At 61.8% G+C, this 187,655-nt stretch carries 169 protein-coding genes, 2 tRNA genes and 6 pseudogenes; 79 read left to right on the plus strand and 98 right to left on the minus strand.

The genetic code is table 11. From position 1 onward, the window contains the following. From QCM77_RS08935 to QCM77_RS08955, 5 genes and pseudogenes are all read left to right on the plus strand, one after another. A pseudogene (locus tag QCM77_RS08935) lies at positions 1–428 on the plus strand (hypothetical protein); the annotation flags it as partial. 80 nt (positions 429–508) lie between these two features. Next, a complete protein-coding gene (locus QCM77_RS08940) occupies positions 509–754 on the plus strand; it encodes a helix-turn-helix transcriptional regulator (protein ID WP_279682886.1) in 246 nt (81 codons plus the stop codon). After that, positions 751–951 carry a hypothetical protein gene (locus tag QCM77_RS08945; protein ID WP_279682888.1) on the plus strand — a complete coding sequence of 67 codons (201 nt, stop codon included), beginning with the start codon at positions 751–753 and terminating at the stop codon, positions 949–951. The genes QCM77_RS08940 and QCM77_RS08945 overlap by 4 nt, the downstream gene beginning before the upstream one ends. Positions 952–956: 5 nt before the next feature. Then, positions 957–1,799: a hypothetical protein gene (locus QCM77_RS08950; RefSeq protein WP_279682890.1), complete on the plus strand. Its 843-nt coding sequence runs from the start codon at positions 957–959 to the stop codon at positions 1,797–1,799. Positions 1,800–2,088: 289 nt separating this feature from the next. Continuing rightward, the gene (locus QCM77_RS08955) at positions 2,089–3,702 is read left to right on the plus strand and encodes an RNA-directed DNA polymerase (RefSeq protein WP_279682891.1); all 1,614 of its coding nucleotides are present in this window, start codon (positions 2,089–2,091) and stop codon (positions 3,700–3,702) included. Between the two features lie 184 nt (positions 3,703–3,886). Here QCM77_RS08955 and QCM77_RS08960 read toward each other — a convergent pair whose 3' ends face one another. The 7 genes from QCM77_RS08960 to QCM77_RS08990 form a co-directional block, all read right to left on the minus strand. After that, complete coding sequence (locus QCM77_RS08960) at positions 3,887–5,335, minus strand: gamma-glutamylcyclotransferase family protein (protein ID WP_279682893.1); 1,449 nt, start codon at positions 5,333–5,335, stop codon at positions 3,887–3,889. Between the two features lie 78 nt (positions 5,336–5,413). Continuing rightward, positions 5,414–6,904: a hypothetical protein gene (locus QCM77_RS08965; RefSeq protein ID WP_279682894.1), complete on the minus strand. Its 1,491-nt coding sequence runs from the start codon at positions 6,902–6,904 to the stop codon at positions 5,414–5,416. Beyond that, entirely contained in the window at positions 6,901–7,587 is a 687-nt protein-coding gene (locus tag QCM77_RS08970; protein ID WP_148777109.1) for a hypothetical protein, read from the minus strand. Before QCM77_RS08970 ends, QCM77_RS08965 begins: the two co-directional genes overlap by 4 nt. Continuing rightward, positions 7,584–9,263 carry a restriction endonuclease subunit S gene (locus tag QCM77_RS08975; protein ID WP_279682897.1) on the minus strand — a complete coding sequence of 560 codons (1,680 nt, stop codon included), beginning with the start codon at positions 9,261–9,263 and terminating at the stop codon, positions 7,584–7,586. The genes QCM77_RS08970 and QCM77_RS08975 overlap by 4 nt, the downstream gene beginning before the upstream one ends. After that, positions 9,260–10,714: a type I restriction-modification system subunit M gene (locus QCM77_RS08980; RefSeq protein WP_279682899.1), complete on the minus strand. Its 1,455-nt coding sequence runs from the start codon at positions 10,712–10,714 to the stop codon at positions 9,260–9,262. Before QCM77_RS08980 ends, QCM77_RS08975 begins: the two co-directional genes overlap by 4 nt. A gap of 3 nt (positions 10,715–10,717) precedes the next feature. Beyond that, on the minus strand, positions 10,718–13,156 hold the full coding sequence (gene hsdR / locus QCM77_RS08985) for an EcoAI/FtnUII family type I restriction enzme subunit R (RefSeq protein ID WP_279682900.1): 2,439 nt from the start codon (positions 13,154–13,156) through the stop codon (positions 10,718–10,720). A 383-nt stretch (positions 13,157–13,539) separates the two neighbouring features. Continuing rightward, positions 13,540–13,625: transfer RNA gene (locus tag QCM77_RS08990), tRNA-Tyr, on the minus strand. Between the two features lie 206 nt (positions 13,626–13,831). On the opposite strand from QCM77_RS08990, the gene rlmB reads away from it, so the two are divergent. Then, the gene (gene rlmB, locus QCM77_RS08995) at positions 13,832–14,662 is read left to right on the plus strand and encodes a 23S rRNA (guanosine(2251)-2'-O)-methyltransferase RlmB (protein WP_279666464.1); all 831 of its coding nucleotides are present in this window, start codon (positions 13,832–13,834) and stop codon (positions 14,660–14,662) included. A gap of 63 nt (positions 14,663–14,725) precedes the next feature. Here rlmB and QCM77_RS09000 read toward each other — a convergent pair whose 3' ends face one another. Beyond that, the gene (locus QCM77_RS09000; protein WP_279682902.1) at positions 14,726–15,256 is read right to left on the minus strand and encodes a hypothetical protein; all 531 of its coding nucleotides are present in this window, start codon (positions 15,254–15,256) and stop codon (positions 14,726–14,728) included. Positions 15,257–15,299: 43 nt separating this feature from the next. Further along, a complete protein-coding gene (locus tag QCM77_RS09005) occupies positions 15,300–15,785 on the minus strand; it encodes a hypothetical protein (RefSeq protein ID WP_279682904.1) in 486 nt (161 codons plus the stop codon). 284 nt (positions 15,786–16,069) lie between these two features. Here QCM77_RS09005 and QCM77_RS09010 point away from each other — a divergent pair, with 284 nt between their 5' ends. The 5 genes and pseudogenes from QCM77_RS09010 to QCM77_RS09030 all read left to right on the plus strand — a co-directional run bounded on the left by QCM77_RS09010 (position 16,070) and on the right by QCM77_RS09030 (position 18,294). Continuing rightward, positions 16,070–16,543: a hypothetical protein gene (locus tag QCM77_RS09010; RefSeq protein WP_279682906.1), complete on the plus strand. Its 474-nt coding sequence runs from the start codon at positions 16,070–16,072 to the stop codon at positions 16,541–16,543. Positions 16,544–16,710: 167 nt separating this feature from the next. Beyond that, positions 16,711–16,785, plus strand: a tRNA-Thr gene (locus tag QCM77_RS09015). Between the two features lie 423 nt (positions 16,786–17,208). Continuing rightward, positions 17,209–17,705, plus strand: a pseudogene (locus tag QCM77_RS09020) (5-methyltetrahydropteroyltriglutamate--homocysteine S-methyltransferase); the annotation flags it as partial. 8 nt (positions 17,706–17,713) lie between these two features. Further along, entirely contained in the window at positions 17,714–17,971 is a 258-nt protein-coding gene (locus QCM77_RS09025; protein WP_279682908.1) for a hypothetical protein, read from the plus strand. Between the two features lie 53 nt (positions 17,972–18,024). After that, positions 18,025–18,294 carry a hypothetical protein gene (locus tag QCM77_RS09030; protein ID WP_279682910.1) on the plus strand — a complete coding sequence of 90 codons (270 nt, stop codon included), beginning with the start codon at positions 18,025–18,027 and terminating at the stop codon, positions 18,292–18,294. A 375-nt stretch (positions 18,295–18,669) separates the two neighbouring features. Here the strand turns inward: QCM77_RS09030 and QCM77_RS09035 are convergent, their stop codons facing one another. The 3 genes from QCM77_RS09035 to QCM77_RS09045 all read right to left on the minus strand — a co-directional run bounded on the left by QCM77_RS09035 (position 18,670) and on the right by QCM77_RS09045 (position 21,833). After that, positions 18,670–20,160, minus strand: a complete 1,491-nt coding sequence (locus tag QCM77_RS09035; protein ID WP_279682912.1) for a MobA/MobL family protein — start codon at positions 20,158–20,160, stop codon at positions 18,670–18,672. A gap of 678 nt (positions 20,161–20,838) precedes the next feature. After that, positions 20,839–21,276: a hypothetical protein gene (locus tag QCM77_RS09040; RefSeq protein WP_279682913.1), complete on the minus strand. Its 438-nt coding sequence runs from the start codon at positions 21,274–21,276 to the stop codon at positions 20,839–20,841. 65 nt (positions 21,277–21,341) lie between these two features. After that, positions 21,342–21,833 carry a hypothetical protein gene (locus QCM77_RS09045; protein WP_279682914.1) on the minus strand — a complete coding sequence of 164 codons (492 nt, stop codon included), beginning with the start codon at positions 21,831–21,833 and terminating at the stop codon, positions 21,342–21,344. 104 nt (positions 21,834–21,937) lie between these two features. Between QCM77_RS09045 and relB the strand changes: the two genes are divergently transcribed. Then, positions 21,938–22,219, plus strand: coding sequence for a type II toxin-antitoxin system RelB family anti-toxin (gene relB, locus QCM77_RS09050; RefSeq protein ID WP_279682916.1), 282 nt, complete (start codon positions 21,938–21,940; stop codon positions 22,217–22,219). Positions 22,220–22,480: 261 nt separating this feature from the next. Then, on the plus strand, positions 22,481–22,804 hold the full coding sequence (locus tag QCM77_RS09055) for a hypothetical protein (protein ID WP_279682918.1): 324 nt from the start codon (positions 22,481–22,483) through the stop codon (positions 22,802–22,804). Between the two features lie 60 nt (positions 22,805–22,864). Here the strand turns inward: QCM77_RS09055 and QCM77_RS09060 are convergent, their stop codons facing one another. Then, complete coding sequence (locus QCM77_RS09060) at positions 22,865–23,629, minus strand: MBL fold metallo-hydrolase (protein ID WP_279682920.1); 765 nt, start codon at positions 23,627–23,629, stop codon at positions 22,865–22,867. Between the two features lie 12 nt (positions 23,630–23,641). Next, the gene (locus tag QCM77_RS09065) at positions 23,642–24,271 is read right to left on the minus strand and encodes an MSMEG_1061 family FMN-dependent PPOX-type flavoprotein (RefSeq protein ID WP_279682922.1); all 630 of its coding nucleotides are present in this window, start codon (positions 24,269–24,271) and stop codon (positions 23,642–23,644) included. Positions 24,272–24,358: 87 nt separating this feature from the next. Here QCM77_RS09065 and QCM77_RS09070 point away from each other — a divergent pair, with 87 nt between their 5' ends. The 3 genes from QCM77_RS09070 to QCM77_RS09080 all read left to right on the plus strand — a co-directional run bounded on the left by QCM77_RS09070 (position 24,359) and on the right by QCM77_RS09080 (position 27,119). Then, positions 24,359–25,369 carry a DJ-1/PfpI family protein gene (locus QCM77_RS09070; protein WP_462804303.1) on the plus strand — a complete coding sequence of 337 codons (1,011 nt, stop codon included), beginning with the start codon at positions 24,359–24,361 and terminating at the stop codon, positions 25,367–25,369. Positions 25,370–25,678: 309 nt separating this feature from the next. After that, on the plus strand, positions 25,679–26,584 hold the full coding sequence (locus QCM77_RS09075) for a LysR substrate-binding domain-containing protein (RefSeq protein WP_279682925.1): 906 nt from the start codon (positions 25,679–25,681) through the stop codon (positions 26,582–26,584). A gap of 229 nt (positions 26,585–26,813) precedes the next feature. Next, entirely contained in the window at positions 26,814–27,119 is a 306-nt protein-coding gene (locus QCM77_RS09080) for a hypothetical protein (protein WP_279682927.1), read from the plus strand. 58 nt (positions 27,120–27,177) lie between these two features. On the opposite strand, the gene QCM77_RS09085 is transcribed toward QCM77_RS09080, so the two are convergent. The 9 genes from QCM77_RS09085 to QCM77_RS09125 form a co-directional block, all read right to left on the minus strand. Continuing rightward, positions 27,178–27,801, minus strand: coding sequence for a helix-turn-helix domain-containing protein (locus tag QCM77_RS09085; RefSeq protein WP_279682928.1), 624 nt, complete (start codon positions 27,799–27,801; stop codon positions 27,178–27,180). Next, the gene (locus QCM77_RS09090) at positions 27,798–28,019 is read right to left on the minus strand and encodes a hypothetical protein (protein ID WP_279682930.1); all 222 of its coding nucleotides are present in this window, start codon (positions 28,017–28,019) and stop codon (positions 27,798–27,800) included. The genes QCM77_RS09085 and QCM77_RS09090 overlap by 4 nt, the downstream gene beginning before the upstream one ends. 244 nt (positions 28,020–28,263) lie before the next feature. Further along, on the minus strand, positions 28,264–29,361 hold the full coding sequence (locus QCM77_RS09095) for an ABC transporter substrate-binding protein (RefSeq protein ID WP_279682931.1): 1,098 nt from the start codon (positions 29,359–29,361) through the stop codon (positions 28,264–28,266). A gap of 184 nt (positions 29,362–29,545) precedes the next feature. Next, positions 29,546–30,313 carry an ABC transporter permease gene (locus QCM77_RS09100; protein ID WP_279682933.1) on the minus strand — a complete coding sequence of 256 codons (768 nt, stop codon included), beginning with the start codon at positions 30,311–30,313 and terminating at the stop codon, positions 29,546–29,548. Then, a complete protein-coding gene (locus QCM77_RS09105; RefSeq protein ID WP_462804304.1) occupies positions 30,303–31,163 on the minus strand; it encodes an ABC transporter permease in 861 nt (286 codons plus the stop codon). The genes QCM77_RS09100 and QCM77_RS09105 overlap by 11 nt, the downstream gene beginning before the upstream one ends. Continuing rightward, positions 31,160–32,005 carry an ABC transporter ATP-binding protein gene (locus QCM77_RS09110; RefSeq protein WP_462804305.1) on the minus strand — a complete coding sequence of 282 codons (846 nt, stop codon included), beginning with the start codon at positions 32,003–32,005 and terminating at the stop codon, positions 31,160–31,162. The genes QCM77_RS09105 and QCM77_RS09110 overlap by 4 nt, the downstream gene beginning before the upstream one ends. Next, the gene (locus QCM77_RS09115) at positions 32,002–33,087 is read right to left on the minus strand and encodes an ABC transporter substrate-binding protein (protein WP_279682938.1); all 1,086 of its coding nucleotides are present in this window, start codon (positions 33,085–33,087) and stop codon (positions 32,002–32,004) included. The genes QCM77_RS09110 and QCM77_RS09115 overlap by 4 nt, the downstream gene beginning before the upstream one ends. Before the next feature lie 27 nt (positions 33,088–33,114). Next, entirely contained in the window at positions 33,115–34,467 is a 1,353-nt protein-coding gene (locus tag QCM77_RS09120) for an LLM class flavin-dependent oxidoreductase (protein WP_279682939.1), read from the minus strand. A 159-nt stretch (positions 34,468–34,626) separates the two neighbouring features. Then, positions 34,627–36,225: an ABC transporter substrate-binding protein gene (locus QCM77_RS09125; protein WP_279682941.1), complete on the minus strand. Its 1,599-nt coding sequence runs from the start codon at positions 36,223–36,225 to the stop codon at positions 34,627–34,629. Positions 36,226–36,489: 264 nt separating this feature from the next. Here QCM77_RS09125 and QCM77_RS09130 point away from each other — a divergent pair, with 264 nt between their 5' ends. From QCM77_RS09130 to QCM77_RS09140, 3 genes are read left to right on the plus strand one after another with little or no spacing between them, the layout of a single operon-like run. After that, positions 36,490–38,097: an ABC transporter substrate-binding protein gene (locus QCM77_RS09130; RefSeq protein ID WP_279682943.1), complete on the plus strand. Its 1,608-nt coding sequence runs from the start codon at positions 36,490–36,492 to the stop codon at positions 38,095–38,097. Between the two features lie 22 nt (positions 38,098–38,119). Beyond that, entirely contained in the window at positions 38,120–39,301 is a 1,182-nt protein-coding gene (locus tag QCM77_RS09135) for an acyl-CoA dehydrogenase family protein (protein ID WP_279682945.1), read from the plus strand. 24 nt (positions 39,302–39,325) lie between these two features. Beyond that, on the plus strand, positions 39,326–40,726 hold the full coding sequence (locus QCM77_RS09140) for an LLM class flavin-dependent oxidoreductase (protein ID WP_279682947.1): 1,401 nt from the start codon (positions 39,326–39,328) through the stop codon (positions 40,724–40,726). A 17-nt stretch (positions 40,727–40,743) separates the two neighbouring features. Here QCM77_RS09140 and QCM77_RS09145 read toward each other — a convergent pair whose 3' ends face one another. After that, the gene (locus tag QCM77_RS09145) at positions 40,744–41,946 is read right to left on the minus strand and encodes an LLM class flavin-dependent oxidoreductase (RefSeq protein WP_279683161.1); all 1,203 of its coding nucleotides are present in this window, start codon (positions 41,944–41,946) and stop codon (positions 40,744–40,746) included. Positions 41,947–42,145: 199 nt separating this feature from the next. Here QCM77_RS09145 and QCM77_RS09150 point away from each other — a divergent pair, with 199 nt between their 5' ends. The 4 genes from QCM77_RS09150 to QCM77_RS09165 are packed head-to-tail and all read left to right on the plus strand — an operon-like array spanning position 42,146 to position 46,046. Continuing rightward, positions 42,146–43,132 (plus strand): ABC transporter permease, encoded by a 987-nt coding sequence (locus tag QCM77_RS09150; protein WP_279682949.1) that lies wholly within the window; start codon positions 42,146–42,148, stop codon positions 43,130–43,132. Positions 43,133–43,134: 2 nt separating this feature from the next. After that, entirely contained in the window at positions 43,135–44,115 is a 981-nt protein-coding gene (locus QCM77_RS09155; RefSeq protein ID WP_279682951.1) for an ABC transporter permease, read from the plus strand. 1 nt (position 44,116) lies between these two features. After that, positions 44,117–45,121, plus strand: coding sequence for an ABC transporter ATP-binding protein (locus QCM77_RS09160; RefSeq protein WP_279682952.1), 1,005 nt, complete (start codon positions 44,117–44,119; stop codon positions 45,119–45,121). Further along, entirely contained in the window at positions 45,099–46,046 is a 948-nt protein-coding gene (locus QCM77_RS09165; RefSeq protein ID WP_279682954.1) for an ABC transporter ATP-binding protein, read from the plus strand. The genes QCM77_RS09160 and QCM77_RS09165 overlap by 23 nt, the downstream gene beginning before the upstream one ends. A gap of 7 nt (positions 46,047–46,053) precedes the next feature. On the opposite strand, the gene QCM77_RS09170 is transcribed toward QCM77_RS09165, so the two are convergent. From QCM77_RS09170 to QCM77_RS09200, 7 genes are all read right to left on the minus strand, one after another. Then, positions 46,054–47,646, minus strand: coding sequence for an ABC transporter substrate-binding protein (locus QCM77_RS09170; RefSeq protein ID WP_279682956.1), 1,593 nt, complete (start codon positions 47,644–47,646; stop codon positions 46,054–46,056). A 190-nt stretch (positions 47,647–47,836) separates the two neighbouring features. Next, complete coding sequence (gene groL, locus QCM77_RS09175) at positions 47,837–49,462, minus strand: chaperonin GroEL (protein WP_279682958.1); 1,626 nt, start codon at positions 49,460–49,462, stop codon at positions 47,837–47,839. Positions 49,463–49,548: 86 nt separating this feature from the next. Then, complete coding sequence (groES, locus tag QCM77_RS09180; RefSeq protein WP_092214498.1) at positions 49,549–49,836, minus strand: co-chaperone GroES; 288 nt, start codon at positions 49,834–49,836, stop codon at positions 49,549–49,551. Between the two features lie 194 nt (positions 49,837–50,030). Continuing rightward, positions 50,031–50,378: a DUF3088 domain-containing protein gene (locus QCM77_RS09185; protein WP_279682961.1), complete on the minus strand. Its 348-nt coding sequence runs from the start codon at positions 50,376–50,378 to the stop codon at positions 50,031–50,033. Between the two features lie 78 nt (positions 50,379–50,456). Further along, the gene (locus QCM77_RS09190; protein WP_279682963.1) at positions 50,457–51,680 is read right to left on the minus strand and encodes an acyl-CoA dehydrogenase family protein; all 1,224 of its coding nucleotides are present in this window, start codon (positions 51,678–51,680) and stop codon (positions 50,457–50,459) included. Between the two features lie 45 nt (positions 51,681–51,725). Next, entirely contained in the window at positions 51,726–52,046 is a 321-nt protein-coding gene (locus tag QCM77_RS09195) for a 4Fe-4S binding protein (RefSeq protein ID WP_279682965.1), read from the minus strand. After that, entirely contained in the window at positions 52,043–53,671 is a 1,629-nt protein-coding gene (locus QCM77_RS09200) for an FAD-dependent oxidoreductase (protein WP_279683163.1), read from the minus strand. The genes QCM77_RS09195 and QCM77_RS09200 overlap by 4 nt, the downstream gene beginning before the upstream one ends. Positions 53,672–54,053: 382 nt before the next feature. Here QCM77_RS09200 and QCM77_RS09205 point away from each other — a divergent pair, with 382 nt between their 5' ends. Next, positions 54,054–54,575 (plus strand): ABC transporter ATP-binding protein, encoded by a 522-nt coding sequence (locus QCM77_RS09205; protein WP_279682966.1) that lies wholly within the window; start codon positions 54,054–54,056, stop codon positions 54,573–54,575. A gap of 16 nt (positions 54,576–54,591) precedes the next feature. Here QCM77_RS09205 and QCM77_RS09210 read toward each other — a convergent pair whose 3' ends face one another. From QCM77_RS09210 to QCM77_RS09230, 5 genes are all read right to left on the minus strand, one after another. Further along, on the minus strand, positions 54,592–55,455 hold the full coding sequence (locus tag QCM77_RS09210; RefSeq protein ID WP_279682968.1) for an ABC transporter permease: 864 nt from the start codon (positions 55,453–55,455) through the stop codon (positions 54,592–54,594). Further along, positions 55,448–56,308 carry an ABC transporter ATP-binding protein gene (locus QCM77_RS09215; RefSeq protein ID WP_279682970.1) on the minus strand — a complete coding sequence of 287 codons (861 nt, stop codon included), beginning with the start codon at positions 56,306–56,308 and terminating at the stop codon, positions 55,448–55,450. The genes QCM77_RS09210 and QCM77_RS09215 overlap by 8 nt, the downstream gene beginning before the upstream one ends. Continuing rightward, positions 56,305–57,366 (minus strand): ABC transporter substrate-binding protein, encoded by a 1,062-nt coding sequence (locus QCM77_RS09220; protein ID WP_279682972.1) that lies wholly within the window; start codon positions 57,364–57,366, stop codon positions 56,305–56,307. The genes QCM77_RS09215 and QCM77_RS09220 overlap by 4 nt, the downstream gene beginning before the upstream one ends. Positions 57,367–57,387: 21 nt before the next feature. Then, entirely contained in the window at positions 57,388–58,314 is a 927-nt protein-coding gene (locus tag QCM77_RS09225) for a TauD/TfdA dioxygenase family protein (RefSeq protein WP_279682973.1), read from the minus strand. Between the two features lie 299 nt (positions 58,315–58,613). Beyond that, positions 58,614–60,053, minus strand: a complete 1,440-nt coding sequence (locus tag QCM77_RS09230; protein ID WP_279682975.1) for an FAD-dependent oxidoreductase — start codon at positions 60,051–60,053, stop codon at positions 58,614–58,616. 365 nt (positions 60,054–60,418) lie between these two features. Between QCM77_RS09230 and QCM77_RS09235 the strand changes: the two genes are divergently transcribed. From QCM77_RS09235 to QCM77_RS09260, 6 genes are all read left to right on the plus strand, one after another. Next, the gene (locus QCM77_RS09235; protein ID WP_279682977.1) at positions 60,419–61,231 is read left to right on the plus strand and encodes a class I SAM-dependent methyltransferase; all 813 of its coding nucleotides are present in this window, start codon (positions 60,419–60,421) and stop codon (positions 61,229–61,231) included. 361 nt (positions 61,232–61,592) lie between these two features. After that, on the plus strand, positions 61,593–62,102 hold the full coding sequence (locus QCM77_RS09240; protein ID WP_279682978.1) for an Lrp/AsnC family transcriptional regulator: 510 nt from the start codon (positions 61,593–61,595) through the stop codon (positions 62,100–62,102). Positions 62,103–62,303: 201 nt separating this feature from the next. Beyond that, positions 62,304–63,362: an ABC transporter substrate-binding protein gene (locus QCM77_RS09245; RefSeq protein WP_279682980.1), complete on the plus strand. Its 1,059-nt coding sequence runs from the start codon at positions 62,304–62,306 to the stop codon at positions 63,360–63,362. Next, positions 63,359–64,138, plus strand: coding sequence for an ABC transporter ATP-binding protein (locus QCM77_RS09250; protein WP_279682982.1), 780 nt, complete (start codon positions 63,359–63,361; stop codon positions 64,136–64,138). The genes QCM77_RS09245 and QCM77_RS09250 overlap by 4 nt, the downstream gene beginning before the upstream one ends. Continuing rightward, positions 64,135–65,004, plus strand: a complete 870-nt coding sequence (locus tag QCM77_RS09255) for an ABC transporter permease (protein WP_279682984.1) — start codon at positions 64,135–64,137, stop codon at positions 65,002–65,004. The genes QCM77_RS09250 and QCM77_RS09255 overlap by 4 nt, the downstream gene beginning before the upstream one ends. Before the next feature lies 1 nt (position 65,005). Continuing rightward, positions 65,006–66,694, plus strand: coding sequence for an amidohydrolase (locus QCM77_RS09260; protein WP_279682986.1), 1,689 nt, complete (start codon positions 65,006–65,008; stop codon positions 66,692–66,694). Positions 66,695–66,738: 44 nt separating this feature from the next. Here QCM77_RS09260 and QCM77_RS09265 read toward each other — a convergent pair whose 3' ends face one another. From QCM77_RS09265 to QCM77_RS09280, 4 genes are all read right to left on the minus strand, one after another. Further along, a complete protein-coding gene (locus tag QCM77_RS09265) occupies positions 66,739–67,125 on the minus strand; it encodes a tautomerase family protein (RefSeq protein ID WP_279682988.1) in 387 nt (128 codons plus the stop codon). Positions 67,126–67,243: 118 nt separating this feature from the next. Further along, the gene (locus tag QCM77_RS09270) at positions 67,244–69,082 is read right to left on the minus strand and encodes a phosphatase PAP2 family protein (RefSeq protein WP_279682989.1); all 1,839 of its coding nucleotides are present in this window, start codon (positions 69,080–69,082) and stop codon (positions 67,244–67,246) included. A gap of 161 nt (positions 69,083–69,243) precedes the next feature. After that, entirely contained in the window at positions 69,244–71,313 is a 2,070-nt protein-coding gene (locus tag QCM77_RS09275) for an ABC transporter permease subunit (RefSeq protein ID WP_279682991.1), read from the minus strand. Between the two features lie 5 nt (positions 71,314–71,318). Further along, positions 71,319–72,344 (minus strand): amino acid ABC transporter substrate-binding protein, encoded by a 1,026-nt coding sequence (locus QCM77_RS09280; RefSeq protein WP_279682993.1) that lies wholly within the window; start codon positions 72,342–72,344, stop codon positions 71,319–71,321. 378 nt (positions 72,345–72,722) lie between these two features. Here QCM77_RS09280 and QCM77_RS09285 point away from each other — a divergent pair, with 378 nt between their 5' ends. The 7 genes from QCM77_RS09285 to QCM77_RS09315 all read left to right on the plus strand — a co-directional run bounded on the left by QCM77_RS09285 (position 72,723) and on the right by QCM77_RS09315 (position 79,515). After that, a complete protein-coding gene (locus tag QCM77_RS09285) occupies positions 72,723–73,757 on the plus strand; it encodes a PhnD/SsuA/transferrin family substrate-binding protein (RefSeq protein WP_279682994.1) in 1,035 nt (344 codons plus the stop codon). A gap of 121 nt (positions 73,758–73,878) precedes the next feature. Continuing rightward, complete coding sequence (locus QCM77_RS09290) at positions 73,879–74,631, plus strand: ABC transporter permease (RefSeq protein WP_279682995.1); 753 nt, start codon at positions 73,879–73,881, stop codon at positions 74,629–74,631. Continuing rightward, positions 74,628–75,374 carry an ABC transporter ATP-binding protein gene (locus QCM77_RS09295; protein WP_279682996.1) on the plus strand — a complete coding sequence of 249 codons (747 nt, stop codon included), beginning with the start codon at positions 74,628–74,630 and terminating at the stop codon, positions 75,372–75,374. The genes QCM77_RS09290 and QCM77_RS09295 overlap by 4 nt, the downstream gene beginning before the upstream one ends. A gap of 23 nt (positions 75,375–75,397) precedes the next feature. Beyond that, positions 75,398–76,747, plus strand: coding sequence for an LLM class flavin-dependent oxidoreductase (locus QCM77_RS09300; RefSeq protein ID WP_279682997.1), 1,350 nt, complete (start codon positions 75,398–75,400; stop codon positions 76,745–76,747). A gap of 311 nt (positions 76,748–77,058) precedes the next feature. Next, positions 77,059–77,577 carry a nuclear transport factor 2 family protein gene (locus QCM77_RS09305; RefSeq protein WP_279682999.1) on the plus strand — a complete coding sequence of 173 codons (519 nt, stop codon included), beginning with the start codon at positions 77,059–77,061 and terminating at the stop codon, positions 77,575–77,577. 137 nt (positions 77,578–77,714) lie between these two features. Then, on the plus strand, positions 77,715–78,452 hold the full coding sequence (locus QCM77_RS09310; protein WP_279683000.1) for a sulfite exporter TauE/SafE family protein: 738 nt from the start codon (positions 77,715–77,717) through the stop codon (positions 78,450–78,452). A gap of 208 nt (positions 78,453–78,660) precedes the next feature. After that, positions 78,661–79,515: a transglutaminase-like domain-containing protein gene (locus QCM77_RS09315; RefSeq protein ID WP_279683001.1), complete on the plus strand. Its 855-nt coding sequence runs from the start codon at positions 78,661–78,663 to the stop codon at positions 79,513–79,515. Here QCM77_RS09315 and QCM77_RS09320 read toward each other — a convergent pair. The 11 genes and pseudogenes from QCM77_RS09320 to QCM77_RS09370 all read right to left on the minus strand — a co-directional run bounded on the left by QCM77_RS09320 (position 79,493) and on the right by QCM77_RS09370 (position 92,770). Next, the gene (locus QCM77_RS09320) at positions 79,493–80,893 is read right to left on the minus strand and encodes an NtaA/DmoA family FMN-dependent monooxygenase (protein ID WP_279683002.1); all 1,401 of its coding nucleotides are present in this window, start codon (positions 80,891–80,893) and stop codon (positions 79,493–79,495) included. The genes QCM77_RS09315 and QCM77_RS09320 overlap by 23 nt on opposite strands. After that, positions 80,890–82,629: a dipeptide ABC transporter ATP-binding protein gene (locus QCM77_RS09325; protein WP_279683003.1), complete on the minus strand. Its 1,740-nt coding sequence runs from the start codon at positions 82,627–82,629 to the stop codon at positions 80,890–80,892. The genes QCM77_RS09320 and QCM77_RS09325 overlap by 4 nt, the downstream gene beginning before the upstream one ends. After that, on the minus strand, positions 82,626–83,525 hold the full coding sequence (locus QCM77_RS09330; RefSeq protein ID WP_279683004.1) for an ABC transporter permease: 900 nt from the start codon (positions 83,523–83,525) through the stop codon (positions 82,626–82,628). Before QCM77_RS09330 ends, QCM77_RS09325 begins: the two co-directional genes overlap by 4 nt. Next, on the minus strand, positions 83,522–84,445 hold the full coding sequence (locus tag QCM77_RS09335) for an ABC transporter permease (RefSeq protein WP_279683005.1): 924 nt from the start codon (positions 84,443–84,445) through the stop codon (positions 83,522–83,524). The genes QCM77_RS09330 and QCM77_RS09335 overlap by 4 nt, the downstream gene beginning before the upstream one ends. 62 nt (positions 84,446–84,507) lie before the next feature. Beyond that, positions 84,508–86,175 (minus strand): ABC transporter substrate-binding protein, encoded by a 1,668-nt coding sequence (locus QCM77_RS09340; protein ID WP_279683006.1) that lies wholly within the window; start codon positions 86,173–86,175, stop codon positions 84,508–84,510. Between the two features lie 81 nt (positions 86,176–86,256). Next, positions 86,257–86,622: a TauD/TfdA dioxygenase family protein gene (locus QCM77_RS09345; protein WP_462804306.1), complete on the minus strand. Its 366-nt coding sequence runs from the start codon at positions 86,620–86,622 to the stop codon at positions 86,257–86,259. 58 nt (positions 86,623–86,680) lie between these two features. After that, positions 86,681–87,184, minus strand: a pseudogene (locus QCM77_RS09350) (TauD/TfdA dioxygenase family protein); the annotation flags it as partial. Between the two features lie 548 nt (positions 87,185–87,732). Beyond that, positions 87,733–90,105, minus strand: a complete 2,373-nt coding sequence (locus QCM77_RS09355; RefSeq protein WP_279683010.1) for a PHP domain-containing protein — start codon at positions 90,103–90,105, stop codon at positions 87,733–87,735. 30 nt (positions 90,106–90,135) lie between these two features. After that, on the minus strand, positions 90,136–90,885 hold the full coding sequence (locus QCM77_RS09360) for an ABC transporter permease (protein WP_279683011.1): 750 nt from the start codon (positions 90,883–90,885) through the stop codon (positions 90,136–90,138). 8 nt (positions 90,886–90,893) lie between these two features. After that, entirely contained in the window at positions 90,894–91,895 is a 1,002-nt protein-coding gene (locus QCM77_RS09365; protein WP_279683013.1) for an ABC transporter substrate-binding protein, read from the minus strand. Then, the gene (locus QCM77_RS09370; RefSeq protein WP_279683015.1) at positions 91,892–92,770 is read right to left on the minus strand and encodes an ABC transporter ATP-binding protein; all 879 of its coding nucleotides are present in this window, start codon (positions 92,768–92,770) and stop codon (positions 91,892–91,894) included. Before QCM77_RS09370 ends, QCM77_RS09365 begins: the two co-directional genes overlap by 4 nt. Positions 92,771–92,862: 92 nt before the next feature. Here QCM77_RS09370 and QCM77_RS09375 point away from each other — a divergent pair, with 92 nt between their 5' ends. From QCM77_RS09375 to QCM77_RS09400, 6 genes are all read left to right on the plus strand, one after another. After that, positions 92,863–93,597 carry a GntR family transcriptional regulator gene (locus tag QCM77_RS09375; RefSeq protein ID WP_279683017.1) on the plus strand — a complete coding sequence of 245 codons (735 nt, stop codon included), beginning with the start codon at positions 92,863–92,865 and terminating at the stop codon, positions 93,595–93,597. A gap of 214 nt (positions 93,598–93,811) precedes the next feature. Then, on the plus strand, positions 93,812–94,606 hold the full coding sequence (locus tag QCM77_RS09380; RefSeq protein WP_279683019.1) for a sulfurtransferase: 795 nt from the start codon (positions 93,812–93,814) through the stop codon (positions 94,604–94,606). Positions 94,607–94,668: 62 nt separating this feature from the next. Then, positions 94,669–95,496: an HAD-IIB family hydrolase gene (locus QCM77_RS09385; RefSeq protein WP_279683020.1), complete on the plus strand. Its 828-nt coding sequence runs from the start codon at positions 94,669–94,671 to the stop codon at positions 95,494–95,496. A gap of 258 nt (positions 95,497–95,754) precedes the next feature. Then, positions 95,755–96,957, plus strand: coding sequence for an acyl-CoA dehydrogenase family protein (locus tag QCM77_RS09390; protein ID WP_279683022.1), 1,203 nt, complete (start codon positions 95,755–95,757; stop codon positions 96,955–96,957). A 74-nt stretch (positions 96,958–97,031) separates the two neighbouring features. After that, on the plus strand, positions 97,032–97,847 hold the full coding sequence (gene epsC / locus QCM77_RS09395; RefSeq protein ID WP_279683024.1) for a serine O-acetyltransferase EpsC: 816 nt from the start codon (positions 97,032–97,034) through the stop codon (positions 97,845–97,847). A 9-nt stretch (positions 97,848–97,856) separates the two neighbouring features. Beyond that, complete coding sequence (locus QCM77_RS09400; protein WP_279683026.1) at positions 97,857–98,261, plus strand: DOPA 4,5-dioxygenase family protein; 405 nt, start codon at positions 97,857–97,859, stop codon at positions 98,259–98,261. Positions 98,262–98,312: 51 nt separating this feature from the next. Here the strand turns inward: QCM77_RS09400 and QCM77_RS09405 are convergent, their stop codons facing one another. The 5 genes from QCM77_RS09405 to QCM77_RS09425 form a co-directional block, all read right to left on the minus strand. Continuing rightward, positions 98,313–99,167 carry a MetQ/NlpA family ABC transporter substrate-binding protein gene (locus QCM77_RS09405; protein ID WP_279683027.1) on the minus strand — a complete coding sequence of 285 codons (855 nt, stop codon included), beginning with the start codon at positions 99,165–99,167 and terminating at the stop codon, positions 98,313–98,315. 268 nt (positions 99,168–99,435) lie between these two features. Further along, positions 99,436–101,139, minus strand: coding sequence for an ABC transporter permease subunit (locus QCM77_RS09410; RefSeq protein WP_279683028.1), 1,704 nt, complete (start codon positions 101,137–101,139; stop codon positions 99,436–99,438). Between the two features lie 7 nt (positions 101,140–101,146). Continuing rightward, positions 101,147–102,247 carry a polyamine ABC transporter substrate-binding protein gene (locus tag QCM77_RS09415; RefSeq protein WP_279683030.1) on the minus strand — a complete coding sequence of 367 codons (1,101 nt, stop codon included), beginning with the start codon at positions 102,245–102,247 and terminating at the stop codon, positions 101,147–101,149. Further along, positions 102,237–103,331, minus strand: a complete 1,095-nt coding sequence (locus tag QCM77_RS09420; protein WP_279683031.1) for an ABC transporter ATP-binding protein — start codon at positions 103,329–103,331, stop codon at positions 102,237–102,239. Before QCM77_RS09420 ends, QCM77_RS09415 begins: the two co-directional genes overlap by 11 nt. A gap of 11 nt (positions 103,332–103,342) precedes the next feature. Continuing rightward, complete coding sequence (locus QCM77_RS09425; protein ID WP_279683033.1) at positions 103,343–104,497, minus strand: M24 family metallopeptidase; 1,155 nt, start codon at positions 104,495–104,497, stop codon at positions 103,343–103,345. Between the two features lie 90 nt (positions 104,498–104,587). Between QCM77_RS09425 and QCM77_RS09430 the strand changes: the two genes are divergently transcribed. The 8 genes from QCM77_RS09430 to QCM77_RS09465 all read left to right on the plus strand — a co-directional run bounded on the left by QCM77_RS09430 (position 104,588) and on the right by QCM77_RS09465 (position 115,112). Then, positions 104,588–105,517, plus strand: coding sequence for a LysR substrate-binding domain-containing protein (locus tag QCM77_RS09430; RefSeq protein ID WP_279683035.1), 930 nt, complete (start codon positions 104,588–104,590; stop codon positions 105,515–105,517). A gap of 520 nt (positions 105,518–106,037) precedes the next feature. Next, positions 106,038–107,609: an ABC transporter substrate-binding protein gene (locus QCM77_RS09435; protein ID WP_279683037.1), complete on the plus strand. Its 1,572-nt coding sequence runs from the start codon at positions 106,038–106,040 to the stop codon at positions 107,607–107,609. Positions 107,610–107,880: 271 nt separating this feature from the next. After that, entirely contained in the window at positions 107,881–109,464 is a 1,584-nt protein-coding gene (locus tag QCM77_RS09440; protein ID WP_279683038.1) for an ABC transporter substrate-binding protein, read from the plus strand. Continuing rightward, entirely contained in the window at positions 109,461–110,468 is a 1,008-nt protein-coding gene (locus tag QCM77_RS09445) for an ABC transporter permease (protein WP_279683040.1), read from the plus strand. Before QCM77_RS09440 ends, QCM77_RS09445 begins: the two co-directional genes overlap by 4 nt. Continuing rightward, positions 110,465–111,301, plus strand: coding sequence for an ABC transporter permease (locus QCM77_RS09450; RefSeq protein WP_279683042.1), 837 nt, complete (start codon positions 110,465–110,467; stop codon positions 111,299–111,301). Before QCM77_RS09445 ends, QCM77_RS09450 begins: the two co-directional genes overlap by 4 nt. Beyond that, the gene (locus QCM77_RS09455; protein WP_279683044.1) at positions 111,298–112,341 is read left to right on the plus strand and encodes an ABC transporter ATP-binding protein; all 1,044 of its coding nucleotides are present in this window, start codon (positions 111,298–111,300) and stop codon (positions 112,339–112,341) included. Before QCM77_RS09450 ends, QCM77_RS09455 begins: the two co-directional genes overlap by 4 nt. After that, positions 112,301–113,278, plus strand: coding sequence for an ABC transporter ATP-binding protein (locus QCM77_RS09460; RefSeq protein WP_462804307.1), 978 nt, complete (start codon positions 112,301–112,303; stop codon positions 113,276–113,278). The genes QCM77_RS09455 and QCM77_RS09460 overlap by 41 nt, the downstream gene beginning before the upstream one ends. A 226-nt stretch (positions 113,279–113,504) precedes the next feature. Next, positions 113,505–115,112 (plus strand): ABC transporter substrate-binding protein, encoded by a 1,608-nt coding sequence (locus QCM77_RS09465; RefSeq protein ID WP_279683047.1) that lies wholly within the window; start codon positions 113,505–113,507, stop codon positions 115,110–115,112. Between the two features lie 21 nt (positions 115,113–115,133). Here the strand turns inward: QCM77_RS09465 and QCM77_RS09470 are convergent, their stop codons facing one another. The 6 genes from QCM77_RS09470 to QCM77_RS09495 all read right to left on the minus strand — a co-directional run bounded on the left by QCM77_RS09470 (position 115,134) and on the right by QCM77_RS09495 (position 120,797). After that, on the minus strand, positions 115,134–116,444 hold the full coding sequence (locus tag QCM77_RS09470) for an LLM class flavin-dependent oxidoreductase (RefSeq protein WP_279683048.1): 1,311 nt from the start codon (positions 116,442–116,444) through the stop codon (positions 115,134–115,136). Between the two features lie 45 nt (positions 116,445–116,489). Continuing rightward, a complete protein-coding gene (locus QCM77_RS09475) occupies positions 116,490–117,266 on the minus strand; it encodes an amino acid ABC transporter ATP-binding protein (RefSeq protein ID WP_279683049.1) in 777 nt (258 codons plus the stop codon). Positions 117,267–117,269: 3 nt separating this feature from the next. Then, entirely contained in the window at positions 117,270–118,073 is an 804-nt protein-coding gene (locus QCM77_RS09480; RefSeq protein WP_279683050.1) for an amino acid ABC transporter permease, read from the minus strand. Then, complete coding sequence (locus QCM77_RS09485; RefSeq protein WP_279683052.1) at positions 118,063–118,830, minus strand: amino acid ABC transporter permease; 768 nt, start codon at positions 118,828–118,830, stop codon at positions 118,063–118,065. Before QCM77_RS09485 ends, QCM77_RS09480 begins: the two co-directional genes overlap by 11 nt. Beyond that, on the minus strand, positions 118,827–119,657 hold the full coding sequence (locus tag QCM77_RS09490) for a transporter substrate-binding domain-containing protein (protein ID WP_279683053.1): 831 nt from the start codon (positions 119,655–119,657) through the stop codon (positions 118,827–118,829). The genes QCM77_RS09485 and QCM77_RS09490 overlap by 4 nt, the downstream gene beginning before the upstream one ends. A 258-nt stretch (positions 119,658–119,915) precedes the next feature. Next, positions 119,916–120,797: an alpha/beta fold hydrolase gene (locus QCM77_RS09495; protein WP_279683054.1), complete on the minus strand. Its 882-nt coding sequence runs from the start codon at positions 120,795–120,797 to the stop codon at positions 119,916–119,918. A 268-nt stretch (positions 120,798–121,065) separates the two neighbouring features. Between QCM77_RS09495 and QCM77_RS09500 the strand changes: the two genes are divergently transcribed. Continuing rightward, positions 121,066–122,016: an aliphatic sulfonate ABC transporter substrate-binding protein gene (locus tag QCM77_RS09500; protein ID WP_279683055.1), complete on the plus strand. Its 951-nt coding sequence runs from the start codon at positions 121,066–121,068 to the stop codon at positions 122,014–122,016. A gap of 71 nt (positions 122,017–122,087) precedes the next feature. Here QCM77_RS09500 and QCM77_RS09505 read toward each other — a convergent pair whose 3' ends face one another. The 10 genes from QCM77_RS09505 to QCM77_RS09550 all read right to left on the minus strand — a co-directional run bounded on the left by QCM77_RS09505 (position 122,088) and on the right by QCM77_RS09550 (position 132,710). Next, complete coding sequence (locus tag QCM77_RS09505) at positions 122,088–123,467, minus strand: LLM class flavin-dependent oxidoreductase (protein WP_279683057.1); 1,380 nt, start codon at positions 123,465–123,467, stop codon at positions 122,088–122,090. Positions 123,468–123,767: 300 nt separating this feature from the next. Beyond that, a complete protein-coding gene (locus QCM77_RS09510) occupies positions 123,768–124,544 on the minus strand; it encodes an ABC transporter ATP-binding protein (RefSeq protein ID WP_279683059.1) in 777 nt (258 codons plus the stop codon). Next, complete coding sequence (locus QCM77_RS09515) at positions 124,517–125,413, minus strand: ABC transporter permease (protein ID WP_279683061.1); 897 nt, start codon at positions 125,411–125,413, stop codon at positions 124,517–124,519. The genes QCM77_RS09510 and QCM77_RS09515 overlap by 28 nt, the downstream gene beginning before the upstream one ends. A gap of 10 nt (positions 125,414–125,423) precedes the next feature. After that, on the minus strand, positions 125,424–126,392 hold the full coding sequence (locus tag QCM77_RS09520; protein WP_279683062.1) for an ABC transporter substrate-binding protein: 969 nt from the start codon (positions 126,390–126,392) through the stop codon (positions 125,424–125,426). 95 nt (positions 126,393–126,487) lie between these two features. Next, positions 126,488–127,309 carry a CmcJ/NvfI family oxidoreductase gene (locus QCM77_RS09525; protein WP_279683064.1) on the minus strand — a complete coding sequence of 274 codons (822 nt, stop codon included), beginning with the start codon at positions 127,307–127,309 and terminating at the stop codon, positions 126,488–126,490. A 238-nt stretch (positions 127,310–127,547) separates the two neighbouring features. Continuing rightward, positions 127,548–128,903, minus strand: a complete 1,356-nt coding sequence (locus tag QCM77_RS09530) for an LLM class flavin-dependent oxidoreductase (protein WP_279683066.1) — start codon at positions 128,901–128,903, stop codon at positions 127,548–127,550. A gap of 22 nt (positions 128,904–128,925) precedes the next feature. Next, positions 128,926–130,008: an LLM class flavin-dependent oxidoreductase gene (locus QCM77_RS09535; RefSeq protein ID WP_279683067.1), complete on the minus strand. Its 1,083-nt coding sequence runs from the start codon at positions 130,006–130,008 to the stop codon at positions 128,926–128,928. Between the two features lie 16 nt (positions 130,009–130,024). Beyond that, positions 130,025–130,795, minus strand: a complete 771-nt coding sequence (locus QCM77_RS09540; protein WP_279683070.1) for an ABC transporter ATP-binding protein — start codon at positions 130,793–130,795, stop codon at positions 130,025–130,027. A 26-nt stretch (positions 130,796–130,821) separates the two neighbouring features. After that, positions 130,822–131,820: an ABC transporter substrate-binding protein gene (locus QCM77_RS09545; RefSeq protein ID WP_279683071.1), complete on the minus strand. Its 999-nt coding sequence runs from the start codon at positions 131,818–131,820 to the stop codon at positions 130,822–130,824. A 50-nt stretch (positions 131,821–131,870) separates the two neighbouring features. After that, a complete protein-coding gene (locus QCM77_RS09550; protein WP_279683073.1) occupies positions 131,871–132,710 on the minus strand; it encodes an ABC transporter permease in 840 nt (279 codons plus the stop codon). Between the two features lie 161 nt (positions 132,711–132,871). Between QCM77_RS09550 and QCM77_RS09555 the strand changes: the two genes are divergently transcribed. After that, complete coding sequence (locus QCM77_RS09555; RefSeq protein ID WP_279683075.1) at positions 132,872–133,909, plus strand: aldo/keto reductase; 1,038 nt, start codon at positions 132,872–132,874, stop codon at positions 133,907–133,909. Positions 133,910–134,018: 109 nt separating this feature from the next. Here the strand turns inward: QCM77_RS09555 and QCM77_RS09560 are convergent, their stop codons facing one another. The 3 genes from QCM77_RS09560 to QCM77_RS09570 all read right to left on the minus strand — a co-directional run bounded on the left by QCM77_RS09560 (position 134,019) and on the right by QCM77_RS09570 (position 137,082). Beyond that, the gene (locus QCM77_RS09560; RefSeq protein WP_279683077.1) at positions 134,019–135,077 is read right to left on the minus strand and encodes an LLM class flavin-dependent oxidoreductase; all 1,059 of its coding nucleotides are present in this window, start codon (positions 135,075–135,077) and stop codon (positions 134,019–134,021) included. A 78-nt stretch (positions 135,078–135,155) separates the two neighbouring features. Continuing rightward, the gene (locus QCM77_RS09565) at positions 135,156–135,938 is read right to left on the minus strand and encodes a MetQ/NlpA family ABC transporter substrate-binding protein (protein WP_279683079.1); all 783 of its coding nucleotides are present in this window, start codon (positions 135,936–135,938) and stop codon (positions 135,156–135,158) included. A gap of 142 nt (positions 135,939–136,080) precedes the next feature. Then, positions 136,081–137,082, minus strand: coding sequence for an alpha/beta hydrolase (locus QCM77_RS09570; RefSeq protein ID WP_279683081.1), 1,002 nt, complete (start codon positions 137,080–137,082; stop codon positions 136,081–136,083). Positions 137,083–137,437: 355 nt separating this feature from the next. Here QCM77_RS09570 and QCM77_RS09575 point away from each other — a divergent pair, with 355 nt between their 5' ends. The 4 genes from QCM77_RS09575 to QCM77_RS09590 all read left to right on the plus strand — a co-directional run bounded on the left by QCM77_RS09575 (position 137,438) and on the right by QCM77_RS09590 (position 141,698). After that, entirely contained in the window at positions 137,438–138,490 is a 1,053-nt protein-coding gene (locus tag QCM77_RS09575; protein WP_279683082.1) for a taurine ABC transporter substrate-binding protein, read from the plus strand. Beyond that, complete coding sequence (locus QCM77_RS09580) at positions 138,487–139,257, plus strand: ABC transporter permease (RefSeq protein WP_279683084.1); 771 nt, start codon at positions 138,487–138,489, stop codon at positions 139,255–139,257. The genes QCM77_RS09575 and QCM77_RS09580 overlap by 4 nt, the downstream gene beginning before the upstream one ends. Position 139,258: 1 nt before the next feature. Continuing rightward, positions 139,259–140,083, plus strand: a complete 825-nt coding sequence (locus tag QCM77_RS09585) for an ABC transporter ATP-binding protein (RefSeq protein ID WP_279683085.1) — start codon at positions 139,259–139,261, stop codon at positions 140,081–140,083. A 361-nt stretch (positions 140,084–140,444) separates the two neighbouring features. Then, positions 140,445–141,698: an amidohydrolase/deacetylase family metallohydrolase gene (locus QCM77_RS09590; RefSeq protein WP_279683086.1), complete on the plus strand. Its 1,254-nt coding sequence runs from the start codon at positions 140,445–140,447 to the stop codon at positions 141,696–141,698. 108 nt (positions 141,699–141,806) lie between these two features. Here QCM77_RS09590 and QCM77_RS09595 read toward each other — a convergent pair whose 3' ends face one another. The 9 genes from QCM77_RS09595 to QCM77_RS09635 all read right to left on the minus strand — a co-directional run bounded on the left by QCM77_RS09595 (position 141,807) and on the right by QCM77_RS09635 (position 149,985). Beyond that, complete coding sequence (locus QCM77_RS09595) at positions 141,807–143,024, minus strand: SfnB family sulfur acquisition oxidoreductase (protein WP_279683088.1); 1,218 nt, start codon at positions 143,022–143,024, stop codon at positions 141,807–141,809. A 5-nt stretch (positions 143,025–143,029) separates the two neighbouring features. Then, positions 143,030–143,968, minus strand: coding sequence for an arginase family protein (locus QCM77_RS09600; RefSeq protein WP_279683090.1), 939 nt, complete (start codon positions 143,966–143,968; stop codon positions 143,030–143,032). Continuing rightward, positions 143,965–145,092, minus strand: coding sequence for an ABC transporter substrate-binding protein (locus QCM77_RS09605; RefSeq protein WP_279683092.1), 1,128 nt, complete (start codon positions 145,090–145,092; stop codon positions 143,965–143,967). Before QCM77_RS09605 ends, QCM77_RS09600 begins: the two co-directional genes overlap by 4 nt. Positions 145,093–145,103: 11 nt before the next feature. After that, positions 145,104–145,910 (minus strand): ABC transporter permease, encoded by an 807-nt coding sequence (locus QCM77_RS09610; protein ID WP_279683165.1) that lies wholly within the window; start codon positions 145,908–145,910, stop codon positions 145,104–145,106. A 20-nt stretch (positions 145,911–145,930) separates the two neighbouring features. Next, complete coding sequence (locus tag QCM77_RS09615) at positions 145,931–146,821, minus strand: ABC transporter permease (protein ID WP_279683093.1); 891 nt, start codon at positions 146,819–146,821, stop codon at positions 145,931–145,933. Beyond that, a complete protein-coding gene (locus tag QCM77_RS09620; RefSeq protein WP_347882361.1) occupies positions 146,818–147,177 on the minus strand; it encodes a TOBE domain-containing protein in 360 nt (119 codons plus the stop codon). The genes QCM77_RS09615 and QCM77_RS09620 overlap by 4 nt, the downstream gene beginning before the upstream one ends. Then, positions 147,087–147,947 (minus strand): ABC transporter ATP-binding protein, encoded by an 861-nt coding sequence (locus QCM77_RS09625; RefSeq protein ID WP_279683097.1) that lies wholly within the window; start codon positions 147,945–147,947, stop codon positions 147,087–147,089. Before QCM77_RS09625 ends, QCM77_RS09620 begins: the two co-directional genes overlap by 91 nt. A gap of 251 nt (positions 147,948–148,198) precedes the next feature. After that, positions 148,199–148,942: a YqcI/YcgG family protein gene (locus tag QCM77_RS09630; protein WP_279683098.1), complete on the minus strand. Its 744-nt coding sequence runs from the start codon at positions 148,940–148,942 to the stop codon at positions 148,199–148,201. Positions 148,943–149,169: 227 nt separating this feature from the next. After that, positions 149,170–149,985, minus strand: coding sequence for an MOSC domain-containing protein (locus QCM77_RS09635; RefSeq protein ID WP_347882362.1), 816 nt, complete (start codon positions 149,983–149,985; stop codon positions 149,170–149,172). A 362-nt stretch (positions 149,986–150,347) separates the two neighbouring features. Between QCM77_RS09635 and QCM77_RS09640 the strand changes: the two genes are divergently transcribed. The 4 genes from QCM77_RS09640 to QCM77_RS09655 all read left to right on the plus strand — a co-directional run bounded on the left by QCM77_RS09640 (position 150,348) and on the right by QCM77_RS09655 (position 154,911). Further along, positions 150,348–151,073 carry a hypothetical protein gene (locus tag QCM77_RS09640; RefSeq protein ID WP_279683100.1) on the plus strand — a complete coding sequence of 242 codons (726 nt, stop codon included), beginning with the start codon at positions 150,348–150,350 and terminating at the stop codon, positions 151,071–151,073. A gap of 11 nt (positions 151,074–151,084) precedes the next feature. Further along, complete coding sequence (locus tag QCM77_RS09645; RefSeq protein WP_279683102.1) at positions 151,085–152,344, plus strand: MFS transporter; 1,260 nt, start codon at positions 151,085–151,087, stop codon at positions 152,342–152,344. Between the two features lie 58 nt (positions 152,345–152,402). After that, positions 152,403–153,890: a MocR-like pyridoxine biosynthesis transcription factor PdxR gene (gene pdxR / locus QCM77_RS09650; protein WP_279683103.1), complete on the plus strand. Its 1,488-nt coding sequence runs from the start codon at positions 152,403–152,405 to the stop codon at positions 153,888–153,890. A gap of 643 nt (positions 153,891–154,533) precedes the next feature. Next, positions 154,534–154,911, plus strand: a complete 378-nt coding sequence (locus QCM77_RS09655) for a hypothetical protein (protein ID WP_279683105.1) — start codon at positions 154,534–154,536, stop codon at positions 154,909–154,911. Between the two features lie 698 nt (positions 154,912–155,609). On the opposite strand, the gene QCM77_RS09660 is transcribed toward QCM77_RS09655, so the two are convergent. After that, the gene (locus QCM77_RS09660) at positions 155,610–156,488 is read right to left on the minus strand and encodes a DMT family transporter (protein ID WP_279683106.1); all 879 of its coding nucleotides are present in this window, start codon (positions 156,486–156,488) and stop codon (positions 155,610–155,612) included. Positions 156,489–156,881: 393 nt separating this feature from the next. Here QCM77_RS09660 and QCM77_RS09665 point away from each other — a divergent pair, with 393 nt between their 5' ends. The 10 genes from QCM77_RS09665 (at position 156,882) to QCM77_RS09710 (ending at position 166,624) form a co-directional block, all read left to right on the plus strand. Next, on the plus strand, positions 156,882–157,310 hold the full coding sequence (locus QCM77_RS09665) for a hypothetical protein (RefSeq protein ID WP_279683108.1): 429 nt from the start codon (positions 156,882–156,884) through the stop codon (positions 157,308–157,310). Between the two features lie 559 nt (positions 157,311–157,869). Further along, positions 157,870–158,070 carry a hypothetical protein gene (locus QCM77_RS09670; protein WP_279683110.1) on the plus strand — a complete coding sequence of 67 codons (201 nt, stop codon included), beginning with the start codon at positions 157,870–157,872 and terminating at the stop codon, positions 158,068–158,070. Positions 158,071–158,296: 226 nt separating this feature from the next. Next, positions 158,297–159,454: an alkene reductase gene (locus QCM77_RS09675; RefSeq protein WP_279683112.1), complete on the plus strand. Its 1,158-nt coding sequence runs from the start codon at positions 158,297–158,299 to the stop codon at positions 159,452–159,454. Positions 159,455–159,523: 69 nt separating this feature from the next. Beyond that, on the plus strand, positions 159,524–160,663 hold the full coding sequence (locus tag QCM77_RS09680) for an acyl-CoA dehydrogenase family protein (protein ID WP_279683114.1): 1,140 nt from the start codon (positions 159,524–159,526) through the stop codon (positions 160,661–160,663). 28 nt (positions 160,664–160,691) lie between these two features. After that, a complete protein-coding gene (locus QCM77_RS09685) occupies positions 160,692–162,311 on the plus strand; it encodes an ABC transporter substrate-binding protein (protein ID WP_279683117.1) in 1,620 nt (539 codons plus the stop codon). Further along, positions 162,308–163,330, plus strand: a complete 1,023-nt coding sequence (locus QCM77_RS09690; RefSeq protein ID WP_279683119.1) for an ABC transporter permease — start codon at positions 162,308–162,310, stop codon at positions 163,328–163,330. Before QCM77_RS09685 ends, QCM77_RS09690 begins: the two co-directional genes overlap by 4 nt. Positions 163,331–163,449: 119 nt before the next feature. Beyond that, positions 163,450–164,220 (plus strand): ABC transporter permease, encoded by a 771-nt coding sequence (locus QCM77_RS09695; RefSeq protein WP_279683121.1) that lies wholly within the window; start codon positions 163,450–163,452, stop codon positions 164,218–164,220. Continuing rightward, the gene (locus QCM77_RS09700) at positions 164,217–165,227 is read left to right on the plus strand and encodes an ABC transporter ATP-binding protein (protein ID WP_279683123.1); all 1,011 of its coding nucleotides are present in this window, start codon (positions 164,217–164,219) and stop codon (positions 165,225–165,227) included. The genes QCM77_RS09695 and QCM77_RS09700 overlap by 4 nt, the downstream gene beginning before the upstream one ends. 89 nt (positions 165,228–165,316) lie before the next feature. Then, positions 165,317–165,988, plus strand: coding sequence for an ABC transporter ATP-binding protein (locus QCM77_RS09705; protein ID WP_279683125.1), 672 nt, complete (start codon positions 165,317–165,319; stop codon positions 165,986–165,988). A gap of 39 nt (positions 165,989–166,027) precedes the next feature. Beyond that, positions 166,028–166,624, plus strand: coding sequence for a TetR/AcrR family transcriptional regulator (locus QCM77_RS09710; RefSeq protein ID WP_279683127.1), 597 nt, complete (start codon positions 166,028–166,030; stop codon positions 166,622–166,624). Between the two features lie 34 nt (positions 166,625–166,658). Here QCM77_RS09710 and QCM77_RS09715 read toward each other — a convergent pair. From QCM77_RS09715 to QCM77_RS09740, 6 genes and pseudogenes are all read right to left on the minus strand, one after another. After that, positions 166,659–166,778 (minus strand): annotated as a pseudogene (locus QCM77_RS09715) (NAD(P)(+) transhydrogenase (Re/Si-specific) subunit alpha); the annotation flags it as partial. 233 nt (positions 166,779–167,011) lie between these two features. Next, on the minus strand, positions 167,012–169,276 hold the full coding sequence (locus tag QCM77_RS09720) for an AAA family ATPase (protein WP_279683128.1): 2,265 nt from the start codon (positions 169,274–169,276) through the stop codon (positions 167,012–167,014). A 3-nt stretch (positions 169,277–169,279) separates the two neighbouring features. After that, positions 169,280–170,062 carry a metallophosphoesterase gene (locus QCM77_RS09725; RefSeq protein WP_279683130.1) on the minus strand — a complete coding sequence of 261 codons (783 nt, stop codon included), beginning with the start codon at positions 170,060–170,062 and terminating at the stop codon, positions 169,280–169,282. Beyond that, a complete protein-coding gene (locus tag QCM77_RS09730) occupies positions 170,059–170,502 on the minus strand; it encodes a hypothetical protein (protein WP_279683132.1) in 444 nt (147 codons plus the stop codon). The genes QCM77_RS09725 and QCM77_RS09730 overlap by 4 nt, the downstream gene beginning before the upstream one ends. Before the next feature lie 180 nt (positions 170,503–170,682). Further along, positions 170,683–171,258: a hypothetical protein gene (locus QCM77_RS09735; protein WP_279683133.1), complete on the minus strand. Its 576-nt coding sequence runs from the start codon at positions 171,256–171,258 to the stop codon at positions 170,683–170,685. Between the two features lie 2 nt (positions 171,259–171,260). Continuing rightward, positions 171,261–171,572: an HNH endonuclease gene (locus tag QCM77_RS09740; RefSeq protein ID WP_279683135.1), complete on the minus strand. Its 312-nt coding sequence runs from the start codon at positions 171,570–171,572 to the stop codon at positions 171,261–171,263. A gap of 221 nt (positions 171,573–171,793) precedes the next feature. On the opposite strand from QCM77_RS09740, the gene QCM77_RS09745 reads away from it, so the two are divergent. The 3 genes from QCM77_RS09745 (at position 171,794) to QCM77_RS09755 (ending at position 173,664) form a co-directional block, all read left to right on the plus strand. Then, positions 171,794–172,063 (plus strand): helix-turn-helix transcriptional regulator, encoded by a 270-nt coding sequence (locus QCM77_RS09745; RefSeq protein WP_279683137.1) that lies wholly within the window; start codon positions 171,794–171,796, stop codon positions 172,061–172,063. A gap of 73 nt (positions 172,064–172,136) precedes the next feature. Beyond that, positions 172,137–173,210 carry an RNA-directed DNA polymerase gene (locus tag QCM77_RS09750; RefSeq protein WP_279683138.1) on the plus strand — a complete coding sequence of 358 codons (1,074 nt, stop codon included), beginning with the start codon at positions 172,137–172,139 and terminating at the stop codon, positions 173,208–173,210. 4 nt (positions 173,211–173,214) lie between these two features. Beyond that, complete coding sequence (locus tag QCM77_RS09755) at positions 173,215–173,664, plus strand: hypothetical protein (protein WP_279683140.1); 450 nt, start codon at positions 173,215–173,217, stop codon at positions 173,662–173,664. A gap of 606 nt (positions 173,665–174,270) precedes the next feature. Here the strand turns inward: QCM77_RS09755 and QCM77_RS09760 are convergent. The 5 genes from QCM77_RS09760 to QCM77_RS09780 are packed head-to-tail and all read right to left on the minus strand — an operon-like array spanning position 174,271 to position 178,820. Further along, positions 174,271–175,602, minus strand: a complete 1,332-nt coding sequence (locus tag QCM77_RS09760) for an LLM class flavin-dependent oxidoreductase (protein ID WP_279683142.1) — start codon at positions 175,600–175,602, stop codon at positions 174,271–174,273. A 3-nt stretch (positions 175,603–175,605) separates the two neighbouring features. Next, complete coding sequence (locus QCM77_RS09765) at positions 175,606–176,031, minus strand: OsmC family protein (RefSeq protein WP_279683144.1); 426 nt, start codon at positions 176,029–176,031, stop codon at positions 175,606–175,608. Positions 176,032–176,062: 31 nt separating this feature from the next. Then, a complete protein-coding gene (locus QCM77_RS09770) occupies positions 176,063–177,145 on the minus strand; it encodes an ABC transporter substrate-binding protein (protein ID WP_279683146.1) in 1,083 nt (360 codons plus the stop codon). 20 nt (positions 177,146–177,165) lie between these two features. Further along, on the minus strand, positions 177,166–177,894 hold the full coding sequence (locus QCM77_RS09775; RefSeq protein ID WP_279683148.1) for an ABC transporter ATP-binding protein: 729 nt from the start codon (positions 177,892–177,894) through the stop codon (positions 177,166–177,168). Then, the gene (locus QCM77_RS09780; RefSeq protein WP_279683150.1) at positions 177,891–178,820 is read right to left on the minus strand and encodes an ABC transporter permease; all 930 of its coding nucleotides are present in this window, start codon (positions 178,818–178,820) and stop codon (positions 177,891–177,893) included. The genes QCM77_RS09775 and QCM77_RS09780 overlap by 4 nt, the downstream gene beginning before the upstream one ends. A 465-nt stretch (positions 178,821–179,285) precedes the next feature. Here QCM77_RS09780 and QCM77_RS09785 point away from each other — a divergent pair. From QCM77_RS09785 to QCM77_RS09800, 4 genes and pseudogenes are all read left to right on the plus strand, one after another. Then, a pseudogene (locus QCM77_RS09785) lies at positions 179,286–180,877 on the plus strand (ABC transporter substrate-binding protein). Between the two features lie 38 nt (positions 180,878–180,915). Continuing rightward, positions 180,916–181,925: pseudogene (locus tag QCM77_RS09790) on the plus strand (ABC transporter permease). Between the two features lie 23 nt (positions 181,926–181,948). After that, a complete protein-coding gene (locus QCM77_RS09795; protein ID WP_462804308.1) occupies positions 181,949–182,761 on the plus strand; it encodes an ABC transporter permease in 813 nt (270 codons plus the stop codon). Then, positions 182,740–184,446, plus strand: coding sequence for a dipeptide ABC transporter ATP-binding protein (locus QCM77_RS09800; protein WP_279683154.1), 1,707 nt, complete (start codon positions 182,740–182,742; stop codon positions 184,444–184,446). The genes QCM77_RS09795 and QCM77_RS09800 overlap by 22 nt, the downstream gene beginning before the upstream one ends. A gap of 19 nt (positions 184,447–184,465) precedes the next feature. Here QCM77_RS09800 and QCM77_RS09805 read toward each other — a convergent pair whose 3' ends face one another. Beyond that, positions 184,466–185,479, minus strand: a complete 1,014-nt coding sequence (locus QCM77_RS09805; protein WP_279683155.1) for a DUF2891 domain-containing protein — start codon at positions 185,477–185,479, stop codon at positions 184,466–184,468. Then, on the minus strand, positions 185,476–186,399 hold the full coding sequence (locus QCM77_RS09810) for a bile acid:sodium symporter family protein (protein WP_279683157.1): 924 nt from the start codon (positions 186,397–186,399) through the stop codon (positions 185,476–185,478). The genes QCM77_RS09805 and QCM77_RS09810 overlap by 4 nt, the downstream gene beginning before the upstream one ends. A gap of 89 nt (positions 186,400–186,488) precedes the next feature. Here QCM77_RS09810 and QCM77_RS09815 point away from each other — a divergent pair, with 89 nt between their 5' ends. Further along, on the plus strand, positions 186,489–187,403 hold the full coding sequence (locus QCM77_RS09815) for a LysR family transcriptional regulator (protein WP_279683159.1): 915 nt from the start codon (positions 186,489–186,491) through the stop codon (positions 187,401–187,403). Positions 187,404–187,655: the final 252 nt, after the last annotated feature.

The following is a 187,655-nucleotide window of genomic DNA, read 5'->3' on the forward strand; positions in this document are numbered from 1 at the left end:
GACGCCGATATTGCAGACCTGCTGCCCTTCAACTTCCACAAAGCCGCCACTGCCTGAACGGCCCGGTATCGCCCGATACCAGCGCAATCCATCAAAACCGCCGGCGTGCGGAGAAAATCGCGCTTACGAATCGCCCCGGCTTAGAGAGCATTGAAGCGGCCCTGGCAACGCTGGGATTCGGGCTTGTACCCGTCGCCGCTCTTGAAGCACTGGACCATCCTGAACTCGCGGGCGAACTCACTGCGCTCGCGCTCAAGATGCGAATGAATATCCCGCAGACCTGGGCTGCTCTGATCGACATCGGCATCGAGCAGAAGCTTCTCCGCATGCGAGCGGACGAGCGTGCCGCCATTCTGGCCGAGCACGAATCGCGCCTCGCTGGCATCGCCGCCAACGATAACCAGAAGCGCCGCCGTAAAGCGGCCTAAGGGATACCGAAACAGTCCCGACAGCGGTCCCTGATTTTCCCATACTGCTCCCGTTACTTGGTTCTCCTCCTCACCAAGTAATGGGTGAAACCGAGGCCGGTGCGTTTGATTGCCAGATGCACCGGCCACTTTTCAGATGGGAAGTCATGTCCGACGTCTTTCTTTCACGAACGCAAGCCGCAAAGCGAATCGGTTGCTGCTCGAAAACCATGCGCAACCTCGCCAAACGCGGCGAAGGTCCGCCGTTCCTGTTGATCGGTGGTCGACCTGCTTATCCCGTCGATCAGCTTCAGGTCTGGCTCGCAGACGGCGGAGACGCCGCATGACCCGTCGCGATGAACTTATGCGCGCCGTGCAAGCCGCCACTGCGACCTACGCCACCGCCAAGGAGCGCCATACTCACGCGCGCAAAATGGCCGCGCTTGGCATGGGCGCCGATATCTTCGGCACCTGCAATCTTGAAGCGCGCGCCTTCTCGGAATGGCTGCGCGCGACCGACGCTCTTCAGAACTATCGAGGCTGATGCCAATGAATATGATCTCCAAGCTGTTCGCCCCCAAGACCGCCATCACTTCCGCGACGATCCGGGCCGAGATCGAACGGGCTGAATCTGAAATCACTGCACACAGCGCCCAACTTGAGGGCGTGCTTGCCGGCATTGCCGTCATGAATGATAGCCAGCATGCGCAAGCTGAGGCTGACGCAGCAGCGATCAAGCGTGCAATTACGCGACTTGAAGCGCGCGCCAATCACTTGGCCGCCGAGCTTCCGAACGTGATCGCGGCTGAGGAAGCCGCCGCGAAGGTCGCTTCCGACGACGCGTTGCGCCAGCGTGCAGAAGCCGCGCGGAAGGCGAACACTAAGGAAGCCGCCAAGCTGCTCGCGGACTACGCGGTCCACGCTACTCGGGTTTCGGAAGTGATCGCAAAGCTCGAAGCGCTCGACATCGAGACGACGGCCGTGAATGCCGCGCTGCGGTCCAATCCCGTCGCCGAAAACGTCGCGGGATACGACGCAATCCACCGAAGGAGCCCCGACCGCCAGGCTGGCGAGCGACGCGCGGTGCGGAAGTGCTGGGTCTATCGTTACCCCGGCTCCCCGCGCGACACGGACAAGACGAAGTTTCAGTACGAAGCCCCGCACGAAGTCGTTCGGCAGGCGGACATTGGTCGTGATGGTAAGGCAATCCCGGTGCCCGCAGTCCAGCACGACTACTATGGTCGCGTGCTCACCATCATCCCCGCTCTCGAAGATCGGGAGGTCGTTTTTGAGCGCGTGTCCTTCCGCCCCGGCCAGACCGAAGCGACGCTGTCATCGGTCCGACTCCCGCCTGCGTTCTCCGCCGAGCCCTCCTTTTGGCCGCGAGGATAATATGCGTCAGTTGCTCGATGCTGATTTACATCATCCCGCTCAATCAGCGGGAGCTGTTGTGAGGATAAATGCGCGGCGGTGACACAGGGCGCGACCCGACGTTCCGCAAACGAAAATCAAGTTTGCTAGAGCCACCTGCTCGAAATGCCTTCTTTCGACCTGGAATATTGAAGGAAGGTGCCGATAAGGAAGACTTGGACCAGATCACGCATGCAAGGCTTCCGTCGCCAACTAGGGGTTGAAATACCACCAGCGGAGCCGCATCTTACTGCGATACGGAGCAGTCAGTATGTCGGACAAGATACCTTTCGGCCTAGACGGGGCGGTGATAGCGAGAATCGATTGGCAACTCGCGCTCAAGCGGATTAGCCACGATCTTCGATCCGACTTCATCTACGCGCCGCACATTGGCTTCATCTATGCAAAAGCGGGCGATGAACTCATCCGGGAGGTGAGATCGGCGTTATCCAACGGCGCATACAGCCCCGGCCTGCCTATCACGATCGAAGTCCCAAAGTCGTTTCGCATACAGGTCGCGGTGAACCCCGTGCGATTGGGCCCGAGCTTCTCACGCCCAGGAAGCATTCTTCTTCCCCACGATCGGTTACTCTATCAGGTTCTGGCAGACCAAGCAGCCCCTATCGTTCAGAGGAAGACTGACCATTCACGCACGTTCAGTCACCAACTTGCGGCGCTGGATAACCCCGCGATGTTCATGCCCACCAGGACTTGCTGGAGCGCTTGGCAGAGCGAGCTGGCGAGGCTTTCGCAGGAACAGGGGATCAAATACATCCTAAAGATCGACGTTGCCAACTATTTCGGCTCGCTGAATCTTCACACGCTGATTAACGTGCTGAACGACTCTGGATACGCGAGTGAGCTACTGAACCGGCTAGAGACCCTTTTATCCAGCTATACAAGCAACCGCTCCTCGCGCGGCATACTGCAGGGAATGTTTCCATCGGACCTCTTCGGAAATTTCTACATGGAGCCAATTGATCGTTTCTTGAAGGACAATGGCGTCCTGGCAGCTCGCTACGTGGATGACCTCTACGTTTTCATCGAGAGCGTCGAAGCTGCGGAGAGTTTGCTGCGACAGCTTATCCCTCGGCTACGCAGCTATGATCTCGTCCTGAATGAGGCTAAGTGCAAGATCATTCCGAAAAATCAGCTTCATTCCGAAGAGCCGGACCTGCAGGAGCTATTCGACGAAGCCGTCGAGGAGATCCGTGAACAGCTGAACGATGATGACTTCGACGCCGATTACGGCTTTCAGTCCGAATGGGAAGATGATGAGGAAGAGGAGGAGGACGAGGACGAACTCAGTCTGGAGGCTACGAAGCAGCTCTTCGATTCCATCGGAACATATCTCGGACAAGAGGAGAACATTGAGCGGTTCTGCCTGCCTTTACTCGCCAAAGCTGAGTCAGACCACGCACTTCAACATGTGCTGGAGTCATTCAAAAAGCGTCCGTCAATGGCTCAGATATATGCATCGTACGTTGCCAAGTTCCTGAAACACGACGGCGTTTTCGACGCCCTCTTTGCCCTGCTAGTGGATTCGGAGCTGACCGACTGGCAAAAGATGTGGATTCTTGCGGCGCTCTCTCAAGCGGACAAGTACGACGATGCGTCCGTTAAAACCGCGCTGGATATCCTTCAGGACGCCCATCGGCACGAGACCCTCCGGGCAGTGGCGGCGATATTCGTCGGACGTTATGGGGATCATTCCCGACGGATCACCTTACAGGGCGTCTACACCACGTCGCCCCCCTACATTCAGAGCGCCATCTATTTCTCGTCGCGCAAGTGGTCGAAGGTAGAGAGGCAGAATGCAAGGACGAATTGGGGGAACCACGGGCCGCTAAATAAGCTTCTAACGATCGCAATGGATAAGAAGTAGCGCCACCATCTCGCCGACGAGCTTGAACGAAGCGTGACGGCTCTAATCCGCAAGGTTTGAGGCCTGCGAGCCTGAGCCGAGCCTAGCAAACTAGACTACATGACGCGAACGTCTGCCGTGGGTCACAGAAGGCCGTTAAAGCCAGCACGAGCCGGGTCCACTACACGGACGGTAGCCGACATCATCACGGCGCTGAACGTGGTTCGGCTACCTCAACCGGCTGGATGTATCTTGTGACGTATTCTGACGGAAGGCCGTGCTCACTAGCGCCCACAAGGACTTGGTCCTTGTAGTCGTCACTCGGCTTGAGGCTGTCGTCTATGTACTCGGGAGTGGCCAAGTAGGCGAGGATCTTCTGCCTGCGACCTTTCTCGTTGATGATCGTAACGATCGAATGTTCATAGCCGTCGCCGACTCCTTCGACTTCATCTAACTTGGCGCGCTCGGCTGGGTCGAAGCTGAAGAGGACCCCAACGACCACGTCATTGTCGTCGCTGGGAAATGCGTTGCACTCTCCGAACCCCTTGGTGCTACGCTTGTGGAAGCGAAGCGTGTGCCTTGGTAAGATTGCAGCACCTGTCGGCTTGCAGCTCGGCAATAGCTTGGTCAGCCGCGCAGTCGACATATTCGGCCCGTAAGCAAAATAAACAGCCAACTCCGGCGGCCGTGTCTCTACTTTGTGTCGCTGTTCAACGGGCGGATCACCCGGCCTGCGGATGTTACGCATCGGAATCGCAAGCATTCCATGCACGTCGGACTCCTTACCTTCGCGAGTAATGATTGGCCGCCCATCCTCGCGGTCGAAGATCGGAAGGGGTCTGCCGGTCCATCCGCAATCAACGCAGCGAGGTCGCTCCCAGAGAACGCCCGGTGCAGCGGAGTTTTCGCCCTGTTCCGGGGCAAGTTGAGGTGATCCGCACTTGGGGCATTCCTCTGGCACGCCGCGCAACACGCGAAGAATAGCTCCGGTCGTCGTGCTGATGGCATGCTGGATCAATAAGTGCGCCAAGTCGGCATCGGTCCAAGTCGCCGACTTCGAATGGGTCAACCAGTTGGTGAACGTCCAGGCGGATTCGAGCGCGCTTTTGAGAACCCCTCGACGCTCCTTGTTGGTGTCGCTCGGCAATATCTGATTGCATATGATCTCCACCCAAGCGCGGAAGTTAGCTCGCTGCGGCGGAACGTCGGTCCAAATTGCAGCGTCCTGCGCAATGCTGATCAGTTCAAGAAGCGCTTCGCGGCAGCGGACGCCAACGGCCTGATATCCGGATAGGCTTTGCGCTTGGGTCACGGCGGTGCCAGCTTCCTCAACCTTCTGGTAAACTGACCCAAACGGGAGAATGCGTAGATCGTCTTCCTTCTGTTCTTCCGTGCGCGGCATGCGGAGGATCAGACCAATATGGAAGGTTAGAGCAAGGTCCATGTTTGGAAATTGCTCCTGAGAATAAAGGTTCGTGCCGCCGGTAATGACCCACCAACGATCTTTGTTGGTGTGAATATCCCAGACATCGTGATGGGTATTCACGACCACTTCAGAATAGACCTTCTGCATGAAGGTCAGTTTGAGGTCGGGCGCTTGCCATTCAAAGTATTCGCGGACCTCCTGGATCTCCTCTTCAGTAGCTTTCAACATGGTCACTTCCTGTCGCAGCTTCGTTGCGCCGCACTCCAGATGCTCTTCTAAAGGCACTTCGAATTGGAGATAGTGGTCTTAGGCAACTTCCTCCTGGCCCCTCACCAATCCCAGGAGCCTGCGGAACTCCAGATCGTTACTGTCGCTTTTCCAGAAGTTGATAAACTGGCAGACAACCTGAAGATTACCCACTTCGTAGTGCCCCCCGCTGTCGATCCGATCAAGCGATGGCAGCAGGTTCCTGTCTGCTTCAGGACCGGAAAAATGGAAGGAGATACCACTCAAAGCGCAGCGGTTCTCCTGTAGGTCAAGCAGAGAACCGATGAGCCTCTCCAGCTCAACCGTGGTCATCCGCAATTCCTTGTTCTTCACAGTACGTTTGACTTCTTGTCCGTTTGCATTCCTGACCGTGTTCTCCACGGAAAGGCGCATTTCAATAATGGACCTTTCCCGTCCACCGAGAATGCGCCCATCATCCCTGCCGCTCGTTGCTTTGCTGACAGAGCCTTCCGATTCAAGTTTTATCAGTTTAGAGAAGACCCAGCAGAAGGTATGCGCATCGATAAGGCGGACGTTTTTCAGGCCGGCGGTTTGCTCAATAAGCGGCCGCAATGCAGCCAGTGTCCCATTGTATGTCGAATAGTTGCCCCAGCCGCACTGGAGGATGGTCGAAAAATAAATGTTGAGTGCCCAAAATGCGCGGTCGAATCCGGTGGGCTGGATCGGCATAAAACGATCCATATCTTTGAGAAAGAAGAGATACGCCAACAACGGGTACTTGCGGCCAGTCAGATCTCTCAACCGGTTAAACGTTGCGCCCTCGTCGGCGCCACCTCGATAGAGCCCAAAAAACAGACCTTCGAGTTCATGACGAAGCTTCGGCTTCGCTCGCGCTTCCAATAGCTCGCGATGGTCGCGGTTGGCGTGCCCATAAATGTTTTGCCAGAACACGAGATTATTCGTCAGATTGCGGGAGTTGTCCTGAATCTCGATAGCATCGATCACGCATTCCAAGATCACGCCCGAACCGATATAGCCTTCCATCCATTCGCTTGCTCGAAGCAAACCGATTGCATGATCGCGGAGACGCGGCTTGTAGCTCTCCCAGACCGCAACCAGGCCCTCGTGAAACCCGTTGAACGGATGACCGGACTTTGCCGTAACAAGGTTCTGAAAGCGCACAAGCGCTTCACGGAAGACGGATGGATCAATTGACGCGGCCATGATCGGCTGAGGCGTGCTCTCGGGACCGGCATACCAATCGAGAAACCTGTCCAAAGCGCCGGAACTATCGACTTCGACACGCAGCGTGGCTGGCGAACGCAGGGGCAGAAGCGGTCCGTTGATGTTGGAGTTTCCGTTTGAGGGGGTGTCCATCAACCGGATGCCATCGAGGGTCGGTGGTGACGGTGGCTGAAACCAGATGCGTGTCTCAGCGGCCTCGCGGTGGATCGCCAGGACCTTGCCGCTTGGCGTCGTGAAGCCGATCACATAGTCCGTGGGCGGCTTGGCGGGCTCGCCCAGCCGTGCCCTCAGTGTTGCTTCGGCTTCTGCAACGGCGAGCGTCATTGTCCTTCTATCCCCATGAGGCGCAATGCATCTCTCATAAAATCTACCGGGCTATTCGACCGATCGGCGAGCTCTTTGATCTTGAGGCCCTCCGAGTCCCATTGATCCACCTGCGCCTTCTGGCGTCGATATCGATGAAATCGTTCCCAGATGAACACCAACATTCCCGTCCAGCACAATTGCGTGACGTCGGGATACGCCTTCGTAATGTCATCGCTTCGATCGCGCCCCACCGCCACAAGACGAATACGAAGCGCGGCGCTCCGGTGGAAGCCCGCCCGATAGATATCTGCCGCCGCTGCTTCGATCCGGCCGGATGGTAGGCATCCGATCGCTGCCAGTACCCGATGGACGTTCTGCCGATCAGCTCGAGTCCACGGACCATTCAAGGTGCAAGGTTGATTTGTCTTCACTTCTGCAATGACGATATCGATCAGATCGTCAGAAAGCGCGAGCTGCTGTACGTCGTCCGCCATGATGTCGTTCGGATCATCGAACAGGCGCTCGGCACGAAAGGGGAAACGAACCGCCAGCAGATCGGCGTCAGTCCGCTGACCGCCACGCCGTTCTGGGTGAACCACAAAGTTCTCAATCTGGAAAAACCCATTCAACCGGAGATACCAATAGGCCACCTTCTCAGGATCGAGGCCGTTCATTTCGGGGCGCGCCGGCGCGCGGCTCATTCCGCCGCCTCCAGTTTGCGATCATCGGTCGGCGCCAGTGCTTCGGCCAACAGCGCGTCGAGCAAGCGGCGCCGGGTGGCGGCCGTAGCGGTGAGGTTCGCCTCTAGACGGTCGCAGAGCGCCACCAGCGAATCGACCTTGGCGACGATGCGGTGTTGTTCCGCGAGTGGTGGGAGGGGCAGAGGCATCGTGGCGACTGACTTCGTGTTGAAGTGTGTGAGAGCCACGCCGACCGACCCTGCTTCAACATGCAATGCTGCCAATGAGTTCAGATAAAAACATAGAAAAGTCGGCAGAACGCATTGAGGGCGCTGAACCACCACCAGATCAGAACAGTTTGCTTCCGGAATCGTCTCCGGGATAACGCAGGCCGTCCCTACGTTGCCTGATCTCACGACGACAACATCGCCTGGCACCAAAGCTGACTTGATTATCTTCTTATGAAAGTGCGGCGAGATATAAATCAGCCCTTCTTCTCGAAACCGGTTGGCGCGAACATTCTGGCTCCGAAGAAAGGGGATACCAATATCGACGTATTGGTCCTTCATCGGTCCGACGTATCCAACAGTCACCCGTTCACACGTGTCGGCGATCCGGGTCCACGCCCAACCGACTGGAGCCTTAAACATCTGCCCACATGCGTCGGACATGCCCGCTGTCCAATCGCGTCCCCTCTGTCCCTTCGACTTTCGAGTTAGAAGTTTATTAAGCAGTTCCGACGCTGGTTCGTCATCTGGGTCCTGCGGCACGAGTTTGCCGCGCACGGCGAGGTTCAGGATGGTCTGGCGGAGTTGCTTGATCTGATCGGAACGCGTGGTGAAGGTGGGCAGCGCGGCGAGGGCGAAGTGGGCGTCGGCTTGGAAGGTTTCGGGATCCGGCGCGTTGAGGCGGGCGAGGCTAGATGCAGCAAGCCTGTCGCGCACCGCCTCGCGGCCTGCCCGCGCTGCCTCCAGCCGGTCACACAGGCCCATCAACTCGTCGACCTTTGCGACGATGCGGCGCTGCTCGGCGAGCGGTGGAAGGGGGACTAAGAGTTTCTCCATCTTCTCCTTGGTCATATGGATCATTGAAATGCCGTGACCGGCTTCTTTGATCTCGCGGGTCTTCTGGAGAAGAAAATTGTAGAGATAAAGCTTGTCGAGTTCGGATTCGCTGTGAAGCGGAAGCTTCCAAATATGATAGTGATAAATCACCTTCTCGCCGTCCCAAATGAACGGACCAAACGAAGCTGACCAAGCGAAAATCAGGTCGCCGTTTTCGCAATACTTGTCTTCGCCGAGTTGCAATGTCGAATAGTACCATTTGTCGGACGTAAAGAGATTGCCCACTCGCAGAACTGGCGTTCCTGCGCTCAAAAGTTCGTCCTGCTTGTAAGCACGACCATTCAGAATCGTGACCAGATCTGCCAGCGGGGCTAACGCCCAACCTTTCGGGACTGGGATGGGCTCGGCATCGCTATTGAGGTTTTTCGGCTCTCGCTTGGTGCGCTCCTTCCGATCCAGCCGCGCCTTCTCCGCGATCCGCTTCAGTAGTTCCGATGCCGGCTCGTCGCCCGCATTCTGCGCCACAAGCTTGCCACGCACCGCCAGATCGAGAATGAAGCGGCGCAGGCGGTTAATGGCGTCGGGAGCGTCGGCGATCTCGTCATAATGCGCCAACAGGCGTTCAGCGTTCATCGCGCCAGCGCCTCAGCGAGAATCACCTTTAACTGGTCGCGCAAAGCACCCGTCTCGGCCTCGGCGGCGGCGAGTTCCGCCAATAGCGTTTCCGGGTCTCCATGATCATCTGCCACGGCATGCGGATTCTTGATGTCGAGATTATAGCCACGCGCCTTCACCTCGTCAGCCGTCACGCGCCATGCCTGCGGAGTTTCCTGGCGGCCCTTCCGCTCGTTGCCGCCCCACCAATCTATACAATCTCCGAAATGCTCCAGTCGGATCGGCTTCGTCATGGAATAGGCCTTCTGGCCTTCGGGCACGCGGTGCTCGTAGAACCAGATGTCCTTAGTCGGCGTGCCCTTCTCGAAAAATAGGAGATTGGTACCAATCGAAGCATAGGGTTTGAACACGGAGTTGGGTAGACGAACGATGGTGTGGAGGTTGCACTCCTCCATCAGATGTTCCTTGAGCCGCGTCTTCACGCCCTCGCCGAAAAGCGTACCGTCGGGCAGCACCACAGCGGCACGGCCATCTGCCTTGAGCAGGCGTACGATCAGGGCGAGGAACAGATCGGCCGTTTCCTTGGTGCGGAAGGTGGGGAAGTTGTTCTCAACGCCGTCTTCCTCGCGGCCTCCGAACGGCGGATTGGTGAGCACGATGTCAACGCGTTCATCCTTGCTCCATGAAATCAGTGGCCGGGCCAAGGTGTTGTCGTGGCGCACAAAGCTTGGATCCTCGACGCCATGCAGCAGCATGTTGGTGACGCAGAGCATGTGTGGAAGTTGCTTTTTCTCTACAGCTCGCAATGAGGCGTGCATCTTTTCGCGCTGCTTGGGCGTTTTGACGTAGTTCTTCTCCATGTGACGGATGGCACAGGCTAGGAAGCCGCCAGTGCCGCAGGCGGGATCGAACAGGATTTCACCGGGATGTGGGTCGATCCGGTCGGCCATAAAGGCGGTGACGGCGCGTGGCGTATAATATTCGCCAGCGTTGCCTGCCGATTGAAGATCGTTGAGCAGTTGCTCGTAGAACTCGCCGAAATGCCTTCGCTCGTCGAGATTGTTGAAATCTACTTCATTAATCTTGTTAACAACCTGCCGGATGAGATGGCCGGACTTCATGTAGTTGTAGGCGTCCTCGAACACGTCACGCACCACGCGGCGACGGTCGCCCGGCTTGCCGGTGAGTTTCAGCTCTTTCAGCGCCGGAAACAGCTCGTCATTGATGAAATTCAGCAGCGGCTCACCGGTCATACCCTCGGGGTCCGCCGCCCAGCTGCGCCATCGATATTGCTTCTGGATTGGCGAGCGGTAGCCGTCTCGTGTCAGTTCGAGTTCCTGGTCCTGATCGTCGATGATCTTGAGGAAGAACATCCAAGTGAGCTGGCTGATGCGCTGTGCATCGCCATCGACGCCCACGTCCTGGCGCATTATGTCTTGAATTGATTTGACGGTGGTACGAACGATCATTGCCTATGCGGTCTCCTGATACAGCGCGGCCTGCATTTCGTGGACGGCCTTTTCGAAGCCCTCCCTGCCGCCGAACGCGTTGATGAGTTGAACAACGCTGCCCATCGCGGTGAACGGCGTCACCTTCAGCACGTTGGCATCATCGAGATTGAGTACGCCCTCGTCGCGGTACTTTTCAAGTAAGGCATCGAGCACGGCGCGGGCCTGCGGACCATATTTGGTGAACACGTCGCGCTTCTTGATGTTCTCGGCCCGCTCGCGGCGCGTCAGCGGCTTCTTATCAAAGGCGACATGGCAGATCAGGTCGAAAGGGTCAAGATTCTTGCCGAGTTCGTCGGCGATGGCGTCGAGCGCCAGGCCCTCGGCTTCAAGTTCCTCGATGATCGCCTGTTTCCTTTCCGTCGATTTCCAACGCTTGAGGAAATCGTCGAGGCTGGCGAAACGCTTCTTCAGCGCAGTCTTGGTAAAATCGCGCAAAGTTTCCGTGACAAGCTTGCCGTTCTCGTCGAGGTATTCGACGCGCTCGGCTATGATGCGCGCACCGACCCCATCGACATAAATTTTGCGGATCGGATCACCGGGCGGCGGCAGCTGCAAGTCCGGTTGATCGACGATGGTTTCATCTTCGTCTGGCGTCGGCGGGATTGTATCGTCATCGGATGTCGGCATTGCGTCGGGTGGTATGATCGGATCGCCTTCGCCCCGCTCATAAATCGATACATCGCCATCGAAATCCGGGTCGGCAAAATGGCTTGTCGCGCCGCGAAAATCGATCAACGTGAAGTAAAACTTCTTCGTATCCTCATGAACGCGGGTGCCGCGCCCGACGATCTGCTTGAACTCGGTCATCGAGCCCACCGCGCGATCAAGCACGATCAGGCGACAGGTCTGCGCATCCACGCCAGTCGATAGCAGTCGCGACGTCGTGACCAAAACCGGATATTTCGATTCCGGGTCGATAAAATTGCCGATCTGTTCCTGGCCTTCCTTGTCGCTCCCGGTAATGCGCATGACATAGCGCTGGTTCTCGGCGACCAGATCAGCGTTTTCGTTGACGAGCGCTTGGCGCATCCGCGCCGCGTGCTCCTCGTCGACGCAGAAGACGATTGTTTTCTGAAAGCGGTCACCGCTTTCCTTGAGAAATTCGGTGATCTTTTTCGCGGTCAGCACCGTGCGGTCGTCGAGCACGATGTTGCGGTCGAAATCCTTGGCGTTGTAAATGCGGTCCTCGATCACGTTGCCTTCGCGGTCGAGCTGCCCGAGTTCGGGGCGATAGCCTTCCACGTCGCGATCGATGTGAACCTTAATGACTTTATAGGGCGCAAGAAAGCCGTCGCTAATCCCCTGCTTCAGCGAATAGGTGTAGATCGGCTCGCCAAAATAGTCTGTGTTGGAAACATATTCGGTTTCCTTCGGAGTCGCAGTCATACCGATCTGCGTGGCGCCGGAAAAATGGTCGAGAATTTCCCGCCATGCAGAATCCTCGGCCGCGCTGCCACGATGACATTCGTCAATCACGATCAGATCGAAAAAGCCGGGCGAGAACTCGCGATAGAGTTTTTGGTGTTCCTCCGGCCCCGTAATCGCTTGATAAAGACCGAGATAGATCTCGAAGGCGGTGTCGATGCGGCGTTTCTTGTCGAGTGCCAGGGGCAGGTCTTCTTTGGTGCCGTCCTGCCGCTCGATGGTTTTGGCGTTGGTCGATAGCTTTGCCATCGCCCCGCCGAACGGGCGGAAGTCGTTCACCATCGTCTGGTCGATCAGCACGTTGCGGTCGGCGAGGAACAGGATACGTTTCTTGCGGCCTGCTTTCCACAGGCGCCAAATGATCTGAAAGGCGGTTCTGGTTTTCCCGCTCCCTGTAGCCATCACGAGCAAAACACGGTTTGCTCCTTTCGCTATGGCCTCGATGGTGCGATTGACTGCGGTGACTTGGTAGTAGCGTTTGGCCTCGCCGCTGCCGTCGTCGTAATAGTCCTGAAGCACGATCTGTTCAGCTTCGGAGCTGATGCCCTTCCAGACGCGATAGCGAGTCCACAGATCGGCTGGTGAAGGGAAGGCATCGAGCCCAAGGTTCGCCTCGATCGGCAGGCTCTGGCCGGTGCGGTCGTGGAAGACGAAGCCGTCACCGTTTGAGGCGAACACGAACGGGATGTCGAGCGTCGCGGCATAGTCGAGACCCTGCTGGATGCCGTCGCCGACGCTGTGGTTGTTGTCCTTGGCCTCAATCAGCGCCAGCGGGATGTTCGGCTTGTAGTAGAGGATGTAGTCAGCGCGCTTGGCCTTCCCACGGGTGACGAGTTTGCCGCGCACGATGATGCGGCCCTTGGTAAAGCCGACCTCCTCACGGATTTGCAGTATTTCGTCCCAGCCAGCGTCGCGTAGCGCTGGCGTGATGTATTTCGTGCAAATATCTCGTTCGCTTAATGAGCGTTTGTCCATTGATGGCAAGCTTTGTTGCGGCGCGAAGCGCGACAGGCCAATGCAATTTCAAATGAGCGACTTGCCCCGAACCGAATCTCGCACCTCTCAATGCGCGAAAGTTGAGCATGAAACAACTAGGTGATGAAGTCCTCCGCGATAGTTCGGCACTAAATAGTATGGCTATACAGACTCCCTCCGGCCGGCGAGACAGGATGCAGAGCCGGATCGACAGCCCTACCCGGGCTAGACTTCGTGCATTCAGCGCGGCGGGTTCGCTCATCGCCGAGGGTTCCGTCTACGGCGACGCAATTGGGGCTTGGAGTGGGGCTTGAAGGAAGGGCCTTGAGGGAGGCCTCTTAGAAGCTGGCTAGAAAATCCAAGATTCTCTAGCTTTTTCAGATTGGTGGGGGAGGCAGGACTCGAACCTGCGAAGCCATAAGGCGGCTGATTTACAGTCAGCTCCCTTTGCCACTCGGGACACTCCCCCGCTCGACGGCAGCACAATCGGGCCGGACCTTGCCGGCGACCGAAGACGGCCATGGAACGTGAAGGCCGCGACAGCCCGGATAGGGGCGCGACCGGGCGCGGTTATCGGCGAAGCGGTGGGGTAAAGTCAACCGAGGCGAACAGCTAAAATCGTCCCCGAAGCCAGCCAAATTGCCATATTCCGGGACCCGTGACACAAGCGAGCCCATGAAGGATCGAAAATTCACTCCAAGGGGGCCGCGCGGCGGGTCTAAGCCCTTCAACAGGCCCGGAAAATCGGCCGGCCGGCCGGTCTGGCGCGACCGCGATTCGCAACCCGACGGGCCCGTCATCCTCTATGGCTGGCACACCGTCACCATGGCGCTCGCCAACCCCCAACGGCAGATCCGCAAGCTGACGCTGACCGAGAACGCTGCAAAGCGCCTCGCGGATGAGAACATCGAAACCCGCGTCACGCCCGAGATCGTCCGGCCCCAGGAGATCGACCGGCTGCTGTCGCCCGACGCCGTGCACCAGGGCCTGCTCGCCGAGGCCGATGCCCTGCCCTCGCCCGACATCGAGGATTTGGAGCAGGACGGCATGGTGCTGGTACTCGACCAGATCACCGATCCGCACAATGTCGGCGCGATCCTGCGTTCGGCTGCGGCCTTCGCCGTGAAGGCGATCGTCACCACCGCGCGCCACAGTCCGGAAGCGACGGGCGTGCTGGCCAAGGCCGCCTCCGGCGCGCTGGAGCTGGTGCCGATGGTGACGGTGCAAAACCTCGCCCGCGCACTGACCACGCTGAACGAGCTCGGCTTCCAGACCGTCGGGCTGGACAGTGAAGGCAGCGCGGATCTCTCCGAGGTCGCCCTGCGCGAGCCGCTCGCGCTGGTGCTGGGCGCGGAAGGCAAGGGCCTGCGACAATTGACCCGCGAGACCTGCAGCGTCGTGGCGCGGCTCGACATGCCCGGCGAGATCAAGAGCCTCAACGTCTCGAATGCCGCGGTGCTCTCGCTCTATGTCGGCGCGAGCCGGCTCGGGTTGATGAAGCGGTAGCAAAACAAAACGCCCGTCCGCATCGCGCGGACGGGCGCTTCTTCAACTCAACCGATCAAATGATCAGTAGTAGCGGCGCAACACGCGATGGCCGCCGTAGTACGGCGCATGGCGAGGAGCGTAGCCATAACGCGGGCCGTAGCCATAGTGCGTGCGCGGCAGGTAGCCGGCGCGCGGGCCGTAGCCGTAGCGGTACGGACGGTAGTACGGGCGCTGATAGGGATAGGCGCCGGCTGCGACCGCGGCGGCACGATAGCCATAGCCGTTTCCATAGCCATAGCCACGGCCGTAACCGTAATTGGCGGGTGCGACGACGGCGTCCTCACGGTAGGTCGGATACGGTGCAAACGCGCCGGGGCCGGTGTAGGTCGGCCCCTGGTTGACGTAGTAATACTGCGTGGTCGGCTCGGCGAGGTGCTCAAAGCCCCAACCGCCATAACCCGGGCCATAACCCCAGCTACCGCAACCCGTGTTGCAGCCGCTATAGACCGGCGCTACCGGCGCGCACGTGCTGAAGCCGCAAGCTGCGGCCGGCGCGGCCCCGACGAACATCGCGGCAGCCGCCGCGACCAGTCCCGAAATCATCTGACGCATTACTCTCTCCTGTTGATTTTCGTTTGTTGGATTTTGTCGTTTCTTAACCCGGCGGCCTGCCGGGCATCTCTGCACGCGGCCGCGGCCGAGGACGCCGCGGCTGCTCGTTGATCTCAGGCGCGAGGATCACCGGCGGCGGATCGACAGGCACGTCCATCTGCGGCGGCAGCGGCGCCGATTGCGCGCCCCAGCTCTGGTGATAGCTCTCGGCCGGCTTCGGCAATTTGCGGTTCGCGGGCGGCTCGACCTCGAGCCGGCCATAGCCGGGCCGCAGGCCCAGCGTCGGGTAGTAATGGCCGACGTCGGTGGGCTGGCGCTCGGCGACATAGCGCCCGCCATAGATCGTGGGCTGCACCTGGACGTTCTTCCCCAGGCCCCAGGTCCCCTCGATCACCGTATAGGACGCGTCGATGTTGTTGATGATGACGGGCACGCCCGGGCGTCCGGGAACGACGATATCGAAGCCGCCGCCGGCAAACGCCGTCGCGGGCAGTCCGATCAGAAAGACAGCGAGCGCCAGAGCGCGCATGAGGGGATCCCATTTATCCGGCCACAACCTACCCGATAGCGACGCAGAGAGGGTTAAGGCACTCTCGCCAAATGCCGGTAAGGCTAATGTGTAAGGATTGCGCGACGCTCAAATGCTGCAAAGCGAACTAGCGAAGCATTAACGCCGCCGGCCTCTGCAGTCCGGAACCATCGCGTGTGCTCACTTCCGTTTGACTATCCGGCCGCGAAAATCCGCCGGTTGCACCGGAACGTCCGGCGTCCTTGGCATTTAGCCCCCGTTAACAAAACGGGAGCCAAACAATCATGAACATCAAACTTCTCGGAGCCACGGCGATTGCGGCGACCCTTGTGGCGGGCTCTGCCATGGCGCAGGCCGTGATCACCAATCCCGGCCGCTGCGCCGCGCAATTCCCCAACGCCAACTGCCAGAACGTCGGACCGGGAAATCCGTACACCGACAGCGGCTATCGGCATCGCCGCGTGTCCTATCGCCAGAGCAACGGCGACTGGAATAACGACTGGAACAGGAGCCGCACCGGCTTCTGGCCGACCGACGTCGCTGCCGGCGTGGCCGGCGCCGCCATCGGTACTGCGGGCGTGATCGCAACCGCCCCGTTCCGTGCCACGAACGACGCCTACGCCTACGACAACCGCTGGGATAATTATTGGGACAACCGCGGCTGGGACACCCGCAGCTACGCCCAGCGCAACGGCTTCGCCTGCACGCCCGGCACCTGGTTCAAGGGCGAAGACGGCCGCCGGCACATCTGCCAGTAAGGCGATTTGAACCGAACGCGACCGATCAGGCGGCCCTTCGGGGCCGCCTGATCCATGTCTGCGACAAGGATTGCCGGTTCTGGCACTTTCCGGTCAAGTCTGGTATTGCGGCGCGCACGGGCAGACAGCCCCGGCGTACGCCGGTCCTGCCCGCTTCTCCAGGCGGCGCCGGCTTAGCTCAGCGGTAGAGCAGCGGTTTTGTAAACCGAAGGTCGGGGGTTCAATCCCCTCAGCCGGCACCAGAGTTTACAATGAGTTAGCGTAGAAATGTAGCCCGGCCTCTTTCTGTCACTCGCGCTTAATGTACCTTGGGGATACATGGGGCTACATTGAAAGGCGGTGAAGTCGTTCGCATCGGCACGCCTTTAAAACGATCGACCGTCCGGCGGTTTGAATCCAAAAAATTGCGCCGAATATCAGCCGCGCAGACCACTCTCTCCTCATCGCCAACGGCTGAGCGAGTCGTAAATGAATTCTGAATCGTCCAGCAAATTGTTCGCGGGACTCCCGGCGAAGAATCGCCGGATACTTCTCATATGAGAATGCTTCACAGTTCGAACCGCCCTGAAGCGCTGGTCGTAGTGACCTTGGCGCTGTTCGCGGCGGCGTCGGTCAATTTGCTAATGTATTGCTTGATGAGCTAGTTGCGCTTCAAGCCCAGCGTAATCGCCGCCTCCCTCGCCGCCTCGGACAAGGCTGCCAAGGCGCGCCAGACCTCTCCGAAAATCCACGACGCAGCAGTCGCCAAACGGATGGCAGCGATCGACGACGCCATGCTCCGCCGCACCAGCGCCTTCGCCAGCCGCGCGGCACTCCAGCGTAAACGTTTCAACCTGCCCGCCTTCCCGACGACGACGATTGGCTCATCCCCGCAAACCGCCGACGTCCGCAAGCTGAACGACGCGCAGTACGAGCAGTTCCTCGAAGAGGAAACCGCTCGCACTGTGCGGTGACAGGAAGAGATCGGGCTCGATGTGCTGGTCCACGGAGCGAGTTCGAGCGCAACGACATGGTGCAGTATTTCGGCGAGCAGCTCTCCGGCTTCGCTTTCACCCAATATGGCTGGGTGCAGTCCTACGGTTCGCGCTACGTCCGTCCGCCGATCCTGTTCGGCGACGTCTCGCGGCCGAAGCCGATGAAGGCGATGCTCACGGGTCCGGTGTGAGGGATTTGGCACTCAACGGCGACGCGGCCGCCGCACTGGTCTTGGCGCAGATCGTGGGTCTCACCGATCCGGTTTCTCGTTGTCGAGAGAGCTCTCGGTTTCGTGGCTTGGGTTTCCAGCACTCCTTCGACCCCAAGAAATTCAGCGAGGCCAGCGCGGTGGTGCTGTCGGACGGCGTTGAAGGCGCATGCGAGCGGGGCGAAGGACTAATAAAAACACGCCGACGGGATTTGAAAGTGTGCAGCTTGACAGCCGACCATTAGCTTAAAATATCTGAATTGCGGGATTAGGCCCGCAAACAGGCATGAGGGTTAGGATGTCTCACAGCTATCAGCGAACGTTGCAGGAAGCGGAACAGCAGCTCGAAACGGCCCGGGGCGCCCTGGCGCGGGATTTTGCCAAAGCCATTCATGGCGCAGGCTGGACCCCCGTTTTGCGAGATGAACACGACATCACCGCGCTGGTGAGCGCTATCACCCATATGTTCGAGGATCGCGCCTTCGTTGACCAGTTGCATGCTGCGGCGGACCAGGCGCGACAGCAGCAGCCCCGCGTCGGGCGCCCCTCGAAGCGCAGGGATCAGTAGTAAGACTGCATAGTCTAGCGCAGCTAGTGGAACGAGTAGTCTAGCTGTAGAAGCCGACGTTTCGGCCAACCATCCCTTCCTGCTTCTTGCACGATATTGGTCATCGCCCTTTTTGCCACTTACACGGCAAAGAAATCTTGGGGCGCCGCAAGAATGCGGCGTAAGATATCCGCCACCGAAGCCAAAACAGCTGTAGCAACTGGCTCAGCGCGCCGCTTCAACGAAACCCGAAGTCAGCAATTTACACCGGTGCTCAGAACTCTTGTCTCATTTGCGTAACCAATTCGAATTGCGACCACTTAGATCACAAATTTCCTCCGAAATTTCTGAATAGCTGGCCCAACAATTGGCGCAGACAGCCTCGTCGTTTCCCTCCTAAGTATCGTGAGGACCCGGCTCGAGCATCTCGTCATCGTCGAAATTGGGCTCAGACTCTGGCTCCTCCTCCTCTTCCTCCTCCTCAAACACAGCATCGGCAACTTCGTCGGGAGCGTCTTGCCAGGGGTCGTCAAAATCTTGCGACCCATGCTCCACTTCGGTAACGGAAGGCTCGACCGTCTCACGCCTTTCTGAGTCAAACGCAGGCTCAGAACCCCCCGGCAGAACCGATGATGCGTCGGCTGGCTCGACTTCCGCGAATTGGGTGTACGTCGCGAGCAGCTCGTCGACGACCGAGATCGGATCCAGCGGACGGACTGTATCAGAAAGCAAGCGGCCATAGTTTTTCTTGATCAGCCTAAGAGCATATTCGCTTGCACAAGTATTGATGGCGGTCACGCCCAAGACGACGCCTGCCACAATAATTTCGTCTGTCGATTGGGCGTCCCCTTCAACGATAACAGCCGGCCAATCCAAAGTTCGCGCCAGTTTGACAATCAACTGGGCTCGCGCGGTCCCCGCCACTCCCTCGAAACTTAATATCTCACCGTCGAAAACCACTGAGCCGGCGCGGGTCGTCAACACGATCTCGGGTTTGCTTCCGTTCGACCCTCGTACCTCGACGCCGTTCTCCTCAGCCAACGGGATGACAGTATTGATATAAGCTTGCCGCACTTCATCACTTGGCGGATGGCGGCGGCTGACGGCATTTCTAACCGAAACCGAATGGAGGTTCTCACTGGTCTCTGCGTCCCGGCGCCGGACGACTTTAGCCGCCTTGTTTGCCTGGCGGGCATCCTTCAATTTTTCGATCCCCGGGACGTAAACGCCTCTGTCGTACATGCGCCAGAATTTGGCGGGGATCCGGTCCTCAGGCTGAGGAAGCCCCCTCTGCTCATTCCTGCGGGGATCAACATAAGCTGCGACACCGAGCAGTGCGCAGGCCAGCGTTAGGCGCCCTGCTATAAGTGCCCGCGCATATCGCGCCTTATCGCGCAGGAACTGTCGGTCCCATTCTGGACGCTTCTTGCCGAAGCCGTCAGATTCGAGGATTCGCTGAGCCAACCAAGCGTGACAATGGGGATTGTAGTCCTCGTCCGAAGCGACCGGGTACTCGATGTCCAGCTGAACGGCCATTCCCTGTGCCGCAAATTCGGCCAGCACAAATGCCGCGACAGGCCGCAAAAGTTCTCGGGGGACTTCCCTGGGAAGCGCGAAATCTATCGTCCTGCCGCCCTGTGCGTCGACGCGTACCTCTCTGAACGCCGCCGCCATGAAGAAATTGGCCATGTCGGCGAACTCCGCGGAGGCGCCGTGAGGCAACAATATTAATCCACCGTCGTGGTCGCCCCGATATTTCCCGTAGTCGGCGTGCCTTTTTCCGTCGTTGAAATAGCCGTTTGTTTGATAGGAGAGGCGCCCCAGCGCCGTATAGCCCTTGCTTTGTTGCACAATCCCAAGTTTTATATGACAAAAACCACTATCCAAGACTGTCGTCCTCCGCGCCCGACACATAAGGGACCTCTCCCGAGACGCGATTCAACGCGAGCTCTCGGCAAGACGCCAGCAGACGTGAGCGACTGTCCCGCATTCGGCCGCAGATAAGCAAGATAATGGTGTTTAGATACCAATTTCAAGCGCGCGCGCGACGGCCGGGAACAGACTCGGCACCTTTCACAACTCGGCGATCGGCTCGCTAGAAGGTATTGATTCCCGGTCGAGTTCGGCGGGCACCTTGGCGTGTCGGCGGGCGTCTCGCACCGGGCGTCCGGTCACTGCTGGTCACTCATATCGGGTCAGCAAATTGCCCCAGACAGATATCTTCGGGATTTGCTGCTATTTAGAAATTGGCCTGATGGACGGTGCGAAACTCTGAGCATTTGGTCGCGCTGCGCCTTGCCGTCGCCAGGGATTCCCCAACGACGCATTTCAAATTGATCCTTTAGCTAGAGAAAGTTCGCGCTGAGGTCAGCACTTGCAACGAGTACTTCCGTCCCGCCATCACCCACTTCTCCAATGCCGCTGCCGACATGCGAAGCGCCTTTGGCGGGTTCGCCGCTCGATAAGTCGGTGCAGCTCCAAAGGATAGAAGTGGCAGCTCTTATCAACCCCTCGCGGATCGCAGGCCAAACACCACATCTCGCGGTAGGCGCTCGCCCGATCGGTCTAATCTCCGGTCAGGCACGGCATCGGCGCCGCCTCGCTTGCCAGTCGGCGCGCAGTTTCGTTGGCGGCAGTCTGCCGTGCATCGACGGAAGCGACGCGGCAGGATGTCCGCGGCGTAACCTTGAAGACCGCGAGCTCCTGAACGTCGCCCTCGGAGCCGTCCGCCCGCGACGCCGCACGCCATATCCGAAGCACGGCGGCCGCGGGCCTGTCGTCGACGATACGCCAATCGATGGCGTCTCCGAACACGCGTCCGCGTCCCGGAAAGACGTAGGCGGCGGCTCCTTTCTTCCGGTCCGGCGACCGGATCGAAAAGGCCGCCAGATTGCCTTCGTCGCTGAATTCCCCGGTGTAGCCCGACGGGCCCGGGCATGACCAGACGCCTTCGTGTTCGCGCGAGTGGTCGACGCATTTCGGTCCGTGTGTGTACGTGTACACGCTGTGCTCGGCCGCGATGGCGCTGCCCGCGCGGAGGAGACAAACCGCGGCGAAGACGGCGCACCTCATATGCGTGCGATTTCGGCGATCGGCATGGGCGGGGGCATGGCGCCGCTTGTCCCATGGATGCCGTTCGCTCCGTAGAAGAATCTCCTGCGGTCGTGGCGGGCGGAAAGCATCAGGAGGTGGATGCCCGGCAACAGGAGCAGCAGGCCGATACCGATCACCGGCAGGGTCAATATTCCCAAGCCGACTTTGACCCACCCGGTCCGTTGCCGAAGGTCCAGGCGGTCTAGAACGGCGACGCGATCTGTCCTGATTCCGAAGAGTTGACGGCGTAAGGGACCCGACGCCCTGAACAACCGGTCCACGTAGAACGAGCCCGAGCAGCCCACCCCGAAGACGGCCGCGACGTCGTTGCAGAGGGCCACCTTCTCGATCATTGTGCGACCGCCCTCCAAATCGGAGATCTCGATATACGCGTACACGGCGACGTCGTTGTCGAAGAGGCTCTGACCGAGAGCGGTCACAGTTCCCTCCAATTCGAACAGGTTCATCGTTTTCCTCCAGGTTGCCTTAGTTTGGGGAAAGTAGGCTCAGATTCGTAAGTATTGGACTTATCCAATAGACCGAATTCGACCGGCTGGCAGACGGTGCCGCCGTGGCCAAGGCATCGAAAACATCCGGGAGACGGTTTCCGATCCGCAATTCCGCGGCGCTGAAGGCGCTCGCCGCCAATGTCCGGAAGCTCCGCACGGCCAGAGGGTGGAGTCAGGACGAACTGGCAGCGGAGGTTGACCTCACGCAGGACGCGATAAGCCTGATCGAGAACGGCCGCGCGAACCCGACCATCCTCACGGTCGAGCAGATCGCCGAAGCTTGCGGGATACCGTTTCTGGACCTGTTCGAGGCGCCGGCGCGGTCGCCCCGTTCGAAGGGATAGAAGGTCCGACGCGTGGGATCTACATCCGGCTTGTCGGCAGGAAAGCTATCACACCTTTTCGACTTCAGTGCTTTGATCACCGCTTGCTCGACCCATTGCCAGGCTTTCTGATGGCTGGCGGCGGCGGCGTCCTTCACTGCCTCGATGAGGTCAGGCTTCATGTAGAACAGCGCGGCTCGGCGACCGTCTCTTCCCGCTTCGTCTTTTCTTCGACGCCTTCGCCATCCACGTCTGCCCGCTTCGTGGTGCCGCGACAACTGCGTGCCGGTGACGTTCCCCTTCCGCCTTCCGTTCCGGACCGGCGGGCGCGAGCGCGTGGTGTCGACGGAGGAGCGCGACATCGTCCGGCGCTGGGCCGGCGGCAAGGAGAGCTACGATCCCGCGACCGGCGCGTGGGCGCCGGCGCGGATCTCCAAGTTCGAGCGCCACCGCCGCCGCATGGTCGACCGCGCGATGGAGATCGGCTTGCCGACTGGGACCCGGCCGGCCGCCTGGAAGGCCTGGCCTGGCGGCCACACGCCAGATTCGGCTACATCGACCTTGCGACCAGGACGCTGCACCGCCTCCCGCCGGGCGCCTCGATGAATGTATGGCACCCTTGTGCAGTATGGCGGAAGATCCGCGGGCTGATCTCGCAATCGAGCATCAGCCGGCTTGGCCAGCGGCCAAAGTGAGGTGTTCGCCGTCTCGCGGGACCAGAAGTTGCCGCGACGTGACACCCTGCTTACGCGCATATTTTAACAAGTCATCCCGGGATACCGTTGCATGATCCAGCGAGTCCATGTGTGTTGCGATCACCGCCGCGCTGGGCGCAAGCCTGCAGATCGCAACGGCTTCGGCGGCGTCCATTGTGATGAGATCGCCGTCCCAACGCGCTCCGCACGGATGGATGACGATGATATCCGGCCGGCTTTCCACGATGGTGGCCTCGACCGCAGGATAAAGAACGGTATCGCCGGCCCAGTAGAGCGACGGCTCGTCCTTCGCCGTGATCACAAACCCCATCACAGATCCCATCTTCTGCACGACCGACCCAAGGCCATGGCTGCCCTCGCGCCGCTGAAAGCGTATGCCCTGCCAGACCAAGACGTCGGTTAGAGGCGTGACATTGCTGAAGCCATAGGAGCGGATCTTGTCCTCATCGCCCGGCTGACAAATCAGCGGCAGATGTTTCGGTACCAGATCCTGCGCGACGGGATCGAAATGGTCGGCGTGCAGGTGCGACACGACGACCAACTCGACGCCCTCGAGTATCTTCTCCGGGCTCACCGGCAGATCGACCAACGGATTGGGCGCGCGCCCGGTGAAGGACGGCCGTGAGCCCTTTGCCGCGAAGAACGGATCAATCAGCACCGATCTGCCCAAAATATCCAGCTTCAAAGTCGCGTTGCGCAGCAGACTGAATTTCATCTTTATGGTCCTTCAATAGAGATTGTTGCGCGCGTCGGCGTCGATCCGAGAGTCAATGTCGGCGGCGGTCACGCCAGGCGGCTTTGTCTGGTCCGCCAGCATCCGGCCAAGAGTCGGAAGCTCCGAACGGTCGAGGCGATAATCGTCGCCCCACAGGCACGCGCGCTTGAGCGCCTTGCTGCAATGAAGAAATGCCTCCGCCACGGTGACGACGATGGCGAGCTTCGGCACCTTGTCGCGCACCGCCATCGATTCCAGCAGCGACTGGGATCGTGTCAAAGCCGCGGTGCCGTTGACGCGGAGCAGCTCGTCAATGCCTGGAATCATGAACAGCAGGCCGACCGAAGATTCGGTGAGAAGATTTTCGACCGTGTCGAGCCGGTTGTTGCCGGGCCGATCCGGAATGGCCAGATGCCGTTGATCGAAGATCCGGACGAAACCGGGCGCGTCGCCGCGCGGGCTTACATCGTGACCGCGTTCGGGGTGGGATGAACCGATGATCACGAGCGGCGATTTCGCGATGAAGCGGCAACAATGGGCGTCGAGCCGATCGAGTTGCTTGGCGCTAACCAGCGCCGAAGGCTGCGCATATGGCGGCCGCAGCTCATCGGCTCCGGTGAGATAGATCAGCTCTTCAAGCATTGGATCAATGGCTCCCTGAACCGCTGGAAGACTGGGGGATGCCCGTCACGTTGACCAGTGGCACGAATGCCGGCTATCGTAGATATTATGCCAAACAGAACGCCTCCTTCAGGCAAGCGCGATACATCCCCGCGCAAGCAGACCGTTGCGGTGCTGGCCTATGACGGAGTCAATGCCTTCGAGCTCGGTCTGGCGATCGAGGTCTTTGGCATGGCGCCCGACCGTTACCGCGTCGTGATCTGCTCGGAGCGGCCGGAGCAGAAGCTCAATTCCAACAACGGCCTCAAAGTCGTCGTCGACGAAGGGCTTCGCGCATTGTCCCGCGCCGACACGATCATCGTGCCGGGCTCGCTTGAGATCATGGCCTCCCCGCCCGAGGTCCTGCTCGAAGCACTCAGGCGCGCGCACCAGCGCGGTGCGCGGGTGGCCTCGATCTGCGCCGGCGCCTTCATTCTCGCCGCGGCCGGACTCCTCGACGGCCGGCGCGCCACCGCGCATTGGGCGCATACGGAAACCCTCGCGCGGCGATATCCGCGCGTCCAGGTCGATGCCAACGTGCTCTATGTCGAGGACGGCAAGGTCATGAGTTCGGCCGGCCGCGCCGCGGGGCTCGATCTGTGTCTCCACATCGTGCGCCGCGACCACGGCGCTGAGTTTGCCAATCGAGTCGCACAGCGGCTCGTGATTGCGCCGCACCGCGACGGCGGACAGGCGCAATTCATTCCCCAGCCCGTTCGAAAGGCCGAAGGAGACACCCTCAGCTCGACCTTTACCTGGGCCCAAGGCCATCTCGACCGCAACCTGACCATCGCAAGCCTGGCGTCACGGGCCAAGATGAGCCGCCGCACCTTCATCCGCCGGTTCGAGGACGCCACCGGCCTATCGCCGGGCGAATGGGTCGTGCAGGCGCGCGTAGCGAAGGCCCGCGAACTGCTGGAGGGAACACGACTCCCGATCGAGACCGTCGCATCCGAGACCGGATTCGGCTCGGCAGACGCGATGAGGCATCATTTCAGAGCGCGTCTCGGCACAAGCCCCGCACTCTATAGGGCGGCTTTTCGCGAACCCGTGCATGGAGATCTCGCCGGCGACAAGTAATGAAGGGCAAAAGGCGCTAGATCCACCCGGCGCAATTTCGCCGGATCTCGTCAAGTCGCTCCGACCTCGTTCCGACGTCTTCGTCTGTCAGACCGAGGTCCTGCCGTAGCCAGTCGGGGTAGCTGCCGACCCTTTCGGGCCGTCCGAGGAGCGAAAAACATTGCCATCTCTTCTTCACAACACCGAACCACCAGCGAAGTCCCATCGATCGATCTTCCACCAAGAGCCGTGGGCCCGTGGCGCCAACACTGGACTGCTTTGCGCTCAACTGACAAAATGGATTTGACCGGTTTCGCATGAGTCATTTCGATGGCAACGTCCCGAAAGCTTCCCTCACTGGCTGCAATCCGCGCGTTCGAGGTCGCGGCGCGACAGGGGAGCTTTACGCGCGCCGCGGAGGAATTGGGCACCACGCAGTCTTCGATCAGTCATCACGTCAAGGTTCTTGAAGACCAGATCGGCCACGCCCTGTTCGTGCGACGAAATCGCTTCGTGGAGCTCACGCCTGTCGGGATCGAGCTCGCCCCGGTCCTCCACCGCATGTTCGATTCGATGGCGGAAGCTTTCGCGCATTTGGACGCGAAACGCCGCGCGGTTCTCTCGGTCACGGCGCTGACGAGCCTTGCTCCGGGATGGATTTTGCCGAAACTGGACGGCTTTCGCCGCAGGCACCCGGACATCGAGGTGAGGTTCGAAACGTCACGAGAGATCGTTGATCTCGAACGGCACGGTTTCGATGTCGGTTTGCGCAGTGGTGGCGGTGTCTGGCCCGGGCTGCGCATTCACAAGCTACTGCCATTTGCGCTGACGCCTCTGTGCAGCCCGACCTTCGTCAAGCAGTTCGGTCCCCTGAAGTCGCCCCACGATCTGCTTCGGGTACCGCTGATTCAGAAGTCCGACCCTTATTGGCCCTCGTGGTTCGCGAGGAGCGGCCTGCCAACGGTCGATCTTCCCGCCAAGGCGGAGCTCAGTCTCGATTGCCGAAATCTATGTGCCGAGGCCGCGTTACGAGGACATGGCGTCGCCCTGCTCTCCCCGGCCCTTTACGCGCACGAGATACAGGAGGGGCGGCTCGTCCAGCCTTTCCCGATCATCACTGATATGACCCCGCGCGCATACTGGCTTGTCTACCCGGCCAATCGAAGCCGTTTTCCAGCAGTGCAGGCTTTTCGCCGATGGATGGCCAAGCCCGCGGAAGCTCAGCTGGACGTTTGAATATTGCTCGGCGACGGTTCGACCCAAGTCTGATTCCGCCGCATCTCCAATATCAAAGAACTAATATCCGTTATAATGGTCGATCCAGCCTTCAGGTTCGACAGCGCATCCATTTTCTTGGATGAAAGCGAACGAGACAAACATTTTCCGATTCACTTGCATCGCAGTTCATTTTATCTCCTTTGGCAGAGCAAATGAGTGCTTCCTACTTGCCCCCCGGAGAACGACAATGAACACCGCGATGCAGATGATGCCCATGCCGATGATGATGGGCGGCATGATGAACCCCGCCATGGCCGGCAACATGATGCCGATGATGAACATGATGGGCATGCCAATGATGATGGCTTGCCAGATGAAGTACACCATGACCCCAACCGGCATGACCTGCGAGATGACGCCGGTGGATCCGTCCATGAAGGACATGTTCATGAAGTGCTGCGAAAGCATGACCAACATGATGCAGATGGGCATGCCCATGATGATGTGCTGCGGCGGCATGATGATGATGTGCATGCCGATGAAGGCGGCCTAAGGCGCGATCCTCGTAGCAACGAACGGCGCTTCGGGCTGGCTTCGCCGGCCCGATTGCGTTAGGCGACGTCCTCGGCGTAGGTCATGACCAAGTAAAGAGTCGCCTCGCTGGCCACCAAATTCTTGTAAACGTGAGGCACGTCGGCCTCGAACAGAATGGCATCGCCTTCCATCAGGGTCTGAGGCTTTTCGAGGCCGACGGCGATCTCGACCGCCCCCTTTGCAACGAACAGGTTTTCACGGGTACCTGCCGCATGCGGCTCGGCCGTCTCGCGATGGAGAGGGCCCATCTTAAGCTCGTAGAACTCGACCGGATGATTATCATCGAATGGAAACAGTGCCCGCGACGTGAACTGCCCCTGACTCGAGGAGAGCAGCTTGGCATCGCCGCGCCGCAAGACCACTGGTCCTCGCGCGGCCTCCGTCTGCAAGAGATTGGCGAAGGGAACGTGAAGCGCGTTTGCGACCTTCCACAGCAATGCAATTGTCGGGACGCTCTTTCCAGTCTCGATCTGGCCCAGCATGGCGCGGCTGACGCCTGATTGCTTCGCAAGCCGCTCGAGGGAATGGCCGCGGCTCGTTCGCAGGCGCCGCAGGTTGCGCCCGAGCACGGCCGGCAAATCCAGATCAGCAGGCGATGGCAGCTTCATATCCGAGGATGGAGCGACGCTGCCGTCGCTCATGAAGCATCCCACTGCGCGGCCGACACCGCCGGGACGGGCACCGGGACCCAGACCCAGGTCGGCCAGAACCAGAACAGCGGCATGGTCCCACCGCCAAAAGACGGGGTGCTGGCAGCGCTCTCCTGCGGCCTGGTAACCGTCTCAGCCGCCTGCTGGCGCCGCATCAGCCGATAGGCATCGAGATCAATGATCCGCGCCGAATTTGTACTCTCGGTCACCTGTTCGATCCGCTCTCTATTGTCATATCCAACATCGTAATTCAGTCGTGATCACCGACAAGCTCTCGCCGAACAAAACAACACGTGCGCTGCAAAGCCCGGCCTCGTAGCAAAGATTTCTCGCCTGGGCCTCGCGCAGAGCGGCATGCTTCTGCGCTTATTTTGGAGCCGCTTGCTATCGGCACCTTTACCGGCTTTCGAGATGGCCGGCGAGCCCAGCCAAATGGGCGGAGCCGCCCTCCCGTCACGCTTCGACATCGACCACCACGCGATTGGCGAGCTTTGCCGGATCCGTGTTGGGCTTGATGATCGTCGCACGTTTCAGATCGGACGTGATCTTCACGACCTCCTTCCGCAGCTCCGCGCCCGACGGATGATGGCCGTGGGTATGGCTGCGGAGCATCGCCGCGAGGTCCGCGACCGCGACCTTGGGCGTATAGGGCGCGAATATTTCGGCAGCGTCGTCGGGATTTTCGGCGACGTGATGAGCCGCCTCGCGAACTGCGTATGTCAGGGATTTCACGGCAGCCGGATCCGATGCCCAGAGAGAGCTCCGCACGCCCAGCGTGCAGCATGACAGATTGGCATAATCGCCACTGAGGTTCGATGCGATCTCGACCAGGTCGCCATTGGCCCGCTTCTCTGTCAGCCACGCGTTCGGATCGGAATCCGCGATCGCCTGGATCTCCCCGCGTTGCAGGGCGATCAACTGGAGATCGGCCGGAAATTCGCGCCATTGAACGTCAGTCTGCGGGTCCAGCCCGTTGTCCGACAGCAGAATGGCGAAGAAGTTGCGTGGCGGCCCTGAAATGCTGGATACGCCGATGGTCTTGCCCTTGAGGTGCGTGATGTCCTTGAAACCGGACTCCTTCCGCACGAACAAGCGCGTGCAGCCACCATGCAGGCCCGTCGTCAGCTTGACGTCGATGCCCTGCTCCAAAGGCTTCAGCCAGTTGAGCAGCATGCTCGATCCGGCATCTGCCTTGTCGGTTGCGAGTGCCTGGAGCATCTGATCCGTATTGCCCGCCAGTTGCAGGAATTCCACGTCCAGATTGTGACGCGCGAAGAAGCCCCTGTGCAATGCGACCGGCACTGCCGCCGTGCAGATGCCAGTGCCGTTATAGGCAAAACGAATATGACGCGGCGGCCCTTTCGGCGTCTCCTCCGAGCCCGCAACCTTGCAGATCGGCGCGCCGCTCAGGGGATCGGCGACCGGGCCGAGACCAAACGCCGGAAAGGCACGCGCGGCCTGCATCAGGCCGAATGGCGCCGTCACACCGGCGAGACCCGCCAACCCGAGCACCCCACGCCGGGACCAAGGACCGCGTTGACCTGATGACATAGCTATCTCCTGAATTTTCTTCCTAATCGCGAGACGGCGACGATCACGTCAGATGCTAGAGACGGCCGGAGGTTGGGTCGATTGCAAAGATCTGCACTGAGTTAGTGCGTTCATGTTGCAACACACGAGACAGTAGAAATGGCTGTGCTGAAAGAGGGCGTACGACGCGCATCGCTGTGAAACGCTATGCCTTGCGCCAGGGGGTGAGTCTCTGTTCGAGCCATGTCGCGCCACGATCGATGACGAAGCCTACCGTGCCGACGACCAGGATGCCGAGCATGACCAGATCCATATCGAAGCGCTCGCGTCCCGCGATGATGAGCCCTCCGATGCCGGGACCAGCCGCCATAAAATATTCGGCGCCGATCGTGGCGAGCCACGCGTAGATGAGCGCGAGGTGAAGTCCTGTCAGGAGCGAGGGCAACGCGGCCGGAAAATAGACGTAAACGATGAACTGAAGGCGGTTGAAGCGAAAGACCTCACCAACCTCGACCAGCTTTTCCGAGGTCGCATGCACGCCCTCGACGAGATTGAGAATGACCGGTATTGACGCCGCCAATGCAATGAACACGACCTTGGCCGTCTCATCGAACCCAAACCACAGCGAGATCAGTGGAATCCAGGCCAGCAGGGCAATCTGCTTCAGCCCGTTGAACCAAGTCGTGAAGATACGATCGGCGATGCGGGACAGGCCAAGCAGCAACCCAACCAGGATGCCGATGCTCGAGCCGAGAGCAAATCCCAGCAGATCGCGGCGCAGGCTGGCAGCGAGTGCCTGGGTGAGCTCGCCGCTGCGCAACTCTTCCCAGAAGCTGGCTCCGACGTGCTCGAGCGGCGGCAGAAACTGCCGGTTCACGAGGCCGGAATGGCTCGCGAATTCCCAGAGCACGAGCAAGCCGAGCGGAAGAACCAGCCCGCGACCGACGGTCCTGAGCGCAGCGCTATCTGACACGATCGATCCGCCAGCGTTGTAGCCGGGCTTCGACCACCGCCAACGCCTTGTCGCTGACAAAGCCGATGACGCCGATGACGATCATCGCGACCAACACGGTGTCGAGCCAGAACATCTGGCGTCCCCAGACCAGGAGGTAGCCCAGCCCCTCCGACGAGGCCAACAATTCGACGCTGACCAGCGCGATCCAGGCGTGGGTCAGGCCGTAGCGCAGGCCGGTGAAGATCGGCGGCACCGCTCCCGGAAGCACGACATGGCGCAACATCTGCAACGGCGTGAAGCGAAAGGTCTCGCCGACCTCGACGAACGCCTTCGGCACGTTCGCGATGCCGGCGCTGGTGTTCATGACGACGGGCACGAACGCTGCCTTGGCGATCACCACGATCTTGAGCGTTTCGCCGATACCGAGCAGCAACATCGCCAGCGGGATCCAGGCAAGCGCCGGAACCTGCGCGATCGCAGTGAACAGCGGCCTCACATACTCGTCCACGCGGCGCGACAAGCCCATGGCGGACCCGATCACCAAGCCTGCTCCCGCGCCGACCACGAAACCATAGGCGACCCGCCGAAGGCTGTAGCCGGCATGCTGGGCGAGCTCACCGCTTGCGATCATATCCCGCAGCGCATGCAGGACATCGCCGGGCCGCGGCAGGATCTGTTCCGCCAGCCAGCCCCGATCGGTACCGATGATCCAGAGCGGGAGAGCCACCGCCGGCAAAACCAGCAGCCAACCGAAAGCCGCCAGACGCCGTAACACGGCTTGCCCCGCACGACTGGCGACGATACGGCGAATAGAAACCTGCCATGAGGCGCGTGATACAGCTGAGGTCCGAATTGCAGCGTCGGTCATGCGTCTGCTCCGCTCGGAAGCTCTTGCGCGACCAAGCCGCCATCGCCTTCGCCGAGTGTCTTCAAGATTTCGTTGCGGGTACGGACAAGGTCGCCACTGCTGCGGGATCTTGGCCGCGGGACCGTCACGTCGAAGATCCGTGCAACCCGGCCCGGTCGAGGCGCGAGCACGATGATGCGATCGCCGAGCAGCACGGCCTCGTCGACGTCATGGGTCACGAGGATCATGCTGATCTTCTCATGCGCCCAGATGCGCTGAAGCTCGATCTGGAGCCGCGCGCGCGTCAATGCATCGAGCGCGCCGAAGGGCTCGTCGAGCAGCAGCAGCCGGGGACGGTTGACGAGACCGCGGGCGATGGCCGCCCGTTGCGCCATGCCGCCGGAAAGCTGATGTGGATAGGCCTCCGCAAATCCGTCCAGACCAACCAGCGAGATATGCGCAGCAATGGAGTCCTTTTTGGCGCGCTCACTGAGCGGCGCATTCTTGAGGCCAAGCGCGATGTTCTGGGTGACCGTTGCCCATGGGAATAGCCGTGGCTCCTGAAAGACGATACCTCGATCGAGGCTGGTTCCCGCAACCGGCTCGCCATCTTGGCTGATGCTGCCCCGAAAGTCGCGGTCGAGACCGGCGACCAGCCGCAGCAGGGTCGATTTTCCGCATCCGCTCGGACCGAGCAAGACCACGAACTCGCCCGCTGCGACATCGAGCGACACGTCTTTGAGCGCCTCGACCGTCGCACCATTGACGACGAACGATTTCGACACACCACGAATATCCAGACGAGCGCCACTCCGATCGGCGTTCGCAGACGGAGCAGGCCCGACCTGCAACAACGCCGTCATCGTCCCGCCGTCAGCGGCTTCCCGCTCGCATCATATTCCTGCCAGTACCCGGCGAGCCCCTGCTCCTTGAGCGCCGTATTCAAAAAAGACCGGTCGAACCATCCCTCGATGTCGACGTCTCGACGCAGGAGGCCAAACTCCTTCGCTTGCTTAGCCTGTACACGATAGCTCTCGATGATCGAGGCGTCGATGATCGGGGTGTTACGATATTTCAGCTCCTGACCTGAGAAGTCGAAGCGATAGCCGGAAACCGGGAAGCCGGTCCGCGCCGAGAACTCGAAGAAGGTTTCCCGATTGGCTTCGTCCGACGTCCATCGCGCGGCTTTCACGATCGCAGAGACGATCTTCTGCGTAACATCGGGATGCGCTTTGATGAAGGCCTCCTGCCCGATCAGCGTGGAGTGGCGCTCATAGGCCGGGTTATCGCCCTTGGTCGTATAGATGATCTCGACGATGTTCTTCTCGGCGAGGCCCGCCAGCGGGAAATTGCCGAAGGCCGCGTCGATATCCTTGGAGGTCAACGCGGCATTGGTCGTCGCGGTGTCCATGTTGATCACTTGAACGTCCCGCTCCTGAAGGCCGTTGCCGGCGAGCACCTTCACGGCGGCAAGGTGATTGTTGGTGCCACGGAAGATCGAGACCTTCTTGCCGCGCAGATCCGCGACCTTGCGGACCGTGGATCCCACGGGCACCGCGAGATAGATCGGCGCATGCGCGCCCGAGGCCAGCAGGATCTTCGTCTTCAGGCCATTCGCCCGGCCGATGATCTCGGGCAGATCGCCCTGGATCGCAAAATCGAGCTGGTTGTTGGCGAACGCTTCATTGACCGCCGGCCCCGCCCCCTTGAAGAAAAACCATTCGATCTTCACATCCGGCCGGTCGCTGAGCTCCCGATCGAGATAGTGCTCGGAGTGCGCGACCCCGGCCGATGAGCCGCCGGAGAACTGACGATTGTCCGAGCCAACCGACGCAAATCCGATCCTGACCGTGATCGTATCGGCAGCCCAGCCCGGCGATGCCGCGGCGATCAGGAGGCCTGCTCCCGCAAGCAAATGGCGGAATAGCGCGCGTCTTCCGATCATGATCTGATTTCCCTCGTGCATTTCGAATTATTCGGCCGCAACGGCCGCGGTACGACGCGCTGGCTGCGGGCGGCGCAAGCCGAGATGGTCGCGCAAGGTCGTTCCCTCGTATTCCTCGCGGAACAGGCCGCGGCGGCGCAGCTCGGGGACCACCAGCCGGATGAATTCGGTTAGACCGCCCGGCAGCGTCGGCGCCATGATGTTGAAGCCGTCGGCACCATAGTTCTGGAACCGGTCCTCGAGCTGGTCCGCGATCTGCACGGGCGTTCCCACCAGTTGCCAGTGGCCTCGCGCTCCGGCGATCCGGAGGTAGAGGTCGCGGACCGTCAGTCCTTCCCGCCGGGCCAGCTCCAGTAGAAGCGCTTGCCTGCTCTTGCCGCCCTCGGTCTCCTTGAGTGCCGGTATGGGCCCGTTCGGATCGGCATGAACGATCTCGGGCGCTCCAAGAAAGCCCGCGAGCAAATCGAGGCCGACCTGAGGAAGGATCAGCGACTGCAATTCGTCGAACTTCTCCCTCGCCTCGCTTTCAGTCTCCGCAACCACGGGGAAGATGCCAGGCAGGATTTTCAGTTCGTTCGCGTCGCGGCCGTATCTGGATAGCCGGTCCTTGACGTCGGAATAGAACGAGACGGCGTCTTCGAGCGTCTGCTGCGCGGTGAAGATAGCTTCCGCCGTTCGCGCCGCGAGCTCCTTGCCGGGGCCGCTAGACCCCGCCTGCACCAGTACCGGCCGCCCCTGCGGCGACGGCGGAATGTTCAGGGGACCGCGGACCTTGAAGTGGCGCCCCTGATGGTTGAGGAGGTGCAGCTTGTCGGGATCGAAATAGCGGCCGCTTGCGCGGTCGCGCTCAAAGGCATCGTGATCCCAGCTGTCCCACAGGCCGAGAACCACGTCGGCAAACTCTTCCGCCCGGGCGTAGCGCTCGGCGTGAGCGACGAGACCGTCATGATTGAAGTTCAACGCGCCCGACGCTTCGGTCGAGGTGACAAGATTCCAACCGGATCGACCGCCGCTCAAACGATCGAGCGAGCCGAACTGCCGCGCCACGTTGAAAGGCTCGCTGTAACTTGTCGAAACCGTGGCGACCAAGCCGATCCGGGACGTCACCGCCGCGAGCGCCGACAACAACGTGAGCGGCTCGAACGGATAGACCCCGCTGTGGGCCTTGTGGCTGGACGCCTCGATCCGATCGACGCGCACGCCTACCATGTCCGCCAGGAAGATAGCGTCGAACTTGGCCTCCTCCGCGATCCGGGCGAATTGCACGAAATCCGCCAGAGACTGACTGTCGGATGCCTGCGGCGAGCGCCACGCGGCGACGTGGTGGCCAGTGAAAAGCAGAAAGGCGCCGAGAGACAATTTCTCCTTGCGACGCGACATGCAGTGGTCCTCTGATGATCAAATATTGAGAAGCGATCGTGAGCCGATATGACGATTGCTTTTCGCTTTGCGCAATCTCACAGATTTTCATTCTTGCAGCGTCCGGCGCTACGTCTCTTCTTCGGAAGCAACCGGACGCGGAAGAATATGATTTCCCGGTCACGCCGACGGGTCGATCCAGAGATCGGCGAAGCTGCCGTTGAACCCCTCCCCGCCCGGCGCGAAGTTGCGGACCTTCTTGTTGGCGATGATCACACCTCCGGCAGCAACGAGGTCGACAGAGGCAATCTCCTCATGGATCACCGACTGGAACTTCCACCAGATCGCGCGGCGCTTCTCGATATCAGGCTCGATCGCCGCGGCCTCCAGCAGCTGATCTACCTCGGCGTTGTCGTAGTGCGCGGCGTTCGAGAACGGCAGGCCGATCCGGAAATTCTTCGACCAGTACGCGCGCTGGATGCCGAGGCTCGGGTCGAACGTGTTCGACAGGCTTTCGGCCGTCAGGTCGAACGCCCGGTCGCGGTAGACGACATTCAGGTAGGTCGCGAGATCGTATCGCTGTATCTCGATGTCGAGACCGACCTGGCGCAGCGAATTGCGCAAGAAATCCGAAAGGCTTGCCGGCAAGAACGGATTCTGCGTCAATCTCAGTTTGGCCCGGATGCCACCTGCGCCACGCTTGATGCCGGCGTCGTCCAGCAATTGGTCCGCTGCCTTCGGATCGAATGGCCACGCCTGGATCTTGGAATCATAGAACTTCGGCAGCGCCGTGCTGACCGGCGACGGAGAAACGAGCGCGTAGCCAAAAAAGACGACGTTCACGAGCGCTTTCAGGTCGATTGCGTGGGCAATCGCCTTGCGCACACGGCGGTCACGCAAAAGCTGCGTGTCGTAATTGAAGAAAAGCTGCTGCTGCGGACCGGAATAACCGTAGGTGGCGGTGTCGACCACGAAACGCTTGTCGCGCTTGAACCGCTCGATGTCGCCATAAGGCACCGGAGTAGCGCCGATATCGACCTCCCCCGCCTCGAGAGCTGCCGCCCGTGCGGCCGGATCGAGGATGACCTTGAGCACGAGGCGGTCGACATAGGGCTTTGGTGCGTCCCAATAGTTGGGATTGCGGACGAACAGGAGATGGCTTCCGGGAACCCACTCGCGGAGGATGAACGGCCCGGTTCCGATTGTCTGCTCCAGACGTGGCTGCTCGTCCGGCTTCAGCGCCGTATAAATGTGCTTCGGCACAATCGGAGATTCGGCGCCGGCCAGCGCCGTGATCAGAAATGGCGCCGGCTTCGACAGCACAATCACGGCCGTCAACGCATCCGGCGTTTCGATCGTCTCGACGTTCGCGAACGTGATCCGGCCGCGCGGATGGGCGATTTTCAGGCGCTCGATCGAGAAGGCGACGTCCGCCGAGGTGAATTCCTTGCCGTCGGACCATTTGACGCCGGGCCTGAGCTGGAAGGTGTAGCGCCTTCCATCCTCGCTGATCGCCCAGGACGTCGCCAGCACCGGCCGCGGGTTCAGATCGTAGTCGTAGGCCAGCAGCCCCTCGTTGATCTTGGTGCCGATCGTCTGCCCGGTTCCGGACGATGTGTTGATCGCGATGATCGCCGAGGGGTCGGGATAGTAGACCCAGTTCAGCGTTCCGCCGGAGACGGGACGGGCCTCACCGGCAAAGCTCGTTGCCGATGGGAGCAGCGTGGCGGCGCCGGAAGCAAGCATACCGCGATTGAACGTTCGACGATCGATTTCCATCACGTCACCCTGCCTCTTTCAATTCGTCACAAGCCGGCATTCGCCCGATGACTCGGCGCAATTCCCGACCGCCACAATGTTAGGCATGATCTCAGAGAATTTGCTTTTGTTGTTTGAAGCGACGACGCGCGTTCGCTTGCACAGGCCGCCACGCGTACAGCAGCAAAATTTTCATTATGCGATCTGGCTTGTCGCGGGATTGATTGTCCGGCCCTTCGGTGAACTATTGGCGTGAGGGTATTCTCGAGTGGCACGCCATCCGCAATGAACGAACCGACACGTCGACGGATTACCAAGGCGCTCCTGCTTGCATCGGGAGCACTCGCTGGCGGCCTTGCACCGCGACCCCTACGGGCGACCGAGGAGATCAGCCGCGGCGGCACGTTGAATATCGTCATTCAACCCGAGCCGCCGATTCTCGTCAGCCTCACCCACACGGCCGGGCCCACCACGCGTGTCAGCCCGAAAGTCACGGAAGGACTGCTGACCTTCGATCTCGATTTCAATCCAAAGCCTCAGCTCGCCACGGCCTGGCAGATCAAGGAAGACGGGCTGCGCTACCGGTTCGAGTTGCGGCGGGGCGTGAAATGGCACGACGGGCGGGATTTCACCTCAGCCGACGTCGCTTATTCTATCGAACTCCTCAAGCAGCATCACCCGCGCGGCCGCGGCACGCTTTCTTCGGTGCGGGAAGTTCTCACACCTGATCCGCATATTGCGGAGATCGTGCTGGACAAGCCGGCGCCATACCTGCTCGCCGCGCTGACGGCCTCGGAATCACCCATCGTACCCCGGCATGTTTACGAGGGCTCCGATCCACTCGCCAATCCCAATGGCCGCGCTCCGATCGGGACTGGCCCTTTCGTCTTCAAGGAATGGAAGCAAGGCAGCCACATCCTGCTGGAGCGCAATCCGAACTATTGGGACCCCGGCAAGCCGTATCTCGACCGCGTGGTCATCCGCTTCATCGCTGACGCGAATGCCCGCGCCGTCGCGCTCGAGACCGGCGAGGTTCACTACGCGCCGGATACGCCGGTGCCGCTCGGGCAAATCGAGACTCTCAAGGCCAATCCCAACCTCGTGATCGAAACGCGCGGTTACGACTACCAACCGATCGTCTATCGGCTCGAGTTCAATCTCGCCAATCCCTATTTCGCGCGACCGGAGGTCCGTCGCGCCGTGGCGCACGCCATCGATCGCGAAGCGATCAACCGCGTCGTCTTCTACGGCTGGAGCAAGAATGCTCCGTCCGCCATCAGCCCTGCGCTGAAGCAGTTCCACAATCCGGACATTCCCCGGCACGACTTCGATCCGAAGAAAGCCGAGGCGATCCTCGACGCAGCCGGGCTGGCGCGCGGCCCGGACGGCACGCGCTTCAAGGTCTTCCACGACTACATGCCCTATAGCGAGACTTACCAGCAGCTCGGCGCCTACACGCGCCAGGCACTCGCCAATATCGGTATCGGCGTCACCCTGCGCGCACAGGACGTGCCGACCTGGTTCAAGCGTACCTACACCAATCGCGACTTCGACTTCATGAGCAACGGCATGAGCCATTCCTTCGACCCGACGGTCGGAGTCCAGCGGCTCTATTGGTCGAAGAACTTCAAGCCCGGCGTCCCCTTCTCGAACGGCTCGGGCTACAGCAATCCCGAAGTCGACCGGCTACTGGAAGCTGCCGCCGTCGAGAGCGATCCCGCCAAGCGACGCGAGCTGTTCCGTACCTTTCAGGTGATCATCGCCACCGACCTGCCCGACATCAATCTGGTGACCGGCGCGAACCTGACCATCGCCAACCGCAAGCTGCGGAATCACACCGCGACCATCGACGGCCCGTCTGCGAACTTCGCCGAAGTCTGGCTGGAAGCCTAATCAACATACAAGGCATCGCCGAATGAGCTTTGACCTCGACACGTCCAATCCGCATTTCGCCAAGGCAGTCGACCTGCGCGAGATCTTCGCTCGCGACGCCGCGGAACGCGATCGCGCCGGCGGAAAGCCACTCGATCAGCTGGCCCATCTCAAGGCCAGCGGGCTCCTCAATCTTCTGATCCCACAGGAGTTCGGCGGCTCCGGCGAACGCTGGTCCACGGCTCTCAGGATCGTCCGCGAATTCGCCAAGGTTGATGGCGCGCTCGGTCATCTCTATGGCTACCATTTCGGCTCGCAGCATGCGGCTCATCTGCGCGGTACCACGGAACAGGCCGCGGATATCTTCCGGCGGTCGGCGGCAGGCAACTGGTTCTGGGGCAATACCGCCAACAGCTTTTCGAAGAGCCTGTTCGGCCGCCGGGACAATGAAGGGTTTATCCTCGACGGCTTTCGTCCCTTCACCTCGGGCTCGCATATAGCCGACCAGCTTCAGGTTGCCTGGGAGGATCACGAGACCAATGCCCGCAGCTTCGCCACCATTCCAGCCAATCGCGAAGGTGTCCGGGCCGAACACGACTGGGACGGGTTCGGGCAGCGCCAGACCGGCAGCGGCCGCGTCACATACACGAACGTGCGCGTCCATCGCAACGAGGTGCTGGAGCACAAACCGGATGGCGGCCGCCCCTATCAGACCATCACGCCGTTCCTGCAACAGTCGACACTGCTCAATGTCTTCATCGGAAGCGCACAGGGCGCCCTGATGACCGCCCGGGATTATACAAACGACAAGTCTCGGCCCTGGATTCATTCGGGCGTTGAACGGCATACCGACGACCCCTGGATCAAACGTGTCTATGGTGAGCTCTATACGCGCGTGAAGGCAGCCACGCTGCTCGCCGACGAGGCGGCAGCGACGCTCGACTGGGTGTGGTCGCGCGGCCGCGATCTGACGGCGCGGGAACGCGGCGAGGCCTCTGTGGTGATCGCCGGCGCCAACGCTCACGCCGGCGAGGTCGCGCTTGATGTCACCAACCGGATCTTCGAGGTGATGGGAGCGCGCTCGGCGACGATCGCCAACGGTTATGATCGCTTTTGGCGCAACGTGCGCATCCACACGCTGCATAACCCGGCGGAATACAAGACGCGCAATGTCGGAAGCTGGTTTCTCACCGGCGCGCATCCCGATCCCTCTGCGTTCCAGTAACGATTGACCTTGCGAGATCCCGCCGTGCCCAAGCTCATCCAGGTTAATGGTTTCGCCATCTTCAGCCCGGTCCATCTCTCGCCGGGGCTGTGGCGCCATCCGGACGACCGCTCGCTCGATTTCTCCACGCTCGACTACTGGACGGACGTGGCGAAAATCCTCGAGGCCGGCAAGTTCGACTCCATCTTCATCGCCGACGGGATCGGGATTCACGACGTCTATGCCGGAACCGCTGATGCGGCTCTCAGCACCGGCGCCCAGATCCCGAAGCTCGATCCTATGCTGCTGGTTTCGGCGATGGCCCATGTCACCACGCATCTGGGGCTCGGCGTTACGGCCCCGGTCTCCTATGAGCCGCCATTCACGCTTGCCCGCCGCTTCTCGACACTGGATCATCTGACCAAGGGGCGCGTCGCCTGGAACATCGTCACAGGCTATTCCAACGCGGCCTCACGCGCCGTCGGCCGCGACAACATCATGGCCCATGACCCGCGCTATGACCTCGCTGACGAATTCCTCGACGCCGTCTATGCGCTCTGGGAAGGCAGCTGGGACGACGAAGCCGTCGTGGTCGATCCGATCCGAGGTGTCATCGCGGATCCCTCGCGCATCCGCAAGATTCATCACCATGGCGCTCATTTCAAGATCGATGCCATCCATCTCGTTCATCCCTCACTCCAGCGGACGCCCTTCCTGTTTCAGGCCGGCGCCTCCAACCGCGGCAAGGATTTTGCGGCCCGGCACGCAGAGGCGGTGTTTCTAGGCGAGCATTCGAAGGCGCCGACCGCAGCGAACGTCGCGGAAACCCGGGCCCGCGCACGCGCGTTCGGCCGCGATGGCCGCGACATCCGCTTCTATGCACTGATGACCGTCATCGTCGGCGAGAGCCGTGCCGAGGCGGAGGCCAAGTATCGCGACTACCAGCGCTATATCGACCCGAAGGGCTCGCTCGCTCTGCTGTCCGGCTGGACCGGGATAGACCTGTCCGGCTACAGCCTGGACGACCCGTTCCCGACGGTGAAGAAGGACAATTCGGTCACATCGATGATCGACTCGTTCTCCCGTACGGAGCGACCCTGGACGATCCGCGAGATCATCGAGCACAACGGTATCGGTGGCCGCGGGCCCGTGATCGTGGGATCGCCGGCCGAGGTCGCCGATCAGCTCCAGGCCTGGGCCGACGAGACCGACATCGACGGCTTCAATCTCAGCTACGCGGTGACGCCAGGTGGCTACCAGGATTTCGCCGAGCTCGTCGTGCCGGAGCTACAACGGCGCGGCGTCTACAAGACCGAATACGCCGCAGGCACCCTGCGCGAGAAGATCTTCGGAGCCGGCCAGGCGCGGCTGCCGTCGTCTCATCCGGCTGCGCGCTTCCGCCATCACGCCGCGGTCGTACCGCGGCGCGAACCTACGTCCGCTTGAGCGTCATGCGCCCACCTTCAACCGCCCTGCAACTTCGGCACGGTGTGGCGCAGCCCGGCCTGCTCCATCAGGGGCAGCACGCGACGGCCGAAGAAGTCCAGGTCGGGCTTGAAGTCGAAGAAGCTCAACTGAAGTCCGTCGACGCCCGCCTTCTTAAGCTTCACGAATTGCTCCACGACCTGCTCCGGCGTGCCGATCACCTCGATGTTGCCGCCGATGGCGCGCCGCTTCTGGGCATCGACGCCAACCCGCCCCTTCCAGGCGTGCGCATCGCTGGCGAAATTCTGCATGCTGGCTTTGGGATCAATGTGGGCGGCGATGGCGTCGTGATACTGCCAGGTCTCCCGCTCGGTCTCCCGGCAAACGACCATGGGGTTCAACAGCGTACGCACCTCACGGCCGACGTCGATAGCCGACTGTTTAACGCGCTTTGTATGCGCCGGCAGCGCTTCGATCGCGCTTTCGAACGACGAGCCGGACGGGCTGGTGATGAACACGATATCGGAATAGCGGCCCGCGAAGGCGATTCCGGCGTCGGAGCCGGTTGCGTTGACCAGGATCGGTCGGCCGAATTGCGGCTTGGGCGTCACGAAAGCATTGCTGAGCTTCCAGGACGACTGGCCGGAGAAGGAGAAATTCTCCTCATCACCCCACAACCGCTGGAGCACTTCCAGGAATTCGGCAGCCAGCTCGTATCGCCGGTCGTGCTCGATCTGGTTCCAGCCGAACGCTTCGTGTTCGACGGCGCGATGACCGGTCACGACGTTGATGCCCCAACGGCCACCCGAAATGTGATCCAGCGTCGCGCCGTACTTGGCGAGATGCAGCGGATGGATCGGGCCATAGAGAACGTGGATGGTCGAGATCAGCATGATCCGCGATGTCACGGCGGCGAGCGACGCCGTGGTGACGAAGGAGTCGAGGGCCTGGCCCGTGAACACGCCGCCATATCCGCCCTTCGGCAACCACTGCGACAAGGCGAAGACAAGATCGAAGCCCAACGCTTCGGCGACGAGCGTCAGATCGCGATTGTAGTCGAACGTCCAGGTCGTCGAACGCGGCAAGGTCGAGGCGCTCCAGCCACCCGCCTGTATCGGGAGAAACAATCCGAGCAGCAATGGCTGCCTCAGCGATTTTGCCAGAGGGCTCTCGGAAAATTGCGCGGGGCTCGGGAAGACCGGCCAGCCAACGACTTTGCCCGGCTTGTGCACTATCGTCATGATCATGTCCGTCGTGATGATGCGCGCAATCTGCGGGCCGTTCACAGTACTCATGCCGCTGCACGCGAATGCATCGACGTTGCTGATGCATTTTGCCATTGTCAACAGAGCGCCGGCGGCGGCGCAGACACGTCCGCGCCCGCACGCGACACCGGGCTCAAAAGCATTTTGTCGACGAACCGCGGAAGTTAGAAGAATCATGTCGAGCATACAGCGCATCGCAAAGACTTTTCGTCGGACACTGTGGCAGGCGGTCCCAACCGTGATCGGGATCATCATCATCAATTTTTTTCTGCTTCAGCTCGCGCCCGGCGACGCCGCAGACGTTCTGGCCGGAGAGTCGGGATCCGCGACGATGGAGACGGTCGCCGCCTTGCGGGCTCGCTTCGGGCTTGATCAGCCCGTGCTCATACAACTCGTGGCCTATCTGGACAATCTCGCTCACTTCAGCCTTGGCTATTCGCCACGCTACAACCTGCCTGTAGCCGACATCATAGGCCAGCGCTTGCCCGGCACGGTCTTTCTGATGGCAACTGCTCTCGTCATCGCGCTCGCCGGGGGCATCACGCTCGGCATCGTGATGGCCACGTTCGCCGGGCGATGGCCGGACCGGGTGATTTCGATCTTCGTCACGCTGTTCTATTCGATCCCCGGCTTCTGGATCGGCCTGATGCTGATCCTGCTGTTCTCGGTCAAGTTGGGCTGGTTGCCGAGCGGCGGCTCCACGACGATCGGCTCAACGGTCAGCGGGATTGGTCTGGTGCTTGACCGGGCGCGCTACATGGTTCTGCCCGCATTGTCGCTCTCGCTGTTCTACATCGCGATCTATTCCCGGCTTGCACGCGCCGCCATGCTCGAGGCCCAGGCGCAGGACTATGTGCGCACGGCTGCGGCCAAGGGCCTGTCGCCGCTCACAATCACGGTGCGTCACGTCCTGCGCAACGCGCTACTGCCCGTCACCACCGTGGCCGGCATGCATTTCGGCGGCCTGCTCGGCGGCGCCGTTGTCGTCGAGACGGTCTATAGCTGGCCGGGACTTGGCCGCCTCGCCTTCGAGGCAGTCATGAGCCGCGATTTCAGCGTGCTGCTCGGAATTCTTCTCCTGTCATCCCTGCTCGTGATCGTCGCCAATATGACGGTCGATCTCGTGCAGGCCTGGCTCGACCCTCGCATCGAGACCCGTTGATCATGACTGATGCCACTCTCCACTCCGCAGCATCGCCCGTGCTAAGCACCCCCGACAGTCCAGCTGCTGCTGTGCCGGACGATTCCGCTTGGCCCAACATCCACGCGCCGGACACGCATGTCGTCGCCGCGGACGTTGAACGTGCCCGCCCCCATCTGTTTCGGCGCCTGCGGCAGAACCCGTCCGCTATGGCCGGCAGCCTGCTCCTGCTGTCTATCGTTGTCGCAGCAGCCCTTGCGCCCGTGCTTTATCCAGCAGATCCTCTGGGGATGGTGGCGCGACCACTGTTGTGGCCAGGGCAAGATCTGGCAAACCCGCTTGGAACGGATTCGCTCGGTCGCGACGTGGCCGCCGGCCTGATGCATGGCGCGCGTGTTTCGCTGCTGATCGGATGTGTCGCTACCACGATCGGGCTCACGGTCGGCATCCTCATCGGCGCGACTGCGGGATATCGCGGCGGACGCGTCGACGACATTCTCGTCCGCGTCATCGAGCTGTTCCAGACGGTCCCGAGCTTCATCCTGCTCGTCGTCCTCGTCGCGATCGCCCAGCCGTCCATCGTCACGGTGACTTGGGCCATCGGCCTGGTGACCTGGCCCACGATTGCCCGACTCGTCCGCGCGGAGTTCAGGGTACTGCGCGAGAAGGAATTCGTGATGGCGGCGCGAGGCCTTGGCTTCGGTCACGCGCGCATCGTCATTCGCGAGATCCTACCCAACGCCCTTCCGGCGATCATCGTCACGGCGTCGGTGATGGTGGCCTCCGCGATCCTGATGGAGGCTGCGCTGTCGTTCCTCGGCCTCGGTGATCCGAATGTCGTGAGCTGGGGCAGCATGATCGGCTCCGGACGCGAACTGATCAGGACGGCATGGTATCTCACCGCACTTCCCGGCGTCGTCATTGTTTTCACGGTGCTGTCGCTGAACCTGATCGGCGACGGCCTGACCGACGTGCTCAACCCTCGTTTCAGCAGGGAGCGCTGACATGACAGCCCTGCTCGACGTCCAAGACCTCACCATCGGCTTTCCGAACGCCACGCCGGTGCGGAACCTGAGTTTCAGCGTTGCGCCCGCAGAGACGCTCGCAGTCGTCGGAGAATCCGGCTCCGGCAAGTCGCTGACCGCGCTGGCGTTGATGCGGTTGCTGCCCAAGGCGGCTCGCGTCACGACGGGCAGCATTCGGCTCGGCGGCGAGGAGCTGCTCGCCCTTTCCGAGATCGAGATGCGGCGAAGGCGCGGGCGCGACGTCGCGATGATCTTTCAGGAGCCGATGACGTCGCTCAATCCGGTGCTGACGATCGGGCGACAGATCACGGAAGTGCTTCATCTGCACCGCGGCTTAAGCAAGGCGCAGGCACGTCGCGAAGCTGCCGCACTCCTCGACCTCGTTCGCATCCCCAATCCGGAAGCTTGCCTTGAGGACTATCCGCACCGGCTCTCGGGTGGGATGCGTCAACGCGTCATGATTGCCATTGCGGTTGCGTGCCGGCCCAAGATCCTGATCGCCGACGAGCCGACGACCGCCCTGGACGTCACCATCCAGGCACAGGTGCTCGAATTGCTCGATCGGCTGCGCCGGGAGCTCTCACTTTCCCTCCTGCTCATCACTCACGACCTTGGCCTGGTAGGCCAATGGGCCGACCGGGTCGTCGTCATGTATGCCGGCCGGAAAGTCGAGGAAGCAGCGCCCGACTCGCTGTTCGACCGCCCTCTGCATCCCTATACGCGCGGCCTCCTGGCGGCTTCGCCGCGCCTGCACGATCGGCTGCACTACCGAAACGCTAGATTGTCCGAGATTCCTGGCAGCATCACCTCTGCCGCCACCCAACCGGGTTGCCCGTTTGCTCCGCGTTGCCCGGAACGGTTCGCGCCCTGCCGAACCGAGTTCCCGCCCGAACGGGAGACGCAGTCTGGCCGGCGCGTGGCCTGTCACGCAGAACTCACCCGATCCTCACACGGTGCGACCCATGACGCTGCTGTCAGTCTCTGAACTCAGGACGACCTATCGCTCGGGAGCGGTGCCGGTCCACGCGATCGATGGCGTTTCGCTTGATATCTCAGCCGGCGAGACCGTAGGTCTGGTCGGCGAGTCCGGCTGCGGTAAGTCTACCCTGGGCAAGACCATTCTCCGGCTGGTCGAACCGTCCGCCGGTCGTATCACTTTCGACGGAACTGATCTCACCAAGCTGCCGGAGCAGAAATTGCGGGCCTACCGTCGCAGGCTCCAGATGGTATTTCAAGATCCGTTCGCATCGCTCAACCCGCGGCAGACGATCGGCGATATCCTTGGCGCGCCGCTCGACGTTCACCGTATCGGCTCGCGTCGCGAACGGCGCCAGCGTGTCGGTGAGATTCTCTCGCAAGTGGGTCTGCCCGAAGATTCGGCAACGCGTTATCCTCACGAGTTCTCAGGCGGTCAGCGTCAGCGGATCGGGATCGCACGGGCGCTGATCCTGGGCCCGGACCTCATCATCTGCGATGAACCAGTGTCCGCGCTCGATCTATCCGTGCAGGCTCAAGTCCTGAACCTGCTCGCCGACATCAAAGGCCGAATGAAGCTGTCATTGCTGTTCATTTCGCACGACCTTTCGGTGGTGCGCTATCTGTCGGACCGGATTCTAGTGATGTATCTCGGCCGCATCGTGGAGAGCGGCAGCCACGAGCAGATCTGGAAAAACCCCCTGCACCCATATACCCGCGCGCTGATCGATGCCGTACCGGACCCGGCACGCAGACGGTATGCGGCGCCCCTTCCCGGCGACCTGCCTGACCCCCGCAGCGCAGGCAGAGGCTGTCGGTTTCAGCCGCGTTGCCCGCTGGCGACGGAGCTGTGCGCACAGCAGGATCCCGAATTGCGCAACAGCCGGTCAGGCCAGAGCGTGGCTTGTCATCACGCCGATCTGCAGGCGAGCTAGGGCCGGATCAGCTGCGCAGCCATACGTTGGCGAAATTGCCCTGCGGACCGGCGCTATCGATGGTGTGACCGACGACGCGCCTGTTGTAGACCGTCACGGGCTTGCTGAGCATCAACGGAAGAACCGGCAGTTCGTCGGCCACGATCTCTTGGAAACGGTCGATCGACGCCTTCCGCCTGACCACGTCCGCCTCCACTGCAATCTCCGCAAAGAGCCTGTCGATCTCCGGATTGGAATAATGGCTGGCATTGGTGAACGCGACGCCTTTTCGGTAATTGTCGGTCGTGTAGAAGCGTTGCAAGCCGACCGTTGGATCGAACATGTTCGTAAACGGATGGAACGTGAAATCGTAATCGCGGTCGGTGTAGACACGCTTGAGATAGCTCGGAAAGTCCTGCCCGCGGACGGTTACATCGATGCCGACCGCAGCCAGTGCGCTCTTGAGGGCCTCGCCGCTGCGCTTGAAATTCTCGCCGAAGGGCTGGAAATCGTGCGTGAGAGCAAAGCGCCATCGTCCCTTCAGCGGGAAGCCGGCCTCGTCGAGCAATCGCGCCGCCGCCTTCAAGTCATAAGCATAAGCGGGGACTTTGGAATTGTAGAACCGCTTCAAGGTCGGGCTGACGATGCTGACCGTTCGCTCCCCGAGACCATACCAGGCCACATTGAGGATAACCGCCGGATCGACGGCGTGGGCGATTGCCTTGCGCACCTTGATGTTGCTGAGAATCGGGTGATCGAGATTGAACTCGAGGCCGTAGAGCGTGGGCGAGTATTCGTAGCCGCGCGTTTCGAGGCCGAGATGCGGAATCTTCTGGAAGCGATCGAGATCCAGCGGCGAAACCGGGGTCGATCCGCCGAGATCGAGCTCGCTGGTTTCGAAGGCCACAGCACGGGCCGCGCCATCCGGGATCACGCGGACAAGCAACGCTTCGAGATAGGGTTTTGGGCTGTCCCAGTAGTTCGGGTTACGGACATAGCTGACGTAATTGCCAAGCACCCATTCCTTGAACAGAAACGGACCCGTTCCGATCGGGGCGCGGTTGTTGGGATTTTGCAGCGGATCGCCCTTGCCCTCGTAGACGTGCCGCGGAACGATCGGAGACTCCCCCGCCGCGAGGGCATAAAGCAGATAGGGTGCCGGCTTGGCGAGTTTCAGGACGACGGTGTGCTCGTCCACGGCCGTCGCCTCGAGAAGGTTAGCGAACGTCGTGCGCCCACGCGGATGCGCCGACTTCAACAGACCGACCGAATAGGCCACGTCCGCCGCGGTAAAGGCTTGCCCGTCATGCCATCTCACGTTCCGGCGCAAGTCGAAGCGATATTGCAGGCCGTCCTCGCTGACGCTCCAGGCCGTTGCCAGCTGAGGCTTCGGATTGAGATCGAAATCGTAGGTCAGAAGACCTTCGACGACCTTGGTGCTGGCCTGGATTGCCGGTCCTTCCGTCGTGTTGAAACAAACAAGGGTGGTCGGCTCCGGGTGAATGACGAAGGAGAGCCGCCCTCCAGGACGCGGAGCCTCCTCCTGGGCTCGCGTGGCCGTCGAGACCGCAAGCGCAGCTGCGGTCGCCGCAACGAAGCTTCGCCGGGACATCAGTGTCATGAGCTACTCCTAAAACCCGCGACCGACGAAGGATCCATGGCTTCGCGCAGCCTGGCATGGATCGCTGCTGTGCCGCGCTGACTCCGCCAAATTGGCTGTCGCGCGAGACGCATGGCCCAGACCGCCATCCGGGTGCGCTCACGCGACAGCCGTTCCGGTCGACAAACCGCCCCGCAATGGGTCCGTCGGCTCAGAACTCTCCCCCCGCCCCGGGAGCACCGAGACCCTGCTTGTCCTTTGGCAATTCGGCAACCAACGCTTCCGTCGTCACGATGAGCGAGGCGATGGAAGCTGCGTCCTGCAAGGCCGTCCTGACGACTTTCGCGGGGTCGACGATGCCCGCATTGATCAGGTCGACATATTGTTCGGTCTGCGCATCGAAGCCGTATGTCGGCGATCTGTTCTCAAGGATCTTGCCGACCACAATGGACCCTTCGACACCGGCATTTTCAGCGATCTGCCGGATCGGGGCCTCCAGAGCCTTGAGCACGATGTTGATGCCCGCCTGTACGTCCGGGTTCGCGTGAGTTAACCGACCGATCGCGGTCTTTGCGCGCAGCAACGCGACACCGCCGCCGGGAACAATGCCCTCTGCGATGGCGGCACGGGTCGCATTCAACGCATCGTCGACGCGGTCTTTCCGTTCCTTGACCTCGACCTCGGTAGCACCGCCGACCCGTATGACCGCGACCCCTCCAGAGAGCTTCGCCAGCCGCTCCTGGAGCTTCTCGCGATCATAGTCCGACGTCGTGTCCTCGACCTGGGCCCTGATCTGCGCGATCCGGGCATCGATATCCTTGCGCTTGCCGGCGCCGCCGACGACCGTCGTATTCTCCTTGTCGATCCGGACCTTCTTGGCCCGGCCCAACTGCGACAGAGTGACATTTTCCAACTTGATACCGAGATCTTCCGAAATCGTCTGCCCCCCTGTCAAAATCGCGATGTCTTCGAGTTGAGCCTTGCGCCGATCACCGAAGCCCGGCGCCTTGACCGCAGCGATCTTCAAGCCGCCCCGAAGCCTGTTGACGACCAGTGTTGCGAGCGCCTCGCCCTCGACGTCCTCGGCTATGACCAGCAATGACTTGCCCGACTGCGCGACGGCTTCTAGGACCGGCAACAACGGATGAAGCGAGCTGAGCTTGGCTTCGTGAATCAGAATATAGGGATCCTCGAACTCGACGAGCAGCTTCTCGGAGTTCGTGACGAAATAGGGCGACAGGTAGCCACGGTCGAACTGAAGTCCCTCGACGACGTCGAGCTCGGTATCCAAGCTCTTCGCCTCCTCGACCGTGATGACGCCGTCGTTGCCGACTTTCTTCACCGCATTCGCAATGATCTTCCCGATTTCAACGTCGCCATTGGCCGAAATCGTCCCGACTTGGGCGACTTCTTCGGACGACTGAACTTTCCGGGCGCGCTTCTCGATATCCTTGATGGCCTCCGCGACGGCGAGGTCGATACCTCGCTTCAGATCGAGCGGATTGAGGCTGGCCGCGACCGCCTTGGCACCTTCCCGGACGATGGCCTGCGCCAACACTGTCGCAGTCGTCGTCCCATCGCCGGCGAGATCGTTCGTCTTCGACGCCACTTCGCGGAGCAGCTGCGCGCCGATGTTCTCATATTTGTCTTCGAGTTCGATCTCCTTCGCGACCGTAACGCCGTCTTTCGTGATCCGTGGCGCGCCGAACGACTTCTCGATGACCACGTTACGCCCCTTCGGGCCAAGCGTCACCTTGACGGCGTTCGCAAGCACGTCCACGCCACGCAGCAAGCGCTCGCGGGCATCGGCGGAGAATTTCACTTCTTTTGCAGCCACAGCGATGATCCTTCAGACAAAAGTGCTCCGCCTCGCGCTTCCGCGCGAACTACAGCACGTTGAACAAATACGATTTGGTCGAGATGCTAGGCGATCACGCCCAGAATGTCGGATTCCTTGGCGATCAGCAGATCCTCGCCATTGATCTTCACTTCCGTTCCGGACCACTTCCCGAAGAGGACGCGGTCACCTTTCTTGACGTCGAGCGGCAGGAGCTTTCCAGTCTCGTCGCGCGCGCCGCTGCCGACCGCCACGACTTCACCCTCTTGCGGCTTCTCCTTGGCCGTGTCGGGAATGATGATCCCGCCCTTCGTCTTGTTGCTCTCCTCGATCCGGCGGATCACCACGCGATCATGCAATGGACGAAAACTCATCAGGATTCACCTCGGAAGCTTCTTGCGTTGACTCTAGCGCACCAACGACATTTCGCTTCTGGGTTCGGCCGATGGTGACTGCAAAAAGCTATGATCACGACCACATCGTGTCCATGGCAAATTGCGCTGTGAAAATAGACGATTTCTGCAAAACAAAAGCGGCCTGAAAAACGTTTCGGTCAAGCTACGCGACTTCAATGATGGACATAGGGAAACGTATAGCGCTCGGCCAGATAGCGGAGTATCCGCTCCGACGAATCGATGAAGCGCCAGCCGTTGGCTACATCCGCGTCCTCGGGTACGGGATGGCTCTCATCGAACACCAGAACCGGCAGCGACTGATGCTGCTCACCTAGAACCTCGACGATCGCCTCCCTGGGCCTCAGGAACGGAAGACGGTGCACCTCGACCTGCGTGGCCAGTCCGGGGAAGGACGCCAGTAAGCCCTCAATTGCATTGCAGTGCGGGCAAACGAAGAACCGGCCTGGTTTTGATGGATCCTCAAATCCCGGCTTCAAAAGGAAGAGGCGATCACCACTCATCACCGTTCTCCAACTTAATCTGGGCGCTCCATGCTTGCCCAGTCCATATGAACGAGGGGCAGATATTACCGTATCGAGCTATGCCGTCCCGATGCGATATTGACCCGGCGGAGGGGTTCCATTGACGGCAAAATCGCCGACGATGCGGTCGCGGTAAACGCGCGGATTATGCGTCGTGATGGTCCTGGCGTTCCGCCAGTACCGATCGAGCCCGAGATTTTTTGCGGTCGAAGAGGCCCCAAGCGCGTCGAAGATGATCGTGGTTGCCTCCAGAACGAGATCCGAGACGACGGTTACGGTCTGATCGAGCTCGATCTCGGCGATCGCGATCGCGGCGGCTGTTCGATCAGGATCACCCGCCAGTTGCGCCTCATGAGCTCGTTGCAACGCCTCGGCAACCTTGAGAACGATTGCGCCGGCCGCATATGCATTTCCGCGCACCCGCCCGATCACCTGGAGAATTTGCGGATCGGCCGCGGCGCTGCTCGCGTTCCCGTGACTGAAGACCCGTGTTCTCTTCCTCACCAGCGCCGCCACATCGTTGGCTGCCGCACGCGCGATGCCGGCAAGCGTAGCAAGGTGGAAGAGTTGATAGAACGGATTGGAATATTTGAAGCGTTCCGCAACCTGGACGACCCGATTTCCCTCAACCGGAACGTCCGTAAACAGCGTCGTTCCGCTCGCGGTCAAAGCCTGCCCGAAGCCGTCCCAGTCGTCGAGGACTTCGACACCCGGCGAATGGCGCGAGACGACGACACCGACCGGATCACCATTCTCGTGCTGCGCGGCGACGTTGATCCAGTCCGCGAACAGAGTGCCGGTCGTATAGTATTTCTTGCCGTTCAGCACCAACTGGCCGTTCTTGCTTGAGACCGTCGTCGAGAAGGCCTGCAGCTTGGCGTCCCCGATCTCGCTGTGCCCGTTCCCGAAGAACGTCTTCTCGCCGATCCGGCGCAACCAAAGTTCGCGTCGCTTGGGATCTGGCGAATTGACGACGTCCTCCGTGAAGCCGAAATGCGCCCGGACGGAGTTCGTAACGTTTGAATCGGCCTCCGATAATTCGATCAACAGATTGAACAGCTCGGGAAGGCTCGCTCCTGCACCGCCAAAGTCCCGGGGCACGCGAACGGCCGTGAAGCCCGCCTCTCGCAACGCCTTGATCTCGTCATAGGGCAAGCGATGTTCCACGTCGCGCGAGACCGCTCCCTCCCTGATCGACCTGAACAGTGGCCGAAACGGTGCGGCGAGTGCTTCGTAGCGCCCTGAAGGACCACCGCCCCAGGCAAGATCAATCTGCGACATCATTATCCTCTTGTATTGCCTAGCTCCGTCGGGCGACCCCGGCTCTCAATGGCCGAACAGCCGATAGCTCCGATCCGCTGCCCGAAGGTCTCGGCTCTCTTCGGTCCAGCCTACGGCACGCCGATAGCTGCCCAACGTCGCCGATTGCCTCAACGCCGCAACATCGACCGTCTGCGCGACGTCGGCAAAGGGCGAAACGAACAGCGCGTCTTCGGGACAATAGAGCTCGCACAGAAAGCAGGTCTGGCAGTCGTTCTGACGCGCGATCTTCGGATTGCCGTCCGTCTTGTCGAAGACATTGGTTGGGCACACGCTCACGCAAATGTCGCAGGAGGTGCAACGCTCCGCATCAATCACCTCGATCATTCCGCAGCCTCCGAGTACGAGGCGGAGGCCAGAGGCCGGGTCGACGTCCAGACTTCGTCGAGCCCTCCCGTCGTCACGTAGTGACGATAACGCTCGTTCTGCTCCGGATAATCGTCGCGGCGATGCATTCCGCGGCTTTCCTGACGCGCCAGCGCGCTGCGATACATCCACCGCGCGGTCGCCAGCATGGCGGTCGCCTCGCGCGCCCGAAGCAGATCCGGTTCGTCCGCCCCCGCGGCATCGGAGGCTTCCGACCAAAGTGTATCGAGGCGCTCCAAGGACCCGCCGAGCCGGCCCGCCTCGCGGAAGTAGTTCAGCTCGTAGGGGAACACTTCGTCCTGAACGTTGCGGGTCAGCTGTCCGGCCTGCAACGGCCGCCCGCCGCCGGAGCGCAGGGCAATCGTGCCGCGCCGGAAGGCCTGACGCTGGTTCGTCGCACCCAACTGACGGGCGAATTCCGCCGCGCCCTGGCCGGCCCAAAATCCTGATGACATCGCCCAGGCAGCGTTATGACTACCGCCGCCGGTGAAACCTCCACAGATCAGTTCCCGGGTTGCCGCATCGCCCGCCGCATAGAGACCCGGAACGGTGGTGGCGCAGCTGTCGTCAACGAGCCGCAGGCCGCCCGTGCCGCGTACGGTGCCCTCGAGACGGAGTGTAATTGGAAAGCGCTGCGTGAACGGATCGATACCTGTTCGGTCGAACGGCAGGAAGAAGTTTGGCTGGGACACACGCATCTGCCTCTGCGTCTCCGCATCGGCCTCATCGAGCTGAGCGTACACCTGCCCCTTCCGCAGCGCGCGCGCAATCACCGATCGGCCGCCCTTCGACGAAGCCCCGGGAATGACGCTGCCTCCCTCGTCCGTGAAGCTTGCCCAGCTGTAGAACAGGGTTTTGGTCACGGAACCAAATGCCGGCGAAATGGCGTAGGCATTTGAGAATTCCATACTGGTGAATTCCGCACCCGCCTCGGCGGCCAGAAGATATCCGTCGCCGGTCAGCACGTTCGAGCCCAAGGTCTTGCTGAGGAAGGCGCATCCGCCGGTGGCAATCACCACGGCTTTGGCATTGACGGCCCAGCGGTCACCTTTCTGGCGTCGCAGGCCGGCAGCACCGGCAACCACACCGTTCCCATCGACGAGCAGTTCGAGCGCCGGCGCGTGATCCAGGATCGTAACCCCTGCTTGTTTTGTGCGTTTGCGCATCAACCGCATATATTCCGGGCCCTGGAGCGAATTCCGCTGTGGCTTGCCGCCCTCGTCGACCGGATAGGGGTAACCCCAATCGGCGAGCCGATTGCTCTGGGCATATGTGCGGTCCAGAACACGCGCCATCCAGCGGCGATCCTGGAGATAACCGCCGAGTTTTTCGCGGGTCGCCATCGCCGTCTCGCGATGCTCGGGCGAAGGGTCAACGTACCACACGCCAGTGCCCGCCGCGGCGGTCGCGCCCGACGTGCCGCAAAATCCCTTGTCCGCCAGCACGACGCGCGCGCCCTGCTCGGCAGCACTGATCGCCGCCCACGTGCCGGCCGGGCCACCACCGAGGACCAGAACATCAGCGTCGAGCAGAAGTGAGCCCACCGCGCTCGACAACTTCTCGGCACGGCCAGATGGGTTCGTCATCGCTCGTCTCCAGAATGAATCCGGCACGGTGTCCCATCCGCGCTACAACAAGGAAGATCGCGCGAGATCATGCTTCTGGCAATTTCGGATATTTGGGTCGAGAGAGATGAAGCTTGCTCTCGGATCGCAGATGACGGAAATTTTCTACCGGGTGCCAGCGCGCACGATCCGGACCTTCCGCAGTGTCGCCCTGATGAGCGAGGGAATCGCAGCGGAGAGGTAAGGGTGCGCTATGTGATGAAAGCGGCAGCGTTGCTATATCCACTTGCGGCTCGGGCCGCTTGCCTTTCTACGGGTCCGCCCCGTGGCTACCAGCGCGCTAACAGAACAAGGACACCCAAGGCCATCTTCGCCGCTGCTGAGCGAGAGCCATCTCATGGTAATGGCTTCTCTCAAAGCCGGATACTTGCTGCCGTGGCGTACGATCGTTTCAAACGTCTGCTTCGGTCTCGAGCACGGCCAAGTCGGCGCCAAGCAGCGCCAGGAGATGGCGAGGGCCGCGCTCGCGCTCGTCGGTCTGTCCGGGTTCGAGAAGAGATATCCGCACGAAATGTCCGGCGGACAGCGTCAACGCGTGGCATTGGCGCAGGCGCTCGCGGTCGATCCCGACATCCTACCGATGGACGAGCCGTTTGCCGCTGTAGACGCGCTCACCCGCGAAGCTCTGCAGGATGAGCTCGCGCGCATTCACGCTGCAACCCACAAGACCATCATCTTCGTGACTCATTCGATCACCGAGGCGGTCTATCTCGCCGATGAGGTGATCGCGATCACCGGCAAGCCCGGGCGCCTTGCCGCCTCGATTGCGATCGACACGCCCCGGCCGCGGCGCCGCGACGATCCGGCGAACCGCGACCTGGTCGCGCACCTGCGCGGAATACTCGGCGATGAGGAACCCGCCTGACCCCGGTGGCGCAAGCTCACGCCGCGACGGGTGTCTTCCAGCGCATCAGGCGACGCTCCAACGCCTCCAGGATCGCGTTGAAGGCGAGGCCGATCACCGTGATTCCGAGGATGCCGAAATACATCTGCGGGATCAGAAAACTGTACTGGCTGTTGATGATGAGATAGCCGAGCCCGGACTTCGCCCCCACCATCTCTGAAGCCACCAGGACCAGCATCGCGGAGGCGCTTGCGAGGCGGATGCCGACGAAGATCGTCGGCAGCGACGCCGGCAGGATCACTTTCAGGAACAGCTGGCTCGGTGTGGCCCCCATCGTCCGTGCCGACTTGACCAGTAGCGGATCGACCTGGCGAACGGCCGCAATCGTGTTGAGCAGCAGCGGCCACGCGCAGCTATAGACCACCATGGTGACCTTCGAGAGCTCGCCGATCCCAAGCAGCAGGATGAAGACCGGCAGCAGCGCCAGCGGCGCCGTGTTGCGCGCGATCTCGATGGTCTGGTTCAGGAGATCGCCGAGCCTTGCGTACCATCCCGTGAGCACACCTAGCGGTACGAACAGGACGATGGCGATCATAAATCCGCTCAGCGCCCGGAGCAGGCTGGCACCGACGTCGTCATAGAGCTCACCGCTTTGCGCGAGCTGCCAGCCCGCGGCAATCACCTCGGAAAACGGCGGCAGGAACGTCACGTCGACCAGACCGAGCCGCGGTGCCGTCTCCCACACGGCCAGGAACAGCAACAGCGATCGCTGCCCGATGCCACCAAACCATCGTGCGAAGCTGCTTGACGCCGTAGCGAGCGTGCCGGCGCGCTGAGCGGCCCGGTCCTTCGGGCTCCCCTGCGCCAATTCCAGCAGCGTCAGCATCTCCAGATTAGACATGGGCCAATTCCTTCGCCTTTGCGACGCGTTCGCCCTCCGAAGCGGGAAGCTGTGAGCCCTGCGCCTTCAACACCTCGTCACGCAGCAAGGACCACACCTCGTGCCTGACATGCCCGAACTCGGGCAGCGAACGAACGTCCTCGGTCTCGCTGTGCAGCTCGTTCGGGATATCGACGATCTGCTTGATGCGGCCGGGACGCGAGGTCATCACGGCCACGCGTTGACCAAGCACCACCGCCTCATCGATGCCATGCGTGATGAACAGGATGGTCTTTCCGGTGCTGCGCCAGATCCGCAGCAGCTCGCCTTGCAGCGTCTCGCGTGTCTGGGCATCGAGCGCCGCGAACGGCTCATCCATCAGCAGTACCTCGGGATCGTAGGCGAGGCTGCGGGCAATCGCGACGCGCTGTTTCATGCCGCCGGAAAGCTCGTGCGGATAACGATCGGCAAAACCGGACAGTCCGACCAGGTCGAGATAGTGCAGCGCTCGCTCCCGCCGCTCCCTCGCCTTCAGGCCTGCAATGTCGAGCCCGAATTCGACATTCTGCGCGGCCGTGCGCCAGGGAAACAGCGCGTATTGCTGGAACACGATGCCGCGGTCGCGCGCTGGCCCGTCGATGACCTTGCCGTCGAGCAGGATGCGCCCGCTGCTCGGCGTCGTCAGACCGCCGAGCAGATCGAGCAAGGTCGACTTGCCACAACCGCTCGGCCCGACCAGCGCCAGGAACTCCCCGGGCCGGACATCCAACGTGATGTCGTCGAGCGCGGTGAAGCGTTGCGCGGCCCCGCCATCCTTACCGCGGACCAGGAACTCCTTCCGCACATGCTCGAATCTGATCTTTGCCGCGGTCATTTGGCCTCCGCAGTCTTGCCGGGACGAAAATAGTTGAACTCATTGGTGTAGAGGTCCGACGGCTTGAGCTGGTCCGGCTTCAGCAGTCCGTCCTTCACCAGCCAGTCGACCCACACCTGAAGTTCGGCATCGCCGATCACGCCGCCCTTGGTCGCGACGCCCGTGCTCTTCCAGTATTTGATCGGCGTGGCATCCTCGTTGCGCTTGCGCTCCGCAATGATCCGCTCGAAGCGCGTACGCACCTCCTCCGGCGGGGTGGTCTGCGCCCAGGCGATAGCGCGTGATACGCCTTCGACCAGCTTGCGCGAGGTGTTGGGATTGTCCTTGATGAACTTGTCCCGCAGCACGTAGGACCCGCCGGTGAAGTTTCCGAAAATGTCGGAATCCGCAAACAGCCGGCGGATGCCGCCGCGCTCGAGCGCCTTGTCGCGCAGCACGCCGTTCAGCGTGGTCACCTCGACCTGCCCCTGCCGCAACGCCTGCTCGCCCGTGACCGGCGGGATCGCGACCAGCGTCACCTGCTTCGCCTCGGCTGGTGTCAAGCCGTTGCGGGCCAGGTACTCGCGCAGCACGAACTCCAGATGCGCGCCGAGCGTGTTGACCGCGACCTTCTTGCCGATCAGGTCACGCGCGGTCTTGATCGGGCTGTCTTCCTTCACATAGTAGCCATTATAGGTGTTGTCGTCCGAGCCGTAGTAGCCGACCACCGCCTTGATCGGCGCCTTGGCGGCGATCAGCTTGATGATCGCGCCATAGAAGGCGCCGCCGATGTCGATGTCGCCGGTGACGACGGTCTGAATGTCCTGCGGACCGCTGATGGTGTTGCCAACCCATTTCAGCTTCAGAGGGGCGAGATAGCCGAGATCGTCGGCCAGCTCGACGAAGGTCACCTGCCCGGCCCAGCCTTGGTAGCGAATCTCGGCTTTCTCGAGCTGCGGTTCGGCCGCGGCGCTGCCGACGAGACCCATCAGCGCGACGGCGGCCAGGCCGAGTTGACGGCCCCTTGCCCTTCGGAGGCCAGCAACCAGGCGACGCAGCGCAGAGATAGCGATTCTCATTGTCTTCACTCCTTGCTCGGTTCAGGCGGCCTTCGCCTGCGGCTTCGGCGCTTTGATTCGGGTGACACTGGTGCGGCCGTCGATGCTGACCGGCACCTCGCCGTCGATGGTGGCGCGCCGCACCACGCGGTGCTGGTCACCGTAATCGTTGACGGCGTAGTGCTGGGTGGCACGATTGTCCCAGATTACGACGTCGCCCTGCCGCCAGCTCCAGCGCACGGTGTTCTCCGGCGCGGTGATATGCGACTGGAACAGATCGAACAGCTTCTGGCCGTCGTATTTCGGCAAGCCGACGAAGCGCTGAACGAAATTGCCGAGCACCAGCGTGCGCTCGCCGGTCTCGGGGTGGACGCGAACGACGGGATGCTCGGTCTCGTAGACCGTCGCCGTGAAAACCTCTTCGAATTGTTTCCGATCGGCCTCACTTGCGCGGGGCTTGACCGCGTAGTCATAGGCATTGCTGTGCACCGCCCAGAGCTCGTCCGCGAGCTTGCGCAACGGTGCCGGCAGATCGAGATAGGCCGCGGCCGTATTCGACCAGATCGTATCGCCGCCGAACGCGGGGATCACCACCCCGCGCAGGACGGAGATCTTGGGATAAGCGTCGATGAAGGTGACATCGGTGTGCCACTGATCGGCGCGGCCACCGCCGCGCCCGGAATCGAGCTCGAGAATCGACGCCGTACCCTTGGTGGCGCCGACCGTTGGATGCGGCACCAGCTTGCCGAGCCGAACTGCAAAACGTTCCTGCTCGGCATCGTCGAGATGGTTCTGGTCGCGCAGGAAGATGACTTTGTGCTCGAGCAGCACCTGGTTGAGCGCGGCGATCGTCTGGTCCGGCAGATCACCGGAGAGCTTGATATTCCTGATCTCCGCTCCGATCCGCGCCGAGCGCTTGACGATGTCCGCGCGCGGAATGACGTTGTCGATGATGATGCCGTCAGTCATGTCGTCTTCCCCGAGGCTGCGATCCCATTTGGACAAGGCTCCGCCGTTCGCCGATCGCGGAAGGCGATGGCGGAGTGAAAGCTGTAATGGTCGTGATCGATCCTCTTGCGGGATCACCGTCTGCTCTGGCGGCAATCGCGTCTGGCGGGATCTTTCCGTAGAGACTGCATCAATGCAGCCTCGCGCTCAGTCACAGGATGCTAACTCAAGGACTTCGGAAATAGCTTCCAAAGTTAGCGGACCGCGGGAAACAGTTGTCTGTCCTCTCACCGCGCTCCGATTGTTATTTGTGCCTCCCTCTATTCAGCCGCGACCGCGCTCGATGAGCGCCAGATCGCCGACGCATAGAGCGCGGGCTCGAAATCGTCGGCGATAGACCCATTGATGCGCGCCTCGTGCGCGGGGAGATCATCCAGGAAGAGATCACGGCTGATCCGCGCAACGACGCCCGGAATATCGCGCTTGAAGCTCGGCACGTCGCCGATCGGCAAGCCGAAGCTGACGAACGCCGAGGGGTTAAAGACGTGAACGTTGCGGAGATAGGGCGCACGCCCGGATTCCTTCTCCAGGAATTCGTGCCCTGAACCGAGATAGGGATGTGCGCCCAGATTATCGTCCGTTTGATCTGATGGCGGGGAGAAGTGATCGCGCCACAAAAGGATCTCATTGGCGAAGGCGGCGAGTTCCGGCCGCCTGCCGAGATCAACCTGATAACCCGTACCGGCAATGACGAAATCGAACGCGATATCGCCCTGGTTCGTGGTTGCCAGCAGCCGCCGTCCGAACGGCTTGGCCGATGACCATGAAGCTCCCAGATGAAGATTGAAATTCGGGAACTTCACCGCGCGCGCGACGGCGTCGGGCGGCGGCGTCGAGCCAGCGCGGCGGAAGCGGATGGCCTGATGCCAGCGCACGGCGTCCGGCAACGATCCGTAATTGTCGTAAGCGCCCGGATAACCGCGCGTCCTGATGACTGGCTCAGATGCAAGCTTGTCGCGACGTGCGAAGAGATGCACTTCCCTCGCTCCGGCCTCAAGCGCTACCGCTGCGGCATCGAATGCGGAAGCGGCGCTTCCAATCACTGCGACGGACTTGTCTCGCAGCTTGTCGAAATCGATCGCATCGAGCGTATGCGCATAGAGCTCCCGCGGCAGATTTTGCGAGAGCACATCGGGAATGAACGGCCCGCCATTGCTCGGGAAGCCGCTGGCAAGAATGACCTTGCGCGCTGTCTCCGTCGTCTGCTTGCCGGCCACATCGAGATGAAGCCGTAAATGGCCCTCCGCTGGCTCGATACGGATAAGCTTCGCTTGATAGCGCACCTCGATGCCAAGCGTCCTGCGATACCAATCGAGGTATGCCGCCCAGTCCACGCGAGCAATGCGATCGACCGCTTCATATGCCGCGGCTCCATGGCGGGCTTCATACCAGGCCTGGAAGCTCAGGCCCGGCAAACCCAGTTCGGGTCCGGGCAAGCTTTTCGGCGTGCGCAGCTTGTGCATGCGTGCGCTGCTCAGCCACGGGCCGGATGAAACCGCGTCGCGCGCAGCATCGATCACCGTGACCTTGCCGATGCCGGCACGGCGCAATGCAAAGGCGAAAGTGCTTCCGGATTGCCCGCCCCCGATGATGGTGACGTTGTGATCGACCCCGTCACGATCGGGGACCCAATTCTGCGGATCGGGACCAATCAGACGCAGGGTTTCGCGAGCCGCGGCGTCGATATCAGACTGAGACATTTTCTACCCGGATTTTGTCAGCATCAGATCTGACCAAATCGTAGAAGCGAACGAAACTCAGTCAATGAAATAGAATCGGCTTTGTTTATTGGACCGGGCAATGAATCCGTCGCAACGGCGCGGGGCTTTGAAAGATTTGCTTCACAGCACGTAAGATCTCGTGCACGTCAACGAATTGCGCACCCTGCATACCATCAAACGACGGGGCTCCTCTTCGCCGTTCTCGTACATACACTGCGGTGACTGGATTCATGCTCGCATTGAGCGCAACAACGTAAATTCATTTCATCGACATTCGCATCACTCGGAGCATAGAGTTCTGCCCGGTCAGGCGGCGCTTGATGTCACTTGCGGAGCTTAGAAACATGTCGTCGCCCACCCTTATCAGCCTAGAACGCGACACCCCCCAGCTCGCCCAGACTTACGAACAGGCGGGCATTCTTCAATTTCACCACGGCAAGTTCCTTGTCGGCCCGCTCGGATTGAAGGCCGGGGATCGGGTGCTGGATATTGGCGCGGGCACCGGCCGGCTCACCGAATTCGTCGCGAGCTTGGTTGGTCCTGACGGTCGCGTGGTCGGCATCGATCCTCTGGAGAATCGAATCGCAATAGCCCGCCTTCGTGCGTCGAAGACGTTGAGCTTCGACGTCGGTCGCGCCGAAGACCTTTCGCGCTTTGGATCTGCGGAGTTCGATGTCATCTACCTCAATAGCGTCTTCCACTGGATTGCGGACAAGCCAAGGGCGCTGCACGAAATCGACCGCGTCTTGAAGCCCGGCGGTCGTCTCGGATTAAATATCCAGGATCCGACGAAACCACACGAGTCCCGTACCTTGCTTCGTCAGGCAATTGCACAGGCCGGCTTCGCCGAGAAGAGCGGCGAGGCACACCGGGTTCTGGGGGCAACCGAGGAAGAGCTTAAGGCTCTCGTCATCGAAGCCGGCTTCGTCGATTATCGGAGCGATCTGCGCGCGCTGGTGGACCTTCATGACGACGCGGACACAATGCTCGGGTGGTCGGAGGCCAGCGCATTCGGCAATTTCCTCGAGGGCTTCTCCTCGGCGGAGCGGGAAACAGTCTGGCAAGCCTTCGCCGCGCTGGTCGAGGCAAGACGTACCCCAGAGGGACTGCGGCTCGAGCGATATCTACGCTTCGCTTTTGCGCGCAAGCCGAAGTGACGCGATACCACTTCAGATCCCTAATCGCTCACACGTCAGTGTCTCCCGAGCCATGACCGACGGAGGGGAGTTCGTTTTCGTCTCTTAAACTCCCGACGGTCGCCACGAGCAGTCGGGTTGAGACAAGGCATCCGCACTGGACTGCATTCCAAATAACATGGCCCGCACCATCAAAATCGTCCCACATGTGACAGCGCAATGAAATTTTCCACCCTGACGCGCGTCGACGCCAGCATGATCCAACCAAAATGGACGTGGGCGCCGGGCAACGATGTTCAATGCCGGATTGGGCGTGATAGCTTCCCGAGGTTTCTGCCTTCCAGATGCCCGTGCCATCCACCATGAAACAAAGGCTCAACACATGACCGACGCTGTGCTGCAGCTCGCCGGCACCGGCCGCCGCCTCGATACCGTCGATCGCAATATCTTGACGATACTCCAGCAGGACGCTTCGCTGTCTGTTGCGGAGATCGGCGATCGGGTCGGTCTATCGTCGACACCTTCTTGGAAGCGCATTCAGCGACTTGAGGCCGATGGCGTCATCCTGAAGCGCGTTGCGCTGGTTGATGAGAACAGGATTGGGCTGGGCCTCTCTGTATTCGTATCCGTGGAAAGCTCCGATCACTCGGATGACTGGCTGAAGCGTTTTGCCGATGCGGTCAGCGCGATGCCCGAAGTGATGGAGTTATATCGGATGGCCGGCGATGTCGACTATATGCTGCGCGTCGTTATCCCGGACATGCAAAGCTACGACGTGTTCTACAAGAAGCTGGTCCACGCCGTGCCGCTCAAGAACGTCACTTCGCGATTTGCGATGGAAAAGATCAAGTCGATCACGGCCCTGCCCATCCCGAACGCGACAGTGGGATGAGAAGCTTACGCTTCGCAGGGCCCGCCAGTTATCGAACCACCCCTGACTAATCTCTGAGAGGAAAAGGCTATTCTCGCGATTTGTGACGATGTGGAATGATGCTCTACGAAGCCGTCGATTTCCGCAATTGCCTCGAATGAATGTTGCCACCACAGTCCGGCGGAATTAGGCGCTTTTCTCACAGGTCTTCCGATGCCACGCTTGTCGCTTCGTGCCCCGACACTCTCTGACAATGTCCCAGCTGTTCCGCACCTCCACCGTCGTCAGCTGCTCGCCAGTCTTGCAGGAGCCGGAGCTGCACTTGCCTTTCAAGATCGCGCAGTTGCACAGCCCGCGCTGAAGGGCTCACTCGCTTATGGCAGTGTCGGCTATACTTGGGCGCTCCCCTATGTCGCCGAGGCTGCGGGCTACTGGAAAGATCAAAACGTCGAATTGGCGGCATCGTCCTTCGAATCCGGTCGGGATGCCATGCAGGCCTTGTTCTCGGGCTCGGCCGATTTTTCAGCCTCGACGGACACGCCGCTGGTCTTCGCGGCACTCTCCGGGCTACGGCCGGTGGTGGTCGCCAATTACAGTCGCTATTCGCGCGACATGAAGATTGCCGTACGCAACGACGGGGCAGTCGATGCCAAAGTTCCGGCCAGCCTGAAGGGACGCCGTATCGCCACCCGGATTGGCACATCGGGACAGTATCTGATTGCGAAATATCTCGAGCTCGCCGGCCTGAGCGCCAATGACGTCACGATCGTCGATCTCGCGCCCGCCAACATGGCGACGGCCCTGACCCGCGGCGACATCGACGCTTTCTGCTGGAGCAGCCAGACTCTGGCCATCGCGCAGCAGCAGTCCGGCGGCAAGGTCGTCGAGATGACGCTGGACGGTATCGAGCGCTATTTTCAGAGCTATCAGTTGCTTTTGACCACCGAAACCGTGGTCGAGAAGAAGCCCGAACTGGTTCAGGCGACGCTGCGCGCCCTGTTCGCTGCCGAGGACAGGATTGCGAAGGATCGCGAATGGCCAAACCTGATCGCCGATCGCATTAAGACGCCCGCCGCTGATATCGCCCAAGCCACATCGACCTTCACCTTCAAGATCGGCTTCGACCCGCGCTTCCTCGACGATCTCGTTTCGCAGGCCGAATGGGCAATTGCAGCCGGGCTCGCCAAGCCGCCGAAGGGCGATCTGCGCGCATTGCTGCGATCACTGGTGATCGAGGGTCCGACCAAGGCTCTCCATCCCGATCGCGTCACATTGACATGACCAGTTCAAACTCCCCCTTGATCGAAATCTCGGCGGTCTCGCAGATCTTCGCCGCGCGCGACGGCTCGCCAAGCTTTGCGTTGCGCGACGTCTCGCTGACCGTCGACCAGGGCGAGTTCGTCTGCCTGATCGGTCCGTCCGGTTGCGGCAAGACGACCCTGATGCAATTGATAGCCGGTTTCATCAAGCCGACGCGAGGCAAAGTGAACTTCGCCGGCGAACCGGTTCGCGGCCCGGATCCCAAGCGCGGCGTGGTGTTCCAGGAATATGCACTGTTTGCCTGGATGACGGCCCGCCAAAACGTCGAGTTCGGCTTGCGCGTGCGCGGCTGGCCCGCCAAGTTGCGCGCCACGCGTGCGATGGCTGCACTCGATCGCGTCGGTCTCGCCGATGCTGCGGACAAATATCCTCACGAACTGTCCGGTGGCATGCGCCAGCGCGTTGCGGTGGCGCGAGCTCTGCTGGTTGAGCCCGCGGTTCTCCTGATGGACGAGCCATTTGCCGCGGTCGACGCCATCACCCGGCAGTCGCTCCAGGAGGATTTGTTGCGGCTGTGGCGCGACAGTGGACTATCGGTGATCTTCGTGACCCATAATATTGACGAGGCGGCGTTCCTGGCCCAGCGTGTGGTCGTCATGAGCCCGCATCCCGGAGCGATCCGCACGGACATCCGCATCGACGTCCCCTACCCGCGAAACCGCGGTAGCGCCGCGTTCGGCGCGCTCTATAGCGACATATCCGGAGCACTTGCCGACGGCACACGGAGCGCGGCATGAGCATCGCCTCGTCGGACACCGTCATGCCGCTCACACCGGACCAGCAGGCCTCCCGTTTCGAGGCAGAATTCCAAGACGCACATTGGAGATCCCGGCGTCGCGCCACGGCGCTACGTCTGGCATTGAATGTTGCCGGTGTGCTGCTGTTCATTGCCGCCTGGGAAGCAATCCCGCGCTGGTCGAGCTGGGTCAACGAGGTGCTGTTTCCACCACCGTCCCAAGTGCTCCAGGCATTCTGGCCGATGCTGTGGTCAGGGGAAATCGGCCATAATATCGCCGTCAGTCTCAGACGTGCCGCCATCGGCTTTGGTCTTGCCGTCGTACTCGGGATCTCGGCGGGCCTGCTGACAGCGCGGATCCGCTTTGTTCAATATCTGCTGGAGCCCCTGCTTCACGGCTTTCGTGCGATCCCCACCATCGCGCTGGTGCCACTTTGCATTCTCTGGTTTGGCATCGGCGAAACGGCCAAGCTCGCCCTTGTCACCTGGGGTGCCTTCTTCCCGATCTGGATCACGACCCATATCGGTGTACGCGACGTCAATATCATCTACCTGCGTTCTGCCGCCTGTCTCGGCGCCGGACCGTTCGCGACCCTGTTCCTGGTGATTCTCCCCGCAGCGCTGCCGTTCATCCTGTCGGGCTTGCGTCAGGCGATTGCGGTCTCCCTGATCGTGCTGGTCGCTGCAGAGCTTTCGGGCGCGACAGCCGGCGTCGCCTATATGATGTCACAGGGGCACCAACTTTTTCGGGTTGACATCATGTTCATCGGGCTCGCCTTGCTGGGCGGATTCGGCTTTGTTGCAGACCGGATCTTTGTCGCCGCTGCGAGTTGGCTATTTCCCTGGTACGACAACAGCGCACGCTAAGATGGCCCACGCTTCCCTGCCGCTTGTGCTGCGCAACGCCCGTATCATCACGTTCGACGACGCCAATCCCCGCGCCAGCGCGATCTCGCTCCGAGACGGCACGATCGTCTCGATCGGCAACGACGCCGACGTGCCGACTCCACCCGACGCTCGCGAAATCGACCTCGGCGGCGCCTGCATCATTCCCGGCTTCAACGACACCCACGCGCATATGGAGCGCGAGGGGCTGAAACATCAACGACCATCGCTCGCACACGCCGGTTCGGTCGCCGACATCCTTGAGACGGTCCGCGGTCTCGCGTCGAGAACGTCGCCCGGCCAGTGGATCGTCACCATGCCGGTCGGACAGCCGCCGTTCTATTTCGACGGCGTCGCTTCGCTCGCGGAAAAGCGGCTGCCAAACCGCCACGAGCTTGATGCCGTCGCGCCCGATCATCCCGTCTACATTCCCGGCGTATTCGGCAATTGGGGCACACCGCCGGGACACTCCGCCCTCAATTCCCGGGGGCTCGCGCTCAACGGCATCGACGCGGGGTCAGCAGCCCGATGCTCGGGCGTGGAGATCGAAAAGGACAGCCATGGCCAGCCGACGGGCATCATCGTCGAGGGCAACAATCGTCCGACCGTTGAATTCGATCTGCTGCCGGCCGTACCGCGGTTCGGCTTCGCCGAGCGGCTCGAAGGCGTGCGGCTGTCGCAGCGGCTCTACAACGCCAAGGGCACGACCAGCATCTATGAGGGACACGGTTCGGCAGCCGAGACCATCTCGGTCTATCGCCGGCTCTGGGAGCTCAACGAGCTGACGGTACGCGTCGGGCTGGTGGTCAGCCCGAGCTGGTCCGATCTCGCAGAGGCGCGGCGGATCATGCGTGACTGGCTTGCGACCGCACGCGGAAGCGGGCTTGGCGATCCCTGGCTGCGGGTTTCCGGCATCCACATCGCCTACGGCGGCGATCCCGTCGTGGCTCATTGTGCGCGGGCTCATCTGCCCGACACGGGCTGGAGCGGCTTTGTCGAGCAAGCGGTGACGCCAGCGGATTTTCGCGAGGCCAGTTTCCTCGCCGCCGAATTCGATCTTCGCCTGCACACCATCGTCGGCGACCGGCTGCACGAGATCCTGCCGGTGCTCGAGGCCGTGAACGCCCGCTTCCCACTCCGAAGCCGGCGCTGGGTGATCGAGCACATCGGCCGTGCTCGCGCGAGCGACGTTCACGCACTGGCCCGACTTGGAGTCCTCGTTACGACGATTCCGACCTACTATCTCTGGAAAGGTGGCGCCAAATACCTCGCCGATCCCGACGGCGGCGATCTGTTGGTGCCGCATCGCCATCTTCTCAATGCCGGTGTACCGCTGGCGATCGCCACGGACAACATCCCCTATGATCCGTTCTTCACGCTCTGGGTCACCTGCGCCCGCGAGGAGCGACTGAGCGGCCGGGTGATCGGGCCTGAACAGCGGCTCTCAACGGAGGAAGCGCTGCGTCTCTTCACAGTCAACGGCGCCCGTCTTACCTTCGACGAGAGCTGGAAAGGACCGCTGAAGCCCGGCTTCGCCGCGGATCTTGCCGTGCTGTCGGACGATCCAACCACGCTAGAGGTCGCGGAGATCAAGAACCTGCGCTGCCGTCTCACCATCGTCGGCGGGCGCATTGTCCATGATGACATGCTGACGCCCGGAGCCCGGAGATAGCCCTGGCGATTATGGCCATGAGTCGGCGATCGTACGCGCTGTGCTCAAACGTCAATCTTGAAGCCGAGATCGATCTCCGAAGCTGGGTAGCCGCCTCTCAACCCCCAATTCTCCGCTGGCACTTCGAATAGAATGATCTTGATCTCCGTCGCGGGCACGCCGAGCGCGGCTACGTTCGCGACGAGGGTCTTGTACAGCAAGCGCTTCGCTTCAATCGACCGACCCGAGAACAATGCCACCTCGACGCGCACATAGTGGTCCGAACGGCCGGTCGGAACGATCCGGGCACCAGCGTCGTAGATGTCCAGAACGATATCGCGGTCGTAGTCGGGTATCCTCAGCGCCGAGAGCAGTGCCGACTGAACACTCTCGATGACCTCTTGCTCCCGGTTTCGTGCCCAGAGGCCCGTCGTAATTCGTGTGCTTGGCATTGGGATACTCTCCAGAAATTGAGGCCAGCTGAACATATCCAGCGCAATGACTGCCCACGCGTCCTGTCACGCCTCTTCGCTGCAACGTCAGCACTTGAGCAAGCCAGGGTTCACTTCCTCAGACTGTGACCTTCGAGCCGTCGAACCTGGTGAAGCTGAATCCGGCGAACGGCTCGGCAAACGTTGCCTTCTGCTCGCGCAGCAGGCTGATGGCAAGATTCTCTCCTTGCGGAAAGGACGCCGCGGCGTCGGAGCGCCAGTGGATGCCGCCCCAGGTCCGGCCACCGGAGTAGTTCAGCGCGAGCTTGTTCAATTCGCCCCCGACCGTGAGCGGCGGCCCCCGGTATGGAATCAGTCGCGTCGGATCCTTCGGATCGGGCTGGACCGGATTCGGAAACTCCCGGCTCTCGTCATAGAACGCCTTCAGCAAGGTTACGGTGACCGCCGCGATGATCGCGGCGCCTCCCGGATAGGACGAGTGAAGCGGCGCTCCCTCGGGAAAGATATGGCCGAGCAGGAACGTGCCATTCTTGTTGCGACTTCGCTCCAGGGCTTGCGAACCGAGCAAGCTCTCGTGGATCGGATAGTCAGAAACCTTGTTGGCAAGTCGGTGGTGCACCAATCCGGAGAACGCCTCGGGCCGCACGATCCGCTGCTCGTACCATTTCTGGTAATAGTTGATCCGAATTGCGAGCGAAGAGGCCAGCGCAATGACCGATTGATAGTAGGCCGCGCCAAACGTTCCTGACGCGCCGCCTTGGGTCTTGGAGCGAAGATACGGATCTGCTGATGCTGTGGCCGGCTTGTTCGCCGGATAGATCCCGCCATACGCCGGGTCGGCGGCAAACTCCGGCGCGCTCAGCAGTTGATTGGCGACGAAATTGAAGGCCTGCGCCGTATGGGCGTAGGCGCCGAGGTCGCGCCCGTTGAAGATGTAGCGCGGTGCGGATTCGTAGGTGATGCGCTCCCGCGGCGCGTTGCCGTTCTGAACGTGCAGCCATTCGTCGTACTTCGTCAAGAAATCCGGCGTCGGCGCATAGGCGCGTATTTTTGCCGATAGGCTCTGATTGCCGAGCGGAACGTCCCGATACAGAAATTGCGAGACCAGCGGACCGTCGATCACGCCAGGAGGTGTCACCCATCGCGGGGTCGCACCGCTCGGGTCCGCCGGATCGACATAAGCAACGCTGCCGCGAAACAACGTCTGGGGCGTGACGCGGCCGTTCGCCTTCGGTCCCTGGAAGGCGGCGATGCGGTTGAGCTCGTCAACCGCGGCACGGATATCAGGGTTGGAGGTTTCCTCGTTATATTCAGTGAATGGCACGTCCCTCAACAGAGACTGCCAGTAGATCTCGACCGCATCGGCCGCGCGCGCGGGACTTGCAAGGGCCGGCGCCGCCGGTAGCTGGAACTGCGAGGCGTTGAGACCGTCGAGGCTAACGGCGAGAGTACCCACAGGATTGACGAGCTTGCGCGTGCCACCGAGCGGAATCCTCTCGAAGTCCGCGGGGCTACGCGTAGAAAACGCCACGTTCGCCAACCGCCATGCCTCGGCATTGACCTCGCCGCGCTCGTCATGCGGCAGACCACGGGTATCCGAGCCGATCGCGTTGATGTAGCGCTGTTGATCGCCGTTGTGAGGATGCGGCGGAATCGGCGTGCTGGCGACGTCGCCCGCCAGCTTCTGTCGCAGTTCCACCGCGCGACGGCGGAAGCCTTCGTCGTAACTTGTGGCAGACGCTTGCGACCGGTCGGACGTACCAGCCGGCTTTTCCTTGGCAAGCGCGGGCCCCGTCGGCCCCGCTACGGCAAGGGCTGCCGCGGCCGCACCAGCGCCAATAAATTCGCGGCGTGTACCGTCTTTTGCACCATCGCCGTTCTGCTCCCGCCGCGCGCGTTGACGCTGCTCCGCGGTGCCGGTTGTGGGGACGTCGTGTCGTGAAACCTTGTCAGACATTCCCGGCTCCGCTTTCCCTTATGTGCTCCGCAAATACAGCTTCACACGCACGTCAAGCGTAGGGGCGCACCGCGAAATCTGTCCATAATTTTTCCGCACTATATTTCGCGGCGAAGCGATTGCTCTATTTTGCAAATGCGATGTTGTGTGAAGAGTTTCACTCAACCGCCTCGAAGACGACCGTCGTCAGCGAATGACGCTGATCGGCTGCTCGCCGCACCTGATACGGTTTCGCGTTCGAGACGAGCGGCATAGCGCGACATCGCATAGCAGGCAGTGAAGTAGATTGCCCCAAGAACCAGATAGGCCTCGGTGGAGAACAATCTCCATTCGGGGTCGGCCAGGGCCGCCTTGGTCGCGGCAAACACGTCGAGCAGCCCGATCACCAGAACCAGCGACGTGTCCTTAAAGCCGCCGATGAAGGTATTGACCAGAGGTGCCGAACAGAGCCGGAAGACTTGCGGCCAGATCACCAATTGCTGCGTCCGCCAATAGCTCAGACCGAGAGCGCGAGCGGCGTCCAGTTCGCCTGTGGGGATCGCCTGGATGCCACCGCGAAAGACCTCCGCCAGATAGGCTGCCATCAGCAGCGTCAGAGCAAGCAGGCACCGCGCGAGCTTTCCGCCCGGCGCTTCGCCGGGCACAACCAGTGGCAGGATGACGGCAACCGCGAACAACAGGCTCACCAGCGGCAGGCTGCGCAGCATCTCGATCACTGCAACCGCAACATTACGCAAACGCGTCTGGTCGGATGTCCGCGCCAAGGCGAGCAGCATGCCAAGCGGCAAGGCAAGGGTGAACGACAGCACGGACAAGCCAATAGTCAGCGGCACCCCACCCCAATCCAGCGGACTGACAATCCGAAGACCGAAAACGCCGCCGCCCATGATCACTATGGCGGCGAGCGTGCCGATGCCCCAGCCTGCCGCCATCAGCCGCCAGTGCCGCCCCGCATCGAGCAGGCTCCATAACATCAATCCCAGGAAGATCACCGTCGCCACCACGGGTCGGGTGATCTCATTCGCCGGATAGGCACCGAACATCATCAGCCGCCCTTTCTCCGCCAGCAGTGCCCAGCACGCGCCATGCGCCGCGCGACAGTCGCCGGGCGTCCCCGTCCACACGGCCTCGACGATGCCCCACCGCAGCAAAGGCCAGGTCACGGCCAACACCGTCGCCAGCAGCACCGCGTCGAGCCAGGTGAAATGCTGCGATTTCGTCGTTGCGCGGCCACTATCGGCGCTCGCCGCCATACCGCGTCCGGCCCAGAATTCATTGTAGCGTTCGACGAGAGCGCCGAGCGACAGGTTGAGAACGAGATACACACCGAGGATAATTGCCGTACCTTCAATCGCACGGCCGGTCTGGTTGATCACCGTATTCGTGACCGATACGAAGTCGGGATAGCCGATGGCGACGGCGAGCGTGCTGTTCTTCGCGAGCATCAGCAATTGGGAAGCCGCGGCTGGTACTGCCAGTCTACGGGCTTGAGGCAGCACGACAAGCCAGAGGCTCTTCAGTTGGCCGAGGCCTAACGCGCGAGCTGCTTCCCCTTGCCCAATTGGCACTGCTCGGATGCCGGCGCGCACGACTTCCGCAAGCGAGGCACCATGGAATAATGCCAACCCGCCGATCAGCGCCAGAAGCTCCGGCGACAGCGTCCATCCACCAACGAAGTTGAAACCCCGAAGCACCGGCCAATCGAGAAACGGCGCATGAAGTGACACGGCCGGAATGGCGAGACCGCGACTGCTGAGAAAGACGCCGGGGAGCAACTCTGCCGCGCCGCGCGGCGTCGGCAGATAGCGGATCAGCAACCCATACCACAGGAACAGCTGCAGGATGACGGGAGTATTGCGCAGCGGTTGAACATAGATCCCAGCCAACCGCACGACGCGCGCGCTGGGGCTTGCTCGCAGCAGGCCCACGACGATGCCGATCGCCAGCGCGAGAGGACTTGCGACCAGCACCACGAGCAAAGTATTCGCGAGCCCCGCCGTCAAGGTGATGACGATCGGGTCGGAAGGCGTCACCGCAAACAGGGCTTCCGAGATCTGGAAGCTCGCCGGTCGCCACAGGAAATCGAAACCTGTCGCGATTCCCCGCACTGCAAGCGCGGCGGACAGGACCGTCCAGCCTGCAGCCACGCCGATCACGACCGAGACCGCAACTATTGTGCGCCCGGCGATGCCCCTTCCGCGTGAGCCCCGCGTCGTCAGCGCCGTCGACATGCTTCCTATTGGAACGGCGGTGAGTAGAGCAGACCACCATCGCGCCATAGCGCGTTCTGGCCGCGGGCAAGACGCAGGGCAGTCTTCGGACCCAGATTGCGGTCGAATATCTCGCCGTAATTGCCGACGGCGGCGATCACGCGAGCACCCCAGACCTCGTCTAGCCCGAAGCTTTTGCCAATCCCGGGCGTCGCACCCAGCAAGCGCTGGATCGCGGGATTTTCGGACTTCTTCTGCACCTCGACATTGGCGCTGGTGACGCCCAATTCCTCCGCTTCGACCAGCAGATTGAGGGTCCAGCGCGCGATGGAGAACCAGTTCGTGTCATCAGTGCGTACCGCCGGGGATAGCGGGGATTTGGTGATCCGTTCGGGGAGGATCACGAAATCATCTGGCGAAGTCGCCCGCGCCGCCCGGCTGGCCGACAGGGTCGAGGCATCGGACAGATAGACGTCGCATCGCCCCGCATAGAAGGCGCCCTCAAGCTCCGGCAGGCTTTCGATCACCACCGATTTGAAGGTGAGCTTGTTGGCGTGAAAATAGTCGACCAGATTCTGCTCATTGACCGTGCCGGGCTGCACGCAGACGGTCGCGCCATTCAGCTCGGTCGACTTGGTGACGCCGAGCTTCTTCGGCACCATGAAGGCCTGACCGTCATAGAAGATCGTGCCGACGAACAGAATCCCGAGCGAGGCATCGCGGCCGGAGGTCCAGGTGGTGTTGCGCGACAGCACGTCGACCTCGCCCGATTGCAGGACGGTGAAGCGTTGTTGTGAACTCAAGGGAACGAACCGCACCTTCGACGCGTCACCTAGAACGGCAGCAGCGAGCGCGCGGCAGTAATCTACATCGAGCCCACTCCACCGCCCTTGTCCATCCGGCAGCGATAGGCCGGCCGATCCCTGAGAAACACCGCAAGCCAGTTCGCCCCGCGCCTTGATGCGATCAAGGGTCGGGCCAGCCGCGACTTCGGAAGCGATCGCAGCGGAAATCAGGATCGTCGCAGCTGCGACGATGCTCTTCAGTGTCATCTTGGAATCCGGATGTTGAGGGGAGACGTCGTGGAACTTGATTGGTTTCTACGATGACGACGCAAGAGAGTGCTTTTAAAAAGCGATGCGAACGCAGGATGAAATTCTTCATTGCCAATGGCAGGCGCAAAGCTTCATCCGCCACGAGTTTAGCCCGGATTTCCGACGGACACCCTCCCTGCGGCCCTTCAACAGCATCTCCCGCTCTACAAAATCAATGTTCTCCAAATTGCGTCACCGAGGAGAAGACTCTTCGCTTACCAGGCGCACAATGAAAACAGCATTCGTTTGACTAACAAAACGATTTCTCGCCAGTATTGGTTGGCTGTGCCCCTTTCCGAGAGACCAGAGCGGCCATCGCCGGAACGAGGAGCGAGCATGTCTATCGTGCAATCATCTGCAAGACGATCCACGCTGGTGCGTCGCGCGCTCTCGACGTGGTTTCTCCTGCTGTGCCTCCCGGTGTTGGCCTCAGCCGCAGCGATGGGACAGACGACACAGAAGGCGTCATCAGGTACAAAGCTCGTCATTGCCGATCAGAACGAGGGCCTGCAAACCTTGATGCGCGCCTCCGGCGCTGCGGAGAAGCTTTCGAGCACGATCACCTATGCCAACTTTCTCGGCGGCCCCGCGATTCTCGAAGCCTTCCGGGCCGGTGCGCTCGACCTCGCTACCGTCGGCAACACGCCGCCGATTCAGGCCCATGCCGCCGGAGAGCAGATCCCGATCGTCGCAGCCCGAACTTCGTCGGAAGCCGATTATTTCTTTGCCGTACGCCCGGGCTTGAAGATCGACACGCTCGAGCAGTTGCGCGGCAAGAGCATTGCGTATGGCGAAGGCACCGGCCGCCAGCCGTTTGTGCTCAACGCGTTGAAGCTCGCCGGCCTCACGCGGAAGGATGTCCGCCTCATACCGCTGCGCGCCGCCGACTTCCCCGACGCGATCCGCTCGGGCCAGGTCGATGTCGCCTCACTGAACGAGCCGCACTTCTCCCGCTATCTCGCTGACTTCGCTGACCGCGGCGCCAGCGCGATTCCCAAAACGCAAAACGACCGGCTCCCGAAGAGCCTGACTTATCTCTACGCCAGCAAGAAGGCTCTGGACGATCCCGCCAAAGCAGCGGCAATCCGCGAGTTCGTGGCCGCATGGATCGAGGCGAACCGCTGGTCAAACAAGAACGTCGACGCGTGGGTCGATGCATATTACGTCAAACGACAAAACCTCAAGCCTGCCGACGCGCGCAAGATCGTCGAGGCGGACGGCATCTATGACTTCCCGTCACTAACGAGCCTCATTCCCAGGCAGCAAGCCCTGATCGACGTGATCTTCGAGGCAGGGGACCTGCCGAAGCGGCTCGACGCGCAGGAGGAGTTCGACCTGCGTTTCGACGACGTCATCAGCAAGACGAATTGAATCGACCATGACGGATCGCGCCGACGATCTGAGCCTGCCTGTTTATGTTCCGGGGAAGTCGCGGGCGGCGAAGCCATTCGCGCCCAGGAACGGCAGGCTGCCTAGGCTTGCGCCTACTCGGTTGCCGAATACTGCCATCCTGTTCGGCCCCGTGGTGTTTATCGTCGTCTGGGAGCTTGCATCCGCCGTGGGCTGGATCTCTCCAAAATTCCTGGCGGCGCCGTCAACCGCCCTGCTCACCGGCTTCAAGCTGCTGGCCTCCGGCACGCTCGCCGATCACTTTCTCGCCTCTGCCAAGCGGGCCTATCTCGGACTTGGCATCGGTGTCGCAATCGGCGTCTCGCTGGCGCTGGCCGCCGGCCTCAGCCGCATCGGCGAGGCCTCGATAGACGGCCTGGTCCAGGTCAAGCGTGCCATTCCGACCCTGGCGCTGATCCCGTTGGCGATCTTGTGGCTCGGCATTGGCGAAACGATGAAGATCGCGCTGATTGCCTCAAGCGTTCTGATCCCCGTCTACATCAACACGCATGCGGCACTCAGAGGAATAGATGCGCGCTACATCGAGTTGGCGCGCAGCGTGAGACTATCGCGCGCGGCATTCCTTCGCGAAGTCGCGCTTCCGGGGGCGCTCCCGGGGTTCTTCACCGGGCTCAGGCTTGCCGTAACCACGTGCTGGGCCGCTCTGGTCGTGCTCGAACAGATCAACACCACGGAGGGCATCGGCTATCTCATGAACCGCGCCCGGGATTACGGCCAGACCGATATCATCGTCGTCGGGCTCGTGATCTACGCCGCGCTCGGCCTAGGCTCAGATCTCGCCGTCCGGCTCTGGGAACGCAAGGCCCTCTCCTATCGCAAGGCGCTCGCCTCATGAGCGCCTCGATCCATTCCTTGATCCCTGCGCAAGCCGTGCTTGCTCAGGCCGTCAGCCTGGTCGGCGTGACCCGCAGCTTCTCCAATCGCATTGTCCTTGATGCCGTGTCGCTCGATTTTGCCCCCGGTGAATTCGTCGCGCTGATCGGCAAAAGCGGCTCGGGCAAGAGCACGCTGTTGCGCGCGATTGCCGGCCTCGACGACGACGTTGACGGCGATGGCGCGATCTCGGTTCCAGAAGATCGTTCGGTTCTGTTTCAGGACTCGCGCCTGCTGCCGTGGAAGACCGTGCTCCAGAACGTCACCTTCGGCTTCCGCGCAGCCGATGCCGACAAGCGCGGACGCAAAGTGCTCGCCGACGTCGGGCTCGCAGGGCGCGAAGATTCCTGGCCCAACGCCCTCTCGGGAGGCGAGCAACAGCGTGTGGCGCTGGCGCGCTCGCTGGTCCGGAGCCCGCATTTGTTGCTCGCCGATGAGCCTTTTGGTGCGCTCGACGCGTTGACGCGGCTCAAGATGCACGAACTGCTGTTCCGGTTGATCCGGCAACAGCGGCCGACCGTACTGCTCGTCACTCATGACGTCGACGAGGCGATCAAGCTCGCCGACCGCATCCTCGTCATGGACGACGGTCGGATCGTCATCGACCACCCCACCGCCCTCCCTCACCCACGCGCCAGGGATCGTCGTTTCGACGATCTGCGCAACGAACTGCTCGCCGCGCTCGGCGTATTCGACACCGTCTGATCGTTCCCGACAGGATTGAACCAATGGCTCGCGAACTGCATCTCAATCTGTTCATCCATGGCCGCGGACACCATGAGGCGGCCTGGCGCCACCAGGACTCCGCCCGGCGAACACCCACCGATCTCGCTCATTACCGTGACCTCGCACTGGCGGCCGAAGCGGCGAAGCTGGACTCCGTCTTTTTCGCCGATCATGTCGCGCTTGGACAGGACCTCGGCCATGCCGCGCGCGGCGAGCTCGAGCCGCTGACGCTGCTTGGCGCCCTCGCGGCAGTCACGGAACGAATCGGGCTGATCGCAACGGCGTCGACGACCTACAGCGAACCCTACAATCTTGCACGCCAGTTCGCATCGCTCGACCATCTCAGCGGCGGACGTATCGGCTGGAACATCGTGACCTCATGGGCACCGGCGGCGGCGGCGAATTTCGGACAGGAGCAGCAGGCCAGCATCGACCAGCGCTACGAGCGCGCCTATGAATTCGTCGAAGTCGTCTCGAAGCTTTGGGACAGTTGGGCGGCTGACGCCATCCAGGACGATCGCGAGGCCGGTGTCTATGCTCACGCCGACCGCATCCAGCGCACTGAACATCGCGGCAAGCACTTTGCCGTCGCGGGTGCCCTCAACGTTCCGCGCTCGCCTCAGGGGCGGCCGGTGTTCGTCCAGGCGGGCGCCTCGACGGACGGGCGCGCTTTCGCCGCGCGCTATGCCGAGGCCATCTTCACCGCTCACCTCCAGAAGGAGAACGCCACCACTTTCTATTCCGACATCAAGACGCAAGCCCGCGCGCTCGGACGGCACCCGGACCAGATCGTCATCCTGCCGGGGATCAGCGCTGCGATCGGATCGACTGAGCTCGAGGCACAACGGGTTTGGGAGGAGCTGAACGAGCTGGCGCATCCAAGTGTCGGGCTGTCCCGCTTGTCGAACCGGTTCGGCGGTCACGACTTTTCACACCTGAAGCTCGATCACGTGCTCTCCGCCGACGATTTCCCCGATCCATCGCTGGTGGAGGCCTCGCGCAGCCGAGCGCAGTTGATCACGGCCTATGTTGCCCGAGAGCGGCCGACACTACGCCGCCTGCTACACAGCCTCGCCGGCGCGCGCGGGCATTTCACCGCGACCGGAACGCCGGAGCAGATCGCTGACATCATCGAGGACTGGTTCGTGTCGGGCGCCGCCGACGGCTTCAACGTCATGCCACCGATCCTGCCGACACAGTTCGCCGTCTTCACCGAGGAAGTCGTGCCGCTGCTGCGCAAGCGTGGCCTGTTCCGAAGCGAGTATCGCGACGGTACGCTGCGCGACAGGCTTGGTCTCGATCCGGTGCCGAGCCGTTTCGACGGCCCGGCGCCACAGCAGCGCTCCGCGTAAACCACCCGCCCTGATAAAAAACGCGAAAACAACCCCATGCACAGTAGCCGAGGCCTGTCAGAACAAGGACTTACGCGGACACAAATTTACGCATCGGCAAGGGCTTTTGACACGTCGGGCAAAACACTGGCAAGATGCCATCATCGGTGCATAGCGGGCCAATGGGCCGCGCCGCAAGACCCGCCGAAAGCGGTGTTAAATCGCGGTGGTGAAATTCACCCCGCGAACTTCCCAAGAACCTGGTCGCGTTCCATCGGCTCCGCTGACGCATAAAGGCTGGCAGCGGACGGCCAACTCTCCGGAGTAGTCAGATGCCAATGACGCCGCACGACGACCTCCTTCTCTGGCATGCTCTTCATCGCCTTGAGGTGGCCTATTGGTACGACGTCGACTTTAACGACGGGCGCACTGCCCATGATTTCTTCACGCCCGACGGCGTGAAGATCGTGGGGCACAACCGGTTTGAAGGGCGTGAAGAGATCCGGGCATTTTATGAGTGGCGTGCCGGGCAAATCGGCGAGAAGGCGGTGGATCGACTGGCGATCAGCGGCGTGAAGGCAGTGCGTCATCTGATCACCAATCTGCACGTCGCATCGAGCAGCGAACGCTCCGCGACAGTGCTGGGCATCGTCGTTTTCTATGGTGGTCTGACCTATCCATCGACGCGTCAGTCAAATCCTCCAATGATGGTGGCAGACTTGATCAATGAGTGCGCGTTGAACGAAGACGACGTATGGCGGTTTAAGTCACATACGCTCCAGCCCGTATTCATGAGCGCCGCGGCCCCTCCATCAATGGAGATCGATCCCATTTTTCTGAAGGACACCTGAGCGGGCCACCTGATTCGGCGATGCGGCAGGCAGCCGCGACGTTCGCTTCTGGGCAAAGGGTCAAGGCGACATCCCGCGCTTGGCTTGCTATATCGAGGATGGCCGCCAATTGAGCGGGAAACCGACCCGAGGCGTATTTGGAAAGTCTGCTTTCTTTGGTTTTCGCGTTGGTCGCGGTTTTGTATGCGTCGGTGGGGCAGGCTGGTGGCACCGGTTACGTTGCCGTCATGGGGCTAACCGGGTTTACTCCTGACGTCATCAAGCCGACAGCGCTGGCACTAAACATTCTCGTAGCAGGGATTGGGTGCAGCAGGTTCTACCGCGCTGGCCTACTGACGTGGCGTAGCTGCTATCCATTTGGCATTCTCGGAGCTCCATTCTCCTTACTGGGCGGCGCGATCCATCTCCCGGCCGCGCTTTATCAGCCCATCGTTGGCGCGTTGCTGTTGCTGGCGGCGGCCCAAATGATGCGCACGGCGCGGTTTACCCGCCTTCTGGATGAGGGTGCGCCACATCGCCCGCCGTTTATGACGTCTTTGCTCGCGGGCGGGGCTATAGGCTTCATTTCGGGCATCACCGGGGTAGGAGGCGGAATATTTCTCGCTCCGCTTATTTTATGGTTGGGCTGGACCGAAACACGTAAAGCGTCAGCAGTTTCCGCGGCGTTCAACCTCTTGAATTCGGCGGCTGCTCTAGCGGGAACATGGGCGACGATGCCCACACTGCCTACCTCGCTACCATGGTGGCTCGCGGCTGTCAGTTTCGGTGCATTGATAGGCTCATGGTTGGGGGTACATCATTTGCCGCCCAAGGTACTGCGCATCATCTTGAGCGCGTTGCTGCTCGCTGCTGGACTGCGAATGATCCTGGCCTGAAGATGTCCGCCGTGGTCAAGGGCGCTAGTCGAGGTCCGGCGTGGAAGTCCTCTCTCCTCTCTACAGCCGACCTTATGCGGCTTTCGACCACCTTCGCCTTCGGGTCACAAACGGACGTGAAGCTTGTTTATTTGGGTGTAGGGAAAGTTGCAGTAGGGTATCCCCTGACGGCTTGGCATCATCAGCAATTGATCCGGGAGATTTACCCGTGAACCTCGATCGTTACATGAAACCAACTGCCATGACCGACCCCGGGCGTTACGCTGCTCTTTTTGACGATTTACCATGCGACGTCGGCGCACTCGCGCGGACCGTTCAGGGGCTGCTGATTCACCAGCATATTGCCGCTGCTTACGGCGTGACGCTTAGCCCCGACCGCCAAGCTCAATCGCATGTTCGCCGTGTCGAGACGATTCTGGATGACATCGTTGCGCATGACGGTCGACCGATTTCCATCGCACGCGCGACGAGTGACCGACAGGTAGGTGTCTGTCGGCACTTCGCGCTGCTTCACGTGGCCATGTTACGTACGCAAGATATTCCGGCGCGCGCCCGCTGTGGCTTCGGCGCCTATTTCGAAGAACGGAAATATCTCGATCATTGGGTGACTGAATACTGGAACGAACAAAGGAAATGCTGGATACTATTTGACTGCCAGATCGATGATCGTCAACGCGAGCTGTTCGGCATCGAGTTCGATACAGCGGATATCTCAAGAGATCAGTTCGTGGTTGCGGGTGACGCTTGGTCGCTCTGCCGTAGTGGAAAGGCCGATCCAAGTAAATTCGGCATTCTTAACATGCGCGGTCTCTGGTTTATCGCAGGAAATATCATCCGCGACGTTGCTGCGTTGAACAACCGTGAGATGCTGCCATGGGACGTTTGGGGAGCAATGCGTCCCCGGGACAGCGAGCTGGATCTCGCCTTTTTCGACCAGCTGGCCGTTGTCAGCCGCGAGCCTGACTCTAACGTCAACGAACTCACAACGCTCTACAGTGACGAGCGGGTTAACGTACCAGGCACGGTGTTCAACGCCGGGCTCAGTTGCCAGCAGGAACCATAGGAGCCGCCGCCGCCAGGCGCGGCGTGAAGGCACCGCGCCAACGCGCGGCCGGATGACGCTCGTCGAGCCGGTCGTGCCCGAACAGCTTTTTGCGCAAGCTTCCATTTGCATATTCGCGCTTGGCAAGGCCGCGACGCTGCAGTTCTGGAAGCAGATGCGCGTTGAACTCCTGATAGGAGCCCGGGATCGTCCAGTTGATCAGGTTGACGCCGTCGATGCCGGCCCCCTGCCATTCGGTCAGCGCATCCGCAATCTGCTCCGGCGTTCCGACCAGCCGCGGGTGGCGTTGCGCCACGAGGCGGCCGAGATCGCCGACCGTCGGCTCGCGGCCGGGCTCGCGCTTGCGCAGCCATTCGATGTGGCTGCGGCCACCATTGGTCTCGATATCCCTCAGCAGCGTCTCCGGCGGATACGGCCGGCCGTCGTCCTGGGAGACGCCGAGATTGGAATGGGCGAGGAAGCCGTCGATGCTGACATAGCTGTCGAGCTCGGCCTCCTTCCGCTTCGCCTCCTCCTCGGTGCTGCCGATCACGAAAGCGAAGCCCTGGAAAAACTTGATGTCGTCACGCCGTCGTCCGGCGCGTTCGGCAAGGTCGCGCGTCTCCGTGATGAGTTCGGCGGCGGTGCGCGGGTTCGGCGTCGAGATGAATTGCGCTTCGGCATTGCGGGCTGCGAAGGCCCGGCCGGCCGTCGACGATCCCGCCTGGAACAGCAGCGGTGTGCGCTGAGGCGAAGGCGACGGCAGGTGCGGCCCATCCACCCGGTAGCGCTTACCGACGTGATTGATCCGGTGAATCCGGTTGGCATCGGAGAAGATGCCGCGCTTTCGATCCTTGAGCAGCGCTCCGTCGTCCCACGAGCCCTCCCACAGCTTGAAAACGACCTCGAGATATTCGTCCGCCCACTCGTACCGCTCGTCATGCGCTGTCAGCCGGTCGAGCCCGAAATTGCGGGCGGCGCTCTCCTGGGTCGAGGTGACGATGTTCCAGGCCACGCGGCCCTTGCTGATATGGTCGAGCGTCGAGGCGCGCCGCGCGAATTCGAACGGGTGGGCTTGCAGGACCGAACTCGTGAAGGCGAGCCCGAGATGCTCGGTATTGACGGCGAGCGCCGAGAGCAGCACCGACGGATCGTTGGTCGGGATCTGAAGGCCTTCGCGCGCATTGACCGTGTAGTCCCCGCCGACTGGTCCATAGACCCCGACGACGTCTGCGAAGAAGATCGCGTCGAACAGCCCGGCCTCCAGCGTCCTGGCAAGATCGATCCAGACGTTGACGTCTTCGAAATCCGCCTGCCGTGCATCAGGATGACGCCATAATCCATGTTGGATGTGCGAAACCGTGTTCATGACAAAAGCATTGAAATGCAGTGCACTCATGCGGAACTCCCCTCGACGCGGATGGACGACCCCCTCGCGGCCTCGCCGCGTACAAGACGCGGGACGGAAGCGACCAGGCGCTTGGTGTATTCGGCGCGCGGACTGAGGAATATCTCGTCCGCCTCGCCGCTTTCGACGACGCGGCCCTGGTTCATCACGAGCACGCGATCGCTGATGTGGTGCACGACACCGAGGTCATGCGAAATGAAGAGATAACTGACGCCGAGCGCCGCCTTGAGGTCACCGAGCAGATCGAGCACCTGCGCCTGGATCGATACGTCGAGTGCGGATACCGGCTCGTCGCAGACGATCACACGCGGCCGCGGCGCCACGGCGCGCGCGATCGCCAGTCGCTGGCGCTGGCCTCCGGACAGTTCGAGCGGCCGCCGGTGCGCGAGCGAAGCCGGAAAGCCCACCAGCCCAAACAGCTCGGCAATGCGGCCACGCCGGTCGGGCTCGTCGTCCGGCAGCGCGTCGTCCACGATCTGCGTGACAGTCCAGCGCGGATCGAACGAACTCAGCGGATCCTGGTAAACGATCGAGATGGCGCGCCGCCTGTTGCGGCGTCTGGTCTCCGGCGATGCGCTCCAACTCTCGCCGAGCAATTCGATCGACCCTTCGTCCGGCGTCTCCAGCGCCATCGCAAGGCGCGCCACCGTCGACTTTCCGGAGCCGGACTCGCCGACAATGCCGAGCGTCTCGCCGCGGCGCAATTCGAAGGAGACGCCATCGACGGCCGTATGCAGGGCTCCCTCCGGTCCCCTAAAACGCTTCACCAGGCCATCGGCCCGCAGCAGGATCTCAGGTCCTGGTCCATCACCGGCACCATGGTCCACGTGGCTCGGGCTGAAGCGCGGCGTGGATGATGGAGCGAGGCGGCTGCCGCGTGAATGGGCCGACGGAATGGCGTCGATCAGCCGGCGGGTGTATTCGTGACGTGGATCACCGAAGATCTGCGCTGCGGGACCGCGCTCGACGACTTCGCCATCGCGCATGACCAGAACTTCGTCGGCCATCCGCGAGACCACGGCGAGGTCGTGGCTGATCAGGATCAGCGCCTTGCCGCGCGCGCGGGTTTCCTCGAGCAGGGCCAAGACTTGCGCCTGGATGGTCACGTCGAGCGCGGTGGTCGGCTCGTCGGCAATCAGGAGCCGCGGATCGAGCGAAAGCGCGGATGCGATCAGGGCGCGCTGGCGCTGACCGCCGGAGAGCTGCTGCGGCAGTTGGCGCGCCTTCAACTCCGGATCCGGGACGCCGACGAGCTTGAGCAGATCGACGACGCGGCGCACGCGCTCCGCGCGCGAACGCAGCTCGCCATGCAGGCGCAGGCCTTCGGCGATCTCCGCGCCCACCGGGCGCAGCGGATCGAGCGACACTAGCGCATCCTGGAGCACGAAGCCGATGTCCTTCCCCCGGAAGGCCCGCCACGCCCGGTTGCTCAGGCGGCCGAGTTCACGGCCGGCAAAAGCCAGGCGGTCGGCGTGCAGGATCGCACCGGGCCCCGGCAGGCCGACCAGGCTGCGCGCGGTCACGCTCTTGCCCGAGCCGGACTCGCCGACGATGGCAAGACAACGGCCCTGCTCGAGCTTGAACGAGACACCCTTCACGGCATCAACCTGATGCGGCCCGCGACCGAACGATACTTTGAGGTTCTCGACTTCGAGCAACGGCACGGCGGCCGAACTCACGGAACCATCGGCGGAGACGAACGCGGCCGGCGCGGGGATGATCGTCACAGTGCCCTCGCCCGTCCTTCGAGGCGCTGCTGGAGGTAACGGCCGATCGTCGTGACCGATAGTGCGAAAGCGATAATCGCGAGGCCCGGCATTACTTCGAGCCACCACGCACGCGTGACATATTGACGGCCGGCATCGAGTAGCGCGCCCCATTCCGGGGATGGCGGTGCGACGCCGAGCCCGAGGAAGGCAAGACTGGAGGCCCATACGATCGACTGGCCCAAACCAAGCGTGATCATCGCGACCAGCGGCCGCATGGCGTTCGGAAAGATGTGACGGCGCACGATACGCCAATAAGGATGGCCGAGCGCACGCGCCGCTTCGACATAGCCTGCGTGCTTTACGGTGAGGAATTGGCCGCGGATCATGCGGGCATAGCCGGGTGCGGTGCCGACACCAACCGCAATGATGAGCGTCGTCGTTGTCGCCTCGAACACCGTGATCAGCAGCAGGCCGAGGAACAGATTGGGAAAGGCGAACAGCACTTCGAGGAAGCGACTGATCGCGCCGTCCACGGCGCCGCCGGCGAGCCCTGCCGAGACACCGAAGATGAGCGCGAGGGTCATGCTCAGCGTCGTGGCGCCGACGCCGATGGCGAGCGATTGGCGCGTGCCCTCGATAACCCGCGAGTAGAGGTCGCGGCCAGACTGGTCGGTGCCGAACAAATGTGCGAGCGAGGGCGACTGCAGCGTCGCGTCGAGATCGGTACGGAACGGCGCATGGGTCTGAAGCAGCGTCGGCGTTAACGCCGCAAGGACGTAAAGAAGGATGATCGCGGCCGCCAGATACACGCCGGCGGGAACGCTGCGGGCAAGCACGACGGCATTGGCAATGCCGCGCCATAGCTGGGACGGCAGAAAGGCGCGATCGGAAATAAAGTCACTCGTGCTGGTCATGTCGCCTTCAGCCGCGGATCGATGATGGGATAGGCAAGGTCGACGAGCTGGTTGGCGATGATGTACATGCCTGCCGACGCCACGATGATCCCGGTGACGAGCGGCACGTCCCGGGCTGAGGTCGCCGACACCAGCAATCCACCGAGACCTGGCCTTGCGAACACCGTCTCGATCACGGCTGCTCCCGAGAACAGCGCGCCGAGCGCCCAGCCCGACAATGTGACGCCCGGCAGCACTGCATGGCGCAGCGCGTGAAACAATCTGACGCCGAGATCGCTCATGCCGCGCATCCGCGCCGACGTGACGAAGGGCTGGTCGAGCACACGCGAAAACTCCTCCCGGATGATCTGCCCGATGAAACCGGAGAGCGGAATGGCGAGCGCAAGCGCCGGGAGCACAAGGCCGATCGGTCCGGTGCCGCTTTCGACCGGCAACCACCGCAGTTTCAAGGCAAACACCACGAGGAGGATCGTGCCGATCCAATAGGGAGGCGACACGGCGGCCGCGACCTGAAAGGACGTAACCGCGCGCGAGACCGGATCGCGCCGGCCGGCGGTCGGCACCGTCAGAAAGATTGCGATGATCCAGGCCAGGGCAAGGGCCGACAGTGTGAGCTCGACCGTCGGCGGGACCTGTTCGATGATAATCGACAGGACCGGCCGATGCGTCTGATAGGACTCACCGAGATCGCCCTGCGCCAGACCGGCGAGATAGCGAAGATATTGCACGGCGACCGGTGCATCGAAGCCGTATTTCGCATTGACCTTCGCAAGCTCCGCCGCGGTCGGCTGGGTAAAGGTGCCGGCCGCGACGTTGAGAATGAGCTCGGCGCGATCACCGGGCAGCAGCGCCTGAATGCAGAAGGTGAAGCTTGCCACCGCCCAGAACACGGCGATGGCGCCCAGCAACCGTCGCGCCACGCGGCCGGGCCTGCTTCGCCAAGCGCTAACTATGCCGGCCTGGCGTCCGTGAACGATCGCGCTCATTTCTCGAAATGCGCGTCGTGAAAGACCGGCTCACTGACCGGGCTCGAAATCCAGACATCCTTCAGCTTGGGCTGGCTCGCGATCGACACCGTTAGGGGAAACAGCCCGACCACCGCGGCATTGTCCACGATGATGCGCTGGGCAGCTTCGTAGAGCGGAAGGCGCGTCTTGTCGTCAAAGGTCCGGTCCGCCTGCTCGACCAGCTTCCAGAGCTCCGGCGGCTGGAAGCGCGAGGCATTGTTGGCGTTGACGACGCCATCCTGATCCGGTCGCCAGGAGATCTTGAGGATCTCGGCCGAGGACGCCACCCAATAGGCCGGCTGCGCTTCGTAATCCTCGATGCCGCGCCCCTTGCCGGCGAACCAGTCCGCCTGCGGGATCGGCTTCAGCACGACATCGAAGCCGGCGCCACGCGCCTGATCCTGGAGAATCTGCAACACCACGATGCCATCGCTCGAGATCAGCGACCCGCCGGCATAGAGCAGCCGTACCGTCAGCCGCTTGCCGTCCTTGGTGCGGACACCGTCGCGGGTCCGCTCCGTCCAGCCGGCTTCGTCGAGCAGGCGATTGGCGGCATCGGGATCGTAGGGATAGGAGTTCGCGAGTTCCTTGAGATGCTCCGGCGTGCTGATGCTGAGCGCACCGTTGCCATTGAACGGGATCGAGCCGTGGAAGGCGACCTCGACAGCTTTGCCTCGCTCGGACACCTGCGCGAAGGCGCGTCGAACGCGGACATCGTCGAACGGCGGACGCGCTGTGTTGAGCTGGAGCCGCGTCGGTGTTCCGCCGGTGATGTCCTGGATTACAGTGAAGCGCTTCTGCGCCTCCCCCCAATCCACCGCCGGGATATCGTAGATCGCGTCGGACTCCCCATTGGCCAGCGAACCATAGCGGACGGTGTTGTCCTTCAGGAATTTCCAGACGATGCCGTCGACATAGGCCGGCCCCTGATGCTTCGCCGTGGCCGGCGCGGAATTGTAGTTTGGGTTGCGCTTGAGGATCACGTTCTGGCCGCGGTTCCAGGCCTCGACGTAGAACGGGCCCGAGCCGACCGGTTTTTCGCACAACGCCTGCGGCCCGAGCTCGAGCGCGGTCGGCGACAGGATGCCGAAGAAATAGGTCGACAGCACGGTAAGGAACGGCTGGTAGGGACGGCTCAGCTCGATCTTAAGCGTCAGTGGCTCCGACGCGGTGACGCTGCGGATATATTCACCGATGTAGAGTTTGCCATTGCGGTTGACCTTATCGGGATCATTCGACAGCCAGCGGTCGAAATTATAGACGATTGCCTTGGCATCGAGGACGGTGCCGTCATGGAAGGCCACGCCAGGCTTGATCTTGAAGACGTAGGTGAGATTGTCCTCCGAGATCGACCAATCCGTCGCGAGCCACGGCACGATGCGACCATCATGCGCGCGCGCCACCAGATTGTCGGCATATTGTCGTTGGATGTAGCCGGCCTGCACCCAGCCGGCGTAGAGGCAGCCCGGTTCCTGATAGTGGCCGTAGCGGATGGTGCCACCACGCTTTTCATCCTCGGCTGCATGCGCTGGAGCCATTGCTCCGCAGATAGCGACGGCAACGGCCATGCCGAGCCCGGCGACGCGCACGCGCCACGTCCGCACGCCGATCGGCGATGCAGAAACATAAGCGAACGACTTCATTCAACAACGCTCCAAAAACCAGGGAATTCACCGACGCACGACTGCGCTCGCAGTTGGCACCGCAGCTCTCGTGGCTGCCACCTAGAACACGCCGTCATATTCCAGCGTGACGCGATGAATGCGGCGCGGCGCCTTGCCATAATCTCGCACCGCGTAATGCTGGACCTGCCTGTTGTCCCAGATGGCGACGTCACCCTCCTGCCACTCGAAGCGGGCCTGAATTTCGGGCGTCTTGATCAGGTCGTAGAGATAATTCAGCAGGCTCTGGCTTGCGGTCTTGGACACGCCGAGCAGATGACTGGTGTGCGCCTCGTTGACGAAGACCAGCTTGCGGCCGGTCTCGGGATGCGTCTTGACGACGGGCACCTCGATCGGCGGAAACCTCGAATTTGGCCTCGTGGACTCGCGCCAACCCCTCCTCGGCCGTCTCCCGATGTCCTGCGGCATAGCCCGAGAGGAGATCCGACAACGCCGCCTTCTTCGGTGAAGCCACGAAGGTATTGACCGCGGTCAGCTTCTCGAAATAGCGGGCGAGATCGGGATCAAGCAGATCATAGGCCGCGGACGACGAGGCCCAGATCGTATCTCCGCCACCACCGGCGGGAACCTGCTTGATATGCAGCACCGTGGCCTTGGGTGGCTCGCGCTGCCAGGAGACGTCAACATGCCAATTGTCGGTGCCGCCCGATTTCGTATGCTCGTCGTGGGCGATCACCTCGATCTCGGGAAACGCGCTCACCGACGGGAGGTAGATGTTCTTGCGGATCGGCTTGCCGAAGATGCTGGCGAGTTCGACATGCTGGGCATCGTTCAAGGCCTGATTGCGGATAAAGATGACGCCGTGCTCGACCAGGGCCCGGTTCAGATCCTCCCTGTTGCGATCGCTGAGCGGTTTCGTCAGATCCACATTCTCGATCACTGCGCCGATCAGCGGCTTGTAAGGACGGACGGACAAATTCTGATGTGACTTTGCCGTCTCAGCAACCGACTGTTCCAACACAACGGCCATCCCCGCGATCCTTCCATCATTCTGCAACGTGCGTGAAATCGTCGAGCCGCATAGACGTCAAGTCAAGCTTACTCCAAAAATAAGTAAACTCTCGTCGCGCAGCGTCGATCAGCATCCGATCCGTATTTTGCGAAGCGAAGGATACGAACGCTTTGTCCTACGGAGCGTTCGTGGTGCATGCAGCTGTTGAACGGGGCGCGAGCATCGCCGGCGCCGAGCGACATCGATCACAACGTCTCGGGTCCACCAACGATTGAATGCTCGCGTCGCCGACGAATCGGACGCCGGAAAATCCCTTGCACCAATGACACTCAACTCGACGGGGATCTTCTGCCCAGTCTCATTTTGAAAGGTCAAACCACGCAATCTGGTGCGTTTGTCGATCGTCGGCCTGATGGGCGCCAACGGCACGGGCAAGACACAGCTCGTCGAGCGACTGCGGGCGCCCCCTTCCGGGTTGGATCCGGGTATAACGGGGCGACCACCTCAAGCTCGGCTTTTTTTCTGGCCTTGGTTGCGGAGCTGACCGCTCACCGTACGGCGGCTCATCAACCAACTGGCGTTAAAAAGATCGGCGAGGTCCAAATCCGCGACTGGTCGCGCTGTCGCGCGGTGATGAACAGGGGATGCTCAACGCCTTTCACGAGACCAAGCGACGACAGATCGATCTCGCCGCCGGCATCGCGCGGGAGTGCGCGATCGGTGATGCGCTCGACGGCCACCTCGAGCTCGACCCCGCTGAGCGTAGACGTGCGGCCGCCTTCGACAAGTTCGGCGCCAGTGACCTTCAGGCCGAACCGCGGAGCGTGGACATGGGGCGACGGATTCAGCGCGTCTCCGACTTTCACATAGCCGGTTATGGTTCCGCGCACCTCGATCTCGACGCCCCCAAGGCTGGACAGCGTCAGCTCGATGGCATCCGTGTCCCCGTGGGTCGCCGTGGTGAACCCCACGGTTGTCACGTCCTTGCGCCAGGCACGCTGCTCGGGATGGTCGAAGCCGACGCCGCGAACATCCAAAATCGCAGCGCCGGTCACCGTGATCTCGCCTACCCAATTGGCAGCGCGATAGCGGTCCTTGATGCGCGCGCCGGCAAGACGCACCCTCACCGTCCGTTCGGAGAGCCCGACGTCCGCGTTCAAATCGCGAGACCAGAGCAAGCGATCCGCATCGAACAGCTGGATCTGTTCCCAGCCCTGATCGCCCAGCAGCCGGTAGATCAGAGGCTCGCTCAATTTGCCGGAGACGACCTCGCCCATCCAGGATGCACCGAACCTGAGACTCGCAAAACTGCGCTCGCCCGTGGTTGCGAAGGTGCGCCGTGCCCGGAGTGCGCGGGCGACGCTCGCGCGATCTAGGCTGTCGGCGAGAACACCGGTCAATCCGCCGCGCGAGCCGAACACGGCCGTGGCCGGCGCACCACCGCCGCAGCGTCCCTGATGTTCATCACCCGCAGCGGACGCGCCGACACGATAGCCGCGTGACAGGGCGTCGGTGTAGAACCAGTGGAACTGCCCCCAGGACGAGCCCACCTCGACGAGACGTTCCAGTTCAGGCTGATGCCAGTCGAGGATGCAGCGCCGTCCGCCCACGTGCGGGATCAGGAGATGGTTTTCCGGATCGTCTGCATAGGCGGCATAGAGCTCGTCGACCGGCCAGACTCCGGGGCGGATGGCCCCGGCAGTCAACTCGTTCCATTCGAATGAGCGCACTGAACGGCCCTCCGCGTCGAACGGAAAGCGCGGCTTGCCTTCGCCCAGAAACACGACGTTGCGATCGCCCCCGGCGCTGGAATTGCCGCACCATTCCGTTCCGGGATAGCAGACGAACCGGCCCGGTTCGTTCAGTCCGGCGATGATCTCGACCGCCCGCTCCCAGTCCGCCTGCTTGATGTTGAAGTCGTTGACCGTATAGCCGAGGATATCGAGGGCTGCGACATCGCGGCCATAGGCGAGATTGTAGAACGTATCGTTGGTGCCCACGGTGTCGTGGGAATGCACATGGAGATCTGCGTAGAGTGGACGCTGCGCCTGTGCGAGCGGCTCAACCTGCACAAAGCCAACCGCGGGCGTGGCGATCCCTTCGACCAGGACTTCGAACCGCCACTCGCCTTCGTACTCCAATCGCACATTGCGGACGCGCGCGACGCTCCATCCGTCGCGTGAGAACTCAAGCGGTTGCGATTGCATGCCCCCGGCGAGGTCGATGAGGTGCAACTCGCCGCGCGGTGCCTGGTCGCGGCAGACGTTGCCCCACACATCCTCCAGACGAACCACGACGTCGAACGCAGACAGTGGTGCCACCAGCCGCGGCACCACAAGCGCCGACGCCAACGGCGCCCCGGGCACAATGTCGAGAATGCAATCGCCGGGCACCTCGGCGAATTTCGAACTGCCGAGAGGATCGATGAACATGCGGAAGCGGAAGTTCTTCTCGACAAAGCTCTGCACGCGGGTGCCACCGCCGCCCTGGCGGCGGTCCCCCAACCGGATCACGATGCGGTCGCCGGGATTGAGATAGCCATCGATGACGTCGATGATGATGGCTTTCTGGAACGGGCGCTCGTGCCCTTTCTGGTCGAAGCGCACCTTAAGCCCCTGTACCGTCGACGGGCTTTGCCCAGGCCGCAGCGGTCCGGCGTGATACTCGGCGGAAACGTAGTTGGCCCCGGACGGATCGGAGGTCTGGAACAGTGCCCAGTCGGAATAGAACTTGAAGGCAAGCTTCAGCCAGGCACCATCGGCAAGGCCAACCGCGCCGACCTCGTAGACCAGTTCGAGCTCGGTCCATTCGCCGGCAACAAGCTGCTTGCGGCTGCAACTCACCCGTCCGAGGAACGGCAGCGCCTTGTTCTGCTCATACAGGCCCTGCGGAGCGATATAGGTCCCGGCGCGGGCGCGCGGATCAGTCTGTGCGGTCATGCGATACTCTCAATGGAACATGTTCGGAGGTCAGGACGTGCGCCAGGCCTGGTAGTGACGCTCTAGTCGGCGAAACACGATCGTTTCGGCCAGCCACGCAATCAGGCCAATCAGTGCGATACCGAGCAGCACCTGGCTGGCATTGCCGACCTGGCCACCCATGGCGACCATCCAGCCGATCCCCTGCGACGCGCCGATCATCTCTGCGGCGACGAGCGCACGCCAGGCCTGACTAAAGCCGATGCGCAGGGCTGCCGTCACGAATGGAAGCGACGCCGGCAGATAGACGTGACGCAACAATTGCACTCGGTTCGCGCCGAGCGTGCGCGCCGCGCGAACCTGGCCGCCGACGATGCCGAGCACGCCCTCCTGGATGGTGACAGCCATCGGAAACACGGACGCGATGAAGATGACCACTGCAATAGCGAAATAGCCGAGCCCGAAGAAGATCAGGCAGAGCGGAGCCCATGCGATCGGTGGAATGGCCATAAACAGGCCGACCAGGGGTGAAGCGAAGGCTCGAAAACGCTCGGACAGTCCGCCCGCGGTCCCGATCGCCAACGCGACGACGACCGCGGCGCCGAAACCGCCGACCTCGCGCAGGAGACTTGCGCCGATCTGACGGCCGAGATCACCGCTTCGGATCCAGCGCAGCGCCTCGGCCGCGACCTCCCATGGCTGCGGCAGCACGTAAGGCGGCAGGCGACTCGCCGCGATGCACCAGACCAGCAGCAGGGCCGGCAGCGAGGCCCAACTCCACGATGGTTTCGGCAGGCTCATCGACGACGTCAATTCTGCTCGACCGCGCGTTTCCACGGGCCGTCGTCAACGATCTGCTCGACCTTCAGCGGTCGCGTGAGAAAGCCGAGGTCACGCGAATAGTCCATCAGGCGCTGGATAAAGGCGCGGTCCGATGCGGTCAGCTCATCGGACCAACCCAGACGCTTGCGCGCTTCGGCCACGACCGCTTCCGGCGGAATCGTCTTGCCATCCTGCGTCGTCACCACCTCGAGCTTGAATTCGCGGGCGATGATCTGGTCCGCCTCGGCAGGATGATCGCGCAGAAAGGCGATCGCCCGGCGATGCGCGCGCAACAGCTTCACCAGGTCGTCGGGGCGGTCCTTGAGCGACTTGATCGGCGCCATCACGACGTACCATGGATAGCCTGGAATGGCGGCGTTGACGTCGAACACAAGGCGGCTACTGCCACGAAGCAGCGCCTGGCTGACGAAAGGCTCCCAGGAGAACACCGCATCCACCGTGCCGGTGTCGAGCGCGGCATTCATGTTGCCGACCGGCAGTTGCGACAGCGACAGGTCGGTTTCCGGATCGAGAGCCGCAGCATCTTTCAGCACGTAGCCACGCAGCAGCACGTCCATGCCGCTGCCGCGCGCGACGCCGGCGAGCCTCCGGCCGCGCAGGTCGCTCAGGTCTGCGATCGGCCCGCTTGCTTTGGCGACGATTGCAGCCTGACCGTAATTGACTTTCGCCAGGATGCGGCTGTCGAGGCCACGGGAGAACCACTGATAGACCGGCGGCGCGCCGATATAGCCAACGTCGAGATCGCCGCTCGCCATCGCCTGCTGGATCACCGGACCATCGCCGAACGGCTTCAGTTCGACCTTCAGGCCTTCCTGCGCGAAAAATCCCTTCTGGTCCGCGATCAGCGCCGGCGCGTTGGCCATCGCCGCAACCCATCCGATGCGCAGCGGGGCCGGCGGACTCTGCGCCGACAACGGGCCGCTCACCGCGGACATCGCGATCATCGTACACAACAGATATCTGATCATCGAACTGACTCTATTTTGGGAGCAAGGGGCGGTCTCGACCGCGCCTCCATGACGCCGGCGATCCGCTGCAGGAGAACATCGCAAAACTCCGCAAACCGAGGCAGCGTGCGGATGCCACGCCGCTCGCGCGGCCGTGGCAGATCGACGACGATTTCACTGTCGATGCCATCGGGAGGAAAGCCGAGTACGATCACGCGATCAGCGAGAAAGACCGCCTCCTCCACGTCATGGGTGATGAAGAGGACGGTCTGGCCGAGCGTCGACCACAGCCGCAGTAGTTCCTCGTTCATGGCACCGCGTGTGATCGCGTCGAGCGCTGCGAACGGCTCGTCCATCAGTAGCAGCCTCGGCTCGAGCACGAGGGCTCGAGCCAGAGCCACGCGCTGCTGCATGCCGCCCGAGAGCCGATTCGGCAGTTCGTCGGCCACATCGGAGAGGCCGACCAAATCGAGATACTGGAGCGCCTTGCGTTTCTGCTCGTCGCGATCAAGCCGCCCCGCCATGCGAAGGCCGAACCGGACGTTCTCATGTACGCTCAGCCACGGAAAGAGGTTCGGCGCCTGAAACACGTAACCAAGCTCATCGAGCTCAGGCCTCACCGCGCGTCCATCGATGGTCACGACGCCGGCGTTGGGGGCGAGGAAGCCTGAGAGCAGGTTGAGCAAGGTGGTCTTGCCGCAGCCCGACGGGCCCAGCAACGCCACGAACTCGCCGGGCGCCGCCTTCAACGAGACGTTCCGGAAGATGTCCTGCCCCGGCCGATAAGCGAACTGCATCCCGTCGACGACGAAAGACGCGCCGCGACGCGCGGCCGGAGCGGCGATGCCCCGCACCGGGGCCTGGGGTCTGGTCTGTAAAGCGAGCATGTAATACATTATGATACAAGTTCGCACCGCCGCAACTGAGCACGCCCCAAGACCCCGAAAACAAAAGATCCGCCCCTCTCGTGATCCGGAATGAGAACAGAATGTCTCTCGTGAGAGAAAATGCGACAGCTCTTTACCAGCAGATTGCGGACCGGTTACGTCGTGAGATCGCCGATGGGCGGTTCGAGCCTTCCGGCCGCCTACCCTCCGAAGCCGAGATCGGAGCACGGTTCGACGTCAGTCGGGTCACCGTCCGCCTCGCTCTCGAGGAGCTCGACAGGGACGGCCTGATCGACCGGAAGAAGGGGAAAGGCACCTTCGTCGCAGGCAAGCAGGTGCGGCATGAACTGAATGTGCTGCGCAGCTTTCACGAGACGCTGCGCCGACAGGGATTGAACGCCACCATGCGCGTCACGGCTCTGCGCGTGGTGGCAACGCCCGCGGGCCTGCGGCCGCTGTTCGGGAGCGCGCGCCGGGAATGCCTGCTGCTTCAGCGGCTGCATCTCATCGACGGCGAACCGATTGCCCTCGGCCGCAGTTATCTACGAACGGACAAGTCAGACTTGAAGCGCGCTGATATCGAACGGACGCCGACTTATTCGGTGGTCGCGGCCATTGCCGGCACGCCTGTCATTCAGGCGAGGATGGAGCTGGGTGCGCAGATCGCCGGCGAGGAGCTCGCAAAAGCGCTGAACACCGAAGCAGGCGCCGCGCTGTTGACCATGGAGCGCACCTCGTATTTCAGGGACGGCGCATGTGCAGAGCACTCGACCTTTTTCATCCGGCCGGAGCGCTACAAGTTCGTGTTGAACGGGATCTTCAGCGAGACGGCATGAGACATCGCTGGGCCGGCGCGACGTACTACGGAGCGCCGGCACCTTCCACATCTGTGCCGCTTGCTGGCAGTTAAATCCCCGATTTCGGCATTTTATGGAATAGCCAGGTAGCGACGATTGCCGGCAAATGGTGCCGAGACGGCGCCGATCCGGCGGTCTTGTCGGGATCGTGCGACAGAGCATGCAACGTTGATGTATCAGCCGAGGGAGTACCATGCCGCACGATCCCATTATCGAAGCGACCGAACTATCGTCTCTTGAGGCATTCCGTCTTCTCGACGTGCGCGAACCTACGGCCTTCGCGGCCAGTCATCCCGCGAGAGCGGCCCGGGTGCCGATCGAGGTTTGGGAGGCCGCGGCGAGGTCGGGCGAGACCTCCTTCGAGAATGTCGATTATTGGGAGCGCGCGATTGCGGCGCTCGGCGTCAACGCTCGCCAGCCCACCATTGTCTACGATGATGGACGCATGACGGAGGCCGCACGCGTTTGGTTCATCCTGCAATATTTCGGAGCCGACACACTAATCCTGAACGGCGGATGGCCCGGGATCCGGGAGCAGGAAGACCTGCTGACGGCGGCGGTCGAACCGTCGGTTTCGACGACCTTTCGGGCCCGTCCAGGGTCAGGATCGGTTGGGCTCGTCGATCGACAAGCTCTCAAAGCCCAGCTGGATGGCGTTCGGATCTTGGACGCCCGAACCGCAGATGAATTCACCGGCACGGATCTTCGCCGTAATGCGCGCGGCGGCCATCTGCCCGGTGCACAGCTCCTTCCGCATGCGAGCCTGCTCGACAACAGTCGCCTGAGGCATGCGGACGAACTTCGCGGTCTTCTAGCTGAGGCGGGCTTTCAGCCCGGTGATCATGTGGTCACCCATTGCGATGGCGGCGGCCGCGCCGCCCTCGCTGCCGCGGCCGCAGCGCGGGCCGGATATGACAATGTCCGAGCTTACTATCTCAGCTTCGCCGACTGGGCAAAGGACGAGAGCTGTCTCATCGCTCCAGATTAGCCCGGATATCCGCGCTCTGGAGCCCGAGCGCAAACCCGGGAGCCGCAGTAACCGACGCCGTCGTGAAACCAAAGAGCTTCCCTCTTCTCGTGCCGGGTTCCATGCAATCACTTTCCAAAGCAGAACTTTCAGCGTTTCGCAGCGTTCGTTTCGTCCTGACCGATATGGACGAAACTCTCACCTTCGGGGGACGCCTTGCGGCCCAAACCTATTCGGCGCTCGAGCGGTTGCAACAGGCCGGAGTGCGCGTCATTCCCGTCACCGCCGCCCCGGCAGGCTGGTGCGATCAGATGGCACGGATGTGGCCCATCGACGGCGTCATTGGCGAGAATGGAGGATTCTTCTTCCGGCGCCGCGATCATGACGAAGGACTGGAGCGCAGCTTCTGGCATCCGGTGGAGCATCTGCAATCAGTTGCGGATCGGCTCGCCGAAATCGGCACGCAAGTTCACGCGGCCGTTTCCGGCGCAACCCTTGCAGAAGACCAGCCGTTTCGCCTGACAAGTGTAGCATTCGTCCAGCCCGACAGCTCGGCCACACGCGAGGCCATTGTTGCCGCCTTGCGCGACGCTGGCGCCGACGTCACTGTGAACAATCTCTGGGTGCTCGGCTGGCTCGGAGGTTACGACAAGCTCTTGATGACCAGACGCGTGCTGGCAGAGGTCTACGGCATCGACATCACCCGCGAACCCGACGACGTTCTCTATATCGGAGACTCTACCAACGATGCACCGATGTTCGATTTCTTCCGCCATACTGTGGGCGTCAGCACGGTGGTGCGTTACCTCAAGGACATTCCGACGCCTCCAGCCTGGATTACAGACGGGCCAGGCGGTGCAGGCTTCGTCGAGATGGTGAACGCGGTGATTGCAGCGCGAGACGGCGTATAGGTCTACCGCAGCAAGAGCTGGCACCGCTCAGGCGCAATTCGATCGCGAGCGTCCGGCCCCAGTACTGGACGCCACTTCTGCACCAATCTAGGGCAGAGCACTGACGGACGTATGTCGTCCAGCACTGCGTTCTTCTGGGTCGCGCCTCTTTCGAATTTTTGCCTACCGCATGTTCAAAATAGAAAATTGACCCTCAGGATGAACACGCAATAGCGTGCATTGGATAATGCCCCTCTCTCCCGGACGATTTCGACCTTCATGACTCATGCCTCTCTCCATCGCGCGTCGCCTGTCACGATCGATTGGCTTTCGGCCGCCGAACGGGTGGCGGGGCGTCTACGTGAAACCGCCGTCGCGCGCGAACAAGCTGCGGCACCGCCGCGCGCCGAGCTGTCCTGGCTGCGGGACGCCGGCCTTTTGACTCTGCTGAACCCGGCAGACGCCGGTGGCGGCGGCGCCACCTTCACGGATGCCTTTCGGGTGGCCCGCGTGCTTGCACGCGCCGATACGTCGATCGCGCAGATCCTGAGCTATCACTACCTTCTCTCGCACAGCGCATTCTGGCGTTCCACTACGGAGCAACGCAATCGGCTGGTCCGACAATCCGTTGCGCAGCAATGGTTCTGGGGCGGCGCATCGAATCCCCGCGACGCTCTCACGGTGCTCACCGTCGATGGCGATGGCTTCCGCCTGAATGGGCGCAAGACCTTTGCGTCGAATGCGTCGCTGGCCGACCGGATCACGCTCCGTGCAGCATTCGGCGAGGCGATCGTCCTGATCGCTTTACCCGGTCAAAGCGAAGGAATCGTACACGGCAACGACTGGGACGCATTCGGTCAGAGATTGACTGAAAGCGGCAGCATCGAATTTCGCAACGTCCGCGTCGATCGCGACGACATTCTGGGCACGTTCCCGCCAAAGTCGGACGAGCCATTGCCTGCGCTGGTCAATTTGGTGGTTCCGATCCATCAATTGTTGTTCGTGAACTTCTATCTGGGGACTGCCGAAGGCGCGCTTACGGAGGCCGCAGAATACGTGCGTACGCAGGGCAAGCCGTGGCAGACGTCCGGCGTGGAGCGTGCCAGCGACGATCCTTATGTCCTCGAGCTCTACGGCAATCTGCAATCCGACGTCCGCGCGAGCATCGCTCTGGCGGAACAGGCGGCCGGCGAAATCGAGAGCGCTCTTCTGCGTGGCGCGTCTCTGACATCGGCGCAACGCTCCGCGGCAGCTGCCGTCGTTTACGCCGCCAAGGTCAACAGCACGCGTGTCGCACTCGACGTCACCTCGCGCATCTTCGAACTGATGGGTGCACGATCGACTTCGGCTCGCTACGGTTTCGATCGCTTCTGGCGCAACGTCCGAACCCACACGCTGCACGATCCGGTCGCCTACAAGGCGCGGGAGGTTGGCAACTTCGCGATCAACGGAACGATCACCTCAGACCCGCTCTACACCTGACATTACGCAAACGCGACCTGCCAGACGGAGTGCGAAGGCCGCAGCCACTCAAGACAGACTTCCGGGAGGCGCAATTGTATCATCGCCTGCGTACTGTTGACGAGAACTCCGCCACGATTCACGCGATCTGGCGGTCCTTGCAGAGCGAGGCGACCGAACTGGCTCGCACCGAGCACGCTCTCTCGGTGCTCGTGGACAAGTATGTCTGTGCGCATGCCCGTTTCGAAGACGCCTTGACGGCTTGCATCGTCGGCAGCCTAGCCGATCCGCCTTTGCCGCCGACCTTCCTGTCAACCACAATTGCGCACATTGTTGAGCACGACGACGATATCGCCATGGCAGCCGCGCTCGATCTCGCCGCCATTGTCGAGCGCGACCCCGCCGCCGACGGGGTGTTGAGACCGTTTCTGTTCTATCCGGGATTTCGCGCTCTCCAGATCTATCGCGCAGCGCACCATCTCTGGGTCCACGGCAAGCGCGACATGGCGCTGCTGTTCCAGAGCATCGCATCAAGACGGTTTTCGATCGATATTCATCCGGCGGCCTCGATCGGAACGGGCATTTTCATCGACCATGGCTTCGGCGTGGTGATCGGAGAAACGGCCGTGCTCGAGAACAACATCTCGATGCTCCACGAGGTCACGATCGGTGGCACCGGCAAACGCGCCGGCCGGCGACACGCGCATATCCGCGAGGGCGTGCTCCTTGCCGCGGGTGCGACCATCCTGGGCGACATCGAAGTGGGTGCCGCCGCAAAGGTCGGGGCCGGCAGCCTGGTGATAAATTCGGTCGCGGCGCGGTCCACGGTTGTCGGCGTCCCCTCAATCGTGGTGGGATCGACCAGCGGCGATGTTCCAGCGTTCGCGATGGACCAGCGATTGCCGAGTTAGGCGAAATCTATGACAGTTCAACCGCTCGATACGATCAAGAGCTACCACGCTCATATCTATTTCGACGGCCCCGAACAGCGCCACGCCGCCGAAATCCTCCGCGAGGAGATTGCCCAGCGTTTCCCGGTTCTGCTCGGGCGCTGGCATGATCGGCTGGTCGGGCCGCATACCAGACCGATGTATCAGGTGGCGTTCGCGGTCGCCGAATTTCCCCGGTTTGTGCCATGGCTCATGATCAACCGGCGCGGCCTGGCCCTGCTCATCCATCCCGACACGGGACAACCGCGATCCGACCATTTGACCCATGCGATGTGGCTGGGCGAGATACTCGAGCTCAACGCTGAACCCTTATCGGAGCGGGCCGAGCCGATGTCGGAGATTACCCCGAACACACAGCCGACCATCGCCCCTTGATGGCCGCGGCCATGAGTAAGCTCCGCACCACGACGCGGAGTGTTCCGTCGATCAGCGCGTGGCTGCCGCAGAAGCCGGCGCCTGCTCGTTCTCCCACGGGAACGAAATGACGTTGCCGTAATACTTTTTCAGGATCTGCTTGACCTCGGGACTCGTCTGGTAAATCTCGATGAACTGCGCGATCCGCGGATCCTTGGCGCGGTCGGGACGAGTGACGAAGCGCAGCGCATAGAGATCGTTCGGCTTCTCCAGGACAATCGGAGTGTTGGGATCGAGGCCGCCCAGCTTGGCGAAAGCTGGATAAGTCACGGCCGCATCGACATCATCCAGCGCGCGGGAGATCTGCGGCCCATCGACCTGAACGATTTTAAGCTTCTTGGGATTCTCCACGATGTCAGCGATCGTGGCGCGGTAGCCGACATTCGGCTTGAGCTTGAGCTGACCGGCTTCCTGCAGCAGTGACAGGGCACGGCCCGTATTGATGACGTCGTTGGCGATGGCGATCGTCGCATTATCCTTCAGCTCGGCGAGGCTTTTGATCTTCTTGGAATAGATGCCGTTCGTGGTGGCATAGCCGAGACCGACCGGGACAAGATTGTAACGCCCTTTCGTGATCGAATCTTCGAGAAACGGCAGATGCTGAAAGTAATTCAGATCGAGATCGCCGTTGGAGACGGCGATGTTGGGCGTGGACCAGTCGCTAAACTCGATGATCTTGACGTCAAGCCCCTGCTCCTTCGCCTTGGCGACGACGATGTCGAGAGCCCCGTTCGTCGGCATTGTCGCGACCCCGACCGAAAGCGACGCTGCAAGCGTCCCGGTCGCGGCGAATCCAAGAACCGCGCACGCAAGCGTTGATCTACGAACGAGAGCGCGAGTATTGAGAGCGAAGGTCGATAAATTCATGATTAAGCCTGCCGTGCATATCTTAAGGAGAGGACGGCGATAATGAGGATGAATCCTGTCTTGCACAATGAAAGGCAAAACCAAAGTTCGACGCGCGCGCGAAAGAAACCGTTGACTGCAAGTGTCCGCACAGCGACATCCTTTCGTTCTATTCGTTTTGTCAAATCCGATGAGCGTCCCGTCTCGTTGGTCGCTGACGCGCTGCTCAAATGCCGTGACTCACGCTGGGACTCATCGCATCAATTTCGAATTGCTGTCTCGGAAGACTTCAGCCTTTTGGGCGGCGCACGTGGCGCATGATGGTCATGCCAGCCAGGCCGATCAGCACCACGCCCACCTGAAACAAGCCAACCACCGCCGTCTTCGGGCTGATTTCCAGGCGAATATCTTCCCATATACGAATAGCGATGGTGGTGCCGCGCGGCGTGCTCAGGAACAGGCTGATGATGAGGTCGTCAAAGCCGGCGAGGAAGGCAAAAAGAAAAGCGCCGGCAAAAGACGCCGCCAGGATCGGCACAGTGATCGTCGCAAGGGCCGTCAGGGGCGATGCTCCCAGGTTCACCGCGGCACGTTCCAGGTTGATGTCGAACCGACCCAACGCCGATACGAGAATGATCACCACATAGGGCAGGCCGATCACCGTATACGCCAGCCAGAAGCTGGCGGCCCGGCCGTTCATGCCGATAGCGACCGCAGCGAAGAAGAACCCGAGACCGATGATGATGTGCGGCAAAATCATCGGCGACACTGCGAGCAACCACAGCAGCCGTCGCCCTCGGAAATGGCCTCGGGTCAGCGCCAGCGCATACGGCGTGCCAACAGCGAGGCAGGTCAGCGCCGCCGCTCCCGCTAAGCGCAGGCTGAACCACAGGGAATCAAGCCATTGCCCATCGTGGACAAAGACCTGCACCCAACGCCAGGAATAGCCGGGCGGAGGGAACGTGAGATACGGGGCATTGCTGAAGGCGATCAGGAGCACGACGACCATCGGCGCGAGCAGAAAGGCAAGCAACGCGATCGCCGCCACCGGCAGGAATCGCGCCAGCACCCATCCCCCCGCCTCTGCGAGCTCAATCAGGGGCCTCGGTGCCGACAATCCCAGGCCTATTCCTGTACGACGGTGCCGTGAGTTGCCCGACGCATTCTCCTTGGGCAATGGCACGATCTGCCGGCTAAAGACGATCAGGCCACTTCCAACCAGAAGCAGCAGCAACCACGCCAGGGCGGCGGCAACATCGAACTCCGCCAATGTCGAAACCCGGACCTCAATGGCCTGAGCCATGAGGTAATCGCCGGGCGCGCCAAGCAATGCAGGCGTGATGTAGAAGCCGACCGCGCTGAGAAACACGAGCGCAGCACCCGCGACAACGCCCGGTATCGACAATGGTAGGAAGACGGTGACGAACACGCTGGCGGCTCCGCCGCCCAAGCTCTGTGCCGCCAGAAGCAGCGACGGTGCGATTTGCCGCATGCCCGCATAGATCGGGAGCACGGCCAATGGCAGCAAAATATGTACCATGCCGATGATGTTGCCCGTGCTGCTGAACACGAGCGGCAGCGGAGTCTCTATCAGCCCCAGCGCCAACAATGTGTGATTGATCAGCCCGTCACCGCCCAGGATGACGATCCAGGCATAGGAGCGGATCAGCACGCTGGTCAGATAGGGCACCATCACTAGCGCCATGATCGACCTTGCCCAGCTACGCGCCCGCGTGGCGGCCCAGTAGGCCAGCAGATAGCCTGACACCACGCAGATCGCCGTGACAATGCCGGCGATCGACAAGGTTCGCAGCAATATCCGGAGGAACGTGAGAGAGGATAGCACCTCGACATAGGCACCCAGACTCAGATGCCCGACTCTGTGCAAGCTGGTCCAGGCAATGGCGGCCATCGGTGCCAAGTAGCCGATGGAGAGCACGACCAACACCGGTAGCAACAGGCCGAGCCTCCGTGTTGCAATGCCCGTCATCATGCAGCTTTCAGCGCGCGGCCACCCAGCGTTCCCATTCGGCAACGGCGCGCCGCAACCCGGTCTGTCCCGTACCGTCCGTGGCATTCCAGAACGTATAGTCCTGCACGATCTGTTTGCCCTTCACCGCTGGCGCGGTCGGCAGCAATTTCGCGCGCTCCGCCGGAATATGGTTGAACGCCAGCGAATTTGTCGGTCCGTAGGTGATCAGCTCTGAAAACCGTGCCTGCGGTTCGGGACGGCTCATAAAGGCGATGTACTTCTGCGCATTCTCCACATTGGCCGTGCCTTTCGGGATCGCCCAGGCGGACCATTGCAAGATGCCCTGGTTCCAGCTTTTGCCGATGCTGGCCCCCTGGTCATTCGCGCCGTCGATCCGCCCGTTCCACGCGCTGCCGAGGCTGGCTTGCTTGTCCACCTGCAACTGCACGGACTCCGCGCCGTTACCCCAAAATTTCACCACGTCAGCGCGCAACCGATCGAGGCTCTTGAGCGCCCGCGGCCAATCGATCGGATAGAGACTCTCAGGCAGCACACCATCGGCCAGCAGCGCGATTTCGTAGGTGGCTCCGTCCGCGGCATTCGTCCCGGCCGCCAGCGTGCGCTTGCCCGGGAACGTGCGAACATCCCAAATGTCGGCCCAGCTCTGCGGTGCCTGCGCCGCGTGACGCTTTTCATCATAGGCAATCAGCATCGAATAGATCATCGCCGGCACAAAGGTACGGCTCGCGGCCACCACATCGAAACCGGCACGGTCCTTCTCCGTCCAGAGCGAATAGTCCAGCGGCAGCAGCAGCCCGTCCTGATCGAAGGCTCCCAATGCACCGCCGGAGATGTTGGTGACATCATGCTTTGGTGCTCCAGCCAGGATCGCGGCGCGCTGAACGCCGGCGTTGACACCGGGCTGGTGAATCACCTTGATACCTGTTTCGGCTTCAAACGGTTCGGAAAATGCCTTGCGCTGGGCCGCTCCCATGCTGCCACCGCCGTCGTATACGACGACGGAGCCACTTCCTCCTAAACTGGTCTGCGCAATCGCGGGGCGAGCGAGACCACCCACGGCGAGAGCCGTACCGGCGAGCAGTTGGCGGCGCGTCAAATCAATCGTCATTGTTTGTGTTCCTGAAGATGGAGGGATGAGAGCGGACATCGAAGATGCGAACCGTGCCCGGGTGAAAACGCAGGCGCGCTGCGTCACCCGCCTGCCAAAGCCGCGGACCGGCCGGCATGTCGGCCGTGATGCGATGGCCGGCAGCCTCCACCAGCACGGATTGTGAGGCTCCGCCGAACGCGACCTCTATCACCCGACAGGCTTCGCCGTCCGCATCCGGTGAAAGGATCTCGATATGTTCAGGCCGCACTCCGGCACAACAGCAGGCGGCCGGACGGCGGCCGTCCGCCGCCAGAGCCGGCCCCAGGATGGTAGCAAATCCCGCGACCCGCGCCGGATCGGCTTCCGTCAAAGGCAGGAAATTTGTGCGCCCGATGAAATCCGCCACGAAAGCATCGGCTGGGTTCCTGTACAGATCGACCGGCGTGCCGATCTGGCGCAAGCGTCCCTTGTCCAGCAAGGCAACCCGATCCGCCATTGAAAGGGCTTCCTCCTGGTCATGCGTCACCAGGATGATGGTGGTCCCCAGAGCGCGATGCAGCAGCTTCAGCTCCGTCTGCATGTGCTGGCGCAGCTTCTTGTCCAGCGCGCTCATCGGCTCGTCCATCAACAGCACGGAAGGGCGGAAGATCAGCGCTCGGCCAAGCGCGACCCTTTGCTGCTGGCCGCCCGAGAGTTGGTCCACGCCTCGACCGCCAAGCCCCTCGAGCTTGATCAAGCGCAAAATCTCTTCGACGCGCGGGATGATCTCGGACCGCCCCACGCCGCGGCGACGCAGCGGATAAGCCAGATTTTCTGCCACCGTCATGTGGGGAAACAGCGCATAGCGCTGGAAAACCATGCCGATGTCTCGGCGGTGCGGCGCCAGTCCGCTGATCTCACGCCCTCCGATCAGGATGCGGCCGGCATCCGGGCGCTCGAAGCCCGCGATCGTCATCAGCACTGTCGTCTTGCCGGACCCGGAGGGCCCGAGCAGCGCCAGAAATTCACCGGGGCGCACGTCCAGCGACACATCGTCGAGCGCGACAACGTCGCCGAAGCGCTTTGCCAACGCCTGAATCTCGACTGCCGCCCCGGTTGCCATGCTCGAGCCGTTCAGCCGCTGACCGGCAGGTCGTGATCCAACGCAGATAACCGTTCGGGTTCACCGTCAGTGACGATGAATGTCTCACCGAGGCACATCGCCAGCCGCGTTGCGGCATCAAGCTGAATCATGTGCAGGAACACCACCATGCCGGCCTCCAGCAACACCGGGTTGCCGGTATAGACCATCGGCCATTCCATCCAGGTGGGCGGATAAGCGGCTCCAAGGCTATAGCCGCATGCGTTCAACCGCGCATTCCGAAACCCGTGTCGGTCCAGCACGCTGGCATGCGCGTCGAACAGGTCGCCATACGTGAAGCCAGGGCGCAGCTTCTGCCGACAAGTTTCCAGGGCCTCTACATTGGCCGCATGCATCTTCCGCTGCACCGGTGAGGCCACGCCGGTGACCGCGGTCCGCATCAGCGCGACGTGGTAGTGGCGATAAGCCGCGGCGAACTCGATATTCACCTGATCGACCGGTGCAATGGTGCCTTTGCCGGTGAAGTAGCGGCAGAGCAGCGCGTTATCACCAGCGCCGCAGACGAAACGACCCGCCGCCGGGTCGCCTCCCTGCCGAATGATCGTGCCATAGAGCTCTGCAACAATGGCTGATTCCGAATTACCCGGGATGCAGGCAGCGGATGCTGCACGCCACGCGGTGTCCGCCAAGCGGCCGGCTTCGCGGACATAGACAAGTTCGGCCGGCGATTTCACCACGCGTAAGCCAGCGACGAGCTCGGATGCGTCCTCTAACACGGCATGGCCGGCGAACGCTGCATCCAGCAGCTTGCCACGCTGTGCATTGAGCGAGGCGGAAGCATATTCGACACCGATGCGATCAGCAGGCCGGACACGATCGGCCACCGTCTGGAGCAGCGTCTCAGCGGGGTTGGCGCCGGCGGCATCCACCCATACACGCACATCCTCAATGGTCGACGTCAGCCGCGCCTGCAGGATATCGGACGAACGGGTCAGCAGCACCATGTCGCCATCGACCCCGACCCACAGGCACTGGAATTGCGAATAGCCCGCCGTATCGTAGCCGGTCAGCCAGTACATGCTCTCCTGCCGGAATAGCAACAATCCCCGTAGTCCCAGCTCACGCATCCGGCCGATCGTACGGTCGATGCGGGTGCGGTATTCGTCTCGCGTGAAATGCAGAGCCATCGTCAAATCCAACTGGCATCCGGAATGATGCTTGCCGAGTTGAGACTAGATGATTGCGCAATGCAAAATGAATGGATTAATCTTTGACATATGAATCCTATTCAGCTCCTGGACCGTCGCCTCCCGTTTATCGCCCTGCGCAGCTTCGAAAGCTTTGCGCGGCTAGGCGATGTTGCGGCTGCGGCGGACGAGCTCGGAATCACGCCATCGGCCGTCAGCCACCAACTCAGTGCGCTACAAACTTTTTTGAAGATCCAGCTGACGGAGCGCCAGGGACGACGGTTGGCCCTGACCGCGGACGGGCGTCGCTACTTCGAGGCGGTCAGCCCGGCTTTCAGCCTCTTGCTGACATCAACGACGCAGCTGCGCCAGAGCAAGTTGCAGCGGCGCATCACAATCAGCGCCCTGCCGCTGCTGGCGACCGGTTGGCTGATGCCACGTCTGGCTGGCTTTCTGACACGGCATCCCGGTGTGGATATCCAGGTGCAGTATACCCGGTACCGCAACTATTCCAGCGATGCAGCAGATCTGTCTCTGCGTTTCGGAGACGGCAATTGGCACGGCTACAATAGCGAAAAGCTGTTGTCGGGCACCGCTTTTCCTGTTTGCAGTCCAGCGCTTCTGAAGCGTTATGGACAGTTCCGGCGCCCGGCGGATTTCCTGGCCGCGCCGCTGGTGCACGATGGCTCGACAGAACAGTGGGCACGATGGCTGGCCAAGGCCGGAATTGCCACGACGACACCTTTGACCGGCATGGTGTGCGAAGACGGGATGCTGACCCGGGCGGCGATGCTCAATGGCCTCGGTATCGCTTTGACCCGGCCATTGCTGCTTGAGCAGGAGATTACGGCGGGAAATCTGTTGGTTCTCTCGGATCTCGGTGTGGGAAGCGGTGAGGACTACTATCTTTGCACACGCGACGACCGCGAAGTGCCGCGAGCAGTCCACCATCTTATGGCGTGGCTGCGAGACACGCGCGACCCGACCGCCCGGACGCGGCCAAAGCGTCAGTCGTCTTAATCGACTCTTTGCCGACCGAGATCCTTCGTCACGACCGTCGACATTCGCGATTTGGCATCCGGCCTCTCAATGAGCATACGGGGATTGCGAGAGACCCAAGGCGGATCGAAAATGAAATTATCACACGCGGTCGGTTTTGCGAACATCGTGCTGCACTCACTGTTGTTTGCAGCAGCATTGCTCTTATTCCAGGCGTTCCGTTGACACCGCCTTCGGCATCCTCCACCCTTTGCGAAGCGAAGCGGGAAGGTAAGTAGAGGCGTCGGAAGAATCAGCGCTGCTCTGTCAGCGACACAGAGAACCGGCACTGCGCGGAGTTTTCTCGTCTGCTGGATGGCGAAAACGATCGACGAGTACGCGAGCCGGCACGATCGTGATCGGAGCCGCCTGAGCCTGACGGCAACAGTTATATGTCTTCATGCAACTTCATCAACGCGAGCAATTTGGCGGACGGCTTCGCATTGTCGCGCGCGTGAACCCATTCGGTGCCGTGCGCCACGGGTGTTAGGGGGACTATAGAATGACGGGATCGCGGCCTTCCGGTATCGGGCGCCGACCGTTCATCGGCGGTGCGGTGGCGGCAGCGGCTTTTGCCAGGGAAGCTTTCGGCACGTCGGCTGCGTTTGCTCAGACAGAGGGTCCGCAGCGTGGCGGCATCCTAAAGATTCTGCTTCGCCAGGACCCGCCCGCGGTGATCTCCGCGGGCAATGCGTCCGGTCCATCGAAGCTCGTCAGCGGCAAGATTATCGAAGGCCTGCTCACCTACGATTTTGCCCTCAATCCTCAGCCTCATTTGGCAACGGCGTGGCAGGTCAGCCCGGACAAGCGCGAATTCACCTTCACGTTGCGCCAGGGCGTGAAATGGCATGACGGACGAGACTTCACCTCGGAGGACGTCGCCTTCTCGATCCGACTGGCCGCGGAGATTCATCCAACAGGTCGCGGCAACTTTCGGAACCTGACAGAGATCCGTACGCCAGATCCGCACACGGCGACGATCGTCCTGTCGCAGGCCAGCCCCGCCCTACTCACGGCCTTCTCGGGGACCGAGACGGCAATCGTTCCCAGGCACCTCTATGAGGGCAAGGACTATTTCAATAATCCAGTCAACGCCAAGCCGATCGGCACCGGGCCTTTTCTCTTCAAGGAATGGGTTCACGGCAGCTTTATCCGTCTGGACCGGAATCCGAATTATTGGGATCAACCCAAACCGTTTCTCGATGGCATCATCGTGCGCATCGTACCGGACATGGCGGCGATCGCGATCGCGCTCGAGACCGGCGAAGGTGACATCGGCTACAATACCCCCATCCCACTCGCCGACCTGGACCGCTTCAAGACATTTCCGCAGATTGGCATCGAGACACGCGGATACGAGGCCGCAGGCGACTGGACGACGCTCATCTTCAATCTCGACAATCAGTATCTGAAGCAACTCCCGGTACGTCAGGCCATTGCGCATACGATTGACCGGGAAGCAGTGCTACGGTTGGGGTGGAATGGCTATGGCACGATCGCCACCAGCCCGATCACGAAGTCGCTCGGTCGCTATGCGGCGCGCGATGTTCCCGTTTACCGCCTCGATCCTGCGGCGGCTGAGCGGCTGCTCGACGAAGCCGGCCTTCCGCGCACCGGTAATGGCGTGCGCTTCAGCCTGACGCTCGATCCATTGCCCTCGACCGAGAGCTTCCGCAACGTCGCCGCTTATATCCGTCAGGCGCTCGGCAAGGTCGGCATTGCCGTGACCATTCGCGCGCAGGAATTCGGCACTTACGTCAAGCGCGTCTATACGGATCGCGATTTCGATTTTGCCTATGCATGGCTCATCAACGGCACCGACCCCTCGCGCCTGCAAACCTACTATTCGTCGAAAGGCTTCAAACCCGGCGTGCCCTTTTCCAACGGAGCACATTATCATAACGGTGAAGTCGACCGGCTGCTCGACGCCGGCGCGCTGGAAGTCGACGATGCGAAGCGGATCGAGATCTATGCCGAGGTCCAGCGCACCTCGCCCGTGACTTACCGGGCCTCGATCTGGTCGCTCAGCAGGTTTTCACCGTCTACAACAAGCGCGTGCACGATCACACGGTGAACGCGGACGGCCTGCAAAGCACGCTTGCAAGCGCCTTTATTCGGGCTTGAGAGAAGGCGCAGCAGCTCTGTCCAAGTGCGCGACTGGAGATAACAATGAAAACGCTACTGACGGTGCTCGCGGAAGCATAGCGCAGTCGAGCCTGCGCTTCATTTGAAAGACCGTTTCCTTGACGGTCTTCGATCGCGAAGTAACTTTCCTGCCATCGCGCACTGCGCAAATCGAGCGCCGCTGCGTAAGCAATTCGAGAGAGTGTCAGATGATCAGGATAATGAGTGTGTTGACGCTCACGGTAGCGCTGGCGGCATCCGGCCCCGCCGCCGCGGAGGAAAAGGAGACGCCAATTCGCGGCGGCACGTTGAATTCAATCGTCCATCCCGAGCCTCCGATCCTATCGCCGCTCCTGAACACGGCAACGCCGATCGTGCTGGTCGCCACCAAGATCAACGACGGTCTCGTCGACTACGCACAAGACGGCAGCCTCAAACCGCAGCTTGCAGAAAGCTGGGACTTCTCGAAGGACGGCCTGACGCTGACCTTCAAGCTGCGCAAGGGCGTCACCTGGCACGACGGTCATCCCTTCACCTCGGCCGACGTCAAATTCTCCATCGAGGAAGGGCTTCTGAAATACTCCTCGGCCGGCAAGCGCATTTTTCAGACCCTGTCGAAGGTGGACACTCCGGACGAGCACACGGTCATCCTGACCCTGTCGAAGCCTACGCCGGTGATCTACCGCAACTTCAACGCTCAAGCGCTATGGCTGCTGCCCAAGCATCTCTATGAAGGAACGGATATTCGCTCCAACCCATGGAATGCCAAACCGGTCGGGACCGGCCCCTTTGTGTTCAAGGAATATGTGCGCGGCAGCCATATCGCGCTCGATCGCAATCCCAGCTACTGGGACGCCGGCAAGCCCTATCTCGACCGGGTCGTCTTCAAGATCATCCCGGACGCGGCCGGCCGCGCCGCCGCGTTCGAGACCGGCGCCGTGCAATTCGGCCAACAGCACCCGATCACCTTTTCGGATGCGGATCGGCTCAAGAAAGACGGCCGCTTCGTCGTCGATACGCGCGGCTACGAATTCTCGCCGACATGGTTCTGGCTTGAGCCGAACCACAAGAACCAGTATTTGCAGCACCTCAAGGTGCGCCAGGCGATCGCCCATGCGATCGACCGGAACCTACTGCTGAAGACGGTATGGGGCGGTTACGGCAAGGTCGCCGACAGCCCGATTCCTTCGGCGCTCAAGCCGTTCCATCTCGGCGAAGGTTTGCAGCAATACCCCTTCGATCCCAAGAAGGCCGAGCAGCTTCTGGATGAGGCGGGGTTCCCGCGCAAGGACGGTGGCTGGCGCTTCAAGCTGACGCACGACTTCATCCCGTATGGCGACGACTATCGCCGCACCGGAGAGTTCGTGCGCCAGTCGCTGCGCCGCGTCGGCATCGACGTCACGCTCGGCAGCCAGGATCTGACCACCTGGCTAAAGAGCGTCTTCACCGACTACAATTATGACCTGATCAGCTCCTGGGGCAACGCCGGTGCCGATCCGCAGATGGGAATCGAGACGCGTTTCTGGTCGAAGGCGCGCATGCCCGGCACCTCCTGGGTCGTCGTCTCCGGCTATCAGAACGACGAGCTGGACGCAGCGATCGAGGACGCCCAGACCCAGATCGCCCCTCAGAAGCGCGTCGAGGATTACAATAAGCTGCAACGCATCGTGCAGCGCGACCTGCCTCTGATTCCGCTGTTCGAAATCGACTGGTTCTCGGTCTACGACAAGCGTCTGCACGGCCTGACCAACACACCCAACCAGCGCGCCGACAACTTCGCCAACGTCTATTTCGCCCCCGAATGAGCTCTGCCGGCCAATCCAGATCGCTGCTGCGGTACGTCGCACGCCGCGTTGTGCTCGCGATCCCGCTCATTCTGGGAATCATCGCCTTCAACTTCTTCCTGCTGCAACTCGCCCCCGGCGACCTCGCAGACGTGGTGGCCAGCGAGCAGGGTGGCGCGGCGGCGGACGCGGGCTATGTCCAGGAGCTGCGCAAGGCTTTTGGACTCGACCTGCCGATCCTGCTTCAGCTCTGGACCTATCTGAAGCATGTCGCGACCCTCGATTTCGGCTTCTCCCACCGTTACGGCATTCCGGTGACGGAGCTGATCACCGCACGCCTTGGCGGGACGCTGCTGCTTGCCGCAACCAGCCTCCTCATTGCGGTGATTCTTGGAACCGCTCTCGGCCTCGTGGCGTCCCGGCGGCCTGGGGGCGTGATCGACAGCCTCGTTTCGATCCTGGCGAGCCTGGCCTATTCCGCTCCGCTGTTCTGGGTCGGGCTGATGCTGATCGTGTTCTTCGGCGTCTATCTACAATGGCTTCCGACCGGCGGCATGCAGGAAGTGACGAAGGTACCGCTCCAGGGCGCGGCGTTGCTCGCCGACCGGCTTCATCATCTCGTGCTGCCCGCGACGACGCTCGCCCTGTTCTTCACGGCAATCTATGCTCGAATGACCAGGGCTTCGATGATCGAGGCCATGAGCCAGGACTACATACGAACGGCTCGGGCCAAGGGCCTGCGCGACGGCCGCATCATCTTCCGGCACGGCTTCCGCAATGCGCTGCTGCCGCTGGTGACGATGATCGGCCTCCAGGCCGGCACCCTGCTCGGCGGCTCCGTCGTCGTCGAAACAGTCTTCGCCTGGCCGGGCATGGGCCGGCTCGCCTTCGAGGCGGTCAGCAACCGCGACCTCAACCTCCTGCTCTCGATCATGTTGCTGAGCTCTTTCATCGTGGTCGCCGTCAATCTCGTCGTCGACATCCTCTACGCGTGGCTCGACCCGCGCATCGAGGTGGCGGCATGAGTTCGACATCCGTCGTCCGTGCCGTTCTGGCCTCGCCAGCAGGCATTGCGGGAGGCCTCGTGATAGCCGGTGTCATCGCAGCTGCGGCGCTGGCGCCCTTCCTCTATCCCGGCGATCCCTCCGACATGGTCGCTTCGCCTTTCATATGGCCGGGCAACGATCCGGAGTTCCCGCTCGGCACCGACCTGATGGGCCGCGACCTGACCGCCGGCCTGTTCCATGGCGCCTCCGTCTCGCTGATGGTCGGTGCCGTCGCAGCGGCGATCGCGCTCGCGATCGGTGTCAGCCTCGGCGCAGTGGCGGGCTACTACGGCGGATGGATGGATGACCTGATCATGCGGGTCACCGAGCTGTTCCAGACCATGCCGGCTTTCCTGCTCGCCATCGTCATGGTCGCGGTCCTCAACCCGTCGATCTACACCATCATCCTGGCGCTCGGGATCACCGCCTGGCCCGGCATCGCGCGGCTGACACGCGCGGAGGTGCTGGCCCTGCGCAACCGCGATTTCGTACAGGCGCTGATCGGCATGGGCATGTCGGACTGGCGCATCGTGCTGTTTCACGTCGTACCCAATGCGCTCACGCCAGTCGTTGTCGCCGCCTCCATCCTGGTGGCAACCGCGATCCTGTCCGAGGCGGGTCTCTCCTTTCTCGGCTTGGGCGATCCCAACCATGTGAGTTGGGGCACGATGATCGGCGCCGGCCGTGATGCCTTGCGCACGGCCTGGTACCAGACCGCAATCCCGGGCCTCGCGATCATGATCACGGTGCTTGCGCTGAACCTTCTCGGCGATGCGCTCAATCATGCGCTCAACCCAAGGCTACGACGGTGACCACGTCCTCATATCTGCTCGAGGTCGCAAATCTGGACATCGCGCTGCGGCGTGGACGGACGCTCTTGCCCGCGGTCGCCGACCTTTCTTTCGCGATTGCGCGCGGCGAGACCCTGGCGATCGTCGGCGAGTCCGGCTGCGGAAAGAGCATCAGCATGCTGTCCTTGCTCGGCCTGCTGCCGAAGCGCGACTGGGAAGTGCGCGGAAAAGCGCTGTTCGACGGCTCGGACCTTATCGCGCTTGCCGACAAGGAGCTGCGCCGTATCCGCGGCAATCGCATCGGGTTCATCTTCCAGGATGCGATGGCTGCGTTCAACCCGGTCTTGCCGATCGGATTGCAGATCGCCGAGGTGCTGACCAGCCACTCCTCCGTCTCGTTCGCAGCCGCGGAGAAGCGCGCCGTCGAACTCCTGGCCTTGACACACGTACCCGATCCGCACCGGCGCGTGCATGACTATCCGCACCAGCTCTCCGGAGGCCTGCGCCAGCGCGCCATGATCGCGATGGCGCTCGCCTGCGATCCGCTGCTGCTGATCGCGGACGAACCCACAACCGCGCTTGATGTCACCATCCAGGCCCAGATCCTCGATCTGCTGCTGGAGATCCAACGCGAGCGGCAGATGGCGCTGATACTCATCACCCACGATCTCGGCGTTGTCGCCAACATGGCCGACCGCGTTCTGGTGATGTATGCCGGCCGCGAGGTCGAAGAGCAGCCGGTCGATACGCTCATCACCGCGCCGGCTCATCCCTATACACGGGGCCTGCTTGCTGCCCGCCCCCGCCTGGGCCGCGAGGGTGACCGCCAAAGCCGTCTTGCTGCCATTCAGGGGGCTGTGCCGGCGCTCGGCGCCTGGCCGGACGGCTGCGCGTTTGCGCCGCGTTGCCCGTCCGTTGAAGCACGTTGCAGGGTCTCGCGCCCGTTAGCGATCCATTTCGAACCGCTCACGCTGTCCTGTCACGTCGTTGCCGACGAGAGACGCGGCGCGAGTCACAAGGATGTCTCCGGTGCTACAGAAGTCGCCTACGAGAGCAACTGATCTGCTCGCGATCGAGCACCTGTCGGTTGCCTTCGCCACTTCCCGTGGCCGACTGCGAGCCGTCAACGACGTATCGCTGACGGTCGCTCCCGGCGAGACGCTGGCGCTGGTCGGTGAATCCGGTTGCGGCAAGTCGACGCTCGGACGCGCCATCATGGGCATCGTCCCGCCGAGCAGCGGCGCGGTCAGGCTCGAGGGTGTCGACCTGGTGCCGCTCGGCCGTTCAGCGCGCCTGCCGTACCGGCGCGCCGTGCAGATGATCTTTCAGGATCCGTTCGGATCGCTGAACCCGCGCCAGCGCGTCGGCGACATCATCGCAGATCCGCTCCGCGTCCATCGGTTCGGTAACCGCACGGCGATCAGGGCGCGGGTCGGAGAACTGCTCCACCTCGTCGGACTGCCGGCCGGATCCGCCAGCCGCTACCCGCACGAATTCTCCGGCGGTCAGCGCCAGCGCATCGGTATCGCTCGCGCCTTGGCGCCGAAACCAGATCTGATCATATGCGACGAGCCAGTGTCCGCGCTCGACGTCTCGATCCAGGCGCAAATCCTCAATTTGCTCGCCGATTTGCGCGACGAGCTCGGCGTCTCCTACCTCTTCATCAGTCACGATCTCGCCGTCGTGGAATTTCTCGCCGACCGGGTCGCGGTGATGTATCTCGGACGCATCGTCGAGATCGCGCCGCGCGGCGACCTGTTCGCGCGGCCCGCGCATCCCTACACCCGCGCGTTGCTCGACGCCGTGCCTCGCATCGAGACGCGCAAGGCGAGCCCCGGGCCGAGACCGGTGCAGGGCGACGTTCCCAGCCCCTATGCCGTACCGGCCGGCTGCGCCTTCCAGGCACGATGTCCGCGCGCGCGGGAACGTTGCCGAAGCGAAATGCCGGCCCTGGAAACCGTTTCGACAGGACACGCAGTGGCGTGTTTCTTTCCGTAAAGCTCCTCCGGTCGCATCACGGTGAATCCAGGCGTGGGACAGCCAGGAGCCTCCCAGATTGAGGCCATTCGGTTGCTCCGGGTGTCCAGGATGATCCCGCCCGCAACAGAACGTTATTCGCACAACTTCATCTCCAGATGCGGAGAAATACAAAATTGACCTCGCGCGTCGCTGCGCAATAGCTTGCCCTCGCATGACCGAGGTTCAACTCCGGAAAGTTTGCCACATGGTGACGACGAAGGATCATATCCGCGGTCTCATTGACCGGCGACGCGTCCTAAAAGCAGGGGCCGGCGTGATCGCGTTGCCGTTCGCCGGCTCCCCTGCTCGTGCCGAGGCGCGGCGCGGCGGGACGCTGACGGTCGTCACACAGGGAGAGCCGCGAACGCTCGTCCCGTTGCTCGACACCAACACGCAGACCCGCAATATCAGCACCAAGGTCACCGAGGGCCTGCTGGCTTACGATGCAGACTTCACACCGCGTCCGCTTCTTGCGACTGATTGGAAATCGAGCGCAGACGGACTCGAATATGCCTTCACTCTGCGTCCCGGCGTCAAATGGCATGATGGCGCCGACTTCACGTCCGCCGACGTCCAGTTTTCGCTTCAAGCGCTGCAAAAGGTCGGGCCACGCGGCCGGATCAGCTTTGCCAATCTCGATCGCGTCGAAACGCCCGATGCGCTGACCGCGGTGGTGAAGCTTTCAAAGCCGACACCCTATTTCCTGAAGGCGCTCTCGGCCGCGGAATCGCCGATCGTTCCGCGTCACGCCTACCAGTCCGACAATCTCGACGGCAACCCCAACAACAACGCGCCGGTCGGCACCGGACCGTTCATCTTCGACGAATGGAAGCGCGGCAGTCACATCAGCCTGCGCCGGAATCCGCAATATTGGCGGCCCGATCGTCCCTATCTGGATCGCGTCGTCGTCAAGTTCGTCGCCGACCCGGCCGCGGCCTCCGCAGCGCTCGAAACGGGAGAGGCCGACACCAGCGGCACCCTCTCACTGGCCGACGTGAAACGCCTGGCGGACAGCGGAAAGTTTGTCGTTTCCTCCCAGCGGGACGCTTATCTCAACAATGCCGCGGTGCTGGAGTTCAGCCTCGACAACCAGTACCTCGCCCAACGCGCCGTGCGGCACGCCATCGCGCGCACGATCGATCGCGAGTTCATCCGGCAGTGGGTCTATTACGGCTATGCCAGCCAGATCCGTTCGCCGATTCCCGAGGTGCTCTCGTCCTATTTCGACCCGACGAGCTTCGACCATCCCTTCAATCTCGACGAGGCCAACCGTCTTCTCGACGAGGCAGGATTGAAGCGCGGCAGTGGCGGCATCCGGTTTGCGCTGAGGCTGACCTTCATTCCTGGGGCCGCATTCAAGGCGACCGCCGGCTATCTGCGGTCCGCCCTCGGCCGCGCCGGCATCCGCGTCGACATCCTCGACGGCGATCTCGGTACCTTCATCAAGCGGGTCTATTCTGACCGCGATTTCGACATCAACCTGAATGGGCTCGGTTTGCTGTTCGACCCGACGGTGGGCGTGCAGCGGATCTACTGGTCCGACGGAATCAAACACCCGCTGCCCTATGTCAACGCGGCCCACTACAACAATCCGGCGGTTGATGATCTCTTCCGGCAGGCCAGCGTCGAGCGTGACGAAGCGCGGCGCGCGGATCAGTTCCGACAAATCCAAAAGATCGCCAGCGACGACCTGCCGGCCTTGCCTTTGGTGGCGCTGGAGACAACCCTCGTCAGCAATGCTCGCGTGCGCAATCTCTATAACAGCGTCGACCTGACCGCTGGCGACTTCTCCGATGCGTGGCTCGACCGATGACCGAGGCACCGTCGGTGCTTCTCAAGCATATGGGCTTGGCACACGCGACCAGCCGAAATGTCCACGCAGGGTGTCGGCCTCGTAGTCGCGCCGAAACAGTCCCCGCTCCTGCAGGATCGGAATGACCTGAGAGGTGAAGTTGATGAGCTCGCCGGGGAAATAGGCCGGCATGATGTTGAACCCGTCCGCGGCGCCGTTCTCGAACCAATTCTGCAACTCGTCGGCGACCTCCTCGGCGGTGCCCAGGAGAACGTGATGGCCGCGCGAGGTTGCAACACGCTGCGCGAGCTGGCGGATCGTGAGATTTTCGCGGCGCGCGAGCTCGATCAGCAGTTTCTGTCGGCTCTTGAGCTGCTCGGTTTCCGGGAGATCCGGAAGCGGACCATCGAGGTCGAAGACGGACATATCGTGACCGAGCCGCTCCGAGAGCAGCGGCAGCACTTCCCTGGCATCGGTCCAGTGCTCGAGCTGATCGAGTTTTTCCTGCGCCTCGTTCTTCGTCCGGCCGATGATCGGGAGGAAGCCCGGCATGATCGCAATGTCATCGGCCTTGCGACCGTGCGCAGCAAGCTGGCTCTTCAGCCCGGCATAGAAGGCCTGGGCATCCGCAAGCGTCTGCTGAGCCGTGAACACTACGTCTGCAGTACGAGCCGCAAGAGCCTGTCCCCGATCGGATGAGCCGGCCTGAATAACAACGGGATGCCCCTGCGGCGAACGCGGGATGTTGAGCGGACCCTGAACCGAGAAATAGTGACCATTGTGATTCAAGGCGTGCAGCTTTTCAGGGATGTAGTAAACGCCCGTCTCCTTGTTCTTGGGCAGGGCATCTTCCTCCCAGCTGTCCCAAAGGCCCTTTACCACATCGACGAATTCTTCGGCCACGGCGTAACGGTCAGCGTGATCCAAATGAGCGTTGCGACCGAAATTGGCAGCGGTCCGGGCGTAGGAGGTCGTCACCAGATTCCAGGCCGCACGCCCATTGCTGAGATGGTCGATCGACGCGAACGCGCGGGCGAGATGAAACGGGTCGCCATAGGTCGTCGACGCCGTCGACGCGAGACCGATCTTTCTCGTCACTGTCGAGAGCGCGCCGAGCCGGGTGAGAGGCTCGAGCCGCGCGGCCGTCGAGGGATGGTGACCCTTGCCGCTGGTCAGACCGTCGGCAAGGAAGACCAGATCGAATTTCGCCTGCTCCGCAAGCCGTGTGACCTCGAGCAGATGGCCAAGATTGTCGCTGCCGGAACGCGCGTCCGGATGGCGCCAACCCGAGGCATGATGGCCGGCTCCCTGCAGGAACAGGCCGAGATGAATTTGACGCTTGAAAGAGCTCATGATGGACGATCAGCCTGGATGAGTGGAGTTGAGAGGCAAGGCAGGTCAGGCGCCATGCCGGGCGCCCCGGATGAAGGCTTGCAGCCGCGACGGCGCCTGTGGCCCGAAGGCTCGGGCCGGCGAATCGTCGAGCGCGATCTTGCCGTCTTCGACGAACAGGATGCGGTCGCTGCATTCCTCGGCGAACCGCATCTCGTGCGTGACGAGAATTCCGGTTAGCCCGTCAGCGACCAACTCCTTGATGACGGAGAGGACCTCGCTCACCATCTCGGGATCGAGCGAGGACGTGATCTCGTCGAACAGCACGAGGTCCGGCCGCATCGCGAGCGCGCGGGCAATGGCGACGCGCTGTTGCTGACCGCCCGACAATTGCGACGGGTAGGCCTTCTCCTTGCCGCTGAGATGCACCCGGCTCAAAAGCTCGCGCGCCAGAGCTTCCATCTCCGCGCGCGGCTGACGCAGAATCCGGATCGGCGCGATGGTGATGTTTTCGAGCACCGTGAGGTGCGGGAAGAGATTGAACTGTTGGAGCACGAAACCGATCTTCTTGCGCAGCGCGATGCGCTGCGCTTCGGTGCTGAGAGCGGTCACCTCGATGCCGTTGACGGCGATCTGGCCCTGCTGTGGCACAATGAGACCGTTGATACAGCGAAGGATGGTCGATTTTCCGGTTCCGGAAGGACCGATGATGGAAATCGTCTCGCCCTTCCTGACGTCGAAATTGATGCCCTTCAGCACCTCGGTCGCACCGAAGCTCAAGTGCACGTCACGCAGCCGGACCAGCGGCGCCGAGTTGTCATTGGGCGGAACAGCATTGGTCATGATTCAGCCCTGAGAGAACCGGCGCTCGAGATAGCGGGTCGTCCGTGACAACGGATAGCAAAACAGGAAGAACCACAGCAGGATCAGGAGATAAATGGCTATCGTGAACTCGGTGCGTCGAACCGCCGTGGAGGCATCATTGGCGGTGTGAAGCAAATCCTGAACCCCGACGAGCGCAGCCAGTGCGCTGTTCATCGCCACGGAGGCGCAGAGATTGGTCCAGGGCGGCAGGATGCGACGAAAACTCTGCGGAAGGATGATCCAGGCCAGCGTCTGCCAGCGCGAGAATCCAATGGCGGCCGCCGCTTCCCACTGCGTCGCCGGGATCGACTGCACCGCACCGCGCACGAGTTCGGCAATATGCCCGCCTGCCGGAAGGGCAAGCCCGATGGCGACCTTGAGCCAGTCCGGAAACGGGATTGTCGTGCCGAGCACGCGGAACTCGAAGGGAATCGTGTAACTGGCCGCAAACACCACCACGAGGTACGGCGCGTTGCGAAACACCGTCACGTAAAGCGCTGCGGGCCAGCGCAGCCAGCGTCGCGGCGAAAGCTCGGCCAGTCCAATCAGGGTGCCGGCGAGACTCGCGGCCGACACCGCAATGAGCGTGAGCGCCACGTTGACGCCGAAGCCCGTGGCGAGCAGCGGAAACCACTCCAGAAGCGTACGGGCTGAATTGGGGAACGCGAAGCCGAACAATGACAGCCCCATCAACGTCGCGATCCCCACCGCGAACCAGCCGGATATTGCGGGGCGCCGAGCGACCGGATCCGGCCTCAGGCCGGCAAGTGTCCCGTCAAAGGCCATGGCTTGGCACCCTCAACTGCCGCTCGAGCCATCGGCCGGCGAGCGAGACCAGCAGGTTCAGCCCGCCGAAAACGGCCAGGATCAGCACCATCAGCTCGATCACGTTGTCATGGGCAGTCCAGATCATGATCGAGGCATAAACTATCTCGCCGACGGCGATCGCCGAGCCGATCGAAGTCAGCTTCACGAGGTTGACCAGGTTGTTGATGATGGACGGCAGGGCGACGCGAAAGGCGAGCGGCATTTCGAGCTGCCAGAACAGCTCCCTGCGGCTGAAGCCGAGCGAGAGTGCCGCCTCCAGCGTCGTCAACGGCACCGCCTCAAGGCCTGCGCGCAGCGACTCGGCATGGAGGGCAGCAATGTGAAGTCCAGCGACCGCCACGACCCAGAAAAACGGCGTGAGCGGATTGCGCTCGACGCCGCCCAGCGCCTGGCTCACCAGCATGTTCAGCACCATGAAGGCGCAGTAGAGTTGCACCAGTGTCGGCGTGTTCCGGGTAAGCTCGATGAAGGCGCGCGTCGGCCAAACCAGCCACGGACGCGACGAGGTGAGCGCCGCTGCCAGAAGTGCTCCGCCGACCAGGCTGACCGGGATGGAGCAAAGCACCAGCAGAAGAGTCGTAATCAGCCCCTCGTTCCAGATCGGGCGCTCATAGCCGTCGAGCAGGAAGCCGTAATTGAGACCTGCGTCACGAGCCAGTCGAACCAGGAATGCGAGAGGCTCGTCGACGAACCAGCCGGTGGATGCGACCATCATGACTTGAAGCGTGCATTCGCCTCGCGCAGGAAGTCGTCAATCACGAGTCCGTTCTTCTCGGCAATGCCAAGAATGAAACCGGAGCCGTGCAACTCCTTCAGGATCGCATCGATCCGCGCCTGGATGTCGGCCTCTCCCTTGCGAACCCAGACCACGCCGTCGGACGGGATGAGATCCGTGGGGAGCGGCAGCTCGAAATCCTGCCATTCCTCCGCCCTGTCCTTCACCAGCGCACGCAACGTGCCGGCGACATGCACGGCCGCGACGCAATTGCCGCCCTTCAGGGCGAGCAGCGACTCCGGTTGGTTCGGATAGCCCTTGACCTGGGCCCCGAACTCCTCGGCCAGCGGCTTGGCGTAGTTGCTGCCCTGGGACACGCAGACCGGCTTGCCCTTCAGGTCGCTCCATTGCTTGACGGCCGCGCTCTTGCGGGCCAGCAGTGCGCCCCCGACCCTGAAGAAGGGCGTAGCGGCAAAGTTCAGGATCTCCGCGCGTTCCGCTGTCCACTCCATGTTGGCAATCAGGGCGTCCACTTTACCCTGCTGGAGGAACTGCACCCGGTTGGGTGGCGTGACCGGCACCAGCGCGACGTTCGCGCCAAGACGACGGCCGATTTCCCGCGCGAGGTCGATATTGAAACCGAACTCGTCCTTCGTCTTTGGATCGATGTAGCCATAGGGCGGCCCGGAAAGGATAACACCGAACGTGATGGTCCCGCGTTCCCTGATCTTGTCCGATGTCGCATCGGCCTGTGCGGCGACCGGCAACAGCAGACGGCAAGCGGTGACCAGAGCTGCCACATGCAGGCAGTAACGGCGGATTCTCATGTTGCTACAATCGTTCGGTGCGAGGGGTCTTATCGAGCCGCGCGCCTGTCGTGTCGCCCCCGACGGAATCCATCCTATATGAAGTGAGGCTGTTGGCGGCGCAGGCTCGTGCGGCTGCTACCGGTTTAACGAGCGACCGGTGCAGTGAAAAGCCGGGCATCGCAATAAGAAAGTATTGCACTCCCCCTGAGCTTCACCTGGAAATATCCTTCCAATCGCCCTTCAAATTTCAGCATGAATCTTTGCGGGGTCACTCGATCATTTCATCTTGCGCGCGAGAAACGGACCAACGGCGTCGAGCACGGCCTTCGGCTGCTCTTCAGGCTGAAGGTGACCGCCGGGAATGGCCCAGCCGTCGACGTCGGAAGCCCAGCTCTTCCAGATATGAAGCGGCGTATCCGTCTCGCCGAATCGGCCCTGCTCCCAAAGCACCAGCACAGGGCAATCGAGGAGACGTCCGGTGGCGCGATCGGCGAGATCGTGCTCATGGTCGAGACCCGCGCCGGAGCGATAGTCCTGCATCATCGCGTGGCGCACCTCGGGCCGGCGGAACGCCTCACGGTAAGCCGCACGGGCTTCGTCCGTCACCGCGTCCGCGTCCTTGGCCATTCTTCGCAGCGTCCAATCCAGGAAAAAATCGGGGTCGCCGCCCAAAAGCCGTTCGGGCAGGTCATAGGGTTGCGCGAACAGCAGCCAATGATAGGCGCCGAGCGCAAAGTTCTTGCCCGCGCGCGCCCAGACCTCGCTGGTCGGAATTACTGTCAGGGATACGAAGGCCTGCACCGTTCCAGGATGGTCCAGCGCCAACCGGTATCCGACCCGCGCGCCGCGGTCGTGCCCGATGACGGCGAAGCGGTCGAACCCGAACTGCTTCATCACGGCGAGCTGGTCGCGCGCCATCGTCCGCTTGGAGTAAGCCGATGCATCGGCCAGCTGCGGGCCGCGGCTGTCGCCATATCCCCGCAAATCGGTGGCGACCACGGTGTAGTCGCGCGCCAGGACAGGCGCGATACGATGCCAGGCGACGTGGGTCTGCGGATATCCATGGAGCAGAAGCAGCGGAGGACCGCTCCCGCCTACAAACGAGGCGATCGTCGCGCCTTCGGTCTCGACATCGTAGCGCTGGAAGCCGTCGAGCATGGCAGCCTCTCCCGTGATCCTTTTGAAGGACGCCTGTTAGTCGATCTTCGCGATACCCGCCAGAGAAACCGTCGTCGACCGGGCACTTGCCTCCTCCCCTCCGTGCAGCATCGGTCGCACCGTAGATGTTTGTTGCCTTGTGCGGCGGGATTTTGGAATGGCATCGGGTATCGGCTTGGCGTCCCCTGTGGATCGCATCGCTACACCTGCGGCGATGACCGAAATGCCGGCGGCTCGGCTATCATCTATTCATGGAATGGCCTCGACTATGATCAGCCGCCGCCTCTTCGTTTCCGGACTGACCGCGTCGAGCATCGTCGTCGGGGGACGGCAAGCCCGCAGCGGATCGATCGAAACTCTGACGCTCGGATTTCAGAAGACCGGAATCCCGTTGGTCGCGCGTCAGCTCAAGATCTTCGAACGGCGTTTCGAGAAAAGAGGCATCGCGGTCAACTGGGTCGAGTTCTCGTCGGGTCTGAATCTGCTGCAGGCCATGGATATCGGCAATGTCAGCTTCGGCAATGCCGGAAATGTCGGCTGCATCTTCGTGCAGGCCTCCGGAGGACAGATCGTCTATCTCGCCGGGCAGCCTTCGGGACCGAAGAGCGAGGGCATCCTGGTCAAGGGTAACTCGCCGATCCGGTCCATAGCCGACCTGAAAGGCAAGAAAGTCGGCTATGCCAAAGGCTCGAGTTCGCACAACCTCATCGCAGCCGCTCTGGAGCAGAACGGGCTGTCGATTGGCGACATCACCTCCGTCAGCCTGGGCGCTGCCGACGCCGCCCTCGCCTTCGAGAATGGCAGCATCGATGCATGGGTCGTGTGGGATCCCTATTTTGCTCTAGGGCAGTCCCGTTCCGAGACGCGCGTCCTCGCCTATAGCGGCGACGTTCTCCCCGACAATGCCAGTTTTCTTCTGGCAAATTCCACGTTTGCGAATAGCCATCCCGAACTCATTCGCGATCTCATCGATGGTTCGGCCGAAGCGGGCGCATGGGCGAAGGCCCATCTCGACGAGGTGACGGCCGCGCTGGCGCAGGCGACGGGAATCAATCCGAGAGTACTCGCCGAGGTCAATGCGCGGGCAAATTTCGATGTCGTGCCGCTCAGCGACGCGATCCTGTCTCAACAACAGAAGACGGCCGATCGTCTGACGAAGCTTGGTGTGGTGCCAAAGCAGATATCGGTGCGCGACATTGTCTGGCGGCCGCCGGCATGACAATGGCAGCAACAGTCGGTTAGGCCAGCTGTCGTTGTCCATCCACGCGGTGTGATGGCCCGTACTCTCCCCTACTCTGCAGCGCTCTGACGCGTGCGGGGCTGGAAGGCTCCGGCCGCATGCCGGGCGGGCAGCCGGTCCCCTTGACCGAACAGCTTGTGGCGCAAAGAGCCTTCCGCATATGCGGTCTTGTAGAGACCGCGGTCCTGAAGTTCGGGGACCACGATATCGATGAAGTCTTCATAACTTTCCGGCACCACGATGCGGCTGAGATTGAATCCGTCGACATCCGTTTCGTCGATCCAATTCTGAAGCTCGTCGGCCATCGCCGGTCCGTCGCCTGTGATCGCCGTATAGCGACTGCCGAGAGCAAGCTCTCTCAGGAGATCGCGCTTCGTAAGGCCCCTTTGCGCGGCAGCGGCCGTCGCCGACTGGATCGCGTTCCCGGGCGCGTAAGGAATGGGCTCGTCGAGTTCGTACCGAGCGAAATCGATGCCGGTCGAGGCGGAGAAATGCGCCAGTCCCGCCTCCGGGCTGGCGTAGCGCAGATACTCGTCGCGCTTCTCCTCAGCTTCGGCCGTGGTTCGGCCCGGCACCACCGCGATGCCGACGAAGATCTTGATGTCGCCGGGACGGCGGCCGGCGCGTTCGGCCTCCGCCCGGATCGCACGGACCGCATTCCGGGCCGTCGGCTTGTCACGAGCGGAGATGAAGACGCATTCGGCGTGCTGGCCCGCGAAACTGCGGCCTCGTGGCGAGGTGCCGGCCTGGTACAGCACCGGCGTACGCTGTATCGACGGCTCTGCGAGATGATAGCCCTCGACGTCGAAAAACTCGCCGTGATGCGAGATCGGCCTGACCTTGCTGGGATCAGTGAAAACGCGGGCCGCCCGGTCTCGGCGGACGGCATCGTCGTCCCAGCTTCCCTCCCAGAGCTTGTAGAGCACCTCGAGATATTCTTCGGCATAGTCATAGCGGCGATCGTGCTCGGGCAGATGCCCGTCGCCCTTGCCACGATGTGCGCTTTCCAGATAGCCGGTGACGATGTTCCAGCCGATGCGCCCCTGCGTCAGATGATCGAGGGTCGAGAAGCGCCGCGCCAGGGTATAGGGCGCTTCGTTGTGCACGTTCACGGTAATGGCGAATCCCAGATTGGACGTCACCGCTGCCATGGCGGAAACAAGCAAGATCGGATCGTTCACCGGGAGTTGAACGGACTCGCGCGCCGTCAGATCGATCCCGCCACCGTAGACATCATAGACCCCGATGATATCAGCGATGAAGATCCCGTCGAAAAGCCCGCGCTCGAGCAACTTCGCCTGGTCCGTCCAATAAGCCAGCGTGTTGTAATCGGACGAGCGGTCCCGCGGATGCGTCCAGGCTCCGTGGTTGATATGTCCGACGCAATTCATGTTGAAGGCGTTGAGGAGAATTTGTTTCTTCGCGACCATCAGTAGTCTCTCTTCGTTGAAAATTTAGGCCACCGAGATGGCGGGCGCCGACCCGACGGATCTCGGAGCATCCTCGCAAGCTGCAGCAGCATCGTGCAGCGCTATGCGACAGCCCCGGATATCCGCGCCCGCAACTGCCGTCGGATCGCCTTCTCTGCTTCCTGGGGCGATCGAAACACCCGGCCGTTCAAGCGGCTGAGATCATCGAGCTCCGATTGAAGACGGTAGCGCTTTCCGTCACGAACCACGAATCCGACCGATCGAGATTGAAGCTCAATGGCAAAGGCAAGGGGCATAATGCTACGCTCCTGCACCGTGAACGGCCGTGTAACGGAGATCCACGCCAAGCCACGTCAGGAGCTGTCGACGCAATTCGCCGAATCGCTCGCGACTGATGTCGCGCGGTCGCGGCAGGTCGACGACCAGTTCATGGGCGATGACGCCCGCTTCCATCACGAGCACCCGATCGGCGAGCAACAGGGCTTCCTCGACGTCATGCGTCACCAGCAACACTGCATAGCCGTGCCGACGCCAAAGATCTCCAACGAGGGTCTGCGCATTGAGGCGCGTCAACGCATCGAGTGATCCAAAGGGCTCATCGAGCAGAAGCAGGTCGGGATCGCGGACAAGCGTCCTCGCCAGCGAGGCCCGCTGAGCCTCCCCGCCCGAAAGCACCTTGGGCCACACCTCCGCCCGATGTCCCAGGCCAACCTCCCCAAGCGCCGCGTCTGCCCGCGCGCGATTGGGCAGTCCGGGAAGACCGAGTACGACGTTCCGCCAGACCGACTTCCATGGAATGAGCCGCGGCTCCTGGAACGCGACTGCCCGCCGGGCCGGTACGGCGACTTCGCCCTCGATCTCCGCATCCAAATCCGCAAGCACGCGCAAGAGCGTCGACTTGCCGCATCCACTTGCGCCGATCAGGGCAACGAATTCGCCTGCGGCAATATCGAGGTCGAGATCGTCGATGACGGCGCGAGCACCGAAACGACGTGTTAAACCGCGCACGCGCACCACGGGAGGACGAGGCGCCTCCCGCTCGGCGGCGCTCAGGTTCCGGTGAACGACGGCCGCCATGACAGCAGGACCCTTTCGAGAAAGCGGACGAAGGCGTCGACGATCAGCCCGAGCAGCGCATAGACGACGAGACAGACGACGATCACGTCGGTCTGGAACAGCTCCCGCCCGGTATTCATCAGATAGCCTATCCCGGCGCTGGCATTGATCTGCTCGCCGAACACCAGCGCCAGCCAGGCAACGCCCAGCGAGTAGCGCAGGCCAATCAATGCGTTGGGAAGCGCACCCGGCAGCACCACGTTCCACACCAGAGCGGCACGGCTGAGCCCCAGCGTCAGGCCGACCTCGACCAGCTTCTGATCGACGTTCCGGATGCCGGCATAGACGTTGAGGTAAAGCGGGAACGCGGTTGCAAGCGCGATCAGCGCGATCTTGGGCTTCTCGCCGATGCCGAACCAGATGATCAACAGCGGAATGAGGGCGACGATGGGCATCGTGCGCAACATCTGCATGGTGGAATCGATCAGGTCTTCGCCGAGCCTGAACAGGCCGGACAGGATCGCGAGAACGACCGCGACGGAGCCTCCGATCGCAAGTCCCGCGGCCGCGCGGCCAAGCGAGACCAGGATCGCCTGCTGAAGCTCACCGGTTGCGAGCAGCTTGGATGCACTCGCGACGACCACTGCCGGCCCTGCCAGAACGTCCTGCGGCAGCAGTCCACTGGCCGACGCGAGCTCCCAGATCAGGAGGACTGCAAGCGGGCCGATCGCCCGGCGCAGCGGTCGCGGCAACCCTTGCCTGGCGAGCCGCTTCGGCTTGATCCGGACAAGCTGCGGCGAATCCGTCTTCGCCTGGCCCGATGTGGCCGGCTGTACGGCTTCGTCCGGAGAATGCAGTAGCGCTTCCGCCACGGGGTCGAGCACGGTCATCGCGCCAGGCTCAGCCGACCGGTATGTCGCGCACGACGCGCGAGCGGAAATCGATATCGCCGTTAAGGATCCCGATCGAGGTCCATGTATCGAACGTCTTCCGAAGACGGTCCGCGAAGGCGTCGTCGATAGCGATACGGCGATAGCTCGAGTCCTCGAAATAGAGCGCCTCAGCGATCGCATCGTCCTGTTTGGTGAAGGCTTTCAGCCATTCGATATCCTTGGCCCGCTGCTCCCGCGACCAGACATAGCCGCGTTCGATCCGATTGAAGAAATCGGCCATGGCAAGGCGCTTTCGTGCATCCGCCAGCGCGGACGGCGTCGCCGAGAACACGAACAGGCCGCTGTTGATCCCGACGCCGTCGGAGAGGATGCGCGCGCCGAGCTGACCGCGGGCCCGCGCGACGTAGAGGCCCCAAGTCGCCCAGCTGTCGATCGCGCCGCTCTGGAATGCAGCGGCCGCATCCACGGGGTTCATGAACGCGAGCTTGACCTCGTCGAGACCAACTCCGGCCTGGCGCAGAGCCCCGACCACCAGATGGTGCGCGACGCTGCCGCGCGTCGTCGGCGAGATCGTCTTTCCGCGAAGATCTGCGATCGCCTCGACCGGACTATTGCGAGGGACCAGCAAGGACGTGCCGAGGCCGCCATTGTCCCAGGCCGCGACGACCTGAACCTTGGAGCCATTGGCGATTGCGGTCACCGTCGGCGAATCGTTTGCAGCTCCGATATCGATCGCGTCCGCCTTGAGCGCCTCATGCAGGTTCACCGCAGCGGGAAACACCGACCAATCGATCTTGTAGGGGACGTCATCCAAGAGTCCCGCCGCGCGCAGCTTGCTTTGCTGCTGGCCGACCTGATCGCCCACCCTCAACGTTACCCCCGAGAGATCGGACGCCGCCAGAGCCGGCATGGTGCCCGTGGCAATCCCAAGCCCGGCACCAACGAGGAAGAGACGACGAGAAACGAGGTTCATCATGAGGCCGTGCCTTACTCTAGGGCGATCATTCTCCTCCGCTGCCCGGCCAGATTCTGCGGCGCAGCCTCTCCCGTGCAACGGAGGAAGTCTTACATTCATCCCTCAGGGGGAAAGAACACCAGCGCCCGCACCTCGATGCTCTCCCGCGGAGGAGCACCAGGGGCGAGCGGATTTTCGAACGAGGTATGGAATGACAGCCGCGCTCGTCCATCGTTAGCGCTGTCATGAATCCGGATCAGGAGAGCTTCGTCCGTCGCCATCTCCGAGAAGTAGTGCCAGCGATGCGCGGGCCGATATTCCACTCGCGATGTTTCACCGCGGACGTGAGCATAGACGAGATCGCTCGCAATCAAATCGGCATCCGTAAACGATTGCGCGTCGCACAGCGCAAGCGGCGAATCCAGAACCGGACCGCGAACGGGGCGCCATACGTTCACGATGCCGAAGCGATGCTTCAACAGCTCGTCCGCCTCAGCGCCCAAATGATCCCGGACCCGGCGCCGAGCGGAATTGACCGTATGGTCATTGTGGACCTGCCGCGACGGCGGCGCGAGCCCTGCGCGCCCGGCATTGCGGACATTGTGATCGAAGACGAAAACCCGGCTGGCGCCGACCGCATCGCGCAGCAGTCGCTCGACCTCAGGATAGTAGGTGCGCTTGATTTCCTCATCATCATAGAAACTGGTGACCGCCGTGGGCGCATTCACCAGGGCAAACCCGCTGCGATCGAGCGTGAATTCAGCCTCGCGGCCACGCGCATCCTCAATCTGGACTTCGCGCTCGTCATCGATACCGTTCCATTGAGGCACGCCTGGCGGCGGCTCGATGCGGTAGAACGTCGGTTTCTCGGCTCCACGCTTGAGATAATGGAGCGTCGCAGTCAGATTGCGAGGGGCGACGGCTGTCTGGATGGTCATCGTTTGCTCCTACTCCGCAAGTGCGGGCGAATGGCACCATCATCTTGTTTGTGCTGTCATGTTAGCTCAGTGCCTCACCTGCGTCAGGACAGCATCCACCAAAGACTCCGCGCTCGCGTATCTGATCCTCCAAAAATGAAACTCGCGAAGAAATCCGCTTCTCTTCGGTGAGACCGGCTCCGCTGACCGGTAGCGTGCAGTCGCGATCGACGGCACGTAAGGGATGGCCAATTCGGGTTCAAATGCCGGGCGTGTTCGAAAGTACCGACGCAGGCTTTGCCAAGCCCAAATGATCCCGAAACGTCGAACCCGAATATTCGGTTCGATAGAGTCCGCGCCGCTGCAGCTCTGGAACCACAAGACTGGTAAACGCCTCGACGGATTCAGGTATGTAGGGCGGGAAAATGTTGAAGCCGTCGGCGGCACGTTCATCGAACCAGAGCTGGATATGGTCGGCGACTTCGATCGAATCACCGACGACGGTGGCACCGACACTAATGTGGCCGATGATTAGGTCGCGATAGGTCAGGCGCCTGGCGCCCTTAACGTCACGCCGGGTGAGACGCGTGACATGGGCGAATAGTCGCTGGCCTTCCTCATTGGCCTCTGCCAGCACCAGGGGGTCGACGGGAGCGTTACGGTCTTGACCCGCGATATCGACGCCGATCACGGCCGACACGGCCGTGAGGTTGCGACGCTTTCCCATTCCGCCCATAGAACCGTAGCGCCCCGCTCCGCCACCATCGCCCTCCGGGTCCAGTGCGACAAAGGAATTGAGATGGTCTAATATCTCTACGGCCTTCGCCGTCGTTTCAGCGACGATCGGGGTCAGTCCCGGTAGAATGGCGATATCGGCATCCTTCCTGCCGTATTTGATGGCTCTGGATTTGACATCGGCATAGTAGGCCTTCGCGCTCTCAATCGTCGCCTGACCGGCGAAGATGACATCGGCATCGCGCGCTCCGAGTTCGCGTGAACGATCTGACGTGCCAGCATGCAGGATGACGGGGTGGCCCTGAGGCGGACGCCTGATGTTGAGAGGGCCTGCCACGTCGAAATAGCGCCCCTTGTGGTGCAGCGGCGTAATCGCGTCGCTATCCCAAAGTCCCCGCACCACAGTGACAAATTCATCCGCCCAGTCGTAGCGCTTCTCGGTGTCCCAATGAGCTTCGCGGGAAAAGTTACCGGCCGCAATTGCATCCGCGCCCGTCACCAGGTTCCAGGACGCGCGCCCTTGGCTCAGATGATCGAGCGAGGCGAACATGCGAGCGAGATTATAGGGGTCGTAGTAGGTCGGATTTGCCGTGACGACGATGCCGATATGGCTGGTTGCCGCCGCCAGGCTCGCCCCGGACACGAAGGGCTCTAGACGTGACATCTGGGAGGGATTGGTGGTCTGCAAAGCCGGATCACTCGCCAGCCGGTCGCCCAGAAAGAGAAAGTCGAACTTGGCCGCTTCCACAAGCTGAGTTACGTGCTGCAAAAACTCAATATCGAAGGCGGCTCCGGCATGCGACGAGGGATAGCGCCAGCCACTGGGATGCGTCCCGCCAGCCCAAAACATCAGACCGAAATGAAGTTCTCGCTTGGACATGATGGAACGCTCGCGGGATGGGTCAGGCTGCCGGCCGTCGTGCCGGCTGTTCGAAGATATTGCGCGGCCGGGTCAAACCGAGCCGCTCGCGCAGGGTGGCCGATTCCTTGCCGGTTGCCAGCCGCTGCCGCCGCGCCAGCTCCGGGACGACATGCCGGGAAAAGGCATCCAGGCCAATGCGCAGGACGCGAGGCGCCAACACCAGACCATCCAAATCCAAGGCATTGGCCAGCGCCTCGATCTGATCGACGATCTCCTGCGGGCTACCAGCGACGTAATTCGTGACCGGCACCCTCGCCTTGCCTGTCACAAGATTCCCCTGAAGAAAGGGAACGACTTCGGCAAACACGAGCAATTGCCGCCGATCGAGTTGGGCGCTCTTGGCTGCACTGAACACATCGTCGCGCAAGGTCACGACATTATCTGCCGCCTCGGCTCCCAGGATCACGATATCAGCGTGTCGGCCAGCGAAGACCGCCGACTGCTTGTCCACGACACGATGAGCGAGGATAACCTGGCCCTGGGGAGGACGCGCGACGTTCAACGGCCCTTTGACCCTGAAAGACGGACCCTCGTGCTCGATGGGATGGATCTTGGTGCCATCAACGAACACGCCGCTCTGCTTGTCTCGAACGAAGGCATCGTCTTCCCAGCTATCCCAGAGTCTGCGCGCGATTCCGAGGATTTCATCGGCCCGCTCGTAGTGAGCCTCGGATGTGGTATCACTTTGCCCGTAGTTGGCGCTGGCAGGGTCCACCGCCCCGGTTGACACCAGCCAGCCCGCACGCCCATGCGTAACGTGGTCGAGCGAAGCGGCGAGCCTCGTGACATTGTATGGCTCGACGTAGCTCGTGTTGGCCGCGGCGATCAAACCGATGTGGCGCGTCCGGGTCGCAAGGAAAGACGCGGTCGTGAATGCTTCGCTGCGCGCAGGGTCCGCATCACCGACGCTGTCGTCGATCAGAAGGAACGTAAAGCCGGCACTTTCCAGGTCCTGGGCCAGAGTCGTCAGGTGACCGGGATTCAAGGGATCGAAGCTTTCGTCGTGCGTCTGGTGCCCGGATTGGGGGGCGTAGAGAAAGCCGAGGTGGAGCGGTTTGGCCATCATGGTCTCCGGTCTGTCAGGCCACGGTTGCTGTTGGGCCCGGTTCCAGCGCGCGGAGCGCGTCATAGATCCGGGCTTCGCGTTGCAGGAGCTCGATGTCGCCTCGCCGGCGTGGGCGCGGCAGATCGAGGGCGACGATCTCGGCGACCCTTCCCGGTCGCGGTGACAGGAGCACGATACGATCGGCTAGATACACGGCTTCTCCGACGTCATGCGTCACAAAGACGATCGTCTTCCGGCGCTGCTGCCAGATACGGATCAGGTCCTCCTGCAGCTTGTTGCGGGTAACGTAGTCCACAGCGCCGAAAGGCTCATCCATCAGGAGAACGTCGGGATCGCCGACAAGCGCGCGAGCGATGCCAGCGCGTTGTTTCATGCCGCCCGAAATTTGGTGCGGGAACTTGTCGCCGAAGCCGTCGAGACCCACCAGGGACAGATGCTCGTCGACCAATCGTTGGGCTTGCACCTTGTCCAATCCGCGCAGTTCAAGGCCCAGTCCGACATTGGCCGCGACTGTGCGCCACGGGTAAAGCGAGGCATCCTGGAACACCACGCCAAGCTCACCGCCCGGACCTGCAATCGGCCTATCATGAAAAAGGGCCGAGCCACCACTTGGCTGCTGCAATCCGGCGAGGATCTCCAGGAGCGTACTCTTGCCACAACCACTGGCGCCGAGCAGGACGACGAACTCGCCTTCTTCGACTGAAAAGCTGATGTTGCTGAGCGCGCGCACCGGCGGCGCGCCCGGATAGAGCTTGTCGAGAGAACTGATCGTGAAGGCAGGCATATCTTTGCGCTCGTACTTGCTCTGCCTCACTGCGCCTTGCGCACGGGATAGACGAACGGCTTCACATAATCCTGGGGGATGAAGCGCGTATCGATATACTTGGCCGCGTCGTAAAACTCCTTCTGGTTTCCGACATCGATCTCGAGCTGCTGCGTGTCGTGGATCGCCTTTGGATCGACCGCCGGATTGGCGTCCCAGACATCGTCTTCCTGATAGATAGCGCGCTTCACCGCCTCCGGATTGATCTTCAATCGGGCCTGCAGCCAGGGGAGGTATTCATCATAATGCGCCTTAGCGTAAGTGTAGGACTTGAAATAGGCCCGCAGCCCGCGCCGAAGCAGGTCGGGATCCTTGGCGATCACGGCATCGCCCGCGATCAGAACGCCCGTGTGATAGGTCGGAAGATAGTCCCATGCGCGGGCAAGTGTGCCCGACACGCCCTCGATTTCGCCGAGAGCTGCGAAGGGCTGATGGATGATGGTCGCATCGACCTGCTTGGTTTCAAGCGCGCCATATGCCTTGTCGGTCGCGCCCGCAGCAAAGAGCGTCACGTCTCGGCCGGGATCAATACCTTCGGCCTTCAGGAGATAGCGGGCGACCGATGCGAGATTGCCGCTTGTGTCTGGTCCGACGCCGACCGTCTTCCCCTTCAGATCGGCAAAGGAGTTGATGCCCTTCCGGGCAATCAGGAAATACGGTCCCTTGGAACGGAAGGCGGCCGAGACAATTTTGATGGGCGCTCCCAAAGCGGCGGCACGCAGATAGACGCTGGTCGGTCCGAAGGCGAAGGTGACATCGCCTCGAGAGGTCGCGGTAACCGGATCCTGCGTTCCGACAAATTCGACGTTCAGGCCTTCCTCGGTGAAGAAGCCCTTCTCCACACCGAAGACGATGGGCTGCTGCGTATAGCTTGTCGTGTCCTGCAGCTTGAGGGTCTTTTTGTCCTGCGCGCCGGCGGCCACCGTGAGACCAAGAGTGAGTGTTGCAACACCGAGAAGGCGAGCCGGAAGGCTTGTAGAGAGCATGATAGTTCCTTGAGGTGGATGGTGGCGGAAAGACGCGAGACCGGGACCCGTCAGACGTATTTCCACTTGAGCAGGATACGCCTCTCGAGCAAGTCGACCAGATAGATGATCAAAAGCGCGATCGACGTGACGAGAATGACGAGGGCGAAGACACCGGCCGTGTCGTAGATGCCCGAGAGCTTGTTGAGGAGATTTCCGACGCCGGCCTTGGAGGCGACGATCTCGGCAAAAAGCGTCGCGAGCAGACAGGTCGCCGCCTCGATGCGCACCGCCGCCATGATCGACGGCGTGGCCGATGGCAGCACGACCTTCCAGATGATCTGGCGCCGGCTCGCCCCGAGCGTCCGCGCGACCTTGATGTGACTTTCCTGGACCTGCTTGATACCGGCGATCGTATTGAAGACGAAGAGGAAATAGCAAAACAGAAAGATGATGAACACCTTGTGCTCGAAACCCAGACCCAGATAGAGCGTGAGCAAGGGAATAATGGTGACCTTGGGGATCGCCATGAGCCAGACCAGGAAGGGGTTCAAGAACTGATGCACCTTCGGAAAGAGGCCCATCCCGATCCCTGTTGCGATGCCGAGGACCGCGCTAAGTCCCACGCCAACGCCAGCTTCAGCGAGTGTCACCGAGAGGTGAAATAGCAAATTCTCCCTGGTGAATAGCTGAGGAAAAGCAGCGGCGATCTGCGTCGGTGATGCCAGATAGATGCGTTTTACTGCGCCACTATCGACTGCAATTTGCACTGCCAGCAGGATCGCGGCGACGACGAGGATCTGGACGATGGGAATCCAGGGAAGCTTTGCGGCGAGAGAGGCCGCAATTGTGCGGCTGTGCTTCCGCGCAGTCTGAACATCAACGACAGTTTGAATCGACTCGACCGACATAGCCATGCCTTGATACGCAACGGGCGGAGATCACGCGCGCGAATGTGTCCTTGCAGCGAAACCAAACTAGACCAATTCGGCAGACAAAATATTCCATAGTTTGATCCCACGCGTGATGACGCATCTCGGAACAGCCTCAGCGACAGTGAAGGAATTTGCAGATGAAATACGGGACGCTCGCAAGCACCGGAATTCAGGTGTCACGAATCGCCTTCGGATGTTCAAGCTATGGATCGAAGGACTGGATGCCGTGGGCGTTGAGCGAAGAGGAAGCGCAGGACCACTATCGTCGCGCCTTCGAATCCGGCTTCACCTTCTTCGATACCGCCGACTCCTATTCATCCGGCCTCAGTGAAGAGATCCTGGGCCGGGCGGTGAAACGTTTCTCCGGGGGGCGCGACCAGGTCGTTATCGCCACCAAGGTCTTCTTTGCAACGGGGGCCGGAACCAATCAGAACGGTTTGTCGCGAAAACACATTCGGCATGCCATCGACGACAGCTTGCGTCGCCTCGGCACCGACTATGTCGATCTTTATCAGATTCATCGCCTCGACCCGCTTACGCCCTTCGAGGAGATCCTTGAGGGGCTCGATGCAGTGGTACGCGCCGGCAAGGCGCTCCATATCGGCGCTTCGAGCATGCACGCTTTCCAGTTTGCAAAGCTGCAAGCCCTTGCCCAGGCCAACGGGCTGGCGAAATTCGTCACCATGCAAAACAAGTATAATCTTCTCTATCGCGAAGAGGAGCGAGAGATGATTCCTTTCTGTCGTGACCAAGGCGTTGGAATAATTCCTTACAGCCCTTTGGCGAGGGGGCTGCTTGCCGGCAGCCGACGCGACAACACCGAACGGTCACGGGTCGTCAAGGACTTCTCGCGGCCGGACGACGATGCAGTGATCGACCGGGTATTCACCGTGGCGAAGGCTCGCGGCTGCAAACCTGCCCAGGTCGCACTCGCCTGGTTGCTGCATAACCCTGCGGTGACGGCTCCGATACTAGGAGCGACCAAGGCCCATCATATCGACGATGCCGTGGCCGCGCTCGACATCCAGCTCACGGACCAGGAGCTGGACACGCTCGAAGAGGCTTATCGCCCGCAGCAGGTTCAACACGACCGAAATGAGAAGCTTCAATCAGGCCACACCGCGGGCGCGGACCTCAGACATCTGTTTCGTCGTCCAATAATTCACAGCCATTGAAGATTGCATCCCAAGAATCGCTGCGGATCCAAAACAGAAGTTGCGTCCAAGGCGACAGGATCGAAAGCCGGTCATCGACAGGAAAGATCGTCTGATCCTGTCGGGACCGTCAGGCCGCCTTGGCCTGCAGGTAGCGCACCCGCGGGATCACATGTTCAGCGAAGCGTCGCATGTTCTCGTCGACGGGCTGGAATTGCAGCATGAACAACTCGACGCCGATCGTATTGAACTCGATGATCCGCTGGGCAACCGTATCGTAGCTGCCGACCAGGCGCGCGGACGTGCCGCCATTGGTCCCGACCCTCGCCTCCTTTGCTGCGGTCTTGAACATCTGCGCTTCCGGATCAGCGTTGCCGACGAGCCGCGCCCGCGTCGGCTTGTCCTTCTCCGAGATCGCGAACAGGTCGGCCAGTTCGGCCTGCGCTTCCGCATCCGTCTCGCGCGCCACGACGAAGCCGGCCAACCCGAAGCGTATCGGCGCGCCGCGCCGCCGCCTCCGCGCCACGTCCTGGACCAATGCGCGAATATCGTCCAGCGGTTGCCCGTTCATGAAATAGACGTCGGCAAAATCGGCCGCCAGCGCACGCGCCGCCTCGGACTCGCCGCCGAGATAGATGGTTGGCCGGGTACGGTATCTGTCGCTGGGTCGTAGCTGGTAGGAATCGACATTAAAATGGCGGCCCTTGAAGTCGACGCGACGGCCTGATGCCAACCCCTCCACGATCTCGATCCACTCGCGGCCATAGGCGTAGCGATCGTCATGCTTGGGGAAGCCGATACCGGCGCGCTCCAGCTCCGGGCGATACCAGGCATTGACAAGGTTGATCCCGAAGCGACCGCCGCTGATGTCCTCGATCTGCAAGGCCATTTTCGCAAGCGCCACCGGGTGCTGCAACAGCGGCTTGATGGCCGCGATCAGCTCGATCCTCTCCGTGATGGATGCAAGGGCCGCAGCACCCGTCCAGGTCTCCAGCAGGTCCTGATCGTCACCGCTCGGATGGATGATGTGCTGGGCCAGAAGTGTCGAGTCATAGCCGAGCGATTCCGCTTCGAGGATCTGACGCCGGACGCGCTCCCATGAGGCATCCGGCGGATCCTTTGGATGATGGCGCGACGCCCAGCTGCCATGCGTGAGCGCCCACACACCAAATCGCAGGGGGAGTACCATCTAATTCAATCCTCGTGCTGATAGCTACAGCACCGGCCAAGGACCGGGCCTAGACCAGCTGGCGTCCGCCGCATTCGCTCAAAACGCGGGAATCTGGCCGGGCAGCTTGTCCTTGATGAGTTGGCGGATGGTGTCGTTCTGATAGGCGCGCACCAGCTTGGGCACCCAGGCAGCGTCCTTATCGCGCTCACGGACAGCGATGAAATTGTTGTAGGGGTTGTTGACGGGGGATTCGATCGCGATGGAATCCTTGCCCGGGATCAGTCCCGCGGGAACGGCGTAGTTGGTGTTGATCACCCCGGCATCGACGTCATCGAGGCTGCGCGGAAGCTGGGCCGCGTCGATCTCGCGAAGCTTCAGCTTCTTCGGATTGTCGACGATGTCGAGAACGGTGGGCAACAGGGCCGCGCCGTCCTTGACCTTGATAAGATTCTGAGCTTGGAGCAACAGGAGCGCACGTCCACCATTGGAAGGATCGTTCGGGATTCCGATGGAAGCGCCGTCCTTGATCTCGGTGACGGACTTCACCTTCCTGGAGTACAGGCCGATAGGCGCGACGATGGTCTCTCCGACCGGAATGATCTTGTAACCCCTCGTCTTGATCTGGTTGTCAAGAAAGGGTTTGTGCTGGAAAGCATTTGCATCGAGGTCGCCGGCGTCAAGCGCCGCATTGGGCAAGAGATAGTCGTTGAATACCAGCACCTGGACGTCAAGTCCGTCCTTGGCCGCGATCTCCTTGACCTTGGCCCAGACGATCTCGGCGTCACCGCCCGATATTCCGACCTTGATTCTCTGATCGGCGAAGGCGGGCGCGGCGAAGAGCGCGAATGCGGCGACGAGCGAGAACAGACGATGTTTCATTTTGTTCGATCTTGCATGCCTTGAAGGGAGAAGATCGGATAATGAGAAGAACTTCCAACATACGCAATGAAACGCTAAACTAAAATTTGCTGCGACCGTGAAAGGAATCGTCCTCCGTATAAGCTCACGCAGCAATGTCTCATCAATTGCGGTCGAGGAAACTCTGCACCTCACGAAACAGGACGTCCCGGCCCGTCTCCACTTCGACAAAGTGCGTGGCGCGAGGGATTTCGATCAGGTGGCGCACGGGTGCGTTGCGCAGAAGCCCGAACAGAGCCTGCGACTGAGCGAGCGGCGTCAATTCGTCCCATTCACCACGGATGATCAGCGTCGGCGCCGAGATCTTGCTGGGATCGTAGATCGCCTTGTTGACACTCCAATACGCGGCACCATCGGCCAATACGCCGGTAGGCGAGCGGAAGCGCAGAGGATTATGCGCCTTCGCATCCGGCTGGTTTGCCAGGACAGCCTGCTCCCAGATTTTCTTCCAGGCGGGCGGGAATATCTCCTCGGCACGCCCGTCCGGGACGCCGGTCTGAAGTCGCTTGAGCGAACCGTCTATCGTCCATTCCTGCCAGGCTGCTTCAGGAGCTTTGCTGCCACCTGAAGACAGCCATGGCGGTGCAAGCAGAACCAGGCTGGCCACATGTTCCGGTCGTTCGGCTGCATAGCTGCCCGTGATGAGGGTCCCCCAGGACCAGCCGATCAACTGAACCTTTGAAATAGAGCGTTTTGAAAGGATGCATTTGACTGCCGCACCGAGATCCTCGACGGCATCTCTGGTCGTGGCAAACGGCTTCGACTGGTCGGCAGGTGGAGTCGAGCCGCCATACCCCCGCACGTCGACGAGCCAAACATCATAGCCTTGCGATGCGATATGGTCGGCCCAGGATCCATCTCCAACCGCGAGATCGAACACCGTCTCCGAAGGCTGGGTCGATCCATGGATGTAGAGCACGGTGCGGGCCGCACTGAAGCTCTTCAGTCCCTTGGGATGCTTGTTTCGTAGAAAGAGCTGAACGCCGGGCGTCTCGGACGAAATATGAAAGTCTTCCGTGACGAGCTGCACAGGCTCTCCTGCCCAAGCCGGCGGCGATGCCAGCGAGAGCGACGCCAGAAGTGAAGAGAAGAGTAAGCGCTTCATATGACTTCCCTCAAATTGCAAGCGTCGATTTGATCGCAGCCTTGCAAGAAAATCTTCTCAGCGCATTTCGTCGCTCATGCCCGCGCCCGTCAATTCCAAATAGTTCGGCGTAATGAGAATGATTCAACTCCAGCGCATCTCGCATTAATCTGAGCTGCACGCATTTGGGGCGGATGTCAGAGCAAGAAAAATTATCCGTGCGCTTATCGAGGAAAGAATCCTGTCGAACGACTGATCTCCCTTGAAATGAACGCCTTATTTTTCTGCGCGGATTGACTCGATACCGACGCAATGCCGATCTGCCGCTCGCATTCGCGCTGCACGCGGCGCTACGGCAGTTCAATGAGGGGGCACCATGTCGGCATACATTCGCAACGGAAGGCCGGGACGACGCGATATTCTTCGCTTGGCGCTTGCAGTAGGAGCCGTCTCTCTATCAACAAGGCGTGGTTGGGCACAGACCAGCGCGAAGCCGGACACCATCCGCATCGGTTATCTGACGGCGGCGAGAGCCTGGGTTGTCGGCAAGACCGACGGCAGCTTCGACAAGGCTCTCGGCGCCAAAATCGAATGGGTACCCTTTCCATCGGGAGGCCCCGCGTTGTCCCTGCTCGCAGCCAAGCAGATCGACTTTGCCATCTTTGGCAACACGCCGATCGTGGCCGGCCTTTCGCGCAAGCTGCCCATTCAGATCCTAGGTTCGCCCGAGATCGTTGCCACCAGCGAGCGGCTCGTGGCCAAACCCGGCATTGCAACGCTCAGGGATCTCGAAGGCAAGCGGATTGCCGTGGCGCCCTCCTCCACGATGGCCTTCGCGCTCGAGGCCGTGATCCGTATCAACAAGCTCGACGCCAGCAAAATCAAGCGCCTGCCTTTGAGCCAGCCGGATACGATCGCGGCCTGGAAGCGCGGCGATATCGATGCAACCTATATCAACGGGCCATTCTGGGCAGAGCTGTTGGCCGATGGCGGTCAGCAATTGCTGGTATCTGAGCAATTGCAGCCGTCCGGCGTCTTCGTCTGGAACAGCGCCGTTGTGAGAACCGAGTTTGCAGAGAAATATCCCGATACGGTCGTGGCGTGGCTCCAGACGGTTCAGGCGCAGTTCGACCGCTATCGTTCCGACCCAGAGGGGATCTCGCGTATTCTTGCGAAGGATTTCGGCGCACCGTTCGAGGCCGTCCGCGACACGCTGGCCGGGCTCCGCTATCCCACGTTTCAGGAACAACTCGGCCCAAAATATTGGGGCGAAGGGCCAACCGCGGCGAAGGACGCTCCGCTCATCAGGGCACTCGATGATGCGGCTGCGTTCCTAGCCGAGGCCGGCGAGATCAAGCGTGGCGACGTTCCGGCCTCGTTCGTCCCAGCGGTCAACTACGCATTGCTGCGCCGCGCGTTCCCATCTTGAGCGGCACCAGACGTTTCCTGATCGGCATCTCTGCTGTCGCCGGCGTTACCATGGCATGGGAGATTGCCGGTCGAACTCATTTGGTCGAGCCGTTGCTGCTTCCGCCGCCGTCGGAAATCCTGGCAACGGCCTTCGATCTTGTCCGGGACGGCTATCGCGGTACACCGCTTTGGGCGCATCTGGCACTCAGCATGGCGCGAGCCCTCGGCGCGTTTGCAGCCGCCACGCTGATCGGCGTACCGCTGGGGCTCGCGATGGGCGCTGCTCCGAGCTTCGGCGCCGCGATCGATCCGTTCGTGCAATTCCTGCGCCCCCTGCCAAAACTTGCTCTCATCCCACTGGTGATCCTGTGGTTCGGAATTGGTGAGACTTCAAAAGTCTTGCTGATCTTCATTTCCGCCGTGCTCAGCATCATCGTGGGCACTGTAGCCGCGGTCGGCGGCGTTCAAAGACAGCGTATCCGGGCCGGACAGGCTTTGGGCGCGCATGGCGCCACACTGTTTCGCTACGTAATCCTGCCCCACATCCTGCCTGAGCTGTTCGTGACATTGCGACTGTCCTTTGGAATCGGCTGGACGACACTGATCGCGGCGGAAATGATCGCCGCTGACGCCGGAATAGGCTGGATGGTCGTCAATGCGGGCGCCTACCTGCGCACCGACATTGTCATGCTCGGCATCGTTCTTCTGGGCGGCACAGGGTACGCGTTGGATCTTGCCCTCGTCGGCCTCCAGCGTTGGTTGGCCCCGTGGGCGGGACGCGCTTGAGATGGCCGGCTCTCCGCTCATCGTGCTGAAGAACGTCGAGAAGAGCTTCGAGGACGTGCGCGCCCGTCGCACGACCGTTGCGCTCGATGGTCTGTCTCTCAACATCGCCGAAGGCGAATTCGTCTGCCTCCTGGGGCCGAGCGGCTGTGGCAAGTCGACTGTGCTGGACCTGCTTGCGGGCTTTGATCAGCCGACCCGCGGCGACGTCCGGATCGGCGGCAAGGCAGTCTGCCGCCCATCCCCGGACCGTGGCATCGTGTTCCAGGAAGCCACGTTGTTTCCCTGGATCTCCGTATTCGACAACATCACCTTCGCACCACGACTGGCCGGACGCCCTGTGGCCGAGTATCGGGCTGCGGCACAAGAGCTGATCGAGGTCATGGGACTGCGCGGCTTCGAGCGTCATGCCGTTTATGAGCTCTCAGGCGGAATGCGCCAGCGCGTCGCCATTGCCCGGGCCTGGATCTCGCAGCCGTTGCTCTTGCTGATGGACGAACCCTTTGGGGCGCTGGATGCCCAGACCCGGCTCACCATGCAGGAGCTGCTGTTGGCCGCTCGCGAAAAGCGCCGCTCGACCGTTCTGTTCGTCACGCACGACATCGAGGAAGCGCTATTCCTGGCAGATCGTATTGCCATCATGACCAGCCGGCCCGGCCGGATCGTCCACGAGATCGCCGTTCCGTTTCAACGGCCCCGAATCTATCAAGACATCGTCGCGACATCACCCTTCGGAGAGTTGAAGCGATCGATCCTGGCGATGCTGCGTTCGCAAACAGCCTCTCCTCGCGAGAAGACCATTGCACAGGAGTTCGGTCCGACGACGTGACTCCCGGCAATCGCTATCGCTGCACGACCAACTCATTCTTGTTTCTCCGCCGATATTGACTGGCACGCAACGAAAATGGCTCGATTGCCTGTCAGTCGTGGAGCGGTCATGCAGTTTCAATCAGGTCCCCAGCGAGCATCGGACGAGAAGACTCGACAGCGTGTTCCTGCTTCGAATGATCGCCCCTGGACCGCGGTTGAAAAGCACAAGCTGCGAGGATTTATCGATCGGCAACAGCCGATGCTCAAGATCGCTCGCACGCTCCGCCGATCGCTTGCTTCGGTCGTAGCAATGGCCTCCGTCCTCGGGCTGCCATTGAGCCGCTGACCTCCGACACATTGATCCCAAGGATAACGATATCATGGCCAAGACGACACGGCGCCGCTTTCTGATCGGTACGTCGGCAGTTGCGGGTGCTGCTCTCGCAGGAACAACGGGGTTCGCCGACACGGCCCAACCTTATGATCTCGTAATACGTGGTGGCGACGTCATCGACCCCAGCCAAAAGCTGCGTGGCGTTCGCGACGTCGGCATTCGTTACGGACAGATCGCGGCCGTCGAGCCGTCGATCGATCCGTCGCAGGCCAAACGAACCATCGACGCGAAAGGCAAGTTGGTCACCCCCGGCCTCGTCGACCTTCATACCCACATCTACGCCTATGGATCCGCGATTGGGATTCCGCCCGACGAACTGGTGCCATTCTCGGGCACGACGACGTATGTCAGCGCAGGCGACGCCGGAGCGAACAATTTCTCGGGCTTCAAGCGCCAAATCGTCAGCCAGTCACGCAGCCGCGTCTTCGCCTTCGTCAACATCTCGGTGATTGGCCTGGCCGGATTCCCGGTCGGCGAAAACGTCAACATCAAATACGCCGATGCCGATGCCACGGCCCGCACGATCGCCGAGAACCAGGACATCGTGCTCGGCGCCAAGGTCCGCGAAACGCTTGCGCTGGTCGGCGACAACGGCATCGAACCCTTGAAGCGTGCGATCGAGGCGGTCGAGCTGTCGGGCACGAAAGGCCGCGTCATGTGTCATATCGGAGATGCCCCCGGCGACCTTCAGGTCCTGGTCAACCAACTCCGCCCGGGCGATATTCTCACACACCCCTACAGCAGCCTCGGCAACAACACGGTGCAGAACGGAAAGGTCCTGCCCGCTCTTTTGGAGGCAAAGAAGCGGGGCGTCATCATAGACGTCGGGCATGGCGCAGGCAGCTTCAATTTCGACATCGCGGAAGCTGCCATCCAACAGGGCTTGACCTTCGATACGATTTCGAGCGATGTTCACGTCGTCGCCGCGAACACGCCCAGTCAACCCTATCTGCCCTGGGTTCTCAGCAAGTTTCTAGCGCTGGGGTTTTCGCTTGAGGATGTCATCGCTGCGGCAACGATCAAGCCGGCGACCATCATCGGCAAAGTGCCGAAGCTCGGCACGTTGCAGGTTGGCGCACCCGGCGACGTCTCGATTCTCGAACTTGTCGAAGGCCCCGTGCAATTGCTCGACACCTCGAACAATCCGCGCACCGGCAAAGCCTACCTGAAGGCCGTGCAGACCATTCGCGAGGGTGTTCCGAATGGACGCCCCTATCAGCTGCCTTTCACGGTGAACTGAGTCACGCAGGCCGTGCGGCCGAGGCCCGCAAAGCAGTCGCGCACGAACTCGACCTCGTTCGGGCGGACGTCGCGTTCGTTCCCTCGACAAACGTCCACTCCGCAAATCTCAGGCCCAATTGTGAAGCGGCGGGTTCTTGTCGTTCAGCACATAGTTGCCGATCAGATGATATTTCCATCGGACGGGGTCGTGCAGTGTGTGCGTACGCGCGTTGCGCCAGTGACGATCAAGATTGAGGCTCGTGCGGGCACTGCTTGCACCACCAAACTCGAACAGCTTGGATGAGGCAAATAGCGCCGCATCGTTCGCCAACACCTTTCCTTCGGCGACCGCGACAGAGGCACGCGCGACGTCGGCCTCGTCGTGGCGGTCCCGCGCAGCGTCCAGAATCCGGGCCGCCCGCTCGACCATGGCGTTGGCGGAGTTGACACGGATCTGGAGGTCACCGAGCAGAGCGATCGTATGGGGATCGTCCTGCGCACGCTCCAGTCCACTGTCGATCCATGGACGGGAGGCCGCACGCGCAAGCCGCACTGCCTCCGCGAACGAGGCCCGCGCGATCCCTAGATCGATCGCCGCATGCAGGAGCTGCGCAAGCGGGCCGCTCAAGCTCGGTTTCGAGAACGATTTGTGGCGCTCGATGACGTAGGCAGGATTGACCTCGACGTCGTCGGCAATGATCGAGCCGCTTGCCGACGTCCGCTGACCAAGCCCGTTCCAGTCATCGACCACCGACAGGCCCGCGGCGTCACGCTCGACATAGACGTAGACGATGTTGCCGTCGTCATCGACGCCCGAGATCGGAATCCAGTCGGCGAACAGCGCATTGGTGCAGTAGACCTTGCGCGCGTCGAGCCTCAGACCGCTCGCGGTCCGGCGGATGCGGCTACGAACGTCCAGCACATCCTTGCCGCCGGCTTCGGCAAAGCCATTGCCGATCACCTTGCCGCGCAACACTTCGCCGAAGAAGAACCGCTTCTGCTCCTCGGTGCCGATGCGGTACAGGTTCTCGAGCAGCAAATAGTTGTTTTGCGGAAGCTGGCCGATCGACGGGTCGGCCGCTGAAATCGTGGCCACGACCTCGATGATGGTTTCGATCGAAACGCCGGCGCCGCCGAATTCAGGCCGGATGCCGATGCCCCACAACCCGCTTTGCACGAACGTCCTGACCTCATCGTGCGGCAGGCGACGTTGGCTGTCGCGCTCGGACGCGCCAATAGCCAACGCATCGGCAAGCTCTCGTGCCGTCGTAAGCGCCTCCTCCGAATTGCGGATAACGCGAGCGGCATTCGTGGAGGACTGCGCGTTCTGAGGCGCCACATTCATGACGATCACGACCTTTCAGACGAGCGCTGCGATGCGGCCAGGCCAACCAGAAACTCGAAGATGATGCGAGCGCAGAGGAACGCGGCGAGACCTGCGGCGTCGTGGGGCGGGCTTACGCAATTGATGTCGATGGCCACGATGTTGAGGCGGCGGAGCAACCTTGCGACCTGCAAGCCCTCGCGCGCTGTCACGCCCTCCCAACTGGGGGTAATGACCCCGGGCGCCACAGAGGGGTCGAAGAAGTCCATATCCCAGCAAATATAGACGGGACGGTCTGCGATGCGGTGGCCGACTTCGTCGAATACCGAGACAGAGCCTCTCTCCAGCAGCTCTGCGATTGTCACCAACTGATAGCCGAGTCCGCGAGCATGCGCATAGAGTCCGGTCGAGGCCACAGGGCCGCGCAATCCGATGTGAAACGATGCTGTCGGATCCAGCAGACGCTGCTCGGCGGCCCGGTGGAAGGCAGCCGGGCCGACATTCCCGGCCAGCGGATAGGCATCGGTGTGCGCATCCAGATGCACCACCGCGAGATTCGGATAGCGGCGCGACACCGCCTGGAGCAGCGGCAGCGTGACGCTGCCGTCGCCGCCGATCATCACCGGGACCGCGTTGGTTTCGACCAGGGCTCCCGCGAAACGGGCCACGTAGCGTTGAGAGGTGTCCAGATCGCCGTGCTGCACGCGCGCGTCCCCGACGTCAACGAGTCCAAGCGCCGCCAGGACGTCGCGATCAGTGTCGGGATCCACCGATCGCAACTGGATCGATTGTTCACGTACACTGCGTGGGCCCAGACGGGAGCCAAAACGTGTGGCGTGCTGGCCGCCATCGAACGGAAGTCCGCCGATGGCAGCCCGGGACTGCGGGGGCACGCGCGTGACCAGAGGTACCCCCATGAAGGTGAGTGGCGCCGCTGCGTCGATCGATGAGTTCTCGGTCGTCATGTCGCGAGCGCGTCGAGGTATTTGTTCTGCACCTCGAAATAATTGCGAGCATACCATTCGGCATCAACCGCGACCTGACGTGCGATATTCTCGGGTGATCCCGGGTTTTGTGGCTGTAACTCGGGGGGAACCAGCTTGTTTGCGGCCGGATTGATCGGGCCCCAACCCAGCTTGGTGAGTAGCGCCACCTGCAATGCCGGATCCTGCGACAGCGCGACCCAGCGCCAGGCATCCTTGCTGTTCTTCGCTCCTTTCAGGACGTTCCAGGCTGCTATCAGCAGGATGCCTTCATTGAAATGGTAGTCGATGCGTCCCTTCGTGTCTTCCTTGACGCCCTGCGCACGCGTATTCCAGAGACTGCCGATCGACACCTCCCCAGACCGCAGCAACTGCTGGGCCTCCGATGCGTTGCTATAGAAGATCGTGTCCTTCTTGATCGCGCGCACCTTTTCCAGGCCACGGTTGACGTCCAGCGGATAGAGCTTGTCGCGTTCAACGCCGTCAGCCAGCAAAGCCGATTCGAGCACACCCTCGACGTTGTTGCGAAGCGCCCGCTTCCCCTTGAAATTCTGCGTGTCCCAGAAATCCTTCCAGGTACGCGGAGGCGTCGAGCCGAAGCGCGCGCTATCGTAAGTGATGACGAAGGAGAAGAAGTACGAGCCTACGCCCCACGGGGTGCGGAACTGGTTCGGCACCGCGTTGACGTCGACGATGGATTCATCGACCTTCTCGAGCAGGCCCTGCCGGCCGAGCTCCAGGGCGGATAGGAGATTCCGGTCGGCCACGTCCCACGCGACGCTGCCCGACTCGACCATTGCCTTGATCTTTCCGGGCGTCGGACCTGTGGTGTCAAATCCGACACGGCTGCCAGGGTAGCGTTTGACGAACTCCGCCGCGAGAATGTCGCGCTGCGCAGGCAGTGCGTCGCCGCCCCAATTGGCCACCACGAGCTCGGCTTGCTGTGCGCTCGCGGAGCGTACGAAGCTCAGCGAGCCCGTACCGACGCCCAGCGCCGACAGGAGCTGAAGGAAGTGGCGGCTGTGAACGGTCTTGCCCTGCGTCTCGCGCCGGAGCAATCGCTCGAGGTGCTGCATATAGTCGGAATCTTGCGAAAAGTCGGACATGATATCTCCTTTCAACTCAATCGATCTTCCTGGAAGCCGGTAGACGAGCGCGGGCGGGCACTGCCCAACAACAGCGCAAAAAGCACCAGCAAGGTTGCCAGCAGCACCAGAGTGCCAAGCGCTGCGACGATGGGGTCGAGATTCAGGAAAAGGCTCTGCCAGATCTGCTTTGGCAACGTGTTCACGTTGCGGCTGGTGATGAACAGCGTCACGACGATCTCGTCCCACGACGTCACCAGCGCCAGCACGAAGCCGGCCCCGATACCCCATCGAATCTGCGGCAGCAGCGTCTTCACGAGCGCCTGTGTCGGCGAGGCGCCCAGGCTGCGCGCCAGTTGCAATGTGGCCGGATGCACCGAGGCCAAGGAAGCCGAGATGGAGAGCACGGCAAAGGGCAGCCCCTTGATCGCGTGGACCAGGATCGTGCCCGTGAAGCTGTCGAACAGGCCCAGCCACGATAACGTACGGTGGTAGGCAACGGCGTGAATGATACCCGGCACGATCAGCGGCCCCAGCATCAAAACCTGCAGGAGCAGGACAGCGCGGCCCTGTCGCTGCCATGCACCGAGGCAGAACGCGAGACCGAGCAGGACTGCAAGAGATGCAGCCGGCAGTGCGACGCCGACACTGTGCAGCAAGCTGTCGTGCCAGACTGGATCAGCAAGCAGGCGATGATAGTGCAGTGTGGAGAGGCCGTTCTGGGGCATCGTCAGATATCGGGTGTCGCTGAACGACATCGGAACGATAGCGATCAACGGCAGTACCAGGAACGCCACGGCCAAAAGGGCAACGGAGCCGGCGGGCCCGACCGGAAGCACGGCCAATGGCGATCGTGCGCTCATGTCTTCGGCTTGGCCGTAGCCAGTTCAAGCAGATGACTGAACCGCCATACCAGCGCCCCTGTCACCAAGAGCAACAACGTACTCAGGGTCGTGGCGATGTCCCAGCGCAGCGTTTCCGTGACCTGCACGGATATGAATTCCGCGACCATCACGGTCTTGCCACCCCCCAGAATGGCCGGTGTCAAATAGAAGCCAAGCGACATGATCGACGTCAGAAACGCGGCGGCGGCCAATCCGGGACGGGATAGCGGCAGGAACACGCGAACGAACGCTTGACGTCGATTGGCGCCCAGCGACCGCGCCACTTGGGGCAACGTTCCCTCTATACGGACCATCTGGGCGTAAATCGGCAGGATCGCGTAGGGCAGCATATAGTGCACCATGCCCAGCACGACGCTGAACGTATTGCGCACCAGCGACAGCGGGTGATCGACCCAGCCCCAATGCAGCAGAACGCCGTTCGCGATTCCGCCCGGCGAGAGCAACGCTATCCATGCGTAATTGCGGACCAATACGGATATCCATAGTGGCAGCAGCACACAGGCAAGCATCCATCTCCGCGCCGCAGGACCGGCCTGCACCAAGCCGTAAGCGGTGACGTATGCCAGCAGCAACGTAATCCCGACGGTCAACGCGCTGATCCAGAGCGTATTGCCGACCACCGCGCGAACGGTCGGGTTCTGAAGCAGAGCCCAATAGTTTCCAAGACCCGGCGTCGGCGTCAGGAAGCTCCGCCCCACCACCCCGGCAAGCGGAACGACGTAGGACACCAGGAGTACAATGGCGGAGCCAGCAAGCAGGCGATCCTGCAAGGACCGACCGCGACGTGTCGCCGGCGAAAAGTAAGCGCGCACCGTCCCCGTCTGTAGCGTCAACGCAGGGCTCATGCAGCGAACTCCGGCGAAACCGCGGATGGTTCTGGCACGGCCACGTCGCTGTTCGGCAGGCACCACAGCCGTTCGGCATCGAAGACAAGCCAAACATCCGATCCCGGCGTCACGGGCGATGCGGTGCCGGCCATAGTCACCGTCAAGGTTTCGTTGCCGACCGCGACCAGCATGTCGACCGAAGCACCCAGGAATATCTGGCTTACAACCTTGCCATGAATCCGATCGTCGGCGTTCGGCGACCTACTTCCGGTCCCGGTTATGGTTATGCTTTCTGGCCGAACGGTAAGCACGCAAGGGCCGGCAGCAAGCAGCGCGGGGCCCAGCGCCCCCCCCCAAGCCGGGTACCGTTCCACTGAATTTGCGGCCGGCCATCGGACCCGCCAAGCACCACGGCTTTCAGCAGGTTGTTCTTGCCGAGGAAGCCTGCGACAAAACGGCTGGCCGGCTGATCATAGATCGCGCGAGGCGAACCGATCTGTTCGGTCCGGCCCCGATTCAGAACGACGACGCGGTCCGAAAGAGCCAGCGCCTCCTGCTGGTCATGCGTGACGTAGATGAATGTCGTCCCAACCTGTCGATGAAGCCGGACAAGCTCGGCCTGCAAGTCGCGCCGCAGGGATGCATCCAGTGCGCTCATCGGCTCGTCGAGCAACAACAGGTCCGGCTCGAAAGAGAGCGCACGCGCCAGCGCGACGCGCTGCTGCTGTCCTCCTGACAGATTTTTCGGAAGACGTCCGCCCAAGCCGCCGATCTGGAGAAGCTCCATGACTTCGTTGACGCGGCTGTCGAGCCGTCTTCTGTCAGTGCGGCGCACGCGCAATGGAAAGGCGATGTTTTCGTAGACGGTCAGATGGGGGAAAAGGCCATAGCCCTGCGGCACAACCCCGAAGCGGCGCGCCTCCGGCGGCAGATGAGTGATGTCGTTGACGTCAAGATAGACCGAGCCCTGGTCCGGCTCGATGAAGCCCGCGAGAACCGAAAGCAGCGTCGACTTGCCCGACCCTGATGGTCCCAGCAAGGTCAGGAATTCGCCCCGCGCAACATCGAGCGAGATGGACTCCAGCGCGTGCAGCTCACCATAGCGCTTGCAGATGCCGTCGACCTTCAGAAAGCTCGCCGACATCAGGATGCGCCCGCCTTCGCGAGCTTGTTTGGCCAGAAGGATGACCGGAGCGTCATTCTCGTTGTCTCGAACTCAATTCATGGACCTATCGACAATTCCCGCGATGATGTTGCCGACGGCGGCCGATGTCGAGTGCTCCCGGCAAAAAGCGATAAACGCACCAAGCAAGCGTGGCCGGCGCGCCTACCGTTTCCCGTCCAAGGCAATTCTTGGAAATAGCATTGCGCAGCTTTCGCGCGGCGCGACACCATTTACGCGGCAGCCGACTTGAAGACAAACGGACACCGATCCGCCCTCTCTCTATTTTCGTCGATCACGCCGTACTGCCACCATTCGATCTCGCCGGCATTGTAGCTTCCCAGTTGCGGGCTATGACCGAGCCCGTCGTACCGTTCGATCCGATCGCGGATTCTTTTCCGAACGCGACGCCCCTCAGGGGTTTCGCCGGCCACTATGTCGAAACGTTCTCGTGGATTGACGATGAACAGCAGATTGTCGCCGAGGTTTCGGCTACGGCGGCGCACATGAGCCGGGTTGCTCATGTTTACGAACAGCTGCATGCCGTTGTAGCACATGGTCCAGTATGGCGAGTGCGGATCGGTCGCAACGTCCTCAGGCCAGGGCGCGCTGTCGAGCTCATGCCAGCTCTGCAATGTCCGCCATCCGATGTCGTGGTAGCCGGCAACATCATTCGCCGAAGCGGCTTTTTGCGAGAACGCAACGACCAAGGGGCGAGCCGTGCTGACCTTTCCGTCCCAGCGACGCGACAATTCCACGTATGCAGAAAGATCTTCCGCAGCTTGCTGGAGGCTTCCCCGCGACCCGTCCTCGACGAACGAGAACAGCAGTAGTCCGCGGCTGAACGCATTCTGCGAGAAGACGCATGGAAACTCGGACGGCGGCGTCAGGTGCTCCGCCAATTGCCTGAAGCAGCTCCGCTGCCAACTCTCGCTTTCAAATCGTTCCAGGACTTGGCTCTGCTCGACCAGACTCATGAGTTGGACCTTTCGCGTTCAACGATATCCCACCGTTCGGGGGCGATACCTTTACGAAAGAGGCCAGGTGTTCAGAAGGTACATGTGTCGTCGATCATACGAGGTCATAGCAGGCCATAAGACCCGAGAAAGATAGGGCCGCCACATTAGGTGCGAATGATCGCATCGTAGAACCACACGGCGCGACAACAACGTTCTTCGTCACGTCGCAGGCGATGTGGCGGCAGCTATTGCGCGAGTCTCACGGGATCGCCGACTTTGATGCGGCCACGATCATCTGGAATGAGGTATTGACCGAAGATCGTTTCTCCGCCCGCGTTTCGCCTGAACCTCGATAGGGTTCGTAGCGGCTCATGGTCATCCGCTTTCAGCCCGCGCTCCTGATCGATCGTTATGACGGCGCATCTGGAGCACGCCTTGGCGACCCGAAATCTGACGCCTCCCAGCTCCAATTGTTGCCAATGGTCCTCCGCCCATGCGCGCGCATGCTCGACAACGACGTTGGCTCTGAACCTCGTGAGGTCAACCGGATGCTCCAAGCGCGTGTTCAGATCATCCAACGAAGACCTGTTGATCAGCAACAAGGGAAAGTCGTCAGCAAAGGAGACCCGGTCGGCCGCAACTCCAAATCCCGGATCGACCTGCCGCGCGGTGCAGGGGCTATCCATGTAGGCGAACCGGTAATCTCCACCGAGAATGTTACTCAGCCAGGCATTCTCTTCCCGGCCGGCAATGAGCGCCGGTGCGCGGTCATTCCATATGACGACATCGGCACGCCCCGCTGTCGGTTCAGGCGTTGACAATACTAGCGAGGAGCCGTCGAGCGCGGACAATATAAGCCCACCGAATGACACGGACGCACTTATGGTCGCCAACCGAGGGAGCGTTCGTTGCGTAACGAAGCTCCCTTTCGCATCCACAATCGTCCATCGCCGGTCGTCGGCTAGGCCCCATGGCTCGACATTGGCCTCAAGGACCGATTGTCCTCGAAGCCCCTTTACGGGGTAGAGCCAAATGTCACGAATTTGCATCTGCGCAGTCATGCGATTGCCGATCAGCCATCTCGTCAGCCAGCCCACGGTTCGATCGGCACCCTAGGAACGAGATCGCGAATTCAAAGGGTCATCTACGACCGATTGAATAGGGCCATGACACGACGCGATTCTCAAAACCATGAAGGTTACACGTTACGGACATCAGTATGTCCTGACGTCTCGCAATGGAACTAGCAGGGCTTGCACGAAAACAATCTGAGGCAGTCGTGCGTCCAGGCAGCAAACAACCGCTATCCGCCTCGCACGCGACAAACGAAAATTTCTTCTTTAAGTTGCGCACCCATTTTTGCTCGCCATCGCATCATCGATGCGGTACTCAACCCGCCCGCGAGCTTCAAAGGAAGTGACCCATGCAGCAGTTAAGCAAAGACGACAGAATCGCGACGCGCGCGCACCAGCATGGATCTTATCAACTGGATGTCTTTCGCTCGGCCATCGAAGTCCCCGAGTATTGCAGGGCGGGCATCATCGATCTGCTTAACGAGATCATTTCCACCAACTGGCGGCTCGACAGTCCCTGGTGGTCGGCGTCCGATACCCCCTTTCAGGATGGATACGGCATCGGGCTGGTTCGCCTCGCCGATCAGATCGTCGGATTTTCCATCTGGCGCCGTCTCTCGATCGATGGCCAGCCGGCCATTTGCCGCTCCGGAATTGAGCTCAGGCCGGAGCACCAGCGCAAGGGACTGTTCGGGCTGCTGCTGAAGGGAATCCTGGACGCCGAACTCGCCACCGTGCCCGCCGGGGCGGAAATCTACTACACGTGGCGAACGAGAAATCCGGTGGCCTGGAGCGCGCATGCAAGGACATGCAAGCGGCTACTGCCCTCGCTGTCAGACGGCAATGGGGACGACTCCTTGAAGGACGCCGCCGTACAAATCGCCAAGATTCTCTATCCGGACCGGGATCTCGAGTTTCCCAACCTGATCGTCCGTAACTCCTATCCGAACATCACCTACTACAATCAGCCAACTTACGAGTCGGATAGCGCGCTGACAGAAACGTTCCGCCGTATCGTCCCTGACACAAGGGATGCGATCTTCACGGTAGGGACCGTCGTGCGGCCGTCGATCTAGTACCGACAACCATGCTGATGAAGCCCGCCGATTCCGTGCCCCCGCTTTCGTGGCGGGATCTCATTGGATGGGGATGCGTTTCCGGTGCTTACGCGGTCGCTTTCCTGCAGCGCGTGTGCCCGCAAACAATCGTCGGCGAGCTGGCCCGCGACTTCGGTGTTGGAGCGGACGGCCTAGGAATCATTGCGTCTTCGTACTTCATTGGCTACATGCTGATGCAGTTTCCCGCCGGCGTACTCGTCGATGTCTTCGGCGTGAAGGCTCTGGTGATCTGGAGTCTCGTGGCCTCTTCCGTTGGCACGGTACTGTTCGCCGCCTCGACGAGCGTTTCATCCGCATTTCTGGCTCGTCTCATCGTAGCATGCGGCGACGCCCTGATCTTCACGGCGCTCATCAAGCTGGTGGCGCAGCAATTCCGCGAACGCCAGTTTGGAATCATGTCGGGGCTCTCACAGCTGTCCGGCTATGCGGGCGGCGCCTTGGCAGCTACACCGCTCGCTTTTCTTGTATCATGGGTAGGCTGGCGCGCGAGCTTTGCAAGCATCGGTATTTTCTGCCTCTTCAACCTTGTCCTCGCATCCTATGTTCTGCGCCCGCGCAGCCCCACCGCTCAGCGGTTCACCCTCAAAACCGTCCTGTCTTCTGCCATCGCCGAATTGCGACATCGGGAGAGCTGGGGCTGCTTACTGACGTTTGCATCGCACTTTGTAAGCGTGACGACAATCTCGGGCGTCTGGGGCATACCGTTGTTGACAGACGCCTTTTCTATGCAGCGCCATAACGCGACCGCGACGCTATTGCTATTCATGGCGAGTTGCATGGTGGGCTCCGTGATCTTCGGCTATGTCGCGGATCGAGTGCGATCGGTGGGACGCGCGCATGTTCTGATGTGTCTACTGCGGACCGGCAGTCTCGCCTTGCTGGCCCCCGCGGTGGGACGACTGACTGGCCTGGGTGCTGTTGTCGTGGGCTTCATCGTCCTGGGCTTGATTGCCGGCGGCATGACGCCGATGATTCTCAAGGCGGTCAGGAGCATCTACTCTGTCGCACGCCTTGGCACCGGCGCAGCAATCAATACGACGTCAGCGGGGCTTCTCACCGGCGCTTTACAGCCCATGCTCGGATACCTGCTCCACGAAACCTGGGAGGGCGCGACGCGTGATGGCGTCAGCGTCTATTCTGAGGCCGGTTACAACGCGCTCATTCTGATCCTGGTGGGCATGTCCCTACTGGGACTCGTCGGCGTGCTGCTGATGCGGCGAAGGCTTTGATGCGCGTCGCCGCAGAGCCCTGGGCCGCGCTACGAGCGAAAGTCGAAAAGGAGTTTCTGTGCAACATTCCTCTCGGCTCCAGTTTACGGGCTATCAGCTGCGCTATCGTGAAGTGTATCAACGCCTGAGAGATTCAATCCTGCAAGGAGCGTATCCTCATGGCGCCCGGGTTCCCTCAATCCGAACGCTCGCTTCCGAGCTCGGTCTTTCACGCGCCACTATCGAGAAGGCCTACGACCTGCTCATTGGAGAAGGACTTCTCGTCAGTCACGGGCAATCCGGAACAAGGGTTTCTTATGTTCGGCCTCGCATGCCGGTCGCACGGATTCCATACGCGCCGGATCAATCGATCCCGGATTCCAAGCCAACCGGAGATGATTCAACGGATGTAAGCGAGAACGAGCGCTCTGGAACACTGGCCGGCAATACGGGTGTCAGCCCCTTCCAGATTTCCGTGCCCGCAATCGACGTTTTTCCGCGGGCAGCCTGGCTCAAGATCAGCCAGCGCATCTTGAGAGATCGCGCGGAGATAAGCCAACTCGTTGACGACGTCCAAGGCTATCATGCCCTACGAACGGCCATCTGCGGGTATCTGAACGTGGCGCGGGGCATTCGGTGCGGGCCACATCAGATCTTCATTACGGGTGGGTACCGCCAATCATTGAGCTTGGTGGCCGGCGCACTCGTTGCTTCCGAGAGCGCGATCTGGATCGAAGATCCCGGGTATCCGCCGACATCTGTGGTGCTCGAACGGCTCGGGATGCGTCCCATACCCATTCCGGTAGATTCTGAGGGACTTGACGTCAACGAAGGCCGCCAACGCGCCGCTCGTGCCCGCATGGCAATCACGACACCAACCAAACAAAGTCCTCTTGGCGTGAGCATGTCGCTGCGGCGCAGAAGCGACCTCACGGATTGGGCTGCCGAGACCGGCGCTTGGATCGTGGAGGACGACTACGACAACGAGTTTTGCTTCGAAGGAAAGCACCTACCGACATTGCACAATCTGGATACTTACGGCCGCACGTTATATTTTGGCACGTTCAGCAAGAACCTCCACCCCAATCTGCGTATCGCCTACGTCGTGTCCCCCGATTCTATCGTCGCTCCCCTCCGAATAGCCGCTAACAATATGCTGGACGGAATTTCAATATTGCAACAAAAAGTGCTGGCTGCCTTCATCGCCGAAGGTCATTTCGCGCTTCACTTGAAGAAATCGCGCGGCATCTGTGCCGCAAGGCGAAAAATGGTGATTGACGCTCTGGCTGCTCGGTTTGGCCCACGGTTATCCATCTGCCAAAAGAGCTGCGGCCTTCATCTCTTCGCGACCACAAGTGGATCTACAAACGACGTCGCAATTTGCAAGCTTGCTAACCAGAAGGGACTTGGCCTCTCGAACCTCTCTTCGAGATACATCAAGGCCGAACCTAAACAGGGCCTGCTTCTGGGTTATGCTAACTTCTCAAGCGACGCTCTGCTGTCGCGCTCGATCGACCCGCTCGAGGAATGCCTTGACCATTTCGACCATGTCGGTGCCGAACTATAGCAGATTGGCTCGTCGCCATAGGCGACTGCACAAGGCCTTACACCGCGACGTCTCGATATCTTGTACGTGCGACGCTCTCTGAGAGAGGCGGCCGCCGTGTGGGCGAGATGCGGATCGGTGCCATCGGCAAGCATAGCAACATCATCCAAGGACAGGTTGACCTGCGTAGCCAGACGGAGAACCGCCGCGCGGTTCGTCGTTTGCCGGCTCATGGAAAGATGCTGGCGGCCGAGCACGCTGGCAAGCGCGCGAGGGGGTACGGCGCCGCCAATAGTAGACGGCTGTGCAGCAGTTCCCGCGCCAAGCCGGTTTCGTGAGTGATTTCAGGCTGGGCGGGCGAGTTGGCTGGGACGGGAGGGTACTTCGGCAAATTTCGACACGTGCGGCCAGCGCGCCCATGCTGTGCTCCTGGGAGGCTTCGGTCAGAACTCCAAGCCTGCGGCTACTCGAAGATCGTGCCGGCGAAGGCCACGACCAGCGCGGGCTCCGAGCGCTCGCGCACTTGGCGCGGATCAGATCGATCACGGCCGTCTCCAACTGGCCCTTTTCGACCAAGTCGAACACCGCACGCCCCACGGCACCTTCGCGAATACCTCGTTCTCTCACCGAGCCTACCGAGCAATTTGTGTCTCGGCTCTATGACATGGGCAACGAGCACAACCGCAATCAATTGACCGGTTATGTTTGCCGCAACGAGGATTTGCTCAAGCTCGACCTACTCGTCTTCGCTATTCGACGGCTGTGCCAACCGCTGGAGGCACATTTCCTCGGGAAGCACCGCGATGGTGTTCCAGATGAGTCTAAGAGGCAACGCATGGAGCGGGACCACCCGTCATCCTCCAACCTGCAATCGGCGTTTGAAGAGATAAAGGCCGGTGGGCGAGGTCCCCTCCTGAGAGAAATTGCCTTGAATTGGAATCTGCCGTTTGCGCCGGCTGATTATCCGCACCCACCGTTTTCATACGGTGTCTCATCTACAAATCCCGTGTTGGTGCGGCGCATTCTAGAGCCCCTCGATTGAGGGGACGCACAACAAGCAGCCGACTCGGATGAACTGTGGCAATGGGTCCAGGACAACATCCTCATACCGCGGGATTATGTGAAGGCTTACAACGACGAGCGGTTGAGGCGAAGGACCGCTGCGCGAGCCAAGAGCTGACTCGGTCCTCATGCGCCCCAAGCCAATCCCCCGCCGTGCGTCTAGCTAAAGCTACTGCTCGTCGCGAGGATCGCAGTTAGGATGCGCTCGAGTAAATCATTGCGATGTCGCCTTTCCAAACGTCCTCGAACAGCTTGCGTAAGCGATCTGCGCCGGTCGGCCCACCGTGGGCTGTAGACTCAAGCGGCTGGAGGAGTAGCCGCCAAAATCTAAAAGGGGTAGCCAGCTGGGTGGGTCTGAAGGAAACGTGGTCTCTCGCTCGAGATCTACGCCCAGCCTAAGTTCGTTCGAGACCGTAATGACGCATACGTCGTGGCTACGGGAAATCGATACTCCGACGTCATGCCTGTTTCGAAATCGGCCGCGACGTCGCACACCGTTCCGGTCGACGGCGAGAGATAGAGGTGCGTCAATTGCGTTCAGTATGCCCTCAACTGAGATGCGTCTTTCCACCTTCCCTGCCCTGGTTTGGCGCTCAGAGGTACGGCGGAAAGCCAGGACCACGGTGTTACCAGCCAATAGTCCCCTCCACGCAGATTCGAGTCGCAAGCGGACAACGCTCATTTCGCAATCATCCGGCTCTTGAATATGCCCGCGATACGGTTCTCGAACTGAGCAAATGCAGCCGCTACGACAATCAGGACAGCGCCAAGTATAGTCGTGCTGGCGGGTGTCGCTCCAAGGAAGAGTGCGCCAAGAACAGCGGCAAACACGAATCGCATGTAGTCGAGAGACGCGGCCAGCGTGGCGTCCAGGCGGCGAAAGCCATGCACCACAGCATATTGGCCGCCGACGCCGAGGGCACCGATCGACATGAGCGGGATTACCCGCTCTATACTCACATGGTGCCAAAGCAAGAATGCCGCCGGAGCGGTGAGTGCTACCGATAGGACTTCGTTAAAAAACGCAATGCGAAACGTTGTTTCGGAGGTCGTTAGCCCCTTAATCTGGACGGAGGTCACCGCTACTAGGAATGCGCCCAATATGCCGACCACGGCTGGAAACAAGAGGCCATGCGTTGGGCCCACGGCCACCGCGACACCAATCAAGCCAACGATAATTGCCAATATTCTCAAAGCGGAAGGCACTTCGTTCAGGAACATGTATGCCAAAGGTACGAGGAGGAGTGGTCGTAGGAACGTCACCAGCGTCGCGGTCTCGATCGGCATGTGAGCGAACGAGTAGAAGCCAAAGAGCATAGCCCCTGTCCCAACGACTGCCCGTTCAACCAATTTCCTTGGGCGCGTCGGCTTAATCTCGGCAATGCCTACAACCGGCACGAGCGCGACCAAGGTAAGTGCTCCGAAAAGCGCTCGAAAGAAGCTCAGCTGTATACTTGGTAGATCGGTCGCCTGAACCTTAATTAAGAGCGCCATCACACTGAAAAGGAAACCTCCTAGTAGCGTGAAGAGTATCCCGGCGGTTCTATCGCCTATCATTAGTTATGCTCGTGCCGCTCGTTTCCACGATACGCGCTTCTCCTAGTTTGACGGTGATTGCATCAACTCCGCCAAAGTGGGCATTTGAAACACTGATCAACTCAAGTGCCGTTTCAAGGTCGGGTAACCACGGCCTTCGCCGTAGCTCAAGGTACAACACGGCCGCTCTGCGAGCGACATTCACGCCCGCGGCCGCTATCGCGACAGCTCGTGTCGGGCAAGCAACGAGAAGGTTGACGTTTGAGGCTTCGAGCGAAGACCGAATGACCAATGCCTCGCATTCAAGGCGCCCTAGGTGTGGCATCGCTCGCGAGTGTTACGTCAAGCATCTCTACTCTCACAAAAACCACCCACTTGACGACCCGACCGAATGCGAATTCCGATCGCCCCCTCATGTCCACATTCGATCTTGCTGCAATGGGATTGGCCATCCCCGCGCGTCGCGATCAGTTGCGCGTCAACGGGACGCGCTTCAGATGCTCGCAACGATTGCTTCAAGTGATTGAGATGCCCGCCGCACTGGCTGGGCGGAATGTCGCTACTGAGGTTCAGCTTTGCGATCCGCACGAGACAGGGAGACAGGGAGACAGGGAGACAGGGTTCCTTCAAGCCAACTTACTTCCCTCGACCTGCCTCTGCTCGCATCCGTGCGCAAACCATATTGCAAGCATGGAACACGCACAAGATGCACGACAAAACTTTCTAGATCGTCACAACGCAAAATTGTTGGCCAATCAGATGCATGAAGAATGCAAGCAGCAAACTGAGAGGGTCATTTTGATCAGTTTTGCGGCACTAAATCGGCATAAACTGTTTTTCTGAGGCGACACAATTGATTTGTAGATCAGATCAAGTCCACCCTGACCTCCGGTAAACTTTCACCCAATGGTAGTGAGGTCTTTGGAATTTTCTTTTACGAGTCGCGCGGATAGAACGACGAACCATGCGCGGAGCCGATCACATGTAAGGGCACTGTCCTTCTTATGGTGCCGCCTTATCGCGTCTATCTTCCCTTGTGTGCCCGTTGCGAATGCACGACCGCGAAGACATAGAGACTAGTCTGCGACCGAACGACACAGGACCAGCCGGACACTGAGCGGTCGATGAGCTAACAAGGAGTACGGCCAGACGGGGAAATGCCCTCGGCTATCGAGCTATCCGGGGAATTCTCTTCATTCTTTACTCTCCGTTCGGAGCTACCCGGTCCGACAATCCGTGCCCCCCCTGCGCCACCCGTCGCAACACAATAACCTCAGGTCGTTGCGTGCGCGTCCGTCCCCCATACACTGGCACCAACCGCTTGCCGGCATAACCGGCACAGGAAACGTTTTTGTCTCCCGACCGGTCTGCCGCCTGCGGCATCACCCAATGGGAGAATACAATGGCCACCAGGTCATCCAACAAGTCGAAGAAGCCTACCCACGAGGCGTTCGTCGTCACTGGCGAAGGCGAGAATGCGTTCTGGACCAAGATTGGTGCGGCGTGGCCGCATGACGATCGCAAGGGGTTCAAGGTCGAACTGATCGCACTGCCCGTCAGCGGACGGATTGTCATCCGCGAGCGGAAAGAGTCGACCGACTAACCCGCCCATGACGCCGCACGCAGGAAACAGCCGGTAGCTCAACGAACGTCTGCCTTCGAATGCCGAATGATCGCTACAGCGAGTCGATCAGCGATGAGGTTAGATTTCCTCAATCATCCGGGGCCGATGCACATATTGGCCTCCGATTAGGATGGATTATAGCAAATCAAATTCTTGCGCGATGAACGCCAAAGAGACAGACTTGTCTTCCTATTTGGAGGACAATATGAAGCTTCTCGAACCCTTCACGCTCGGATCCAAAGCCCTGAAAAACAGGATTGTCATGGCGCCGCTGGCAAGGTCGCGCGGCGATGAGCATCGTGCCCCGAAGGAGCTTGTCGGCACCTATTATGCGCAGCGCGCCACCGCCGGCCTCATCATCACCGAAGCAAACCATATCTCGCTGCAGAGCGCGACGCGGGCTCGCGCCACCGCTCACCACAGCGAGCATCAGAATCAGGCATGGCGAAAGGTCGTCGGCTCGATACACGACGCGGGCGGCGTTGTCTTCCAGCAGATCTACCATGTCGGCCGCAAGGCGCTCCTGTCCGGGATGCCCAACGGCGAACAACCTGTCGCCCCATCGGCGATCCCGGCTTTTGGGGGGATCATGAAGGAGGACGGGCTGGAAGAGTTTCCTGTCCCACGGCCGCTGCAGCTTCACGAAATCCCGGCGATCGTCGAGGACCATCGCCGCGCGGCGCGGCTTGCCCGCGAAGCCGGATTCGACGGCATTGAAATCCTTGCGGGCAATGGCTTCCTCCTCGATCAATTCCTGCGCGACTCCACCAATCTCCGCACCGACGCGTATGGTGGCCCGATCGAGAACCGTGCCCGGCTTCTGCTCGAGGTCGTGGACGCTGCCATCGCGGAATTGGGCGCCGATCGCATCGGCGTGCGGATTTCGCCGCATTTCAGAGCTGACCACATCAGTGATTCTGATCCGGTCGCGTCCTTCAGCTACGTTGCCCGGGAACTCGACAAACGCCGGATCGCGTATCTGCATCTGCTTGAAGGAACCGCCCATGACGAGAGCGGCGATATTCCGCTCTACAAGCGGCTTGTCTCCAAATCATCCGGTGGTTCCGGGCCACGCCCGGGCGAGCCGTTCCTCGCTCCTACTCTGCGTTCGTTGTTTCGGGGCGCTTTGATCCTCAACAGCGGCTATGATCGGGAAAGTGCCGAACAAGTCGTCGCCAACGGTATCGCGGACGCCGTTTCGTTCGGCAGGCTTTACATCTCCAACCCGGATCTGCCCGAGCGCTTCCGGCTCAATGCGCCGCTGAACGCGCCCGATACCTCGACCTTCTATACGAACGGCCCCGAGGGCTACGTCGACTATCCCTTCTTGACGGAACTGCCCGCGGTCGCGGCACAGGCGTGAAAGTCGCGCAGCGAATCCGCATTTCCCTTGCCGGCCCCGAGTAAAACCATGACAAAACATACGCCCTCATTGTCGCGCCTCATCGATGAGGATCTCCTCACCAGCCTTCGCGACGAATTTGCGCAAATGGCAGCCAAACACGACGAAGACGGGAGTTTCCCGTTTGAGAACTTCAAACGTCTAGGCGAGCACCGGCTGATCGCCCTGACGGTGCCGCGAGCTCATGGTGGTCTTGAGGGCGGAATTGTCGATGCGGTCAGGCTCGTTACGGCGGTCGGAGCCGGTGAAGCCTCGACTGGCTTGCTGGTGGCCATGAATTGCCTGATGCACTATGTGCTCAGCAAGAACCCGCCTGAGAATTATGCGGAGATTGCCGCTGCGGCGGTCGAGGGCACCGGCGTCCTGAATGCGCTTCAGGCCGAACCGGAACTGGGCTCCGTTGTTCGCGGAGGTCTGCCTGGCACCCATATCACGGCCCAGCCGGACGGCCGCTGGAAATTGAGCGGCCGCAAGGCCTACGCCACCGGAAGCCCGATCGTCCGCTGGTGGTTGACGCTCGCGAGAACCGACGAGGAGCAGCCCCGCTTGGGTACGGTCATCGTTCCCGCGAATGCGTCGGGGCTGACTGTCATTCCCACCTGGAATCACGCAGGTCTCAGGGCAACAGCGAGCCACGAAATTCGCTTTGCGGACGTCGAGCTGCCGGCCCATGCCGCCAGGGGGTTTTTGCCGGTCGGTTCGCCGGAGCTTGCGGCCCGCCGCGCAGTGGTTGATGTCTGGTCCTGCATCCTGACGGCCGCGCTCTATGACGGCATCGCCAGAGCAGGCCGCGATTGGGTGCGCCGTTTCCTGCAACAACGGATTCCAGCCAATCTTGGCGCGCCCCTTGCCACGGTCCCGCGCCTTCAGGGCGTGGTTGGCGAAATCGAAACGCTGCTGCTCGTCAATCGCTCGATTCTCGACGATGCCGCACACGCAGCCGACGTCGCGCCGACGCCCGATCCGATACGCGCGCAGGCGGTCAAGCACATCGTTACCAACAACGCCGTTCGAGCCCTCGAACTGGCGCTCAGCATTTCCGGCAATCACGGGCTGGACCGCGCGAACCCGCTCGAGCGCCACTATCGCGACGCTCTCTGCGGGCGGGTTCATGCGCCGCAATCGGACACCATTCTCGTCAACGTCGGTCGCGCATCGCTTTTAGCCTGACGCCACCATCCGCTCGAAGGAAATTTGCATGTCATCATTCGAAACAAGGGGTCTCCGCCCGAGCAGGCGGGCGTTCCTGGCGGGCGCCGCTTCGGCAGCAATCCTGCCGAACACATCCTGGGCATCGGACACCCCGGTCAGGGGCGGCACGCTGGTCGCCGTCTGCACGCCAGGCGAGCCGAACGTGCTGACGGCGGCGATCGTCCAAACCGGTCAGGTCCAGACAATTTCTGCGAAGATTTTCGATGGTCTCGTTCGCTATGGAGACGATTTCAAGCTCGAGCCTGAGCTCGCCACCAGTTGGACCGTCAGCGATGATGGCAAGGAAATCCGCTTCAACCTGCGACCAAACGTCCGCTGGCACGACGGTCAGCCGTTCACCTCGGCGGATGTGAAATACACCTACGAGAACGTCTGGCTGAAGATCCATCCGCGCGCGCGGGCAACCTTCGCCGCGGTCGAGGCTCTCGAGACGCCCGATCCCCTGACGGTGGTGTTCAAGTTGCGCAATCCTTCCGGCGTCATTCTCGGGGCGCTCAACGCCGTCGAGCTGACCGTGTTGCCCAGGCATCTCTACGAGGGAACAGACGTTCTGACCAACCCGCACAATATCGAGCCGATCGGCACCGGACCGTTCCGGTTCAAGGAGTGGGTGCGCGGCGACAAGATCGTTCTGGAGCGAAATCCCGACTATTGGGATACGGGCAAACCTTATCTCGACCAGGTCGTTTATCGAGTGATACCGGATGCGACCGCCCGCTACGCCGCCTTCGAAACTGGCGCTATCCAGCTCGGCATGCTCTCGCCGATCTCGATCAATGATGTGGAGCGGGCCCAGAAAAGCGACGCCGTAAGGGTTGAATTCAAAGGCTATGAGTGGCTTGGGTCCGCCATCGTTGCCGAGTTCAACGTTCGCAAGCCGCCGTTCGACGACGTTCGCGTGCGACGTGCCGTTGCACATTCCATCGATCTCAATGCTCTCTCGAAGGTGACGACGCGTGGCTTTACCAAACCGGGCACTTCACCGGTTCTTTCGTCACAACCAAAATTCTACGCAGGCGAAAGGCTGCCGTTCTATGCGTTCGATCGGGCTGCAGCCGAGAGGCTGCTCGACGAGGCGGGATATCCGCGCAAGGGAAATGGAGCGCGTTTCGCCATCACGCTCGACTGGCTTCCGTTCGGCGAGAACTTTCAGCGCTTCGGTGAATTCATCCGGCAGGCCTTGAAGCCGGTCGGCATCGATGTGACCTTGCGCAATCAGGATCTGCCGCAGTTCTTCCGCCGGGTCTATTCTCTCAACGACTTCGACTTCATCGTCTCGCACCGAGCCGGCTTTGGTGATCCGCAAATCGGCATCGACCGCATCTTCTGGTCCAAGGCGATCCTGAAGGACGTGCCCTGGTCGAACGGCTCCGGCTACAGCAGCCCTGAAATGGACAGACTCATCGAGGGCGCTCATCTTGCGGCTACGGAAGAGCAGAGAATCGAGTTCTACAAGCAGGTGCAGATCCAGGCGCAGACGGACATCCCTCATTACACGCTGCTTGAGAGCCGCCAGTACACCATCGCTTCAAAGCGCGTTCGCGGTCTGACGACCGGTTCGAACAGCGTCTACGATTCGCTGAAGGACGTCTGGCTGGCGCCATGACCTTCCCTCAAACCGAAGACAGAGCATCCAAGATAGCGCAACCGGCGCCGCGCCTGCGCTATGCCGCGGCTCGCATCCTGCAGATGCTGCCGACCCTGTTTCTGATCCTGCTCTCATCCTTCGTGCTGCTTCATCTGGCCCCAGGCGATGCGGCGCAGGTTCTGGCGGGCGAAGGTGGCGGGGGCGATGCGACTTATCTGGAGACGCTCAGGCGCAGCTTCGGGCTCGATCAGCCGCTCCATGTGCAATTCCTGTTCTATGCCAGGAATGTGCTGTCGGGCCAGCTCGGCTTCTCGTTTCGCAACAACATGGCCGTCATAGACTTGATCAGCGCCCGTCTCGTGCCGACCTTGCTGCTGACCGGCGCGGCCCTGTTCCTCGCCGTTCTGTTCGGCCTCGCTGGTGGCGCTTTCGCCGCTGCGCATCGGGGCAAGACGGCCGACCGGGTCATCAGCGCCGCTGCCCTTCTGATCTATGCGACGCCTGGCTTTCTCCTCGGCATCGGCCTCATGATCCTGTTTGCGGTGACCCTGCCCTGGTTGCCGACAGGCGGGTTTGTCGATTCTTATGGCGTGGAGACGGGGCTGCAATATGTGACGAGCGTCGGCCGCCATCTGGTGCTCCCGACAATCACGCTGGGGGCTTTGTATGCGGCGATCTACATGCGCTTCACGCGAGGTGCGATGCTGGAGATTTACGATCAGGACCATGTTCGCACGGCGCGCTCGAAGGGCCTGACGCCGTTTCGCATCATCAGGCGGCACGTGCTAAGAAATGCCCTGTTGCCGCTGGTGACGGTCGTCGGCTTGCAGGCCGGGTCGCTGCTCAGTGGCGCAATCCTCGTCGAGACGGTCTTCTCCTGGCCGGGTCTCGGCCGGCTGGCTTTCGAGGCCGTGCAGCAGCGTGACTACAATCTTCTCTCGGGACTGGTCCTTTGCACGGGCACCCTGGTCGTCATCATCAATCTCGCCGTCGACCTCCTTTATGCCGTGCTGGATCCGAGGGTGTCCCTGCGATGAGTCTGGTCAGCGTCGGATTGCGTCGGCTCGCTCCGGAAGCAGGCACGGCACGGGGATGGCGCGCTCTCGCCGTCGGGTGGCGGCGCTGGCCAATCTCCCTGCGTCTCGGGCTATGTCTCTTGGGCTTGCAGGTGTTGGTCGCCTTGTTTGCCGATATCATTTACCCCGGTGACCCTTTTGAGCTCGTGGGTATGCCGTTTCTTCCGCCTGGCGAGGATCCGCATTTCCCGCTCGGCACCGACATCCTCGGCCGCGACATCGCCGCGGGCCTTGCACATGGTGCTCGCGTCTCGCTTCTCGTGGGGCTGGCCGCAACGGCCATCGCCACTCTACTCGGAACCTCAGTCGGGCTTCTTGCAGGCTACTTCGGTGGTTGGGTCGATCATGCGCTGATGCGCATCACAGAGCTCTTCCAGGTCATCCCCCACTTCCTTTTTGCCATCATCCTGGTCTCGATCATGGGGGCAGAGCTCGCCAACATCATCTTGGCGATAGGCTTGACCAGCTGGTCGATGGTTGCGCGACTGGTGCGAGCTGAAACACTGGCGCTGCGCGAACTCGACTACGTCAAGATCTCGCTTGTGATGGGGGGCGGCCATCTCAGGGCGATCTTCACGCATGTCCTGCCCAACGCCTTGCCGCCCGTCATCGTCGCCGCATCCATCCTCACGGCGCTCGCCGTCCTGACCGAGGCCGGTCTCGCATTCTTCGGGATGAGCGACGGCAACCACATCAGTTGGGGCGGAATGATCGGAGCTTCCCGCGACGCGCTGCTCACCGCTCCTTACATGACGCTCATCCCGGGAGCCGCCATCGTGCTGGCGGTTGCCGCTCTGAGCCTGATCGGAGACGGCCTGACGCTTCTCCTTCGCAAAGGGTCCGGCAGATGACGGCCGGGATTCTGTTGCAGGCACGCGATCTTGCTATTGCCGTCAAGGGAGAGAACGGGCCGGTCAACGCCGTGCGCGGCCTCGACATCGAGGTCCGGCGCGGCGAAACGCTGGCAATCGTCGGTGAATCCGGTTGTGGCAAGACCCTGACGGCTCTCGCGCTGGCGGGTCTCCTTCCGGACAATATCGCGATCTCTGGCGGCACGATCGAGCTCCTGGGCGAGGATCTCTCCGGGCTATCTCCGGCCCAGTGGCGCAGCATGCGCGGCAAGCGCATTGCCATGATATTCCAAGATCCCATGGCCGCGCTCAATCCGGTCCTGACGATCGGCGAGCAGATCGTCGAGGCTATCCTCGCGCACCGCGCCGTTGGGAAGGAAGCGGCACGAATGGAAGCCATGGACCTGCTTGAACGAGTCCGGTTGCCGCTGCCCGATGCCTGCATGCGCGCTTACCCACATCAACTCTCCGGCGGCATGCGCCAACGGGTGACGATTGCCATCGCGATTGCAAACAGGCCAGAAATCCTCATCGCGGACGAACCCACGACCGCGCTCGACGCCACAGTCCATGCGGAAATCCTCACCCTGCTGACGGAGCTCAAGCGCGAAAGCGGCATGTCACTCGTCATGATCACCCACGATCTGGCGCTTGTGTCCCGATGGGCGGACCGCGTCGTGGTCATGTATGCCGGCAAGGCGGTTGAAAGCCGGCCCGCCATCGGCGGCCTGCTGACCAGCGCTGCCCACCCTTATACGCGCGCTCTGCTTGCCGCACGGCCGTCGCGGCGGCCACGCGCAGGACCGCGGCCTCGCCTTGCGGAGATTCCCGGCCGCGTACCTCTTCCCCACCAGATTGGCAACGGCTGCAGCTTCGCCGATCGTTGCAACATGGTGCTACCCGCATGTCGCAATATCGCGCCCGCACGCCTGGTTCTCGGGAATGGCGAAGTCTGGTGCCATGCGGCCACATACCAGACCAGCGGCGGGTGCGAGGTTCCGGCATGAGGGATGTTTCGCCACCACCACTCCTTAGCGCGCGGAATCTCGCCGTTACCTTTGAGAGCCGAGGCCGGAGGGTCGAGGCAGTTCGCGGCGTGTCGCTCGATGTCCAGCCGGCCGAAGTGTTGGCCGTCGTCGGCGAGTCCGGCTCGGGCAAGTCGACCCTGGCGCGCGCGCTCATCGGCATGCTGCCTGCGGCGAGCGGCTCGGTCGCACTTGACGGCGAGGATGTTGCGTTCTCGGCGTTGCGCCGCACACCGGCCCAGCGCCGCAAGATCGGCATGGTGTTTCAGGATAGCAGTGCCGCATTCGACCCGAGATTCAGCGTCGAACGCATTTTACTGGAGCCGATCAAACTACTCGGGCAACATCCGGACAACCCCTCGCCTGCCGACCTTCTCGATACCGTTGGTCTCTCCTCGGGCCTCCTGAACCGTCGGCCGCGTGAACTATCGGGCGGCCAGCGCCAGCGCGTCGGAATCGCGCGGGCGCTCGCGGGCAGGCCGAGGCTCCTCATCTGCGACGAAGCAGTGTCCGCGCTCGACGTGTCCGTCCAGGCGCAGATCCTGAATCTGTTGAGCGACCTCCAGGCCAACCACGGACTGGCTCTGCTTTTCATCACGCACGATCTGTCGGTGGTTTCCTATCTCGCCGACAGGATTGCCGTGATGTATCGCGGCGAACTGCTGGAGACCGGAGACGCTGCCCTAGTCCTGGACAATCCTAATCACGACTACACGCGCAAGCTGCTCGATTCGGCTTTGTGACGCCATGGGAAACGGCCCTCTCCAATACTGAGAAGCTTCATGAGAACACCGGTCCGAGAAGAGATTTTGAATGTCGCCGCCACCCTGTTCTACAAGGAGGGGATCCGCGCAGTAGGGGTCGACCGCGTAATCGAGGTGGCCAATGTGGCGAAGGCCACTCTGTACCGGCATTTTCCGTCCAAGAATCATCTCGTCGCCGCCTATCTCGAGCAGCGCCATCATCGTGTGATCCGATCCCTCCACGACGTCATCCGGCCGGCCGACCAACCTCGACAACGGATCTCGGCAATCTTCAGGAACCTCTATGAAAAAGCCGGAACCCCGGACTTCCGCGGCTGCGCCTTTGCTCTTGCAGTCGCCGAATATGGAGATCTGGAGCAAGTCGTCACCATCGCTCGCGAGCACAAGAGGCAGATTCGCGAGTTGTTCGTCGTCATCATGGCCGAGGCAGGTGTCGCACAGTCTAGGCCTGCGAAGCATCTGGCACTGCTCTATGAGGGCTCACTCGCCACCGTCGCTGTCAGCAGAGATCCCAAGGCCGTGTTAGTTGCACGCGATTGCGCTCTTGATGTTTTCGACGGCGCAGTCGCCTCGATTCCGAAAGGCCGGAGCGCGAAGCGCGGCCGCGACAACTAATTATCGCTTCAGCGCGGCCTCGCATCGGACGGTGGATGACCTGCACGCGCGTGATGCGCGGCATCAATTCCATCGCTAAGGCGGAAACGCCGGCATCGGCAATCGTCTTCAGCGCGGCCTCGTTGCCATAGGGGTCCATGATGGCGATGCAGATGCATCAGCGCATTGAGGGCGTTGAAGTAGAAGGCCCGGCAGCGGCTCTCCGAGCAACAAAAGTTGACGACCGAGCTGGAAAGCGAACTTGCTCGCAAGGAGGAAACACTTTGGTCCGCTTTGACTCTTCTGGAAGAGCACGGGATCGGGTGGCCGTCGCCTTCGTAAAATGGCCCCTTCGGCTCGCGCACCCCCCATTCTCCAAGCAATGCAGCGGCCTGCGCCGCGTTGCCGTCACGATCCTTCCTGCTGGTCGGGGTCGTCAACGAGGCGCAGGACAACGCCGCGCTCCGGCGCCGCGGGCTCCGCCGGCTCTTTCGAACGGGCGGCCTCGAGCAGCGCGGCGATCTCGGCGCCGATGACGCTGCTCCGCTCGAACAGCCGGCGCGCCACCGCGATCAGCGCCGACCGGTTAGCTTCGAGCAAGTCGTGGCAGGCGCGGTCTGCCTCGGCGAGCTCGATGCCTACCGCGGCGCGGATGTCGGCGTAGCGGAGAAACTCCTCGGCGCGGCGCAGGTCGCCAAGATGCGTCAAGGGCGAAGGCCCCGACAGACCCAGTCCGCCCAGCATCGCGCAGCTGAGCCTGGTCGCCTCCGCGAGATCCTCCAGGGCGCCGTGGGACGCCTCGCCGAGCAGGACTTCCTCCGCGGCGCGGCCGGCCAGCAGTACCTCGATCCGGAAGCGATAGGCGGCCGCCGTGCCGTCGAACGCGAGCGTCGCCGTACGCATCGACATCCCGAGGCGCTGGTCCGTGCGCGTCGTGTTGGCGACGACGCCGTCTGCACCGAAGCGGAGCACGTCGACCACGGCGTGGCCCGCTTCGTGGACCGCCGTCCGCCAGCGTTGCTCGTCGGAGAGGTCGTCGTCGCCGACGACGGCACGACGGAGGTCGTCGAACCGGAGCTCGCGGTTCTCGCGACGCGCGGCCCGGCGGGCGTCCTTGACAACGCGCTCCGCGTCGGCACCGGTCATGCCGGCCGCCGACGCCACGACGGCGGAGATGTCGACTGCTACGAGATCGCCCTTCAAGCGCACCCGGAAGATCTTCTCGAGCTCGTCGGGATCGGGCAGACCAATGCGCACCACTTTCTCGAAGCGGCCGGCGCGGAGCAGCGCGGGGTCGCAGGCCTCGACCTGGTTGGTGCAGCCGATCAGGAACACGCCCTCCCGCCGGCGCACGCCGTCAACCTCCTCGAGAAGGGCGTTGACGCAGTTCCTGACGTAGTCCGAATGCGAATGCTTGACGCCACGGCGGTCGACGAAACTGTCGCACTCCTCGAGCAGAATCACACAAGGCGCACACGCGCGGGCGGAAGCGAAGTCGCGGCGCATGGCCGCCAGGAAATCACCCAAGTGGCCCTCTGCCTGCCACGAATAATATGAGCACACGATCAGCGGGATGCCGGATTTCGAGTCCTTTCCCAACGCGCTCCGCGCGAAAGCCTCAGCGAAAAGCGTCTTGCCGACACCGGGCGGCCCCGCGAGCATCACAGCGCTCGAGGCCGAATCGTCCCAGGTGGCCTCACCCCGTCGCCAAGCGGCGAGCCCTGTGATCGCGTCGTCGGCCCAGGCGCGCGCCGCGGCCATGCCGTGGATCTCGGAGAGAAACAGCCCGCGAGACGCCCGCCCGGCGCTCTTCAGCAACGCGAGACGGCGCAGCTCGTCGACGCACGCCGCCGGCGTCCGGTCGAAGCGGATGGCGGCCGCGAGGTCGCCGACGCCGAGATCGCGCACCGTCTCGGCCGGCAAGTCCACCGCCGTCCTGACGCCGGTCACGGCACGGATCGTGCGCGAGACCGTGGCGTGGTCGAGCATCGGCAGTTCGATCCGATGCCGCGCTGCGTCGTTCACCACCTTCGGCAGGCAGGCGCGGCCGTCGGGCGAGAAAGCGACGAACGGGAGGGCGTAACCGCACATGTCAGCGGTGACGCGTTCGAGACGCTCCCTCGCGGCGCCCTTGAGCGGCTCCTTCAGCATGATGTAGGCGCCGTCAAGCGCACTGCGACGACCAGGCGCGGTCCTGACCAGATCAATCAGCCGCGCCGGGTCGTCAAAGAACATCCCGCGCCACTCACCCTTCAGCGCGTCGAGCACCGCGCCGTCGGCGACGTCGACGACGACCGGAGCGCCGCCCGAGACGAGGTCCCGCGCCGCGTCCGGCGAGGCGTCGAAGGCGCGTGCCAGCAACAACGCCGCGGCGATCCGCGTCGCGCTCGGAGGGCATCCCTCGCGGCCCGCGGTCTCCTCGAAGCCCGTGTTGTCGTCGTCCATCTCCGACGGCATGCGCAGCAGTCCGGCGAACCCGGGCGATCGGGTCCGCGGAGGGCGCTCCGGGCCATCGCCGCTCACGTCTCGCCGGAAGCGCAGCCCTTCGCGCCAGGCCTCGCCGTACACCCGCAGCTCGATGGGTCCGATGCCGGCGCCGTCGAAGGAAGGCGTGCGACGCGTGCCGCCGTCACAAGCGCCCAAGACATGCCGAATGCTCGTCGTCTCGTTCATCGTCTAGACCTCAATGGTGAGAAGGGGGTCGAACCCGAGACGCTCGTCCGGGTAGCCGAGGGGGTTCGAGAGCATCAGCGTCGTGGCGCCGCGGCGCAGGCGGCAGCTGAAGTGCGTGTGGCCCGAGATCCAAGCGGCCGGCTGGTAACGATCGATCAGCGGCGTGAGCTCGGTGCAGGCAGAGGCGGCCAGCAGGCCGTCGCGATACGGCGGCGACACGGCGTCGATCGTCGGTGCGAAGTGCGTCACCACGACGGTCGGGCCGGGGTGGTGCGTCGCGAGGACGGCCTCGAGAAAAGCCAGAGACGTCAGGTGCAACGCGCGCGCCTCCTGTGGGCGGAAACGCGCCCAAGGATTCGAGCTCCACTTGATGCGCTTGTGGTCGCGCATGCCTTCGAGGGCCGCGCGCATCGCCGCCGCGCGTGACGCCTCGCCGAACAGCCCGTAGTCGGACCACAGCGTGCAGCCGGCGAAGCGGACGCCCGTCGCATCGCCAACGACCGCGACCTCGTTCTCCAGGTAGTGCAGCCCGAGGTCGGCGGCGACGCGACGGCCTTCGTCGATCGCCGCGGGCAATGCCGGGCGCGCCCAGAACTCGTGGTTGCCGGCTACGACGACGACTTCGAGCGGCGGCGGATAGGCCGCGCGCAATTCCCGCAGGGCGGCGGCGAGACCCTGCCGCGTGTCGCCGGCGACGACGATCACGGAAGCTCCGGGCGCCGGCGCCGGATAACCCCTAAAGCCGGGGAAATCGGAATGCAGATCGCTCATCGGCTGCAGGATCATGATGCGCCTCCATTCGGGCCGGTCGGCGTCTTGGGCTCGCGCGCTCCGGCACGGCGGCTGCCGAGCCAGATCTTGTGCATCGACCAGGAGGCCGAGAGGCGCGCCCGCTCGCGCGGCTCGATCGGCATGCGGGCCAACGTGTGCGACAGCACCAGCGCCGCGGCGGGGTCGGCGAAGGCGCAGGCCAGCAGCACCGTCATGCTGAGGTCGACGCGCAGGCCGATGTGCTCGGGGATGCGCCGTCCGACGACGAGACCGACGGCCGCGGCCGCGTCGCCGCGGATCGCCGCACGCCACTCGGGCATCGTGGCGGAGATGCCGGCGACGAAGTGGGCCACCTCGGCGCGCGCGCTCTCATCGAAGGATTCGGCGACCTTCGTCCGCCAATAGAAGAGCACCGGGGGCAGCGCTTCGCCGCGCAGGCCTTCGCGTTCGTCCATTGGGCATAGCTCCGTCGTTCGCGCGGAAGGCCGCGCGTGATGTCGAAAAGCGGGATTCGAAAAAGGGTTAGGCGAGGGAGGGTCCTAGGCGGACCCTGCCCTGCCTCGCCGGGACACGCCCCGTCACGTCACGCCGTGCCGGACCACGCCTAGCCTCGCGGTGTCGAGCCAAGCCAAGAACTATTCGAGCTGCGACTCCTCGATCAGGAAGCGGCCGAAATCGGGACGGTGGTCGCCGATGCCGAAGGGGCCGGCCATGCGGAAGTAGGTGACGACGTCCTCGCGGTTGAGGATGGTGGTGATGAAGGAGCCGCGGACGGTCGCGCTCCAGCCGTCGAAGCACGGGCGGGTGCGCGCCACCCGCGATTCGCCCACGCGCACGATTTCGCGGTGGCGGAAGCGCGGATCCTCCCAGAGTTCCTCGACCGTCTTCGGGCCGTCGTACTCGAGCATCGCGGGACCTTCGGCGACGAAGGCCGCCTTGGTCGCCTTACCCTTGCGCACCGTCTTGGCGCCGTTGACGAGCGCGGCCTTGATCGCGGACGGCGGCAAACACGGCCTGCCTTCGTGAAGCCACAGCGATCCGAAGAATTCGAGTTCCGCGATCCGGTGATGGTCGGCGTCGGTCTTGTGCTGCTTCCCCGTGATCTTACCGAGTGCTTTCGCGCCGGGATCGAACGGGTCCGCGAGCCTGCTGGAGTGCATCAACATGGGGCCGGCGCCGACCAGGCGCAGCGCGATCATCTCCACCGCCATGATCAGACCTCCCCGTCGGTGGGATCGAACAGCGGCGTCGCCTCGGCGATGCTGCGGACGATGTCCGCGTACGACGCGGGCTTGGCGGCATACTTGCGCGCGCGCAGCATGCTCGTCACCACCTCGTGGCACTCACGGCACAGCACCGTCAGGTCGCCGTCGCGCTCGTCACCGAGGTTGTCGTAGGTGCGATGGTGTGCCTCGAGTTCCTCAGTCGCCGCACACAGCAAGCAGCGATGGTCGGCGGCCGCGAGCGCGCGCTGGCGGATCTCCCGCCACGCGGCGCTGTGAAGATGCTTTTCGTAATCCACCATCGGTCGTCGTCCCCTGTCAGTTGCTGAGGGGAGGCGTAGCACAGATTTTTGGGTTTGGGGACAAATTGTCCCCAAGCTTCCCAAAAATATTCGTTAACCTTAACGGTCGGTTAACAGAAAACGTAAAACTCTAACTACTCATTCGTCAGATCTGAGGTCGCTCCATTCGGAGGCCCGGTCAAAGAAACTGATAGATTCTGCCCTACAGAAACAGCGACTCGATGGACGACCACCTGCTGACCCCTTCCCTGCTTCGAGCGGCCCGCGCGCTGCTCGGATTGAGTCAGACCGAACTGGGGCAGAAGGCGGGCGTGTCGCGGAAGGCAATCGCGACGTTCGAGACGGCCGCCCCCTCCGACCGGCTAGACCCGCGCCGCAAAGCCGTGCTGGACACGCTGCGGCAATATCTCCAAGTCGAATGCAATATCGAGTTCATCTTCGCGAGCGACGAGACGGGCGAAGGCGTGCGGCTTCGCACGAAGCCGCGGTAACCCTTGAGTGGTTGGGCGACACAGGCTCTAACTCAGACGGTTGGTTTATCCTGCCCAAATTTGAGTCGCCGCTATGAAAAAGCCGTCAAAGGCCCCCGCCGGCCAGCCTAAGTTACCCCCAGTTCGTTCTGCTCCCCCCCTACCGCCAAAGCTGTCCTTCAACGGGAAGACATTCTTTCTAAACGATCTAGGCAAGACGCTATTCCCGTTGCGCACCAACAAGGTCTTAGGCGAGGCCGCGTTCGAGAAGTTCGTCGAGTACGCCAAATCAAACTCAGACCACTTTCTGCCACAAAAGCGCGTGTTTGCGATGAAGCAAGGCGGACACCTCCGGCGTACTTTCAAGCTCGATCCAGTCGCCGAAATGTTCCTCTACGACCTTTTGTATCGCAATCGTCGATTTTTCCGTCGGCCAACCAACAAGCAGCGCGAGACGTTCGGCTACAATTTTGACGCGGGCGAACCGACCGAGGCCACCCTCTCCTATCGGGCATTCAAGGGAGCAACGAGCCAATACAGGAAGACCTATACGCACAGCATCTCGTTCGACGTCGCGTCATACTTCAATTCAATCTATCACCATGATCTCGTCCACTGGTTCGAACGGATCGGTGCATCATCCGAAGATGTCAGCGCGTTAGGCAGTTTTCTGAGGGAGATCAGTTCGGGCCGAAGCATCGATTGCCTACCACAGGGCCTCTACCCCGCGAAGATGATGGGCAACGCGTTTCTCGAGTTTGTGCAACAGTCGGGACGGCTACAATCTGACGTGCTAATTCGCTTTATGGATGACTTTGTACTCTTTGCAAACGACAGGGAGACCTTGCTCAGTGACTTTTACCATGTCCAAGAAGCGCTGAGCGCAAAGGGCCTGTCAGTCAATCCATCCAAGACGCGACTATTTTTGAAGGGAGACGACGAGATTGATCGCACCTTGGACGGAGTAAAAAAAGGCCTTCTCAGAAAACGGCGGAGGGTAGTGAGGCGCGGATACGACGAAGATGAAGGCAACGTCGATGAGGAGCTTAGAAATCTCACCAAGAAAGAAACGGAGCTCCTGCGAGAGCTGCTCGCGCGAGGAAGAAGATGCAGAGCTTGTTCTCGCGCTGATGGGAAATCACTCTGCGGATGTCGTTGCGAGATTTGAGGATTTGCTCCGCGACTTTCCTCACCTAGCAAAAAGTATCTATCAGTTCACCAAGTTCGTCCGCGATAAGGACTCACTCTCCACGATCATCGCCAAGTTTGTGGCGGAAAGTAAGATAATTCCCGAATTCCAGCTCTTCTGGCTAGGCGTAATCCTCGAAGAGAGTCTATTGAAGACTAAGCAGGCGAGCGACATCGCTCATTCCCTCTACACTCATCCGTGGGCAACGCCGATCACCAAGGCCAAGGTTCTCGAGATAGCGGACCAGCGCTTTGGTCTCACCGAGCTTCGCGAGACTCATCTGAAGGACGGTTCTTCCGATTGGTTGGCCTGGGCTTCCGCGTGCGGCTCCCGCGTAGAAAAAAAGGCCTCAAGAAACTACAGCTTAAAATACTTCAAGAATGCTTCTCCAATAAACAAGTTGATCGGAGAGGTGGTCGCCGAACTGCTGTAGCAGTAGCTGTGCGCGGCAAGACCTCATTCCTGCCCAACTTGCGCAAGCTGAATGCGGCGCTTATGTGCGCCGCGTCCTCGTGCATCGATGCGGGTGGCACCATCCTAGTCGCTTACGAAGAATGACGCACTAATTGTCGGCAAGGGCAGCTTCTGACAAACGATCCTGACGATGGCGCGCCATTCAGAACAAAACTGCGAAATCATATGTAATAATTAGAATGGATGATCGCCTCTCCTTTGATGGCTTGGTCACCCTTTAATTAGATGCCCGCCGCGCGCGGTGCCGTCGCAGAGGCGCAGCATCAGACCGCGAGGGACACGATGACGGGGGCACCGAATGCCGTCGACGCCAGCGGAACCAAAATGGCGAACACTGTAGGGCTTGCTCGTTCGGACTAAATGAGGCCCGCAATGCTACGTCCAAGATGCGCGGCACAGCAGCCTGGCAGACCTCGCTACACTTGATCCCGCAGTGCCCGGTCCTTCGCGGGAGGGTTGAGACGTTGGTAGCCCGTGCTGAGGATCCGCCCCAAGTAAGAAGTGCGAAACTCCCTCACATGGCAAGGGACCGGCTGCATTTGGCCTTTAAGACATATGATGCCTGTCAGCCCGGCGGGCGAGGCAAGCCCAGCGAATCGCGCAGAGTCGAGCCGTCGTACTCGGTGCGGAACAGGCCACGACGTTGCAGCTCTGGCACGAGCCGGTGGACCAACTCCTCCAAACCGCCTGGAAGATATGGGACCTGCAACATGAAGCCGTCGCAGGCGCCGGCCTCGAACCACTCCTGCATGCGATCGGCCACGGTACCGGGCGTGCCGGCAAATCCGCTGGTGGTTCTCCCCGCGCCATAGCGCTGTCCGAGTTCGGCGAGGCTCAGGCCCGAGCGCCGCGTGAGTTCAGAGACTTCGCGATAGTGCCCCTCGACACCGGGCACGTCGAGATTCTCAGGCAGGACCTGATCCTGCGGGAAACGCGAGAGATCGACGCCGAGGTGATAGGATAATGTCGAGAGACCGGACTCCGGATGCGACAATTCGTGGAGCTGGTCGTGCAGCGCCTTGGCCTGCTTCTCCGTGTCGCCAATAACAGGGACGATGCCGGGCAGCACCTTGATCGTATCGGGGTCGCGGCCGAAACGGATCGCACGCGCGCGCAGGTCGTTCCGAAATTCGACCGCGACGTCTATGAGGCCTGGCGTCACGAAGATGATCTCCGCCCAGCGGGCTGCGAAATCGCGGCCGCGATCGGAAGCGCCAGCCTGGATGAAGACCGGCCGTCCTTGCGGTGGCCGGCTAACATTGAGCGGGCCCTGCACGTTGAACCATTTTCCGGAATGATTGATCCGGTGCACACGCGCAGGGTCGGCGAACAGCGGCGCCTGGCGATCCCGGACCAGCGCACCGTCCTCCCACGAACTCCAGAGCTTGGTCACGACTTCGAGAAATTCGTCGGCGCGCTCGTAGCGCTCCTCGCGGGAGAGCTGCTCCGTCAGGCCGAAATTGCGCGCCTCCGCCTCCTGGAACGAGGTGACGATGTTCCAGGAAGCGCGGCCACCACTGAGATGGTCGAGGGTCGCGAGCGCCCGTGCTAGGACATAAGGCTGGGCGTAGGTTGTCGAAATGGTCGCACCGAGACCGAGATGCTTGGTCGCACCCGCGATGATCGAGAGCACCACTAGCGGATCGAGCCGAAGCGCGCCGAGCGCGCCGTAACGAAGCTGGCTGTCCAGGCTGCCGCCCAACGTATCCGGGATCGCGAGGATGTCAGCAATGAACAGAAGATCGAAACGTCCCTGCTCCAGCAGCCGGCCGACATTCTGGTAGTAGGCGGCCGACAGTAAATCGCCGTCTGCTTCGGGGTGCCGCCATCCGGCGTGGCTGCCGGAGACTGGGCCTGCGGAGACAAAGGCGGCAAGGTGTAGTTTCTTGTCTGGCATGAGTCAGCTCACGGTCCAGGAGATCTCGACGGGACCGCCACGCTTCAACGTGTTGTAGATCGGGCAGTTGGCCGTGAAGCCGGCGACCAGCGTCTCGGCCTCTCCCGCCGTCACGCCAGAGAGGCGTACCGCGATACGAATCCATTCGTATTGCGTCGGATCGGTCGCGTGACGCTGGAACGAGACTTCGGATCCCGCCTCGCGCAGCACGACCCCCTGCTCTTTCGCCGTCTTCTGAATCAGCCCGAGCGAGCAGCTGCCGAGCGACGACAGCAGCAATTCGCCGGCGTTGATCGCCTCGCCGGGACCACCGACGGCGACGCGCTGGTCCGAGACGAAATGGTTCGTCCTTGCGCTGAGCAAATAGCGGCCGAACTGGCCGATCGTGGCAGAGGTAATCGACACCGTCTCGCCGGTTTGAACGCTCATGATGTTTCTCTCGTGTTATAGGACCGGCCGCTTAGGCGCCGAGTTCCAGCGCGACGGCCTTCTTGGCGGCGTCGAACTGAGTCCCAAGCAGGAATGACCGGACGTCGACCTTGTTGGGGAGCACACCGAGCGCGTGGAAATTGTCGGCGAGGTCCTGGGTCGATGCCGCGGCCGCCTCATCGATCGGCTTGAGCGCGACAGCGGTCGACTCGGACAGCCTGGCATCGCGAACGAGCTTTTCGTAGACGGCCTGCTCGACCCCGTTCGGCGGGAAACCGCCCTGCGTGGCCCATAACGCAACGGATTCGGCCGGATGCGCGAAGATGTAGGCCTGGGTCTCACGGATGATCTTCACGAACTTGGCGAAGAGCTGCGGATACTTCGCCGCGACCTCACTCCGCGCCACGTAGAACGCGTAGTCGTAGGTCCTCACGTCGGGCAGCAGACGCGCCTTGCCGCCGAGCTTTGTCAACGCGAGCGCCGTAGCCGGTTGCCAGTGAATCCAGCCATCGATGCTGCCTTGCGCGAATGCCGTGAACGCATCTGCCCCGCTCAGGCTGACGGCCTGGACATCAGACAATCTGAGGCCCGCGGTCTCCAGATATTTGATCAGGCTGTAGGTCCCGGTCGTGCCGTTCTGGTGGGCAATCTTCTTGCCCTTCAGATCGGCCGCGGTCTTGATCGAGGAATTGGCCTGCACGAGGAAATCGACCTCATCGACCGGCAACGGATAGGCCGCAAGCGGCACGATCGGAACACGCGCCGGAACGGCGTTCACGACTGCGGTTGCGGTCGCAAATGTGAAGTCGACGGAGCCGGCCTTGATCGCCTCCATCACCGGCAGCGAGGCCGTGAACCCCGGTTGCCAGACGATCTTGGTGCCGAGTTCCTGCTCGAAGTTGCGTCCACCCACGCCGGCGCGCAGCGATGCCCAGACCCCGGTACGGCCGTCTCCGATGACCGCGACGGTCAATTGCGACGGTACCGCATCGGCGGCATTTGCGTGCGGCGATCCGCCTGCACCTGTAGCGGCTGCGGCAAATCCCGCACCAATCGACAGCACTGTACGCCGCGAGATGCCGGCACCATTACGCCTCGAGCCACTAAAAGTCATATCGTCATCCTTTCGTCTTTTTATGCAACGGCAGCCAAGTCGCGCTCGGCCGTCAGCAAACCGTCGAGCAGCTCTTCTTTGAGAGTCGCCAGCGCCGGATCACCACGATGCCGGGGACGCGGCTGATCGAAAATCAGATCGCGCGCGATGCCACCGTCCTTGACCAGGAGCACGCGATCGGAGAGCAGCAACGCTTCCTCGACGTCGTGCGTCACCAGCACGACGGTGCGCGGCCGCGCGATGAGCAACTGCCCCAACAGCAACTGCATCGCGGCCCGGGTGATGGCGTCAAGCGCCCCGAACGGCTCGTCCAGCAGCAACAGGTCCGGCTCGTGGATCAGAGCTCTCGCCAACGCCACACGCTGGCGCTGGCCGCCGGACAGCCCGACCGGAAACTCGCTTTCGCGCCCCAGCAAGCCGACTGCCTCGAGGATGCGTCCGGCGTCCTGCTTCCTGCCCTTGATTCCCAGCAGCACATTGCCGAGGACGGTCCGCCACGGCAGCAGGCGATCCTCCTGGAACATCAGGCGCACGTCCGCTTTGCGGCCGATCGCGCGGAGCTCGATACGGCCGCGCGAGGGTGCGTCCAGTCCTGCCACTAGGCGCAAGAGCGTCGACTTGCCGGCTCCGCTTGGCCCGATGATCGAGACGAACTGGCCGGCGGCGATGTCGAGATCGACGCTATTCAGCACCATGCGGCCGGCGAATGATTTGCCGACCGAGCGCAGGCTGACACTGGCTCCGCTCATGCCTTCACCCGATCGGCATAGCTCGGATGCCAACGCAGGAGCCGCCGTTCGATCAAACGCGTGATCAAATCCGACAGCCAGCCAGCGATCGCGTAAAGAATGATGGCCAGCACGATGATGTCGATGCGTAGCAGCTCACGGGCATTCTGCACGAGGTATCCAATTCCGTCCCGCGACGCGATCGTTTCGCCGACGACGAGAGTGAGCCAGGCCACGCCGAGCGCATAGCGCATGCCAACCAGGATGGGCTGCAGCGCCGCCGGCAGAATAATGGACCAGACCAGCCCGGCGCGGCCGAGGCCGTAGGATTTTCCAAGTTCGATCAGCTTGGGATCGACATTGCGGATACCTCCGACCGTATTGATGTAGACCGGGAAGAGCGAACCCATCGCGACGAGAACGAGCCGCGGCTCCTCCCCGATGCCGAACCAGAGGATCATCAACGGCACCAACGCCAGGTGCGGAATGGTCCGGATCATCTGCAGCGACCGGTCGAAAAGATCATGCAGCGGCTCGAAAAGTCCCACAGCCAAGCCGAAGATCAGCCCACCAAAAGCGCCGATCCAAAAGCCGATGGCAACCCGACGAAGGCTGACAAGGATGTCGTTTTGCAACTCGCCGCGCTCGGCAAGCTGCCGTGCGGCTTCCCAAATGTCGGATGGAGCCGGCACAATCGCCGTGGACACAATCCCCGTCGCCGAGAGGAATTGCCAGACGAGGAGCAGCCCAAGCGGCAGAATCCACGGTAGAACAAATGACCGCCATCTCAAGCCACGCACGCGCGATGTCGACGTCTCCGAGGGCTGCGCAACGTCGGCTACCACCGTCACCACAGGTTCGACGGCACGGGGGATTGGTTCCGTGCGACCGGCAGCCGGCGCCGCCATTGCATCGGCCGGCCCGGAAAGTAGCGACGCATCCGTCATGAAATCGAACTTGCTCCGTCTCACCTGAGACGGCGCCACCTTCGCAAACTCCGGCGTGCAATTCGATGGTAGCAAAATTCATATTTCGTGCGTCGGCACCAATGGCGTTCTACGTGGGTTAGGATTTTGAAGAATGTCTTTTCAACGTAGTGACGCTCCACGCGATCTGGCGAACTTGAAAAAATCATCTCCAAGCTGAACTGAATCGCGTGCGCTTGCGCTGATGACAAAATGGCTGTCGCGCCGATTGCCTCAGTGCCGAGGCATTTGTTGCTCGTCTCAAGCGAAATTTGGAATGGCCAGGTCAGTTCGTTTCGCTTCTCCTAAGCGGAAACGCCGGTCATGCCGAAACATCTCCACGAACGCCATGACACGAGCGACGCCATCCATCATCAGGAGCTACCCGTGACCGTACGCATTCCTCCGTTTCCCCTGTCCCGGCGTCGGCTGCTGGTCGCCACCTCCATGGTAGCCGCGGCAGCCTTGACGGCCATGGCGGGTCTTTCGCGGCTCAGAGTGCCGACGGACGACAGAACGGCGGCAACATCACCTTCCTCATCGACTCGCTCGGCAGCACCTGGATCCCGAACAACAGCGCTATCTCCAGCTTCCAGGGCCACATCTGGGGCCACGTCACCGACAAGCTCGTTTATGTCGATGCTGACGGCAAGGTCAGCCCCTGGATCGCCGAGAGCTGGGAGCAGAGTGACAATGCCACGCAATTTACCCTGCACCTTAAGAAAGGCGTGACCTTCTCCGACGGCAGCCCGCTCGATGCGGAGGCCGTCGTCGCCAATCTCGACATCTGGTACGCTGGCCGCAAGAACGAAGGCATCAACCCCATCGGCCTGTTCCCGAAGACCTACGACCGCGCCGAGGCGATCGATGCGACCACGGTGAAGGTCGCGTTCAAGGCACCGACGCTCGGCTTCATCCCGACGCTGGGCTACCACGGCTCGATTCTGATCTCGCCGAAGACCATCGCGCAGCCCGCCGCGCAGCAAGCCGATCTCAGCAAGACATCCGGCAGCGGCCCGTATGTGGTCGATTCCTGGAAGGAAGGCGACTTCGTCAAGCTGGTCAAGCGCAAGGACTACAATTGGGGTCCAGCTGCGGTCGGCCACACTGGTCCGGCCTTCCTCGACTCCATCACCTACAAGCTCGTGACCGAACCGTCGCTGCGGGTGGCCGCCGTTCAGTCCGGCCAGGCCGATGTCGCCTACAGCCCCTCGCCGCAGGAGCTGAAGTCTCTCAAGGAAGCAGGCTTCATCACCGCGACACCGCGCTATCTCGGCTTCGTCAACGGCCTCGCGATCAACACCAAGCTCGAGCCTTACAACGATTTGAAGGTCCGCCAGGCACTCCAGGCCGGCATCAACCGGAAGGAGATCATCGACACCGTCTACACACCCGACTGGAAGCTGGCGACGTCGTTCATCCAGAGCAACGTGCCCGGCGCGACCGACCACAGCGATCTCCTGGCCTACAATCCCGGCAAGGCCGAGAAGCTTCTCGACGAAGCAGGCTGGATCAAGGATTCCAAGGGGATTCGCACCAAGGAGGGCAAGCTGCTCTCGCTGACGCTCTACTCCAACCCCTATCTTGCCACCGCGAAGGCCATCGACGAGCTGATTGCCCAGCAGCTCGGTAAGATCGGCTGGAAGGTCCTGATCCGGTCCTACGACGTCGTAACGTTCGGCGAGAAGGTCAGGTTCGGCGGTCCGGCCGTGCCGGCCTATGAGGTGACGCGCAGCTTCATCGACGCGGGCACGGTGGCGAGCATCCTCACCAACGCCAACAACGGCGAGGATTGGTTCGCCCTCGGCGACAGCGACAAGAAGCTCAACGATCTGCGTGACAAGATTGCCAGCGCCAGCTCCAACCAGATCCGCGACCCGCTGCTCGACCAACTGCAGACCTACGTCCTCGAGCAGGGCTACTTCATCCCGCGCACGCAGATCGTGCAGCGCATCTACGTGCAGTCGCCGAAGCTGAAGGGAGAAGTCTACAACGGCGTCGCCTATGCCAGCTATTACACGGCAACGATCAGCGAGTAAGGCGCCGTGCACCCGAACGATGTGAAGAGGCGGCCGGCATGAGCAATCCTTATCTGCGCTATGCCGCAAAGCGCCTCGTCCAGGCCCTTGTCGTCATCCTGCTCGTCTATGTCTTCACGTTCGTCGTCGTCAGCATCCTGCCGGGCGACCCCATCACCACCGTCCTGCGCGATCCCCAGAACGGCTTCACCGAGGACGAGATCAGACAGATCATCGCGGCCCAAGGACTGGACCAGCCGATCCCGGTCCAGCTCTGGACGTCGCTCTCCCACTTCCTGACCGGCGATCTCGGTCTATCGATGCGTCCAGCAGGCCGGTGACAACCCTGATCGCCGAGGTTCTCCCCTCGACGCTGGTACTGGCGTCGTCGGCTTTTGCCATCGCGCTGCTGCTGGCGGCGACGATTGCCTACGGCACGCAGTTTCTTCCCAAGCGCTTCGGGCAAGGCTTGCTGCGTAGTTTCCCATCATTATTCCTGTCGGTGCCGAATTTCGTGATCGGCCTCTTGCTGATCCACGTCTTCGGCTTCCAGCTCGGACTTTTCCGCGTGATCGCACCCAACAGCTTCTGGGCGACATTTTTCGCCGCGATCGCGCTCGGAATCCCGATCTCCGCACAGATCGCCGAGGTGCTGATCGCCAATCTCGATCACGAATCCGGACAGGACTACGCTGCGGTCGCACGTGGCCGCGGCCTCGGGCAGTTTTGGCTGTTCGCGAAGCACCTGCTCAAGCCGTCGTCGCTCCCGGTCGTCACCATCATCGCGATCACCATTGGCGAGCTGCTCGGCGGCTCGCTGATTACCGAGACGGTGTTCGGACGCACCGGCATCGGCAGCCTGGTACAGCGTTCGGTCAGCACGCAGGACCTGCCTGTCCTGCAGGCGGTCGTTTCGCTTGCGGCAGTCGTGTTCGTGCTCGTCAATCTGATCGCCGACCTCGTCTATCCCCTGCTCGACCCGCGCGTAAAACTCATCGGCGGCCCCAAGCACCGCCCAACGACAGCCGATGACAGCTCGGCCGGGACGTCCCAGGCGGTGACATCATGAGCCTCGTCTCCGACGTGCGCGTCATGGCAAGCCGCCCGCTGACATCCTTCCGGGTCCCGCCGACGGTCGCGCTCTCATTCGCAATCATCGCGCTTGTGATCGCCTGGTCGCTCGCGCCCGGCCTCTTCACGAGCCAGAGCCCGGTCAACGGCATCCCCGCTGAGAAGCTGCTTGCCCCCGGCACCGTCCACTGGTTCGGCACCGACCACCTCGGCCGCGACGTCTACACCCGCGTCGTCTATGGCACGGCCTCCTCGGTGACGAGTGCTCTGATCGCGGTCGTGATCGCCGCCGTCACCGGCGGCCTGATCGGCCTACTGGCGGGTTTCTTCGGCGGCTGGGTGGACGTCGTGTTCGCGCGTCTGGTCGACGTGTTGCTGGCGATCCCGAACTTCCTGCTGGCCGTCATCGTCGTCACCGCGATCGGCTTCGACACCACCAACGCCGCGATCGCGACCGGTGTCTCGGCGGTGGCCGTGTTCGCACGGGTGATGCGCTCGGAGGTCATCAAGATCCGGCAAGCAACATTCGTCGAGTCCTCGTTCCTGCTCGACGGTTCGCGCCGGCACATCCTGCTGCGGCACGTGCTGCCAAACGCGTCGCGCTCGCTGTTGCCGCTCGCGGTGCTGCAGTTCGGCCTGTCGATCCTGGTGATCGCGAGCCTCGCCTTCCTCGGCTACGGCGACCCGCCGCCAGCCTCGGACTGGGGCCTGCTGATCTCGATCGGCAAGGACTACCTCAAATGGCCGTGGCTCGTTTATGCGCCGGCTTTCGCGACGATCGCGACCGTCCTCTCCGTGAACAGGATCAGCCGATGGCTCCGCAAGACGGATTGACCTCTACTCTCGCCCGCCCGGAGCTCATCCAGCCAAGGCCGCCGCTGCGGTCCAGACCGCTACTTCGGGTGGACGACCTATCGGTTGCCTATGGGCCACATCAGGTTGTGACCAACGTGGGATTCGAACTGGGCCGTGGCCAGAGCCTCGCCCTCATCGGGGAGTCGGGCTCCGGCAAGTCGACGATCGCGCGCGCGGTGCTGCGGCTGCTTCCCAGCGGCGGTCACGCCACTGGTCGCATCGCGTTCGACGGCCAGGAGGTGCTGAGGATACCCGAGCGCGGCTTCCGGCCGCTGCGCGGACGGGCCATCGGGTTCATTCCGCAAGATCCCGGCAACTCGCTCAATCCGGTGCGAACGATTGGTGCCCAGGCGAATGAGGCCGCCGCGCTCCTCGACGAACCCAACAGAGCGGTGCGCAAGCGCCTCATCCTGGACACCTTCGCGCAGGTCGGGCTCGACAATCCCCAGCGGGTCTACGACTCCTACCCGCACCAGCTGTCTGGCGGCATGCTCCAGCGCGTGCTCATCGGCCTTGCGATCCTACCGCGTCCGTCGCTGCTCGTTGCGGACGAGCCGACCTCAGCGCTCGACGTCACCATCCAGAAGCGGATCCTCGATCTGCTCTCGCGTCTACAAGACGAGCTGAATATAAGCCTGCTGCTCATCACCCACGATCTGGCGATTGCCGCGGAGCGGGCTGACACGCTGGTGGTGCTCAAAGACGGGATCGTCCAGGAGACCGGCAGGACCACCGCTGTCTTCGCCTCGCCGGCGTCGGCCTATGCGAGGAAGCTGCACGCCGACGTCCCCGCCCTCAACCCCGACCGCTACGCCGACTTGCGCGACCCGGGCTTCCGTCGCGCCACGACCGAGCCGAAGATCGAGGTCAGCGCGATCACCAAGACCTTCACCGTCGACGGCAAGCCGCTGACGGCCGTCGATGACGTCTCGTTCAGCGTCCCCGCCGGCACCACGCACGCGCTGGTCGGCGAGTCCGGCTCGGGCAAGACAACGACGATACGGCTACTGCTTGGACTGGAGCAGCCCGACACCGGGACCATCTCGGTCGCCGGCAAGCAGCTCAACGGTCGGTCGCCGGCCGAACTGCGCGCGGCATGGCGCCACCTTCAGCTCATCTATCAAAACCCCTTCACGTCGCTCGACCCGAGTTGGAAGGTCGAGCAACTGATCCGCGAACCGCTCGACCGGTTCAAGATCGGCACAGGCAGGGAGCGCGACGAACGCGTGCGCCAGGCCCTGGCCGACGTCGGGCTCGGCGAGCACCTGATCTCCCGCAAGCCGGGAGCCTTGTCTGGCGGCCAGCGTCAGCGCGTGGCCATCGCCCGGGCGCTGGTCCTCAAACCCGATGTGATCGTGCTCGACGAACCCACCTCCGCGCTCGACGTCAGCGTCCAGGCCGACATCGTCGAGGTGCTGCTGTCGCTGCAGGCCGACCTCGGCTTGACCTATGTGTTCGTCTCCCACGACCTCGCCCTGGTGCGCCAGCTCGCCCACAGCGTCTCGGTGATGCACCGCGGACGCATCGTCGAACACGGGACCGTCACCGAGATCTTCGACAATCCCCAGCAGCTCTATACAAAGTCGCTGCTGGCCTCGATTCCGTCAGGTGTCACGGACGTCGCACATGCGCCGCGGCCTCGGCTGATCGTCGCTGCCGAATGATCGACCCGGACCGCACCGCTCATTCCGCATCATCGAGCGCGAGAACGGCGAAGCTCGCGAGCCAGTGCTCTCCCATGTAGTGACTGGCGAGATGGGGAAGGCCCGCGGCGAGATGCTCCTGCGCGGCGGCGTGAGCAATGGCCCGCCGCTCGTCGCCGACCGGCAACGCATCGCCGAGAGCGCGCCAGCACCAGGCCCGGCTGAGATTGAGGCCGTCGAGATGAGCGATCTTGCCGTCGGTGCGATCGCTGACCGACGCAGGCCGGAACAGCGTCGTCGGCTGCCGCTCGGACAACCGCGGCAAAAACCGGTCGAACCACGGCAAGAACGCGTCTGATGGCAGCAACCGCCGCATGCACTCAGCCTCGATCAGGGCCGAGGATTGGAAATCGTCGCCGCTGGGCTCTCCCCAGGCCGGGCAATCGCGATCCTCGCCATACCAGCGCAGGCCAGTCTGAAGCAGTAGCTTCGCCAGTCCCTCGTCCTTGCTGATATCGGCGTAGTCGGCCGCCATCCGCAGTCCGAACGCGGTGTTGAAATGGGTGCCGACGCGCACAGGATAAGGCGACAGCGGCAGGAAGTCGCGAAAGCGCTGGGCGATGACTTCCGCTAACGGCGCGAGATTACGACCCCAACTCTCGTCGGATTGCAGTGTCAGCTCGGTCGCCAGCTTCAACAGCCAGGCCCAGCCATAGGGCCGCTTGAAGCCGCGGGAGGTCGGACGGGCAAAGTAGGCGCACTCGACAGCAACCTTTTCAGGGACGAACTGCGCATCGAACAGCGCGCGAATGTCGGACGCCGCTGCAACATCCGGAAAGCGACGCAGCAGCCGCGCCAGCATCCAGTAGCCGTGGACGCAGGAGTGCCAGTCGTAGCTGCCATAGAAGATCGGGTGCAGTTCGCTCGGCGTGCGGGCATCCGCAGGTTCAGCGAGGGCGTGGTCGACATTGTTGGGATATTCGCGCCCGACATGGCCGAGCGCGATGCCGGCGAAATTGGAGGCATGCTCGCGGGTGAGACGGGACGTTGTCATGCGCTGGCCTTTCGTTTGTCACGGCTGATCAAAATCTCGATCAGACGCGGCAGGATGTAGATCGGGAATTGCGTCGCGGCGAAGTATAGAGCCATGCGCGGCGAGGCGGCAGCGCCGAGCGCGGACCAGACCAGCCCGACATTACGATTGCCGAGAATGAGTCCGACCGTCAGCCGCTCGGGCAGAGTTCCCGGCAACAGCATCGCGCCCGCACCCTGAAGGACGATATTGCAGGCAAAGGCGAGCACCAGGCACAGCGTTGCAGTCTGCGCATCCGCCGCGATTTGTTCACGGACGCCGGCCATGGTCGCCACCGCGAAGACGAGAAGCGCCGCGACGATGATCCCGTCGACCACGCCGCCCTGGGCCGCCAGCACCGGCGCGGCATGCCGGCGGAGCAGGAAGGCAACGCCCTCGGCGCTGCCGATCAGCAACGCCAGCCGCAGCGCGAGCTCAAGCGCGCTGATCTCGAGCCCTCCGAACCAGCCGGCGAGCAGCGGGACTGTGACCGGAGCCAGCACCATGGACAGCACCGTCACCACCAGCGGCACCGCGCCGTCGAGGCCGAGCATGCGTGCTACCGCGGCGGTGCCGCTCGACGGCGGCGCCGACACGGCGAGCACGATCGCAAGCGCGAGTTCCGGAGGAAGACCGAGTGCATGGCCTGCAGCCCCGATCGCCAACGGACAGGCGAACATGACAACGGCCGGCAAGAGCACGGACAGCGACGGCTGCCGCAGCGTCGCGACGACGGCCTGACCATCGACGCGCAATAGCGTTCCGAGCACGATCACGAAGATCGTGACCGGCATCAACGGACGGACCAGGTCCGCCAGGGCCGGGCACGCAAGCCCGAGCAGGACGCCGAGCGCCAGCAATGTCGGTCCGCGCGGGATGAGGCGCAGGAGTGAGGATCGCATACGCCTCGTCCAATCAGGTCTTCCGCGCCAATAAACCACCTCAAGAAACATTCTTGAAATCGATTTTCGATATGCATACCATTGTTTAAATGAATTTAGCTTCCGTCGATCTCAATCTCCTGGTCGCCTTCGAGGCGCTGATGGAGGAACGCAACGTCACCCGCGCCGGCGAACGCGTCGGCCTGGCGCAGCCGTCGATGAGCAGCGTCTTGACCCGTCTTCGGGCCCTCTTCGGCGACGATCTGTTCGTGCGATCTGCCTCGGGCATGCAGCCGACGGCCAAGGCGCTGGCGCTGGCCCGGCCGATCAGCGAGGCACTCGGGCAGATCAGGACCGTGCTGGAGCCCGGATCAAGCTTCGATCCCGCGACCGCCCGCCGCCGCCTCTCCATTGCGGTGACCGATTACGGCGACCTTGTCGTCATACCGCCGCTTGTCGCGGCGCTGCGACGGGAGGCGCCCGGCATCGATCTCGTGGTGCGCCCCATCATTGACGCCGCCAGGAGCGTAGCGAGCCTCGAACACGGCGAGATCGACGCCTTGATCGGCGGTCATCTCCCTGCCTCGACTCGCATCACGCGCTGTATGCTGTTCGAGGAGAACTTCGTCTGCATCCGCGACGCCGGCCAGACCAAGCGAAAAGTCAGGCTGTCCAAGGACGACTATACCCGCCTCCCGCATGCGCTGTTCTCATCGGCGGGCGGCGACGGGCTTCCGGGCGCTATCGATACGATGTTGGCCCGGCACGGCCGCAAGCGCCGGACCGCCATCACGCTCGCGCATGTCGTCGCGGTTCCGTTTGCGATCGCCGGCACCGATCTCGTGGCGACGATGGCTGAGCGTATCGCCCGTCGCTTCGCCGCAAGCGCCGGTGTGTCCGTCGTTCCGGTTCCCTATTATGTCGAGGCCTTCACCATCGACCTGCTCTACAGGCGTCGGGCCACGAACGACCCGGCGCTGCGATGGTTCATCGAGCTGGTCAGTCGTGTCTGCAAGGAGCTCTGACTGGCAAACGCCTCCACGCCGATATAATCATTCCACAAACGTCCGCTACGACAGGAGAAAAATCACTTCCATGATGCTGCGACAACGATCTCGCAATCTGTCCGACTATCATCGCAATTGAGCCCTAGCAGTCTGCTGAAGAACCCCCTCGCCACGGAGGGGGCTTGATGATTCACTTTATCCATCTCGAATCGGCAGAGGCGATCATGCGCGGCAGGTTTAAGGACCAGGGCGGCCTGTTTTCGTACATCG

It is taken from the genome of Bradyrhizobium nivariense (genome assembly GCF_029846695.2).
Taxonomy (GTDB): domain Bacteria; phylum Pseudomonadota; class Alphaproteobacteria; order Rhizobiales; family Xanthobacteraceae; genus Bradyrhizobium.

Bases quoted from the DNA above. Each gene is read 5' to 3' on its own strand.
- QCM77_RS09555 (WP_279683075.1), top strand. From the start codon at position 132,872: ATGAAATACGGGACGCTCGCAAGCACCGGAATTCAGGTGTCACGAATC.
- QCM77_RS09730 (WP_279683132.1), bottom strand. From the start codon at position 170,502: ATGGACGAACGCGAAGGCCTGCGCGGCGAAGCGCTGCCCCCGGTGCTC.
- QCM77_RS09185 (WP_279682961.1), bottom strand. From the start codon at position 50,378: ATGAGTGGTGATCGCCTCTTCCTTTTGAAGCCGGGATTTGAGGATCCA.
- QCM77_RS09780 (WP_279683150.1), bottom strand. From the start codon at position 178,820: ATGACGGATGCGTCGCTACTTTCCGGGCCGGCCGATGCAATGGCGGCG.
- QCM77_RS09480 (WP_279683050.1), bottom strand. From the start codon at position 118,073: ATGGCCTTTGACGGGACACTTGCCGGCCTGAGGCCGGATCCGGTCGCT.
- QCM77_RS09625 (WP_279683097.1), bottom strand. From the start codon at position 147,947: ATGTCGGCGAGCTTTCTGAAGGTCGACGGCATCTGCAAGCGCTATGGT.
- QCM77_RS09070 (WP_462804303.1), top strand. From the start codon at position 24,359: ATGCCAAACAGAACGCCTCCTTCAGGCAAGCGCGATACATCCCCGCGC.
- QCM77_RS09600 (WP_279683090.1), bottom strand. From the start codon at position 143,968: ATGACGACCGAGAACTCATCGATCGACGCAGCGGCGCCACTCACCTTC.
- QCM77_RS09710 (WP_279683127.1), top strand. From the start codon at position 166,028: ATGAGAACACCGGTCCGAGAAGAGATTTTGAATGTCGCCGCCACCCTG.
- QCM77_RS09120 (WP_279682939.1), bottom strand. From the start codon at position 34,467: ATGTCGCGTCGCAAGGAGAAATTGTCTCTCGGCGCCTTTCTGCTTTTC.
- QCM77_RS09230 (WP_279682975.1), bottom strand. From the start codon at position 60,053: ATGTCTCAGTCTGATATCGACGCCGCGGCTCGCGAAACCCTGCGTCTG.
- QCM77_RS09130 (WP_279682943.1), top strand. From the start codon at position 36,490: ATGAACGAACCGACACGTCGACGGATTACCAAGGCGCTCCTGCTTGCA.
- QCM77_RS08980 (WP_279682899.1), bottom strand. From the start codon at position 10,714: ATGATCGTTCGTACCACCGTCAAATCAATTCAAGACATAATGCGCCAG.
- QCM77_RS09595 (WP_279683088.1), bottom strand. From the start codon at position 143,024: ATGAATGTGGCGCCTCAGAACGCGCAGTCCTCCACGAATGCCGCTCGC.
- QCM77_RS09150 (WP_279682949.1), top strand. From the start codon at position 42,146: ATGTCGAGCATACAGCGCATCGCAAAGACTTTTCGTCGGACACTGTGG.
- QCM77_RS09095 (WP_279682931.1), bottom strand. From the start codon at position 29,361: ATGTCATCAGGTCAACGCGGTCCTTGGTCCCGGCGTGGGGTGCTCGGG.
- QCM77_RS09630 (WP_279683098.1), bottom strand. From the start codon at position 148,942: ATGAGTCTGGTCGAGCAGAGCCAAGTCCTGGAACGATTTGAAAGCGAG.
- QCM77_RS09225 (WP_279682973.1), bottom strand. From the start codon at position 58,314: ATGACTGACGGCATCATCATCGACAACGTCATTCCGCGCGCGGACATC.
- QCM77_RS09815 (WP_279683159.1), top strand. From the start codon at position 186,489: ATGAATTTAGCTTCCGTCGATCTCAATCTCCTGGTCGCCTTCGAGGCG.
- QCM77_RS08940 (WP_279682886.1), top strand. From the start codon at position 509: ATGGGTGAAACCGAGGCCGGTGCGTTTGATTGCCAGATGCACCGGCCA.
- QCM77_RS09345 (WP_462804306.1), bottom strand. From the start codon at position 86,622: ATGCCGCAGGACATCGGGAGACGGCCGAGGAGGGGTTGGCGCGAGTCC.
- QCM77_RS09110 (WP_462804305.1), bottom strand. From the start codon at position 32,005: ATGACGGCGTTGTTGCAGGTCGGGCCTGCTCCGTCTGCGAACGCCGAT.
- QCM77_RS08965 (WP_279682894.1), bottom strand. From the start codon at position 6,904: ATGACGCTCGCCGTTGCAGAAGCCGAAGCAACACTGAGGGCACGGCTG.
- QCM77_RS09465 (WP_279683047.1), top strand. From the start codon at position 113,505: ATGGTGACGACGAAGGATCATATCCGCGGTCTCATTGACCGGCGACGC.
- QCM77_RS09575 (WP_279683082.1), top strand. From the start codon at position 137,438: ATGTCGGCATACATTCGCAACGGAAGGCCGGGACGACGCGATATTCTT.
- QCM77_RS09400 (WP_279683026.1), top strand. From the start codon at position 97,857: ATGACAGTTCAACCGCTCGATACGATCAAGAGCTACCACGCTCATATC.
- QCM77_RS09540 (WP_279683070.1), bottom strand. From the start codon at position 130,795: ATGCCTGCCTTCACGATCAGTTCTCTCGACAAGCTCTATCCGGGCGCG.
- QCM77_RS09645 (WP_279683102.1), top strand. From the start codon at position 151,085: ATGCTGATGAAGCCCGCCGATTCCGTGCCCCCGCTTTCGTGGCGGGAT.
- QCM77_RS09700 (WP_279683123.1), top strand. From the start codon at position 164,217: ATGACGGCCGGGATTCTGTTGCAGGCACGCGATCTTGCTATTGCCGTC.
- QCM77_RS09460 (WP_462804307.1), top strand. From the start codon at position 112,301: ATGTCTCCGGTGCTACAGAAGTCGCCTACGAGAGCAACTGATCTGCTC.
- QCM77_RS09365 (WP_279683013.1), bottom strand. From the start codon at position 91,895: ATGATCAGATATCTGTTGTGTACGATGATCGCGATGTCCGCGGTGAGC.
- QCM77_RS09675 (WP_279683112.1), top strand. From the start codon at position 158,297: ATGAAGCTTCTCGAACCCTTCACGCTCGGATCCAAAGCCCTGAAAAAC.
- QCM77_RS09320 (WP_279683002.1), bottom strand. From the start codon at position 80,893: ATGAGTGCACTGCATTTCAATGCTTTTGTCATGAACACGGTTTCGCAC.
- QCM77_RS09760 (WP_279683142.1), bottom strand. From the start codon at position 175,602: ATGCCAGACAAGAAACTACACCTTGCCGCCTTTGTCTCCGCAGGCCCA.
- QCM77_RS09500 (WP_279683055.1), top strand. From the start codon at position 121,066: ATGATCAGCCGCCGCCTCTTCGTTTCCGGACTGACCGCGTCGAGCATC.
- QCM77_RS09405 (WP_279683027.1), bottom strand. From the start codon at position 99,167: ATGAATTTATCGACCTTCGCTCTCAATACTCGCGCTCTCGTTCGTAGA.
- QCM77_RS09205 (WP_279682966.1), top strand. From the start codon at position 54,054: ATGGCTTCTCTCAAAGCCGGATACTTGCTGCCGTGGCGTACGATCGTT.
- QCM77_RS09375 (WP_279683017.1), top strand. From the start codon at position 92,863: ATGTCTCTCGTGAGAGAAAATGCGACAGCTCTTTACCAGCAGATTGCG.
- QCM77_RS09750 (WP_279683138.1), top strand. From the start codon at position 172,137: ATGAAAAAGCCGTCAAAGGCCCCCGCCGGCCAGCCTAAGTTACCCCCA.
- QCM77_RS09270 (WP_279682989.1), bottom strand. From the start codon at position 69,082: ATGTCTGACAAGGTTTCACGACACGACGTCCCCACAACCGGCACCGCG.
- QCM77_RS09250 (WP_279682982.1), top strand. From the start codon at position 63,359: ATGACCAGTTCAAACTCCCCCTTGATCGAAATCTCGGCGGTCTCGCAG.
- QCM77_RS09235 (WP_279682977.1), top strand. From the start codon at position 60,419: ATGTCGTCGCCCACCCTTATCAGCCTAGAACGCGACACCCCCCAGCTC.
- QCM77_RS09425 (WP_279683033.1), bottom strand. From the start codon at position 104,497: ATGGCTCTGCATTTCACGCGAGACGAATACCGCACCCGCATCGACCGT.
- QCM77_RS09505 (WP_279683057.1), bottom strand. From the start codon at position 123,467: ATGGTCGCGAAGAAACAAATTCTCCTCAACGCCTTCAACATGAATTGC.
- QCM77_RS09485 (WP_279683052.1), bottom strand. From the start codon at position 118,830: ATGATGGTCGCATCCACCGGCTGGTTCGTCGACGAGCCTCTCGCATTC.
- QCM77_RS09300 (WP_279682997.1), top strand. From the start codon at position 75,398: ATGGCTCGCGAACTGCATCTCAATCTGTTCATCCATGGCCGCGGACAC.
- QCM77_RS09530 (WP_279683066.1), bottom strand. From the start codon at position 128,903: ATGTCCAAGCGAGAACTTCATTTCGGTCTGATGTTTTGGGCTGGCGGG.
- QCM77_RS09030 (WP_279682910.1), top strand. From the start codon at position 18,025: ATGTCTCACAGCTATCAGCGAACGTTGCAGGAAGCGGAACAGCAGCTC.
- QCM77_RS09430 (WP_279683035.1), top strand. From the start codon at position 104,588: ATGAATCCTATTCAGCTCCTGGACCGTCGCCTCCCGTTTATCGCCCTG.
- QCM77_RS09065 (WP_279682922.1), bottom strand. From the start codon at position 24,271: ATGCTTGAAGAGCTGATCTATCTCACCGGAGCCGATGAGCTGCGGCCG.
- QCM77_RS09615 (WP_279683093.1), bottom strand. From the start codon at position 146,821: ATGAGCCCTGCGTTGACGCTACAGACGGGGACGGTGCGCGCTTACTTT.
- QCM77_RS09355 (WP_279683010.1), bottom strand. From the start codon at position 90,105: ATGACCGCACAGACTGATCCGCGCGCCCGCGCCGGGACCTATATCGCT.
- QCM77_RS08955 (WP_279682891.1), top strand. From the start codon at position 2,089: ATGTCGGACAAGATACCTTTCGGCCTAGACGGGGCGGTGATAGCGAGA.
- QCM77_RS09735 (WP_279683133.1), bottom strand. From the start codon at position 171,258: ATGGCGGTGGAGATGATCGCGCTGCGCCTGGTCGGCGCCGGCCCCATG.
- QCM77_RS08970 (WP_148777109.1), bottom strand. From the start codon at position 7,587: ATGAGCCGCGCGCCGGCGCGCCCCGAAATGAACGGCCTCGATCCTGAG.
- QCM77_RS09000 (WP_279682902.1), bottom strand. From the start codon at position 15,256: ATGCGTCAGATGATTTCGGGACTGGTCGCGGCGGCTGCCGCGATGTTC.
- QCM77_RS09195 (WP_279682965.1), bottom strand. From the start codon at position 52,046: ATGATCGAGGTGATTGATGCGGAGCGTTGCACCTCCTGCGACATTTGC.
- QCM77_RS09515 (WP_279683061.1), bottom strand. From the start codon at position 125,413: ATGACCGTGCTCGACCCCGTGGCGGAAGCGCTACTGCATTCTCCGGAC.
- QCM77_RS09520 (WP_279683062.1), bottom strand. From the start codon at position 126,392: ATGATGAACCTCGTTTCTCGTCGTCTCTTCCTCGTTGGTGCCGGGCTT.
- QCM77_RS09005 (WP_279682904.1), bottom strand. From the start codon at position 15,785: ATGCGCGCTCTGGCGCTCGCTGTCTTTCTGATCGGACTGCCCGCGACG.
- QCM77_RS08975 (WP_279682897.1), bottom strand. From the start codon at position 9,263: ATGAACGCTGAACGCCTGTTGGCGCATTATGACGAGATCGCCGACGCT.
- QCM77_RS09390 (WP_279683022.1), top strand. From the start codon at position 95,755: ATGACTCATGCCTCTCTCCATCGCGCGTCGCCTGTCACGATCGATTGG.
- QCM77_RS09380 (WP_279683019.1), top strand. From the start codon at position 93,812: ATGCCGCACGATCCCATTATCGAAGCGACCGAACTATCGTCTCTTGAG.
- QCM77_RS09125 (WP_279682941.1), bottom strand. From the start codon at position 36,225: ATGGAAATCGATCGTCGAACGTTCAATCGCGGTATGCTTGCTTCCGGC.
- QCM77_RS09155 (WP_279682951.1), top strand. From the start codon at position 43,135: ATGACTGATGCCACTCTCCACTCCGCAGCATCGCCCGTGCTAAGCACC.
- QCM77_RS09640 (WP_279683100.1), top strand. From the start codon at position 150,348: ATGCAGCAGTTAAGCAAAGACGACAGAATCGCGACGCGCGCGCACCAG.
- QCM77_RS09560 (WP_279683077.1), bottom strand. From the start codon at position 135,077: ATGGTACTCCCCCTGCGATTTGGTGTGTGGGCGCTCACGCATGGCAGC.
- QCM77_RS09800 (WP_279683154.1), top strand. From the start codon at position 182,740: ATGGCTCCGCAAGACGGATTGACCTCTACTCTCGCCCGCCCGGAGCTC.
- QCM77_RS09775 (WP_279683148.1), bottom strand. From the start codon at position 177,894: ATGAGCGGAGCCAGTGTCAGCCTGCGCTCGGTCGGCAAATCATTCGCC.
- QCM77_RS09590 (WP_279683086.1), top strand. From the start codon at position 140,445: ATGGCCAAGACGACACGGCGCCGCTTTCTGATCGGTACGTCGGCAGTT.
- QCM77_RS09085 (WP_279682928.1), bottom strand. From the start codon at position 27,801: ATGAGCGACGGCAGCGTCGCTCCATCCTCGGATATGAAGCTGCCATCG.
- QCM77_RS09240 (WP_279682978.1), top strand. From the start codon at position 61,593: ATGACCGACGCTGTGCTGCAGCTCGCCGGCACCGGCCGCCGCCTCGAT.
- QCM77_RS09765 (WP_279683144.1), bottom strand. From the start codon at position 176,031: ATGAGCGTTCAAACCGGCGAGACGGTGTCGATTACCTCTGCCACGATC.
- QCM77_RS09510 (WP_279683059.1), bottom strand. From the start codon at position 124,544: ATGGCGGCCGTCGTTCACCGGAACCTGAGCGCCGCCGAGCGGGAGGCG.
- QCM77_RS09295 (WP_279682996.1), top strand. From the start codon at position 74,628: ATGAGCGCCTCGATCCATTCCTTGATCCCTGCGCAAGCCGTGCTTGCT.
- QCM77_RS09810 (WP_279683157.1), bottom strand. From the start codon at position 186,399: ATGCGATCCTCACTCCTGCGCCTCATCCCGCGCGGACCGACATTGCTG.
- QCM77_RS09370 (WP_279683015.1), bottom strand. From the start codon at position 92,770: ATGTATTACATGCTCGCTTTACAGACCAGACCCCAGGCCCCGGTGCGG.
- QCM77_RS09075 (WP_279682925.1), top strand. From the start codon at position 25,679: ATGGCAACGTCCCGAAAGCTTCCCTCACTGGCTGCAATCCGCGCGTTC.
- QCM77_RS09360 (WP_279683011.1), bottom strand. From the start codon at position 90,885: ATGAGCCTGCCGAAACCATCGTGGAGTTGGGCCTCGCTGCCGGCCCTG.
- QCM77_RS09415 (WP_279683030.1), bottom strand. From the start codon at position 102,247: ATGACGATTGATTTGACGCGCCGCCAACTGCTCGCCGGTACGGCTCTC.
- QCM77_RS09740 (WP_279683135.1), bottom strand. From the start codon at position 171,572: ATGGTGGATTACGAAAAGCATCTTCACAGCGCCGCGTGGCGGGAGATC.
- QCM77_RS09725 (WP_279683130.1), bottom strand. From the start codon at position 170,062: ATGATCCTGCAGCCGATGAGCGATCTGCATTCCGATTTCCCCGGCTTT.
- QCM77_RS09545 (WP_279683071.1), bottom strand. From the start codon at position 131,820: ATGCTCTCTACAAGCCTTCCGGCTCGCCTTCTCGGTGTTGCAACACTC.
- QCM77_RS09060 (WP_279682920.1), bottom strand. From the start codon at position 23,629: ATGAAATTCAGTCTGCTGCGCAACGCGACTTTGAAGCTGGATATTTTG.
- QCM77_RS08950 (WP_279682890.1), top strand. From the start codon at position 957: ATGAATATGATCTCCAAGCTGTTCGCCCCCAAGACCGCCATCACTTCC.
- QCM77_RS09475 (WP_279683049.1), bottom strand. From the start codon at position 117,266: ATGACCAATGCTGTTCCGCCCAATGACAACTCGGCGCCGCTGGTCCGG.
- QCM77_RS09770 (WP_279683146.1), bottom strand. From the start codon at position 177,145: ATGACTTTTAGTGGCTCGAGGCGTAATGGTGCCGGCATCTCGCGGCGT.
- QCM77_RS09215 (WP_279682970.1), bottom strand. From the start codon at position 56,308: ATGACCGCGGCAAAGATCAGATTCGAGCATGTGCGGAAGGAGTTCCTG.
- QCM77_RS09260 (WP_279682986.1), top strand. From the start codon at position 65,006: ATGGCCCACGCTTCCCTGCCGCTTGTGCTGCGCAACGCCCGTATCATC.
- QCM77_RS09655 (WP_279683105.1), top strand. From the start codon at position 154,534: ATGGGCAACGAGCACAACCGCAATCAATTGACCGGTTATGTTTGCCGC.
- QCM77_RS09535 (WP_279683067.1), bottom strand. From the start codon at position 130,008: ATGGCCAAACCGCTCCACCTCGGCTTTCTCTACGCCCCCCAATCCGGG.
- QCM77_RS09105 (WP_462804304.1), bottom strand. From the start codon at position 31,163: ATGACCGACGCTGCAATTCGGACCTCAGCTGTATCACGCGCCTCATGG.
- groES (WP_092214498.1), bottom strand. From the start codon at position 49,836: ATGAGTTTTCGTCCATTGCATGATCGCGTGGTGATCCGCCGGATCGAG.
- QCM77_RS09165 (WP_279682954.1), top strand. From the start codon at position 45,099: ATGACGCTGCTGTCAGTCTCTGAACTCAGGACGACCTATCGCTCGGGA.
- QCM77_RS09470 (WP_279683048.1), bottom strand. From the start codon at position 116,444: ATGAGCTCTTTCAAGCGTCAAATTCATCTCGGCCTGTTCCTGCAGGGA.
- QCM77_RS09220 (WP_279682972.1), bottom strand. From the start codon at position 57,366: ATGAGAATCGCTATCTCTGCGCTGCGTCGCCTGGTTGCTGGCCTCCGA.
- QCM77_RS09605 (WP_279683092.1), bottom strand. From the start codon at position 145,092: ATGTCCGACTTTTCGCAAGATTCCGACTATATGCAGCACCTCGAGCGA.
- QCM77_RS09160 (WP_279682952.1), top strand. From the start codon at position 44,117: ATGACAGCCCTGCTCGACGTCCAAGACCTCACCATCGGCTTTCCGAAC.
- rlmB (WP_279666464.1), top strand. From the start codon at position 13,832: ATGAAGGATCGAAAATTCACTCCAAGGGGGCCGCGCGGCGGGTCTAAG.
- QCM77_RS09805 (WP_279683155.1), bottom strand. From the start codon at position 185,479: ATGACAACGTCCCGTCTCACCCGCGAGCATGCCTCCAATTTCGCCGGC.
- QCM77_RS09670 (WP_279683110.1), top strand. From the start codon at position 157,870: ATGGCCACCAGGTCATCCAACAAGTCGAAGAAGCCTACCCACGAGGCG.
- QCM77_RS09305 (WP_279682999.1), top strand. From the start codon at position 77,059: ATGCCAATGACGCCGCACGACGACCTCCTTCTCTGGCATGCTCTTCAT.
- QCM77_RS09565 (WP_279683079.1), bottom strand. From the start codon at position 135,938: ATGAAACATCGTCTGTTCTCGCTCGTCGCCGCATTCGCGCTCTTCGCC.
- QCM77_RS08960 (WP_279682893.1), bottom strand. From the start codon at position 5,335: ATGTTGAAAGCTACTGAAGAGGAGATCCAGGAGGTCCGCGAATACTTT.
- QCM77_RS09745 (WP_279683137.1), top strand. From the start codon at position 171,794: ATGGACGACCACCTGCTGACCCCTTCCCTGCTTCGAGCGGCCCGCGCG.
- QCM77_RS08945 (WP_279682888.1), top strand. From the start codon at position 751: ATGACCCGTCGCGATGAACTTATGCGCGCCGTGCAAGCCGCCACTGCG.
- QCM77_RS09275 (WP_279682991.1), bottom strand. From the start codon at position 71,313: ATGTCGACGGCGCTGACGACGCGGGGCTCACGCGGAAGGGGCATCGCC.
- QCM77_RS09795 (WP_462804308.1), top strand. From the start codon at position 181,949: ATGGCAAGCCGCCCGCTGACATCCTTCCGGGTCCCGCCGACGGTCGCG.
- QCM77_RS09440 (WP_279683038.1), top strand. From the start codon at position 107,881: ATGAGTGTGTTGACGCTCACGGTAGCGCTGGCGGCATCCGGCCCCGCC.
- QCM77_RS09450 (WP_279683042.1), top strand. From the start codon at position 110,465: ATGAGTTCGACATCCGTCGTCCGTGCCGTTCTGGCCTCGCCAGCAGGC.
- QCM77_RS09280 (WP_279682993.1), bottom strand. From the start codon at position 72,344: ATGACACTGAAGAGCATCGTCGCAGCTGCGACGATCCTGATTTCCGCT.
- QCM77_RS09690 (WP_279683119.1), top strand. From the start codon at position 162,308: ATGACCTTCCCTCAAACCGAAGACAGAGCATCCAAGATAGCGCAACCG.
- QCM77_RS09435 (WP_279683037.1), top strand. From the start codon at position 106,038: ATGACGGGATCGCGGCCTTCCGGTATCGGGCGCCGACCGTTCATCGGC.
- QCM77_RS09570 (WP_279683081.1), bottom strand. From the start codon at position 137,082: ATGAAGCGCTTACTCTTCTCTTCACTTCTGGCGTCGCTCTCGCTGGCA.
- QCM77_RS09420 (WP_279683031.1), bottom strand. From the start codon at position 103,331: ATGGCAACCGGGGCGGCAGTCGAGATTCAGGCGTTGGCAAAGCGCTTC.
- QCM77_RS09330 (WP_279683004.1), bottom strand. From the start codon at position 83,525: ATGACCAGCACGAGTGACTTTATTTCCGATCGCGCCTTTCTGCCGTCC.
- QCM77_RS09210 (WP_279682968.1), bottom strand. From the start codon at position 55,455: ATGTCTAATCTGGAGATGCTGACGCTGCTGGAATTGGCGCAGGGGAGC.
- QCM77_RS09135 (WP_279682945.1), top strand. From the start codon at position 38,120: ATGAGCTTTGACCTCGACACGTCCAATCCGCATTTCGCCAAGGCAGTC.
- QCM77_RS09495 (WP_279683054.1), bottom strand. From the start codon at position 120,797: ATGCTCGACGGCTTCCAGCGCTACGATGTCGAGACCGAAGGCGCGACG.
- QCM77_RS09685 (WP_279683117.1), top strand. From the start codon at position 160,692: ATGTCATCATTCGAAACAAGGGGTCTCCGCCCGAGCAGGCGGGCGTTC.
- QCM77_RS09255 (WP_279682984.1), top strand. From the start codon at position 64,135: ATGAGCATCGCCTCGTCGGACACCGTCATGCCGCTCACACCGGACCAG.
- QCM77_RS09145 (WP_279683161.1), bottom strand. From the start codon at position 41,946: ATGACGATAGTGCACAAGCCGGGCAAAGTCGTTGGCTGGCCGGTCTTC.
- QCM77_RS09115 (WP_279682938.1), bottom strand. From the start codon at position 33,087: ATGATCGGAAGACGCGCGCTATTCCGCCATTTGCTTGCGGGAGCAGGC.
- QCM77_RS09660 (WP_279683106.1), bottom strand. From the start codon at position 156,488: ATGATAGGCGATAGAACCGCCGGGATACTCTTCACGCTACTAGGAGGT.
- QCM77_RS09080 (WP_279682927.1), top strand. From the start codon at position 26,814: ATGAACACCGCGATGCAGATGATGCCCATGCCGATGATGATGGGCGGC.
- QCM77_RS09045 (WP_279682914.1), bottom strand. From the start codon at position 21,833: ATGAACCTGTTCGAATTGGAGGGAACTGTGACCGCTCTCGGTCAGAGC.
- QCM77_RS09665 (WP_279683108.1), top strand. From the start codon at position 156,882: ATGTCCACATTCGATCTTGCTGCAATGGGATTGGCCATCCCCGCGCGT.
- QCM77_RS09410 (WP_279683028.1), bottom strand. From the start codon at position 101,139: ATGATGACGGGCATTGCAACACGGAGGCTCGGCCTGTTGCTACCGGTG.
- QCM77_RS09265 (WP_279682988.1), bottom strand. From the start codon at position 67,125: ATGCCAAGCACACGAATTACGACGGGCCTCTGGGCACGAAACCGGGAG.
- QCM77_RS09445 (WP_279683040.1), top strand. From the start codon at position 109,461: ATGAGCTCTGCCGGCCAATCCAGATCGCTGCTGCGGTACGTCGCACGC.
- QCM77_RS09190 (WP_279682963.1), bottom strand. From the start codon at position 51,680: ATGTCGCAGATTGATCTTGCCTGGGGCGGTGGTCCTTCAGGGCGCTAC.
- QCM77_RS09340 (WP_279683006.1), bottom strand. From the start codon at position 86,175: ATGAAGTCGTTCGCTTATGTTTCTGCATCGCCGATCGGCGTGCGGACG.
- QCM77_RS09170 (WP_279682956.1), bottom strand. From the start codon at position 47,646: ATGACACTGATGTCCCGGCGAAGCTTCGTTGCGGCGACCGCAGCTGCG.
- QCM77_RS09490 (WP_279683053.1), bottom strand. From the start codon at position 119,657: ATGAGAATCCGCCGTTACTGCCTGCATGTGGCAGCTCTGGTCACCGCT.
- QCM77_RS09635 (WP_347882362.1), bottom strand. From the start codon at position 149,985: ATGACTGCGCAGATGCAAATTCGTGACATTTGGCTCTACCCCGTAAAG.
- QCM77_RS09200 (WP_279683163.1), bottom strand. From the start codon at position 53,671: ATGACGAACCCATCTGGCCGTGCCGAGAAGTTGTCGAGCGCGGTGGGC.
- QCM77_RS09010 (WP_279682906.1), top strand. From the start codon at position 16,070: ATGAACATCAAACTTCTCGGAGCCACGGCGATTGCGGCGACCCTTGTG.
- QCM77_RS09585 (WP_279683085.1), top strand. From the start codon at position 139,259: ATGGCCGGCTCTCCGCTCATCGTGCTGAAGAACGTCGAGAAGAGCTTC.
- QCM77_RS09285 (WP_279682994.1), top strand. From the start codon at position 72,723: ATGTCTATCGTGCAATCATCTGCAAGACGATCCACGCTGGTGCGTCGC.
- QCM77_RS09525 (WP_279683064.1), bottom strand. From the start codon at position 127,309: ATGACCATCCAGACAGCCGTCGCCCCTCGCAATCTGACTGCGACGCTC.
- QCM77_RS09720 (WP_279683128.1), bottom strand. From the start codon at position 169,276: ATGAACGAGACGACGAGCATTCGGCATGTCTTGGGCGCTTGTGACGGC.
- hsdR (WP_279682900.1), bottom strand. From the start codon at position 13,156: ATGGACAAACGCTCATTAAGCGAACGAGATATTTGCACGAAATACATC.
- QCM77_RS09550 (WP_279683073.1), bottom strand. From the start codon at position 132,710: ATGTCGGTCGAGTCGATTCAAACTGTCGTTGATGTTCAGACTGCGCGG.